Source organism: Paenibacillus sp. FSL W8-0919, from assembly GCF_038003785.1.
Lineage (GTDB): Bacteria > Bacillota > Bacilli > Paenibacillales > Paenibacillaceae > Paenibacillus_AQ > Paenibacillus_AQ lactis.
Genome location: NZ_JBBOPV010000001.1, coordinates 1,787,810 through 2,018,495, shown reverse-complemented (window position 1 = coordinate 2,018,495; position 230,686 = coordinate 1,787,810). Strand labels below are relative to the sequence as shown.

The following is a 230,686-nucleotide window of genomic DNA, read 5'->3' as shown; positions in this document are numbered from 1 at the left end:
TCCATCACAACGCCTTCCTTATCATATGCCGTCAGCTTGACGCGTTTCTCCGTAATGTTCTCCTTGGCTCCGTCCAGCTCAATATTCCCCTTCACCTGACCGAGCTTCTCCATCCTGGATTCCGGCAGCGTCACCGTGACTTGGCGTGGGTCGATCAGCACGGGTGTCCCGGCCCGGTAATCTTTGGCTGGCTCGCCCTTCGTGCCAATACTTACCGTCACCGACTTGGAGACCCGCTTCTCTACGGTCACCGTAACCATGCTGGGATCCATCGATACGACCTCCACTCCGTTCGGCACGGAAGCAGTTAAAGGAAGGGTATGGGTACCGGGCTCCTTCACATTGCTAAGGTCAAGCTTTACTTTGTACTCATCCGTAAACAGGGTGATGTTGGACCGTTTGCCCCTCACTTCCAGCGTCACGCGGTCTTTGTCGATACCCGTTAAAGCATATTCGCCATCATCGAACCCGTAGGTTTGAATTTTGACCCCTTCAATCACACGGGTATCGTAGAAGGTTGTCGGGGGAGGAGGCGAGCCGCTGTCCATATGAACCATCGCCCACAACAAGATGCTGACAGCCAATGCAATCAGCTTGCTGACTGTATTGTTCTTAATCCATTTATCCATTACGGCCCTCCTTCCGTTTCCAGAAGAACGTGCGTTTCTCCTTCGTGGATGCGGCAGGACGCATCTCCTCATACAGCTTGGAGATGAGGGATTCTTCCTTGATATCCCGAACCACTTGCCCATTCAATGCTAACGATACTTGACCGGTCTCCTCCGATACGACCACCGAGATCGCATCCCCCACTTCACTGATTCCTATGGCTGCGCGGTGTCTGGTACCAAGCTCTTTGCTTATAAAAGGATTCTCCGATAAGGGTAAGTAACAGCCCGCCGCGGCAATCTGTCCGTTCTGGATAATAACCGCTCCATCATGAAGCGGCGTGTTCGGTATGAAAATGTTAATGAACAATTCCGAGCTGATCACCGATCGCATCGGAATGCCGGATTCGACATACTCATTGAGGCCGGTTGTCCGCTCAAATACGATGAGGGCACCGATTTTTCGCTTCGACAAATAATTAACGGCCTTAATGGTTTCGCTAATTAATTTATGGGTCTCTTCATCGGCGTCCGCCGTTCGTCCGAAGAACTTGCCGCGGCCAAGCTGCTCCAGTCCACGTCTAAGCTCTGGCTGGAAAATAATAAAGATGGCCAGCACCCCGAACGTGAAGATCTGATTCATCAGCCATTTGAGCGTGTACAGATCGAACCAGGTGCTGAGCGCCCAAATAACGACCAGTACCAAGATTCCTTTCAACAGCTGCACAGCTCTTGTGCCCCGAACGAGCAGAATCATTTGATATATAATATAGGTAACGATAAGAATATCGATTATATCCTTGATGGTTTCTCCCCAGGTCATATCCGTGAAATACTCCATACAGCAACCCCCGTCAATTCCATTAAGTGCGGGTTCAAAAAATCTGCCCTTCACTGGGAACTTTTTGAACGTCCTCATGCATAACGCTTGAGACTATATATGTAGTATGTACTCTACACTCTCTAGGTTATAACGTTAATCTTTCCGATGCAAGCGAATGCCTCGTCCATAACCTGCTTTTTGCAGATTTTTGTAATAAAAGAAGCGCCGTCTTTTCACTGAAAAGAGGCGCTTGTATTCAGTAAGGTGCAGGCGATTCTTATCGGTAAGCGACATCTGTGAACAGATTGGAGATTTTGTACCATATCCAATCCATTGCCTTATCAATATCTTTAACTTGACCTGCTATATGAGCGGTGGAGGCCTGGAACAACTCCCCGTCAATGACCGTGAGATTTCCATTCACTTGGCCATAGACCTTAGTCTTCCCATTCTCAACGGTTATATCTCCCGCAATGACCTGATCGGCAGGAATGATGACCGTGTCACCTTCAATCACCAGCTTCTCGAATTCATCACTCTTCACAACCAGCTGGTTCTCTTGGTTCCAGAAGCTGATGGTGCTAAAGAGCATGACCACGACAAACATGGCTGCCGCCGTAAGCGCAGGATGATTCCTAACCCAGGTAACCCATGCCTTCTGCTTCTTAGGCTTAGGCAGCATGCCCATAATGCGGTCTGCTAGATCATCTGATGGCTTCGTCGCATGATGAGTTAAGGAAAATAGAAGCATATCGGTATGCTCCAGCTTCTCGAAATTGACTCGGCACTCGGCGCATTCCTGCAAATGCTGCTTCAATTCAAGCTGCTTCGGCTCGGACAAGTCATTATCCAGATAATCATGCATCAAAGAGACGGCTAATTTGCAATCCATTTGTGAGCCAATCCTTTCGTTCAATCTCTTTGCTGGGTCCATTCCCCGTCGGGGGACATAAGACTTGCTTATTGTTCATACGTGCAGGAGTCACGGATGTTTCAAATATTTTCGGATAAAAAAACAATTTTGTCTGCAGAGTCCGATGAATCGTGGGAATCAGCCCTTGCCGATTCATGGCCGTATCTTAGGCGACAACGCCAATCGGGCGCCGTCTTTGGGTCAGCAAGAAAAAACCACCCTGCAGTGGCCCGGCTTTTCTTACAATTTATGCTCCAGCTTTTTCCTAAGGAATTCACGTCCACGGTGGACTCGCGTTTTGATCGTTGTTACAGGCAAGTCCAATATCTCGCTAATCTCTTGCAGCGATAAATCCTGTATATACCTCAGGATCATGATCGTCTTGTACTTGGCTGGAAGCCCCTCGATCGCTTGGTGGATGATCCGCTGCGTTTCCGACAGAAGCGTTTCACTCTCCGGTGTGCGATTGTCACTCGGGATGAGGGAATAACCGTCCATACCGTCGCTGTCGTTCAGTTCCGCATCCAGCGAGAAAGAAGGCTTGCGCTTTCGCAGCCGATCTATACCAAGATTCGTCCCGATCCGGTAGATCCAGGTCGAGAATTTTTGGTTTTCGTCATAACGATCCAGGTTTTTATAGACACGCAAGAACGTCTCCTGTACGACGTCCTCCGCCTCATGGCGGTTGCTTAGCATTCGGTATGCTAAATGAAAGATCTTATCCTTGTACAGTTCCACAATTTCGGCAAACGCTCGCTGATCGCCTTTGCGGGCCAGCTTTGCCAGTCTTACATCCAAATTTTCCACCATAACTCCCCCAGAATGGTCTGATGGGTAACGTTGTTTTAAAAGCATCATTCAAATGGTAATTCAACTGTTTCTAAAAATCAACAACTATTAGAAATCCAACCGAAAATTTCGAATGGATCAAAACTTATCATGCCCCGTGCTCCCAAAATGAATAAGAGCGATCGATCCGGTATAAAACAAGGCGAGGCTCGAGCGAGCCTCGCCTTGTTCATGAAGATCGTTGTCTTGCCGTGCTTTATCGATACATTGCAACTTTGGCCGGGATCAGCCCGTATTCCGGAGCCCTGCGGCAATGCCGTTAATCGTAAGCAGCACTTCCCGAAGCAGCTCAGCGTCATCCTGCCCCTGCTCTCTTAAGCTGCGGAGCTCGTTGAGCAGCTGTACCTGCAGGTAGCTAAGCGGATCGACGTAAGGATTGCGGAGTCGAATCGATTCCTGCAGGACCGGTTGATTATCCAGGATGTCCTGCTGCCCGGTAATTTTGAGGACGAGATCCTTCGTCAGGTTGAACTCTTCCTGGATCAATCCAAAGATGCGCTCGCGTGACGTATCGTCCTTCGCCATTAAGGAGTACTCCTTAGCGATGATCAGATCGGCCTTGGCAAGTGCCATCTGAAGGGTATCAATCAGCGAAGTAAAGAACGGATAGTCCGTGTACATCTTCTGAAGCACCTTCAGATTCTCTTCCTTGCCTTGGTAGAAGCTCTGCAAGCCCGTACCAGCCGCATACCATGCCGGGAGGAGGTAACGGCTCTGGGTCCATGCAAACACCCAAGGAATGGCTCTCAGGTCCTCGAAACGGTCGCTGTTCTTGCGCTTCGATGGGCGTGAACCGATATTTAGCTCGCCAACTTCCGGAAGCGGCGTCGATTCTTTGAAAAAGCTGAGGAAATCCGGGTCACGGAAGATCAGATCCTGATACTTCTTCTGCGCTGCCTCCGAGATCCGGGAGGCGATTTCCTCCCATTCTTTATCGACGGATTGGGTTTCCGGATAACGTGCATTGATCGATGCCGTAATGAGCGCGGAAGTGGCTTGCTCCAGGCTTCGATAAGCAATCCCTTTCAGGGAATAGCGCGACGAGATGACCTCTCCCTGCTCCGTAATCTTGATGCCGCCGGCAATCGTGGACGCCGGCTGTGCCAGAATACTGCGGTTCAGCGGCATGCCGCCGCGTCCCAAGGATCCGCCCCGCCCATGGAAATACTTCACCTTGATGCCAAATTCGTTGGCAACCGCGGTGATTTCCTTAAGCGCCACTTGAAGCTCCCAGTTGGCCGTAATGGCTCCGCCATCCTTGTTGCTGTCAGAGTAGCCGAGCATGATCTCCTGTAAGTCATTCATCGCGCTTACGGCTTCGCGGTAGATCGGAAGGCTGAAGAGCTTACGCATGATCTCAGGCGCTGCGTGCAGGTCTTCGATCGTCTCGAACAACGGTGCTGCCTGCAAGGTGGCAACAACCGTGCCGTCCGTATCCTTGCGGAACAATCCGGCTTCTTTCGCGAACACCATCACTTCCAGAATATCGCTTGCGCCCTCAGACATACTGATCAGATAGCTCGATATGCACTTCACGCCGAATTCCTTCTGAGCACGGAATACGGTACGGTACACTTCCAGACACTCCTCCGTACTGTCGCTGTACTCCTGATAAGGAGTCGTCAGCGGACGAGGGTCATTCAGCAGGCCGTTCAGGAGTGCAATCTTCTCATCTTCGCTTAATTGCACGTAATCACTGGTAACGTTCATTTTGTGCAAAATCTCAGCCATCGCATTCTCATGCTCTTTGCTGTGTTGTCTAATATCCAGGGTTGCGGTATGGAAGCCAAACAATTCAACCTGGCGAATCAGCTTTTGAATGTACGTATCGGCGACATAGTCAGCAAAATGGAAGCGCAGACTGCGGTCGATGATCTTCAAATCTTCAATGAATTCTTCCGGTGACTGGTAGCGCTCGCTGCCGATCATGTCGTCATCGAGAATATGACTGATTTTGGCCAGCATATAAACGAGCTTAATACGATACGGCTCTTTCTCATTGTGCCAAATTTCCATCTTCTTCAGCGTAACGTTTTGGCGGTCCTTCTCAATGGACGCAATCAACTCGTCGGATACGTTGACAATGGTCGAGCTGAAGCTGAGATACTTCATAAAATCACGCAGGATCCGCTGATATTCTCGGATTGCCAATTTACGCTGCATCTCGAGGGTTTTCCAGGTCACGTCCGCCGTCACCGAAGGATTACCGTCCCGGTCTCCGCCGATCCACGATCCGAAACGAAGATACGTCGGAACATGCCAATGATGGCCCGGATAATACTTATTCAGGCAACGCTCCAGTTCTTGATAAACCTCTGGCAGAATGTGAAACAGTGTCTCATGGAAATAATACATTCCGTTTCGGACCTCATCCAGAACGGTCGGCTTACGGTCACGAAGCTCATCGGTTTGCCACAGTGTAATCACTTCATTCAGAAGCTTCTCCCGCAGCTGTTCTCTTTCGCGGAATGTTAATGTTGGGTTGTCCAGCAGCATCACATCCTCGGCGATCCGTTTATGGATGTCGAGAATGGCTCTGCGCATCGCTTCAGTAGGGTGAGCTGTCATGACCAGCTCAAGGGATAGATTTTCGAGAATTTCTTGAACTTCTTCAAAAGGAATGTTGCGTTCTTTCAGATCCTGGACCGCACTTTCAATGGATCCCGGCTGAACGCCTTCACCAGCGGAGCGCTCATAATCGCGTTTCCGGCGGATTCGGTGATTCTGCTCGGCGATGTTAACCAATTGGAAGTAAATCGCAAATGCGCGGATCACCTGATGACGGATGTCCGGTTCCAGCGTGCTGATGATTCTCTTAAAATCTGCGAACAATTCAGGAAGAAATACGGATCGCAACGATTTGCTCGTTTCGCGAATTTTCTCAACTATATCTAAAAGCTCGTTGCCTCCTTGGTGGACAAGAACTTCTCCAAGAATATTGCCAAGGAACCGTACATCTCGCCGCAGCAGATTGTTGGAATTACTCTTTGCGGTTACTGTAAGTTCAGTCATGCTACTCCTCCCATCTCAAAGCCCTTTTTACGCGGTTTATCTCTAGAACATAACGCCTTCCTAACATCATACAATAAATGCGGGCGAAAATCTTCACTTTTCAACCGAAAAAATTAGCCAGAACGACAAAATTCATTCCCTTGAAAAGCGCCAACATCCCATATGCGACAAGCCCTGAAGCCATTGGCAAGTCTCTTCTTTAGTACATTAACACTTCGCAGAAACATCGTCCAGATATGTAAAAAAACATCACACATGGTGATGTCCTGCTATATTATGGAGCGGGTGATGGGAATCGAACCCACGCTACCAGCTTGGAAGGCTGGAGTTCTACCATTGAACTACACCCGCATATCAACCCACAAAAGTGAGACTAAGCTTTGAAACAAACGCCGATTACTTTTGCGGGACCAAATACTTAAGCAAATCGGGATGACACGATTCGAACATGCGACCCCCTGGTCCCAAACCAGGTGCTCTACCAAGCTGAGCTACATCCCGATATGAACTTAAAATGGCACGCCCTGAGAGATTCGAACTCCCGACCTTTTGATTCGTAGTCAAACGCTCTATCCAGCTGAGCTAAGGGCGCAAATGGAGCGGACGACGGGAATCGAACCCGCGACCCTCGCCTTGGCAAGGCGATGCTCTACCGCTGAGCCACGTCCGCAAATATGGTGCGCGTGGAGGGACTTGAACCCCCACGTCAAAGACGCTAGATCCTAAGTCTAGTGCGTCTGCCAATTCCGCCACACGCGCACAAGATAAAACACTGGTGAGCCATGAAGGACTCGAACCTTCGACACCCTGATTAAAAGTCAGGTGCTCTACCAACTGAGCTAATGGCTCGCATTCAAGGCGCTGCCGAGACCTCGGTTCACCTTCAAAGCTGATCTTCACCTTAATTGAAGTGAAAATGGCTGGGGATATAGGATTCGAACCTATGCATGACGGAGTCAAAGTCCGTTGCCTTACCGCTTGGCTAATCCCCAATATTGTTCATGTAACTAGCATGTCCAATTCAAGATTGAAACATGAATGGTGGAGGCTGAGGGGATCGAACCCCCGACCCTCTGCTTGTAAGGCAGATGCTCTCCCAGCTGAGCTAAGCCTCCGTGTTGGTGACCCGTAGGGGATTCGAACCCCTGTTACCTCCGTGAAAGGGAGGTGTCTTAACCCCTTGACCAACGGGCCACATGTTCATGCTGCTTCTAAGTTGCTAAAGAAGATCTGGAGCTTCCAACCGGGATCGAACCGGTGACCTCATCCTTACCATGGATGCACTCTACCTACTGAGCTATGGAAGCAGGTGGCTCCCCGAACAGGACTCGAACCTGTGACAACTCGATTAACAGTCGAGTGCTCTACCAACTGAGCTATCAGGGAATATGTATTCGCTTGGCGGCGTCCTACTCTCCCGGGACCCTTCGGTCCAAGTACCATCGGCGCTGGAAGGCTTAACGGTCGTGTTCGGTATGGGAACGCGTGGAACCCTTCCGCCATCGCCACCAAACGTGATTTTTGCGCTGCGCTTTGCTTCAATGATTGCTCACCAGCAAAATATCAAGCCTTAGATAAGGCATGCAGCTTCAAAATCGTTTCAAGATTTTTTGAACCTTGAAAACTAGATACGAAACGTCTTTGCGTTGTTTAGAATCCGTAGCATTTCCCCAATGTTGGATCGGGGTCCCCGAAAAGTATTCGGCATCCGCTTCAAAGCTTCGCTTCACTTTTTGGGGTGTTGTTTAGGATAAGCCCTCGACCGATTAGTATTGGTCAGCTCCATGCATTACTGCACTTCCACCTCCAACCTATCTACCTCGTCGTCTTCAAGGGGTCTTACATACTGGGAAATCTCATCTTGAGGGGGGCTTCACGCTTAGATGCTTTCAGCGCTTATCCCGTCCGTACGTAGCTACCCAGCCATGCTCCTGGCGGAACAACTGGTGCACCAGCGGTACGTCCATCCCGGTCCTCTCGTACTAAGGACAGCTCCTCTCAAATTTCCTACGCCCACGACAGATAGGGACCGAACTGTCTCACGACGTTCTGAACCCAGCTCGCGTACCGCTTTAATGGGCGAACAGCCCAACCCTTGGGACCTACTTCAGCCCCAGGATGCGATGAGCCGACATCGAGGTGCCAAACCTCCCCGTCGATGTGGACTCTTGGGGGAGATAAGCCTGTTATCCCCAGGGTAGCTTTTATCCGTTGAGCGATGGCCCTTCCATGCGGTACCACCGGATCACTAAGCCCGACTTTCGTCCCTGCTCGACTTGTAGGTCTCGCAGTCAAGCTCCCTTATGCCTTTGCACTCTTCGAATGATTTCCAACCATTCTGAGGGAACCTTGGGGCGCCTCCGTTACTCTTTAGGAGGCGACCGCCCCAGTCAAACTGCCCGCCTGACACTGTCCCCGTACCGGATCACGGTACCAGGTTAGAACCTAGATACGATCAGGGTGGTATCCCAACGTCGCCTCCACACAAGCTGGCGCTCATGCTTCAAAGGCTCCCACCTATCCTGTACAGATCGTACCCAAATCCAATATCAAGCTGCAGTAAAGCTCCATGGGGTCTTTCCGTCTTGTCGCGGGTAACCTGCATCTTCACAGGTATTAAAATTTCACCGGATCTCTCGTTGAGACAGCGCCCAAGTCGTTACGCCATTCGTGCGGGTCAGAATTTACCTGACAAGGAATTTCGCTACCTTAGGACCGTTATAGTTACGGCCGCCGTTTACTGGGGCTTCGGTTCACAGCTTCGGGTTTAACCCCTAACCGCTCCCCTTAACCTTCCAGCACCGGGCAGGCGTCAGCCCGTATACTTCGCCTTGCGGCTTCGCACAGACCTGTGTTTTTGCTAAACAGTCGCTTGGGCCTTTTCACTGCGGCCCCCTCGGGCTATTCACCCTACCGAGGCACCCCTTCTCCCGAAGTTACGGGGTCATTTTGCCGAGTTCCTTAACGAGAGTTCTTCCGCGCGCCTTAGAATTCTCTTCTCGCCTACCTGTGTCGGTTTGCGGTACGGGCACCTTCACCTGACTAGAGGCTTTTCTTGGCAGTGTGAGATCATGACCTTCGCTACTGTAATTTTCACTCCCCATCACAGCCCAGCCTTATCGATGTGCGGATTTGCCTACACATCAGCCTCACTGCTTGGACGGACATCCATCAGTCCGCGTCACTACCCTCCTGCGTCACCCCATCGTTCATAACGGTTTACGGTGGTACAGGAATTTCAACCTGTTGTCCTTCGACTACGCCTTTCGGCCTCGCCTTAGGTCCCGACTTACCCTGAGCGGACGAGCCTTCCTCAGGAAACCTTGGGCTTTCGGCGGATCAGATTCTCACTGATCTTTTCGTTACTCATACCGGCATTCTCACTTGTATGCTGTCCAGCGCTCCTTACGGTACACCTTCAACCTACATACAACGCTCCCCTACCCCTGAATCGACTTCACTCCGCCTTCGAAGTGTGTTTAACCCCTGAGAGCATTTGGTCATCCTTGATTTCATCTCAAGTCTGACAAAAATGTTCAACTCAGGCTCACTACCTCAAAGAAGCAGTGAAGTCGATTCAAGCCATAGCTTCGGTGGTGTGTTTAGCCCCGTTACATTTTCGGCGCAGAGTCACTCGACCAGTGAGCTATTACGCACTCTTTAAATGGTGGCTGCTTCTAAGCCAACATCCTGGTTGTCTGTGCAACTCCACATCCTTTCCCACTTAACACACACTTGGGGACCTTAGCTGATGGTCTGGGCTGTTTCCCTTTTGACAATGGATCTTAGCACTCACTGTCTGACTCCCGGATATAAGTCTATGGCATTCGGAGTTTGACTGAGCTTGGTAACCCTTGCGGGCCCCGCACCCAATCAGTGCTCTACCTCCACGACTCTAATTTCCGAGGCTAGCCCTAAAGCTATTTCGGGGAGAACCAGCTATCTCCGAGTTCGATTGGAATTTCTCCGCTACCCCCACCTCATCCCCGCACTTTTCAACGTACGTGGGTTCGGGCCTCCAGTGCGTGTTACCGCACCTTCACCCTGGACAGGGGTAGATCACACGGTTTCGGGTCTACGTCCACATACTAAAGCGCCCTATTCAGACTCGCTTTCGCTGCGGCTACGGCTTCTCGCCTTAACCTTGCATGGGAACGTAACTCGCCGGTTCATTCTACAAAAGGCACGCCATCACCCATCGATCGGGCTCTGACTTCTTGTAAGCACACGGTTTCAGGTTCTATTTCACTCCCCTTCCGGGGTGCTTTTCACCTTTCCCTCACGGTACTGCTTCACTATCGGTCGCTAGGGAGTATTTAGCCTTAGCAGATGGTCCTGCTGGATTCATACGGGGTTTCACGTGCCCCGCACTACTCGGGATCCGTCTCGGAGGGTTCACATTTTCGATTACAGGGCTTTTACCTTCTATGGCCGGCCTTTCCAGACCTGTTCGTCTAATCTAAACCTTTGTAACTCCATGTGAGACGTCCCACAACCCCAGAGAGCAAGCTCTCTGGTTTAGGCTGTTCCGCGTTCGCTCGCCGCTACTGACGGAATCACTCTTGTTTTCTCTTCCTCCAGGTACTTAGATGTTTCAGTTCCCTGGGTATGCCTCTAGCTGCCCTATGTATTCAGGCAGAAGTGACTGGCTATTACACCAGTCGGGTTTCCCCATTCGGACATCCCCGGATCGAAGCTTGCTTACAGCTCCCCGAGGCAGTATCGTTGTTCGCCACGTCCTTCATCGGCTCCTAGCGCCTAGGCATCCTCCGTGTGCTCTTAGTAGCTTAACCTCAAAGTTTCGCTTGCGAAACTAACTTCGAAAGCATAAACTATGCTCCGGTTATTGTGCTCATCGCTCTGTTGTCCGCTTGTTTCCTGATTGGATAAAACCACTCAATGGTGAAACAAGCTCCCAAAGGATCGATGATCCCAAAACCTTCGCGTGCTACTTTTATTGAAACTTGTTTTGACACAAGTTCAGCTAAAAGGATATTTCTAAAACGCAAATTCGTTTCGTTATCTAGTTTTCAAGGATCAATGCCAGTCTTTCGACCGGAAGATTATCTTATCACAACCTCCATCACAGTACAACCTGCAATTTATGGAAGCGTTAAGAATAAATATGGTGGAGCCAAGGGGGATCGAACCCCTGACCTCCTGCGTGCAAGGCAGGCGCTCTCCCAGCTGAGCTATAGCCCCATATTAGGAAGTATATAAAGTTGTTATGGTGGGCCCTAGTGGACTCGAACCACCGACCTCACCCTTATCAGGGGTGCGCTCTAACCAGCTGAGCTAAGGGCCCATATCATACGCTTGGCAACGTCCTACTCTCCCGGGACCCTTCGGTCCAAGTACCATCGGCGCTGGAAGGCTTAACGGTCGTGTTCGGTATGGGAACGCGTGGAACCCTTCCGCCATCATCACCAAACGTATGTATGAAAGGATTGACCTCTCAAAACTGACCAACGAGTGAGTTGGTTGACTTTACTTCGTAAAGCCTATTTATCCGGCAGCTTGCGCTGACCGTATTTGTACCGCTTCGCTACGGAAGCGAGGTACTCCATAGAAAGGAGGTGATCCAGCCGCACCTTCCGATACGGCTACCTTGTTACGACTTCACCCCAATCATCTACCCCACCTTCGGCGGCTGGCTCCCTTGCGGGTTACCCCACCGACTTCGGGTGTTGTAAACTCTCGTGGTGTGACGGGCGGTGTGTACAAGACCCGGGAACGTATTCACCGCGGCATGCTGATCCGCGATTACTAGCAATTCCGACTTCATGCAGGCGAGTTGCAGCCTGCAATCCGAACTGAGACTGGCTTTTTAGGATTGGCTCCACCTCGCGGCTTCGCTTCCCGTTGTACCAGCCATTGTAGTACGTGTGTAGCCCAAGTCATAAGGGGCATGATGATTTGACGTCATCCCCACCTTCCTCCGGTTTGTCACCGGCAGTCACCTTAGAGTGCCCACCTTAAGTGCTGGCAACTAAGATCAAGGGTTGCGCTCGTTGCGGGACTTAACCCAACATCTCACGACACGAGCTGACGACAACCATGCACCACCTGTCTCCTCTGTCCCGAAGGCCGCCCCTATCTCTAGAGGATTCAGAGGGATGTCAAGACTTGGTAAGGTTCTTCGCGTTGCTTCGAATTAAACCACATACTCCACTGCTTGTGCGGGTCCCCGTCAATTCCTTTGAGTTTCAGTCTTGCGACCGTACTCCCCAGGCGGAATGCTTAATGTGTTAACTTCGGCACCAAGGGTATCGAAACCCCTAACACCTAGCATTCATCGTTTACGGCGTGGACTACCAGGGTATCTAATCCTGTTCGCTCCCCACGCTTTCGCGCCTCAGCGTCAGTTACAGCCCAGAGAGTCGCCTTCGCCACTGGTGTTCCTCCACATATCTACGCATTTCACCGCTACACGTGGAATTCCACTCTCCTCTTCTGCACTCAAGTTCCCCAGTTTCCAGTGCGTCCCGAAGTTGAGCCTCGGGTTTAAACACCAGACTTAAAGAACCGCCTGCGCGCGCTTTACGCCCAATAATTCCGGACAACGCTTGCCCCCTACGTATTACCGCGGCTGCTGGCACGTAGTTAGCCGGGGCTTTCTTCTCAGGTACCGTCACTCTCATAGCAGTTACTCTATGAGACGTTCTTCCCTGGCAACAGAGCTTTACGATCCGAAAACCTTCATCACTCACGCGGCGTTGCTCCGTCAGGCTTTCGCCCATTGCGGAAGATTCCCTACTGCTGCCTCCCGTAGGAGTCTGGGCCGTGTCTCAGTCCCAGTGTGGCCGTTCACCCTCTCAGGTCGGCTACGCATCGTCGCCTTGGTGAGCCGTTACCTCACCAACTAGCTAATGCGCCGCAGGCCCATCCTCAAGCGACAGATTGCTCCACCTTTCATAACTCCGCCATGCAGCGAATTTAATTATCCGGTATTAGCTACCGTTTCCGGTAGTTATCCCAGTCTTGAGGGCAGGTTGCCTACGTGTTACTCACCCGTCCGCCGCTAAGCATCAGGAGTGCAAGCACCCCATCAGCTCCGCTCGACTTGCATGTATTAGGCACGCCGCCAGCGTTCGTCCTGAGCCAGGATCAAACTCTCCAATAAAGATCATCCGAGGATGATCGATTGAAAGAGCGATTAAGCTCATTAGAAAAACTGACGAGAATTTGTTCAATTCTCTATTGTAACTCCCCGCCGAAGCGGTTCGTTTTTACTCACTCGTTGTTCAGTTTTCAAAGATCAATCTGTGTTTCTTATCGTCATCCGCATCTCAGCGGCGACTTTTATAATATATCATACTTCCTAGCAACTTTGCAATACTTTTTTTAAAAAAAGTTTTTTGAAGTTTTTGGTGAAGTTTGATGGCCGCCGACCGGCGGCATCACCTTCGGAAAGGAAGCGAAAATTAATTTACCACACACTCGGCGAGTTCGTCAACACTTTTTCTGCGAATTAGTGTTTGAATTGCGGGAACTTCCCGTTACGAGCATATTTGGAGAGTTCTTTCTGAGGAGCAAAGCGGGCATACATGCGAAATACCGTCTTATAGCGATTCGCGATCGCCTGTCTAATATTCTGGTCCAATCGTTGGTCGCTTAAGTCCAGCAGCATTTCATCCAGTTCTTTTCGCAGTACATAATCAAGCTCTTTGCATTCTTTCTCATTGAATAGCATTCCCAGCATGATAGGACCTCCTTATATATTAGCGAACAATGAAATTTCACTTTCATCGGATTAAAGCAGCTCTTCCCTATGTAAGGTTGATTAACCGATATGGCCGGATCTCTAAACCGAATATAAGCGATTTCTGGTTTTTCAAAACAGCGAGCGCTGTAAGCTTCACTTAACACTCTTGAAGAACAACGCTCGATCCGCTTTATTAGGTATGCACAATTTCCTTGAAAATTATGACATCAACCATAATGTAATTGTACTTTCGATAATGGCGGCGACCAGCAGAAGCACGACGACCCATAGCGATGCCGTCCCCAGCTTGCGCCAGAAGCCGCGCCACTCCGTACCGATCCCTCTTCTTTTCTCGCCTGATGCAAGCATGCTTCGGAAGACCAGCCCGCCGAAAGCAAGACCATACCCGCAGGCAATCACAATGACCGGAATTTCAATGATCCCGTGCGGGAGCAAACCCTTCACAATGAGATCAAACAGACTCTCGCCGCTTGCCTGCACGATTTTCAGCAAAAAACCAATCACCATGCCGTTAACGAGAAGGAAAATGAATGGGATAACCCCGAGCAATATGCCTGACAGCATGACCAGCACACTCTTGATACTATTGTTCAAAAATATAAACACAAAGAAGCTCCATTCCGGGTTGTCCGACATCCGCAGCTCCTGACTCATCTCTCCCAGCCCTTGAAGCTGGCTGATAAGCAGCTGCTCAAATTCCTCCGATCCCCACCCGATCGCAATCCCGCCGGCAAACAAGACGGCAGAAAGAATGAGCGCCTTCCGGATCGTGGTTAAATCTCTAAGAAAATTGCTAAAACGAAACATTCGGTACCTCCTTTATTGGTATAACTCACAAGTACGAGCATATGTTGAAGTAAACAAGCTACTGCACACTGAAGGGAGAGGGGCAGATCGTATTATGAATTCTTTTTATGTATTCAACGGCAGAAAGATCAAGCGGTTTTTCTTTGTTCTTGCCGCAGCGGTATTTGCAATCGGCGTCATTTATGTGGAGAGCGACAATATCTCGGTTTTCTCTGAAACCGGCCCGTCGGCCATTTACAGCGTGTCTACAGACAAGAAGCAGATAGCCTTGACATTTGATATCAGCTGGGGAGAAAAACGTGCAGAGCCCATTTTGAAGGCGCTAAAAGACAACGGAGTCCAGAAAGCTACCTTCTTCCTCTCCGGACCATGGAGCAAAACGCATCCGGACATCGTGAATGCCATTAAGGAAAGCGGTTATGAAATCGGCAGCCACGGCTTCAAGCACGAGAATTACAGCTCCCTGTCCGACGAGGAGATTCGGAAGCAGATCATGTCGGCTCATGATATTTTAACCTCAATGACCGGACAAGAACCGAAATTAATCCGGATGCCGAACGGCGACTTTGATAAACGGGTCTTAAGCATTGCGGAAAGCCTGAACTATACCGTCATCCAGTGGGATACGGACTCAAGAGATTGGAAGAACATCGGCGTGGATAAAATCGTCGACCGGGTCGTCTCCAAAGCGCATCCCGGCGATATCGTCCTCATGCATGCCAGCGACTCCGTCAAGCAAACGCACGAAGCGCTGCCGCAGATCATTCAAGAACTCCGCAATAAGGGGTATGAGTTCGTCACCGTGACCGACTTGCTCCAGCAAGGAAGCACAAAGGGCACCGAGGTACGCGACCATGCTTCGATTCAACAAAATATTGAGGATGCCGGCGGGCTGTGATGCTGCCTCCCGCTTTCCTACCGGTAATAAAAAAAGAGCTAAGGTTTAGCTCTTTTTTTCATCCTGCGTAACTTTATGCAGCGTCAGAATTTGGTATGCATTACAGATCAAAAGAGGTACGACCATAAAGATGGTGGCATTGCTCACACCGATCTGCAGAACGCCGATGATTTCTACAATAGAAACCGCCATCATAAAGAACAGCGTCGGTATCCAGGCATTGGCGTTCGTGCTCTTTACTTTAAAATAAGCGACAATGACTGCAACGACCAGAATGGCAATCCCTAAGCCCACATCTTGTCCCAAGCTAGTCGATCCGCCAACGAAGGTGCGGAAGAACATCAGCTCAAGCAGCGCAAGAACGGCTAGCACGATCTGAATGTACTGCCAGGTTTTTTTGCGGAATATGCCTATTCCCATATAATTTAACGTCAGGTAGGCAAAAAAGCCCATCTGGGAATACACGCTCACCAAAGCCCCAGAACCCAACAAAATCAGCGGGTATATTAAAAAATCGGCTACTCCCTTAAAATCGATAAAGCCATTAAACAGCTGCAGCCCCAGACCTACAATTAAGGCCGCTACTGCCCCTACGAGCATCGTCTTCAAAAATAATTTGGACCACTTCCGTAAGCTCAACGAACCTCCACCCCCACAGATCATTATTTTACCAACGTTCACAATAAAAAACCATTCTGAATGCGACATATTTCCGCAAAAGCATCACATACTATTCACAGAACCGTAAAAAAGGAGGAAAACGGTAATGAAGTGGCCGTTATTTCGTTTATGTATTATCGTCTTCGTTGCTGCCATAACGCTTACCGCTTGCGGCCAGGAACAGAGCGCTTCCCCTCAGCTTGGATATAAAGAGATCAAATCCATGGTGGTCGACATCCTGAAGACCGACGAAGGAAAAAAAGCGGTGGAAGATGCGCTCGGAGGCGGGTCCGGTTCTTCCGGAAGCACCGGGTCGATGGGGATGCGGATGATGACTGCCCAATCCGGCGAGGAGATCCGGATGGCTGTTAAAGACACGCTTGTATCGGATGAATATAAAAAAGAAATCGAAAAAATTATGACCGACCCGAAATTTGCCGGCGATTTCGCCAAAGCGATCAATTCCCAAAGCAAACAGCTGCATATGCAGTTGATTAAAGACCCTACTTATCAAAAAGCCATTCAGGACATGCTGAAATCTCCGGACGTGATGAAGTCGTTTCTTGAGTTGACCAACACGCCGGATTACCGCAAGCAATCCATGACCGTCATGCAAGAGGCGATGCAAAATCCTCTCTTCCGCATGGAAGTGCTGGAGCTTCTGAAATCCGTCGTAAAGGACGAGCTTCAGCCTAAAGTGGAGAAGAAGCAGCCGCAAGAGGGGCAGAAGCAAGAGCAAGGCGGCGGTGAAGGCGGTGGCGAGGGTGAAGGTGGCGGCGAAGGCGGCGGTCAAGGTGAAGAGGGCGGCAGCGGAAGTTAACCGTCTGGCCGGTACCCTCTCAACCTATCCGGTTAAAGACACTCTTTCACCGGTTATCGTTCTTGGCTAACTGGCTGCCTCTTGAATCCAAAAACCGTAACGATTGAAACTGGGTAAATCCCATTAACAGCCTATACAGTCAGTTCATACGCATAACGGCCCATGCAGTTCTCACGCAAAACGGCCTTGTGCCCCATCAAACGCATACGGCTCATCTCCCCGGCTCATCCGCCATTACGGCACGTCCAGCTCGGAGGCACGTTAGCCTACTCGTGCGCTAACAACACATTCAGCGTCTCAGACGCCATAGAGCACATTAGCCTGCTCATACGCCACACGGCACATCCAACTGGCTCTTATGCCATACGGCACATCCAGCCGTTTCATACGCAAACAAGCTCCCATCAGGGAGCTTGTTTCGTTTCGCTATCGCTTATTAACGGTTGCTCTCGCACTTATTCACAATCTTGGCCGCAACCTCATCATATATCGCGGCACTCTCGGTGCCGGGCTTATACACCGAAGGAGAGAAATCAGGCTCGGACGGATGGTTATCCGGCCCGCCGAGCGGCAGCTGCGCCAGCAGCTCCGCATGAAGCGTCTCGGCAAGCTTCCCGCCGCCGCCCCGGCCAAATACGTAATCCTTCTCACCGCAATGGGAGCAGGCATAGTACGCCATATTCTCTACAACGCCCAATATTTCATGCTCCGTCTGGATCGCCATCGCCCCCGCTCTAGCGGCGACAAACGCTGCTGTCGCATGCGGCGTCGTAACGATGATCTCCTTGCTCTGCGGGATCATCTGATGCACGTCCAGGGCAATATCCCCCGTTCCCGGCGGAAGATCAAGAAGCATGTAGTCCAGTTCTCCCCAAGCCACATCGCTGAAAAATTGACGCAGCATCTTGCCGAGCATCGGGCCTCGCCAAATCACGGGGCTGTTCTCACGAATGAAGAAGCCCATGGACATCACTTTGACACCGAAACGTTCTACGGGATGAATCACGCCGTCATCGGAAACGGTCGGCCCGATTTCGATGCCCATCATATCCGGTACGCTGAAGCCGTAAATGTCTGCATCAATCAGCCCGACCTTCTTGCCTTGCCGCGCCAGGGCCGCTGCGAGGTTCACGGTCACCGTCGATTTGCCGACACCGCCCTTGCCGCTTGCTACAGCAATGAAAGTTACGCCTGACTCCTCACTCAATAACTCATGGTTCTCCATACCGGCTGCGTGGCCCTTCGTCAGCTTCTCGCGGTCGCTTGGCTCCTGATTCCGGGGCGCTTCGCCCCCGCCTTGCTCCAGCGGACGCATCCGGATATGGATATCCTCCGCACCCACTGCCTCCAGAAGCTCCCGGATTTGCGCCTCCAAGGAAGCGCGTACATCTTCGCTGCTATAGGTTACGGATAGACGGACTGTCCGTTCTTTGACCACGATATCCCGAATACGCTGAAGCTCCATCAGACTCTTCCCGGTTTCGGGATCGGTCAGCGGCTGGAGTATCTCCTGTACCTGTTCTCTAGTCAGCATGATAAGCACCTCTGCTCTATGTAATGGAATAGACATTGCTTCGATAACATGTCTATTATACCATTACTCTGCAGCTTGTGACGACTCGGACGGGGACTCTCCAGCGGTATAACGCAAAATACCGTTATAGACGGCAGCAGCCACTTTCCGTTGGTACTTCTCATCCCGGAGCAAGTCGGATTCCTCCGGGTGGGACAAGAATCCCACCTCGACCAGGGCAGACGGCATCTGTAGAGCCTTAAGCAGATATATGGTGTCTTCCGTCTTCGCCAGCCGCTGTGTGTTCTGGAGGTTGTGTCGGATTTCGCTCTGGATCAATTCGGCAAGCTTTCTGCTCTCCTCATTGTTCGGAGGGAAAAAGGTCTGCGCCCCTCTCCAACGATTGGAAGGAATGCTGTTCAGATGCACGCTGATGAATAGATCCGCACGGCTGTCCTCGATCTTCCGCACCCGCTGCTTCAGATCCTCAGTCTTCCGCTTGGAATAGCCCTTGGTCGATTCCGAGGCAAGATCATAATCTCCTTCCCTCGTCATCACCACCAGCGCTCCGGCCTGCTGCAAATAATCGCGTAAATACAGTGTAATGGCTAAGTTTACATCCTTCTCGATCACCCCTTGGCGGCTGACAGCCCCGCCGTCAGGCCCGCCGTGCCCCGCGTCGAGTGCGATCACTTTGCCCGCCAGCGGCAGACTCCAGGTGTTGGAGGTGTTCGCAGATGGAACCTCATACGTAACGACGATCAAAATTAATGCAAGCAGGCCGGCCCCTATTATCGATTGCTTGATTCTCTTCCACGATACCCACAACGTCACCTTGTCCGAACTCCGCCTGGACATAACAAAACCACCTCGTCCCATGAGTTGTACTAACTCCATCATATGGGACAAGGTGGTTATTTATGACCTCAGACTAAACGGAGACCCGCTCCTTCATACCCTCAATCAGCACCTGAGCAACCTCTGGACGCGTAAATTCAGGCGGCGGGCAAACGCCGTCCCGCAGCAGACCGCGAACCTTCGTACCCGACAAGGTCAAGTGGTCCTCCTTCGGATGCGGGCAGGTTTTGCTCGACGCCATATTGCCGCAAGTCTTGCAGAAGAAGCTGTGCTCGAAGAACAGCGGCGTAATGCCGAGCTCCTCTGCCGTGAAGTTCTTGAAGATTTCCTGGGCCTCATACGTGCCGTAATAGTCGCCTACGCCGGCATGATCCCGGCCTACGATGAAATGCGTGCAGCCGTAGTTTTTCCGAACCATGGCATGAAAGATGGCTTCCCTTGGGCCCGCATAGCGCATGGCGGCAGGAAATACCCCAAGGAAGGTCCGATCCTCCGGATAGTAATGCTTCAGCAAGGTTAAATAGCTCTTCATCCGCACATCAGCCGGCACATCGTCCGATTTGGTCTCCCCGACCAGCGGATTCAGGAATAAGGCATCCACGATTTCCATAGCGCTCTTCTGAATGTACTCATGTGCGCGGTGAACCGGGTTGCGTGTCTGGAAACCGACAACGGTGTTCCATCCTTTGTCCCGGAAAGCCTTTCTCGTCTCGGATGGGTCGAAATAAAACTCGCGAAAACGCTCCGGCTGCGGACGATTCAGCACCTGGATCGGCCCGCCTACGTAGGTGGATGGGCGCTCAAACAGCTTTTTAACGCCGGGATGCTCCGGATCGTCCGTCTTAAATACTTGAACAGCCTCCAGCTTCTGATCAACCTGATAAATGCTCTCCACATCAATAACGCCGTAAATAACGCCGTCTTCTTCTCCGACCAGCGCTGCCTTCCGGCCAACCTCAAGCTTGGCTGCCGTCTCCTCATTCACCGCAAGCGTAATCGGAATGCTCCATACGGTTCCGTCGGAGAGCCGCATGGAAGAAACGACAGCGTTATAATCCTGCTCATTCAGAAATCCTTGCAACGGCGAGAAGGCCCCTACGCCGATCAGATCCAGATCCGAGATCGTCCAGGCATTGACCCGAATTGCTTGAAAAGTGCCTGCCTGCTTCAATAAAGCTTCGCGTTCTTCTCCTTGGACGACCCGCTGCACCAGCGTTCCGCCATGGGGGAGTATTGCTGTCATGAATGATTCCTCCTCTTGTGACTCCCATCGATTGGGTATGTGGATCGGATTATTTATGAAGTCCGCACTCGGTTTTCTCATGGCCGGACCAGCGTCCTGCACGCGGATCTTCGCCAGGCATCACTTGTCTCGTGCAATATTCGCATCCGATGCTCGGATAGTTCTGATCATGCAGCGGGTTATAAATCACATCATTCGCGCGGATATAGTTCCATACGTCTTCACTGGTCCAACCGGCGATCGGATTAAATTTGACAAGTCCGAATTTCGTATCGTATTCGATCTTCTTGGCATTCGCCCGGGTAGGCGCTTGGTCTCTGCGGATCCCGGTAATCCAGGCTTCATATTGAGACAAAATGCGGGTTAACGGCTCAACCTTACGAATGTTGCAGCATTGGTTCGGATTCACGCTCCATAGAGCCTCGCCATGCTGAGCGGCCTGCTCCTCCGGCGTAATAAGCGGAGATACCCGGACAAATTCCAAGCCGTACCGCTCGGCTAACCGATCGCGAGTCTCGTACGTTTCCTTAAAGTGAAAATCGGTATCCAAATAAAAAATATCCGTGGACGGGCTGATCTTCTGAATCATATCAACCAATACGACGTCTTCCGCACCGAAGCTGCACGCAAAGGTGATGTTCGGAAACGTGCGGATCGCATATTCGATAACTTCCTCGGCGGACTTGTGCTCAAGCTCTTCCGCCTGCACCTTGATCAAATCTTCTTTCTCCAGCAAATTCATGTTTTGGATGCCTCCCCCGATTTAAACCCGATATTCCTACTGAAATAATATGAATTACCTTCAGTATAAAACATTCCTAATAAATGTCAACCTCAAATCATCATCCGCACGAAGCCAAAAAAATCCTTCCCTGCATACGCAAGAAAGGATTTTCATCGGGTCTTTATTGAACATTTGGAGGTTCCATATGCTCGAAGAGTGACGGCTTAATCCGCTGCCAAAGATGGCTCGGCAGCTTTGATATTCGTTTTTCCAAGGCCGTCTGCGGACGGCTTGTCGCCCTGCTGAGGAGCAGGTCCTTGGTTGCTGGTACGCAGCGGCACTTCCTTCAAGAAGAACACCAGCAAGAGCGCAATGACAAGCACGAGGGCTCCTGTCAGGAATACCATGGACAGCGTGTTGCCCAGCGCATCGCGGATGCTGTCGATCATCTGCATGAAGAGCGGCTGTACATCGGCAGGAAGATTCGCTTGCGTCTGCTCAATCAACGGTTTGTTCATCAGCGTCTGCGGATTCGCAAAAGACAGCATTTGCTGCGCCATCTGCGGATCAAGCGAGCTGAAATCAGGGGCCTGCGGCGATTGCAGCGCCTCCTTCAGGTTTTTGGTCAAGCTGTTGGACATGACCGTACCCATAACCGCGATCCCGATGGTCCCCCCCAGGTTACGGAACAATTGGGAGGAAGCCGTCACCACGCCAAGCTCCTTGTGAGGAACTGCGTTTTGCGTTGCCAAGGAGAAGACCGGCATACCGAGCCCAAGGCCGAGGCCGAAGATAATCGTACTGATGACCGTCAGCCAGAGGTTATCCATAACTACCATGATTCCCATACCGACGATCATAATCGGCACACCGATCAGCGCATAGCGCTTGTACTTGCCGCTCTTGGCGATCAACTGGCCGACGACGGCGCTCATGCCCATCATGAAGACGGACATCGGAATGGTAACATAACCTGCATAGGTAGGCGATATCCCCAGCACGCCTTGCACATAGAAGGAAATATAAATCATGGCTCCCATCAAACCGAAGTTCATAATGAATCCGATCAGATTGGAAATGGTCACGACGCTGTTCTTAAACAGGCTAAGCGGAAGGATCGGCTCCTTCACTTTCATCTCAATAAGGATAAAGATGATAGCCGATACGATGGAAGCAGCGATTAATCCGATGATCTGCGACGATCCCCATGGATATTCGGTCCCTGCCCAAGAGAAAGCCAGCAGCAGCGGAACGATCGATGTTGTCAGGAACAAGGAGCCCAAATAGTCGATCGACTGCCCCTTCTTGCGATCCACCTTCGGAAACAGCGACAATATCATGATGAAAGCAACAATGCCCAGCGGGAGGAAAATCCAGAACAGCCAGCGCCATTCGATATGGTCGACCAGATAACCGCCTAGCGTCGGCCCGAGCACGCTCGAAAATCCGAATACAGCCGTCATCAGCCCCATCCATTTGCCCCGTTCACGCGGTGCGAACAAGTCGCCGACCGCCGTGAATGCCGTAGACTGGATAATGCCTGCACCGATACCCTGAATACCACGGTAAATGATAAATTGGTACACATCCGTCGACGTACCCGTTAAAAAGGCACCCAGCATGAAAAACAATATCCCAATAAGTATAAACGGCTTCCGTCCGAACATGTCGGACAGCTTACCGACCAGAATGGTCGCAATCGTGGAGGTTAATAAGTAGATGTTAATCGTCCACGTATAATAATCCATTCCATCCAAGATCGCGATAATGCGCGGCATCGCCGTGCTCGTAATCGTCTGGTTGATTGCAGCGAAAAACATCGCGGCCATGATTGCGATCATGATGGATATTTTGCGTTTAAGCGTTAAGTGCTCCATATTCTTTTTCCACCCCTACCCCTTGTGTTGGTCTATATTGGACAGCATTAATGAGAAAATCCGTTTCAAATGCTGTATATCATCTTCGGACAGTATGTCGAAGAAGCCCTGTATCATTTCTTTCTGGTCGCGCTTGACCTTCTGTATCATCTCCAAGCCCGCATCCAGAATCGTAATATTGACGACTCGGCGGTCATCCTCTGCGCGCTCCTTCTGAACATACCCTTCGGCGAATAATTTGTCCGTCAGCCCCGTAATCGCCGGCGGCGTCAGCGACAGAGCTTCCGCAAGCTCGGAAACTTTCTGCGGGCCCCGCATCTTCAATACGTACAACACTTGAAATTGCGGAAAGGTTAAATTGTATTTCCCCGCACTCGTCTTGTTCCAATCCTGCGAAATGTTCTTGAGCAGGGCACGGAACATGGACGACACCTGAAAAAGCTCTTCGTTCCGATCCATCCGTATCCTCCTTTCCAATTACTTATCTAATTAATGATTAAATATTAATTATTTAAGTTGTTAATTAAACGACAATAAATAATATAACGCTATTTACATATGGAGTCAAGTGGGGCTATATCATTTGTCATAGACAACACCAGCGTTTTTTCACAGGCTGTGCACATATTGTGCATAAGGGCCTTTCATTTGATGCGGAATTTCCTCCTGATTCTCTTGATACGCTGAATCCGCTGTGTATAAACGGCCTATGGCTTCCATCATTGACGGCACTTATCCCCAAACGCAAAAAAGCCCTTGACCATAATTGGCCAAGGACTCTTGGATGCTGTAAATTAACGCTTGGAGAACTGAGGTGCGCGACGAGCTGCTTTAAGACCGTATTTCTTACGTTCTTTCATACGAGGGTCGCGAGTCAGGAATCCAGCTTTCTTGAGCGAACCGCGAAGTTCCGGATCTGCTTTCAGAAGAGCACGGGAGATGCCGTGACGGATCGCGCCGGCTTGACCGGAAATACCGCCGCCATGAGCGATAACGAGCACGTCATACTTACCAGCTGTTTCTGTCAGATTCAAAGGTTGTTTAACGATCAGTTTGAGGGTTTCCAAACCGAAGTATTCATTAATATCACGTTTATTGATGACAATGCGTCCTTCACCCGGTACGAGGCGTACACGTGCTACCGAGTGCTTACGACGACCTGTCCCATAGTATTGTACTTGAGCCATGAAACTGTCCTCCTTTTTAATTAACCGCGAAGTTCGTAAACTTCTGGTTTTTGTGCTTCATGTGGATGTGCTGTGCCTGCATATGCTTTCAGTCTCAGCTTCATTTTCTCGCCCATGCGAGTTTTAGGAAGCATACCGTGAACTGCGCTTTCGATCACGCGTTCCGGGAATTTTGCAATCAGGTCTTGAGCTGCAGTTACTTTCAATCCACCTGGATGCAGGGAGTGACGATAGTACTTCTTGTTCTCCATCTTCTTGCCAGTGAGGCGGATTTTCTCGGAATTGATAACAATTACGAAATCCCCTGTGTCAACATGTGGAGTAAATTGAGGCTTATGTTTGCCGCGGATCAGAGCCGCAACTTCACTTGCCAAACGGCCAAGCGTCTTGCCTTCGGCATCAACGATGTACCATTTGCGCTCAACTTCATTTGGCTTCGCCATATAGGTGGTACGCATGTATAGTTCCTCCTTGTATTCGTCCGAAAATCATTTCATTATCATCATTTATCTTCGTTCATGTGTAATGCATGTTCATGTTGTTGCTTCGTGTTACGTCATTCTGTGGCATCTTCTTAACCGGGGCTGTGGGAGAGCCGTTAAGAAAACACAACTAATATAATACAGGATTCAACCTGCTTACGCAAGTGTTTTTTAGGCTTTCCAGGTTATGCTTCCCGCTTTACTCGAACAAGTCGCCAAACACGTCAAGAACCGTTCTAGCCCCTCTGTATGACAGCCTCGCTTGCAGCGGCTCCCACCCGTCTACTAACTGAAGCACAGCGTGTTCAGGTCGTTTGAATGGATGGAGTCTCCGCTATCGAGGGGATATCATATTCCACTTCCCACAGCATCAGACCTTTGCTCATGGCGGTAGGCCCGGCTGCTGCCCGGTTTTTGGCTTCCAGAATCACCCGCATATCATCCGGGTGGCGTCTGCCTTCACCCACTTCGATCAGCGTCCCCATAATAATCCGGACCATATGCTGAAGGAAGCCGTTGCCGGTCAAATACGTATGAATGATTCCTTGATCTTTCGTGCCCGGTCGGCACATTGACGTATCCGTCTCGATCCAGGCGTCGAATATCGTACGTACATGGGACGGCTTCGTCGACTTGCGTGATGCAAACGTCGTGTAATCATGCGTCCCGATCAGATGAGAAAGTCCCTGCCGCATGGCTTCGATATCCAGCTTCCCGTAATGATGGATCTGGTATCTGCGGTTAAAAATATCAGGGAACTGGTTCGCATTGATCGTATAGCGGTACGTTTTACGCTTGGCTGCGCGGCGGGAATGGAAATCCTCCGGCACCTCCATCGCTTCCGTGACCACGATATCTTCCGGCAGCCAGGTATTTAAGGCCATGCACCAACGCTCCAGCGGGATTGGGGAAGCCGTGTAAAAATTAAACACCTGACCGCGCGCATGCACGCCGGCATCCGTCCGTCCCGATGCTGTGATTTTCAACTGCTCACCGGATAAGCGGTGAATAGCCTCCTCCAAATAATCCTGAATTGTGTGGCCACCCGGCTGGGTTTGAAAGCCGTTATAATCGGTACCGTCGTAACTGACTTTCATCAGAAGATTCCGCATGCTGCCCTCCTGTAATGCTTGCCGTCTACTACACGATCCCCATTACGCTAAGGTACCGGCATCCGATCGGATCCATTCCCCTTCAGAGCGGTGTAGACGTTCTTGATGATCAAAAAAAGAGCCCCAAAGGAGCTCCTTTTCATCATGCTTGGCTAAAACCCTTCGAGTCAGCCGCATGACTAGAAGGTCCCCGTTATCATTGCCCATGGGGCAGTCGAGACGAGTCGAACCATCGAATGCTCGACTAGATCTCGTACCACGTCCCCTGCTGGCTCTACCCCGTATTCGCAGTGCGAATAAACATGTGTAGAGCCGGGCATACATAACTACAGTCACTTCATGAAAACAATCTTACGCGCGATCCACCAGTTCCAAGTAAACCATTGGAGCTGCGTCACCACGACGAGGACCCAGCTTCAGGATACGAGTGTATCCGCCTGGACGCTCTGCGTAACGAGGTGCGATTTCGGAGAACAGCTTTTGAATTGCGTCCTGTTCGCCATCCACCGTTTCACGACGTACGAATGCAGCTACTTGACGACGAGCATGAAGATCACCCTTCTTTGCCCGCGTGATCAGCTTCTCAGCGATCGAACGAACTTCTTTCGCTTTCGCTTCTGTCGTTTGAATGCGCTCATATAAGAAAAGGTCGGTTACCAGGTCACGGAACAACGCTTTACGCGCACTGGAATCGCGGCCCAACTTTTGGTATGCCATCTGTTATTCCCTCCTTTGCTAAGCTAAGCCGATTGAAAGCTTAATCCTCCGTACGAAGTCCCAGGCCAAGCTCTTCGAGCTTCTCTTGTACTTCCTCCAAGGATTTGCGTCCGAGGTTCCGGACTTTCATCATATCCTCTTCGGTTTTCGTGGTCAGCTCTTGTACCGTATTAATGCCGGCACGCTTCAAGCAGTTGTAGGAACGAACGGAAAGATCCAGCTCCTCGATCGTCATTTCAAGCACTTTTTCTTTCTTGTCTTCTTCCTTCTCAACCATGATCTCTGCGTCCTTCGCTTCGTCGGTCAGACCCACGAAGAGGAACAGATGCTCCGTCAAGATTTTGGCGCCGAGGCTTACAGCCTCCTCCGGCCGAATGCTTCCATCCGTCCAGATTTCAAGCGTCAATTTGTCGTAGTTGGTTACTTGACCAACACGCGTATTTTCCACGCCGTAATTAACACGGCTAATCGGAGTATAGATCGAATCGACGGGAATGACGCCGATAGGCTGGTCATCGCGTTTGTTCCGATCCGCCTGGACATAGCCACGACCGCGACTAGCAAAAATACGCATATGAAGTCTTGCACCAGGGCCGAGCGTTGCAATATGAAGATCCGGATTCAGAATCTCCACATCGCTATCCGCGCGAATGTCACCTGCGGTAACAACCCCTTCACCCTCCGCATCAATCTCGAACACTTTTTCTTCGTCGGAATGAATCTTGAGCGACAAAGCTTTCAGGTTCAGAATGATTTCGGTCACGTCTTCCATGACACCCGGAATCGTGGAAAATTCATGCAGTACGCCATCGATTTGAATCGATGTAACCGCAGCGCCCGGGAGCGAGGACAGCAGAATGCGGCGAAGTGAATTCCCCAGCGTTGTGCCGTAACCGCGCTCCAGCGGTTCCACTACGAATTTCCCATAGGTTCCTTCTTCATTGACATCAACGGTCTCAATTTTCGGCTTTTCGATTTCAATCACGCAAGTACCCCTCCTTCAAACGTCGCTCCTATATGAAACTGTCATCTTATCCAGTAATCCATGTAGTAGTATGCCTAAACAACCATTCTTAGCAGATTGCACTAGTTTTATACCACACTAACAGGATGACTTCATTATACGCGACGACGTTTTGGTGGGCGGCATCCGTTATGCGGAATTGGTGTAACGTCTTTGATCAGGTTGACTTCAAGGCCAGCTGCTTGCAGGGAACGAATCGCTGCTTCACGACCAGCGCCAGGACCTTTAACCATTACTTCCACCGATTTCATACCGTGCTCCATAGCCGCTTTGGCAGCTGTTTCAGCAGCCATTTGCGCAGCGAACGGGGTCGACTTACGGGAGCCTTTAAATCCAAGGCCGCCGGAGCTTGCCCAAGAAATCGCGTTTCCGTGAGGATCCGTAATCGTTACGATCGTATTGTTGAACGTGGAACGGATATGAGCCACGCCACTTTCAATATTTTTGCGGTCACGACGTTTAGTACGTACGACTTTTTTTGGTTTAGCCATTGTCTGTTATCCCCCTTTCTTATTTCTTCTTGTTCGCTACGGTACGACGAGGACCTTTGCGTGTACGAGCATTGGTTTTGGTACGTTGTCCACGAACAGGCAAGCCGCGACGGTGACGAATACCGCGGTAGCAGCCAATCTCCGTAAGACGTTTAATATTTAAGGAAATTTCACGACGCAGGTCACCTTCTACCTTAACCATTTTGTCGATCGTTTCGCGCAATTTGCTGACTTCATCTTCTGTCAAATCACGAACACGAGTGTCCGGATTGATGCCAGTTTCCTTCAGAACTTTCTGGGAAGTCGTTTTACCGATTCCGAAAATGTAAGTCAAGGCGATCTCAACGCGTTTGTCACGTGGCAAATCCACACCAGCTATACGAGCCATTTTACGCTACACCCCCTTCTTTAACCTTGTTTTTGTTTGTGCTTCGGATTTTCACAGATAACCATTACGTTCCCTTTGCGGCGAATGACTTTGCATTTTTCGCAAATAGGCTTTACAGAAGGTCTTACCTTCATGCTAATTACCTCCTCCAAGTTTTACGTTGTAAAACCAGCTTCGAAACTAAACGGACGTTTGTAGCCGCTGCTGAGTTTTACATCTGTAAAACCGCTTCGCAGCTCTTTGATTCCCCAGGGGAACCGAAAATCTATTTACGGTACGTGATGCGACCTTTGGTCAAATCGTACGGCGAGAGTTGAACAACCACTTTGTCTCCTGTAAGAATACGGATAAAGTGCATCCGCAACTTTCCGGAAACATGAGCGAGAATTTGATGACCATTCTCCAGCTCGACTCTAAAGGTAGCATTCGGCAACGGTTCAATAACCGTTCCTTCGACTTCAATGACATCTTCTTTAGCCACAATTAGTCTCCTTTCTGATCAGCCTTGGATTTATCGGATACAAACCGGCTTACGGCAAACCGCAGCTTTCCGTTTGTGACCCGACCGCTTTCTTGCAAACTGTTTACAACTTCACTGCTAATGAAGGGCTGGGGCTCCAGATGAAGAACATTCTTCTTCTTCGCTCCGTCAAACTTCCGTTTGTCCCCATCCGCGATCCATGCGAACCTGGAATCCTCCATCGAAACGATAACGGCATACTGTCCGGCATCTCTGCCCTTCAGCACTTTAACAATCTGGCCGACTTGCATCGTGACTTCCTTGTTCAAGTTCATCACCTATTCCGGCAGCTTCGTCAAAATTTCCATACCGTCCGGCGTCACCGCTACCGTATGCTCGAAGTGAGCGCACAGGGAGCCATCGACCGTTACTACCGTCCAGTTGTCTTCCAGCGTCTTAACATGCCGTTTTCCGGCGTTAACCATCGGTTCAATCGCAAGCACCATGCCCGGCTTGAGCCTTGGCCCCCGGTCGGGTACGCCGTAATTCGGAATTTGCGGATCCTCATGCAGTTCTGTACCCACACCATGACCGACGTATTCCCGGACGACAGAAAAGCCTGCATCCTCGATATAGCGCTGGATGGCGTGAGAGATTGTAAACAAGCGGACATCCGGTTTGACAAGCGCGAGTCCGGCATAGAGCGAGCCTTCCGTTACGTCCAGCAGACGCTGGGCGTCTTCGGAGATTTCGCCGACCCCGTAGGTCCATGCCGAGTCACCATGGTAACCCTCGTACTGCGCACCGATATCAAACGTTACGATATCGCCTTCGATTAATTTGCGTTTGCCTGGAAATCCATGCACCAATTCTTCATTGACTGATGCGCAAATGCTGGAAGGAAATCCGTTGTAGCCTTTGAAAGATGGCACAGCGCCTTGGCTTCGAATGAACTTGTCGGCCATAAGGTCCAGTTCCCCGGTCGTAATGCCCGGTTCTACATGAGCGGCAAGGAGCTTGTGGCATTCCGCCACAATTCTTCCTGCTTCTCTCATCAAGCTCAGTTCCGCTTCGGATTTACAAATGATCATTATCGTTAACCTCGCAGTAAAGACGCAATTTGTGCGGAAACCGCGTCGATTTCCTGATCACCATCGATTTGACGCAAAAGACCTTTGTTCTCATAAAACGTGAGGAGTGGTGCTGTTTTGTTGATATATTCGTCCAAGCGAATGCCGACGCTCTCTTCGTTATCGTCGGAGCGCTGATACAATTCGCCGCCGCATTTATCACAAATGCCTTCCTGTTTAGGAGGATTAAAGATCACATGATAAGTCGAACCGCAAGACTTGCAAATCCGGCGGCCTGTAAGGCGTGCCAGAAGCTTATCCCGATCCACTTTCAGGTTGATGACATGATCAAGACTGGTGTTCATGCGGGAGAGAATGTCATCCAGCGCTTCCGCTTGCGAAAGGGTTCTTGGAAAACCGTCCAATAAGAAACCTTTTTCGCAATCGGACTGCTGCAATCGCTCTTCCACGATACCAATCGTTACATCATCAGGCACCAGCAGGCCTTGATCGATGTACTCCTTCGCTTTCACTCCAACCGGAGTGCCCTGCTTGATCGCGAGGCGAAATGCATCGCCGGTCGAGATATGAGGGATACCGAATTCATTCACGATATGCTCTGCTTGCGTTCCTTTTCCTGCCCCAGGAGGACCCATGAATAAAATGTTCACTTAAGTCACTCCCTCCTCTTGCCAGTAGCAAGAACAACACAATAGGCGCCGGGAAGCAGTAAAGCCTACTCGCCGGAACCTATCGCCTATTTATTGATAAAACCTTTGTAATGACGTTTGATCAGCTGGCTCTCGATTTGCTTCATCGTATCCAGTGCAACACCGACAACGATGAGCAAGGAGGTTCCGCCGATCTGAACCGTACGCGGAAGTCCTGCAAGCGCCCCGAAGAACACTGGAAGCACAGAGATCACGGCCAGGAACAGAGCTCCTGTCATGGTCAGACGGGTCATCACCCGTGTCAGATACTTCTCGGTTGCCTTACCAGGACGGATGCCTGGCACGTAACCGCCGTTCTTCTTCATGTTATCCGCCATTTGGTTCGGGTTCATCTGCACGAATGTGTAGAAGAAAGTGAAACCAATGATCATGAGAACATAGAGGACCATTCCAAGCGGGCTGTCATACGCCAGATTCTTGGTAACCCATTTTGCCCAATCCATATGCGCCCAGAAGCTGGCCAGGATGACCGGGAACTGGAGCAGCGACATCGCGAAGATTACCGGGATAACCCCTGCAGCGTTAATCTTTAATGGAATGTGCGTGTTCTGTCCACCGTACATTTTATTGCCTACAACACGCTTCGCGTATTGTACAGGAATCTTGCGGATCCCTTGCTGGATGAATACAACACCCGTAATGATCAGAATCAGAATCAGAAGGATGATGACACCCTTCAGCGTATTCAGGAAGATTTGGTTATCCTGAATGAAGTTCGATTCGACCAGAGTCCGGATATGCATCGGGATTCCAGCAGCAATACCTGCAAAGATAATAATCGAAATTCCGTTGCCGATTCCCCGTTCGGTAATCTGCTCACCGAGCCACATCAGGAATGCGGTACCCGCGGTAAGCACGATTGCAATGACGAGATAATCCACGAACGTTGCTCCAGGAACCATTTCGGCGCCATATAAACGGTTGAAACCGATCGACATCCCGAAGGCCTGAATGAGACCCAATATTACCGTACCATAACGGGTAATCTGAGCCAACTGCTTCTTACCGTGTTCCCCTTGTTTGTTCCATTCCGTAAACTTCGGAATGACGTCCATCGATAACAGCTGAACGATAATGGACGACGTAATATATGGAAATATCGAGAGGGCAAAGATCGAAAACTGCGACAGTGCGCCCCCCGAGAACGTGTTAAGGAGACCAAACAATTCGTTTCCTGCTTGATTCGTCTGCGTAAAGACTTCTTTATTGACACCGGGTACCGGTACAAACGATCCGAGACGGAAAATGATCAGAACGAACAGTGTGAACAATATCCGTTTCCTTAGGTCCTCGACACGCCATATATTTTTCAGGGTCTTAACCATTAGATCACCTCGGTTTTACCGCCGGCAGCCTCGATCTTCTCTACCGCAGATTGAGAAAACTTATTAGCTTTTACAGTCAAAGAAACGGTAACTTCACCGTTGCCAAGAATTTTGATTCCGCTCTTCGTATTGTTAACAATACCGCTCTCAACCAAAACTTCTGGAGTCACTTCAGTACCTGCTGCAAAGCTGTTAAGCTCTTCGATGTTCACAATCGCGTACTCTTTGCGGGTCGGGTTTACGAAACCACGCTTTGGAAGACGACGATACAACGGGTTCTGTCCGCCTTCAAAGCCTGGACGCACACCACCGCCGGAACGAGCGTTTTGTCCTTTGTGACCGCGACCTGATGTTTTACCCGTACCGCTGCTCGTACCGCGGCCAACGCGCTTGCGCTCTTTGCGGGAACCAGGTGCTGGGCTCAGCTCATGTAACTTCATCGTTCGTTGCACCTCCTTAATATGTCCGGGATCCCTATCCCGGGATTAACCTTCGATTTCTTTAACAGAAACCAGGTGATTTACTTTCTTGATCATTCCGCGAATCGCAGGATTGTCGTTTTGAACCACGGAATGGTTGATTTTACGAAGTCCGAGTGTCTTCACGGTTGCACGCTGATCCTCTGGACGTCCAATCACGCTGCGTACGAGGGTGATTTCAAGTTTAGCCATGAGATTCCCTCCTTAACCCAACAGCTCTTCGACGGATTTGCCGCGAAGCTTGGCAACATCTTCAGCACGCTTCAGGCGGGACAAGCCCTCCAAAGTCGCATTGACCATGTTCATGGAGTTCGAAGAACCTAGAGATTTTGTCAAAATGTCGCCTACGCCAGCCAGCTCGAGCACGGCACGAACCGGACCGCCGGCGATAACCCCAGTACCTTCGGATGCCGGCTTCAACAATACTTTGCCTGCTCCGAAGTGACCTTGCACAAGGTGAGGAATGGTAGTTCCAACGAGTGGAACGTGGATCAGGTTTTTCTTAGCATCTTCGATACCTTTGCGGATTGCATCCGGTACTTCGCCTGCTTTACCGATACCTGCTCCTACCCAACCTTTGCCATCACCGACAACTACCAGTGCACTAAAGCTGAAACGGCGTCCGCCTTTAACAACCTTAGCAACGCGGTTAATATTTACAACTCTTTCAGTCAGTTCTAAAGTGTTAGGATCTACACGCAAGTCGTTTACCTCCTTTTGAAGTTATCTTAGAATTCAAGGCCTGCTTCGCGAGCTGCTTCTGCAAGAGCTTGAATACGTCCATGGTACAAGTATCCTCCGCGGTCGAATACAACAGACTTGTATCCTTTCTCCGCAGCACGTTTTGCAACGAGTTCGCCAACCTTACGAGCGGATTCTACGTTACCGCCGTTTTGGATGTCGCTGCTCAATTCTTTATCAAGCGTAGAAGCCGATGCCAAAGTTACGCCGGCAACATCGTCGATCAGTTGAGCGTAGATGTGTTTCGAAGAACGGAACACATTCAGACGAGGACGCTCAGCAGTTCCTTGAATTTTCTTGCGGACACGCAGGTGTCTCTTCAAGCGAGCTTTGTTCTTGTCTTGTTTCGTGATCATGCTTCCCTTTCACTCCCTTCAGTTTTGCCTTAACAGCTTCACTTTTAGACGCATCGGGTAAGTAAGGAAGAACAGGTTAGCTATCGGCTTTGGCCATCGCCAAACGCTTAAGCTACCTTATTTCTTCTTACCAGCCTTACCTTCCTTACGGATAATGCGTTCACCTTCGTATTTAATCCCTTTGCCTTTGTATGGCTCAGGCTCGCGTACGGAACGAATCTTAGCAGCGTATGCACCTACGCGCTCTTTATCGATACCGCGTACCGTAATTTTTGTGTTGGAAGCCACTTCGAACTCGATGCCTGCTTCCGGCGTGATTTCAACTGGGTGGGAGTAACCCACGTTCAGTACGATTTTATCACCGGATTTGCTTGCACGGTATCCGACGCCGACGAGCTCAAGGTTTTTCGAGAATCCTTCAGTTACGCCGTTGACCATATTCGAGACAACGCTGCGGGTCGTGCCGTGAAGAGAACGATGCAGTTTGTTGTCGGATGGACGAACAACATTGATTTCGTTGTTTTCTACAGAGATCTGCATGTCTTTATGCAGCTCGCGAGTCAAAGTACCTTTCGGTCCTTTTACCGTAATTACATTGTTATCGAGTTTAACCTCGACACCGCTAGGGATAGCGATTGGTTTACGACCAATACGGGACATTCATTGCACCTCCTATCTTGTGACGTTGATTACCATACGTAGCAGAGAACTTCTCCGCCGGCTTTGGCTTGACGAGCTTCTTTGTCGGTCATAACTCCCTTAGATGTGGAGATGATCGCGATACCCAAACCACCAAGTACACGAGGTACTTCGTTGCTCTTTGTATATACGCGGAGACCTGGCTTGCTGATTCTTTTCAGACCTGTGATTACGCGCTCGTTGTTGGAGCCATATTTCAGGAATACACGAATGATCCCTTGTTTATTGTCTTCAACAAACTCCGCATCACGGATGAAGCCTTCACGCTTCAAGATGTCAGCGATTTGTTTCTTAATCGTCGAAGCAGGCATTTCTACGGTTTCGTGACGAACAGTGTTCGCGTTACGAATACGAGTAAGCATATCTGCAATTGGATCGGACATAGTCATGTAGGATAAACCTCCTTCCCGGTTATAAACTTCTTACCAGCTTGCTTTTTTCACGCCAGGAATCTGGCCTTTATAAGCTAATTCACGGAAACAAATTCTGCAAATTTTAAACTTCTGCAGTACCGAATGTGGACGACCGCAACGCTCACAACGGGTGTATGCCCGAACTTTGAACTTTGGTGTGCGTTGTTGTTTAACTTTCATCGAAGTTTTTGCCACTTAGCCTGACACCTCCTAAATAGTTTCGGAGAAAAGGACAACCGTCTTATTTTGCAAATGGCATGCCCAGTTGAGCAAGCAATTCACGGGACTCTTCATCGGTTTTAGCTGTCGTTACGATAACGATATCCATACCGCGAACCTTATCCACTTTGTCATACTCAATTTCAGGGAAAATGAGCTGCTCTTTCAGACCGAGCGTATAGTTGCCGCGTCCGTCAAATGCTTTGGTGGACACGCCCTGGAAGTCACGTACACGTGGGAGTGTAACGTTGAACAGCTTGTCGAGGAAGTAGTACATACGCTCACCGCGCAATGTCACCTTCACACCGATCGGCATGTTCTCACGCAGTTTGAAGCCCGCGATGGATTTCTTAGCACGGGTGATAACCGGTTTTTGACCAGCAATCAGCTGCATGTCGTTTACAGCGGAATCAAGCACCTTCGAGTTTGCTACAGCGTCACCTACACCCATGTTGATGACAACCTTCTCGATTTTTGGTACCTGCATTACTGTTTTATAGCTAAACTTCTGCATCAGAGCAGGAGTTACTTCATTCAAAAAACGTTCTTTCATTCTTGCTGCCATGATTCAAGGACCTCCTTTCTAAACCGTCTTATTTATCGATAACTTCTCCGGATCTCTTCGCTACGCGAACCTTCTTGCCGTTGTCCAGTACTTTGTAACCGATACGGGTTACTTTTCCGCTCTTCGGATCAACGTGCATAACGTTCGATACATGGATCGGAGCTTCCTTCTCGATGATACCGCCTTGAGGGTTCATTTGGTTCGGCTTTTGGTGCTTCTTGATCATGTTCACACCTTCAACCAGAACGCGGTTTTCACGAGGATATGCTGCGATAACACGGCCTTTTTTGCCTTTATCCTTACCGCTGATGACGATAACCGTATCATCTTTTTTCACGTGCAATTTATTGTTGTGGGATTCCAGAACTTTTTTTGCTTTAGGCATTCGTTACACCTCCTATGACTAGCCAGTTCATCGATTTATCGGGTACCCGCTAAGCCGATAAGCACCGCTTTTCGGGTTATTAGATTACTTCCGGAGCCAAGGAAACGATTTTCATGTAGTCTCTTTCGCGAAGTTCGCGAGCAACTGGTCCGAAAATACGAGTTCCGCGTGGGCTTCTGTCGTCTTTAACAACAACTGCTGCATTCTCGTCAAAAGAGATGTAAGAACCGTCTTTACGGCGTACGGAACGCTTCGTGCGGACAACTACTGCTCTAACTACATCACCTTTTTTGACAACGCCGCCTGGTGTTGCTTGTTTGACGGAGCATACGATCAAATCACCGATTTGAGCTGTACGGCGACCAGTACCACCCAATACGCGGATACACATCAGTTCCTTCGCACCGGAGTTGTCAGCAACAGCCAAACGAGTAAATGGTTGAATCATTTAAATGTCCTCCTTCCATCGAAAACTGATCAGTTTCTTAGATGATAACCGCTTTTTCTACCACTTCAACCAGTCTCCAGCGCTTGTCTTTGGAGAGAGGGCGAGTTTCCATGATTTTAACGGTATCTCCGATTTGAGCTTCATTGTTCTCATCATGCGCTTTAAATTTTTTCGTGTATTTAATGCGCTTGTGGTACAAGTCATGCTTCTTATAAGTTTCAACAGCTACAACAATGGTCTTATCCATTTTGTCGCTGACAACTTTACCGATTTGCACTTTACGAGCATTGCGTTCTTCGCTCATTTGTTAGCCTCCTTCCTGAATACAGACGACCTTTCGCCTGTCTCATTAACTAATCCCAAGTTCTCTTTCACGGATAACGGTTTTAGCACGAGCTATTTCTTTGCGAACGTCACGGATCCGAGTTGGATTATCAAGCTGGCCCGTAGCCAATTGAAAACGGAGGTTAAAGAGTTCTTCTTTAAATCCGGCGATTTTTTGCTCGATTTCTGCAGTGGTTAAGTTGCGCAGTTCATTAGCTTTCATTTGCTTCACCACCCACTTCTTCTCGTTTCACAAACTTCGTTTTCACAGGCAGCTTGTGAGCGGCGAGACGCATCGCTTCGCGGGCGATTTCCTCGGACACGCCTCCAAGTTCAAACATGATCTTGCCTGGTTTAACTACGGCAACCCATTTCTCAACGTTACCTTTACCGCTACCCATCCGGACCTCGAGAGGCTTTTGAGTGATCGGCTTATCTGGGAAAATCTTGATCCATACTTTACCGCCGCGGCGAATGTAACGAGTCATCGCGATACGCGCAGCTTCGATCTGACGGTTCGTGATCCAGCCTGGCTCCATTGCTTGCAGACCGAATTCGCCGAAGTTCAGTTCAGTACCGCCTTTAGCTTGACCTCTCATATGGCCGCGCTGTTGTTTGCGGTGTTTTACACGTTTTGGTACCAACATGATTAGTTGCCTCCTTCCTGAGCAGCTTGTTTCTTAGCCGTAGGAAGAACCTCTCCACGATAGATCCATACTTTCACGCCGATACGGCCGTAAGTCGTATGCGCTTCTGCTGTACCATAGTCGATGTCTGCACGAAGCGTATGAAGTGGAACAGTTCCTTCACTGTAGCCTTCTGTACGAGCAATCTCGGCTCCGCCAAGACGTCCGCTGACCGATGTTTTAATCCCTTTCGCTCCGGCACGCATTGTTCTTTGAATTGCTTGCTTCAGCGCACGACGGAAGGATACACGACGTTCCAGCTGTTGTGCAATGCTTTCAGCAACAAGAATTGCGTCCAGTTCAGGGTTCTTGATTTCAGAAATGTTGATGTGAACTTTTTTGCCGCCGGCGATCTTCGTTACTTGACCGCGCAGAACTTCAACTTCGGAACCACCCTTACCGATAACCATGCCTGGCTTCGCAGTGTGGATCGTTACGTTCACACGATTCGCTGCTCTCTCGATTTCAATACGGGATACAGCGGAGTCTTTCAATTTATTCTTCAGGTATTCACGGATTTTTACGTCTTCCAGCAAAAGATCACCGAAATCTTTGCCTGCATACCATTTGGATTCCCAGTCACGGATAATACCGATACGGAGTCCTACTGGATTTACCTTTTGGCCCACACGTTTTCCCTCCTTATTTTTCAGCTACCACCAAAGTAATGTGGCTGGTGCGTTTATTAATCCGGCTTGCACGTCCCATTGCACGCGGGCGGAAACGTTTCATTGTCGGTCCTTGGTTAACATACGCCTCGGTTACCACCAGCTTGTTAACGTCCAAGGAATAGTTGTGCTCAGCATTCGCGATCGCCGAGTTGAGCAGCTTCTCAACTACTGGAGACGCAGCCTTTGGAGTGTGACGCAGAATTGCGATGGCTTCACCGACTTGCTTGCCGCGAATCAAGTCAACAACGAGTTGAGCTTTACGAGGAGCAATCCGTACCATTCTTGCATGTGCTTTTGCTTCCATTGTTTAACCTCCTCTCAAACAAAGAGCTTCGATAATTATCTTCTCGTTTTCTTATCGTCTTCGTGACCTTTGTAAGTACGAGTTGGAGCAAACTCACCCAACTTGTGTCCTACCATGTCCTCTGTTACATATACAGGTACATGCTTGCGGCCATCATATACACCGAACGTGTGACCGATAAATTGCGGGAAAATAGTGGAGCGGCGGGACCAAGTTTTGATCACAGCCTTCTTGTTTGCGCTGTTCATTTCCTCCACTTTCTTGAGCAGGTATCCGTCGACGAAAGGTCCTTTTTTCAAACTACGGCTCATATAGAAATCCTCCCTTCACCAAATTGTCTCGTTACCATCCAAAGCCTCTCACGAAGCGATGCACTCTCGCGCATTACTTCGTGCGGCGGCGAACGATATATTTGTCAGAAGCTTTACCTTTTTTACGGGTCTTGGCACCAAGGGTTGGTTTACCCCATGGAGACATAGGCGATTTACGTCCGATTGGAGCGCGGCCTTCACCACCACCGTGTGGGTGATCGTTAGGGTTCATGACGACACCGCGTACTTCAGGACGTTGTCCGAGCCAGCGGCTGCGTCCAGCTTTACCGATCTTGATCAACTCATGGTCTTGGTTACCCACAGAACCGATGGTTGCACGGCAAGTTTTCAGGATGTGACGAACTTCACCGGAAGACAAACGTACTGTAACGTACTTTTCTTCTTTACCGAGAAGCTGTGCTTCCGTTCCAGCAGCACGAACCAATTGTCCGCCTTTGCCTGGCTTCAATTCAATGTTGTGGATAACGGTACCAACCGGAATGTTCTCCAATGGAAGAGCGTTACCGATTTTGATGTCCGCACCAACGCCGGATACGATTTGATCTCCGACTTTCAGACCTTTTGGAGCGAGGATATAACGCTTCTCACCATCTGCATAGTGGATCAGCGCGATATTAGAAGTACGGTTCGGGTCGTATTCAATCGTAGCAACGCGACCTGGAATGCCGTCTTTGTTCCGTTTGAAGTCAATGATACGGTATTTACGCTTGTGTCCGCCGCCATGGTGACGAACCGTAATTTTACCTTGGTTGTTGCGGCCGGCTGTTTTGCTCAGCGGCGCCAAGAGCGATTTCTCCGGCTTGTTCGTGGTGATTTCTTCGAAAGTCGACACGGACATGTTGCGTCGAGCCGGGGATGTCGGTTTATACTTTTTAATAGGCACTGTGTTTTCCCTCCTTACTTAGCAGTTTCTTATTCAACCGATTCAAAGAACTCGAGCGGCTTGCTGTCCGCTGTCAGCGTTACAATAGCTTTCTTCCATTCGGTTGTGTAACCGGAATAACGGCCATAACGCTTCGGCTTCGCAGGAACACGCATCGTATTCACACTCGAAACTTTAACTTTAAAAATAGATTCAACAGCTTGCTTGATCTCGGTCTTGTTCGCACGAATGTCAACTTCGAAAGCATATTTCAGCTCTGCCATGTAGTCAGCCGTACGTTCCGTGATCACCGGGCGCTTGATTATATCGCGAGGGTCTTTCATTACGCGAGCACCTCCTCTACCTTCTGAACTGCTTCTTTCGTAATGATCAGTTGATCGTACGACAGTACGTCAAGAACATTAATGCCATCAGCCGCTACGAACTTCACACCTGGGATGTTACGAGCGGAAAGGGCAACATTATCATCGTAGCTAGGAGCAACGATCAGAGCTTTACGTCCTACCTTAAGATTGCTCAAGATATTAGCAAACTCTTTCGTTTTTGGCGCATTCAGCGTCAATTGATCCAATACGATAATTGCGTTGTCGTTCACTTTGGAAGACAAAGCGGATTTGATCGCCAGACGACGAACCTTCTTAGGAAGTTTGAATGTATAGCTGCGCGGAGTTGGTCCGAACACCGTTCCGCCGCCTTTCCATTGTGGTGCGCGGATCGAACCTTGACGAGCACGGCCGGTGCCTTTTTGTTTCCAAGGCTTACGTCCGCCGCCGCGTACTTCAGAACGTCCTTTTACTTTATGCGTACCACGACGAAGGGAAGCGCGCTGCAGCAATACTGCGCTGTGCATAACATGCACGTTCGGCTCGATACCGAATACTGCTTCGTTCAATTCTACTTCGCCGACTTGGCTACCGCTGACATTATAAAGTGCTACTTTAGGCATTGTTTGCTCCTCCTTTCTTTAGGCGACTATTTCTTCACCGTTTGTTTAATTTGCACAAAGCCTTTTTTCGGTCCAGGTACGGAACCTTTAACAAGGATAACGTTGCGTTCAGCATCAACCTTGATAACTTCAAGCTTTTGGATCGTTACCGTATCATGTCCCATATGTCCTGGCAGACGCTTGCCTTTCGGAACACGGTTAGCTTGGATCGAACCCATGGAACCAGGTCCGCGGTGATAACGGGAACCGTGGGACATTGGTCCGCGGCTTTGTCCCCAACGCTTGATTACGCCTTGGAAACCTTTACCCTTGGAAATCCCAGTAACGTCAACAAATTCGCCTTCTGCGAAGACATCCGCCTTCAGCTCTTGGCCGACCTCGACACTCGCGAGGTCAACACCGCGAATTTCGCGAACGTAGCGCTTAGGTGCAGTGTTTGCTTTTTTCGCATGTCCTGCTTCTGGCTTGTTGGCATTGTTTTCTTTCTTATCGGAGAAACCGATCTGGATCGCTTCGTATCCGTCGTTCTCCAGGTCTTTTTTCTGCAAAACAACACAAGGACCTGCTTCGATAACCGTTACAGGAATTACATTACCTTCTGCGGTAAATACTTGAGTCATCCCGAGTTTTCTACCTAAGATACCTTTCATGTTGACACCTCTTTTCCCTTCACTAATTCGTTATGCTATTACAGTTTGATTTCGATATCTACACCGGACGGCAGGTCCAAGCGCATCAAGGCATCCACAGTTTGTGGAGTCGGGTTCACGATGTCGATCAAGCGTTTGTGAGTACGCATTTCGAACTGTTCCCGAGAATCCTTATACTTGTGCACCGCACGGAGAATGGTAATTACTTGCTTTTCAGTTGGAAGCGGGATCGGACCGGAAACACCAGCACCCGAACGTTTTGCTGTCTCAACAATTTTCTCAGCGGATTGATCAAGAATTCTGTGGTCGTATGCTTTCAAGCGAATACGAATTTTTTGCTTTGCCATTTTATTCCCTCCTTCTATCGCCCAATTTGGTATCGGACATACTCCGTGAAAATTTTCCGAACACCTGCCTCATGGCAAAGGGGCCGGGTGTGTCGGTAACCTCTCACATCATCGCAACGTCGCAGAACAACATTCACTATTATATAGAAAAGATAGGCGCATTGCAAGCATAAAATCAGAATTTATTCATCCCTTGCATTTCCTCTTTTTTTTCTACTATAGAATAAGGTTTCCCGGCCGTGCTTATCCCCTTATTCCTGCATCGTGAACAACGTTCCGACATAGATATGAAGTATGCCGCTGCTCGTACGTTTCGGATCCCGCGGTATTAAAAACAAAGAGCCTGATCCTTAAAAGATCAGACTCTGTTATCGTTACATCACACTGTTGCTCGTTACATCACGCTGTTGCTTTATATGTTCAGGCTGTTCGATAAGCCTAAATTACTTAATGATGGAAGCTACGGAACCAGCACCTACGGTACGGCCGCCTTCACGGATGGAGAACTTTGTTCCTTCTTCGATCGCGATTGGAGCGATCAGTTGAACGGTTACGGTGATGTTGTCACCAGGCATAACCATTTCGGAACCTTCTGGCAGGTTGATCACACCAGTTACGTCCGTAGTACGGAAGTAGAACTGTGGACGGTAGCCAGTGAAGAAAGGCTTATGACGTCCGCCTTCTTCTTTGCTCAGTACGTATACTTGAGCAGTGAACTCAGTGTGTGGCTTAACGGAAGCCGGCTTAGCAAGTACTTGACCACGCTCGATTTGAGTACGGTCGATACCGCGAAGCAGAGCACCGATGTTGTCACCAGCTTGAGCGGAATCCAGCAATTTACGGAACATTTCAACGCCCGTAACAACGGATTTCTTAGTCTCTTCTTCGATACCAACGATTTCGATCTCGTCGCCGACTTTGATTGTTCCGCGCTCAACACGGCCAGTAGCAACTGTACCACGACCCGTGATGGAGAACACGTCCTCGACAGGCATCAAGAATGGCTTGTCAGTGTCGCGCTCAGGCAATGGGATGTACTCGTCGATTGTTTTAAACATTTCAACGATTTTGTCAGCCCAAGGACCGTCTGGGTTTTGCAGCGCTTCACGAGCGGAACCGCGAGTGATTGGAGTGTCATCGCCTGGGAAGTCATATTCGCTCAGGAGATCACGAACTTCCATTTCAACCAGTTCCAGAAGCTCTTCGTCTTCAACCATGTCGCATTTGTTCAGGAACACAACGATGTAAGGTACGCCTACTTGGCGGGACAGCAGGATGTGCTCGCGAGTTTGCGGCATTGGGCCGTCAGCTGCGGATACAACCAGGATAGCGCCGTCCATTTGAGCTGCACCAGTGATCATGTTTTTAACATAGTCAGCGTGTCCTGGGCAGTCAACGTGTGCATAGTGACGTGCGTCAGTTTCGTACTCTACGTGGGAAGTAGAGATTGTGATACCGCGCTCGCGCTCTTCTGGAGCTTTATCGATTTGGTCGAAGGACATAGCTGCACCGCCGTATCTTTTGGACAATACAGTTGTGATTGCAGCAGTCAGAGTTGTTTTACCGTGGTCAACGTGACCGATAGTACCGATGTTAACATGGGGTTTCGTACGTTCGTATTTAGCCTTTGCCATTTGAACAATTCCTCCTTAAGGGGATTTATATGTTTGGGCCGGTTGCGGAGGAATGAAACGGTAGCTCCATTCTCCTCCCCGACAGGTAAAACGTTATTAGAAGTTGTTCAAAGAATCGCCTTACACGACTTTTGAACTCGTGCTATTACTCTCCGCCCTTGTGCTTGGACACGATTTCTTCGGAGATATTCTTAGGAACTTCTTCGTAGTGGGAGAGTTCCATCGAGAATACGCCGCGACCTTGTGTACCGGAACGCAGAGTTGTGGAATATCCGAACATTTCGGACAGAGGCACTTTCGCACGGATAATTTGAGCGCCACCGCGTGAATCCATACCTTCGATACGTCCACGGCGGGAGTTCAGCATACCCATTACGTCGCCCATGTATTCCTCAGGCACGGTAACTTCCACTTTCATGATTGGCTCAAGCAGGACAGGTTGACACTTGTCTTTAGCTGCTTTGAGCGCCATGGAACCTGCAATCTTAAACGCCATCTCGTTGGAGTCGACATCATGGTAAGAACCGTCAACGATCGTTGCTTTAACGTCTACGATCGGGAAGCCGGCGAGTACGCCGTTCTTCATTTGCTCTTCAATACCTTGTTGTGCTGGCGCAATGTATTCTCTAGGTACAGCACCGCCGACGATCTTGCTGTCGAACTGGTTACCGCTACCTGGTTCCAGAGGCTCGAACTCAACCCATACGTGACCGTATTGACCACGACCACCGGACTGACGAACGAATTTACCTTCAACGCGCCCTGGAGCACGGAAGGTTTCACGATAGGCAACCTGAGGCTTACCTACGTTGGTTTCCACTTTGAACTCACGACGCATACGGTCGATGATGATGTCCAAGTGAAGCTCACCCATACCTGCAAGGATCGTTTGACCGGTTTCCTCGTCAGTATGCGCGCGAAGAGTCGGATCCTCTTCGGTCAGCTTGCCGAGAGCCACGCCCATTTTGTCCTGGTCGGCTTTCGTCTTAGGCTCAACCGCGATTTCGATAACCGGATCAGGGAAGTTCATGGATTCCAGGATTACTGGATGCTTCTCATCACACAGTGTATCACCTGTACCCGTATCTTTCAAACCTACGGCAGCCGCAATATCACCGGAGTAAACTTCGGTAATTTCTTGACGGCTATTCGCATGCATCTGAAGGATACGTCCGATACGCTCGCGCTTACCTTTCGTTGCATTCAGTACGTAAGAGCCGGATTGCAAAATACCGGAGTAAACGCGGAAGAATGTAAGCTTACCAACATAAGGGTCTGTCATGATTTTGAACGCCAGCGCCGCGAATGGCTCTTCATCGGAAGAGTGACGCTCAACTTCAGTACCGTCTTCCAAAGTTCCTTGGATGCTTGGTACGTCGGTTGGAGCCGGCAAGTAATCGATAACAGCGTCCAGCATCAGCTGAACCCCTTTGTTACGGTAAGAAGATCCGCAGATAACCGGGAAGATTTTAACTTCGACAACACCTTTACGGAGAGCCGCTTTAATCTCAGGCACGGTGATTTCTTCACCTTCAAGGTATTTCATTGTCAAATCTTCGTCAAGTTCTGCAACCTTCTCGATGAGCTCGTTGCGGAGCTCTTCAACTTGATCCTTGAATTCCGCTGGAACTTCGGTTTCTTCGATATTTTGACCGAGGTCATCCTTATACATATAAGCTTTTTCCTCGATGATATCGATGATGCCGACGAAGTCGGACTCTGCACCGATCGGAAGCTGAATAGCAACCGCGTTCGCTTGCAGACGATCTCTCATGTCTTTAACAACATTCAAGTAGTCGGCGCCGATAATGTCCATTTTGTTTACGTATGCGATCCGAGGAACCCCGTATTTGTCAGCCTGTCTCCAAACGGTTTCCGACTGAGGCTCAACGCCCTCTTTCGCACTGAATACACCTACTGCCCCATCCAATACACGAAGGGAACGTTCAACTTCTACTGTGAAGTCAACGTGTCCCGGGGTGTCGATGATATTAACGCGATGACCTTTCCATTGAGCGGTCGTAGCAGCGGAAGTAATCGTGATACCGCGCTCCTGCTCCTGCTCCATCCAGTCCATCGTAGCAGCACCCTCGTGAACTTCACCGATTTTGTGCGTACGGCCTGTATAGAACAAGATCCGCTCTGTGGTGGTCGTTTTACCAGCGTCAATATGCGCCATGATCCCGATATTACGTGTATTTTTCAAGGAGAACTCTCTTGCCATGCGAATAGTCTCCCTTCAAAATTGAAGTTTATTAGCTGCTGAATCCTACCAGCGGTAGTGAGCAAACGCTTTGTTCGCTTCAGCCATTTTGTGCGTGTCTTCGCGTTTCTTAACGGAAGCGCCTGTGTTGTTGGAAGCATCGATGATCTCTGCTGCCAAACGCTCTTCCATTGTTTTCTCACCGCGGTTGCGGGAGTAGTTAACGAGCCAACGTAATCCCAGGGAAGTACGTCTCTCTGGCTTAACTTCGATTGGAACTTGGTAGTTCGCACCGCCGACACGACGAGCTTTTACCTCCAGTACCGGCATGATGTTCTTGATGGCTGCTTCAAACACTTCCATCGGATCATTGCCCGTACGTTCCTTGATGATATTGAACGCGTTGTAAAGGATGCTTTGAGCAACACCTCTTTTACCATCCAACATGATGCGGTTGATCAGACGAGTTACCAGCTTGCTGTTGTACACCGGATCTGGCAGCACGTCTCTTTTTGTAACTGGACCTTTGCGTGGCATGGATATCCCCCTTTCTTCAGTCATGAGTCATGTTTATCCAACATGAGCTTCAATTAGCTTTTTGCTTTAGGACGCTTCGTACCGTATTTGGAACGAGCCTGCATACGGTTGTTAACACCAGCGGTATCAAGCGCGCCGCGAACGATGTGGTAACGTACACCCGGAAGGTCTTTTACCCGTCCACCGCGAACCAATACGACACTGTGCTCTTGCAAGTTATGACCGATACCTGGAATGTAAGCAGTCACCTCGATGCGGTTCGTCAAACGAACACGAGCATATTTACGAAGTGCGGAGTTCGGTTTTTTCGGCGTCATTGTGCCTACACGAGTGCAAACACCGCGTTTTTGCGGAGCGCTCAGATCAGTCTCCTCACGTTTCAAAGCGTTGAACCCTTTTTGAAGTGCTGGAGATTTCGACTTGTAAACTTTAGCTTGACGGCCCTTGCGAACCAGTTGGTTGATTGTTGGCATGTTAGCCACCCCCTTCCCGTAATTATCATCCTGTTACAAACCATTTTAAGTCCACAGACCCAGGCGGTTCATAAAAGAACAAATGAAAAGTTTTTGCCGATAGAGAAGCTGCCTTCTCAAAGCAAAAACGATTTCTCAATCATCATTTCAAGACAGCGGCCGCTGCTGCGCCGACTTCAATACCGCATGCTTCCCCAAGCTCCTTCATGGTCGGTACATAGTTGATAGGTACGCCATATCGTTCGCAGTGGGATACGATCTTGGATATCAGACGCTGGTCGCAATCTTCAGCCACATATACTTCTGTAGCCCGGCCGGTTTCAACGGCCTTCATTGTTTGTTTGGTGCCGATCTTGACGTGTGCATCCTGTAATCCTTTATCATTAGACATTAAGCATTCCTCCAAAAGAACAGGGAACAAGGCAACGATTCACGCACCTTTGCTATATTAGCATCTGCCCTAGGCGATGTCAAGCTATTAAACGTGAAAAAAAAGAAATGGCAGGGAAGGAGCCGAAAGCCGGCTTGATCAAGCAGCCCCGGCTCCTCTCACCTTCATTTCCTTTATTCTACAGAAGCGGTTTCCAGCTCCTGGCTTTCATCGTTCGCATCGTTCTGACCCTCGAATCTCACGTTGCGGTAACGGCTCATGCCTGTTCCCGCAGGGATCAGCTTACCGATGATGACATTCTCTTTCAGACCGAGCAGCTGATCGACTTTACCTTTGATCGCTGCATCTGTCAGGACGCGGGTTGTCTCCTGGAAGGAGGCCGCGGACAAGAAGGAGTCTGTCTCAAGGGAAGCCTTCGTGATACCGAGGAGAACCGGTTTTGCAACCGCTGGCTCTTTGCCGGACAGAATGGCTTCTTTGTTAGCCACTTCGTATTCATGGATATCCACGTAGGAGCCAGGCAGAAGATTCGTGTCTCCAGCGTCGACGATGCGGATTTTGCGCAGCATCTGCCGGATCATAACCTCAACGTGCTTATCGTTGATTTCTACGCCCTGGTTCCGGTATACGCGCTGAACTTCCTGAAGGATATAGTTCTGCACGCCGCGGATCCCTTTAATGCGAAGCATTTCCTTCGGATCGATCGAACCGTCGGTCAGTTCATCCCCAGCTTCGATGTGCTTGCCTTCGCTAACGCGCAGACGGGAGCCATACGTTACGGAGTAGACCTTCGTTTCGGCCTCACCTTGAATTTCAATTTCACGACGGTCTTTCGTTTCGCGGATCTCTTTCACGACGCCGTCGATCTCACTAATGGTCGCTTGACCTTTAGGGTTACGGGCCTCGAAGAGCTCCTGGATACGCGGAAGACCTTGCGTAATATCGTCACCGGCAACGCCGCCTGTGTGGAATGTACGCATCGTCAGCTGGGTTCCCGGTTCACCGATGGATTGAGCCGCGATAATACCTACCGCTTCACCAATCTCAACATGCTTGCCGGTAGCCAGGTTGCGGCCATAACACTTCTTGCAGACGCCATAACGCGCCCGGCAGCTCAGGATGGAGCGGATTTGTACCGACTCCACGCCGGCTTTGACGATTTCGGCTGCTTTATCCGAATCGATCAGCTCGTTGCGGTTAACGATGATCTCTTTTGTCTCCGGATGACGAACCGTTTCAAAGGAGTAACGTCCTTCGATCCGATCGTACAGATCCTCGATAACTTCCTTACCGTCTTGGATCCGGCTTACCGTGAAGCCTTTATCCGTGCTGCACTCGTCCTCGCGGACGATGACGTCCTGCGCAACGTCAACGAGACGACGGGTCAGGTAACCCGAGTCAGCTGTACGAAGCGCCGTATCGGCGAGACCTTTACGCGCACCGTGCGTGGACAGGAAGTACTCGAGTACCGTCAGGCCCTCACGGAAGTTCGATTTGATCGGGAGCTCGATGATCCGGCCCGACGGGTTCGCCATCAGACCACGCATACCGCCCAGCTGGGTGATCTGCGATTTGTTACCCCGCGCTTTGGAGTCCACCATGAGCATGATGGAATTGAAGCGGTCCATCGATTTCATCAAGACGTCCGTAATATCGTCTTTCGCTTTCGACCAGATGTCGATGACGCGGTCATAGCGTTCTTCGTTCGTGATCAAGCCACGGCGGTATTGGTTGGTTACCACTTTAACCTTCTCGTCGGACTCTCTCAGAATCTCGTTCTTCTCCTCAGGGACGATAACGTCGGCTACCGCAACGGTAACCCCTGCGCGAGTCGAGTACGTGAAGCCGAGCTGCTTGATCTTATCCAGAATGACAGAGGTTTCTGTCGTATGGTACGTCTCGAAGCAGCGGGCGATAATTTGACCCAGATATTCCTTGCCGACCGCGCCGCTAACCGGAAGACTTTGAATAGCTTCTTGCAGGTTGGCACCCTTTTCGTATACGAAATACTTCTCAGGTGTACCTTGAAGCAGGTTGGTACGGGTCGCCTCGTTGATGTACGGGAAGCTGGCAGGGAAGATTTCGTTAAAGATAATCCGTCCCACCGTCGTAATCAGCATCGCCTTTTGCTGCTCTTCCGTAAAGCTGGTTTTACCCAGAGCCTTAACCGGAATCGCTACACGGGCATGGAGGCCCGCAGTTCCGCGCTGATACGCGGATACCGCTTCGTTCACGCTGCCCAGAATCATGCCGGTACCCTTCTCTTCCTTGTTATCCATGGTCAGATAGAAGGAACCAAGAACCATATCCTGGGACGGCGTTACGACCGGCTTACCGTCTTTCGGGTTCAGGATGTTGCCGGATGCCAGCATCAGGAGACGCGCTTCCGCTTGGGCTTCAGCCGACAACGGAACGTGTACCGCCATTTGGTCACCGTCGAAGTCGGCGTTGTAAGCCGTACATACGAGCGGGTGAAGCCGGATGGCATGACCTTCGACGAGAATCGGTTCAAACGCTTGGATCCCGAGTCTGTGAAGCGTCGGTGCACGGTTCAGAAGAACCGGATGCTCTTTAATGACTTCCTCAAGCACATCCCATACTTCCGGGCTGACGCGTTCTACCTTGCGCTTCGCACTCTTAATATTATGAGCAAGGCCTTTATTGACCAGTTCTTTCATCACGAACGGCTTGAACAGCTCAAGCGCCATCTTCTTAGGAAGACCGCACTGGTACATCTTCAGATAAGGTCCTACGACGATAACGGAACGACCGGAATAGTCTACCCGTTTACCGAGCAAGTTCTGACGGAAACGGCCCTGCTTACCTTTCAGCATGTGGCTGAGGGATTTAAGCGGACGGTTGCCCGGACCCGTTACCGGACGGCCGCGGCGGCCGTTATCGATGAGCGCGTCAACAGCTTCCTGCAGCATGCGCTTCTCGTTCTGTACGATAATATCCGGCGCTCCGAGATCCAGCAGTCTCTTCAGACGGTTGTTCCGGTTGATGACACGGCGGTACAGGTCGTTCAAGTCCGAGGTCGCAAAACGGCCCCCGTCGAGCTGTACCATCGGACGCAGTTCCGGCGGAATAACCGGGAGTACGTCCATAACCATCCATTCCGGATTGTTGCCGGAATTGCGGAAAGCCTCGATAACTTCCAGACGCTTGATGGCACGGTTACGACGTTGCCCTTGTGCCGTGCGCAGCTCTTCTTTCAGGAACTCAAGCTCTTTTTCAATATCCAGATCCTGCAGGAGTTTCTTGACCGCTTCAGCACCCATGCCGGCTTGGAAGCCGTAGCCGTACTTCTCGCGATAGCTGCGGTATTCCTTCTCGGACAACAGCTGCTTCTTCTCCAGCGGTGTGTCGCCTGGATCCGTAACGACATAAGATGCGAAATAAATGATCTCTTCCAGGGATCTTGGGGACATATCCAGCGCCAGACCCATCCGGCTCGGAATGCCTTTGAAATACCAAATATGCGATACCGGTGCAGCCAGCTCGATGTGCCCCATCCGTTCACGACGGACTTTGGCACGCGTTACTTCAACGCCGCAGCGATCACAGACTACGCCTTTATAACGGACACGCTTATACTTACCGCAATGACATTCCCAGTCCTTCTGCGGACCGAAAATCCGTTCACAGAACAGACCTTCCTTCTCGGGCTTCAATGTACGGTAGTTAATCGTCTCCGGCTTCTTAACCTCTCCGCGAGACCACGAGCGGATTTTCTCTGGGGAAGCAAGACCGATCTTCATGTACTCAAAATTGTTAACGTCCAACAAGGAGCAACCCTCCTCAACTTAGTCCTATTTATGTGCTATACAGTCAAGATCACCGCCGCCGCATCATAGCAGGGCGGCGGTGATGAAATGACCGTTATTCCACTCCGACTTCAGCGCCTTCCAAGTTAAGGCTCAGTTTGTCACCTTGAACATCATCTTCATCATCGAGCTCTTTCATCTCGATTTCCTCTTCATTCTCGCTGAGGATCTTAACATCCATACCAAGCGATTGAAGCTCTTTAATCAATACCTTGAACGACTCAGGAACGCCCGGCTCCGGCACGTTCTCGCCCTTAACGATGGATTCGTAGGTTTTCACCCGGCCGACCACGTCATCGGACTTGACGGTAAGAATTTCTTGCAGTGTATAAGCGGCACCATAAGCTTCAAGCGCCCACACCTCCATCTCACCGAAGCGCTGTCCGCCGAACTGAGCTTTACCACCCAGCGGCTGCTGCGTAACGAGCGAGTATGGTCCCGTGGAACGGGCATGGATCTTATCGTCAACCATGTGCGCGAGCTTGATCATGTGCATGACGCCGACCGTAACTTCACGCTCGAAGCGTTCACCGGTACGACCGTCGTAAAGCACGGTTTTACCGTTGCGCTGCATGCCGGCCTCTTCCATCGTATCAAACACGTCGTATTCGTTCGCGCCGTCAAATACCGGCGTTGCAACGTGAATGCCGAGCTGAAGGGCAGCCATGCCCAAGTGAACCTCAAGCACCTGACCGATGTTCATCCGCGACGGAACCCCGAGCGGGTTCAGTACGACTTGAACCGGTGTGCCATCCGGCAGGAACGGCATGTCTTCCTCAGGGAGAATACGGGCAACGACACCCTTATTACCGTGACGTCCGGCCATCTTGTCACCTTCGGAAATTTTACGTTTCTGCGCAATGTAGACGCGAACCAGTTGGTTGACGCCCGGCGGCAGCTCGTCGCCATTCTCGCGCGTGAACACCTTCACGTCAACGATGATTCCGTCACTGCCGTGAGGAACGCGCAAGGATGTGTCGCGCACTTCGCGAGCCTTCTCACCGAAGATCGCATGCAGGAGGCGCTCTTCTGCTGTCAGCTCGGTAACACCCTTAGGCGTTACTTTACCGACCAGAATGTCGCCTGCGCTGATCTCGGCACCGATGCGAATAATACCGCGCTCGTCAAGGTTTTTCAGCGCTTCTTCACCCACGTTCGGGATATCGCGCGTGATTTCCTCAGGACCAAGCTTCGTATCGCGGGCTTCGGATTCGTATTCCTCGATATGAATCGAAGTGTATACATCCTCTTTCACCAGCTTCTCGGAGAGGAGAATCGCATCCTCGTAGTTGTAGCCTTCCCAAGTCATGAACGCAACGACGACGTTGCGGCCCAATGCCAATTCGCCAAGTTCGGTCGACGGTCCGTCAGCGAGGATATCGCCTTTCTTGACCACGTCTCCGCGTTTGACGATCGGACGCTGGTTGATGCATGTTCCTTGGTTCGAACGCATAAATTTGTGTAATTTATATTTGATTATATCGCCTTTGACTTCCTGTCCATCCACGGTTTCCACGCGGCGGAGCCAGATTTCGTTGGCGGATGAGCGCTCAATAATCCCGTCGTATTTGGACACAATACATACACCGGAATCTTTAGCAGCCTTGTGCTCCATCCCGGTACCGACAAGCGGTGCTTTCGGAACGAGAAGCGGAACGGCCTGCCGCTGCATGTTCGATCCCATCAGCGCACGGTTGGAGTCGTCGTTCTCAAGGAACGGAATGAGCGCCGTCGCAACCGACACAACCTGTTTCGGCGAAACGTCCATGTAGTCTACACGGTCGCTCGGCATTGGCAGGATGTTATCGGACTGCTTATTGTAACGAACGATAACCATGTCATCGGCGAAGGTGCCGTCTTCATTGAGCTCGGCGTTTGCCTGAGCGACGATGTAGTTATCTTCTTCGTCGGCAGTCAGGTAATCGATTTGCTCGGTGACTTTCCCGGTCTTCGGATCAACCCAGCGGTATGGAGCTTCAATGAAACCATACTCGTTGATGCGGGCAAACGTTGACAAGGAGTTGATCAGACCGATGTTCGGTCCCTCCGGCGTCTCGATCGGACACATACGGCCGTAGTGACTGTGGTGAACGTCCCGTACTTCGAAGCCTGCGCGCTCACGAGTCAAACCGCCCGGCCCGAGTGCGGACAAACGACGCTTATGCGTCAGTTCCGCCAGCGGGTTCGTCTGGTCCATGAACTGAGACAGCTGGGAGCTTCCGAAGAACTCCTTGATCGAGGCGATCACCGGACGGATATTGATCAGCGCCTGCGGCGTAATCACGTTCGCATCCTGGATCGACATTCTTTCACGCACCACGCGCTCCATACGGGACAAACCGATACGGAACTGGTTCTGAAGCAGCTCGCCCACGGAACGCAGACGACGGTTGCCCAGGTGGTCGATATCATCGGTGTTGCCAATGCCATGCAGCAGGTTGATGAAGTAGCTGATGGAAGAGATAATATCGGCTTGCGTAATATGCTTCACCGATTTGTCGATATTGCCGTTTGCAATGACTTTGACCACTTTCCCGTCCTCGATCGGAGAGAATACGTCAATCGTCTGCAGCGTAATATCGTCGCTGTCCATCACACCGCCGGTTACATGGTATTTCTTGAAGCCGACGCTCTTCTCGAGATAAGGCATGATCTCGTCCAAAAGACGACGATCCACAGTTTGACCTGCTTCCGCAATAATCTCGCCCGTTTCGACGTCGATCAGGCTCTCAGCCAAACGGTGGTTGAAGAGACGGTTCTTGATGTGAAGCTTCTTGTTGATTTTGTAGCGTCCGACATTCGCCAGATCATAACGCTTCGGATCAAAGAAACGAGCGACCAGGAGGCTCTTCGCATTCTCCAGCGTCGGCGGCTCGCCCGGACGAAGACGTTCATAAATTTCGATGAGCGCTTTCTCGGTGGAGTCCGTGTTGTCTTTATCCAGCGTGTTTTGAATATATTCATCATTGCCCAGCAATTCCAGAATCTCGGCATCGTTACCGAAGCCAAGAGCCCGCAGCAGAACCGTTACCGGGATTTTGCGGGTACGGTCGATCCGGACATAAATGATGTCCTTCGCATCCATCTCCAGTTCCAGCCATGCTCCGCGATTCGGGATCACTGTTGCTGTGTAAGTCGATTTACCGTTTTTATCCACTTTTGTGCTGAAATAGACGCTGGGAGAGCGAACCAACTGGCTGACAATAACCCGTTCGGCACCATTGATAATGAACGTTCCGGTTTCCGTCATTAACGGGAAGTCACCCATGAACACTTCCTGCTCCTTGACCTCGCCGGTCTCCTTGTTAATGAGCCGGACTTTTACGCGGAGCGGCGCCGCATAAGTAACGTCGCGTTCTTTCGCGTCATCGACGGTGTATTTCGGTTCTCCAAGGCTGTAGTCAATGAACTCAAGCACCAAATTCCCCGTGAAATCCTGAATCGGCGAGATGTCCTGGAACATTTCGCGGAGTCCTTCCTCCAAAAACCATTCATAAGATTTTTGTTGGATTTCAATCAGGTTCGGAACTTCGAGTACCTCGTTGATACGAGAATAACTGCGCCGAGTGCGTCGACCATATTGAACAAGATGTCCTGCCAACTTAAACTCACCCCTCATGTCTACTCACTTAAAAATTCATTGCGAACCTCTGTTTGTAACACTATAATGGAACATACAGAGCACACACCCATAAATAGAGAAAAGCCCTTATCGAATACCTTTCGAAAAAAGAGCAGCTTATCCATGGTTATGATAATCATCTCATATCTTGTAGATTTGCCTAAAACGTACATATTATACGTCAAGACGACATACTTTATGCATCTTTCCGCACAATAATGCTTGACATTTCAGCAAACTAAAGACAAAGAGACCATCCTAATACTGACATTTTATAATAATACCATATCAGAATACCCAAGTCAACAGCCCATGCTGTATTTTATTTTGCATTTCAAGAGTCTTCGGTATGAAAATCCGTTAAGCCTCTCAGAGGACTCTATCTTCTCCAGAAGTTTCACCTTGCTGACAAGTCCCGTGGAATCAAAGGCCTTCATCCTCGGTAGATCTCGTCATCCTTCGTTCAGGCTTTGGTTGCTTTGAATATCCGATATCCCTTATCCTTCGTCACTTCCTCCACCTGCCCAAACAACGCTTCCAGCTTGGCCTTCGCGGACGGTGCCCCCTGCTTCTTCTGAATCACAACCCACAGCTGGCCGCCCTGGCGCAAATGATTCCATGCTTCCGCAAAAATCGTATGCACCGTTTCCTTCCCGGCACGGATCGGCGGGTTCGTCAACACCACGTCGAACGCTTGATCCTTGACTGCCGCAAACAAATCGCTCTCCAGAATCGTCACATTGGCAATGCCGTTATGCCTCGCATTTTCCCGGGCAAGCTCCACGGCACGGCTGTTAATGTCGATCATGGTTACATGTCCTTGCGGGGCCAGTCTGGCCGCCGTCAGTCCAATCGGGCCGTACCCGCAGCCCACATCCAGCACGGAAGCATCCGGCGCGAATTCCATCGCGTCGATCAGCACCCGGCTGCCATAATCAATGCCGCTCTTGGAGAACACCCCGGCATCGCTGATGAAGCTCAGCGAGTGTCCCCGGAGCTCGGCCTTCAGCTCTTTACGGTCATGTGCGGTTTCCGGCTGATTCGAGTAATAATGTTGATTCGGCATTCTTGCCCTCCTGTAAATCGTAGCACCGTCGTTCCATTATGATCCATAAGATCATGACTGGCCTAGGCGCACTGTCCCTTCATTAACCAGTATGTCCTATCTTTTTTAGAAACAGTATAAAAGATTTCCCGCCACAATAACAAACCCCTTGAACCAAAATTCAAGGGGTTTGTCTCATGCTGACGATTCGGTTATGGAAGCAATTACTTCACTTCTACGGAAGCGCCTGCTTCTTCCAACTTAGCTTTAACAGCTTCAGCTTCGTCTTTGGATACTTTTTCTTTCAATGGTTTTGGAGCGTTGTCAACCAGTTCTTTTGCTTCTTTCAAGCCAAGACCAGTGATTTCGCGAACCACTTTGATTACGTTGATCTTGGAAGCGCCAGCGCTTGCCAGGATTACGTCGAATTCGGATTGCTCAGCAGCTTCAGCTGCACCAGCGCCACCTACAACAGCTACTGGAGCTGCAGCAGTTACACCGAATTCTTCTTCGATTGCTTTAACAAGATCGTTCAGTTCCAGAACAGACATACCTTTAATTGCTTCCAAGATTTGCTCTTTGCTCATTTAAGTTGAACCTCCATTTATAATTAAGATTTAATAGTTGTTGTTACACCACTCGGGCAAGCCCAAGCTTATGCGCTTTGCTCTTCCTTCTCAGCAACGGCTTTAACTGCAAGCGCGAAGTTGCGCACTGGAGCTTGAAGCACGCTGAGGAGCATGGAGAGGAGACCTTCGCGGGATGGAAGTTCTGCCAGAGCCTTGATTTCGCTCTCTCCAACCACACGGCCTTCTACTACTGCGCCTTTCAATTTCAACGCTTCGTTCTTCTTCGCAAAATCATTCAGGATTTTTGCTGGAGCGACAGCGTCATTGGTACCAAACGCTACAGCTGTAGGTCCAGTCAATACTTCGTCAAGCTCGGACAGCTCAGCAGCTGCAGTCGCACGGCGAAGCAACGAGTTCTTCAATACTTGGAACTCAACGCCAGCTTCACGAAGCTGCTTACGCAGTTCGGTAACTTGCGATACGTTCAAACCACGGTAGTCCGCAACAACAGTCGTCACGCTCTCGCGCAATTTAGCTGCAATCACCTCAACCGCTTCTTGTTTCGCTTGAATCACTTTTGCGTTTGCCAATGTTTACACCTCCTGGTTGTATTAGTAGCGCTAGGAGCAAATCACTTGCCCCCCGCTCTTCCTACGGGCACTAAAAAAGCCTCCGTAGAATCACGAAGGCCTGATGAATCATCATTTGACCGGAATGTCCGGACAAGCTGCTGACGTTCTATCATAACACCTCGGTAGGAAATTAAGCCTGCTTAGGGCACCTACTGTCTACGGTAAGCATATTCAACTTTAGGGGTCAGTCTCTAAGACTCACAACTGTTACATAATATCAAATGTCCATGACCAAAGTCAATGGAAAAATATTATCTGTAAACAGCTGTGCTCACGCGAGCGCTAGGTCCCATGGTCGAGGAAACAGCGATGCCTTTCAGGTATACACCTTTAGCGGCAGCCGGCTTCGCACGATTCAATGCATCGATGAGAGCTTTGAGGTTCTCATTCAGTTGATCTGCACTGAAGGACACTTTACCGATCGGAGCGTGAATTTGACCTGCTTTGTCCAGACGGTACTCGATTTTACCAGCTTTGATTTCTTGAACAGCCTTGGCAACCTCGAATGTAACCGTACCGGCTTTAGGGTTAGGCATCAGGCCTTTACCACCGAGCAGACGGCCAAGTTTACCGACTTCGCTCATCATATCAGGTGTAGCTACGCAGACATCGAAATCGAACCAGCCTTGTTGGATTTTGTTGATCATGTCCTGATCGCCAACAAAATCTGCGCCAGCCGCTTCCGCTTCCTTCGCTTTTTCACCTTTTGCAAATACCAGAACGCGTTGTGTCTTACCTGTACCGTGTGGCAGTACAACAACACCGCGAACAGCCTGGTCTTGTTTACGAGGGTCTACACCCAAACGCACAGCCACTTCGACAGTTTCGTCGAATTTAGCCGTTGCAGCCTTCTTCACAAGCTCTACAGCTTCCAAAGGCTCATAAGTTGCTTCGCTGTCGATCAGCTTCGCAGCTTCAACGTATTTCTTACCGTGTTTAGCCATGATTGTTTTTTCCTCCTTTGTGGTGTTAGCGGAATTTCCTCCCACATGTTCCGGATGCCACGCATCCGGTTTAACGTTCGAGAGACGATTAGTCCTCGATTGTGATACCCATACTGCGGGCAGTACCTTCTACCATCTTCATTGCAGCTTCAACAGATGCAGCGTTCAGGTCAGGCATTTTCGTTTCAGCGATTTGACGCACAGCGTCGCGCTTAACGGTAGCGACTTTCTTCTTGTTAGGCTCGCCGGATCCTTTTTCGATCTTAGCAGCCACGCGAAGCAGAACAGCAGCCGGTGGAGTTTTCGTGATGAACGTAAAGGAACGATCCTCGAATACCGAAATTTCAACCGGGATGATCAGACCAGCTTGATCAGCGGTACGCGCGTTGAATTCTTTACAGAATGCCATGATGTTGACACCCGCTTGACCCAATGCAGGACCTACTGGAGGAGCTGGGTTCGCTTTACCTGCAGGAATTTGCAGTTTAACAACTTTGATAACCTTTTTAGCCATGGTTGACACCTCCTTGCATCAATAGTGGTAGCGGACGCGGTTAGACGCCCTCCCACAAGAAACCCGAAGAACGAAATCTATATCTTCTCCACTTGAGTGTAATCCAGCTCAAGCGGGGTTTCCCGTCCAAACATGTTGACGTGAACCTTCAACTTGCTCTTATCAGCCAAAATCTCTTCCACGGAGCCCACAAAATTCGCAAAAGGACCAACCTTGATCCGAACGGATTCTTTGATATCGAATTCGATCTTCGGTTTCGGTTCCTCCATGCCCATATGCTTCAGAATCTGTTCCACTTCTTCCGGAAGCAAAGGCGTCGGTTTAGAACCGGATCCCGTCGAACCGACAAACCCGGTCACTCCTGGCGTGTTGCGGACAACATACCAAGAATCATCAGTTTGAATCATTTCGACCAAGACATATCCCGGGTAAACTTTCCGCATGACCGTTTTCTTCTTGCCATCCTTGTTTACCACTTCTTCTTCCATCGGAACAAGAACGCGGAATATTTTGTCCTCCATGCCCATGGACTCGACACGTTTTTCCAAATTGGCTTTGACTTTATTCTCATACCCGGAATAGGTATGAACTACATACCATCTTTTTTCCATATCAAGCCACCTGGGACCCTTCTAAATAATCGCTTCGATCACAGCGGAAATGCCGATGTCTATAACCCAAAAATAAATCGTGACAAACACAATGGTGCCTAGAACGATTAGAGTATAGTTCGTCAGTTCTTTACGATTGGGCCAGCGAACCTTTTTAAGTTCCGCCCAGCTTTCAGAGAAAAAGGAAAACAGAGACTTGAAACCACGTTTCACGCCGACTACACCTCCAAATGAAAACTATCTGGTTTCGCGATGAGGAGTTTGCTCGTTACAGAACTTGCAAAATTTCTTCATCTCCATGCGGTCGGGGTGATTTCGCTTGTTTTTGGTGGTTGTGTAGTTTCTTTGTTTGCAGCTTGTACAAGCCAAAGTGATAATTACCCGCATGATGTGCACCTCCCGAAGACGTCCTTCTTCACCAGAAGAACCGATATTGATCCTAGTAGAAACAACCTTGCTTCCTAGGGGGAAGCCTGATTATTTCTGCGAGATGAATAAAACCGCTGTTCCAAGCGCTTGTAACAACGATCCATTCATAAAACACGCGAATTTAGGCCTACCTAAAACACTTTATCATATGGATAGAGCCATTTCAAGCCTTTTTCTCTCTGATCGCGGGCTGCAATAAATGCCATTAGCAAGTAAACCGAGGCACCGGTTGTAAAGTTCTTGCAGGCATCCTGCCTTGAACAGCAAAGCTGCGCCGAAGCGTGTTCTCAACATGACAGCCGTTTACGTCTATACCAGTATGTTCAATCTTCCAGCTGATAAAACACCGGATGGGGCACTTTTTAAGGGATGCATGCCGCCCGGACGGACATATAGCATATCAACGACAAAACCATCCTTCAGGCTTGGAAGCCGACAGACCGCACCCTATGGTCCAGATAATGAAAAAAAGGCTCTGATTGGAGCCTTCCCTTAACCGCCTGCCAAGCCTTTAGTTATCCCTGACCTCCAGATACCGTTCAAGCTTGCGCTTGACACGCTGGAGAGCATTATCAATCGATTTCACATGACGCCTTAAATCTACCGCGATTTCCTGGTAGGAACGCCCGTCCAGATAGAGCATCAGAACCTTACGCTCCAGATCGCTCAAAATCTCGGACATCTTATCCTCCAGACCGACGAACTCCTCTTGATTAATGATCAGTTCTTCCGGATCGCTTACCGCCGTGCCGCAAATAACGTCCAGCAGCGTACGGTCGGAATCCTCATCATAAATAGGCTTGTCCAATGAGACATACGAATTGAGCGGAATATGCTTCTGTCTCGTGGCCGTCTTGATCGCCGTAATAATTTGCCTGGTAATGCAGAGCTCGGCAAAGGCCTTGAACGAGGACAGCTTATCCCCTTTAAAATCACGTATTGCCTTGTACAGCCCGATCATGCCTTCCTGGACGATATCCTCCCGGTCGGCTCCTATCAGAAAATAAGAACGGGCTTTAGCACGTACAAAATTCCGGTACTTATTGATCAAATACTCCAGCGCCCCGCTGTCACCTTCACGGACCGCCTCGACAATGTCTTCATCACTTATCACATCATACCCTGACAACATGACTTCCTTGAGGTCCACACTCAATAGAATCCCTCCGGCCCGGAACGCACGGTAGCCCGTCACTCGCTTGAAATATATGACAAGTATATATGATGTCTACTAGACCGTCAACCACGATCTACCTAATATAGAGTGATATTAACATTAAATGTAAGATTTTCATGGTTTCTCGTAGGTTACTCATAGATTTGCAATAGCATACGCTTGCAGGACTACTCCCTCCGCCAACGCTCGAACATCTGTTTTATATCGGGCGGAAGCTTGCCGTCGAGGGTATTTCGGCCTTTGGTCTGCTCCTTGGCAATCTTCTGCTTCACCTCGCGTTCGCTCTGCTCGACTTCGTTCAGCAGTTCCCTTGCGGATAAGCGGAGAGCGCCGCGGGCAAAGATGATATGCTGTTCGATGAGATCACTGGTTGCTACATAGATTTTGCGCCGGCGATGGCTGAATTCCCCCACCAGGCGCTCGATGCATTCGTCCGCGGTTTCCTTCTCCTTCGTGAAGTATACCTGGACCTTGCCCTGCGTATAGGATTTGCCCAATCCCGGCACCCGGTACGCGTCAAAAATCGCGATGACCCGGAGTCCCGAATAAGCCTGATAATCCGCCAGCTTCGCAAGCAGCACATCCCGTGCTTCCTCCATGCTGCTGCTTGCAAGCTTGGCAAGAAACGGCCAGCCGCCGATCATGTTATAGCCATCGACCAGCAGCACATCCCGCCAATCGGCCATCGCGGCTAACCCTGAAGGCGACGACGGCGAAGCACTTCGTACATTACGACACCAGCGGCAACCGAAGCATTCAGCGAATTGATCGTTCCGGCCATCGGAAGCTTAACCAGTACATCGCATTTTTCGCGGATCAGACGCCCCATCCCTTTATTTTCGTTTCCGATGACGATCGCTACCGGCCCCTCAAACACGTCAGTGTCGTACAGCTCCTGCACGGCATCAACCACGGTGCCTACGACCCAAACGCCCATCTCCTTCAGCTGGTCGATCGTCTGGCCGAGATTGGTTACTCTTGCGACAGGCACATACTCCACGGCGCCTGCCGACGTCTTGGATACCGTTGCCGTAATCTGCGCCGATCTGCGCTTGGGCAAAATAACGCCGTGCGCGCCGGTGCAGTCCGCCGTTCTAAGGATCGATCCCAGATTATGCGGATCCTCGATCTCGTCCAGCAGCAGCAGAAACGGCGGCTCCCCCTTATCTTCGGCTGCTTTCAGCAGATCGTCCACCTCGACGTACGCATACGGCGCGACCTGTGCCACGACCCCTTGATGCTGAATGCCCGGAGCCATCTGATCCAGCTTGCGCTTGTCCACATGCGAGATGACGATGCCAAGCTTCTTCGCTTCCGCGATGATCGGCTGGGTTAAATGCTTCTGGGCATTTTCAGCGATCCATATTTTATTGATTGTTCGTCCCGACCTCAGCGCTTCCGTGACGGAATGCTTGCCTGCGACAATTTCCTCTTCCTGCATGTTGTACCCTCCTGCATATAAGCCTGGACGAGCGGCATTTGCCGCCAGCCGGCTGCTCGATTCGTTTCTCATGATGCATTGATGTATTGACTGACACTAAGCCTGTCCAAGCCCGTCTCTTATTTCGAATGTTCCACGTACTCGATGCTTTTGCCGACAAGCTCGCGAATCCGGTCCTGCCGCCCCGTATAATATAAATACCCTACCAAGGTTTCAAAGGCCGTCGCATGGCGATATTCCAGCACATCCGCATTTTTCGGAACGCTGCCGGATTTGGCATTGCGCCCCTGGCGAACGATGTCCTGCTCCTCTTCCGTGAGGAGCGGCTCCAGGTACGCCAGAATCCGGCTCTGGGCCTTCGCCGAGACAAGTCCCGTCGCCGTCCGGTGCAGGTGATTCGGCCGAAGATTCGGCCGGGATATCAAATACTGCCGCACGGCGACCTCATAAATCGCATCCCCGATATAGGCCAGCACTATCGGCGGAATGAGCCTTGCCGGCTTCGACGGCGGAAAGTCGAACCAGCCGAAGGCCGGCTCCTGAAAGTCCGGCCCGCTCATTTGCGCTTCCAGCGCATGCCCTGCGCAGTATCCTCCAGCACGATGCCTTTGGCCGCCAGCAAGTCGCGAATCTCGTCCGCTCTTCCCCAGTTTTTGTTCTTTCTGGCCTCCACACGCTCGGCAATCAGGCGTTCAATCTCCTCATCCAGCATTTCGTCCTCGCCCGTGTTCACGATCCGCAGCACGCCGTTCATCTCGTTAAAGGCATCAAGCACCTCCCGCAGATCCGCCGCCGGAATCGAAGGCTCCTGCAGCAGCTGGTTCGCTTCGCTCGCCCACTGGAACATCGCCGTTATCGCATCGGGCGTATTGAAATCATCCTGCATTTTCTGATGAAATTCGGCAAGAACCGCCGACATTTTATTCCGGATCTCCTCGCCGGCTTCAGCATCCGGCGAGCCGACTGCCGCGCTTAACCGGTGCTTGACGTTTGCGGCGGCATTGGCAAGACGCTCCACGCTGTTCTGCGCCTGATTCATAACCTCTTCGCTGAAGTTGAGCGGATTGCGGTAATGGGTGGACAGCATAAAGTAGCGTACCGCTTCCTTCGTATATTGTTCGCGCAAATCCTTGACCAATACGCCGTTTCCGAGCGACTTCGACATCTTCTCGTTGTTGATGCGAATGTATCCGTTATGCATCCAGTAGTTCGCTAGCGGCTTCCCTGTCAGCGCCTCGGACTGCGCCACCTCGCACTCATGGTGCGGGAACTGCAGATCCTGGCCGCCGCCGTGGATATCGAGCGTATCCCCTAGATAGCGGCGCGCCATGGCCGAGCACTCGATATGCCATCCCGGACGGCCGTCACCCCACGGGCTGCTCCAGTATATTTCGCCGGGCTTTGCAGCCTTCCACAGCACGAAATCCTCCGGATTTTCCTTGCGCTTATCCACCTCGATCCGGATGCCGAACTGCAGCTCATCGAGATTTTGCTGGGACAGCTTCCCGTATCCGTCGAATTTGCGGGTGCGGAAGAAAACATCGCCTCCGTTCTCATAAGCGAAGCCGCGATCGACCAGGTCCTGAATAAATTCAATGATGTTGTCCATGTTGTCCGTTACCCGCGGATTCAGAGTCGCCCGCGGGATGCCGAGGCCGTCGAGGTCCTCATAGTAAGCCTTGATAAACTTATCCGCGACCTCCGGAACGGTGGTCCCGGTCTGTTCGGCTTTACGGATCATTTTGTCATCGACATCCGTAAAGTTCACGACATAATTGACGTCATTGCCCTGCTGCTCGAAGTACGCGCGAACGACGTCGAAAAAGATCATCGGACGCGCATTTCCGATATGAATGTAATCGTACACGGTAGGACCGCACACATAAATCTTAACCTTGCCTGCCTCCTGGGCAACGAATGTTTCTTTCATACGGGTCAATGTGTTATAGATTTGCAGCGCCATGTTGTATCCCCTCATTCCTTTCATCTAGATTGCGTCCGGCGTGCGAGAAGCCCCCGATTTTCGGGGAGAGCGCTCCTTGCAGCGTCCGCAACGGAATCGAATTCGTCGATATTGATAAACGGTTCAATGCTTTCGCTCGCAATCGCTTGTTATTCCTTATTAATCGAAGACAGCATAACCTCCGGCGCGGACTTCTTCAGCTCCCGTCTCGTCTCCTCCAGCTCCGCACGCAGCTGGTCGATCTCTTTCTGCATCGAGCGAAGGGTATCGACGATCGGGTCCGGCAGGTTTGTATGATCCAGACGGTCGCGAACCCGCTCCCCGTTCTGCTTCACCACTTTGCCGGGATTGCCGACCACGGTGCTGTTCGGCGGAACCGGCCGCAGCACCACCGCGTTGGAGCCGATATTACAGTTATCCCCAATCGCAAAGGAACCTAGCACTTTCGCGCCGGAGCCGATGACAACGTTGTTGCCGATCGTCGGATGGCGCTTGCCCTTCTCCTTGCCGGTACCGCCGAGCGTTACCCCTTGGTAAATGACGACATCGTCCCCGATTTCACAGGTCTCGCCAATGACAACCCCCATGCCATGGTCGATAAACAGCCTTTGCCCGATCCGGGCGCCGGGGTGGATCTCGATCCCGGTCATAAACCGGCTGATCTGGGATATGATCCGGGCCAGCGTGTACCAGCGCCGCTTGAATAAGGCATGGGCAACCCGATGGGCCCATAATGCATGAAGCCCCGAGTAGGTGAATACCACTTCAAAAAGCCCCCGGGCAGCCGGGTCATTCTCAAACACTGTCCGAATATCCGATTTCATCTGTTTGAACATGAACGCTCCCTCTTTCCCTGTTCCAATCGCGTTATGCATCTGTCCCTCATCGTTATTCCCTATAACAAAAACGCCTCTGCAGCTTATCGCTGCAGAGGCGTTCGACCGCGGTTCCACTCTGCTTAGAATCGGCCTTCTGATCCTCCCTTAACAGGGCATTGATCATAAGCCAATTCCTCTTCAAGTCATTAACGGCAGACGACCGGCATGATCTAACGATGGTGTTCGCTTCAACCATGCAGCTCACAGGTGCATTTCCGCTGCAGGCTAACGGGACAACTCTCAGCCGGCAGCTTGATCTGCCGATTGTCCTCTCTGGAACGTGCCTGTTTGATGCGTACTTCTCCTGATCCAAGCTATTATACGTTTATTTGTTGATATAGGTGAAGCCACCCTCCTCTAAAGGACGCTCCGTTGACGGATTGTGCTTTCGATCGCTGTTGTTTTCGGATTTCTTATTAATCACTTTCTCAAGGGGGAAATCCGAAAACAAAGGCGAACGCGTTGCTTCTACAGCTCAATTCCGTCCACTGCGCTACTTCTTCTTAAGGAGTTAATATCTGAACCTTTATCAAAGAATATTCCACTTATAGTTGAGTGTAATTATAACTGATGAAACACGGAACTGACAAGAAGGATTATCTGCCTGGAAAAGCCTATTCTTACGCGCCCTTGATCTGCGAACGCAGTCGGTCCAGCACCCGGTCTCTGCCGAGCAGCCAAATCGTCTGGTTCAGGTCCCGGCCGTGCGTCTGCCCGGTCAATGCGACCCGGATCGGCATGAAAAGCTGTTTGCCCTTGAAGCCGGTCTCCTTCTGGACTTCCTTAATGAGTGCCGCAATCTTCTCTGCGGTGAACTCGTCCGATTGCTCGATTTTGTTAAGGAACGCGGACAGTACGGCAGGCACTTGCTCGCCGCTCATGATCTCAATGCCTTCCGCATCCAGCTCGAGATGCGTGCGGAAGAAGACCTCCGACAGATCGACGATATCCGAAGCGGCCGTCATCTGTTCTTGATAGAGCGCCACCAGTGCACGCGCCCAGGCTTCCTGCTCGGGAGTCAGCTCCGCAGGCAGGCGGCTCGCCTTCTGCAAGTGCGGGATCGCCAGCGCTGCCACCCGCTCCGGATCGGCGCTCTTGATGTAGGTGTTGTTGATGTGAGCCAGCTTATTCGCATCGAAGACGGCCGGGCTCTTGGACAGCCGGTTCTCGTCAAAGATCGAGATCAGCTGCTCCTTGGAGAAAATCTCCTCTTCCCCTTCCGGCGACCAGCCGAGCAGCGAAATAAAGTTGAACATCGCCTCCGGCAAATAACCGAGCTGATCGTACTGCTCAATGAACTGGATGATCGATTCATTCCGCTTGCTCAGCTTCTTGTGATCCTCGCCGACGATGAGCGTCATATGGCCGAAGCGAGGCGGCTCCCAGCCGAAGGCTTCATAGATCATCAGCTGCCGCGGCGTGTTGGAGATATGGTCCTCACCGCGCAGCACGTGGCTGATCTTCATCAGATGGTCATCTACAGCCACGGCGAAATTGTAGGTCGGAATTCCGTCCTTCTTGACGATGACGAAGTCGCCGGTCTCTTTGCTGTTAAAAGAGATCGTTCCCTTCACCATATCGTCAAACGTGTATACGCGATCATCCGGTACTCGGAAACGGATGCTCGGCACGCGTCCTTCCGCTTCCAGGGCAAGACGCTCCTCTTCGGTCAGGTTCCGGTGCTTACCGGAATAGCGCGGCGTCTCCCCGCGGGCCATTTGCTCCTCCCGCTCCTGCTCAAGTTCCTCTTCCGTGCAGTAGCAGCGATAAGCAAGCCCGCGATCCAGAAGATCCTGCCAGTACTGCTTATAAATATCTAGGCGCTCGGTTTGACGGTACGGGCCGTATTCGCCCCCGACATCCACGCTCTCGTCCCAATCCATGCCAAGCCATTTCAGGTATTTAAGCTGGCTTTGCTCTCCGCCTTCCACATTGCGCTTCACATCCGTATCTTCGATCCGGATAATGAATTTCCCGTTGTTCTTGCGGGCGAACAAATAATTGAATAATGCCGTTCTGGCATTGCCGATATGTAAATGTCCCGTCGGACTCGGTGCATAGCGCACGCGGACTTCTCCGGTCATTTGCAACCCCTCCGCTTCTAATTCTTCAATGATTCCTGCAAACATCCTTCAAGATGATAGCATACCTTTCACAAGGCAGACAACCGATTGCGCCGCGATGCCTTCCCCGCGGCCGGTGAAGCCGAGCTGCTCGGTCGTGGTTGCCTTGACGTTGACTTGCTCAACCTCGGCATCCAGCGCCTTCGCGATTACTTCTACCATCTGCGGAATATAAGGAGCCATCTTCGGCTTCTGGGCGATGATCGTAGCATCGACGTTCCCTAATTTATACCCTTTCTCGGCAGCCATGACCCACACCTGTTCAAGCAGCTTGAGGCTGTCCGCATCTTTAAATGCGGGGTCGGTATCCGGGAAATGGCGCCCGATATCGCCAAGCCCCAGCGCTCCGAGAATCGAATCCGCAATCGCATGCAGCAGCACGTCGGCGTCCGAGTGCCCGAGCAGCCCTTTTTCATAAGGAATCGTAACTCCGCCAATGATGCAAGGCCTGCCCTCCACAAGCTGATGCACATCAAATCCATGTCCAACACGAATCATTCTACACTCTCTCCCTTACGTTTCTGTAAAAATGCGGCGTATTCCAGGTCTTCCGGCGTGGTGATCTTGATGTTGCTGTATTTCCCCTCGACCACCTTCACCGGATAGCCTGCCCATTCCATCAGCATCGCGTCATCCGTTCCGGTAAACCCTTCGCTTGCGGCCTTCTCATGCACCGGAAGCAGCTCGGAAAGACGAAAAGTCTGTGGGGTCGCAGCGGCCCACAGACTTTGACGGTCCGGGGTGCCTGTTATCAGCCCCTGGCCGTTCACCTGCTTGATCGTATCCTTCACAGGCACTCCCAGCACGGAAGCGCCGACCTCCATCGCCGCATCGCGGCAAGCTTCAATCTCCTCGGGGGTAATAAACGGTCTGACCCCGTCATGTATCATGACCCATTCGGAGGAGAGCTGCTTCATGCCTTGAAAGACGGAATGCTGTCTTTCGCTGCCTCCCGGGATGACTGCCGTCACCTTGTCCAGCCCGTATTCCTCCACCCAGGATTTGCAGCGGGGAACATCCTCCGCCCCGGTGACGAGCACCAGCTCTTGCAGCCACGGCAGCCGGTTGAACACCGAAAGCGTATGGATGATGATCGGCTTGCCGCCCAGAGCCAGATACTGCTTGCTCTCCCTGGTTCCCATTCGCGTTCCCTTGCCCGCCGCCACGATGACGGCGCCAAAGCTGTTCTTCATGCGCCAAACTCCTGTCTTAGCCCCTGCCGTCCGCTTGGCCGGCAGGCGGATATGTATATCCCCATCATACTCCGTTTACTGGGCTTTTTCCAACAGTTTCGGTTTGGCGAAGATCATCCGGCCCGCCGAGGTTTGCAATACGCTCGTGACGAGCACTTCCATCATCGTGCCGATATATTCGCGCCCGCCTTCAACGACGATCATCGTGCCGTCATCCAAATAGGCGACGCCTTGGCCATGCTCCTTGCCGTCCTTGATAATCTGCACGAGGATTTCTTCGCCCGGCAGAACGACCGGCTTGACCGCATTGGCCAAATCATTGATGTTCAGCACCGATACGCCTTGCAGCTCGCATACCTTGTTCAAATTGAAATCGTTCGTGACCACCTTGCCCTGCAGCACTTTAGCGAGCTTCACGAGCTTGCTGTCCACCTCGGAGATTTCTTCGAAGTCCCCTTCATAGATGAGTACCTTTACATCCAGCTCTTTCTGGATTTTATTCAAAATATCAAGTCCGCGGCGCCCGCGATTGCGCTTGAGCAAATCCGACGAATCGGCAATGTGCTGCAGCTCCTCCAGTACAAACTCGGGAATGACAATCGTTCCTTCGATGAACCCGGTTTTGCAAATATCGGCAATTCTTCCGTCGATAATGACGCTGGTATCCAGAATTTTATGCTCTTCGACGCGCCGGCTTTCCGGCTCGGCCGCCTGGCTCCATCGTCCCGACATCCACAAGGAAGCCAGTTCTTCCTTCTTCTCCAGTCCGATCCGAAGCCCGAGATACCCGCCCAGCACGGTAATCCCCACCTGCAGCAGCTGCCCGACTTGTCCTAACAAGGATAATCCCGGCGAGAGAAGCAAGGATAACAGAAGACCGCCTAATAGCCCGGCTGTTCCGGCTGCCAGATCATTCATCGGAATGCGTGAGAACGAAGAGATCAGGCTGTGCAGGCTTCGGGTCACCCGTTCCGCCGACAGCACGCCAATCATGCCGAATAATAAACCTCCCAGCAGCGCGAAGGCACCGCTCCCCGCCGCAAACACGCCTTGACCAAACATCGGCGAGAGCTCGGGAAATGACCGTTCGATTGTATGATATAACGTATAGCCGCTCCATGCTCCGCATAATACCGTAAATGCTAAAATAGCTTTTTTTAACATGAGCTTTCGCACACCTCCTTATTGTAAACTGAATTATGGTTATTTCTATTTTCCAGTATGCTCCAATTTCAGCCGACCTAATCGTTACGGGGCATATTTTTTATCAGGATCCCCATACCGCACGCCTTCCCCCTGTTGAAACTCACGCGATTTCCAGGCCCGCAGCGTGGGCCGCAATCTGGAATCGAATCCCTCTAAACGCCTGAAACTGGTTGAAATTGGCCGAAGTAGTGGAATATAATGAACTCAATTCATAATATCGAGGTGGATGTATAAATGAGCGCTCCTAGTTTACAGGCCTTTCAGGATCAAGTTTCCGAATTGTTGCTCCGTCACCGCAGTCTATTGGATGTTCTGTCGAAAAATGGTCAAAGCAATGCATCAGTCAACCGTGCCGTTACCAAAGCCATCACAGAATGCGGATGCATCGAGCTCCATGCCACGAAGCAAACCTTCGATATCAACGCTGATCTCGAATCCGCCCGGGAATTAGTGGGCACCCATGTCCAGGGCCATCTGTGCGAGAACTGCCGCGAAGCGGTTAGCTCCGAGCTTGGCCGCAACCTTTTTTATATGTCGGCCCTTGCCAATCTGCTCGATATTCAGCTGGATGACGTGGTGGTGAAGGAGTCGCAGAAATGCTCGACGCTGGGTCTGTTCAATCTGTCCTAAAGCTGCCATGTTCCGGATAAGTGATTGCAGGTATTTAGGGTATTCCAAAATAAACACAAAAAAGCATTTATCTCTCTGCAAGGAGCAGGGAAATAAATGCTTTTTATTTAATGTGCGCGGGCACCAACGTTTCATACCCCGCGCGGTTTGGATTGCAAATGAAGTTAATGAAGCCATAGCGGACCTACCGGTCCGAGGAGCGATAGGCTTCATCCGATTGGCTGTCATCCTTGCGGCGCTTTCTCCGCGTCAGTCTGCGGAAATTTTGCTGAAGGCCGTACCCGGCATACAGCACGAGCGGGACAAAGATCAGCATGGAGGTCTGCTCCGGAAAGAACACGGCCACCATAACGGCACCGATAATGACCAATGGCGTGAATTTGATCGCCGTTTTCGGAATGCCGATCTTCTTGAAGTTCGGGTACTTGACGGCACTGACCATGAGATAAGAAAGAAGCAACATGCCAAAAATCATATAAGGTGCCGTAATCTCTTCATGGAACAGCGCCAGCGTAGCAAGCACGCCGCCTGCAGCGGGGATCGGCAGGCCGATAAAGTATCCCGGTATTCCCGGACGGACGTTGAATCTCGCAAGCCGAAGCGCTCCGCACATCGGAAAGATCGCGGTCACGGTCCAGGCCAAGGCTGAATTGATATCTGTAAAAGCAACTGTATACATAATAAGTGCAGGTGCTACACCAAATGAGATCACATCCGATAAGGAATCCAGTTCCTTGCCGAATTCGCTCTGTGCATTCAGCGCCCGGGCCACCCGGCCGTCCAGACCGTCGAGAAGCATGGCGATGATAATCATAATGGCCGCCATACTTGTTCGGCCTTCTGTCGCCAAGATGATGCCAATCATTCCGAGAAACAGATTACCTAAAGTAAACATGTTCGGAATTGATTTCGTCATTTTATATTCACCTCGTATAATTGAACGTTCCAAACACCGATTGTTCGATTGTAGGCCTTTTAAATCTGTCTGTCAATGAACACTTGCTCCTGCAGCCTCTTCAATCCTTCCTTGATGTTCCGTGCCCGTACCTCGCCGATGCCGTCGACTTCGTCCAATTCGTGGATCGAGGCGGACATGATGCTGGACAGATCCTGGAACCGGTCGACTAGGTTACGGATGATGACATTCGGCAGACGCGGGATCTTGTTCAGGATCCGGTATCCGCGCGGCAGAATCTCTTCTTCGGAAGCGGCGGCGGAAGCTGGATAGCCGAGAAGTCTGACGATATGGTGAATGTCCAGGAGCTCTTCATCGGTCGAACGTTTAAGCGCCAGAATGATCTCGCGGATCTTCTCTTCGCTGTATTCGCGCGCATAATCCGCGTACAAGAGCCATGCTTCCTCCTCCATATTGCTTACCAGCTCATCCATCTGCATGCTGATCAGCCGGCCTTCATTGCCAAGCTCGTTAATATATCGCTTGATTTCCTTCTTGATGCGCAGCACCATCTCTACGCGCTGGATGACGTTGACCACTTCGGGGATCGTAACCAGCTCCTCGAATTCCGAGGCGGACAGGTTGGTCAGCGACTGGTTGAGCACGGCTCTGTACCGCTCCAGCGTCTGAATCGCTTGGTTGGCTTTGGTCAAAATAACGCCGATTTCCTTTAACGCATACCGCAGCGAGCCTTGATACAATGTAATGATATTCCGGCGCTGCGAGATGGACACCACCAGCTTGCCCGTCTGCTTCGCCACCCGCTCCGCCGTCCGGTGACGTATCCCTGTCTCAATGGAAGAAATGGATGAGTCGGGGATGAGCTGGGTGTTGGCATATAGTATCCGTTTCAAGTCTTCGCTCAAGATGATGGCGCCGTCCATCTTGGCAAGCTCATACAAATAGTTCGGCGAGAAATCGCAGTTGATGGAGAAGCCCCCGTCGACAACCTCCATCACCTCGGGGCTGTAGCCCACAACGATCAGCGCGCCCGTCTTCGCCCGCAGCACGTTCTCCAATCCGTCGCGAAACGGCGTTCCCGGTGCTACCAGCTTTAGCAAATCATTCATTTTGTCCAGTTGGCTCGTTTCCTTCACCTTCGTATGCCCCCTAATCTAACGCAACCGCTAATGCATCTGCAACGGTATTAACTCCGATAATTTCAATTCCTTTGGGGTGCTTCCACCCCTTCAAGCTCTTCTCTGGTAAAATCACGCGTTTGAAGCCGAGCTTCTCGGCTTCCTTCACCCTTTGCTCCGCCCGGGAAACGGCGCGAACCTCGCCGGTCAGCCCGACCTCGCCGAAGATAACATCATACGGCTTGGTCGGAATATCGCGAAAGCTGGATGCGATGCTGACAGCGATCGCCAAATCGACGGCAGGCTCATCCAGCTTGACGCCGCCGGCCACATTCAAATAGGCGTCCTGCGTCTGCAGGAACATGCCCATCCGTTTCTCCAGCACGGCGATAATCAGGTTCATGCGATGATGGTCGACGCCTGTGCCCATCCGTCTCGGTGACGGAAAATGCGTCGTGGATATAAGCGCCTGAAGCTCCACGAGCACAGGACGCGTTCCCTCCATGCTGGCAACGACGGTCGACCCGGCTACGCCTAGCGGACGCTCGGAGAGGAACAGCTCGGACGGGTTACCCACTTCACGCAGACCGTCCTCTCCCATTTCAAATATGCCGATCTCATTTGTCGAACCGAAGCGGTTCTTGACCGCACGCAGCAGGCGGTACGTATGATGCCGCTCTCCTTCAAAGTAAAGCACGCAATCCACCATATGCTCCAGCATCCGCGGCCCTGCAATGGCCCCTTCCTTGGTCACGTGGCCGACCAGCACCGTGGCAATGCCCTTCACCTTCGCCAGACGCATGAATCGGGAGGTGCATTCCCGAACCTGGGATACGCTTCCCGGCGCACTCGTGACCTCCGGCAGGTATACCGTTTGAATGGAGTCGATCACGACAAAACCCGGCTGAACGCTCTCCACCGCTTCCTCGATCGATTCCAGGTTCGTTTCGCAGAGGACGAACAGCTCCGGCGACAGCGCGCCGAGCCGGTCGGCCCGAAGCTTCGTTTGCCGAACCGATTCCTCACCCGATATATACAGGACGCGGATGCCGCTTTGCGCCAAACGGTTCGAGGCTTGCAGCAGCAGCGTCGATTTCCCGATGCCGGGGTCTCCTCCAACCAGCACGAGCGATCCGGGAACGAGCCCGCCGCCGAGCACACGGTTCAATTCCGCAATCCCCGTCTGGATTCTCGGTTCCTTTCCGCTCTCTATATTTATGATGGAAAGGGGCTTTTCTTTACTATGAAAAAGAGGGGAATTCATCCCCTGCGTCTTGATTACCGTCTCGGTCTCCTCTACCATGGAATTCCATGATTGACAGCCCGGACATTTCCCGAACCATTTCGGCGCTTCATAGCCGCATTCGGTACAGAAAAATTTCGTCTTAGTTTTGGCCATGGAAGTCTCCTTTATGTTGCCTTTTCCTTTGTCGGAATCCGTAAAACCCTGCAAAATCAGGCATTAATCAAAGTTTACCATTTCTTCTAATTGACCGTAAAGGCAAATTGCACAACTTTACACAGGATGGGATGGATTTGTCTAAAATTTAAAGAGCCGAAGGAGAATCGGCATTTGTTTAATGATCATTTACGAACAAGCGGTGTGTCCGCTTCGCTGCCTGATCATTCTTACGATCGCTGTTAAACAAGGGGAACTGGAATGGATTATCGTGGTGGCTTCCCGGTTTTTAAAGGCGAGCGCTGTCGCTTCTTCGGAACGATTCCATCCTCTCCGCTAGGTTGGTACCCTAAAATCAAAAACCCCCGCTGGAAATAATCCAGCAGGGGGGGAATCTACGCTTATTCGGTCTCGGACGATGCGGCAGCAACGCTATCCTTCTTGCGGACGGACAGCTCGCCGTTCTCCTCGTCGATGATGAGGGCATCGCCTTTCTTGACATTGCCCTTCAGCAGTTCCTCGGAAAGACGGTCCTCGATATGCTTCTGGATGGCCCGGCGCAATGGACGGGCACCGAAGGCAGGGTCGTAGCCTTCTTTCGCGATGAACGCCTTCGCCTGATCGGTAAGCTCGAATTCCACGTCGAATTCGCGCAGCCGCTTGCGCAGCTCGTCGGACATCAAGGTCACGATCTCGGCGATATGCTTCTCTTCGAGCGAGTGGAACACGATGATCTCATCGATCCGGTTCAGGAACTCCGGACGGAAGCTCTTCTTCAGCTCATCCATCACTTTCGTCTTCATATTGTTATAATCGCGGCCCGCATCGGTCACGGCGGTGAAGCCGAGCGTCGAATTGCGCTTGATCGCCTCGGCGCCGACGTTCGACGTGAGGATGATCAGCGTGTTGCGGAAGTCGACGACGCGGCCCTTGGAATCGGTCAAGCGTCCGTCCTCCAGCACCTGGAGCAGAATGTTGAACACTTCAGGATGCGCCTTCTCGATCTCATCCAGCAGGACGACGGAGTATGGCTTGCGGCGAACCTTCTCGGTCAGTTGGCCGCCTTCCTCGTAGCCCACGTATCCCGGAGGCGCTCCGACCAGACGTGCCGTGGAATGCTTCTCCATGTACTCGGACATGTCGATCCGAACGACCGCATTCTCATCGCCGAACATCGCTTCGGCAAGCGCGCGTGCAAGCTCGGTTTTACCAACGCCTGTAGGTCCAAGGAAGATGAAGGAGCCCATCGGACGCTTCGGATCTTTCAGACCTGCGCGTGCACGGCGTACCGCACGGCTGACAGCCTTAACGGCTTCTTCCTGACCGATGACGCGGCTGTGCAGAATCTCTTCGAGATTGAGCAGGCGCTCCGTCTCTTCTTCCTTCAGCTTATTCACCGGAATTCCGGTCCAGTTCGCCACGACATCGGCGATATCCTCAGGCGTAACCTCGGAATCGGTGCGGCCCTGCTTTTCCTTCCACTGATTCTTCGTAATTTCGAGCTCTTCGCGCAGCTTCTGCTCGGTATCGCGAAGTGCAGCGGCCTTCTCGAATTCCTGGCTTTGCACAGCGGCATCCTTCTCCTTGCGGATGTCTTCCAGATGCGCTTCCTGGTCTTTCAGATTCGGCGGAATCGTGTACGTATTCAAGCGTACCTTGGAGCCCGCCTCGTCGATCAGGTCGATGGCCTTATCCGGCAGGAACCGGTCCGTAATGTAACGATCGGACAGCTTCACGGCTTGCTCGATCGCCTCATCCGTAATCTTCACGCGGTGATGCGCTTCATATCTGTCACGCAGCCCGTAGAGGATCTGAATCGCTTCCTCCGGAGAAGGCTGATCCACCGTGATTGGCTGGAAGCGCCGTTCAAGGGCAGCATCCTTCTCAATATATTTGCGGTATTCATCCAGCGTCGTCGCCCCGATGCACTGCAGCTCGCCGCGCGCCAGAGACGGCTTCAGAATGTTGGAAGCGTCGATCGCGCCTTCCGCACCGCCTGCACCGATCAGCGTATGCAGCTCGTCGATGAACAGGATGATGTTGCCCGCTTGGCGGATCTCATCCATAATCTTCTTCAGCCGGTCTTCAAACTCGCCGCGGTATTTCGTGCCGGCCACGACCGAGCCCATGTCGAGGGTCATGACCCGCTTATCGCGGAGCGTTTCCGGAATTTCATTATTGATAATGCGCTGAGCCAAGCCCTCGGCGATGGCCGTCTTACCGACCCCTGGTTCCCCAATCAAAACCGGGTTGTTCTTCGTGCGGCGGCTCAGCACCTGAATGACGCGCTCAATCTCTTTGCTTCGGCCGATGACCGGATCCAGGTTGCCTTCCTTGGCAATCGCGGTCAAATCGCGGGCCAAGCTGTCCAGCGTAGGCGTGCTTACGTTTTGCGGCGTGCCGTGGTGGCTCGATACCGCCTCGCTGCTGCCGAGCAGCTGCAGCACCTGCTGGCGCGCCTTGTTCAGGCTGATGCCCAGATTGTTCAGCACGCGTGCTGCCACGCCTTCGCCCTCGCGAATCAATCCAAGCAAAATATGTTCTGTTCCAACGTAGGTGTGCCCCAGCTTGCGGGCTTCATCCATGGAAAGCTCAATAACCTTCTTCGCCCGCGGCGTGTAGGCAATATTGGTTGGCTGCTCTTGGCCGCGTCCGATCAAGGTCTCTACTTCGTCTTGGATTTTCTCAAGACCAAGCCCGAGGCCGATCAGCGCTTTAGCCGCAATGCCGTCTCCTTCGCGGATGAGTCCGAGTAAAATATGCTCTGTTCCGATATTGTTATGTCCCAGACGCACGGCTTCTTCTTGAGCCAATGCAAGCACCTTCTGAGCACGTTCCGTAAATCTGCCAAACATCATAATATTGCACCTCCACGTTTCATGTATATTTACCCTCACGAATTTCGGTGTATCGCCGCCCCGAAGGGTCGCGATGCTGCCCGATTCGCCTATTAAAAGAAACAACGGTTATATTCCATTAACCGAACCCTGGCATTTTTATCCCGGGTCAAGAAATATTCTTCCTGAAAGCTCTAGATTCCTGTCTCTTAATCAAAAGTTCATCTACGGCTTCGCAGCCAGCGTTTCCCTGATGAGCTTGGCTCTGTACATATCGCGTTCCGAAGGATTCATGCTCTCCCCGAACGTCTTTTGCAGGAAGCCCGGCTGCGTCTTCACATTAAGCTCATTCATCACCGAGCTGGCCGGACCTTCGAGCAATCCCAGATCCACACCGAGACGGACATCGGACAGCCGCTGCGCCGCTTCCTTGGAATCCATAACCGCCGCGTAGGACAGTATGCCATAGGAGCGCATCACCCGGTCCGTGATCCGCAGCTTGGATTCATTAAGAAGACGCTGTCTGGCGTTCTTCTCATGCTCAATGATCTGCAGGGCGACACTGTGAAGATTTTCAATAATCTCGGCTTCGGTCTGGCCAAGCGTAATCTGGTTGGAGATCTGGAACAGATTGCCCACAGCTTCGCTGCCCTCGCCGTAAATGCCCCGAACGGTCAAGCCCACCTGAGACACGGCCGAGAGAATCCGGTTGATCTGCTGGGTCATCACCAGCGCCGGCAGATGCATCATAACCGAGGCACGGAGGCCGGTTCCGACGTTCGTCGGACAGCTGGTCAGGTATCCCCGCTTGTCATCAAAGGCATAATCGACATGCGCTTCGAAAATATCGTCCAGCGCCGTCGCCCGCTCCCAAGCTTCTCTAACCTGAAAGCCCGGATATAAACACTGTATGCGTAGATGATCCTCTTCATTGATCATGATGCTGACGGATTCGTCCTCTGTCAAAATGACAGCGCCGTTTCGGGATTCATTGGCCAGATTGGGACTGATCAGATGCTTCTCGACAAGCACCCGTTTATCCAAATCGTCAATATCGCTCAATTTGATAACATGCAGCTCCCCGAAATCGTTCAGCCGCTCCCTATCCTTGATGACGCTGATCAGGCGCTCTAGCACTTCGCTCGACTGCTGATTCGTCGCCAGCAGCGGGAAAGGAAGCTGCTGCAGATTGCGCGCCACCCTGACACGGGTGCTGATGACAATGTCGGAATCCTGACCATTCCCGCGCATCCATTCGCTCAGCGCCGTATCGGTAAACCGGTGATTAGACATCACGCATTCCTCCTAGCTAAAAGTGCATCATCATAAGTTCCTCATCCTTGGGCGATATTTCGCTCAAGCTCGCGGATCCGGTCCCGAATCTCGGCGGCCGTTTCAAACTCCTCCTGCACGATCCGGAACTGAAGCTCCTTCTTCAGCTCCTCAATCTTGCGCTTGAGCTGAATGACACCGCCGGTCCGCTTCGGCACCTTGCCGACATGGGACGTATTGCCATGCACTCGCTTGAACAGCGGATCCAGGCGATCCGAGAAATATTTATAACACGAGCTGCAGCCGAAACGGCCAAGCTTGCTGAATTGGGAATACGTCATGCCGCATTCCTCGCAGCGCAGTGTCTGCGCCGGCTTGGCTCCCGCATTCTGGCCCTTGCCGGAAGGATCCAGATCCAGGAGCCCTGACAGCAAACTGTGTATAGAAAAACCATTCGACGTCCCGGGGATCAATTCCCCTTTTTCACGGGCACAAGATTCACAAAAATGAAATTCGGTCTTCTCGCCATTCACGATTTTCGTAAAATGCAATGTCGCTGGTCGTTTACCACATTCCTGGCATATCATACTCCATGCCCTCCTTACACAGACTCACTTACCTAACAAAGCAATAAGCATGGCCTTCATGATTCTCGCACGGAGCTCATCCCGGTAAGGAAGCTTCACATTGAGGCAATCCCTCGAAATGGCGGCCCGCATCAAGCTGGCCTCTCGTTTGTTCAAGAACCTTGACTCCTCCAGCTGGTAGATCAGCCCTTCCGCGACCGTCTGGTCGATCCGGCTGCCGATCGTATGATGCAGATGCTGGTGGAGTGCGGAATGCTGGGGAAGCTCGATCCGCTGGATGCGGATATAACCGCCGCCTCCGCGCTTGCTCTCGACGAGAAAGCCCTTCTCCAGCGTAAATCTGGTGCTGATGACATAGTTGATCTGGGAAGGAACGCAGGAGAACTGCTCCGCCAGATCGTTCCGTTGAATTTCAACGGTTCCCTCCGGGCTTTCCTGCAAAATGCTCTTGAGGTATTGTTCGATAATATCAGAGATATTACGCATGGTCTGTTCATCCTCCACTGTTTGAAACGATAAGACGGATTGTGATCTTACACGTCCGCACAGAGTCATACCTTTAAATTTTAACCATAATCAAAATCAGCGAACCCTGCCCGTTGACTTTGACTTTCTTTGACTTTAATCTCATTATAGCATAACTTTAAAATTTGCCAAGGGGGGGCCACAAAATTTTCGCGCCGGTCTGTTATTCGTAGTCTGCCCATTTTTTCTCACCCTTATAGCCACAGCCCCGCAGGAATTTTGCCTCTTCGAGCGCCTTCCAAGCCTGCCCTTAATCCCCACAACGCGCGCCCGCACTCGAGGCTATAGAAAAAAGCAGCCTGATCCCGGTTCCCCGGCCATAAGGCTGCTCTTCCCTGACTTTATTCCTTTCGAGCCTTCCCGCTGCGCCCTGTCTTTACGCGTCGTAGCTGATTAAATAATGCTGAAGCTCTGTATTGTAATAACCGATGCTGTATTCAATAATCGTCCCCGCACCGTCGTAAGAGGATCTGAGCCGCTTGAGGAGCGGCGTACCCGGACTGACGCCAAGCAGACCCGCCATCTCTTCATCCGCTACGGCCGCCAGAAAACGGTCGCGGAAATTCTCCAGCGTAATCTGGCTTTCTTCAATCCGGTCATAAAGGGAAGGGAGCTCGCCAGGCCCGAAATCCCCTCCCATATCGACAAGCGGCGAAACATAATGCGTATAGTGAATGTAGGGCTGCCCGTCCAGCAGGTACAACCGCTCGATGCGAAGGCATTTTTCGCCGAATTTTTCATACATCTCGCTATCCGGCTCGTGAAACACCCATTCGGTCTTCAAATGGCGCTTCTGAATCTGATGCCCTTCCTCGACCAAAATCTCGGTAAACAGCTTGCCCTTGGAAAGCTTCGAGAACGAGGTATTGCGGGTTACAATCGTCCCTACCCCGCTGCGTTTCTCGACATAGCCCTCCTGGTGCAGCTCCTGAATCGCATTGCGCACGGTCATCTTGCTGACGTTGAATTCCTGCTCCAGCTGCGGCTCAGAAGGAATATGGGTTCCCAAAGGATACACCCCATGCAGGATCCGGTCCTTAATGATCTTCTTGATCTGAAGATACAGCGGACCGTTCTTACGCGTGATCGACATACGTTCGTTCACCTTACCTTTCCACATCCGACCTATGATCACCCATTGCTCGCAGAATGTCAAGCTCTCCTGCTGTCGGCGTATCTCCAGGTACCGTGTGGGCCAGCATGGCTGCCGCTGCCGCGAATTCAACGGTCTGTACAGGATCGTATCCCTGCAGCAGGCCATGGATCACGCCGCTGGCATAAGCATCCCCCGCTCCGATCCGGTCATAGACTGAGAAGGTCAACGTTCTCGAAAAATGAAAAATTCCATCCTTATATAAATATCCCTTCAGGGAATGGGTATTGTCTCCATTAATATGGCGGTGGGTGCCGGCAAGGGCGGAAATGCCGTACGTCCCCGCTACCTTCGGGATCAGCTCCCCGAGCTGCTCCGCCCGGTCTTCCCGCTTCGTTTCCATCCCGAGAATATAAAGCGCATCCTTCTCATTCATGAAGACGATATCCGCAAGGGACAGCATCTCCTCATAATGCGGCTTGGCAAAAGCATAGCCATCCGCGCCCCACAGGGATGGCCGGTAGTTGCAATCGAACACCACCGTGCCGCCGTTAGCCTTCACTTCCCGCGCCAGGGTCTTCATCTGGCCCCGGACATTCTCGTTCATGGATAGCGTGATTCCGCAGAAGTGGATCACATCGATGCTGCGGGCAATCGCCGAAAAATCATACATCGCAGGGTCCGCCGTATTAAAGCTGCTTCCCAGCCGGTCCGTATAAGTGACCCGTCCGGGCCGAACGCCAAAGCCATTCTCCAAAAAATACATGCCGACGTACTTGCCGCCGCGGCTAATGAAGGAGGTATCGATTCCCAGCTTGCGTAGGTACGCAATCGCCGCATCGCCGAGCGGGTTATCCGGCAGCGTGCTGACCAAATACCCGGCATGCCCAAGCCTTCCAAGGGCCGAAGCGATATTAACGCCGGTCCCCGAGAAGGAATAGTTCAGGCTGCTCTCTTGCGCCAAGGAGGCATAGCCCGGCACCTGCAGCCGCATCATGACCTCGCCGAATGCCGCAATCACCTTAGGCATATTGATCAACCAACGCTTTTAACGTCTGATGAAGCTCCTGCACATCGCTGACGATCGTATCGCCGCTCGCCGAATCGATGATCGAGGAGTATACATGCGGGATCACCTGGCTCACACCGGCTTCCAGCGCGATCCGGACGATCGCTTCGAAATTGTCTTTGTCGATCCCGCCCGTCGGCTCGAGGGCGAAATCCTCTTCCGCACACGCCTTGGCCACTGCCCGGTATTCCTCTTCCAGCTTCAAGCCTTGCATCGGGAAGTATTTAAGCGCATTGCCGCCCATGTCGCGTACCAGGGCAATCGCCGCCTTCACGGGAACGATCGCTTTGTCCGTACCCGCCGCACTCGCCGGCCCCGTCGAAATATTAACGTAGCCTGCTTGGCCGGACGGGGAAACAAGGCTGTTGATCCAGCCGTCCTGACCGTTCAGATTGGCGCGCGTCGCGCCGACTGCCGGGAACACCTGATTGATGTGAGTTCCAGGGTAGCTCTTCACGATTTCCGCCACGACGGCCGCCTGGCGGTTGTCGCCTGCGCCTAGCCCGATCGACACGGCATCCTCAATCGCCGCGCCGTACTCCTTCATGGCAATGACCGCTTCCTGCGCGCTCGGGTAATTTTTCGAAAGCACGCCGACCAGGACATGCCCTTCCGCTGCTTCAAAGACGTCTTTGGCATTCTGGATGCTGCCTGCCAGCACATTCAATGCCGTGCGGTTTTTATATAATCGTTTCTCCATGTTCGACATGTTATTTTCCCCCTGCAATCTGCTGAATTCTTGTTATGATGACCTGCAGATCATCGCCGGCGAGCGAGCGTGGATCAATATCGAAATATCCCTGACGTACACCGTAGTCCCGGGTGTATACGGCGATCTCGCCTTCCCGTAGCTGATCATTCATCGCCTTGGCGCTGATGCCCGCTGCCTGCTCATCCACTTTGACCCGTCCACGGAAGATCGCTCGGCCGGCCTCATCCTGCACGATGGCCACGTCGATGCCCGGCAGGCTGGACAGCGTCTTAAGCTCCTCCAGCGTAGCCTTCTCCTGCGCGCTCTTATCTTCCTTCACCATATACTCATCAAGTGCCTGAAGCAAGCCGAACGTTGTCTCCTTGCCTACCTTCATGCTTCGTCCGATACCATGAAGCTGCGCCTTGACCCACTCGACGTATTGGCGTTTGCCGCCGACGATGCCGGAGGTCGGGCCTTCGATTGCTTTGGAGCCGCTGTAGATGGCCAGATCCCCGTATTTCACATACTTCTGGATATCCTCCTCTGCCGCCGCATCGACGATAAGCGGGATACCATGGGCTCTGGCGACTTCGGCCGCTTCCTCGACGGAAATCATGTTTTTCTGAACGCAGTGGTGCGACTTCACATACAAAATCGCCGCGGTGCGCTCATTAATCGCTTCCTCGATATGCTCTTTGCGTCCTTCATTGGCATACCCGACCTCGACCACCTTGCCGCCGCCCAGATAAACCATCGTTTCGACCGGTGCCCCGTACTGGACGTTATGTCCTTTGAACATGATGATCTCATTCTTCGCGATCGGCTCTTGATGGAGTCTGTCGCTCCGTCTCCGCTGGCCCTCCGTCACGATGCCCGCTACCGACAAGGCGATGCCGCTTGATGCCGAGTTCACGACGACGGCGGCTTCGGAGCCGAGAATGCGGGCGATATAATCGCCTGCCTTGTCTACCAGGTCCGCTATTTCGACGTAGCTCTGACCGCCGATCCGCATGGCTTCCATGACGGTATCCGTTGGTGCCGACACTCCGAGTATGCTCATGCGGCCGCTGGCATTGACAACTCGCTTGAGTCCGTATTTAGCATGCAGTGAATGATCCATTGACTACCACTCCTTTAGGTTCGATATAACGGTCGGCAATGCGCGTCTCTCCCTCGGAATCGGTCAAGCTCTGCGGCCCCTGCCGAACCGCAAACAATGTGAGGTGGGCCGCATCGCCCACATGAATTCGGCCGAGCTCCGGCCGTTTCAGCCAAGCCGCCGCCTTGACCGTGACGGCAGAGATGACTTCCTGCAGACTGTAGCCGAGATATAAAAATTTGGTCATCACGCTTGCCAAGCTGTATACGGGGCCATTGATCCGGTTTCCCCGGTAAATATCGGAGCTGATCGTTCCCGGCTCGATCCCATGGTCTTTCGCGTATTCCGCTACCTGGAACGAGAAGCTCGCTGTGCCATGGCCGACATCCATATGAACGCCTCGCTCGATGGCCTTGACCAGGGACGGAATCGGCTTGCCGTCCGGATCGAACAGATTATTCTTTTTGCCGTTCAGATAATGCGTGACAATGTCCCCTTCCTGAAGCAGGTCCAGCACCTCATTCACCGGCGGTGGTCCGGAACCGATATGCACCATAATCGGCAGCGATGTGCGCCCCGACAATTCCCGGGCACGCCGCAAAGGTTCTACCCCGTTGTCCTTTACAACGCTTTGGCTGATCCGCGCCTTCAGGCCCACGATAAAATCGGGATATGCACGGGCCGCCTTGACCGCTTTCCCCTGATCGATCCACTCCAGCCTGGACAGCTCATCGATCCGCTGCAGGCCGATGCGGGAGATGTTCAGAAACGCAAACACATTCGTCTTCGAGCGGGCAACCTCAGCGGCCAAATCGCCGATATCGTCCGCTCCGCAGCTTCCTGCGTCCACGATCGTGGCTACGCCCTGCTTGACGCCGATCTCGTCGATGGCATCCCCGTAGGGCTCCAGCTTGGCAACCGCATGAACATGCATATCAATCCATCCGCTGGACACATACAGCCCCGTACCGTCAAATCCGTCCTCGCCCGCCGCCGTGTTGGCCGCGGCAAGCTCGGTGATGAACCCGTTCTCAATCACGATATCGAAGGGTTCTTCCTCGTGCACCGTTCTTACATTCCGCAGCACAAAACGCTGCTTCATTCTCATCACCCCTTCGCATGGCAGAATTTCAGCTTTTTTCTTGAGGCGCATCCATCCGCCAATAGCCTTGCGATAAACCATTTATAGGTATAGCATAGCACAGATCATCGCATACGTGAATATAACGTTATAATGTTTAATCGAATAGTTACTCCACCTTCCATTCCACTAAGATGAGGCTGCCTTTTGTATGGCAAATAAAAAACAGAGGCTCTCCCAAAGCCATATGGATGACTTTTGGGACAGCCCCGCCAATTCTCAGTTTATAAGGTATAGGTAAATGTGCCGCACTCGATCAAATCTCTAGCGTTCTTGCCGATGAACACCTTGAAATCTCCTTCTTCCACCTCATACTGCTTCTTGGCGGTGAAATACGAGAGCATTTCCGGCTCGATTACAAACTCCACCATCGCTTTCTCTCCCGGGGCAAGATGGATTTTATGAAAGCCCTTCAGCTCAAGCAGCGGTCTGGACGTGCTGCCCCATAGATCGCGAACGTACATTTGTACGATTTCTTCGCCGGCGTAGTCCCCGGTATTCTGCACCGTCACCATCGCCTTCACGCTGCCGCCCGGCGTTAACGTATCGCCGATCAGCGCGGCGTCCGAATACGTATATTCGGTGTAGCTCAGTCCGTAACCGAACGGATAGAACGGCGCATTCGGAATGTCGAGATATTTGGAGAGGAAACGGAAGTCGTTATCCTCATGCCCTTTCGGTCTGCCGGTGTTCAAGCAGTTGTAGTACACCGGCACTTGTCCGACGGTATACGGAAAGCTCATCGTCAGCTTCGCCGAAGGATTCGCGTCCCCGAACAGCAGGTCGGCGACCGCGTTTCCTCCCTCCGTTCCCGGGAACCACGCTTCCAGAATCGCGGGAACGTGCTCGTGGTACCACTTGAGCTCCAGCGGACGTCCATTGAAGAGAACAAGAACGGTAGGCTTGCCGAGCTTCAGCACCTCCTCGACCAGCTTCGGCTGAACGCCCGGCAACGTTAAGTACGCTCGGCTGCCCCCCTCGCCGCTCATATGATCCTCTTCGCCCATAGCGAGAATGACGACCTCTGACGAGGCGGCCGCTTCCAATGCGGCTTGGAAGCCGGAAACGTCATTCGAGCTGTAATCGCACCCGGCTGCAGCCGTGATTTTCACGTCATTTCCTAATTTATTGATAAGACCTTGTTTTACGGTGACCGCCTCTTCCGGTTTTCCGAGCCCGCTCCAACCGCCCAAAATCCGGCCGCTGTCGGCGAACGGTCCGATAACCGCAACCGATTTGACGTCCTTCTTCAGCGGCAGAATGCCGTCGTTCTTTAACAGCACCATCGATTTCTGGGCAGCCTCTCTCGCCAGCTGACGATACTCAGGCTTCAGGTGCGCTTCTTTTTCGCGCTCGATGTTGATGTAACGATAGGGATCGTCGAACAGACCGAGCTTGAATTTCAACGTGAGGATGCGTCTGACCGCCTCATCGATCAGCGCAACGTCTACCTCGCCCCTTTCAACCAATTGCTCAAGGTGGCTGATGTATTCCGTCGATATCATCTCGATGTCAAGACCCGCTTCCAGCCCCTGCTTCGCTGCGTCTTCGCCGTCTTTGGAGCTCATATGGAAGATCGTTTCCCAAAGCGAGGTGTAGTCGGAAATGACCACGCCCTCAAAGCCCCACTCCTCTCTGAGCACGTTTCTCAACAGGAAGGAGTTGGTTGTAGCAGGCACCCCGTCGTAGACGTTAAAGGACGTCATGATCAATTCGGCGCCTGCGTCGAGCCCCGCCTTGTAAGCAGGCAAATAGTAATTGCGGAGCGCAGCTTCCGACATATCGACGGTGTTGTAATCCCGTCCGCCCTCCGCCGCGCCGTATGCCGCAAAATGCTTCACGCATGCCGCAACCGTATCGAGCGCCTTCAGATCGTCCCCTTGAAAGCCTCTTACCATCGCTGCGGCCATTAGACCGTTCAAATACGGGTCTTCTCCGGGGCTTTCCATTACCCTTCCCCATCTCGGATCGCGAACGAGGTCGGCCATCGGCGCGAAGGTCACGTTAATGCCCGAGGCGGCGCCTTCCGCTGCGGCAACCCTGGAGGTATCCTCCGCAAGCTTCGGCTCCCAGCTGGAAGCAAGGCCGAGCGGTACCGGAAACACCGTGCGGAAGCCGTGAATAATATCGAACATGAAGAGCAGCGGGATTTTCAGCCGATTATGTTCAAGGAATACCTTCTGCACTTCGTACGCCGTTTCGGCATCGGTCGCGCTCAGGATCGAGCCCAAATTCGAAATGAGTTCCTTGCTGAGTGTACGCTCGGATACGGGACCGGTCACCGGCGTCGAGACTTCGATTTTTGAATTGTAGGAACGCAGCACGGTTCCCGGGTCGGTCTGGTACATTTGCCCGATTTTTTCGGCAAGGGTCATCTGGGATAGAAGCTCTTCCACTTTCGTTTGGATCGTTGAATCGGTGTGCATCAAGTTGTAGTTCCCTCCTATGACACGAAATGTAGTGTTAAGCGGTCGTTTACTTTGGCGTGCTGGCGCGACACGATCCATGTTCTGCCGTCGTCCTTACGGACCGTGAAGCTTTCGTTCGGAATCACTTCGCGGTCCGTCTCGAGCACGATGATATCTTCAGGCTGGGTCAGCCGGAATTCGAGGCGGTCGTTCTCCGCCTTGGCAATTTCCGCGGTCGAATATACAATCTTCACATCGCCGAAGGTCACGTTAAGCGGCAGCATAACTCCGTCTTTGCTTTGCAGCAGCAGCTTACGTCCGCCGAACAGCGGTTGGCCGTTCTCCTGAATGCCGATCTCTTTATCGAAGCCGTCCAAATTCAGCACATGGACGAACCGTTCCCCTTCGTTCGTTGCCGTAGAAGTCATAAAGATGCCGTGATATTTGCAATCATGCGTCAGTCCCGCTTTCGCGCCGAGAAGCTCCAAGGCTGTCCGGAACAAATCGATATCACACCGATACGAATTGCCGAATACGATCGCGCGTCCCGCCCCGACCTTCGCATCGAACGCGGTCACTTCACCGCTGCCGTACACGCGCATAATCGGCGTTTGGCCGCCGACGTCGAACGTCTGGGCGACATATGCGCGCATTTCCGGCCGCGGAGCCGCCCACCCTTCGGACACGATCGACAGGTAGAAATGGCCCGAATCGCGGAGCAAGCCAAGCGGCTTCACCCCTAACGCTTCCGTCAAAATCGTGCACGGCTTGCCTTCCATATCGAAGCTCGGCAGCTCACCGTAAACGAGCAGCTTTCCTCCCGCATGCAGGTAGTCGGCCAGCTTCCGCTGGATACCGCCGTGCATATAGCGGGCAGACGGCAGCGCGAGAACCGGGGTGACCGAAGGATCAAGCGGCTTATTTTGAATATCGGTGGCGCCGAACCGATAGCCGGCAAGCAGCATGGCCCGGCCCATGATCTCCCAAGCGCCGTGCGCGCGGTTCCCCTCGATATTTTGCATGATTTCCTTCACGCGCTCGCTGCCCGGATAACGGTATTCCGTCATGTAATAATCCGGAATGAACGCAAAGCTGACGTCGTCGCGTTCCTCGTTCATTCGCGCGAGCTTATCTCCGACAGCCAATATCGTCTTGTTCGTGCGCGCCATTCGCGGAAACGTATAATTGTACTCGCCTTCCGGACTAATCGGAGCGGCAAAGCCGTGGCGTTCGCCGGTAAAGGCGATCCGGTCGTTCCCGTCGCTAGGCGGCATATCCATCCGATAGTTATAGCCGCCGGTCAGCAAATAATAATTGAGAAGCCGGTTCCCTTGCGCGATGCACATCCGGGCTTTAAAATCGGCGGCCGAAGGATCGTTGCGTCCTCCGTACGTCTCGCCGAAGTTGCTGTCGCCGCAGTTGAATTCGACGGAGGTGAGCGGCTGGTCCGGCGTATGCACCGCGTCCATAAATCCGTTGATGATATAAAGATCCTGGAACGTCACCATGTCCAAATCCCCGAAATAGATGTCGGAGCCCGATAGATATCCCGGCGCCTGCGTATATGCTTCATACAGCTGGCTGATGCCGATCGGGAACGTGAACCCGCGTCCCCCGTCCGTCCCGTGAATGTTAACGACGAACGGAACGTCCTTGACGCCGAACTCCTCGGCATATGAGCGAAGAATGGCAACATAGCGGGCCGCTCGGTTCCTCATATAGTAGCCTAAGTCGTGCGTCAGCTCCGGCGCGTAATCTTCGTTCGGAGAGCGAATGCCGGTCTTGCGCGCTTCGGCGTCATCCAAGGAGAATGGATAACGGGCCGAGAGCTGCTCCGCGGAATACCGCTGCTTGAGCCAAGCGGCGAAATCGCTCAGCACGCTGTCCGTAAGGTCCGGACAATTGCTGACCCAAGCGAGCATGCCGATCTCATTGTCCAGCTGCACCGCGATAATATTGCCTCCGTTCGTGTAGAGACGGGGCGCCACGACCGCCATGACCGCCCGATACCAGTTTTTGCTGGCCTCAAGAAATCCGGGCGCGAGGTAGTCGACCGTCTTCGTCGTCGCCGGGTTTCCGTCCCAGCCGACCGGAATGATTTCCGGATACTTGGCATACACCCAGTACGGCAAACCTTCGTTTTTCATTTCCGCCATAATGAACGGGCCCGGTCTAACGAAAAAGTACAGCTCGTTCTCCTTGCACAGATCGATAAAGCGGATGAGGTTCAGCTCCGGGTGCGTATGACCGTCAAAATCGAACTCCCCTTCCGCCGGCTCATGACAGAGCCACGGTACATAGCTGGCAACCGCATTGCAGCCCGCTTCCTTCAGCTTGTCGATGCGGTCCTGCCAATCCTCCGGCTTAAGCCGGTAATAGTGAATTTCCCCGCACATGATGATTTGCGGCTTGCCGTCGATGAGGATTTGCTTGTTTTTGATTTCAATCATCGTTTCAAACCCTGCCTTTTTCATTCGAATTGGTCTAGCGGATGATAACGGCGAAACGTTTCGACAAACGGTGACAACAATTACTTATAGTGCGTGTTCAAAAAGTCGGATTTTCACGAGATTCGATGCCGAGTCGCTTCTAGACTCCCTTCGTGATCAAAAAATGACTTTATGAACAACCTCTTCTCTTATAGATGGTGTTATCTCAACCGGTCCGTGAAGAAAGACATCCCCCGTTTAAAGGCCGTCATGCCGTACAGCATGGAGCTCCAGTCGATCACTGTCACTTTCTCGGGGTACCAGCGGTCCCTTCCTTCCAGATGCCACCAGGAGTAACGATGCAATCCGTATTTGTAAGCCGCTCTATATTTCACTTCATCATCCCGATCCCTCGGATTGGAATAGGTGTCGTACGGAATGTGCAGCCGATATAACGCATAAAGGTCGTGGATGCCCGCAGGGTAAACCGGCAGGAAGCCGGCAACAATGTAGGCGGAAGCGACGTTGCCAGGTGAATCCTCGATTTTATCCGCATGATAAGTGTTGTACAGACCGTCATTGGCGCCGGCTCCATACCCCCATACGTAGGAAGGCACATCGGTAAGCTCTTTCCACTTCAGTCGGTCAGCCGTGCATGCATTCTCATAGTACTGATTGTAGGTCTCGCTCTTCGCATAATCCGGAACCAAGAAATAAGGGAACTGGTGCACAAACGAAGACAAGAACTTCAAATCGCTCGGATCCTTTGTGTTCGTATCGGTAATAACCGGAATGTCCCGGTAATATTTCATAGGGAATTCATTAATCTTGTGTTCCGCAAATGTGCTATCCCACAACTCTTGGATGTCCGGGTCTTCCGGCTGGGCGATTTTAGCCAAGTGGGCAACCAGCACATATTCGTTGTAAGCCGGGAGCGGGGCGATTCCTTGGCCGTCCTTCACGATCATGTTGATGATGCCTCTATGCTTATCCGCGATAACAACACGCCAGTCGATTTGCTCTAACAATTCATGAGCCATCTCGTCGATTTCGGGCATTTTATCCTTAAAATGCTTCCCCGCGAACAAGGCTCCCGCTACCAGCAACGATGTATCGATCGTCGAAATTTCGGAGCCCAGATTCGCGCCTGTCTCCATGTCGATGAAGTGCGCGAAGAAGCCCGTCGCGGCGTCTCTAGCCGGCTTGCAGCCTTCCATCTTGCCGAGAGCGGCATTAAGCGTAAGCTTGACCTTCTCCGCCGCCTGATTGTCCCAGCCCTCGTAATCGGCAACAACCAGGCTGATCAAGCCGACCCCGGTCGCAGAGACCGAGCAGCGGGCCTCCGGATTTCTCGCGAAACTGTAATATGCGTCGCCGTAAAGGCCTGTGTGCGGATTGCGGCAAGCATCGATCAACCGGTAGGAGTCCTTATGCTGGCGATCGACAAACGCCTTCACCTTCTCCGAAAGCTGATCATAAACATTCGTCGTTTGTTTCATCGTAATCTCTCTCCATTCGCCGCCTGAAATAGCCTATTTATTTTTGAATTGCAGGGCTTCAAGCCCTTTCTTCACGTAAGGAACCTTCATGAACATGTTCCATACCGTCTCGTCCCGGTAATTGGCGGCCATCAGCAGCGTGATCCCTTTATCGATGCCGATATAATCGGGACCGACCCAGTCGGCATTCAGATTGAACGCATCCTTCAGCCCATATTCGCCGCTTAGATCCGGAACCGTTAGGAAATACTTCAATGCCTCTATGGATTCTTCCGGTGTAAACACAACCGAGCCCAGCGCCCCGGCCGGCGGAACGGTGCCGTCCGCTTGATGGGCCGCATTGTCATAGCCGGAAGGCGGCGAACCGAGCAATCCGTTATAACCGGCGGGCGAATCGGATGCGGTAAAGCCCCACGACTGTTCGCCCACGCCTTTAAACTTCTCGCTTAGATCGATGGCGAACTGCCGGCTCGCCTGGGAGGCGACGACCGAGTTGTTGAACCAATCAACCCCGTCACGGTCTACCAAGCCACGAAAGTCGACCCAGGCATGCGAGAACTGATGGGTGAACAGGGAACCGAACCAGGAATGGATGAACGGCTCGGAATGCTTATACGATGCTTTGTGGCGTGTAAAGCCATCGTAGACGTCAATCGGATGCGTCGGCGAACCGGCGGCCAGCACGTAAAGGGACAGCTGCTCGGCATAAAAGTCCCAATGGCCTTGAAACCCTTTCTCCGGGGAATATGCCATATAGAACTGATTTTTGCCTTTGTCTACGAACCAGGGCCACTCGACGCGCTCATACAGCTGCTCGCTCTTCTTCTGGACATCGCCGCCGAAGTATTGCCCCGCCGTTAATACGCCGTTCATTAGCAAGCCGGTGTCGATGCTCGAAATTTCGCTGTTCCACTCCCGCTTGCCGGTATCGATGTTCACGAAGTGGTAAAAAAATCCGTGCTCATGCTCCATCCGCAGAAGCGTATCGAGCGTGCGGTCCGCTCTGTCATAGCCTTCCTCGCGGCTGATCCAGCCGTTCTCCACGCCGATCGGAATCGCCGTGAGCGCGAATCCGGTGGCTGCCGTGCTGGCGATCTTCGGATTGCCCGGGTACCGGTCCCTCGTCAAGCCGTAGCCTTCGGAGCCTTCCTCGCGGTTCGTCTGCTCCCATAGATAGTCGAACGATGCCTTGGCCTCAAGGTCCAATTCGTCCGGCTGCTCCTGCGAGCATCCCATCGCCGCCAGCAGCACCACTGCACCGGCCAGCCATGCGATCCATCTTCTGTGACGCAAAGCAAGTGCACTCCCTTCCAAGGATATAGAATGTTTAAGTTCATGACCGGACTGCATGATGAGAACATTCTATACCTCGAGTACTTCCTCTAAATCGAAGTCGAGCATCCTTATTAAGAGTGCTCCTATTCGCCTGTGATGCCTGATCGTTCAATGCTCTCTACGAACCAGCGCTGCGTAAAGAAGTAAACGATCAGCAGCGGGATGATATTCAAAAACGTTCCGGCCATATTGATCGCTTCGTTTAAGCTGCGTCCGGTCTGCGCATTCGGATCAGCCGGGAATACCTTCTGGTACGTTACGGCGAAGTTTTGCAGCTCCAGCGGCAGCGTCGTCAGCTTATCGCCCAAGTACAGCGCCGCGAGCAGCGTTTCGTTCCAATACCAAACCATCGAGAACAAGAAGGAAATGATGAAGGCCGGCACGGCCATCGGCACGCAAATAACGGCAAATATTTTGTAAGCGCCGGCTCCGTCGATTTGTGCAGCCTCCTCGAGCGACTTCGGAATCGACCGGAAAAACTGATAGAAAATCAGGATGAACAGACCGCTTTTAATTCCCTGTCCGAACGCCGCCGGAATGATATAAGAAAATATGCTTCCGATTAATCCGAGATCTTTAAACATCAGGAACTGCGGAATCATCGTAATTTGCGGCGGTATGATGAACGTTGCCAGTACGAGCGCAAACAAGACGGATTTCCCCGGAATCCGGAAGCGGGCAAAGCCGTATCCGATAACGGCCGCCGAAACGGTCTGGACGATGGCAGGAACGAAGGAAGCAAGGACGTTCTGCCATAAGGTATTAAGAAAGTCCATGACCTCGGCTGCCTTGGCGAAATTGTCCATATAGAATCCCGACGGAATATAGGTGATCAACGGGTTGATCAGGTCTTCCGTATTCATGAAGCTGTAGGTGATCATATAAAACAACGGGTACAAATAGACGAAGCCGATCAGAGACAGCAAGAAGTATACGGCTAATTTGTAGACAATGCCTTCTCCCGTAAACCCCCACAGGACCCGCTTCGTCTTGTCGATCGTTCTGCGGTCAATCCCTTTCATACCATCCCACCTCCTAACGGTTCCTTTCCCGCTGCCTCGTTACGAGCACCAGCACGCCTAGCAGCACCAGCATGACGAGGAAATAGATCCACGCCATCGCAGCGGAATAGCCCATTCCGTATTTCGCATCATACATCGCGCTCTGGATCTGAGTAATGACCGGATTCAGCGAAAAGACGGACTGCATGATGACGGTATACACCATATTGACGATAATCATCGGGTTCAGCGCCGGCAGCGTCAGCTTCCAGAACGACTCCCATCTGGAGGCGCCGTCGATGCTCGCCGCTTCGTACATCGAGGAATCCAGCTTCTGCAGGCCTGCCAGGAAGATCAGCATCTGCACGCCGGAGAACCAGAGAATCGTAATAAACGACGTCAGCAGGAACACGATCAGATCGGCGAGCAGCTCCGGCATGCTTTCATGAAGCTTGCTCATTTCGATAATCGTCTGAATGCCCGGGAGCGTAGTGGCTCCTTGATCCATCAGCTGCTTGATGACAGGTCCGCTTGTAATAATGACCGGAAGAAAGTAAATCGTCCGGAAGATGCCTTTGCCGCGGATTTTCACGTTCAGCAGAAGGGAGACGATTAACGCGAACACGACGATGATCGGCACGATCACAAGCGTCTCAACAAAATAGGTAGCCAAGGTATCGCCGAACTCAACGTTCAGGAACAGCGCGTTCCGGTAATTTTCCCAGCCGATGAACGTTGTCTTGACTCCTTCTGCGGTAATCTTTACTTGGCTGAAGCTGAACAGCAAGGTGCGGATCAACGGATAGCAGGTGAAGACCAAAAAACCAACGATCCAAATCCAGATAAACGATAGGCCGATAAGCGCCTCTCTAAGCCGGTAACGGATTTTCATGAACGGCCTCCTTCCCGGACCAAGAACCCTTGCGCCGGAATCTTGTTCCCGTCCGCCGTAACTTCATTCATGGTGTAATTGACATAGATGACGGTACCGTTCGAGTAGGTGTTTCTAAATACGCCTTCCCGCACTTTTTCACGTTTGTCAAAGGTCGCATCCGCAACAGCCTTCAGGGCTTCCGCAACCGTCCGATATTCATGTACGGCCTGATCCTTCCACACCGAATACTGCGAAGTGAACAGCCACCATGACGACTCTGTGTTAGCCAGCTTGATCGGATCCTCGTCGGTCAGGATGAAGGACGGGTAGCTGCCGTAATCGATCATTTTCAGTTGCTCCTTCTGCGGGTTCGCGTTGAAATTGGAGGCCTGGGCGTAATAATCAACATGTCCTTTCAGCACAAGCTGCAGGAACGGCACCTCTTCGCTCTCCAGCAGGAAGCTTGAAGTGCTCATCGGCAGATCCATGACCCGGTCGGCAAACCTCCACAGGTAATAATTCGGCTTGTAAAATGCGTAGCTGTTGATGGAATCCCGGGGCAGCATCGACGTATACGTCTCGATCGACCCGCTGCGCGTAGACGAGGACTTCCCATAAGCGGAAAAAAGATTGCTACCTATTGAGTCCATCGCGATATGGTCGATGCCGTGCTTCTGGAATGAAGAAATTTCATTCTCAAACAGCTTCGCGGACGCTGCCGGCTGCAGGTAGTACGACGTGTCGTAGAACGAAAGCAGCTGCTTGGAAACGGACTGGGCGATGTCCCCCTTGCCGTATCCGTCCGCCGTCGCCCCGGCCATCACGTAATCGGTATAAAAGTACACGGGAATGCCTAATGCTTTATACTTTTCCACGAATGCGTTCCAATCGTCCCCGCTGCCTACCTTTTCTTCAAACGGAAAATGTGTAGGAGATGCTCCGGTAGCGCCGCCCTCCGTGTAGCCGCGGACAACAACCATCATGCGGTCCACTTCATTTGCCCGCAGATCGGTCAGTATATCGTCCATTTGGTCCACGGTGGTCATGGGGATGACTTCGCTCCCAATCAATTGCTTTTGGTTGTCCGCGGCGAAAAATTCGATGCGGAGCGGGAGCGGATCCGCGCCGTCCTTCTTGGCGGGCAGCTCCCCCCGCTGCACAAGCTCGCTCTGCACCCGGTTTGCCATGCCGGAATAATCGGCCTGCTTGCCGGAAAGAAGCATGACTTTCATGGAAGCGTCGAATTGGTTCTTCTCTTCCTGGTTTAAGGTGATGCCCTTGCCCTCTTTGTCCAAGGACTGGAAGTAGTTTTCTCTGTATATCCATTTCGCCGTGGTCCAATTGTAAGTCGTGGTCACATTGCCCGGATAAGCGCGGATTTCCGCGTAAGGGGCGCCGCCCGTGATCATGGAAACGAAAGCGTTGCCGCCTTCCTTATGGGCGATGCCGAACACCGGCAGATACACTTGCTCTACGGGTGTCGCCATTCCTTCTGATAGCTGCGGGCTGCCCTTCATCCCGAGATCGTCGCCGAACACTCTCCCGATATAGGGCTGCGTCGCCAGCGTCTGCTCGTTCAAGCTGATGAGCGCTCCCGAGCCGTCAGGAATGAGCATATATCCTTTATCCGGCTGAACTCCCTTGGTTGCCCCAAAGAACGGATACACGTAGAGAGATTGCAGCCGGTTGTCCTTATTCGTCTCCTGAATCGAATTCTCCGGAACCTTGAATTCGATCGCGTCTTCCGTCAACCGAACTTCCAGCTTCAGCGAGATTCCCAGCCTCTCGTAATTCACGTTCGCCGAGAAGCCGTCCTCCATGGGCTCAACCGCAATCTTTGCTTGCTCTCCGGTTACCGGCGCGGTGCTGATTTTCCGTTTGGCATCCATGTATTCCACGCTCAAGCCCGACTCGAAGAGCGATTGCCACGATTTGTTCAGCTTGTCGTCCTTCTCATCGAGCGTGCCGTCCCATACATAACCGTTCTGTTTGTCTTGGACTTTGATGCCGAGCGTGTCCTTATTTACATAAAGCGCCAAGCGAGCGTTTTCCGCAGCTTTCTCGTATGATGCGAGTCGATCGCCCGATGCGTCCGCACCGGCGCCTGGAGCTTCCGGTTGGTTCACTCCCTGCTGCGCGAGCGCCGCGATCGAGATCAAACCGGCCAACAGCAGGAACGTTAACGATAGAGCAGCTATTCGTTTCACTTTGTTAAGCACGGTTTCTCATCTCCTGAATGATCGTTTGAATGAATTCCACTTCTTGATTAAATAAGAGCACTAACAAGAAAATAACCAGGGCAGCCAATACGATGCCGAAGACCGTTAGGAACAAATTCCGCACCGTCTGCCTGAACGTATAATCATGCAGCTCCTTCACCATGATGCAAACGAGAAGCAGCGACCAGCCTTGAATAAACATCATCGAATAGTCGTAGACGAATTTTTCGTTATACGTCAGCACGTTGCTGATCCATGCGATCGGGAGCGCGAATATCAAATAAGGCGACAGCGCGTAAATCGTGCCGATATAAACCTCCGACAGCTTTCCCTCTCCGTCGCTGATCGTGCTGACCATATAGTTCATAACGACCCAGAATATTAGCGGAACGGCCGTGGTCAGCATGATCGGCAATAAGTCCATTTGGTCGGGATCTCCGCTTGCGAACAAGTATCCTTTGGCATAGACCAGAATGATTTGAAGCAGCAGCATCCAGACATACAGAACCGTCGCCGAACGGACGGTCGCCCTTTTGTGTTCCTTCAGCTCCTGGACCGCATCGATCGGATGCTTGAGGAAGTAGAACATGAACCCGATTTCTTTCACCAGCTTAATGTCCGCCACGCGGTTTCTCAATCGTACAAGCGGCTGCAGCACGCGATACCGCCGATGCAGCGTTCGGATGACGTAACCCGCAACGATGATGGCAAATACGGTATATACGACGACATTAATGTTTTGTTGAAGCCAATCATTGCGGATTTTCCAGAATGCGTCGGAATAACCCTCCTTGTCTTCCGCCATCCGGAAGCTCTCCAGAGCCTTGCTATTCTGGTTTTGCTTGAAATACGATTCAGCCAACGATTTGTACGACAAAATAAAATAGCTGTTCATCTTGAGGATCTCGTTCCAGATGTCCTCGCTCTGCACGTATAATCCTTGCTTGTACTGGTCGACGCCCTCATAAACCTTCGTTCCGAACGGGGTGATCGAATAGCGGTTAATGACGTTCCGCTCTTTGTCGGCGACGTACAGCGTACGCCCGGAGTCGGTGACGTCAATGGCCGAGGCGCTTTTAAACAGCCCCTGGCGCTCATACTTGTCGTCCCCTCCGCCAAACATGAACAGCAAATTGCCAAAGCTGTCGTAAACGCAGATGAGCCCATTGACGTCTACCGTATAGATGTTTCCGCCCGCATCCACGTCGATATCCACCATCGAATCACTGGTCCAAGAGCTTGAGGACAATATGTTATCGCCGACAATATTCAGCTTCTTGATGCCGTCACTGCTAATTCCATTGGTTACCGTGTACAGCAGCCCTTGATAATCAAGCACAATGCTGGTCGGGGACGGCGGCGTCGATTTGAACAGCTGCGCCTTCTGTCCTTCGGTAAAAATGAAGCGTTGAATGAGCATTTTCATCGACAGGCTCGTTCGGTTCGCGCCGACGTAACCCAGGAAATGCCCCTCGTTGTTCAACTGCACGACACCGTTGATGGAGCCTTCGCTGATGACGTAGATGTTGCCGCGTTTATCTACCGCTACCTTCTTCGGTGCAAAATCATTCTTTTTGCCGTAAATCGGTTCCTCCGGACGGCCGAACTGTTTCACGAGCTTTCCCTGCTCGTCGAACACGACAATTTGCTTCAACCCGTAATCCGCGACGTAAACGAGTCGATCGGCGGCCACATACACGCCGGAAGGATTCGATAAGACGTCTTCTCCGATCGTTTGCGATGCGTTGTTCTCTTCATACACTACGATTCTTGCATTTCCGGGATCCGCGATATACAGCTTTCCGGTCGGCTCATCATAGAACAGATCCGCCGGCTGGTTTACGTCAAGCCGAATCATTCCGTCCGGTTCATATGCGGTTTGCGTCCCGACGATCATGCCTCCCGGGCCTTCGGTCCCTGTTTGATACGGCGCAGCGGCCATAGCCGGAGCCGAGAATTGAACGAGCAGAAAGCTTGCAATTACGACGAGCAACACCCATCTGCCTACCGTCTTCTTTTTCATCTGCTTCACACCTATTTCAGACCGGAATGAGCCATCGTATTCATAACCCGGCTTTGCATAAAGATAAAGATCAGCAAATTCGGGATAAACATGATGAGCGCGGCCGCCGCGGATATCCCTTGGCCCGCCACTTCATTGTTGGTCGCCGTAAAGGTCGACATATAATAAGCAAAGTTCTTCAATTCCTCGTCATTGACGTACAGCGTCGCCGGCTCTATGCTGTTCCAGCTGAGCTGGAACGCCAGGATCGCAATCGTGGCGATCGCCGGCATCGTCATCGGAATGATGATTTTCCGGAAGATCGTAAAGTCGTTCGCTCCGTCAATCTGGGCAGCCTCTATCAGCTCATTCGGAATTTGGTCAATGAACTGCTTCAATAGAAACAAGCCGACAGGCATCGCCAAGAGCGGAAGAATATTAACCGAGAAGTCATTGATCAATCCGAGCTTGACGACGAGGAAGTACCTCGGAATGGAAACGGCGACCGGAACAAACATAAGCGCGAGGGTATTAATCGAAAACAGCGTGTTCTTCAGCTTGAAATTTTTCTTAGAGAAGGCGTATCCGGCTGCTGCGCTGATATAAATCGTCGCGAACACCGTCACGACCGTAATGACGACGCTGTTGAATATATAGCGGCTGACCGGAATGCCGGAAACCGTAAATGTCGACAACAGGAACCGAAAGTTATCCATCGTCGGATTTTGAACGAAAAACCTCGGGGGAAACGCAAACAATTCGTCCATCGGTTTGAGCGAATGCGAAAATATAAAAATGATCGGCATCACCATGAAAACCGAGAGGGGAGCCAGAATCAGGTAGAACTTCAACTGACTGATATGAAATCGGCTCGGATTCATCTTTGTTCCTTGAAATGAAGCCATACTTGTTCCCTCCTACTCTTTCTCGGCGAACATTTTCCATACGATCTTCGAGCAAAGCCAAATAACCAGGAGAAGAACGGTGGAAATGGCCGAAGCATAACCCATCTCGTAGCGGATGAAGCCGTAATCCTCAATGTGATTGACGATCAACTGTCCGGCATACGACGGCGTCGGGTTCGTACCCGACAGCTGAACCCCGATGAGCCCTGCTTGAAATGTGTTAACGACCGCCATGACGGCACCGAATAGCATTTGCGGCTTCATGGACGGAATCGTAATATGAACGATTTCTTGAAAGCGGTTCGATATCCCGTCGATATATCCTGCTTCATACATCTCCGAATTGATGTTCAAGACGCCTGCAAGCATCGCCAAAAACCCGATGCCCATACTGCTCCAAATCGTGACGACCATCATGATCGGCAGCAAATACTCGGGCGATTGAAGCCATTGGATCGGCTGCGTGATGAAGCCGTTGCGAATCAGCAGGCTGTTAATATAGCCCGTCGGGTCTCCGCTGAATATCGTCTTCCATACGACCGCCATCGCGACGCCCATCGTAAGGGAAGGCGAATAGATGAGCAAGGCGAGCACCGTTCTCGGACCGCGCTGAATTTGCGCCAGCATCCAAGCGAGAAGGAACGATAAAATATACGAGATCGGGCCGACGATGAGCGAAAACTTCAAGGTGTTCGGCAAGACGTACTGCATGAACACGCTGTCTCTCATAAATAGATCGATATAATTTTTGAGCCCCATAAACTTCGGCATTTGAATCGCGTTAAAGCTTGTGAAAGAGAGCCCGACCGCAAATATGACGGGAAGCACGATAAAGATAAAAAAAAGCAATAGATAGGGAGCGAGGAAAAGGTAGGCGGAGCCTTCCTTTTCTCTCCATTTCTTAAATTTGCTGCGGGTTTGTGGCGTCCCGTCGATTCGCGGCAGCGCTGCTGTTTCGGACTTAGTTTCCATCTCTTCCTCTCACCCAACTTTCTACATCCTCGATTGTTGCGATACGGTAAGGAGCGACAACCTTGCCCTGTTTCATATATCCGAACTCTTCCATCTTTCTTGCCGTTTCCTTGTCGATCTCGTTCACTGCGTCTTCCACGGCCGAACGGATATTTTCCCCGTCGAATACAACCTTGGTCCAAATATTGCTCAATTCGCGTTCGATTAAATAGGCGCTAGGCGACTTGGGCACTTCCTTGAGCCATTTCCACTGCTCCAGAACGACCTGTTTGTCTTCCTCCGGCCAATACAGCTGGGAGAAGGCTTCGTTATTGGCGGTATTCCACAAATATTCTTTGCCGTACAACGTTTGCAGCTGGTTAGCAAAGTGCACCTGCGTCTCCGTTGAAATCCACCATTTTAAAAATTGCCAGGCTTCGTCGGGATGCTTGGTGCTCTTAAAGATCATCGACACTTGCGCCGAGCCCGGCTCCCATCGTTCCGTCACCCCGTTGCGCGTAATCCCTGGCGCGGGAGCGATTTTCCACGAGCCCTTCAGCTCGGGAGCCGCCACTTGCATTTGGATATACGTAGCGAAGTTGCTGACGCCCAGAGGCATTTTTCCGGAACGGAAGTGCTCATAGAATACGGGCACCTGCATCTGCAAACCATACAGCTTGAACAAATTCGTCATCAGCTCTATGCCTTTCAGCGACTCCTTGCTGTCGATTCCCGTCTCAAAAGCGTCCTTTCCGAATATATCCCCGCCCGCTTGATAAATGAAAGGCGCGGTAGCCATGAACGGCTTCATTCCCGTCGCGCCGGCGATCGGCGAATAGAAATTCATGCCATACCGCTGCAGCTCCGGCATGATTTCGATGACGTCGTCCCATGTATCCGGCACAGGAATGTTGAGCGAATCCAATATATCCTTCCGATAAAACAGTACGTAAAAATCTTGCGTTTCAGGAACACCGTATACTTCGTCATTCACGATGAGCGGCAGCAGCGCCCCGGGCGAGAACGGTTCGATCACTTGGCCGAAGTCGCCAAATTGCTTTAGATCGAGCGCTGCGCCCCGGAAGCCCAAATCGAATGGGATATTGTTGCTGATACCGAGAGCCAGGTCCGGGGCGATGCCGGATGAGGCGGCAAGCGTAAGCCGCTGCTCGTTAGGCAATGTCGAGAAATTCACCTTGATGCCCGTCTTCGGCGTAAACTGTTCGTCCACCATCCGCTGCAGGAGCTCCATATAGTTTCTAGGCCGGTTCATCCAGACGTTCAACGTTATTCCATCGTCGTTGTCCTGCCGTTTCGGCGACCGGAACGTATGGAAGAACTGCTTTGTGCCTTCATATACGGAGTTGATCCAGGAGGCTTTATGCTCCGGATAAGAAGCGCCTTTGTTCGAAATGTACAATTGGTCTACCGTTAGCGGCTGCATTTCGAAATCGGTGATCGCATTCGACAAGTTCTGCGTCACGGAACCGGCCCCGCCGTTCAGCTCATTCAGCTTACGCGGAATTTGGTTCGGCTCGGCCGCCAGCTTCTCCAGGCTGCCCACCGCCATCTTCATTGCAGTCAGGCCCTTGGAGCTGTCTACGCCGCCGTTCAGCATGACCACCTTCTCATACTCTTGGCTAAGCGCCTTCGCTATATCAATTAAATCTCCCTGAATAGTCGGAAAGTGCTCCGTAATCTCCCACTCCCGATTCTGATCCACGTCGTTGCCCACTAATTTGCGGATTTCCAATGTCAGATCGTTGGTCTGTTTAATGGATTGCTGCAGCAATTGCATCACATCGTAATACGGGCTCGCATCCGCCATAATCCCGATTCGATGCGTTCCTTTGCTTAAGTAAAACAGATAAGGGCCTTCAACTCCTTGCAGCACTTCGGTCTTCCATGAAGTCGAATACTCGAAAGGATAATGCTTCGCTTCCTCGAAGGGAATATGCCCGTTGATCGTAAAGGTCCGGAACACTCGGGAATTCGGTTTGTCCTCTTGCTTATATTTAACGCCGATTTGGTACAGGCCGTCCTGTTCCACATGGATGTCGTAATAAACCGTTTGGCCCGATATATCCCATGTTTTTCCGCCAAGCGTGTTGAGCAGCAGCAGGTTCGTCGCATAAGGGCTTACTCCCAAGTTTCTGCTTGGCAGCGGGTTGATCGTCGTATCGTTTTTGAAATCGGGCTTTTCCGCTTCCTTCACAATCATTGCCGACTTCGCTTCTGTCTTATCGATGTGCTGGGCGGCATATTGCGCATACGACGGCAATGCAGCCGGAGCTGCAACGGTAATGCTGCCGTTTAACAATTCTCCGTTCATCAATGTAAATTTAATGATGTTTTTCCCTTTGTTCAGCTTGATCTTGATCGGCTCCGGATTCATCCGGTTCGGATCCGCGAATTCAATCGTCTGCCACTCGTCCGCCCGCACCTGCGTCGGCATCACTTCGTTCCCGTAGCGGTCCTTCGGAAACGTATCCGTGTTGCTTTTCCACAGCGGCGGGAGAACAAATCGATTGGCTTCCAGAGCAGGGGATTTTCCGTTTACTTGAATGCTGTACTCCGTAGATTGCAATCCTTCGGCAAGAATAAAATAATCGAATGACAGGGTATACTCGCCTTCCTTCGGAACTTCAATTTCGGCTGCGAAGGAGTCGCCCTTCTTCAGGTGAATCGCGCCGTCATCGTAACCGTAGGCAGCCTCTCTGGCAAGAATCGGTAAGTTGGAATCGGCTATAAAACGGGATGGGGCGATCCTGAAGGATCCCCCGTCGGCCGGAATCATTCCTTCTTTCTCCCTTTGATCCAGAGAGGCAGAATTACGGTTATTGACCATATTGGAATTGGAATCGGCATCACCATTCCCTCTGCTAATAAAGCCGCTGATGCCTGAGATCATGATGATTCCAATCAAGATCAAGCTGAAGGTGATCTTGGCTCCTCTACGCCTTAACATGGATTCTACCTCCTCTGGCCACCGGTCGTAGGTTACTGTGTCAAAGCGGAGATTGCGTCGGCTGCTGCCTTGTATTCATCGTTCGCAAGCTTATTGATTTGTTCCGCGTAATCTTCGATCTTCGTACCTCCCTTAATGCTGTCAAGAATCAAATCGCCGAGGTTGGCGTTTTCCTTGTCGCCGACTTTGACGCCGGTTGGCGCTTCCCATCTGGATCTAACAACGCCCGGAATGAACTTGACGCCCTCCAAAATCGCATTGTCGATGTTATCGTAAGCCTCCTTCAATCCCTCATAGCCGCCGTTAGCGAAATATTGATCAAGGATGCTTTGGTCCGTCGTCATCGGCAGGGATGTATACGAACCGTCCGTGTTCAGCTCCATACGCTTCAAAATGCCATCTTTGCCGAACGTCATATATTTAGCGAATTCGTATGCTTCTTGTTGGTGCTCGGTGCTCTTCGAAATACCGATGAAATCACCGATCAAAATAAATTTGCCGCCAGGGATGCCGATAAACTTGGATTTGAAGTTCAGATTGCTGAAATCCTTCGTTGCCCATGTGCCTTCCCACCGGACTGCAACCTTTCCTTGATTCCACACGTCGCCGTGCCAGGTGGCATTGTACTTCGCTTTTTCGTCTTCGGACAGGCTATCGAACGTGTATTTGCCCTGCATAATCTCCTTCGCCTTGTTCACGCCTTCAATAAACACCGGGTCGTTCAAGTGATACTGCTGTCCGTCCCATGTGAACCAGCCGAGCTTCGAATTCACGGAGGCCGGGTACCAGTCCGGAATTTGGACTGCTTCGGACAATCCAAGAACGTCTTCCGAAGGATTGTTCAGCGTTTTTACCGCGTTCAGGAACTCATCCCAAGTCGGAGAGTAGTTCAGCTCCGGCAGGTTAGCTTGCTCAAACAAGTCTTGATTGATGAAGTAACCCTGGAAGAACATCCCCGCAGGCACGGCGTAGATTCCGCTGCCGTAATGCGTGGCGTTCTCGAGCGCCTTCGGAATGTTTGCCCACTCCGGATCGGATGCAGCGATGTCGTTAAGGTTGAGCAGCCATTCGTTCGTCAAGCCGAACGGAATGTTCGGAAGCATCATGACGTCGGGCAATTTGCCCGCAGCCGCTGCAGCCGCCAGGGAATCGCCGTATTTCGAATAGTCGAACGATTCGTCCAGCTGGATATCGATGTTCGGATGAGCCTCTTCGAACGCCGCGATCATTTTTCTTTCAATGTTGTTTTCGGCTTCGGTGCCGAGGTTCCAGTTCACATAATTGATCACAATCTTCTCGCCCGAGCCGACATTTGCATCATCGCCAGGCTTATTCGTTTGTTCCTGGTTCTGCCCTTGGTTCGGCTCCGTTGCGTTGTCGGTCTTGCTCGACGAACAACCGCTTAACAGTGCGACCAGCAGCGTAAGAATAAGAGCGAATACAACGGTTTTCTTCATACTGATCCCTCTCTTTTGATTATTGTTGTTTATTTTCCATCGCCTTCCGTGAAAAGCGTACGGCGCTCAAACCGGGTCCTGGATAATGGCAACGCTTTCACTTTAATTTTGCGAAGGCCTAGTAGCGAAGCTTGCAGGATCTTCGCACGACCAGCTCCGTCGACAGTACATACTCATGCTCAAGCTCAAGGCCGTCCAATAGCTGCACAATCAGGTGGGCAGCTAGCGAGCCGATCTCGTACTTGGGCTGACGGATTGTCGTAAGCGGCGGGTTCATGTGCTCGGCGAGGAAAATATCGTCGAAGCCGACGATCGAAATATCGTCGGGAACCCGGATACCGGCCTCTTGGAAAGCTTTAATGCCGCCTGCCGCCATCTCGTCGTTCGCATAAAAAATCGCGTCCGGGAGCTGGCGCTGGCCGATCAGCAATTTTGTTGCCATATAGCCGCCATCGATCGTAAATCTTCCGTTGATATTCAAGTTGGATGTGCATTCGAGATTGTAATCGCTTAAAGCTTGCAAATACCCTTTGTAACGCAGCTTGTGATCATAGGAATTGCTTGAACTGCTGATGTACGCGATTTGCTTGCAGCCGTTCTTGATCAGCAGCTCCGTCGCCATATAGCCGCCTTTCTCGTTATCGACAAGAACATTGTAGATATAATCGCCCTTGAGGTACCGGTCAAGCACGACGATCGGGAAGCCTTTGCGTGCGGATTGCAAAATCGCTTCGTCATGGAGATTGTGTTCCGAGATGATGACGCCGTCTACGCGCTTCTCTCTCAGAAATTTAATCGCGGTCGATTCGTTGCCGCCGAACGAACTGCAGGCAATAAGGTCGTAACCGTTCTCGAGCGCGACTTCCTGCACCCCTCGGATCAACTCCGAATAATACGGACCGGACATGTCGCTCAAAATCAGCGCAATCGTCTTCGTGCTGCTCCGCTTCAGGTCTGTCGCCAAACCGTTCTTTTGATAATTCAACTGTTTGGCCGCCTCGATAACCTTCGCTCTTGTCGCTTCGCTGATCTTGCTGCTGCCGTTGATCGCGTAAGATGCAGTCGACAAGGACACCCCCGCCGCTTTGGCTACATCCTTCATAGTTGCCATTCACGTAACTCCTTCTCTTCTCTCAAACTTATATTTATCAGTTGAAACGTTTCACTTACCGATATCATAATGGAGAAAAATGACATCGTCAAGATTTTTTTGTAACCGCTTTAATATATTTTTGATCAAGTTCGTATTCTTGCATAAATGCTTGTATACCAAGGGTTATTCGAAGTCCCTCTAACAATTCCTTGATTTTTTATGGTGGTGAACAACAGGTGAAATTTAAGTGAAACGAATCGTATGTTAACCTCTATCTCCGACACCTGCCTCGGAGTTTGGGCGCCGACATTGATCCCCAGCCCAAAAAAAAGAGGAAACTGCCGTGACGACAGTTTCCCCAAAGGTTAAGCCTTATGATTCGTTACACTTCAACTTTACGATCTATCAGATATGCGGTCGCATAGACGATCAGCGCTGCTATGACGAGTTCAAACGCAAGTCCGCCCCAGGCGAACACGTACTCCCCTGGCGATATGTTCACGCTGGTTTCGTTCCCGAACTGAATCGTAGCTGCAGGCCCGATCCACAGATCCTCCGTTCCGAAGAGCAGATGATTCATCCAACCGAGCAGGTAATGCAGCACGAAGAATACCAGGATGCCGATCCAGACGCTGCCTTTTTTCGTAACGCTCCTCGACACGGTAATCGCGAAGAAGATCGTAATCATTAAGAAGATGAACTGCCATGCCGCCAATAAAGCGTTCGCCACATAATACCATATCGGCAATTCGGATAGATGGAGAGCTTCCCATGGCAAACCGGACATTCTCCAATATAGCCATGCATGGGCAAGCATCAAAATAGACAGCACCAGCAGCGTTGCGCACGCCAGGAACAGGGATGACGCAATGCTCCACACCGAGCGGACGGGAAGCAGTCTGCGGTGATATGCTTTAATGTTGCTGGCGAAGTTCTTGCAGGTAACTACGAGCAGCAGCACGCTTGCGGAGCCGTAGGCAAGCATACTTAGGATCATCATAATGCCCGGTTCCCAGTGCCTTATCGATCCGGTTACCGTAATGAGAACCTGCACAATCAGCAGCACCGCGAGGGCCCCCAGCAGCGTCGTCGCATTTCTCTTCCAGTCGTACTTCAGCAATCTCATCATGTTATGCATACACCTCTTTAAACATCTCATCTATGCTCTTGCCATGTTTAATTCGGATGTTCTCCACCTCGTCATGCATGGCGATCTCTCCGTCCCGAATAAAGATGACTTCATCAAATATCCGCTCGATATCGCTGACCAAATGCGTGGATATGATGATGCTGCTGTCCTCATTGTAGAATTTGACGATGGCGTCCAAAATTTTGCCCCGGGCTACGGGGTCGACCCCGCCGATCGGCTCGTCAAGCATATACAGCTTGGCATTTCGGGATAGTGCCAGCGTCAGCTGCAGCCGCTCGTTCATCCCCTTGGAGAGAGTGCTTACCCGGTCCTCCGGGTTCAACATCATGAATTCCAGCATGCTGCGTGCTTTATCGGGGTCAAAATCAGCAAAGAAATCCCGGAAGTATTCAATCGCATCCGATACCTTCATCCAGCCTTCGGTCAACGGGCGGTCCGGCATAAAGGATACCTCCGCCTTCGTTTCAAGGCCGACCGGCATGCCCGCGATTTCCATGCTTCCCTTCGAAGGCTGCATCAGGCCAGCGGCGATTTTCATGAAGGTGCTCTTTCCGCTTCCGTTCGTACCCAGCAGTCCGATGATTTTACCGCTACCGATGCTTAAGGATACGTCGTGCAGCGCCTTACGCCCTCCGCCATAAACTTTGCTTATATTTCGGGCTTGCAGCAGATTCTCCATGTTCGCTCCACCTCACTTGTATTCATTAAGGTTCTTTCACGGCATCTTCAACGATGCTGACGATGTCCTGATCCTTAAAGCCCAGCTCCTGCATGCCGCGAATGAACCGCTCCAGAAGCTCGCCGGCCATTTCTTTCTTAATGGTCATAATTTTCGATTCCTCGCTTGTCACATACCGGCCCAATCCCCGCCGCGTCTCCACAATACCCTCACGCTCCAATTCTTGAAAAGTTCGCTGCACCGTGTTCGGATTGATCTGGAGCTCGGCTGCGAGCTCCCGCACTGATGGAATTTTATCTCCAGGCTGAAGATTGCCGATAATGATCTGTTTCTTCAGATAGGTCATGATTTGCAAATAGATCGGCAGATTATTGTCAAATTCAATACTCACTGTCCGGTAACTCCTTTCCGCCGCTCATCTCGGTCTTCTTGGCTTTCTCTATTAAGCGACATCCCGTTTTTTAAACGTAACAAAGCCTGCTCCGAGAAACAAGAGAAGATAGGCAATGAGCACAGTAATGGAAAATGCTAAGCTCATGCCAGGGACCGGCGAGGACCCGCCTCCGCTGTACATGGACAAATCCACATTCAGGAACAGCAGATACTTCGACCAGCTGTAACGTGCGAGCAGTTGTACCACCATGCTCTCCACAATGACCGAAAACATGCCGATACCGATGGCAGCTCCCGACGACCGGGTTAGGATGCCTACCATAAACGTCAGGGTTACGTAGACAACCGTGTAAACGAGATTGTACAGGGACCCCTGCAGGACATCATTAAGCGTAGCCGAGCCGTTCTCCATGCCGAAGGTAATCTGACCAGTTAGCACTGACACAGCTAGCATAAACGCTACAAGGGTTACTACATAAATTAGAATGGCCGTATATTTCGAAGCCAAAATTTTGGTCCGGCTTTGTGCGCGGATCAGCAGCAGTTTGATCGTTCCCATGCTGTGCTCCTTCGCCACCGTCCCTGCGGTTACGACGACCGCAAGCAGCGTCAGCATTTGGCCCATCCCTCTGGTGGAGACGGCCATCTCCGCAAATCCGTAGCCGTTGTCTCCACCGGAGAAGTTATACAGCATCACGGCAACGAGAATGACAGCGCCTGCCAGCAGCAGATAAGGCAAAAAGAAGCTGCGTTTCTTGAACATTTTGAGCCATTCGTTCCATACCAGGTTTCCAAAGCTACGCAATGCGGTTTCCTCCCGTCCATTTCAAGAATTCATCCTCGAGCGATGACTTGTGCTCCTCAACCCGATAAATGCGCACCCGCGCGTTACACAGTGCGGATATCAGATCGGGAATATCCTCTTCCTTCAATCGAACCGTCAAAGCTCCTTCATCCGGGATCGAACCGATCCGAGTCAGACCATCCAGTCTCGAGGCAGTCTGTTCGGCGAGTTCAAGATCATTGACGCGAAGCGTTACGGTAGACAGCTCTTCGTTCTCCCCGGCCTGGCCGATCGCTCGCTCCGTCACGAGTTTCCCCTCTTGAATGACAACGACACGGCTGCACATCAGTTCCATCTCGGACAGCAGGTGACTGGATACAAGAATCGCAATTCCTTCTTCGCGGGCAATTCGCTTCAGATAATCACGCATTTCGCGGATCCCTGCCGGGTCCAGACCGTTTGTGGGTTCATCCAGAATCAATATCGATGGGTTGTGCAGAAGAGCCTGAGCGATGCCTAATCGCTGGCGCATCCCGAGGGAATAGGCACGGACCTTCTTGTGAATCGCATCCTGAAGCCCGACCAGCTTAACGATCTCCATAATTCTTGTGATGCTTACGCCGTCAGACATACGCTGGTATTGTCTCAGATTGTCATAGCCGCTCATATACGGATAAAATTCAGGATTCTCGATAATGCCTCCGATATGACGAATCGCCTTCACAAAGTCTCCCTTAATACTATGCCCTTGCACCAGCACGTCCCCGCGGGACATCTCAATCAGACCGACAATCATCCGGATCGTTGTTGTCTTACCGGCGCCGTTAGGACCGAGCAAGCCTACGATTTCTCCGTGATGTATATCAAAGGTAAGGCCATCTACAATATTTCGACGACCGATCGTCTTGGTAACTCCGTTTACGGATAGAACGGGAGTTGTATTCGTTCCGACCATGGTTCCACTCCTCTTTTGTATCAGTGTTATGGTTGAATAGTACACTAAGATATTGGTATTGTAAAGCCCCGATAAGAAAAAATGAAAAGAATTGAATTCGAAATGGCGGAAAGCAAGCTAGGAGGCATAGGTGTCACCTTAAGGCTATCTATTTTAGTTGGAGTGGGATACCGCAGGAGTGATATTTACAGGTCCACCTTCTGGACCAGCTGGATTGGCATGAAACATTATACATGAAGGGTGTCAAGATCGTGGAAATCGTTCCAGGCGCGTCCGCAGACGGCATTCTTGAGGTAGGCGATATCATTATAAGCACCGATAATAAGCAAATTCGGCAGTATGATGAGTTAGAGGGAATCGTAACGGCCGTGCAGCCTGGCGAAGAAATACACTGGCGTTTATTAGAGACGGTCAACAGCAACAAGCAACACTTACCGTACTCCCCTACGGTCAGCGAAAGCCGGTTGGCAATCCTCACTAGAGCGGAGTAGGAACATTAATCCTTGCAGGATACTTTCGGGGGCGAGTTGAGCTTCACGCCCCTTAAAGCTCAACCCTGAGTTCTTCTTAAGAGGCGCCGGTAAACGATTTACTATATAAAATATTAATGACATACATATTTAAAAGGCCGTCATCGATTGCTCGATAACGGCCTTTATGGTTGTTCGCTTGGCGGCGTCCTACTCTCCCGGGACCCTTCGGTCCAAGTACCATCGGCGCTGGAAGGCTTAACGGTCGTGTTCGGTATGGGAACGCGTGGAACCCTTCCGCCATCGCCACCAAACGATTCAAGGTGGTTTGATCACCTGAAAACTAGATACGAAACGTCTTTGCGTTGTTTAGAATCCGTAGCATTGTCCCAATGTTGGATCGGGGTCCCCGAAAAGTATTCGGCATCCGCTTCAAAGCTTCGCTTCACTTTTTGGGGTGTTGTTTATGCTTCCGTAGCGAGCTTTACTTCGTAAAGCTTGTAGGATAAGCCCTCGACCGATTAGTATTGGTCAGCTCCATGCATTGCTGCACTTCCACCTCCAACCTATCTACCTCGTCGTCTTCAAGGGGTCTTACTAATTGGGAAATCTCATCTTGAGGGGGGCTTCACGCTTAGATGCTTTCAGCGCTTATCCCGTCCGTACGTAGCTACCCAGCCATGCTCCTGGCGGAACAACTGGTGCACCAGCGGTACGTCCATCCCGGTCCTCTCGTACTAAGGACAGCTCCTCTCAAATTTCCTACGCCCACGACAGATAGGGACCGAACTGTCTCACGACGTTCTGAACCCAGCTCGCGTACCGCTTTAATGGGCGAACAGCCCAACCCTTGGGACCTACTTCAGCCCCAGGATGCGATGAGCCGACATCGAGGTGCCAAACCTCCCCGTCGATGTGGACTCTTGGGGGAGATAAGCCTGTTATCCCCAGGGTAGCTTTTATCCGTTGAGCGATGGCCCTTCCATGCGGTACCACCGGATCACTAAGCCCGACTTTCGTCCCTGCTCGACTTGTAGGTCTCGCAGTCAAGCTCCCTTATGCCTTTGCACTCTTCGAATGATTTCCAACCATTCTGAGGGAACCTTGGGGCGCCTCCGTTACTCTTTAGGAGGCGACCGCCCCAGTCAAACTGCCCGCCTGACACTGTCCCCGTACCGGATCACGGTACCAGGTTAGAACCTAGATACGATCAGGGTGGTATCCCAACGTCGCCTCCACACAAGCTGGCGCTCATGCTTCTTAGGCTCCCACCTATCCTGTACAGATCGTACCCAAATCCAATATCAAGCTGCAGTAAAGCTCCATGGGGTCTTTCCGTCTTGTCGCGGGTAACCTGCATCTTCACAGGTATTAAAATTTCACCGGATCTCTCGTTGAGACAGCGCCCAAGTCGTTACGCCATTCGTGCGGGTCAGAATTTACCTGACAAGGAATTTCGCTACCTTAGGACCGTTATAGTTACGGCCGCCGTTTACTGGGGCTTCGGTTCACAGCTTCGGGTTTAACCCCTAACCGCTCCCCTTAACCTTCCAGCACCGGGCAGGCGTCAGCCCGTATACTTCGCCTTGCGGCTTCGCACAGACCTGTGTTTTTGCTAAACAGTCGCTTGGGCCTTTTCACTGCGGCCCCCTCGGGCTATTCACCCTACCGAGGCACCCCTTCTCCCGAAGTTACGGGGTCATTTTGCCGAGTTCCTTAACGAGAGTTCTTCCGCGCGCCTTAGAATTCTCTTCTCGCCTACCTGTGTCGGTTTGCGGTACGGGCACCTTCACCTGACTAGAGGCTTTTCTTGGCAGTGTGAGATCATGACCTTCGCTACTGTAATTTTCACTCCCCATCACAGCCCAGCCTTACGATGTGCGGATTTGCCTACACATCAGCCTCACTGCTTGGACGGACATCCATCAGTCCGCGTCACTACCCTCCTGCGTCACCCCATCGTTCATAACGGTTTACGGTGGTACAGGAATTTCAACCTGTTGTCCTTCGACTACGCCTTTCGGCCTCGCCTTAGGTCCCGACTTACCCTGAGCGGACGAGCCTTCCTCAGGAAACCTTGGGCTTTCGGCGGATCAGATTCTCACTGATCTTTTCGTTACTCATACCGGCATTCTCACTTGTATGCTGTCCAGCGCTCCTTACGGTACACCTTCAACCTGCATACAACGCTCCCCTACCCCTGATGCAAGCATCAAGCCATAGCTTCGGTGGTGTGTTTAGCCCCGTTACATTTTCGGCGCAGAGTCACTCGACCAGTGAGCTATTACGCACTCTTTAAATGGTGGCTGCTTCTAAGCCAACATCCTGGTTGTCTGTGCAACTCCACATCCTTTCCCACTTAACACACACTTGGGGACCTTAGCTGATGGTCTGGGCTGTTTCCCTTTTGACAATGGATCTTAGCACTCACTGTCTGACTCCCGGATATAAGTCTATGGCATTCGGAGTTTGACTGAGCTTGGTAACCCTTGCGGGCCCCGCACCCAATCAGTGCTCTACCTCCACGACTCTAATTTCCGAGGCTAGCCCTAAAGCTATTTCGGGGAGAACCAGCTATCTCCGAGTTCGATTGGAATTTCTCCGCTACCCCCACCTCATCCCCGCACTTTTCAACGTACGTGGGTTCGGGCCTCCAGTGCGTGTTACCGCACCTTCACCCTGGACAGGGGTAGATCACACGGTTTCGGGTCTACGTCCACATACTAAAACGCCCTATTCAGACTCGCTTTCGCTGCGGCTACGGCTTCTCGCCTTAACCTTGCATGGGAACGTAACTCGCCGGTTCATTCTACAAAAGGCACGCCATCACCCCTATAATGGGCTCTGACTTCTTGTAAGCACACGGTTTCAGGTTCTATTTCACTCCCCTTCCGGGGTGCTTTTCACCTTTCCCTCACGGTACTGCTTCACTATCGGTCGCTAGGGAGTATTTAGCCTTAGCAGATGGTCCTGCTGGATTCATACGGGGTTTCACGTGCCCCGCACTACTCGGGATCCGTCTCGGAGGGTTCACATTTTCGATTACAGGGCTTTTACCTTCTATGGCCGGCCTTTCCAGACCTGTTCGTCTAATCTAAACCTTTGTAACTCCATGTGAGACGTCCCACAACCCCAGAGAGCAAGCTCTCTGGTTTAGGCTGTTCCGCGTTCGCTCGCCGCTACTGACGGAATCACTCTTGTTTTCTCTTCCTCCAGGTACTTAGATGTTTCAGTTCCCTGGGTATGCCTCTAGCTGCCCTATGTATTCAGGCAGAAGTGACTGGCTATTACACCAGCCGGGTTTCCCCATTCGGACATCCCCGGATCGAAGCTTGCTTACAGCTCCCCGAGGCAGTATCGTTGTTCGCCACGTCCTTCATCGGCTCCTAGCGCCTAGGCATCCTCCGTGTGCTCTTAGTAGCTTAACCTTGTGCTTCGGTTTTGTGCTCATCGCTTGTTGTCCGCCGGTTTCCCTGATTGAATAAATTCGTTCAGAGGTTGAAACCGACTTCCAAAGGATCGATGATCCCAAAACCTTCGCGTGCTACTTTTATTACTTGGTCTTTCAATGAAGACACAAGCAGCTAAAAGGATATTTCTAAAACGCAAATTCGTTTCGTTATCTAGTTTTCAAGGATCAATGATTGATGAAATTGATTTGGTGGAGCCAAGGGGGATCGAACCCCTGACCTCCTGCGTGCAAGGCAGGCGCTCTCCCAGCTGAGCTATAGCCCCTCAAATTCCATCAAAACTGAACAAATGAAAGCACGTCATTGTCTTTGCTTTCGCAAAGGATCGGCGACCTTGCGGTCAACCGTATTTGTACCGCTTCGCTACGGAAGCGAGGTACTCCATAGAAAGGAGGTGATCCAGCCGCACCTTCCGATACGGCTACCTTGTTACGACTTCACCCCAATCATCTACCCCACCTTCGGCGGCTGGCTCCCGTAAGGGTTACCCCACCGACTTCGGGTGTTGTAAACTCTCGTGGTGTGACGGGCGGTGTGTACAAGACCCGGGAACGTATTCACCGCGGCATGCTGATCCGCGATTACTAGCAATTCCGACTTCATGCAGGCGAGTTGCAGCCTGCAATCCGAACTGAGACTGGCTTTTTAGGATTGGCTCCACCTCGCGGCTTCGCTTCCCGTTGTACCAGCCATTGTAGTACGTGTGTAGCCCAAGTCATAAGGGGCATGATGATTTGACGTCATCCCCACCTTCCTCCGGTTTGTCACCGGCAGTCACCTTAGAGTGCCCACCTTAAGTGCTGGCAACTAAGATCAAGGGTTGCGCTCGTTGCGGGACTTAACCCAACATCTCACGACACGAGCTGACGACAACCATGCACCACCTGTCTCCTCTGTCCCGAAGGCCGCCTCTATCTCTAGAGGATTCAGAGGGATGTCAAGACTTGGTAAGGTTCTTCGCGTTGCTTCGAATTAAACCACATACTCCACTGCTTGTGCGGGTCCCCGTCAATTCCTTTGAGTTTCAGTCTTGCGACCGTACTCCCCAGGCGGAATGCTTAATGTGTTAACTTCGGCACCAAGGGTATCGAAACCCCTAACACCTAGCATTCATCGTTTACGGCGTGGACTACCAGGGTATCTAATCCTGTTCGCTCCCCACGCTTTCGCGCCTCAGCGTCAGTTACAGCCCAGAGAGTCGCCTTCGCCACTGGTGTTCCTCCACATATCTACGCATTTCACCGCTACACGTGGAATTCCACTCTCCTCTTCTGCACTCAAGTTCCCCAGTTTCCAGTGCGTCCCGAAGTTGAGCCTCGGGTTTAAACACCAGACTTAAAGAACCGCCTGCGCGCGCTTTACGCCCAATAATTCCGGACAACGCTTGCCCCCTACGTATTACCGCGGCTGCTGGCACGTAGTTAGCCGGGGCTTTCTTCTCAGGTACCGTCACTCTCATAGCAGTTACTCTATGAGACGTTCTTCCCTGGCAACAGAGCTTTACGATCCGAAAACCTTCATCACTCACGCGGCGTTGCTCCGTCAGGCTTTCGCCCATTGCGGAAGATTCCCTACTGCTGCCTCCCGTAGGAGTCTGGGCCGTGTCTCAGTCCCAGTGTGGCCGTTCACCCTCTCAGGTCGGCTACGCATCGTCGCCTTGGTGAGCCGTTACCTCACCAACTAGCTAATGCGCCGCAGGCCCATCCTCAAGTGACAGATTGCTCCGCCTTTCATAACTCTGCCATGCAGCAGATTTAATTATCCGGTATTAGCTACCGTTTCCGGTAGTTATCCCAGTCTTGAGGGCAGGTTGCCTACGTGTTACTCACCCGTCCGCCGCTAAGCAACGGTTTCCCGAAGGAAACCATTAGTCCGCTCGACTTGCATGTATTAGGCACGCCGCCAGCGTTCGTCCTGAGCCAGGATCAAACTCTCCAATAAAGATCGTCCGAAGGACGATGAATTGAAAGAGCGATTAAGCTCATTTAGAAGCTAACGTCTTAACGTTGCTTGTGTTTCATTGACGTGTTCCATTTGTTCAGTTTTCAAGGAACTTGATGTTTCGTCTGTCGCGCCGATCAGTTCAATCAGCAGCGCAGGTTTATATCATATCAAGTTATCGACGTGATGTCAACACTTTTTTTCGACGCCGTTCGACAACCTGCAAAAGCGTTTGTCAAAAGCGACAATTAGTAATATACCACCTGGGCGAAAAATTATCAAGGCTTTTGCTCAAAAAAATCGATCCCCTTTTTATTCCATCATGTTTGCCTTCCGAACTTCGGATTTATTTGCATTTTGTTATTCGAATTCATTGATTTCCACACGAAAAGGTTTTAATGTTAGTTCATTACTGAAACGGCGCATGGTTCATAATTATGCCCACTACATAACACCACTCTATATAAGAAGAAAGGAGTTCCTTCAATGGCGGACAGAAGCGTAGCTCTCCAGAAACCCTCTGCCCCCCCAAGCCCCGTCCATGGCGGGACTCAACAGGCGACGGTATATCGGATACTGCTTGCGATCAGCTTCGTACACTTATTTAATGATTCGATTCAATCAGTCATCCCTGCGATCTTTCCTATTTTAAAAGACAATCTATTTCTAACCTTTACGCAAATCGGCTGGATTTCCTTTGCCATCAACTTTACTTCTTCCCTTATACAGCCGGTTATCGGCTATGCCGCCGACCGAAGGCCGACACCGATTCTTCTGCCGATCGGCATGTGCTTTACGTTCGCGGGCGTGTTCCTTCTTGCGCACGCGCATACCTATTTGCTTGTCATGCTCGCCGTTATACTCATCGGCCTTGGCTCGGCAACCTTCCATCCGGAAGGGATGCGGGTCGCCCATATGGCGGCCGGTATGCGAAAGGGCTTGTCTCAATCGATCTTTCAGGTTGGGGGCAATGCCGGACAATCCCTGGCGCCGCTGCTTACGAAGTTTATTTTTGTACCCTACGGGCAAATCGGAGCGATGGCCTTCACCTTTGTCGCGGGGGCCGGCATCCTCGTTCAGAGCTATGTTGCCAAGTGGTATCACGGGATGCTGAAAGCAGGCTATACCTTCAAAAAGAGAACAGCCGGCAGAACGCTGGACCCTGCCCGCCGCAAAAGCATCTGGAACGCGACCGTCGTGCTCGTCGTCCTCGTGTTCATCCGCTCTTGGTATGGAGCAGCGATCAGCAGCTATTACGCTTTTTATTTAATGGATGCTTACCGGATATCCATTGAAAATGCGCAAATTTATATTTTTCTATTCCTGGCTTCGGGAGCCGTAGGTACCTTCTTCGGGGGGCCGCTTGCCGATCGTTACGGACGACGGAATTTGATCATCTTCTCCATGGTTGGGACAGCGCCGATTGCGCTCATCCTGCCTTTCGTGTCTTCATTCTGGGCAGGGGTGCTGCTTGTGATCAGCGGATTCGTGCTTTTATCCAGCTTCTCGGTGACCGTGGTGTACGCCCAAATGCTGCATCCCGGCAATATCGGAACGGTCTCCGGGCTGATCACCGGTTTTGCCTTCGGCATGGGCGGCATCGGCTCGCTGGTGCTCGGAAACCTCGGGGACGTCTGGGGAATTGCCAATGTCATGATTGCCGTTGGCTTCCTTCCTCTGCTGGGGCTTCTTGCCCTCTTGCTGCCAAGTGACCGAACGCTCGATCAGTGGTCGAAGGAATAACCGTTTCTGGCGATCCCCTTAAATCACTACGAATAAAGAAACAATGGTTCACACGGTGGCCATTAGCTAGATTAAATGTCCAAGACGCTCGCCATTCGCATGTTTGCGGATCGGATGAGCGTTTTTCTTTTTTTAATGTTAGGGATGGCAGATTGTGAGGGAGCTTTATATGAAAAGAGGTCCCGGTGGTCACCAGTGTCTCAGGGACATGCTTGTTTACTTTATTTTACGGACCAGCTTAATAAACCAATAGAGAAAGATCCACGGCAAAACATAGGTTGTCACCCATTCTATGCTTCGCTGGATCCCACCGCCTTCCGCCCCTTCGCCAACGTCACCCAACACAGTAAGTAGTACGAATACGGGTACGATCGCTATAACAAAATAAATGATGATCTTTTGGGTTTTCAACTTTGTTCGCCTCCCGTTATGCTCGTCCATTATCCTTATTACAAGCATTCGTTCATTGTTCTGTCAATAAAAAAGGGCCCGGCTGCTGCCAGCCGAGTCCCTCGATAATGATGAGTCGTTGCATCAAAACTAGGATCAGATTTTATTCAAGTAATCCAGCAGGCGGTACACGATGACCGATACTTGCGCCCGGGTCGAAGTCTCTTCAGGTGCAAAACGGTTTCCGTTCATCCCTTTGACGAGACCCTGTTCAACTGCAAAAGCGACGGCGGCACGTGCATCAGCCGGAATTTGATTCGCATCGCTGAAGGACAATTGGCCTCCTTCGGACTCCACCTTCAATGCGTCGGCAATCATCGTGACCATCTCTACCCGAGTCAGCGGGTTCTTCGCTCCCGCTTCCTTGCTGCGGGTATCCCAATCGATGCCTGTCTCAAAGATGCGGTCCAAGAGGGTAGCGAACTCTGCACGGGTTATGGTTGTGTTCGGTGAGAAGCGTCCGGCCCCTGTGCCGTACGTGACGTGCTGTGAGGCGGCAACTTCAATCTCATCCTTGGCCCAGTGACCGCTGATGTCATTGAAGGTTACGCTGTTCTCGGCGGCAACGTAGGATGCCGGAACGTAGATCCGGAAGGTAATGGAGCCTTTTGCGGCAGAATGCAGTAAGCCTGCGGACACCATGTCTCCTGTTGCCGACTGCATGTAGGCGCCAACCTTGCGCGCATCCTTCACCTTGGCCGAATCATAGTTTAGTGTCAGCAAAATCGAATGCTTGAACTTATCGGCATGCTTCACCGTCACGAGCGGCGAAACAACATTCAAGCTTGCAGGATTTCCTGCCTTGCCGGCAGCTACGGACACCGTCAAATTGAATCCGCTGGCCGTCGTGAAATCATCCAGCGCATCGGCAGGCACCGTCAACGCAAAGCCGTTGCCTTGAATGACCAGCGGCTTGCCGGAGGCTTTTAGCTTATCAACGGTTGCCTTGTTTAAAGTAAATGCAACGTCGCTGTACTTCGTGAAGTCCAGCTTTGATACATCCAGCTTCACTTCCTTGCCGTCTCCGGCAATGCCTGCACTCACTGCGGTTTCAGACAATGCAGCGGTGGCGGATTCGGTGCCATCCGTATTTTTCTTCGTTGTTACTTTGGCATCGCCCGATACTTCAGGAGCCGGTGTGGATGGAGTCGTAGAACCGCCACCGGACGATGATCCGCCTCCTCCGCCGGAGCCACCGCCTGGGTTACCCGGATCCGGGTTGCCAGGACCCGGAGCACCGGTCAGCTGCAGATCAACCGTTGCCGTTCCTTCCAGACCTTGACGGTCCTTGACCGAAAGCTCTACCGTATAGTTGCCCGAGGACAGTCCATCAAGCGGAATGGTAAATGCCCCATCCTGCTCAACATCAAAGCTTCCTTCCTTGGCTACGGATTTGTTGGCTCTCTTGATCGTGTATTTGGCATCGAGCCATTCGCTTACGTCGAAGTCGATTGCCCATTCATCCCACATCGCCGGAGCAGCAGTTACATAGAGATCCTCGATTGTACCGCTTAAGGCAGGCTTATCCTTGCCTGAAAGCTGTACATCTTGTTCTGTATGGATAACCGGCGCTGCTCGTTTGACGAAGAACGGGATGGTGGAGTAATCGGAACTTACTTGCAAATTTGTACCCAAAGCTAAAAGTTCAATGGAGTATAATCCATCCTGAACTTCCACCTCTTGCTCGGTTGCATAATCGCCGTATTTTCCGTTCCAACCGATTGTAAAGGACGTGTTAGCATCAAAGTACCCCTGATTCCCGAAAATTTGGCCAATTATTCCATCACCTTCTACCCCCGCTCCTGGGTTCAGGCTGTCGTACAGATCAGCAATGACGATCTGCATCGGATTATAGAATTCGAATGAAACATTCAATTTCCCAAGATTTCCGTACTGATCCAATGGGAAATGCGGAATATATACCTCTGTATCGTTAAATACTTTGGTGTACTTAATTCCTGTAATCTCTAAATTGAAGTACGCTGCATACGGTACAGAATACGTCCGCGTTCCATTTGTCAGCGTAATATAGCCTTGCTGCTCCGAAACACCCGTAATGCCCTCCGGCACTTCCAGGGTAACGACCAGTTCCTCTTGGCCGTTCAGCGCGAAGGAGGCTTTATCTACCGTCACCGAGACGCCCGGCGTCTCAACAGTAGAATTGACTGCGACCTTAAATTCTCCCCCGTTTGCCCCCAGTTGCTCTACCCGGATTTTCTTCTGGACCTTTTTAGCTGTCGTCCCCGTAAAGTTGCCGAAACTGATGCTGCCGGTAATGTTGTCATACTCTTTGCTGGTTCCTTTCTCCTGATAAGTTGTCTTGTCGATGACCTTGACCAGCGTATCCGCTTGAATCGTCTGGAGCGCTTGTACGCGGCCTGCCCCCTGATCATTGACTTCGTACAATTCAGTGTTCAGAACCTTCGCATTGTTCATGAGCGCGACCTTAACATCAAACGGCAACCAATGGCTGTTCTTTTCCAGGATCAGAGCAGCGAGACCAGCAACGTGCGGAGACGCCATGCTCGTGCCCGTGAAGCGATCATACGCTTGGCTGTAATCCGCCTCTGGCGAATCCTTGCCGTATGCCGGTACCGTTGACAGGATGCTCGTTCCTGGTGCTACGACATCCGGTTTAATATCCAGCGTTTTCTTGGCTGGTCCTCTTGAACTCGAGGTGTACATTTCATCCCCTTCGGTTTGGGTCCGCTTGAAATCGGAGAACCGGACTTGAAGGTTCGGATGTTCACCGAGAAGTGCCTTAATCTGCTCCCCTACATCCTTGCTAGTACGGAAGGTCGGGATGAATTGGAAGCTGTCTCCAAGGTACGCTATCGGATTGGTAGCGTCATCCGTATTGTTGTATATGATAATACCGATGGCTCCTGCTGCCTTGGCACTAGCGATCTTGTCGACGAATGGAATGACGCCTCTTTGAATCAATGCGATTTTACCTTCAGCGTTTACCCCTTTGAAATCCTCAGGATAACCAAGTCCGGCATAGACCAACTCGAAATCTCCTTGAAGTACAACTTCAGGATCCTCTGCCAAATTCCAGGCCATCAAATCCATTCCATAAGTTGCTTCAACAACAGTCAACGGTCTGTTCTGCTCATCAACAGAACCGTTCCCCTCCTGTTCAAGCGGGAGTTGTCCGTCGGTCGACTCGGTTCCTTCGTCTGTTGACGGGGAGTCTACAGGAGTTCCCTGTTCCGAGTCTTGCTCAGTCGATGTACCGGTTGCTGGTACGCTTGTGTCTTCTTCCGTATGACCGGATAGGTTCGATGCCTCTCCATGGCTCTCGGCCTCCGGTTCTGACGTTCCTGCAGATGGTTCTTGTCCAAGATCGGCTTCACCTGCATCCTCTCCTTCTTCCGGAACTGGCTGTTGATCCGGCTGCGTTGCATTTCCCAGCTCTGCCGGAGGATCGCTCGGTTCCGTATTATCCGGCTGATCGATTTCAAGATCCTCTTCCGCGTAAAAATAACCGGTGGCTGCAATCTCATCACTTGGTCCCGTCGAGTTGCCTACAGTTATGGCAAATGCGGAAGTGGCCGGTGACCCGGCCGTCCAGCGGTTAGGACCGCTATTGCCGCTCGCGACAACCGGTGTTACGCCGGCCAAGGCGGCATTGTTAACCGCAACCGATGTCACATAATCCGGATCATTACGGGAATTACCCAGGGATAGGTTGATGACATCCATGCCATCCTGAACGGCGCGGTCAATGCCGCCAACCACCCAGCTGGAATAACCGCTGCCATATGGCCCAAGGACACGGTAAGCATAGATGCTCGCTCCCGGCGCAATTCCCACAACACCGAATTCGCCTGCTTCCCGTGCAGCAATCGTTCCCGCTACATGTGTTCCATGATCAGTCCAATAGGTGCTTCCATTGTCATCTACCGGAGCCGGATTGGTAGGATCGTTCTCCCAATCAAGAGGCGTTGCTTCATAAGGGTCATTGTCATTATCAACGAAGTCATATCCCCCCTTATAGGCGTCCTTCAAGTTCGGATGCTCGTAATCAATGCCGGTATCAATGACACCGACCTTGATGCCCTTCCCGGTGTATCCCAAATCCCACACGTCTGGTGCCCCGATAAAAGGACCCGTATCCTTCATGTAAGGCTTGACTTCGTCAACCTTCGGACCCGCCGTTACTTCCAGATCCGGATACACACCAAGCACACCAGGGATCTCAAGCAGTGCTTCGACTTGGCTCCCTTCGATCTCCATGGAAAGACCGTTGAATGCATAGCTATATTGATTTGAAACGTCGTGATCGATATTTTTGGAGTCCAGGCTGTCTATAAATTTCTGCTGCTGCTGTTCCACTTGGGCTTCCGCCTGTGCTTCCATCGATGACGTAAAAGATCTGCCCGACAGTGCGGAAATTCCCTTCTTTAACGCAACAGGCTCGGCCGATAATTCAACAATGACTCTGGTCGGACCTCCCGTTGATTTCCTTAGACTCTGATCGAGTTCAGGAAACTCGGCCAGCTTCGCCCGATGCTCTAACATCTGCTTCAATTGGAATGCTTCTTCGGTGCTTAACGAACTGCTAAGCTCTTGCGATCCTTCCGTAGGAGCCGCAGCTGCAGGTACGACTAGAGATAGCGCCAATAGTAAACTTAATAGAATAGATAACCATCTTTTACTCAAAGCTTTGCTCCTCCCCGAAACATAATGTATAAAGCCATGAAACAGGGTCTTGAAACTAGCAGCAAAAACGCCTCTCTATCACCTCTTTCTATGAAAGACTGACCCGTGGTAAATTACTTCGAGGTGTAAATTTTATATTCCTTCATCCTTTTCTGTATTTAATTGTAAAGTATTGTCGGAAGGATAGGAGGTTTTGGCGAAAGCTCGAATAGTAGGGCCCAGCATTCATGCCTATAAGGCTGCATGGAGATGCCACCGTAAAGCGTCCTGCAAAGATTTTCGTTGCAAAAAAATAGCGACACAGGAACCATTCCTGCATCGCTATTTCAAACTAATTTATTGAGCTGTTGAATTTGGCGGCCTCATCTCGCCGAGTTCAATCCATTCAGCTTGCTCAAGCTTCGTTCAAAAGCCGCACAAACTCTTCTTCGTTATCCAAAATATCAATCCCGAGCTGCTGCGCCTTCGCCAGCTTGCTTCCGGCCTTCTCGCCGGCGATCAGCAGGTCCGTCTTCTTGGAGACGCTGCCCGTCACTTTGGCTCCCAGCGCCTCCAGGCGCTCGGTGGCCTCCTCGCGGGTGAGCAGGTGCAGCGTGCCTGTCAGCACGACCGTCTTGCCGCTGAAGAACGAGTCGGTGCTCACCGGCTTCGGCGCTTCCGGTGCTTTGGCCTGCACGCCGAGCGACAGCATCTTCTCAATGCTCGCCCGGTTGAACGGATCCGCGAAATATCCGGCAATGCTCTCGGCCACGATGCCGCCAACGTCCGGCAGCTCCACCAGTTCCTCGGCGGTAGCCTCCATCACGCGGTGAAGATCCCGATAATGGTCCGCAAGCATCTTGGTCGTAGATTTACCGGTATTCGGGATACCGAGCGCGAACAGAAACGCAGCGAGATCCCGCTCCTTGCTCTTCTCGATCGCATCCAGCAGGTTTTGCGCCTTCTTCTCCCCGAACCGCTCCAGCTTAACCAAGCTGTCGAAGGACAGCGTGTACAGATCGGCCGGCTCCCGCACGCCCAGCTCCTCGTACAGCTGGATCGCCGTCTTGTCGCTGAACGTCTCGATATCCATCGCATCCCGCGACGCAAAATGCGTAATCCGCGCCACGATCTGCGGCTTGCACCCTGTCTTGTTGTTGCAGAAAAGGTGCGCGCCGCGCTGCTCCAGCGGGAATCCGCAGGACGGACATGCCTCCGGATACAGAATCTCCTCGCCGTCGTTCTCTTCCGTGACCTTGCCGAGGATTTCCGGGATGACGTCGTTCGAACGGCGGATAAAGACGCGGGTACCGAGGGCGAACTTGAGATTTTTGCGCTCAATATCCCCGATATTGTTCAGCGTGCAATTCTGTACCGTAACGCCTGCCAGCTCGACCGGCTCGACGCGCGCTAGCGGGGTGATTTTTCCCGTGCGGCCCACGTTCCAGGATACCGACTGCAGCACCGTTGTTGTCTCTTCCGCTTCGAATTTGTAAGCAACCGCCCAACGCGGGAATTTATCCGTATACCCGAGCGCCTCGCGAGTGCGGAAATCGGTCACCTTCACGACGGCCCCGTCGATCAGGTAGTCCAGCTCGGAGCGGCGTTTCTCGATGTCGGCGAGCTGCTCCATCACGTCATCGAACTGCTCAAAATAGAAAATATACGGATTCACCTTGAACCGGTTCTCCCGCAGGAAATCCATCATTTCCTTGTGGTCCTTAAACGCGACGCCGTCCGAGTATCCAATGTTGTAAAAATAAGCGTTCAGCTTGCGCTCGGCCGTTACCTTCGGATTCAGGTTGCGCAGTGCGCCAGCCGCGGCGTTGCGTGCATTTTTAAGAGGCTCAACCGCCGTCTTATTGTATTCCTCCAGAACCGACAGGTTCATGATGCCCTCGCCCTGCACTTCGATCGTTCCTTCCGTGAACGGAATCGTGAGCGGAACCGATTTGATTGTCTTCACCTGGGAGAGGATACCCTCGCCCACCACGCCGTTTCCCCGCGTCGAGGCTTGGATGAGCTTGCCGTTCTGGTACGTCAAATTCAGCGTAAGCCCATCGAACTTCAGCTCAAGTGCATAGCAAGGGGTCGGCAGCGGGCTGCCGGGGTTCTTCGTATTGTAGTCATTAACCAGCCGGACGACCCGGTCATGCCAGGTACGAAGCTGCTCGATATTCTGGGCTTTGTCCAAGCTCCAGAGCGGCGCCAAATGGCGATGCGGCGTAAATCCCTTCAAAATCTCCCCGCCCACCCGCTGGGTAGGGGAATCCGGAAGCGTGACCCCGGTCTCTCTCTCCAATGCTACCAGCTGGTCATATAAAGCATCATATTCCTTGTCGCTCACGAGCGGCTGATCCAGCGTGTAGTAATGGTAATTGTATCGGTTTAGCTCCGCGATGAGCTTCTCCATCTGTTCCTTGAACTCCATGCAGGGGGAATCCTCCTTTAATATAATACGGGCATCATTCTTCGAACCGTCGAAGCAGGTTATTGCGAGCTTATGCTTGCAGTTACAGTACTTCCTGCTTTCCTATCTCTTACGTCTCTAATTCTAGCCTTTATTCCACTTTCGTAATCGGAGCGAAGCCGGCCAGCAGCCGTTTTACGCCGACCGGTGCCGGGAACGCGATCTGCAGCTCCATGTCGTTGCCACTGCCTTTGACGGCGACGATCGTACCAGTGCCCCATTTGCCATGGGCTACTTTATCGCCGGCTTTGAAATCCGAGCTACCGCCGGCTGCAGCCTGACGGGCCGCCCCGCCTGTCGCCATCGTCACCCGGCTCTTCGAAGCGGTCTGGGCGGATGCGGTTGAGCCTCCAAGCGACAGATCGCTGGTACGGGATGCGCCGAAGTTGCTGCCTCCCCCGCCGCCAAAGCCGCGGCCGGCATACGAGCCGCCAACATTGCCCCCGCCTCCGCGGCGGTAGCGGTCATGGACCATCTGCGTGTCTTCCTTCAGCTCATCCGGAATCTCATCCAGGAAGCGCGAAGGCGGATTAGCCGTGGTTCGGCCGAACAGAGTCCGCATGCGGGCACAGGACAGGAATAATTGCTTTTCCGCACGCGTAATGCCTACATAAGCAAGTCGGCGTTCTTCCTCCAGCTCTTCATTGTCCATAAAAGCACGGCTGTGCGGGAATACGCCCTCCTCCATGCCAATAATGAAAACAACCGGGAATTCGAGTCCCTTGGCACTGTGCATCGTCATCAGCACGACCGCATCGCTCTTGTCTTCCTCGTCGTTATTCATCGAGTCGATATCCGCGATCAAGGCGAGATCCGTCAGGAAGGAGACGAGCGACTTATCCTCATTGTTCTTCTCGAACTCCTGGGTCACCGACAGGAATTCGTCGATGTTCTCGAGCCGGGAACGGGATTCGAGCGTGTTTTCATTTTGCAGCTCAAGCCGGTATTCCGACATCTCCAGCATTTTCTCGGTGAGCTCCGTCACGGACAGGTACTCCACCATTTTGTTCAGTGCGTCAATCATGTCGTAGAAATTAACGAGCGCGTTGCGCGTCCGCCCGGCGAAGCCGAGATCATCCACAACCTCCAGCACTCGGAAAATCGAGATGCCCCGCTCTGCGGCGGCAGCCGCAAGCTTCGCTACCGTCGTATCCCCGATGCTCCGCTTCGGTACGTTAATGATTCGCGTCAAACTGATATCGTCATCCGGGTTGGAAATGAGGCGCAGATAGGCCAGCATATCCTTAATCTCTTTGCGGTCGTAGAACTTGATGCCCCCGACGATCTGGTACGGAATGTCCGACTTGATCAGAATTTCCTCGATCACCCGCGACTGGGCGTTCGTCCGGTAGAGAATCGCATGGTCCGCATAGTTTTTGCCGGCCTTGATGTTCTTGCTGATCTCCGAAGTCACAAAATATCCCTCGTCATGCTCCGTATCCCCGCGGAACACCTTGATCTTGGGCCCTTCCCCCTGCTCGGTCCACAGGTTTTTCGGCTTACGGCCTGTATTGAGGGCGATCACGTTGTTGGCGGCATTCAGGATGTTCGATGTGGAACGGTAGTTCTGCTCCAGCAGAATCGTCCGCGCCTCCGGGTAATCCTCCTCAAAATTCAGGATGTTCGTGATATCCGCACCGCGCCAGCGATAGATGGACTGGTCGCTGTCCCCGACGACGCAAATCCGGTGATGGCTGTCGGCCAGCATCCGGCACAGCATGTACTGGGCACGGTTCGTATCCTGGTATTCATCCACATGGATGTACTGGAATTTGCGCTGGTAGAAATCAAGCACTTCCGGCACTTCCTTGAACAGCTGGATCGTCGTCATGATCAGATCGTCAAAATCGAGGGAGTTGTTGCTCTTCAGACGCTTCTGGTAATCCACATATACCTTGGCGACCAAGCTCTCGAAATAATCTCCCGCTTTCTGCTCGTATTGCTGCGGAGTGATCAGCTCGTTCTTCGCCGCGCTAATGGCGGCTTGTACCGCCTTCGGTTCAAATTTCTTAGGGTCGATGTTATGGTGCTTCATCACATTCCGGATTACGGATAATTGGTCGGTCGAGTCCAGGATGCTGAAATTCGATGTAAAGCCAAGCCGCTCAATATCCCTGCGCAAAATACGCACGCACATCGAGTGGAACGTCGATACCCAGATATCCTGCCCTTCCCGGCCGACGAGCTTCGAGACCCGCTCCTGCATTTCGCGGGCGGCTTTATTGGTAAAGGTAATCGCCAGGATACTCCAAGGCGCTGCCTTGCGCGTGGCGATCAGGTATGCGATCCGGTGCGTCAGCACCCGCGTCTTGCCGGAGCCCGCTCCGGCCATGATGAGCAGCGGTCCGTCAGTGGCCTCCACAGCCTGCCGCTGCTGGGGATTGAGGCGCTTGATCGCCTCATGTATATCAATGGAATGCATAAAGATTGCCTCCTAAGGTGTAAATTTGAGCAATGTGCGTCGTGTTGTGTTTTTTCAAAAAATGGGGTTGTACAAAAAGGTCCGGGGTCTGTATAAGGAATGTTCGGCGGTCTAATTTGTCCTCTGTGGACTAATACTCATATGCATCGAGACTATAGGAATCGGGCATCAGGTGTCAGCCTTTCACCGCACTGACCGTCGCCAGTGCCTGCTCCAGGTCATCATAAACGATATTGCCCACGATGATGGTATCGGCGCATGCCGCAGCCTCAGCTGCCCGCTCTGCGTTCGTGATTCCCCCGCCGTAAAATAGACGGGCCTGATCAAGCGATCGGCGCACCTTGCGGACGGTCTCCATATCGCCAAACGCACCGCTGTATTCCAAATAGACGACCGGCAGCTGCATGAGCTTGTCTGCCACTTGGGCGTAAGCTGCGGCAGAGCTTGCATCCAGCGCGGTATTCGCTCCTGTCAGCTCGGCAACGGCCGCATCCGGATTCAGCACAATATAGCCCTCCGCCACGACCAGCTCCCACGGAATCATATAACCATACCGCTCGATTCCTTCATGATGGCGGCCGAGTATCCATGTCGGATCCCCGGTATTCAGCACCATGGGAATCATGTATAGATCAAATCCGGGTACAACGGCTTCCAGATCGGACACCTCCTGCACGCACGGCAGCTCATAGCGGCGAACACGGGACAGGAGATCCACCGTATTTTCATAGGTAACGCCGGTCGAGCCTCCTACCATAATCGCATCGGTTCCTGACATGCATACCGCATCAAGGGCATCGTCGGCGATCTCCTTGTCGGGATCCAGCTTAAACACATGCCGCCAGGATTGTATCAAATCTTTCAAGCGTCATACCTCCACGTTCACGGGTTACTATTATACTAAATTAAGTCTATGCCAGCACGGTATGCAAGTCAATTTATGTTCGCATAAAATACGAACATTTTTTTGGTAATGGCGGGGAAGCGAGGGATGTGCGCTCAAACCGTTTCATGGCGGTTGCAGGGAATGGAACGCGATGAGCATAAAAAGCCCAACCCTCCCCGTTATCGGGAGAAGATTGGGCAAAGCTTCAAGCATCCGGTTATTGTGTTACTTTTTCGCGGTGTTGTTTGGTTTCAGTACGTGGACGTACCATTTTAAACCGGCTTTATGATTGAACAAGCTCACCTTATCCACTACCTCAAATGCCCCGCAGGTCTCCATCTCTTGAATTTTATGATCCACCATGGCGTGATCGGGATCCTGCTGGTTTTTGTGAGAATACAACGATGTTACGATAACACCGCCCGGCGTGAGAAACTCGGCGTATTCCAGCAGCTTGGCCGGCGTATTCGGGACATACTGCAGCGATTCGTTAAAGACGATGACGTCGAAGGATCTCGGCGGCGTGTAATGATTGATGTCGGCGCAATGGAAAATTTGGGCGTCCGTTTTCCTCGAGGCGATTTTGATCGCTTCCTCCGACAGATCGACGCCTACATATGCCGGCTTTTCTTGCTCCGTCAGCAGATCGTACAGATTGCCCGCACCGCATCCCATATCCAGGATGCCTTCAGCTGCGGCAAACTTCCGAATGTAGCCGTATACGACGGAATACCGGGCGTACTCGGTCATATCGGATAAGTAATCCCACATCTGCGCTTTATACTCTTCGTCCCATTGCTGTTTGCTGCTTTCAATGAAATCTTGAATCATTTTTTCCATGGATGGATTCCCTCCCCATACGGAATGAATAGTAAGTCTTCAAGTAATCATGCTTGGACAAACGTACTGCAACGTAACCAGTAACATCTGGATGTTAAGGAGCCTTCTCAAAAACATGGATTAGCGGGTTCTTAGGAAGCGTAGAAAGTGCAAAAAGTGCAAGAAGTGCTAGAAATGTTAGAAATGTTAGAAATGTTAGAAATGCTTGAAATGCTAGAAGAGCAAGAGGTACAGGAAGCTCAGGAAGTTCAGGAAGTTCAGGAAGTTCAGGAAGTTCAGGAAGTTCAGGTGGTTCAGGTGGTTCAGGTGGGTTCAGGTGGTTCAGGTAGTTCAGGAAGTACAAGAAGTACAGAGTGTGATCAAACTTGCAGGATGGCTGCATGTAGGCACATGGCGAAGGTAAGTCGAGATTCATGCTAGGAGGAATAAACATAGAGCTACATACTTTATTTTCGGTACAAACAAACAATGCTTGCGGCTTCGTTATAATATCACAATCATCCATATTATGTAAATCATACTGAAGTATGGAATATTAGTCGGCTGGGCATTTTTCGGACAAAGGTTTCGTCCAGGTTAAAATCCGGGAAGGGCTCTAACCAGAAGGTAAGGGGAGAGGCGTCAGAGCCGCGAGCAGGCTCAGCACGAAGAGTCGCACAAGCAGTTCGGTTACTTTTGGAGTGCATAGCGCAGGCTGATCTTTTCCAGCTCCGGTTCGGTTAGCAGGTCGGAATAGACGCCGTACACGCCCCATTTTTCATAATTGTTCACCGTATTGGCGTCGTTGATGGTGTGCACATACGTGACGGCCCCCGCTTCCTTCAGCTTCGCGACAAAGTTGGGATTTACCCGGTGCTCCGGCATGGTTACGGCGTCGATATGATTCGCTTTCACGAACGCAATGATCCGCTCCGGCGAGTCTGTTGTCGCATACAGCGTGTAAATGATGGAGGAAAACGGGTAGATCTCCCTCACCATATCCAGCATCGTTTCATTGTAAATCTGGATCACCACCCGATCAAGCAATGCCGGATCCCGAGCCAAGGCAGCCTCTGTCAGCTCCGTCAAGAGCAGCCGGATGTCTTCATCCTTCTGCTCTTTCGTATCGGTCACGATGTAGATATCCGGAACGCTGGCCATCAAGTCCATCACCGCATCCACATCCATCGGCTGGTATCGCTCCAATATCGGCGTCTCCATAAACTCCTCGTGGGTCAGACGTGCCCCCTGCTTCTCCTTCGGCAACTGATCCAGCTGGCCAAGCTGTTCGCTCATGCTCGCCGTCCACTCATGCCGTGCTACGACCTTTCGATCAGCCGTCAGCATAAAGTCGATCTCGAATACCCGGGTGCCCTGCTTATAATTAGCGACCATCGCCTCATATGCATTCGTATACGGCTGATCTCCGATACTCCCCGCTGCATGGGCAATTAGACGATAGGCCGTAAAGCCCTGCCGCTCTTCGGAACCATCCTGGATATAGATTAGCATGAGGATCACTATTACCGAGAACAATGCACCAACCGTCGCTATTCGTCTCATATTATCCCCGCCTCACCGTAGTCTAGTTGCGTATTCGTCCGTTTGCTAGGTTAATACCCGCCAGGACGGGACACCAAACGAAAAAACCCGCATTCAGCGCATGCCAAATTGCGGGTTTTTGTTGGGATGATTAGTAAGCATTCTTGAAGCCATTGCGGATCGTGCGAAGAATGATCTTGATATCAAACAGAATGGACCAGTTTTCAATGTAAAAAATATCATGCTTGATCCGTTCCTCAATCGACGTGTCGCCTCGCAGCCCATTACTCTGCGCCCAACCGGTAATGCCAGGCCGGACATGGTGCTTCACCATGTATTTCGGAATTTCCTCTTTGAACTGCTCCACATAGTACGGACGCTCCGGGCGCGGGCCGACGACGCTCATATGCCCAAACAGCACGTTGAAGAACTGCGGCAGCTCGTCGAGACTGGTCTTGCGCAAGAACGAACCGAATTTGGTGCGGCGCGGGTCATTTTCCACGGTCCATCCGGTGTCGACTACGCCTGGCGGCAGCGGCTTCATGGAACGGAATTTATACATGTTAAACGTGCGGCGGTTAAGCCCTACCCGCTCCTGCTTAAAGATCGCCGGCCCGGGCGAGGTCAGCTTGATGCCGATGAAAATCCCGACCATGACCGGCAGCGTCAGGATAATCGCCACCAGCGAGAAGACGATATCGAACGCCCGCTTGAAAAGCCGGTTCGCCGCCAGATCCAGGGGAATATCCCGCACATTGATCATCGGCATGCCCGCAAAGTTGTCGAATACCGGCCGGGCCGGAAGATAATCAAAAAAGTCCGGAATAATGAGCGTACGCACACCAGCCTTCTCGCAGGCTGCGATGATCTCGGGATATTTGTGATGGGCATTGAGCGGCAAGGCCAGCACAACTTCGTCGATGAGCTTGTCGTTCAACACGTTGTCCAGGTCGCTGACCGATCCAAGGATCGGCTTGAAGCGTCTCTCCTCCAGTTCGCTCCATTGCTGGTAATCGTCCAGAAACCCGATAACTTCGTAACCGAGTTCAGGGTACTGCTGCAGATTTTTATAGAACCGCTTGCCCAGCGTTCCAGCACCCACGATGAGGACAAACTGGCGATTGTAGCCTTTTTCCCGGAAATGCTTCAGCGTCTTCTTCAGAAAATAGCGGTACAAGATGATCGACGCTACGTTCAGGATCATGTAGATGGCGAGATACCAGCGGGAGATATTGACCTCCTTCACGAAGAACATCAAGCTGAGCAGGATGAACATCCCAATAAAATGCATTTGGAAGATCTTCATGAACTCGTCGGCAAAACGCTTCTTTCGCTTAGGTGAGTACAACGAAATCATAATGCCCACGGCAACAGCAACCCCACCGTATACCAAACTCCACATCCCGTACGATTCGATAGGAAGCGGCTTCTCATATGGGAACCAGCCGCTTTCGAATTTGATCCACCATGCAAGCAGGAACGACAGCTGGATGAAGGTAAAGTCGGTCAACATATAGACTCGGGTCAAGAAGCCCTGATTCTTGCGGATCATGATTTCACCTCCACTCCGCCGGAAGATGAGGGCATCGATGCCGGCCGAATCGGCTTCAGCCGATTCGTGAGCAGGGCCAGGAGCATTTTCAAACCGACGCCTGCATACACCGCTCCGTTAACCAATATGTTGTACTTCTTCCGGTAATGCTTCCGATGGAACAAAATCATCGCCCGATGGAATTCGTAAATAATTTTGAATGGACGGCGCCGGGCGCTTCCGCCTTTGTAATGCACAATCGTCGTTCGAGGATAGTAGTGGATGCCCCACCCGGCCTGCTTGATCCGGTAGCACCAATCGATATCCTCTCCATACATGAAAAATGTCTCGTCCAACCCGCCTACCTGCTCAATCGTCTCCCGCCGTACCAGCATGAACGCGCCGACCAGGCAATCCACGGGGTATTCCTGATCGGGATCGAGATAGCCCAGCTGATACTTGTTGAAACGCGGCTCATTAGGAAACAGCTTGCTCAGACCGAAGGCATAGTAAAAGGAAGCAGATGGCGTTGGGAAGCCTCTTTTACAAGCCTTGTCCAGGGAACCGTCCGGCAGAATGATTTTGCAGCCCGAGGCGCCCGTAATCGGATTACGGTCCATAAAGGCCACCATCGTTTGAAGCGTGTCCCGCTGGATCACGGTGTCGGAATTTAAAAGCAGCACATAACGTCCCTGCGCCGCTGCCATCCCCTGGTTGTTGGCTTTGGCAAAGCCGGTGTTTTGTGTATTCTCAATCAGCTTAACGAGCGGGAACTCCTGACGAATCGCCTGCACGGAATCGTCCTTCGAATCGTTATCAATGACGATGACTTCATATGTAAATTCGGTCTCCGATGCGTATACCGATCGCAAACAATCCAACGTCAGCTGACGGGTATTGTAGTTCACGATTAAAATGCTAACATCCATTGCTGCATGGCTCCTGACAAATATAGTAATCTATCGACATTATAGCATAAAGACGCATGGCTGGCAGGAATAAAGCACTTAATTACTAGAATCTAGTTATCTTTCACTCTTATATGTAGCCCGCAAGTATTAAGAAGCGAAACAGTGATTGCTCTAAAATCGATTGACGATAAAGTTTCGATCTTTGAAGGAAATGTATTTTCTCCCTGAACCGTTGTCTAGGTGCAATAAAAAGTTCAAGTTGCTCCCTTTTTTCATCATCCAACAAATGACCATAAACTCGGTAGAACTCCCTCGCTTGACTGACAAGGAGATGTTTCCCTTTATGTTTTAAGTAACTGCGATACTTCTGGTTTAATTTGTCTAAAAATGAGTTGCTTCCTCCAACAACGTTATTTCCATGTTGCCTATAAAGCATGGAAGGACGTTGATCATAAATGACGTTACCGAATGCAGATACCAATAGATAGAACCACCAGTCGTGCATAATGATCCTGCTAGGATCGACTCGGTATCCGTTAACGAACAAATCTCTAGCCGCCCGATTTATTGTTATCGTGGCCCCGACTGCAATATTTTGAATTAATGCATTATAGAACGAAGGCTGTTTCGAAGGGGCCTTTGGCCAAGTACCAAAGGAATGTAGTTCTTTATCGACGAGCTTCGTTGCAGTGAATACCATTGCTGGAATTTTGTCCGATTTTGAATCCAACATATTTACTGCCCGTTCAATTTTTTGCTCCAACCAAACATCATCCTGATCACAGAAACAGTAATAGTCAGCCTGGGGATCGGAATGCATAACAAGTTCAAAAAAGCTTGGGACCACTCCTATGTTGCTTCCCGTAAGCACCGTGATTCGATTAGGATTCTCTTCGGAATACTCCCTTAAGAATACTGTTGTGCAATCTGTGGATCCATCATCTCGCGCAAGGATAGAAATATTAGGGTAACTTTGCCTAAGTATACTTTGTAATTGCTCGGATATATAGTGCTCCCCATTATATGTAGACAGCAGCACTTGAACCTGTTTCATTATATGTGAACCTCCAAATAACTGCTAAATATGATATAAGGCCTGATCATACAGATCAGGCCTACATTTGCTGTATTCATTTCAAGTATAGTTCAGGGTGCTGTCTCATATCCAGCATAAACTTCTTTAGCCCATCCCGCCAATGCGGCAAATCTTCTAATTGATTTAATCGGATCGAAAGATGGTCTAAAACGGAATTAGCTGGCCGCGGGGCAGGTCTAGGGAATTGTTCGGTAGTACAAGGCTCCAGACTGGATTTAATTTTTATGCCCAACTGTTCTTCCGCCTCCTCAAAAATTGCCTTCGTAAATTCAAACCATGTGCATGATCCAAAGTTAGAGGCATGGTATATACCATATTTGTCGGTGGCAGATAATTCAAGCAGGAAACGAGCCAGATCAACTGTGTAAGTAGGTGACCCCTTTTGGTCATTCACAACCTGTAGAAGAGGTTTCTCCTGTCCAAGCCGCAGCATCGTCTTAACAAAATTGCTTCCCCAGAGTCCAAACACCCAAGAGGTGCGGACAATAAACCATCTTGTACTAAAATCTCTGACCATCTGTTCTCCTGCAAGTTTGGATTGGCCGTATACCGTCCTTGGGTCGGTACGATCATATTCGTGATAGGCTCTATCACTGGTACCGCTAAACACATAGTCTGTACTTATATACACCAACTTGGCGCCTACTTCCTCGGCCGATCGAGTAACGTTTCTCGTCCCAATAGCATTGACAAGATACGCACTGTCGATATCAGTCTCCGCTGCATCCACTGCCGTATATGCAGCACAGTGAATAACACAATCCGGACGGTTCGAAGCAATCACTTGCCGGCATTGATCCAAGTCCGTAACATCCAGAACCTGTCGGCCGCATGGAACCACATCATGTCCGTTCTGGCCAAAAACATGGATGACATCCTGTCCCAATTGTCCTTGAGCCCCAGTTACCAGAACCTTCATTGGTCCTCACCTAATCGAGTACCATATTGCTTGGTTAGATATTCACGGTATGCCCCGGACTGGATCCTAGTCCACCATTCTTTGTTACTCAAATACCAAGCGATGGTTTCCTTAATTCCGGTCTCAAAGTTATGCTTTGGCTTCCAGCCGAGTTCATTCATAATTTTGGTTGGATCGATACCGTACCTACGATCATGACCAGGTCGATCCTCGACGAATTGAATCAGGGCCTCTGGTTTTCCAAGTTCCTCTAGAATTGTCTTTACAATATGAATATTTGTACGTTCGTTATTGCCCCCGATGTTGTAAACTTCGCCAACTCGGCCTTGATGAATGACAAGATCAATTGCGCTGCAATGATCCTCGACATACAGCCAATCACGAATGTTCATGCCGTCGCCATAAACAGGTAAGATCTCATCATTTAGTGCACGAGAAATCATCAGGGGAATTAACTTTTCGGGAAATTGATACGGGCCATAATTATTAGAGCAACGGGTAATAGTCACCGGAAGACCAAAAGTTTCGTGGTATGCTCTGACGAGTAAATCTCCGCCAGCTTTACTAGCTGAGTAAGGACTGTTCGGTGCAAGAGGGGTCGACTCTGAGAAGAGTCCCGTTTCTCCAAGAGACCCGTATACCTCATCGGTCGAAACCTGGACAAATTTCGTTACCCCATATTTTTTAGACGCATCCAATAGCACCTGAGTACCGAGTACGTTTGTATTAACAAACACTTCAGGCTCTAAAATACTGCGGTCCACATGGGATTCTGCTGCGAAATTTACTACAACATCAATACCTTGCTGAAAGATCTGATCCACTGCTTGTTTATCCGCAATATCACCCTTGATAAAGGTATAATTCAATTCGTTCTCAATGGATTTCAAATTTTCCAGGTTCCCGGCATACGTAAGAGCATCCATGTTAATGATCATATAATCCGGATGCTGCTGCATCATATATAGAATAAAATTGCTGCCTATAAAACCGGCACCACCAGTTATTAGAAGTTTCATCGCGTTGGTACTCCCCTATTCAAAATTCATTTCAGCATCCTTTAACACTGGGTGATACTGATCTTTATCCGAAAGGATCGGGTTTGACGTTGGCCAATCAATCCCTAAAGCCGGATCATTCCATAATATGCCGTGGTCATGCTCCGGGGAATAATATTCGTCTACTTTATACAGCACCTGAGTGTTTGGGACAAGTGTACAGAATCCATGTGCAAACCCCTTTGGGACCAAGAGCTGTCGTTTGTTATATTCGCTTAAAATTACGCCGACCCATTGACCAAACGTTGGAGAACTTCTCCGAATATCTACGACGACATCATAAATTGCCCCCGTTAATACGCGAATTAGTTTTGTCTGAGCCTTAGGATTAAGCTGATAATGAAGGCCTCGCAGTACGCCAGGCTCAGAAGAAAGGGATTGATTATCTTGAATGAAGTTGAAATGAATACCGTGTTCCTTAAATAACCGCTCATTAAAGCTTTCCATAAAAAAGCCCCGGTGGTCTCCAAAGCTCTTTGGTTCAAGGACGATGACACCATTTAACTTTAAAGGAGTTACCCTCATAACATCTGATCCCCAATCTATAATTTAAGTTTCCCGAATTCATCTCCAAAAACGATATCCTTAGCAAGCTCATTCGCTCGCGCTAAAGAAGCATGGGTTCCGGCATCCGTCCACCATCCCTGTAGAATGTCAAATGTGAGCTCACCACTAGCAATATATGCGTTATTAACATCTGTAATCTCCAGTTCGCCCCGGGCAGAAGGTTTTAATGTTTTTACAATATCAAACACCTTGTGATCATACATATAGATGCCAGTAACTGCATAGTCACTTTTAGGCTCTAAGGGTTTTTCCTCTATTGAAATAATCTGTTTCCCTCTAATTTCAGGAACACCAAATCGCTTAGGATCGGGCACATGTTGAATCAGAATTTTAGCTCCAATCTTTTGCTGACGGAAGTTATCCACAAATGGAGAAAGATCATCTTCAAAAACGTTATCACCTAAAATAACCACCATCTGATCATCACCGACAAATTGTTCTGCAAGATTCAGTGCTTGCGCTATACCACCTGCTTCGTCTTGAACCTTATATGTAAATGTTACGTCCATCTCACGACCGCTGCCGAGTAAATTTACTACATCTCCCATATGATCCTTACCAGTTACGATAAGAATATCATTAATATCAGCTTGTTTTAGTCTATATACTGAATGAAATATCATTGGATATCTTCCAACTGGAAGTAAGTGCTTATTCGTTACTTTGGTTAAAGGGTACAAACGTGAACCTGTTCCCCCCGCTAGGATAATACCTTTCATAAGTTCCCCTTCCTCTATATCTATATTCTACTCTAAATTGAAGATTACTTATCAACGGCTGCAGAGATTCCATCCGATGCTGCCCTGTATTATCAATTTTAAAACTTTATCCTTCCAACACATTCACTTCTTGAAAAACACTCAGATAAAACAGCACACTTAATTCTGTTACTATCACGAAGTTCGATACGCCCGCTATGCATCCTCCGGTTGATGGACATAATCACAGGGAAGTATCGATTTCGGCTTTTTGTAGATCGATACTTCCCCCTCACTTTAGATCCTATATGTTTATGAGAGAGACGTTTTTTTGATGGTGACTCTCCATAAATCCCATAGACATTTATCTTTAAATAGTATAGTAGCAGCCTTCATCATATACAAGTAACGCCTGTTACATCTAAAGAATCCGGAATTTAAAACAGTGCTCGAAGATGAACTGAAATTTGATTGTTTTTCACTTTGAATAAAATGATCGACTATCTTTTTCACAGGATTTCATCTTCTCTTCAAATCGACATGCTGTTTTCGATACATCTCTTCATCCAACGGGCTAGAATCCCGATGCCGGAGAAGACATTTATCACATCTTGCTAAAACTGCGATGTTCATCCTGCCTTGCTTAAATTCATTTGCCCCGAATAGCCCCTTCTCTAGAGGGTTAAGTCTCTATTACTTGGCGCAGGAAAAAACTATACAGTACAATTGCTACCTATCTAGACTCTTCAACCGCTTCCTTTGTAGCCTGCAAATAAGCATAACCATATCTCTTATCGGGTTCTAAATAAGCGCCTTCTCCCCACTCATTCCATGCATTAATAAATACCAGTTGATCATCTAGATCTGAACGGTTTTTGGCTTCTCTTATTACATCTGCTAGCCACTGCTTATATAAAGCTGGTGACGCTCCCTGAAAAATCATCCCTTTGTTATTTCGACGTGCAGTATTGTCCCACATCGGCATAACCGCGCGATATAGTTTAGGTAGGTCATATTTAAAATAACGTTGATTCATTACCAAGTCTTCATAATCAAATACTTCCCCAGCGAAATCATCTCGGATGTACTCTATTTCGTGAGTAATGTTCTTGCAGTTGGTATAAACTGTCCCAGGGTGAAACTCCGAGATTGCATCGTAGCCCAGCCCAAGTAAATCTAAATTAACCATGTTCTCTTTTACTGCAATGATATATAATTCTCCTACCCCTTGTTCGCGACAGTAATCTCTCCAATATTCTAGAACCATCTCCGGTTCTGGCATTAACGAGGGTCTATAGATTGTAATCATTTTTTTGCCTTGAACTTCTATATATCGTTCATCTCGTAGAAACCGAATAATATCTTTGATGACATTCTTATAACTTTCCACACTCTTAGGTTGTTCCATTAATATTCCTGAATTTGTACCATCAAAGCGCTTTGTCCAATTCTCATTTGCCCAGCATAAAGAAAAAGGAAAGTCCAAACTTTTATCTGACAGGAACATCTCAATCGGTTTCTCGAGCAGTCGCTCTCCGTCAAACCAATAATAATAGAAAGAGAAACCGTAAACACCATACATTTGCGCAAGTTCTATCTGCCGAGCCATATTCTCTCTCAATCGGAGATCATAAAAACCAAGCTCTCCAGGCAAACGTGGCTGATAGTGCCCCACAAACTGTGGTACAGCCCTACAGACATTGTTCCATTCTGTAACTCCTCTTCCCCACCATTTTTCATTATGTGGGTCTGGATGAAATTGCGTCAGATAATATGCAATGATTTTATTATCACCCTTTTGGCGTTTGAATGGGGTTTCAGTAATTGGAACGTAATCCGAAAGGTCTTTGTCAGGAATTCTTAGAATCTGATGAATATATTTTATTTGTTCTGTATTGTTCTCCGGCAAAGGCGCTACTTCGTGCACAGAAGAAGTATTCAATTCATTGACACTATCATGATTATCATTAGGATAAAGTAACAAGGACGGTTTGAATGTCTTTTTCGTCCAGAATAAAAATTTCCCTTTTGTGCTTGGAGATACGAGTGGTAGACTCCAGAAAATCTTCTTTATAGTTTGGTAAAATTTTGAATTCTGAACATAATTCTGTGGGATATATTCTGTAACATAGGGATCCACAGCTCCGCCATCAACCGCTTCATTAATAGCAACAGATATTGAGGAGTTTTCCCTTACCAAATTAATTGTCTTTCGAGTAATTGATTGCCATGTATTTTCTAAAGCTTCTTTCATCAACAGTTGGCCAAACGATGTATCAAAACGCAGTTCTAACGCTTTGTTAATTTGGTCAATAAATTCCTGTTCAGTATTTGCTATTAGACAAGATTTATATTTCAAACACTCTCGTAGAGAATAAGTAACAATTGGCTTTTGTAAGGCCATATACTCAAAGATTTTCACTGGCGAGACAGATTCCGTTATATCATTTACAATAAAAGGCAAAATAGCAATGTCATAAAATGCAGCATAACGGCTTAATTCAACGTATGGTTTTGAACCTATAAAATGCACATTTCTATAACCTAAAAGGCCGCTATCTCTAAGGGATTCATCATGTTCATAACCAATAAGTAACAGAATATATCTTTCATCTGCAGCTATTTTTTTCAGCAATTCATAGTCGATCCATTGCGCAAGTGCTCCATGATATCCAATTATAATTTTTCCACTATTTACTATACTTGTTATATCTTCAGGACAGTCAATTTTATTACGGTCGATACGCCAATGATCGTAATCCACACCATTGGTTATCATTTCCATATTCCTGGTACGATAGAGTTTCACTTGATCGAATAATTTATCAGATGTTGCAACCACTGAAATTTCTTCATTTGTGAGAACATACTCATGTCTATCCAAGACAAACTTAGGTATGTTTCCTGTTATTTGTGGAGTTATTTCATCTATATACTCATACAGGATATTATACCCTTTATTTAAGAATGACTTTAACTCGTCAATTGTCGTAGCCAAATCAATAGATTGTAAGCGAATAATTTTCAGACCAGATTTCCGATCTAAAATCTCAAATAACCTTCTCTTTACTTGGTAATTATCAAGATTCACTAAGCATAGGGTAGGAGTAATAAACTTGCAGACCTCAATATCTTTATCTACTAAAGGGTGAGCACCATAGAAGGAAATCCCCCCCACATTCCCCGCCTGTAAGGACAAGTGTTGAAACCGTTGAAATAACGGTGTATTCCATCCCATAGGAACATGAAAAATATCAATAAAGGTATGGGGCGTTTCATCTATCCAAGAATCTATTTTTTGCCATATATCGCTGGATTGTGCTAATTCGGCAATTTTCCCAGACTCTACTACATTATCAATGCACTCTGGGCCTTTAGTCAGTATCTTTTTCATTGTTTTTCTCCAACCAATTGTTTTAATGTTTTGTTTAGTCTTCCCCAACAGTTTAAGGCTTTCTCTACTAAAATTTATGATTTGCTGTTTTTTATTTTTTGAAAAATCCAGCACAATTCTTATAGGCTTAGTGAATCTCCATGTTTTAGAATTAATTAGTCCGCTATATTCTTGAGCGAGTATTTCCATTTGATGTAGAAGTTCTTTTCTCTCTTCTGTAAGTGTTGATATTTCGCATTGTGATTTGTTCAATTCAATAGCTAAATTTTCATAATTAGATTGTAAATTTTTAGAATCAGAGGTTAAGATTTCGTAATCAGATTGTAAATTTTTCAAATCCAAAGTCAAATTATCCAAGTCAGACATTAAATCTCGCTGACTCATCTCAAGTTCTTTGATCTTGTTCTCATATTTGACCTTTATATTTACGAGTTCTTCATTTTTTTGACTGATCATTAAACTTTCAGACTTAATAGCATCTTTTTCTGCTGTTTCATATTCAATTGCTGCCGTAAGGTAAGTAACAAGCTTTTCTTTGTCAAGTGTTTCCATAGAGAATGTGATTTTCAAAACATTACACAATTTATAATTCCCTTGTATTAAATAAATTGGATCTTCAGTTAAAAACACATCTTCATCACTACTAAAAGAGAAAGAGTTATATGCTGAAAATACACACTCCTCACCATCTATTTCAGCATGGTCAATTCTACAAATACAATATTCTCCCTCTATAGGATCGAATCGCAAGTTTCGTATGGAAGAATTAGTTAAATCAAATTCCAAGGTTATTAGTTCTGAACTTTTCATATAGCCAATTTGGATTTTTTCATGGTCATTAAATCCATTACCTGTGTCTATATATAGGTTGGCTACACAATAATCATCATCAAAAACATCCTGAACATTAGTTAGGTAATTTGTCTTTTTCTGTATAATAGACTTATCAAACATTTTGACGTAATTTGCAGAAAAATAACCTTCCCATTGATAGAACACCCCCACCATCTCATCTGTTATTCCAAATAAGTGATGAATTCTATCCTCTAAAACGTGGTTGTTAACAGTTTTATGCCTATGGTAAAACTCCTTAACCGCACGCCAGAAAATAAATTTGACAGGCAAGTGGCAACCCATATACCATTCATAGTCAAAAACAACCATTTTGTGGTAATCATAAAAAATATTATCAAACAAAGTATCTATATTACTATATGAAGTAAACTCCAAGTCCTCGTTACACTTTATCGGCCCAAAGATTTCATGAAACTCCCCCGTATAATAATTACGTTGAAGTCCATATGAAGCAAGGACGTTAAAAAATTCAGAAAGAATAGCTAAAAAACCATCCTCATCTTTATTCCTTGATTTCTCCAATAAAATTTTCTCGACTGTAGGTAAATTTATATAATCATATAGCAACTCTTTTCCATTCAGTTTTATGGGCAATAGATCGATTTTACTATTAGAAGTCCGAGATAATTGATAGTTACTATTCATTCTTTCAAGATGGCTAACTGCTTCTTTAGTAAGTGCTTGCTTCTTAACTTTTAAGTCCCCACCATCACTATAAACAACGGTGCATATCTTATACGCATTGTCTCTGTTTGCATTAATCTTAACGTATTGTATATCCTGATCTTTAGTTATAGGTAGAAAATCATTTTTATGTGCAACAATCAAGAAAGAATTTGCAAAATTCCCACCTATATTTTCTCTTATCAACGCGTTTTGCATTTCTATTTCGTCAAAAAACATAAATCTGTCCGTATCATAACTATGTACATCGTAAGAGATTGGAACTTTATCAAATCCTTGCTCTGAGTATATTACTTCCGGAAATTTGTAATCTGGGTAAGGATAATAGAACTTCTCTACGACAAGGTCGCATGCATCCAACAATGATGAGAGTTCAGTCTTCGAAAAAGTTCTAACTTTTGAATTGTGTGGGTAACCATCTAAACCTACAAACAACTCCCCAACATGATCTTCTTTTGCTCCGGAAAAATATTTCATTCCTAACCTGTTCTCAATCGCAAGCAAAAGTTCTCCATCATCGGCAAGGAATGGGGTTAGTTGAGTTAGGAATCTCTCATACGGCTTATCCCCATCAATAAATCCACCTGCATACTCTAAAACACCATTAACAATAACGTAATCAAATTTCCTATTGAATTGCATGTTTTTTATATTACCTACGAATATCTCTAAATTATCTTTGGACTTGTGTCTCTCAAAATTGATTGTTGCTCTTTTTTGGGTTAACTCTACAGATGCTACGTAGTTAGCTTTCTCGCATAGCAGACCTGTTAAAGCGCCACATCCTGAACCAACTTCTAGAATTGAACACTGCTCTTTAAAAGGATACCAGTTCAAAATGTTATGGCGAAGTGGGGATAGGTGATAGAATAAAGGCCAACTTACATTATCTAATTTTTCTAGATAATGATGTTGTTGATTACGAACAATTTCTAATATTTCATTCTCTATCTCATAACCGTCTGAATAATTTTCCTCATTGTAGTAATACTTCATGTTGATTTCTGCCAAAGCAAAGCCCCCCTAATCATTCCTTACATAATAATGAGACTAGCCCTTCATTCGGCGCTGTATAGATACCTCGTCCGGTTCACCCGAGTCATAATGAACTTGAATATCTGTTATTTTATCCTTAATCAATTGAAATGATATTATCCTCGAATAAGAATCTATTTCCGTTAAAAAGACTCTTCCATCGAAAAAAGAAAAACTATAAGGAACTCCTTTTATACCCAAATCATCACCAATATCCTCGTACTCACAATTTGCTAGATCTTTCAAATTTTTTATTCTTACAATTTTAGGGGCTATGTCCCCTCTTCCATTTTGGTAAACAGTTATATAGAAATACGAACCTACTTTGATAATATCGTTCATCCCTCTTAGCTCAAATGGAACTTCATAAGCTCGGATAAAATCAAAAGATGAATTCATATAATTAGCCACAATTATCTTTCCAGGGCCCGACACAAAGTAGAGTTCTCCGTCAATTATCCGTATGGAACGAATATATGAATTGTCTAACAAATATCCTAGTCTTATCACTTTCTCAGTAACAATATCAAGCCCCTCTTTTTTAAGGACAAAAATATGCTGAGACATTGCAGAAATTCCATAGAACCTTTCCTTTTCTACATCATAAATAATCCTATTTGGACGTTGTCCTATCCGTTCAATGATTTGTGTCGGTATAAATTCATCATCATTACGTCGGAAGACTCGAACTTCATCTCCTAAAGTATCTTCTATTAAAAATAAGGAGCCGTCGCTTGATATTGTATGCGGGTCCCCTAAATTATCGGATAAAGATTTCCAACATCCAATGGGATCCTGCAAGTTGTGATTGTAGATAACCCGATGATGCCAGCAATCCACAATAAAATACTCTTCTCCCATTTTTTCAATAAGAGTAGGTGAGAATAATTTCTCTTTCCATTTCATCGACTTAACATTGTCTGACCCTATTAGGATACTTGACTTATCTTCATGTAATATCTCTTGTCTTGTAAATTTTAAATAAGAATTACATACATCATGAGTCTCCCCTACCATTTGGACGTTGCCATGATCCAGCCAAACTACCTTTGAGCACATAGAGCGTATCTGGTCGATGCTATGCGAAACCAAAATAACTGTAGTTCCTCCGCTCATAAGTTCCCGCATTCTCTTTGCGCTCTTTTTCTGGAAATTGACATCTCCTACTGAAAGTATTTCATCGACTATAAGAATATCCGGATTGACAAGTGTTGCTATTGAAAAAGCCAGCCGCATTATCATACCTGAAGAAAAGTTACGGATAGGTGTATCCATGAAGTCTTGCAGTTCGGAAAAATTCACAATTTCATCATATCGTTCGATTAGATATTGTTTGGAATAACCTAGAACTGCCCCATTCAAAAAAACATTCTCGCTAGCTGTTAGGTCCATATCAAAACCAGCACCTAGTTCAAGCATTGGCGCAATAGTCCCTTCGACTTGAACAGATCCAGAAGTTGGTGTCAAAATTCCCGAAATTATTTTCAGTAAAGTACTTTTCCCAGCCCCGTTGCTCCCAATAATCCCCACAACTTCACCTTTTTCAATCGAAAAAGAGACGTTCTCTAAAGCTATAAAATCATTGTATTCAAGTTTCCCAGCAATTTTTTTGACTACAAATTCCTTTAGACTTGAGATACGATCATTTGCCATCCGGAATTTCATAGATACATTATTTACTTTAATCAAGCTTAGCCCTCTCTTTTATAAATGAAGAATAAATTTATTTTGAGTCCGCTTAAATACAATTACACCAAAAACAAAAGGTAACACAGCAAATACACCACAATATAACCAAGCTAGTAAATCAGGGAAACCTCCATTTAGTATTATGACTCTAACAAACCTTATGAAATGATACATTGGATTAAATTCCATTACATCCATCATGTAAGATGGGAGAATACTTTCTGGATAAAAAATCGGAGTAACGTATGTCCATATAGTTAGGCCTATGCTATATAAAAACTGAGTGTCTCTGAAGAAAACCATCATTGAAGCAAGTATAAGTGATAGACCACATATAAATACAAATATACATAGTACCCCAAAGATAATAGCAATATGATGAAAAGTTACACTTAGACCTGTTGATAAAATAACAATATATAAAGCGAGCAATGACAATAAAAAATTCACTCCACATGATAGAACACGCGAAAAGGGATAGATATACTTAGGGACATATACCTTATTAATTAGAGTAGCATTCTGTACTATACTGGTCATAGCTTGTGAAGTTGCCTCAGCCATAAAGTTAAAAAATACAATACCACTTAGCAAATACACCGCATAGTTTGGAATATCAAATCGAAACAAGGTTGAAAATACTAAGTATTGCACTACCATTGTTAAAAGAGGGTTTAATAGACTCCATAATATACCAAGAACTGAACGTCTGTATTTAGTCTTAAAATCTCTTTCTACCAATTGAGATAAAAGGAATCCGTACTTTGTCAAGTTACCAAACATTAAAAATCCTCCACAGGTGTTAATCTTATCGTAATACGCCGATTCATTTAAAAAATTAATAATATGTGTATCAAGTATATCCTGAGAAATGTAGCTCCTCTCTTTTTCATATGCTAAAATATTGTCGTATCTACAAGAAAAGGAGCTAATTACGTTGTCGAAACCAGTATACGGCAAAAAAGCCGCTGAGTCGAGGAAGAGAGAGACAAAATCGGCTTTATTTTGGGTGTTAGTAGTAGGGATCATCCTTTTTCTGGCATGGACGCCATTCCAAACGGCATTATTTAACGGACAAGAGATGAGTTTTGAAAAACCTATTTTTTGGGCATCGATTCTATCCTGCCTATTGCTGTTCCTATGGATCGCTCATTCTTTCAAGAGCATTCAATTAAAAGATCAACGTGACTGGTTAGCCGTTGGCGTAATTCTACTGCCTCTGACATACTTAATATCGTTACTCAGTGCAGCATCCCAGGTTCTTGCGATGAACATGGTGATCATCAACTGTATTTACGCGACGATGTTTGTCATTGGGTTATATACGCTTCGTGACAAGTTGGGGAATCGAATCATCCAGAATACCATCATGACGGTCGCCTACCTCATTGTTGGTTTTGGCTTCCTACACTGGTTCGGCCAGGGCAAGACAGCCGGTGCCATCGCAAAATGGTTCTCCAACACAGTGCTCAACGGTACATACACTCATGCCGTCATGACAGATTCCAATGGTTTGCGTCTTACTTCCGTGTTCCAGTATGCCAATACATACGCTGCCTTTTTGATGGCATTCCTATTTGCAGCTGTATTCTGCATTACGGCTTCACGAAAATGGTACGGCAAAGCGTTCCACAGCTTCATGCTGGTACCGATCATTGTGTCGCTGCTTTTGACGCTCTCCCGTGGTGGATTAGTGATGCTGCCGGTTATATTTGTTCTGCTGCTCTTGTTCCTGAAGCCAGCCCAGCAGCTGCTATGGATCCTGTATTGCGGCATTTCCGGCATAGCATCCCTCTTAATCACTAAATCCGTGACAGAGCTGGGACTGCAGTTGAATGAAACGTTTAGCGGCAGCGGAGCATTAAAGGCATGGGGAATCCTGATTAGTACATCGGCAGTCGTGGGGCTGATCGGGTGGGCAATTCAGAGTTTTGTCGCTCCGAAACTGGACAAGATTCTGGGGAAATGGTCCTCTAAAAAAGGCTCAAGCCTATGGATTCCGATCGGATCTACGGTGATCGGCGGACTCTTGATCTTCCTGTTTATTGGGACGGGTCTCAAAAATATTTTGCCGCAAAACATTAGCGTCCGCTTGGAAAACATCAACTTTAATCAGCATAGTGTTCTCGAGCGTTTCACTTTCTATAAAGATGCGATGAAGGTTCTTGCGGACTATCCGATTATCGGTGCAGGCGGGGGTGCCTGGGCCTCACTTTATGAGCAATACCAGAACAACCCGTATACGAGCCGTCAGGCTCACAACTTCTTCCTGCAGTATCTCGTTGAGGTTGGTATTCTCGGCTTTGTGATTTTCATGGCATTTATCTTGTATATTTTCTATAAATATATTCGCGGTTACATGAAGGGGACCGAGGAGGATCGAAACAGCCACTTCCTGTATCTCATTATCGTACTTTCCATTCTGATGCACAGTATTTTGGACTTTAACATGAGTTACGTGTTCATGGGGATTCTCGTATTCCTGGGGCTCGGCGGTATGGCCGCAGTCATGGAACATAAAACGCTCGCCAAGTGGAAGGTAAAAGATTCAACGGCCAGAGGTGTTTATAGTGTAGTTGTCGGTCTCGGAGCCATTCTTGTCTTCATTACGTCGATTCGTTATGTGCAAGCAGCCGATGCAGCAATGGAAGCTCGCAGAGTTGTCCAGGTCAGCACATCATATGAGGAGATTAAAGCACCGATCGACAAGGACCTAAGCATTCGTCCAAGTCACCCAGATTCCGTGTTGCTGTTAGCCTCACTTTATCAGGCTGTATATCAGCAGAATCAGAACGAAGACTTCTATAACGCATCTGTTAGTTTATTGAATAAAGCACTGAAAGATGAGCCTCACAACAAAGCAATGCTTCGCAGCTTGATAAAGACATATGAAATGAAACAACAGCCGGAGCAAGCATATGATGTCTTGATTCAGAACGCGCCTAAATTCAATTGGGACATTGAATGGTACCAGGATATCATCCTGCAAGGTTACGAGCTTGGCATGAAAGCTCTCGGAACAGGCGACCACGCTAAAAAAGATGAGTACTTTAAGCACGCAACCGATGCTTTCGCCAAAGTACAGGAAGGTATTCAGCACCTGAAGACGCTGCCGGAAGGTCAGCTCCAAGGGAATCCTTTTGAAAATAGTCCGGAAATGATCCTCCATGCAGGCAAGATACATTACATGATGAATCAGCCGGAGCAGGCAGTTAATGCGCTCAAACTCGGCATTCAGGACGATCTGTCACAGCCATCTGCTCAAGAGATTGTGAGATGGTACCTCGCTGCACTTCAGAAGCAAGGTCAGAGCGACGAAGCTCTGCTTGAGAAGTTAAAGCAGGTTGATCCGAATGCGGAGCAAAACATCAAGCAATTGGCGGAGCTTCAATTCTAAATCAAATAGCGGGCACGTTTTCGGTAGATCCTATTCATCTACCGAAACGTACCCGCTTTTTCTTTTGCATATAGAGACTATCTTACTTTCTCCATTATTTTACTCATGTAAGCTAGCAAATCTTCTCGTAAATCCTCACGCCGCAGTGCATAGTGAATACCCGTCTCAATAAAACCAAGCTTGTCCCCTACATCATGCCGGAGGCCTTCAAAATGGAATGCGTAAATCGGATGCCGCTGAGAAAGAGAGTACAGCGCATCTGTTAGCTGAATCTCGCCATTCTTCCCTTCCTTCTGCCCTTCAAGCAGATCGAAAATATCCGGCGGCAGAATATATCTCCCCATAATCGCTAGATTAGAAGGCGCCTCATCTCTCGAGGGCTTCTCCACCAGCTGGGTAGTCTTATAGATCCGATCACTCACCCGTTCACCATCCACAATGCCGTACCGATCTACTTCCCCCCAATCAACAGTCTGTACACCTACGATTGCCGATTGATATGTATCGTAAACCTTCATCATTTGTTTCAGGCACGGCACTTCCGACTCCACAATATCGTCACCGAGCAGCACCGCAAACGGCTCGTCCCCTATGAATTTCCGAGCACACCATATTGCATGCCCCAGGCCCTTAGGCTCTTTCTGCCGGATATAGTGGATATCCGCCATATTCGATGGCTTCCTTACTTCCTCCAGAAGGCCCCATTTCCCCTTTTCCGCCAAGTTATGCTCGAGTTCAAAGGAGGAATCGAAATGGTCCTCGATCGCCCTCTTGCCTTTACCGGTTACGATAATAATGTCCTCGATACCGGAAGCGACCGCTTCCTCAATAATATATTGAATGGTCGGTTTATCCACAATGGGGAGCATCTCTTTCGGCATTGCCTTCGTTGCCGGCAGGAAACGCGTGCCGAGTCCAGCTGCGGGTATAATCGCTTTGCGAATGTTCATTCTATCTTCTCCAATCCCGTGAATCTCCCGATTGATGTCATTGTACCATGATCCGGCATCTCCTTCGATCATTATCGATTTTTAGACCTTCATGGATAATCTTTTACTTAAGAGCCCCTCAGTCCCCCAAACTTTCGCCACAATCTCCAACATCTCTTCCCCCTCCCCATACAATGTTTACAACAACCAACAAATTGGTTATTAAGACGGTAACATGGACCCCCTGCAAAACAGAAGAAATTCCAGATGAAGATAGAACAATCGGCGGCCGACGAAGCACCTTTCAGAAGAAGATGAACCGGCCAAGGGAGGAACCCGGTATTTCAGATACCTGCTCCGAGCTTAACCCCTCTTGGCCAGACAATATCCACTTGTCGCCGTCAAGCGATTATTACCTATCTTTTAACCATACCTTCGCAGCTTAGTACAAACAGCTTGAGATCAAATCCGTACAGTAAAATCCAAGCACCCTTCCAACTTCAACCATGGAAAGCCTCACTGCCATCCGATATACTAAAACGAAACTTCATTGGAACGTCAAACCCAAAGGAGCTGGTTGCCAGATGAAAGAGAGAGACGTCTATTTCGATAACCTCAAATTCATACTGATCCTGTTGGTGGTCGTGGGGCACCTCATTGAGCCGTTTAACGGCGAGCGCTGGATGGGAACGGTCTATCAGTTCATTTACTCGTTTCACATGCCGCTGTTTATTTTCACGGCCGGTTATTTCTCCAAACGCATCCAATACCCCAAATACTACATCAGCTTGCTGTCGGGATTGGTCGTGCCGTACTTCATTTTCGAGACGCTGTACACCTTGTTTGATTATTACATGCAGGGACTGGACCGGCTCGACTTCACCTATTTTTACCCCTACTGGATTCTGTGGTTTCTATTCAGCATGATGCTGTGGAAAATGCTCCTGCCGTACCTGCTGATGCTCAAATATCCGCTGATCATCTGCATCGCGTTATCGGTCCTGCTCGGATACTCGATCGATGTGGATTATTACGCGAGCATTTCGCGCACGCTGTATTTCCTGCCTTTTTTTCTCATCGGATATTATTTCAAAAGGGAGTGGCTCAGCGCCTTCAAAACCCGATCATTTCAGCTGCTGTCCATTGTCATCCTCACCGGCGGATTTGCCTTTCTGTATGGCCTGTCACCCATTCTGCAAACAAACGCCAGCTGGTTCTACGGCGCGATGCCATATCTGGAATTTGGTTTGGATTCTTGGTACGCTGGGCTTTACCGAATACTGACCTATGCCTTCACAGCCCTGATGGGTCTATGCTTCCTTTCCATCATTCCGGAGACGAGGCAGCCCTATTCGGAACGGGGACTTTATACCATGTACGTTTTTCTGCTGCACGGATTTATCATTAAAACAATGCAGTATAACGGGTGGCTCGAGACCACCTTCCAGTCGACGGGAGGTAAACTGCTGCTGATTCTTCTCGGCGTCATCTTGACCTGGGTGCTGTCCTCGCCATGGATCAAACGCGGTTTCGGGTGGATCGTCGAACCAAACGTCGAGCCGCTGTTCAAGGAACAGATCCGCCGCCGGCCGAAGAATGTTCTTAAACAAGAGGAATATTAGCATGAGGCATGACGCCGACCACCACACACTGTGAATTTCGAGGGTACCCGAATAACCTGGTCACGTGTTACACCGATCCGGTATTTGCTTCAAAGCCCCTACCAGCCCACGCAAAAAAAGCCTTCCTGCAGCTCTACTTTTACGCAAGCTTTGCGGGAAGGCCTCACCTGTCGAGGCGTAGAGTCAAGCAGATCAGCGCCCCAAGAACCCTGTAATACGTGGGTAATCCCCATTCATGCATCGTCTACAACGATGACAAGCTGGTATGAGGAACGTGCATTGGAAGGCTACTTTAGATTATTAAAAAGTTTCTATGATAGCCGCGCTGTTGAGCCGCGGACGACCAGCTCCGGAGGAAGCACCATTCGCCGGGCAGGATCGCTCTGTCCGGACAGATCCTGTACCACCAGGTCGACCGCCAGACGGCCCATCTCCTCGATCGGCTGGGCGATCACGGTGAGCGGCGGATCAGTGACACGCGCCAGGATCGTATCGTCAAAGCTGACGACCGAGCAATCCTCCGGCACGCGCAGCCCGAGCTCGCGAATCGCCTGAAGAGCCCCGATCGCCAGCAGGTCGTTACAGCAGAACAGCCCCGTCGGTTGCTCCGCCAGCTGCAGCATAGTCTTAGCTCTCCGGTATCCATCCTCAATCTTGTGATCGCAGACTGCAATATGATCCGGAGGCAGTTCCACGCCGTGCAAGGCTGCGGTCTCAACGAACCCTCTTACCCGCTCACCGCTGCTCGTCACCCGCTCATTCTCCGCAAGCACCGCCAGCCTGCGGTGGCCGAGGCGAAGCAAATGCTCGGCAGCCAGACGCCCGCCGTCGAGATCATGAACCCGAACGCAGCTCGCCCCAAGCTCCGAATGGTCCCGGGCGATGAGCGTGATCGCCAGCGAATGCTCCTGCAGCGGCTTAAGCAGCTCCCCGTGGGATACACCCGTGCCGATAATGACGCCATCCACTTGCTTCTGCTTCAGCAGACTGACATAGCGTTTTACCTTTTCTTCATTGTTGTCCGTGCTGCAGATGATGACGCTGTACCCAAGCTGATGTCCGCGGTCCTCAACGGCGCGAGCAATCTCGGCAAAAAACGGGTTGGAGATATCGGGAACGAGCAGGCCGAGAGTATAGGTTCTTTTGCTGGCGAGGGCGGAGGCAATCGCATTAGGCCGGTAATTCAAGCGCTTCATGATATTCAAAATCTCTTCACGCCGTTGGCGGCTGATCTTGCCCTTGCCGTTAATGACATGAGAGACGGTCGCAATGGAGACGCCGGCTTCGCGCGCAACGTCATAAATAGTCGCTTTGATCATCCCTTGTGCTCCATTTGTTTAATTTTGGCATTTAAATCATTATGCGCTCCCGGCCCGCTTCGCGCAAGGCCATTTTAGCGTCGATCCCATTGATGCGGACCAGTCTCATAAAACAATAAGTTAAAATGTATTTCACGATGCTTATCGTACAAGCATGGACTCCACTATCCTCGTTGCAGCAGCCATCCTTTTGACAACACATAACCGAGGAGCGGCTGACGGGAAAAACAGACCATCATCTGCCCCCTATTTCATTAGCCAGTCATGATCGGGATCGTTGCGGAACTTCCAGATCCGCTTCGGCCCTGCCATGACGTTCAGGTAGTACACGTCATATCCGGGAGGCGCCGAAACTGGATGATAGCCCTCGGGCACCATAACCGCCTGGCCGTCCTTGACCGCCATCGTCTCGTCCAGCGAACGATCGTCGTTGTAGACCCGCTGAACGGCAAAGCCCTGCTCCGGCTGCACCCGGAAGTAGTAGGTTTCCTCCAGCCGGGATTCCTCCGGCAGCTCATCCCGGTCATGCTTGTGCGGCGGATAGCTGGACCAGTTTCCTCCTGCCGTAAATACCTCGACCACCAGCAGGCTGTCCGCAGGCTTTTGCTCCGGTAGAATGTTATGCACCAGGCGCGACATGCTTCCACTGCCGCGGTTTTCGACGCCGACGTCCTCCGGCGCGATCAGCCGCGCCTGATGGTTGCCTTGCCCCGGGGCAAGACAGACCGCCAGCTCCAGCTCGGTAAGCGCCGTGACTTCGTACTGTTCCTGCGAAGGAACATAAACCGTATAGGGCGGCGTCTTTTCAAACATGCTCATCCGCTGGCCAATGTTGTCCCAGCGCTCTCCTCCAGTCTTCACGTCGGCACGGCCGGACAGCAGAACAAGAGCCGCTTCCTTATCTCCCGTCCCCCGGCTAAGCGTCTGTCCTTCGCTTAAACGGTATACCTCAAAGCCTACATATTCCCAGCCTGCGCTTTCCGGCGTTATGGACAGCACACATCCGTCCCCGTCCGGAGCCGTAGAAGGCACAATTAGGTTCGGCATGATTCTTCCCCTCCTCTAAAATATCCTTTTTTGCAATTGATGAATGGAGCGAGCCTGAGCGGACACTCATGTCATAGGATCGGTGTTCATCCCGCAGGCGCAGGCCTAGTGCCGCTCCGATACATCCTCTTCAGGCTTAGCTTATCGTGGAAATGCCGCTGCTTAGCTCGGCCAGCTTCACCGGGCGGCCTTGCTCCAGCGAGCGCTTAGCCGCCAAGGCAATCAGCTCCGCCTGCAGGCCGTCATAGCCGCTGACGGGCACGGGTGTACCTTTTTGCAGACTCTCAATAAACTGACGGGTTTCGTTGATGTAGGCTTCTTTATACCGCTCCAGGAAGAAGTACAACGGCTTGTCGCGGGTGACGCCCTCCGGGCCGCTGACGACAGCGGTACTCGGGTAATCGTTGTCGGCTGAAACGCTGCCGCCGGAGCCGAATACCTCGACCCGCTGATCATAGCCGTAAACCGCCTTGCGACTGTTGTCGATGACGCCGAGCGCCCCGCTTGCAAACCGCAGCGTCGTAACGGCCGTATCAATATCGCCCTGTTCGCCGATCGCAGGATCTACCAGCACCGCCCCCTGGGCGTACACTTCGACCACTTCACTGCCCGAAAGAAAACGGGCAATGTCAAAATCATGAATCGCCATATCCATAAACAGCCCGCCGGACACCTTAATATAATCCGGATGCGGCGGATTCGGATCGCGGGAGGTAATCTTGATCAAATGCGGCTCCCCGATTTTTCCTTCGGACACAATCTCGCGGACCCGGCTGAAATTATGGTCGAACCGGCGGTTGAAGCCAATCTGCAGACTCACGCCGGCAGCCTCCGCGGCCGCGAGCGCCTCGCGGGTTTGCTCTACGCTCATGCTGACCGGCTTCTCGCAAAAAATATGCTTGCCGCTCGCCGCAGCCTGCTTGATCAGCGGGACATGTGTATCCGTCGAGGAGCAGATGAATACGGCATCGATGTCCGGATGCTCCATGATCTCGGTACTGTTGTTCGTAACCAAGGGAATGCCCCGCTCCGCGGCCCAGTCACGCAGCTCGCCTCCGGCGTATAGATCGCTGATGGCGGCAATTTCCGCGCCCGGCATGTGCAGCAGATGATCCGCATGGATTTTGCCGATTCGTCCGGCACCGATAATGCCGATTTTAATGGTTTTCATATGAATGTCTCCTCCGCTTATGAGCTTACCAGCGTGCCGTTACCATTTTTTTTCGGGTATAGAATTCCACGCCGTCGGTGCCGTTCGCATGCAGGTCCCCATAGAAGGAGTTTTTCCAGCCGGAGAACGGGAAGAATGCCATCGGCGCAGGGACGCCGAGGTTCACGCCTAGCATGCCGGCATCAATATGTTCGCGGAACTGGCGCACGTCGCTGCCGTCCTGTGTGAACAGGCAGGCACCATTGGCGAAGTCCGAGCGGTTGGAAATTTCAATGGCTTCCTCCAGCGTTTCTGCACGCATGACGGATAGCACCGGCGCAAAAATCTCGTCCCTCCAGATCTTCATCTCGCAGGTCACTTCATCAAAAATCGTCGGTCCGACAAAATACCCCTTACCGTTCGCGGCATCATCCCTCCGTCCGTCACGGACCAGCTTGGCTCCTTCCTGCTCGCCTGCCTCAATGTAAGAGAGCGTCCGCTCCTTGTGGGCTTGCCGGATGACCGGCCCCAGGAAGACGCCTTCATCCGCCCCGTTGCCGATGGAGATTTCATCGGCCGCCTGCTTCAGCTTCCCGATCAACGGCTCCGCTACGTCCCCAACCGCTACCACCACGGAGCAGGCCATACAGCGCTCACCGGCCGAACCGAAGGCCGCGCTGACGATTTGGGTGACGGCTGCGTCCAAGTCGGCTGATGGCATCACGATGCTGTGGTTTTTGGCTCCGGCCAAGGCCTGGACACGCTTGCCGTAGGAGGAAGCGGTTTTGTAGACATACTCCGCCACCGGCTGAGAGCCTACAAAGGATATGGCAGCAATGCCCGGATGCTCCAAAATGCCGTTGACCACGTCATGCGCGCCATGAACAACGTTGAGCACGCCGTCCGGAAGGCCGGCTTCCGCGAACAGCTCCGCCAGGCGCTGGGCCAAGAGCGGCGTGCGCTCCGACGGCTTCAGCACAAACGCATTGCCGCAGGCGATGGCGAGCGGGAACATCCAGCACGGCACCATCATCGGGAAGTTGAACGGCGTGATGCCGGCTACAACACCAATCGGATAACGGTACATCCCGGACTCCAGATTGGTGGCGATGTCGGGAAGCTGTTTGCCCATCATCAGCGTGGGCGCGCCGGCTGCAAATTCCACGCACTCGATGCCGCGCTGCACTTCGCCGTAGGCTTCTGCATAGCTTTTGCCGTTCTCCGCCGTAATCAGCCGTGCCAGCTCCTCCCAGTGCTCCACAAGCAGTTGTTGATACTTGAACAGAATGCGCGCGCGGCGAGGCACGGCGGTCTTCGCCCAGGAGCGCCCCGCTTTGGCTGCTGCCTGCACCGCCAGGTCTACCTCCTCCTTGGTCGAAAGCGGCACGTAAGCGAGAATCTCCTCCGTCGCCGGATTGTAGACGGGATCGGTTTTTTCGGATCGGGATGGCACAAATTGTCCGCCGATATAATTGCTCAGGGTTTGCGTCATGGCTGGTTGGCCCCTTTCGATTGAATCAGTTAGCGTGTTTGATTGGATCCGTTAGGATATTGGTTAGGATCAGTCAGGATATTTATTGAGATTGGTCAGGATATTAGTTGAGATCACTCAGGATAGTTATTGAGAGCACTCAGGATAATTTGTTGGGATCTCTCAGGATAGTTATTGAGGGCACTCAGGATATTCAGTAGAATCCGTCAGGACCTTCGATAAAAATCAGAGAGCCTTCGCCAAGCTATATAAGTCACCGTAAATGAATGGTCAGATGCACGGTACCTAGGTATTAGCCGTGATCTCCCCTCGTTTACAGCGCTCCATATAATCGTGAACCGCTTCGCTTGTCGGCATGGCGTCGGAGCAGCTGTGGCTGGAGATGACAATGCTTGCCGCCGCGCTGCCGAATTCCATGGAGCGCTCAATGGTCCAGCCCTGCATTAGGCCGTACAGAAAGCCGGCAGCGTACGAATCCCCTGCCCCGAACGTCTTGATGACCTTCGCGGGAAAGCTTTGAGCCGTATGGCTGGTGCCGTCCGGTGTATATGCGATGGAGCCCTCCTTGCCGTGCTTGATAATGACGATCCTGGCGCTGTAGTCAAACCACTTGGCCGCCGTGATGCGATCGCTCCGCTCCGGATTCCCTCCGAACTGCTCCATCATGTCGAACTCCTCGCGCGTACCGAGGATGATATCGCATTTTTCAGCCGCCAGATTATAATAGGTCGCCGTTTCCTGAGGGGATTTCCAAGTGTACGGACGGTAATCCAGATCAAACGCGATCACGGCGCCGTGGCGCTTGGCATATTCCAGAGCCAGGAACACCGCTTCCCGGGAAGGGCTGGCCGCAAGCGCGGTTCCGGAGATCAGCACCATTTTGGCGGAGGCGATCAATTCCTCGTTCACGTCTCCCGTCTCCAGCAGCAAATCCGCAGCGTTGTCGCGATACATCAAGATACTGCAGTCGGTCGGACTTTTGATTTCGGTAAAAGCCAGCCCCGTCACGGCACCGGTACGATCGGTCGTTACACCCTGCGTCGCAATTCCGTTATCCTTCAGATATTGGGTAATAAAACGCCCCATTTGATCGTCCGCCACCTTGCCGATGAAGCCCGTATTCAGACCTAGGCGGGCCATCCCAATACAGATGTTAGCGGGAGATCCGCCCACATACTTGGTAAACGTGCTGGTCTCTTCCATCGGCCGATTAATCTCATTGGCGTTCAAATCGATGCATAATCTCCCCACGGCGACAAAATCCACCGGTTTTTGGTCGTTGAACGTGATTTCACTCATGGATGAACCTCCTTGATCAGATCGGCCCACGCTGAGCATTCATAGGAAAATATGGCTCCGCTTTTCAATGGCCGTAATCACTTGCAGCTCTTAATCCTAGATTTCTAAAAGAAACGGTTGTCTGGTGTCCGATAAACAAGCTAGTATCCTGCATTACATTTTGAACCTTCCGAATTAGCATCAGCCTGGTTTCGACTCACGACCGGGAACGCCTTCAGACCTGCGGCTTGAGCTGGCCTTCCAGACGATCCAGGTATTCGATCGCCCGCTGAGCATACGCCTTGGCCGGATGCAGCGCAGGATCCTGTTCTCCTTCCAGCATCGCCCAGCCGTTATAACCGCGCTCCATGAGCTCTCCGATAATCGGCGCAAAATCGATGCAGCCATCGCCGGGAACCGTGAACACGCCCCTGCGGATACAGCTCACGAAATCGCAGCCATCTAGACGTGCCTGCTCCAAGATTTCATGCCGGATATCCTTCAGGTGGATATACGCGATCCGGTCATAATGCTTGCGGAGCAGCTCGAGCGGATCGCTTCCCCCGTAATAGGCATGGCCGGTATCGTAGAGGAGAAACACGAGCGAAGGGTCGGTCATTGCCATCAGCCGGTCGATTTCGGCCGGCTGCTCCACGACCGTGCCGCCATGGTGATGATACGTTAGCTTCATGCCGTAGCTCGCCGCAATTTCGCCGGCCTGGTTGAGTCCCTCCGCCAGGCTTTCCCACCCCGCGTCATCCAGTCGTAGAACGACACGCTCGTTCGGCGTCCGCCGGGGATCGAAGTGCAGCGAGCCTCCAACCTCCGCCGTGCTGATGACCTTGCTGCCGAATCCGGCCAGAAACTCCGCATGCCGGCGGTAGTCCTCCAGCTCCTGCTTCCGGTAAACGGGATCGGAGAACAGCACGGACTTCCACTGGGAAACCAGTTGAATGCCGCGGGACTCCAGTTCCCGCTTCAGCACCGCCGGATCCTTTGGGAATTTCCTGCCCATCTCCGTACCCGTCAAACCCAAAGCCGCAATATCATCCACAATCGTTTCAAACGTTGTGTCAACTCCATGCTCTCTGACATCCTCGCCGACCCAGTTGATGGGGTGGATCCCCAGCTTGAACAGCCTATTGCTCATATTCAGCGCTCCTTTGCATTGTTTGGTAGAGTATGCTCCTATACTCCAGGTCCCTTAATAGAACCGGCTTCCTTACACGAGACATTTCTATAAACATTCCTTGCCCTTGGTTTCAAGCCCCGAGCCGCTTAGTACTGACCCTCTTCCGCTAGTTAGTAAGATCTTGCCTGCTTTGTTGCTCCAGCTGTCGGCAGGGAGTTGCTTCCTTACCGCTGCAGCCGCTAATACGGCCTTGCTTCCTTGCTCCGGGCAGCCATCTCGCGCTGGGCCTCCGTCACCTTGCTCGATACGGATACCTCCGGCACCTCCACACGCCACCAAGACTCGTAACCGTCGGTGTTCGTTCCCGGGACCACCGGAATCTCGATCAGGGTCGTGACGGGCTCCTGCCGGGCCTGGAGCAGCGCTGCCCGCAGCTCCTCCGGCGTGCCGGCCTTGTAGGCTTTGGCGCCGAGCGCCCGCGCGTGCGCGGCGAAATCAATCGGGAGGTATTCCCCGGTCAGGCGGCCCGTGCCCTCCTCGCGGCGGCGGAATTCGTTGCCGAAGCCGTCACTGCCGTTGCTCCGCTGCAGATTGTGAATGCACTGGAAGCCGTGGTTGTCGAACAGCAAGATCGTAATCTTGCGGCCTTCCTGCAAGCTGGTGACTAGCTCCGAGTGCATCATCAGATAACTGCCGTCGCCGACCAGCGCATAGACCTCGCGGTCCGGTTCTGCCAACGCCACACCAAGGGCGCCGCCCACCTCATACCCCATACAGGAGAACCCATACTCCATGTGGTATGTCTTCGCTTCGGGGGCTCTCCATAGCCGGTGCAGATCCCCCGGTAGACTGCCTGCCGCACAGACGATGACCGAGGTCGGAGGAATGACCTCATTGATGACGCCAAGCGCCCTCGTCTGCGACAAGCCATCCGGATGCTCGGCGGCGTACAACCGATCCACCTCGCGGTCCCACTCCGCTTTCAGCCCGGCGAGCTCGCCTTCTTCATATGCGGCTTGATAGCCGTCCTGCGACAGCTTAGCATGCAGCGCCTTTAGACCTTCCTTCGCATCGGTCACCAGCGCTTCGCCGCCAAGCTTAACGCTGTCCGCAGCGTTGACGTTCAGGTTTAGGAACGAAACATCCTCCCGCTGAAACGCCCATTTGGAGGACGTCGTAAAGTCCGTATACCGGGTGCCGATGCCGATGATCAAATCCGCTTCTGCCGCGGTACGGTTCGCCGCCAGCGAGCCGGTCACGCCGATCGCCCCCAGGTTCAAGGGGTGATTCCAGGGAAGCGCGCTTTTGCCGGCCTGCGTTTCGGCGACTGGGATTCCGAAGGCTTCTGCAAAAGCAGCAAGCTGCCCGGTTGCATCGCTGTAATGCACGCCGCCTCCGGCGATGATCAGCGGGCGCTTGCTCGCGGCAATCCGTGCGGCTGCCCGCTGCAGCCCTTCCGCCGACGGCGGGCGTCGATCGATGACATGAACGGTTTTCTCGAACAGCGAATCCGGATAGTCGTACGCCTCAGCCTGCACGTCCTGCGGCAGCGCCAGCGTCACCGCCCCCGTCTCCGCCGGATCGGTCAGCACGCGGATCGCCTGCCGTGCCGCTGCGATCAGCTGCTCCGGCCGGGATATCCGATCCCAGTACCGGCTCACCGGCTTGAATGCATCGGCCGCCGAAACGGTATAATCCGACGGGGCCTCGATCTGCTGAAGCACCGGATCAGGCTGACGGCAGGCGAAATTGTCGCCTGGGAGGAGCAGCACCGGAATGCGGTTCACCGTTGCCGTAGCTGCCGCGGTAACCATATTCAAGGCACCGGGACCGATGGATGAGGTGCAGGCCCAAATCTGCCGGCGATTCTTCTGCTTGGCGTAGGCCGCCGCGGCATGCACCATGCCCTGCTCGTTTTTGCCCTGCACATAAACCAGGTCCCCCGCGCTTCGTTCCAATGCCTCGCCAAGGCCGGTCACATTGCCGTGCCCGAAAATCCCCATCACCCCGTGCACAAATTTCGTCTCCACTCCGTCGACAGAAACATACTGTGCATCCAGGAACCTCAGCAGCGCCTGGGCCATCGTTAATCTTGTCGTTGTCAACCGGTTCATCTCCTTTTCGCTCATCTTCTCTTGAATCCAAACGGGAAAGCGGGATAGCGGGAAAGCCATCTATTAATTAAGCGCTTAACCTAGTGCACCGAAGCGCTTATATCCTTTAGCGGATTAAGCGCTTTAACGAAAGTGTATGCCTTACTTGAGGCCCTGCATGCCTTTCAATTTCATAATTTCCACGCACGACAGCATCATGATGCCGATCCCGTGGTTGTCGTTCAGCACCGTAAGCAGATCATGCTTGTAATAGTCCCCCGTAAAGGAATAACGGGACCCGCTGCACACCCCATGCACGCTGCCGCTGCGATCGATGACATGCTCGGTCAGCCCCTGCCATGCCCGAATGGCGGCCTCGGCGAACCGTCCGGGATTCTCCAGCCAGCCAAACCTCACGCCTCTGGCAAAGGCGTAAGCGAACATCGCCGTGCAGGAAGCCTCCTCATAAGCCTCCGGATCGGTAATGACCTGTCTCCAGAGCCCTGACTCGCCCTGATAGGAAGCGATCCCGGCGCACAGCTCGCGGAAAAATCCAAGCAGTGCCGGGCGGTCCTTATGATCGTCCGGCAGACGCTCCAGCAGCTCGGATAGGGAGAACAGGCTCCAGCCGTTTCCGCGTCCCCACGGTATCCGGGTCGCCTTCCCGTATTTGAAATCAAATACGTGACTCATCACGCCTTCCTCCGGCATGAACAGATACTCCCGGTATCTCAGAAACTGCCTTGCCGCTTCGTCCAGATAGGTGGAATCGCCTGTAATCCCGGCGTACCGCGACAAGAACGGCGTGCTCATGTACAGATCGTCTGCCCACATCGTATCCGCGGAATACTCGGAAACGCACAGCCGGTAAAAAGCCCCGTCCTCCCGGCGTTCCAGGCGGTTCGCCATAAAATCCGCAATGACCTCCGCGACCTTCAAATCCTCCGGACTGCCGCCGTTTTCCGCATAGGCTTCCAGCATCGCGGAGCCGAAGGACCCGCAGTTGTCCAGCATCTTGATCAGCACCAGCTGATGGTTAATGGACGGAAAGCCGTACGAATCCCGGTCCCAGACCGCGTATTCGTACCATGACGTGCAGATGCCGATATGTGCCCGGGCATATTCCGCAATATCCGGCCGTCCCAACTCTCGCGCGGTCTGCAGCAGACCATACATCGTCACGCCCAGCGGATAGTCCCAACGCCCGAAGTTGGTGGCCGAGCCGGAGGTCCATTTGTTGCTCAGCATGGCGTTCTCATAGAACGGCCTGACCCGGCAGCCCGGCGCATCCAGGGACCATCCGGTCAAGCCGCGGCCGTCCGCGAGCTGGAACAGCCTCTTGACCGTGCACACCTCCTCCGGCGTTTCCTCCTTCGCTGCCGCCAGCGGGCCGGCATACAACCAAGGAGACGGCGCCCCCTGTACCGGAACAGGGAGCACGAATTCCAGCTCTTCCCCAGCATGATAGGCCTGAAGCTGAAATCCCCATCCGGACGGCCCGCTGGAGCAGCGGACCAGCAAATCCCCTCGGCAGCTCGCGGCAGGCAGCTCACAGCGGAAGTCTCCTCCCTTTTGAAGGTCTAGGACCGGTACAGGATGTCCGCCGATCCAGACCTGCAGCCTGCCCCAAGCACGGCCTCTAAGCTCAATCGGATCGTCTGCGGCAGGCACCTTCAATCGGCTCCAGGCATACCCCGATACCGCTGCCCCCGGCAAGCCGAACATTCGCTCAAAATTCGGCTTCACCGCTTCCTGCTCGCTCCAGCCTGTAACCGGGAGCCAGCTCACGCCCGTATCGTCTTCGCTTCCGTGGGCGTTCGGAAAGCGGCCGCTTTCGCCGAATAGGCCGGCCGTCAGCGGCCCGGAATACGCCCAGCCGGCGGCCCCCTTCCGGTCCGCAAACGGGGACAGCACCTGCAGAATTCGGACCTTGCCCTCCTGGGCGCCAAAGCGACAGCCGAATCCGGCCTCAGTCCTGCGCGCCTCAATCAACAACGTGTTCCAGCCCGGATTCAATACCAGCGGAACGACAATCTTCGCATCGGGCTTCATCTCGTCCTCGGCTCCTGAACGGTACATCAGCTGCTCGTTCAGATAGAAGCGGACCGGGCTGAACGGCATGATCGCGGCATCCAGCGACCGTTCATCGTCGCTCCACACCAGACCAAGCGCAAAGGCAACGTCCCCCTGCTTCGCATCCCGAAACCGGTCGCCGAAGTTAAAGTCGTAGAACCCTTCTCCGGTCTGAAGAATCCCCGTACAAGCGAACGACCGCAGCGCGAACGGAATTTCCGGGTTCGCCCCGATGTAGCGCCCGGCAATCGTCTTCAGAATGCCGGCATCATCATCGCCGAGCCAATACCGGATGCTCTCGCGGGTCTCGATATAGCTTGTCATGAAGATTCGCCTCCTTCCGTTCGGCCGTTCGCTGCCATCGGAGAAAGCTTGATATCAATCTCCTTCACGAACGGAGTCACCACATTCAGCAGCAGCGTACGGAACCCGAGCGGATACGCCGCTTCCCGAACGCCTGCCGCCGTATGCTCAAATCCGGCGCCACTGATCTCCATCCAGTCGCCGCCCGCTTCATAACGGATGCTCCCTCCCATCCAGAACTGGGTATCCACGCCCGCAGGAGCAAGCTCACCGCCGCTAAGGGCTCCGGCAGCAGGAAAAATAAGCGAGATTTGCGACACGACATCCTCCGGCTCTGTCGAGGAGATGACCAGCCTCCAGCCTTCGCTCGTCTCCACCACATCCACCTCCACCTTGTGCCGCTGGACATGCGTCTGCGGGCGGCAGTGATGCGGCAGCAAGTACCAAGGGCTGACGTCTTCGCCTGCGCTTGCAGGCAGATCGGCTTCCGGCACCGGTCCGTTGTAGCCCTTTTCCTGTTCGCCGGATAGCCGGTATCCCTGCTCCAGCGGTGCCATCCGGCTCATCTTGACGAAGCCGGGCTCGAAATACGAGGCAAACTGCACGCCGAGCAGACGGGCCGCACCATGTCGAAGCGAAAAGAAGGAAGACATCTCCGTGCTTACCGTCACACTGGTATGGCCCTCACGGATTCGCGCCACCGGGGCGCCAAAATCCGTGTGCATCCGGCTGTAGCGGATAACGCCGTGATGGCCGGCGTCTGCAAAGCCGGACAAATAGCGCTCCCTGGGAAAATCACCGTTCAGCACGATTCGGTAGTTCTCCGGCATCGGCTTCGTCTCCGCATCTTCCCGCTGAAGCGCTGGATCCAGCAGCAGCCGCACGGCGGCATTCGTCGGCGCTCCGCCGGGATGCTTCAGCAAAGCCAGCGACTGCTCGGCCATGCCTTGGAATACCGGGTCCTCGTCCAGTGAAGCCATCATCAGACTAGGCAGAAAATACCCCGACATATCGAAGCTTTGGCCGAAATCCTGCCGCCCGGAATATTCGGTGACGATCTCTCCGTCCGGGTGGACCAGATAGGACATCATCTTCAGGTTGGCCCGGACCGGCACCAGAAGCTCCGGACGCTTCAGCAGCCTGGCCGCATGAATCAGCATGACATCGCTGACGACGTTGTAAATCCCGTTGCTGCGCTCGGTCCACTCCCCGTCAGCCGTGGCATCCATGCCTTCCGCGAGCCACGCCCTGGCCCGCTTCAAGGCATCCGGCGAATCAAAGAGCTCGTTCAAGAAGCCCAGCGCTGCGCAGATGACCCACCGATGATTCGGCGTATGGCAGCCTCCGGTAATCAGCGCGGGCAAGGTCCGTTCCAGGAACAGGAGCATATCCGCAACCGCACCCTTCAAGTCCTCCCAGCCGTCAGCCATAAGCAGCTGCGCGGTTTGCGCGTAACCAACCACCACGAAGGCGGTATCCGGCGGGGAATGGAAATTCGTCCAGCCGGGCGATATCGTGCCGTCGCTATGCTGAGCCGCAAGCATGTAACGCGCGGCAAGCGCAAATCGACGGGCCAGCTCGTGATTGCGGTAATATTCGGAGGCCGGATTGCAAAGCGCGGCGGCCCAGATGGCCATGGCGGTCGGCGTCCCGCTGTTATGGTTGGGCGAAGGCAGCCCGTTCTCGATCGTGCGGACCCCGCCGTACCAGCGGTGCTCCGGCTCCATGATCTGGCGGTCCATCGCCTCCCGCACCCAGCTGTCGTTCACTTCAAAAACCCTGTTATACATCATAAGCTCCCCCTGATCTCCGTCATCCTTAACCTTTTACCGCTCCCAGCATAACGCCGCTGACAAAGTAACGCTGCAGCCAAGGGTACACGATCAGAATCGGTACCGTGGCAAACACGACGCTCGCCGCTTTCAGGCTTTCCGTGGCTGCTCTAATACCTGCGGAAGGTCCCTCGTTGCGGGTCAAATCCGTAATCATATTGTTCTGCACCAGCTGGTACAGCTTCAGCTGCAGCGGATAGAGCTCTTCCTTCGTGATATACAGGAGCGTGTCCTGAAATCCGTTCCAGCGCCCGACGGCATAGAACAGGCTTAGCGTCGCGATCACCGGCAAGGATAGCGGCAGGATGATCCGCAGCATCGTCCCGATCTGGCTCGTGCCGTCAATCTCGGCCGCTTCCTCGAGGCTTTCCGGAATACCGTTGAAGAAGGAGATCAGGATGATGAGATAGAACGGACTGATCAATCCCGGCAGAACCAATGACCAGATCGTATTCAACAAGTTCAAGTCTTTTACGAGGATGTACTCCGGGATGATGCCCCCGCTGAAGAACATGGTCACGATGATAATGAACATGAAAAATTTGCGGCCCTTCAGCTTCTTTTTCGTCAGCGGGTAAGCGGCAATAATCGTCATGATCATGCACATCACCGTCGTCAGCAGCGTCAGCATCACCGTAAAGCCAAGAGACCGGATCATGCTGGAATCGGAGAATACGGATTGATAAGCCTGAAGGCTGAATTCCACCGGAAACAACGTCACGTCCCCCGACGTTACCGCCCGGTTGGAGCTGAAGGATATCGCGATAATATGGAAGAAGGGTGCCAGGCAAATAAGAACGAACACCGCAAGCAGGATGATGTTTACGGTATCAAAAACACGGTTCGACACACGCTCGCTCATGAGTGAAGCTCCTTTCTGTACAACGTTAAATGATGGATTCGTCCGTCAGCTTTTTCGATGCATAGTTCGCGCCCAGCAGGAAGATCAAACCGACCACCGCCTGGAACAAGCCGACCACCGTCGCCAGCGTATACTGTCCGGATTCCAGACCCGTCCGGTACACATAGGTGCTGAGCACGTCGGAATAATCCATGACCGCTTTATTGCCGATGACGAACGGACGGTCGAAGCCGATCGCGATCATATTGCCGAGGTTGATGATGAGCAGCGTGACGACCGTGGTCTTCAGGCCCGGCAGCGTGATATGCCGTATCCGCTTGAACCGGCCCGCTCCGTCCACCTCCGCCGCTTCATACAGCTCCTTATTGATGCCGGTCAATGCCGCCAGATAGAGAATGGTTCCCCAGCCTGCGCTCTGCCACACACCCGTCGCCAGGTAAGTAATAAGCCACGTGTCTTTGTCAGTCAGGAAAGGCACCGATTCAAAGCCAAGCGCCATCAGCACGTTGTTGATCATGCCGGATTGCGTGCCGAACACCTGGTACACAATGCCGCCTATAATAACCCATGAAATGAAATGGGGAATATACAAAATCGTTTGGGATAACCGTTTAAACCATCGGATCCGGAGCTCATGCAGCATAATCGCCAGAATCAAAGGCGCCGGAAATGAAACCAGGAGGTCTAACAGATTAAGCATCAGCGTGTTGCGCAATGTTTTATAAAAATCCTGGGTTTGGAAGACTTCACGGAAGGCATCCAGCCCGATCCATTCGCTTCCGGTAATGCCTTGGAAGAAGTTGAAATCCTTAAACGCGATCTGAACGCCCCACATCGGGCCGTATTTGAAAATGATGAAATAAACCAGCGGCAGAACAAGCAGTGCATATAATTGCCAGTACCGGCGCAGATAAACGGTTCCACTCATCTGAATCATCCTCTCCTTGCTCATGACGCCGGGAACGAAGGAACGGCCTCAACGTTGACAGCCGTCCTTCCCCATATCCCGCTGCGGATTATCTTGTTATTTAGACTGCATTTCCTGATAAACCTTGGTCCGCTCGTCGAGGATCGCCTGACCGCCGCTGACCATGTAATCCTTCATCGTGGTTTCGAAGGTTTTCTCGAAGTCTTCCGGTTTGGCCATGGCCGTCTTGACGATCATCTCTTCGTATTTCGCCTGCAGGTTCGTGCCGTACTTCGCTTCCGATTCGATCGGACGGTCAAAGTTGACCGGCTTGAACGTATCCGTCGCCGCGATTTCCACTGCCTTGCGGTGCAGATCCTGGAATCGTTCCGGGAAGTTGGTGGTCAGCTTCTCCCGGTTCTGCGCATCGTCGCCGACAAAGTTGCCGTTGGCAATAATGGCAATATCGCCGGAGTTATACAGACGGTCAATCACATCCTGAGGGGCGTCCGGCTTGATGACGGGAATGCCGTCGACCATTTCGTAGTTTTCGCCTTCCACGCCGTTTTGCAGAGCCAGTAGATTCTCAGGGGCGGCCATCCAGTTCAGGTATTTTATCGCTTCGACCGCATGCTTGCTTGTTTTCGGGATCATGATGTACATGCCGTTTGGCGCGTACTCAGGCTTTGCGTGCTTGCCTTCGGAGTTGGTGAACGGGTCCACCGGCTCCAGCTTGGCATCCGGCTGGTTTTTCAGCAGCGTATCATAGGTGCCGTCCGCGTAATACAGGTTCGGATAATCCTCTGTCAAAAAGCCTACGAGACCGTTTGTCACATCCTGGGTCAGCTGCTTCTTGTCCTCGTCCAAACTGAAATCGCGGCTCATCAGCCCCTCATTGTACAGCTTGTTCATGAATTGGAGCGCATCCTTGAAGCCCGGCAGCAGAGTCGGGTAGTCGTTGGCCCCGAGCTTTTGAATCAACGTGTACTTCTGCTCCTCCGTGGTCGGCTGGATAAAGGACCAGATCAGCGGATCATATTGCGCCGGTTCGATCGTCATGCCGAAAGGAATAACCTTGCCGCCGGTTTCCCCGGGATCCTTTTCTTTAAAAGCCTTCAGCACCTCGTACAGCTCCTCCGTCGTTTGAGGAACATCCATGCCGAGCTTATCCAGCCAATCCGTGCGGATAAAGGAAGAATACTTGCCCAGGAATGCCCGTTTTCCGGGAACGGCGAACTGTTTGCCCATGTACTGGCCGTAGCTCATCGCGTCCTCATCGAGAAACGCCTTCAAATTCGGGCCATGCTCGTTGATCAGATCGGTCAGCTCCGTCAAACCGCCCTGCTCGGCATAACGGTTGAAGGTGGGCGTGTCATACGTAAACACGATATCCGGCACGTCGCCGCCGCTGGCCATGAGAACATTCAGCTTCTTGATTTCTTCCGAACGGGGTACCGGTACGAATTCCATCTTAATGTTGTTAGGGGTTCCAAAGTTGTCCTGAATATATCTCGTAAGGTAACTGTCGGTGATCGTGTACGGCTCCGGCGTATTGCCGCGGTCGAAGATCTCGACCTTCAGCGTGACCTGCTTACCATCATTGGATCCGGAGCTTCCGCCTGAGGTATCGGTGTTGCCGCCCGATTTTGAAGAGCATCCGGATAATACGACCGTTCCGGCCATCAGCATCACGAGCGAGAGCTTTGCGAGCTTGCCCCACGTTTTCTTGCTTGCCGCCATAGTTACATCCCCTTTTCGTTTAAATATGTCCCTGCCGATTCGCGCCGATCTTTTTTAATGAAAATGTCCTGCGGGGACAGCCGGGAATCCGGCTTCGCCTGCCACCAGTGTAAGCGCTTAACCTTTTGGGTGTCCTCAGTATGCCTTAGCGGCCGGCGAATGACAATAAACCAAATTCCAAACGCTACAAACCCCGCGGTTACAAGGTTTTTCGGATATCGAATGACTGTTTTCGCATAATAAACCGATTTCAAATGTGGCTGAATACCCTGCTGCACCGGCGTTTGCTGCCAAGCTGCGACTCCCGATCCAGTGTGATTGACAGGCTACGATATGCCCGATATTCGTAAAATACGAAACGGGTGCAGCTTCCGCTTTGGAATGTTCTGCACCCGTTGCTTGATCCATATATACGATAAACCATTTTCGTAATCCAAACCGCTTTCTAGGAATCCGAACCCTTCGTCATCCAAACCGCCTTCTAGGATTCCAGAACGTTTTCTTCATCCAACCGCCTTCTAGGATTCCAGCTCCGTACCCGGCGAGGCCTTCATTTTGAGCTTGCGGTAATCCCCCGGCGTCATCCCCACCGTCCGTTTGAACACCCGGCCAAACGTTATCGCGTTGGCATACCCGATTTTCTCCGCAATTTCCTGGGTCGAAAGCTCGGTACCCGCCAGCAGCTCCTCCGCCCGCTCCATCCGCAGTTGCACCAGAAAATCGACGAACTTCATATTGTATTCCATTTTAAACAGATAGCTTGCATACTTTCCGGAGATCTGGAAACGGTCGCTGAGATGCTTGAGGGATAAATCCGGATCCTCAAAATGCTCCTCGATATAATGCTTCATCTCGCTGATCATGGCACGATAGCTTTTCGTTTCGCTGAGCGCTACGTAAGTGCGGTATATTTCCGTTAAATGGTCACTGATGCTGATCTGCAGCTCATCCAGGGTCGCTGCGCCGGCAAGAACTGGCTCCATGCCTTCCGACAGCTGGCTGCGCAGCTCGTCGGATAACGCGCCGACCTCCCGGGAGAGGAGCTGAAGCATGCTTTTGACCAGAGAGCGGATGATATCATCCTTCAGCCGCTCTTCCTTGAACGAAACGAACATGTTCTTCAGCCGGGTTCTCCACCCTTCGTTATTTAAGCGGAAGTCCTTCACCAGCTCCGAAATCTCCGTCAGATAAGGAAGCAGATGGCTTAAATCGCCTTTGGACAGCTCGTCGCCGACCAGCACGGCGTGCTTGCCCATCGCCAGCCTGTGTCCAAGCGCCTCGGAGGCGGAGCGGTACGATGCTCCGATCTCCTGGAGGCCGGCAACCTTGCCGCCCAGTCCGAAGCTCACCGACATGCGGAGCTTGTCCTCGACCCAGCCCCTGCATTCCTCGGCAGCGTGGATCAGACCCTCGCGATAGTCGCCTTCATCTTCGGGCAATGCAATCAGAATACCGATGCGGCTGCCGGTAATCCATTCAAGCCAGCTGTGGAAGCCGGCGTTGCGTGAGATTTCCTGGAACACGTTCATCAACGCAAACTTCAGCACGTTCTGGTCACGGACGGTATGAACGTCCCGAAAACCGCTGTAATCATTGATTTCGCCAAGCATCACGGCATAACCGGCCGTCTTCGCCGGCAGCTGCATCGGAGCCAGCTCGGCCATGCGGGATTGCAGCTCCTCCTCGGGCTTCTGCCCGCTGATCAGGTCCATAAACAGCTGGCTGCGCTGAAGCTGAAGATTCTCGTGCTGCTTTTTGTCATAATCCATGGACCGGCTGATCAGGCTCTCAAGCGCACTGTCGATCATGGACAGCTCATCCTTGGCCGCCTGCGGCATGCTGAGCTGAATGGACTCCACGCGGTTCATCAGCGCTTTGATCGGCTGATAGTTCCGTCTGGTAATATAAACGATGTAGATAATGGCGAGCACCACGGTCACAAAGCCGATCACGATCCAGATGTAGGACACGACCGACACCCAGGCATAGAGCTGGCCCGCCCGGAGGCCGCTTTCAAACGTCCACCCCAGCTGATCCGATTGCAGCGTCGTCAGCACCTTGCCTTCTTTGGCCCGGTTATCCCCTCCCATTCGGGACGCTTCGAAGATCAGCTCTCCGCCGGAGTCCAGAATATTCAAAAAGGAAACGCTGTCATTTATCATCGGATTGATCATCTGCTCCACCCGGTAGATGCCGACGTTGATTACAAGCAGACCCTGAGTGCCGAAGGGGAGCGGCAAATTTTTATGCATGGAGATGACCTGCTTCGGCTTGCTTTCGCCCAGGCCCGTCATGGAGCGCACGGCCGACCAGCCCCGGTAATCGGGCTCCTTCAGAGCTTGCTCGATGAACGACCGGTCCGGGAACGATTGGAGCGGACTCTGGCCGCTTGTGGTTAGCACCGACTGATCCGAATGGCGGTACAAATAGACCGATTCTATCAGACCGCTTCCCGTCTGCAGTCCGCGCAGGCGCTTCACCAGCGAGTGCATCAGGTTCTGATCGGATGAAGGGTCGCTGAACAGATAGCTGGAGTAGAGGGAGCTGGTCTCCACTTCGTTCAGCACGTCCATTTCAATGGCATTGATAGAGCGGTCCAGGTCTTCCATAATAAACCGCGTGGAAATCCCGTTCGCCTTGGCCGCCTCTTCACGCGAGGCTTCGTTGAACATAATGAAAGAAAGAAACACGATGATCGTAATCGTAATGAGGAAAATGGGAAAATAGGAGAGAAGCAGCTTGCGATACCAGTTGTGCTGCAAAGGGTTCAGTCCTTTCTCTTCCAGGTTAAGCGTTTTACTTATGCTTGTGCTATATTGTAGCACGTTCTTGTCTCTCTCTGAAAGAGGGGTGTCCCTGGTGAAAGGACCTCTGGATGAAGCTGCTGCCTTCAGACGACAATCTGGACGCTAAAAAAAGGAGTGATGCCCGCACCGGCATCACTCCTTCTTATTCACACGCTTGGGATCGCTTGGTTCGAACGTTGTGCGTCCTCGCGCTTTATTTCCTTTATGGGATCGCTATGCTGCAAACGCTGCGCGTCCTCTTATCGTTCAGGGGATCGCTCACTCGCTAGCTACTTACACACCCTTACAAGCTTCCTTTATTTCACTAGCTGCCCCCGCGTTACGCCGAGCTGGTTGGTCGCCTTCAGCGTTTTCCACACCTGGGTTCCGCTGATCTCTCCGCGAAGAGCACGGTTGTACAGATCGATGACCTGATGAACCTGCTCCGGCGTTTCTTCCAGGAATTCCACCCGGTAGCGCGGCACGCCGAGCTCCATGAAGTTCGAGAGGTATTCCGCACCGGACTGCTCAATGGCGTTGTATACCGTGTTGCGGCAGCCTTCGTCCACGCGCACCGGATGGGACATGCCGATCCGGTCCTGCAGCGATGCCCGATGCGCCTCGCACGGACGTCCGCAGTTCGTGTAATCCGTGCCTTCGCTAAGGAAGGTACAGTACACGCAGTGCTCGGTATGGAACATCGGCAGATGCTGATGAATGACGATCTCCAGCTTCGACGTGTCCGCCTTGCGGAGAAGATCCACCATCTGCTGGATGTTCAGGTCATAGGAAGGCGTGACGACGTCGCAGCCGACTTCGGTGAACAGGTCAACCGTTTTGTGGTTGGCAATGTTCAGGGAGAAGTCGCCGATCAGCCGGGGATGCTTCGCCCCCGGGTTCTCCATCCGGTGGCGCAGGTAGAAATACAGCGCCCCGGTGTTGCGCACCAGCACGGCGTCCGGCTGGAGGCGCAGGATGTTGTTATGGTAGCCGTTCTCGCCCGGCATGTGGATGCGCGGCGTAGCCAGCGCAATCTGCTTGCCGGCTGCCCGGACGGCTTCCACCGCTGCCGGGAACTGCTTGATGAACTCGAAGTCGGCGTAGATCATCTCGACGCCGGCTTCGAGCGCAGCCTGCACCTGCGGCAGGCTGCGGCACAGCGCGGTCAGCTGCGCTTCCCCGCGCGCCACCGGCGCTGCAGGCGAAGCTGCATCGCCATAAACCTCCACCGCCCGCTTCACGTACACGGGCGGCTTCGGCCGCTCGCCGGCAAGCTGCTCCACCGCACGGCGGCGGATGCTGTTCAGCTCGCGAATCGGCACGATGACGTCGCCGTACAGGTCGACGTCCAGTTCCTCAAGCTGGAACACCGTTCCGCCCAGGCGGCCCAGCTGCTCCTCGAGAATCTCCCGATTCAGGGGCCGCTTTTGGGCGACTTCCAGCTCCAGCTCCGAATCCACCTGGACCGTCGTGCCCTTCTGCACATCGGTCCACCAGGTCGACAGCGGCTGTCCCGGACGTCCGCTCACCCGCACATGCACCGGGAACACCCGGTACGGCTTGTCCGTCTCGAACGTCTGGCGAAGGCGCTTGTCCAGCGCCGGATCGCTCGTCTTCCAGATCCGGTCGCCGACATGAACCTTGCGCAGATCCACATCGCTGCGGCCCGGCACGATATCGATGATCCAGCCCTCCTGCGCCTCGCCCTCCAGCTTGACGCCTTTGCGGCGCACGTCATAGACGCGCCCGCCTTCTTCCTTCTTCGTCGGGTCGCCTGCATCGAATACGATGCCGTCGCCGCGCTTCAGCGGCGCTTCCAGCTTGCAGACGACGCCGTCGCGCAGGATCTGCTCCACCCGGCCGAGATACACGCCGCGGCTTTTCGGGAATGTGCCCTCAACCAGCTTTTTATTATTCGTGCCTTCCAGGAAACCATGCGTGAAGCCGCGCGAGAAGCTCTGCTGCAGCTCGCGGACCTCTTCCTTGCTCGGACGCGCATCCTCGCCGTCGAAATAACGGTCAATGGCTTTCCGGTACTTGCTCACGACGTTCGCCACATATTCAGGGCTCTTCAGACGTCCCTCAATCTTGAAGGAGGTCACGCCCGCTTCAATCAGCTCCGGCATCAGGTCAATCGCCGCCAAATCCTTCGGAGACAGCAGGTATGCCACATCGCCCATCGGCTTCTGCTCCCCGTCCACGATCAGATCATACGGCAGGCGGCATGCCTGCGCGCACTCGCCGCGGTTTGCCGAACGGCCGCCCCACATTTCGGAGGTCAGGCACTGTCCCGAGTACGATACACACAGTGCACCGTGCACAAAAACTTCCATCGGCAGCTTCGCTTGCTCGCCAATCTTCTGAATTTGCTTCAGATTGTTCTCCCGTCCCAGCACGACCCGCTCCATATTGAACGGCTTCGTGAACTCGACCGCCTCCGGCGACGTAATCGTCATCTGGGTAGAGCCATGTATCGGGAAATCCGGCGAGATTTCGCGGATCAGCTTCACGAGCCCCAAATCCTGCACGATCACCGCGTCCACGCCAGCGTCCACGCACGCATCGATCAGTTCCTTGGCATCCTCCAGCTCGTTCTCAAACACCAGGATATTAAAGGTCAGGAACCCCTTAACCCCATAGCTGTGCAGGAATGCCATAATCTCGGGAAGCTCGTCCATCCGGAAATTGTTCGCCCGCGCCCGGGCGTTAAACTTCTCGACGCCGAAAAAAATCGCATCCGCGCCGTTCGCCACGGCCGCCCGCATGCAGTCCCAATCGCCTGCCGGCGCCAGCAGCTCCACGTCTTCTCTTCGCAACGCTTTTGTGTCCATCGATATCCTCCATCAACCGGCGCCAGGCCGGCATGCTATATATACTTTCTTCTTGTGCTCTACGAACAAGCGAAAGCAGTAAGCAAGACTGTTCTCCTGTCTCTTCCCTGCATTCTGCCCCTCATCAAACACCGTTCATTTTCATAGAATATACGACGATTCGTTATACCATCTATTGTAAAAGCATTGAAAGCTTTTCAACTTATCTAGTGTACCAGAAGTCGGGCCCTGCTTCTACCTGCTTGCTTGATTTCCACCGTTTTAATAGTGTTGCCAGAATCCGCACACAGCTATCTCCTACTCCGTTCCCTCCAGCACAAAATCCATACTCGCCAGCCGCTTGCCGTTGACGATAATATGAAGCCGATGGTCGCCGGAATAGAATCGCCGCGTGGAAATCAGCTTAAAAGATTGCTTCTTCTCCACCGTCCAGCATCCCGGAGCATACCGCTTGTCTGAGCATTTATAGCGCTTCGGAGCCAGCTTGCCGCTCGCCTTCATATAATCGATCTCATAATCGATCCTCAGGGATACTGGACTTCCCGTATCGTTCACAACCTGAAAGCTGAATTCCAGCTCCTCCCCTACCGCGATCAACGGGCGTTTGATTTTGAGCTCGCGCACTTCGATGCCCTCCAGCTCCTCGAGCTCCTGATAGCCAAAAATCTCAAGCGCCCGGATATCCCCCTTGCGCAGCAAGCTCCGGAGAGCATGCCGGACGATCCAGTCCGTCAGCGGATGCTTGCCGTACCACTTCGTGGCCAGCTCCAGCACCAGCTCGGGGTGATCCTTCGATATATCGTTCAGATGGTTCGCCACGCTTTTTCTGACATACAGGGACGGATCCTCTTTAAGCCGCTCCAGGATCGGCAGCGCCGGGCGCGGGTCGCGGATCAGGCTTGGCAGCTGGGAAGCCCAGGGCAGACGGGGTCTGATGCCTTCGCTCGCAAGCCGCCGCAGATGCTCGTCATCCGACTCTGCCCACGCCGCCATCTGCGCCAGCATTCGCTCCTGGTCCCGGATAACGAAGGGGCGCACCGCAAATTCGGCAGTCGAATAATGCGTGAATACCGCCAGAGCCTCCATCGACGTTTCCCACTGATCCATTCCGTTCAGCTCCACGTAATCCGGGAAGAAAATATACTCCACGCCCCGGAAAAACGGAGCAGCCTGCGTCAATATCGTAACCGCCTCCGGATACGAGCCAGGCAGCACTTCGGTTAGCGCCATCGTAATATGGCGGACACGCTGCTTGAACTCCTCTTGCTCCCAGGCTTCATTATGAATCAGCCCCAGAAACCGGCCTTCATCGAACTCGTTATATACCTCTCCGATTCGTCCCGCCACCGCTTGCAGCAATTCCGCTGTATATAAATCCTTTAAGGTTTCTCGCATGTCGATCTCCTTATGAAAAAAATTTTCGCTATCATTTCCTGCCCATTTTCGCTCCATCCAAAGTGCGATAATTGCGCCAGCCATGCGGCTTCCCGCCCGTAATCCCTCACGCCCTGCGACCGGAAGCGCCGTGCTCGGTGCCCTTCCCATTCCATATCATGTAGTGTAGGATGAAATTATTAGACGCCTGTCGCTGAGGAAGGTACCTGGATGCTTGGGATGATTCCAGTTTACCAAATTTGGGGGGCGTTTTGCTGTACGGGTCTTGTTCGGGGCAAATTCGATTGCCATTTTCTTTAGTCTTTTTTTATCAGGAGTTCCAGAGCTTTTTCATACATACCGCATTTTACATAGGAGACAGGGGGGGATTCAGCATCCGCAGAGGAAGATGAACGAATCATGCACATCAGGAGATGAAGAAGACATGGAAAGTTGGAAGAAAAATTTATGGATTCTATGGTTCGGTTCTTTTATCGTTTCATCAAGCTTCTCGATGGTCATTCCCTTTCTCCCGCTGTTTCTGATTGAGCTCGGCGTTACCAAGCATACGGAAATGTGGTCGGGCCTGCTGTTCAGCTCGGCCTTTTTTGCCGGTGCGCTCTCCTCGCCGTTCTGGGGAGCGGTCGGCGATAAATACGGCCGTAAACCGATGATTATTCGGGCGGGCATGGTGCTCTTCGTCATCTATGTGCTGATGTCGTTCGTCACGAACGAGTATCAGGTGCTGATCCTGCGCCTGCTTCAGGGGCTGCTGTCCGGGTTTATCCCGGGGGCCATTGCCATTGTCGGCACGAATACTCCCGAGAAAAAAGTCGGCTACGCGCTCTCCATGATGTCGACGGCAACCGCGACCGGCGGCATTATGGGACCGATGATCGGCGGTACCCTCGCCTCCCTCTTTAGCAACCGCATGGCGTTCGGACTAGCCGGGGTGCTCTGCTTTATCGCTACGCTGCTCGTCATTTTCTGGGTCAAGGAAGAGAAGTTCGTGCCGAGCAAGGAACGGGTGTCGGTCGTGAATACGTTTAAAGTCGCGGGTCATAACAAAGCGCTGCTGACCGTGCTGGCGCTCACCCTGCTGACGCAGTTTTCCGTCATGACGATTGAGCCCGTATTGCCGCTGTATATCGCGCAGATCGGCGGCTCGTCGAGCCACACCTCCATGATTGCCGGCTTCGTCTTTTCGATCGTGGGTATTGCCAGCATTCTGTTTGCCGCACGCTGGGGGCGCCTGGCCGACAAAATCGGCTTTCACAAAGTGCTGCTGATCGGTCTCCTTGCCAGCGGCATCGGGTCTCTGGCACAGATGCTGTTCAGCAATATTTGGGCGTTCTCCGCCATCCGCTTTGTCTATGGGGCCTTCTTCTGTGCCGTATTCCCGGCGCTTAACGGCCTGGTTGTCCGCAACACGCCAAGCGAGTTCAGGGGCCGGGCGTTCAGCCTGAGCCAGACGGCAAACCAAATTGGCGGCATGGCCGGTCCGCTCTTCGGCGGTCTGGTCAGCGGCATCTTCAACATTCATTCCGTATTCATGATGACCGGCATATTGATGCTGATTACGACGGTGATCACGTACTGGACGATGCGCAATTCTGGACAGTCTCCCCTGCCCGCCAAGAACAAAACATCCGCATCTTCCTAAGGTGGAAACTTTATTATACAGAGAAGGAGCGAGGCGTCTTTCATGCGCCCCGCTCCTTTCTTTTTACAATGACCCATTCCGTGACTTCCGCATGCTAATGCTCGGCCACTTCCACACTTACACATGCATAAGCTTGTCCGCCTCATCCCACGGTACCGCATAGCCCGCTCCCTTCGCGCAGAAGATGGAGGATGAGGTGTACTCGGGGTCGGCATTTTTGTCGTACCCGATTCGGCGGATCACTTCTTCTTCGTTATGGCAGCGGTCATAACCGCCGTAGGTCAGGGTGATCGCTCCCCTCCCCTTCGTATAGGCCGCCAATTCCATCGCATAATTCATCAGGGTAGAGACCGGGGCGGTGCCTGTTACCGTCACCTTGTCTCCCGTCGTGTCCGGCGGCTCGAACGTCGCCTTGGCCTGTGTCAGATCCGACAGCAGCCGGCCGATGTGCTCGAGCTCCACTTTGATTTTGAACTGATAATAAGGCTCCAGCAGCAAACTCGTCGTTTTCTCCAGCCCTTGTCTGAGCGCGCGGAAGGTCGCTTCGCGAAAATCCCCGCCATGGGTATGCTTGTTATGCGCCCGTCCTTTTAACAGCGTGATCTTCATGTCGGTCAACGGAGAGCCCGTGAGCAGCCCATGATGCTCCCGCTCGCCGATGTGCTGGGCGACGAGATGCTGGTAGTTCACCGGCAGCATGTCGGGATGGCATGCATTCGCAAACACGATGCCGCTGTTACGCTCTCCCGGCTCCAGCTTCAGATGAACCTCCGCATAATGCTTGAGCGGCTCGAAATGCCCGCTGCCGATGCTCGGATGGGCGATCGTTTCTTTATATAATATCTCCGGCTCGGCGAATCCGATCCGGTGTCCGAACCGTTCGTCCACGATCCGCTGCAGCACCTCCAGCTGAATGGTCCCCATGACATGGAGATGGATGCCCTGGGAAGCCTCATCCCACTGGACGGACAGGGAGGGATCCTCAGCATCCAGCAGCCGGAAGATCCGCAGCATGTCCTTCGGATGGACCGAGGAATCGAACTGTACCTTCGATTTCAGCGTAGGCACGAGCTCATAGACCGTTCTGCCGCCAAGCGCCCCCAAGCCGTCCCCGGCCGATGCCGATGACAGCCCGGTCACCACGAACAAGTCCCCGGCGCTGACCTCATCGACCATGGTAAATTTCTTGCCGTGAACCAGGCGAATTCCGGTGATCTTCTCCCGCATGCCGGCAGGGCCGCCGTGATAGGTAACTTCATCCCGTACACGCAGCTTGCCGCTCAAAGCTTTTATATAGGTCAGCCTGGTTCCCTGATCGTCATGGCGGATTTTGTACACCCGGCCGGAGAACTCCGCCTCCCTGTCATAATCGGTATGAAGGAGGCTGTCCAGCTGGAGCAGAAAGTGGGACACGCCGATATTTTGCAGAGCCGAGCCGCTAAAGCACGGGAAGATTCGTCCATCGTGAATCATCTCTCTCATTGCACTCAGCCATGTGCCCGCATCGAACCCTTGGTCGATATACTGCTCCAGGAGTCTCTCGTCCCGCTCGGCAACGGCCTCTGCCAGAGAGGGCGACATCCCGCCTTCATGCAGCTTGTCTCCCTCGGAAATCAAACAGACATCTTCAGTAAGCTCCCGTCTGATCTCTTCGAGCACCCTTTCGGGATCTGCTCCCGTTCGATCGATTTTATTCAGGAAAAAGAAGGTCGGCACCCCATACTTGCGCAGCAGCTGCCACACCGTCTCCGTATGGCCTTCCACGCCTTCCACCGCACTGATCACGACGACGGCGGCATCCATAACCTGAATGGCCCGCTCCATCTCCGGCGAGAAGTCGACATGTCCGGGCGTGTCGATCAGATAATAGGTCGAGCCTTGAAACGGCATGATCGCCTGATCCGCAAATACCGTGATGCCCCGCTCTTTTTCAATGTCGTGGTTATCCATGTAAGCGTTCCGGTGATCCACCCGTCCGCGTTCCTGAATGGTATGTGTTAAATATAGAAGCTGCTCCGCCAGCGTGGTTTTGCCTGCATCCACATGGGCGAACAGACCGATCGTTTTGTTCAATGCGATCCCCTCATTCCTCTACCCGGTATTCGTGCCTAGCAAGTCGGTGTTATTGTATCACAGCGGGCAGTCGGCAGGAACTGTCGTAAACGCGGTCAACATAGCTATTATCAGCAGGCGCCCAGGCATCTTTCACTTAGAACGCATTCCGTTTTGATGGCTTCGATCGGTTCGATTTCTTCCGAATCCATTCCCTTTCTCCCCCTCATCCTCCCGATTCATCCAACACAAGCTCCATGGCCAAAAAAATCGCCGTCCCCGCACCAAGAGGTGCTCTTTGGGAACAGCGATTCGGCCCGGGCCGCGATAGCCCTCATTTCAATTTAACTCATCAACTCGGAACCTCATAAGGTTAACTCATTATCCCGGCACTCCATAAGCCCTGCCTGGACATTACTTGACGAACTCAAAGGAGGACAGCGTCCGTTCGAGTGCAGCCTGCTGGGCTTCCGTTGCATTGGCATCATTCAGCGTGGTGATGATCGTATAGGTGTTGCCCCCGTTCTCGAACACCAGCTCCCGGGTCGTATATTCAATGCCATTCTTGACCTGATGCACATTGAAGGACACCGCCGGAACACCGGCAACCGTCATCTGCTCGATCCCCAGCAGCTTAAGCGATGCGCCCGGCACAGACGCGGCTTCATTGTAGTAACGCTTCAGCTGGCTAACCACGTATTCCGCGGTAGTATCCTTCTGGACGGCAAGCTCAAACCGGCCTCCGGCAAACGCATATTCGATATTCTCCTGCTCGAACTGATCGCGCACCGGCTCCCAATACTTTGGAATATCAATATGATAGCGATATGTCCGGGAGCTCTTCGCGCTCATCCGCGTTTTGTCCGTGAGGAAGCCTTCTTCACCGATTCGTCCGAAGTTCTCCGGTACCGCCTCATAATCGATTTCCACCGATTCCAGCACCTTCTTCCAACTCGCGGCCGTGGCTTCCTGCCCTTCCGGCACCGCATATTCCAAATAGTAGCGGTAGCCGTTCTTCTGAACCATCACTTCATACTCCGTGATCCACTTGTCGCCGTACGTATACCGCACTTCCTGAACCTGTCCCCGGACCCCTGAAATTTCGACAGGCGTTACGCCAATAATCTGGTACGCATCCTTCACGAACGACTCCGCGAACCAATCCTGAAGCCGCTGCGCCCAGGCTGCCAGCGTGCCGTTCGCTCCGGCCGGCGCCGATGTGACCGATACGGACAAGTATCCCTGTTTCTCGGCCCCGTACAGCATCTCCCGATTGTCGATCTCCCAGCCGGCCGGCACCATCAGGCGGATGCCGTATTCTGCATTGCCGGCCTCGCGCAGCCCGTTCACGACCGTCGAGATATCTTTAAGCGACTTATCCGATCCGTTATACGAGGTACGGAACGAACCGAGCAGCCCTGCATGCTTATCCATATCACGATAGTGGACCGCCTCCGCATCCGCAAAATACAGCTCGTACAACTTCTTGTTGTCATAATACTGCCGGCTTTCCCACAGCACGCCGTCCACGTCGCGGGAAACAATGCGGGCATAAGGCAGCGCTCCGGCTTCGACCTTCTCCTCGTGCAGCACGATGTCGCCGGATGCCTCGACCTCCTTCACCAGCTGTTCGAGGAGATCATCCGTGTCCAGCTCCACCTCTTGCGGGGTTACATGCACCTCCAGGTAATAGCGGCCCGCGGTGTCATTGAATGCAGTCCCGCTCTCATCATCCGAGCCTCGCCCGACCATCATCCAGGACGGGTAATTGATGCTCCAGCCGTAATAGCTGTTGCCGATTCGGGTCTTGCCGTTGCTTGTGTTGATCGCATCCTCGTCGCGCTTCTCTTCCTTATCGGTAATGGTCAGGCTGATCGACAGCTTTCCTTGAGCCGAGGTTACCTTAGCGCCGATCCCTGATGCCACGTTCCGCAGCGGTACCATGAGCGTTCCCGAGACCATCGTCGGGGCAGCCGGCAGCTGCACCTTCTTGCCGTCGATCCAGGCCGTCTTGTTATCGATCACAAGCACGACCGTGTGGGGCCCCTGCAGCAGCCGAACCCGATTCTCTCCTTCGAGCCGAATCTCGGTGCCAAACGCTTTCTTGAATACGCTTAGCGGCACCATCAGCACGCCTTGCTTCACAACCGGCTTCGCGATTTCGTACGCATTGCCGTTGACGGAAGCCTTACTGCTGCCGCTCTGAATCGTCAGCACCCGCTTCTCCGATGCCGCATCGCCCCATGCCGGAATCGATAATGCTGCCAGCAGTACCGCCGATGACAAAGCTCCGACAGCCATCTTTCTCAGCCCGCGCGATATTCCGGTTCTCTCTCCCTTGATCATGCGCTTTCGCCTCCCTCATCGTCAGTCGATACAGCGGAAGCGCCGTCCCGGCTGAGCTTCAGGCTGACGTTTACAATATCCCCGTCCCGCTGCATCAGCAGGCGAACCTGCTGTCCCGGCGTGTAGGACTTCAGCCGCTCATTAATATCCACCACGGAGTAGACACGCTTTCCATTGATGCCATACAGCACGTCTCCCTCCGCTATTCCAGCCTTCTTGGCCTCGGCGGACAGCACCTTGGTGACCGTCAGCGGGTCATCCGAAGGCAGCCCGACAATGGCGGACCAGCTTTCCTCCAGCTCCAGCCCAAGCGTGGCTCTCCGAACCTCGCCGTACTTCAGCAGATGATCGACAACATACCGGACGGTTTCCGCCGGAATGGAGAAGCCCATGTTTTCGATGCCGACAGCGGCGAATTTCTTGCTATTGATGCCGATGACCTCGCCCTTTAAATTGACAAGCGGTCCTCCGCTATTTCCCGGATTGATTGCAGTATCCGTCTGAATCAATCGGTAGGAGCCGTCAACGCTCCGGTTCAGCCCGCTGACCACCCCGACCGAAGCGGAGTTCCGAAGCGAGAACGAGATCGGCGTACCGATTGCAACGACCGTCTCACCAACCACTGCCTCCTGGGCGGTAACCGCGAACACAGCTGGCTTGAGGGATTTGGCGTTGATTTTGACGAGTGCGATATCACTCTTCGGATCGCTAAAAACAGCCTTTGCCTTATAGGACTTGCCGTCGGACGTAACGACGGTAATGCCGCTTAGCCCGTCCACTACATGGGCGTTCGTTACGATCCAGCCGTCCGCTTTCCAGATGACGCCCGTTCCGTGCGCCAGATTATATCGATCATCCACTTCGCCCGGTGTTCCCTGGGCCACTTTACCGATAATGCCCACTACCGACGGCGATAATCGGCTAATCACGCTTGGTACCGTTTCTGGCTCGTATGTACTCTTGACTATAAAGCTTTCTGTCGCTGCAGCCTCCCCTTCCAGAATGGCCCCATGGCTTCCTAGCATGAGCGCAGTGCTCAGCAGCAGCGCCGTTGATACTTTGTATCCGCGTCTCTTCATTTGTTCACCTGTTCCTCCCCGGTCCCATCCTCGATCCCGTTTCACGGTCACTCCTATAATTTATCATATTTTTCCATATGCAACCATGACTTTAAGACCTATATCATGTGCACTATTGAACGGAATGCAAGACAGGTGCGTAATAATTTCTGCAAACATAATCGCATGGCTGCATTACACTGGGTTTCGGTACAACTAGCACAATGTCAGCCGGTCAAAGCGCATTCGATCAGTCACCGGATCCTTGTCCGGTACATGGACGAACAGAACACAAAAAGACGCTCTCCCTGCTCCATGCAGGCGGCGTCTTGTTTGTATGTATTACCCCTTCGTCATGACCATTCATTACGATCGTCCGTACGGTTTAACTATTTGAACCAACCGGTAACCATCGCGTAGTCCGAGTACAGGAACACGAGCAAGCTGACGATACCGAAAGCGATTGCGAATTTATTTTTTTGGCGGGCCATCAGCAAGCGAACCACACCAACAAAAATGAGAATGGTGAACAGGATCATAAAGATATCGAAATACTTGAACTTGGCAGTTGCATCCGATACAGCTGCAAGGAACATGAGACGTACCTCCTCGTGAGTTTCTTTCTCGGGCAAATTTGCATATCTTCTTCTATGTTATCCGTGAGTCCGCCAAGATGCAAGTCCCAGTGACCACAAAATGAAAAAAAGTCATAGAAATTTCTCATATTTAACCAGTCACTTCGTTTTTGGCGTGAAAATAATCATATTCTTGGGGCTTGGTAACATAACACAAAGGCCGCTACAATGGCGGATTGTTCTTCGATCATTGTTATATCCTGGAACAGGAATGGCCCTATCCTGAAGGTAAAATCAGCATAAGCTGCCATCCTTAGGATGACCGCTTATGCCGGTCATTTATTCGTTTGGCTTCAGGCCAACGTTCGGATTCTGAATCCATTCCGCATCCTAATAAAAAGAGCACCCGATGATCCATTCATCGGGTGCTCGGCAAGGATTCGAGAAGCGGCAGCTCCTTAACGGGCAGCCTCTACCTTATTCAGCTCCGCCGTCCGCTTCGTGTCGCGTTCCAATACCGGCTTCAGATATTTGCCTGTGTAAGACTGAGGCACCTTCACGATGTCCTCCGGCGTTCCGGTAGCGATGATGGTGCCGCCGCCGCTTCCGCCTTCCGGACCAAGGTCAATGATATAATCAGCCGTCTTAATGACATCCAGGTTATGCTCAATGACCAGCACCGATTCGCCGGAATCGACTAACCGGTGAAGCACGGTAAGCAGGCGGTCGATATCGTCCACATGCAAGCCCGTGGTCGGCTCATCCAGGATATACATCGTCTTGCCCGTGCTCCGGCGATACAGCTCCGAAGCCAGCTTCACGCGCTGTGCCTCCCCGCCGGAGAGCGTCGTGGCCGGCTGCCCGAGCGTAATATACCCGAGACCGACATCCATCAGCGTCTGCATCTTTCGGTGGATCTTCGGAATGTTCTGGAAGAACTCGGTGGCATTCTCCACCGTCATCTCCAGCACTTCCGATATATTTTTGCCTTTGTATTTAACCTCGAGCGTCTCCCGGTTATACCGTTTGCCCTTGCATACTTCGCATGGCACATAAATATCCGGCAGGAAATGCATCTCGATCTTGATGATGCCGTCGCCGCGGCAGGCCTCACAGCGGCCGCCCTTGACGTTGAAGCTGAAGCGGCCTTTCTTGTATCCGCGTATCTTCGCTTCATTCGTCTGGGCGAAGATATCCCGAATATCGTCGAACACGCCGGTATAGGTGGCCGGGTTCGAGCGCGGCGTACGACCGATCGGCGACTGGTCGATATCGATCACTTTCTCGACATGCTCAAGTCCCTTGATCTCACGATACTGACCCGGGCGTACTTTCGCTTTGTTCAAATCCCGAGCAAGCGTCTTGTACAGAATCTCGTTCACCAAGGTCGATTTCCCTGAACCGGACACGCCGGTTACCGCCGTAAAGACGCCGATCGGAAACTTAACGTTGATGTTCTTGAGGTTGTTCTCCTTCGCTCCCTTGATTTCGAGCCAGCGTCCATCCGGCTTCCGGCGCTCCAGATTAACCGGGATGAACTTGCGGCCGCTCAAGTATTGGCCGGTCAGAGAATTCGGGTCCTCCATAATTTCCTTCGGCGTTCCTTGGGCAATAACCTGCCCGCCATGAATGCCGGCACCCGGACCGATATCGATGATATAATCGGCAGCCATCATCGTATCCTCGTCATGCTCAACGACGATGAGCGTGTTCCCTAGATCCCGCATATGCTCCAGCGTAGCAATCAGGCGGTCATTATCGCGCTGGTGAAGACCGATGCTGGGCTCGTCCAAAATATAGAGTACGCCCATCAAGCTCGAGCCGATCTGCGTGGCGAGCCGGATCCGCTGCGCTTCGCCGCCGGAGAGGGTCCCTGCCGAACGGCTGAGGGTCAAATAATCCAGACCCACATTGACGAGGAAGCCCAGCCGGCTGTGAATCTCCTTCAGAATCAGATTGGCGATCTGCCGCTCTTTCTCGGTCAAATCCAGCGATTCGAAAAACTTCAGCGACTCTCCGATCGACAGGCTGGTGACATAAGCCATGTTACGGTCATTGATCGTAACGGCCAAGCTCTCCTTGCGGAGGCGGTGTCCCTTACATACATCGCATGGCTTGCTGCTCATGTAGCCTTCGATATATTCGCGAATGCCCTCGGAATTCGTATCGCGATAACGGCGCTCCAGGTTCGGGATGATGCCCTCGAAGGTGACATACGCTTCCTTTCGCTGTCCGAAATCATTCTCATAACGGAAGTGCACCTTCTCGTTGCCCGTTCCGTACAGCAGCTTATTCATCTGCTCCTGGCTTAATTCGCTCACAGGCACATCCTGCGGAATGCCGTAATGCTGGCATACCGATTTCAGGAATTGCGGGTAATACGTCGATGTGCCGCCGCTCCAGGCCAAAAATGCCCCTTCCTCGATGCTCTTGCTCGTGTCCGGCACCAGCAGCTCGGGATCAACGATCATCTCCACGCCCAAGCCGTCGCAATCCGGACACGCGCCGAACGGGGTATTAAAGGAAAACATTCTCGGCGTCAGCTCTTCCATGCTGAATCCGCAGATCGGGCAGGCAAAGTTCGAGCTGAACCGCAGCTCCTCCTGGCCGATAATATCGACCAGCAGCTGCCCGCCGGACAGGTTAAGCGCGGTCTCGATGGAATCTGCCAGGCGCGCCTCGATATCCTCTTTAACGACGATGCGGTCAACGACAACCTCGATGGTATGCTTCTTGTTCTTCTCGAGCTCAATGCTCTCGGACAGGTCGCGAAGCTCGCCGTCGACCCGCACGCGGACGAAGCCCTGCTTCGCAATGTCCGTGAACAGGTTCTTATGCTCGCCTTTTCGTCCGGAAACGACCGGGGCCAAAATTTGCAGCCTTGTCTTCTCCGGGTACTGCATAATGCGGTCCACCATCTGCTCTACCGTCTGGGACGTTATCTCCACGCCGTGCTCCGGACAGTGGGGATGCCCGATCCGGGCAAACAGAAGCCGCAGATAATCATAAATTTCGGTGACCGTACCTACGGTCGAACGCGGGTTGCGGCTGGTCGTCTTCTGGTCGATCGAGATGGCCGGGGACAGACCGTCGATCGAATCCACATCCGGCTTCTCCATCTGCCCGAGGAACTGCCGGGCATATGCGGAGAGCGATTCTACATACCGGCGCTGCCCCTCGGCATAAATGGTGTCAAACGCGAGGGAGGATTTGCCCGAGCCGCTAAGTCCGGTCAGCACAACAAACTTGTCGCGCGGGATCGTGATGTCGATATTCTTCAAATTGTGTGCGCGGGCGCCTTTAATCACAATATTCTCACTGGCCAAACGATATCATCTCCTACTCCGTGCATAAAAATATGAGCCTGTATATATGAACCAAGAAGAACGACCTCCTTGGGCCGTCCTCCTTGTTATCCAAATCCAAAATCCAGCATAATGCCCGCGGGAAGCTAATTGCCGGGCATGACTCGCCTAATGCGGAGCTCCGATAAGATAAGCTCCTTACTCGGCTTGAAGCTCCAGCAGCGCATCACGAAGCTCTGCGGCACGCTCGAACTGGAGATTCTTCGCGGCTTCCTTCATTTCGGCTTCCAGGCGCTGAATCAGGCTTTGACGCTCCTTCTTCGACATCTTCTGCTTGTCGCCGGCCAAATAGTCCGCCTTGCCCTCGGCCACCTTCGTCGCTTCAATGACGTCCCGCACCTTCTTGCGGATCGTCTGCGGCGTAATGCCGTGCTTCTCGTTGTAGGCAACCTGAATGCTGCGGCGGCGCTCCGTCTCCTTAATCGCCCGATCCATCGAATCGGTAATCTTGTCTCCGTACATGATGACCTTGCCGTCCGAGTTCCGGGCGGCGCGGCCGATCGTCTGGATCAGGGACCGGTCGGAGCGGAGGAAGCCTTCCTTATCCGCGTCCAGAATCGCTACCAGGGACACCTCCGGCAGGTCAAGGCCTTCCCGGAGCAGGTTAATTCCGACCAATACGTGGAATGTCCCCAAGCGCAGGTCGCGCAGGATCTGCATCCGCTCCAGCGTCTTAATATCGGAGTGCATGTAGCGGACCTTGATGCCAATCTCCTTGAGGTAATCGGTCAAGTCTTCCGCCATCTTCTTCGTAAGCGTCGTAATCAGCACACGTTCGTCACGGTCAACCCGCTCCCGGATCTCGCCGATCAGATCGTCGATCTGCCCTTCCGTCGGCCGCACGTCAATGATCGGATCGAGCAGCCCGGTCGGCCGGATGATCTGCTCCACCATCGTATCGCAGTGCTCAAGCTCATAAGGCCCCGGCGTTGCGGATACATAGATAATCTGGTTGACCTTCTCCTCGAACTCCTCGAACTTCAGTGGACGGTTATCGAGCGCCGACGGCAGGCGGAACCCGTGCTCCACGAGCACTGTCTTCCTTGCGCGGTCGCCGTTGTACATGGCCCGGATCTGCGGCAGCGTCACGTGCGATTCGTCGATCACGATCAGCATGTCGTCCGGGAAATAATCGAGCAGCGTATACGGGGTTGCCCCCGGCTCCCGGAACGTCAGCGGCCCCGAATAGTTCTCGATGCCGGAGCAGAATCCGACTTCCTTCATCATCTCGATATCATAACGCGTACGCTGCTCCAGCCGCTGCGCTTCGAGCAGCTTGCCCTCGGAGCGGAGCTGCTCGAGGCGCTCCTCCAGCTCCCGCTCGATATTGATCAGCGCAACCCGCATCGTCTCTTCGCGGGTTACGAAGTGGGAGGCCGGGAAGATCGCAATATGCTCGCGCTCTCCGACCAGCTCTCCCGTCAGGACGTCAATCTCCGTTATTCGCTCGATTTCGTCGCCGAACAGCTCGACGCGAACCGCATGCTCGCCCTTCGAGGCAGGGAATATCTCGATGACGTCTCCGCGGACGCGGAACGTGCCGCGCACGAAATTGATATCGTTGCGCTGGTACTGAATATCAACAAGCCGCGCCAGAATCTGATTGCGCGGCTTCTCCATGCCTACCCGGAGCGAGAGCAGCAATTCCCCGTATTCCTTCGGCGATCCCAAGCCGTAAATGCACGATACGCTCGCAACGATGATGACATCCCGCCGCTCGAACAGCGAGCTCGTGGCCGAGTGACGAAGCTTGTCGATCTCTTCGTTGATGCTGGAATCCTTCTCGATATACGTATCTGAAGAAGGGATGTACGCTTCCGGCTGATAGTAATCGTAGTAGCTGACAAAGTAATCAACCGAATTGTTCGGGAAAAACTCCTTGAATTCGCTCGCCAGCTGTGCGGCAAGCGTCTTGTTATGCGCAATGACAAGGGTCGGCCGGTTGACTCTGGCGATGGTCTGCGCGATCGTAAACGTCTTGCCGGTTCCTGTTGCACCGAGCAGGGTCTGGTGCTTCTTCCCCTGGCGCAGCCCTTCAACCAGCTGCTCGATCGCAGCCGGCTGGTCGCCTTGCGGCTGGAACTCGGACTCAATCTCAAAGGATTTGGTACTGACAACTAAATCGCTCATTGTCCATCATCACCCTTATGCTCTAAAATGTAAATCATACTAAAAGATATGTCGAAATTTCCCGATGATATAGATATTGGGAAATTAGTGGTGTCGGTTAACAGGAATAAGAATATCTGTTCCCGTCTCATTATACCCTTTACGTTTTTTTGATGCAAACAATTTCATGGAATATTCAGCAGCCCGCGATCCGGTAAATTTAGCGCGGGCAAACGTGCGCTTTTCGGTCCGTTTTAAATTGCCTTAAACGGTTTCTAGTGAGTTCAATCATGGTTCAACTATAAATAAAGGAGATGATTACAGCATTATGGATATAACAATCATTATCGGCATCCTGGCCGGACTCGCGGCCCTCATCGGAGGCTTCCTCTGGGAAGGCGGACATATCGGAGGGCTGATGCAGGGCGCGGCAGCGCTGATCGTGTTCGGCGGAACCGTGGCCGCTGTCCTCATCAGCTTCCCGCTCTCCCGTCTTCGAACCATCCCCGCCGCTCTCCGGCTGGCCTTCGGCCGCAGCGTCCGTTCACCGGGCGAGCTTATCGATTCGCTGGTCGATATGTCGGTTATTGCGCGAAGAGACGGCGTTCTGGCCTTGGAGCGCGTCTCGGACGAGCATGCCGATCCTTTTCTGAGAGAAGGGATGCAGATGGTCGTCGACGGCACCGATCCCGAAATGGTCCGCCAAATCCTTGAGCTTGAAATCCAGGCCGCCGAGCAGAAGCACGAAGGCTACGCTAAAATTTTCGAGTCTGCCGGAGGCTATGCGCCCACGATGGGGATTATCGGAACCGTCATGGGATTGATCCATGTGCTCGGCAGTTTGCAGGAGCCTACGAATCTCGGCCCTTCGATTGCCGTCGCGTTCACAGCTACCTTATACGGTGTTGCCAGCGCCAATATTATCTTTTTGCCCATTGCAACGAAGATTAAAGCACGTTCCGAAGAAGAAATTGTAAATATGGAGCTCCTGCTGGAAGGCATTCTAGCCATTCAGAACGGAGAGCACCCGCTTATCGTCCGCAAGAAGCTGGCCTCCTTCGCATCGGCGGGCAGGTTGGATGGACCGGCATCAAGGGGGTTCGCCCATGAGTGGACCGAATAGACGGAGGCGGCGCTCCCGTCCGCAGGCTGGCGGCGATCAGCGCGACCGCTGGATGATCACCTATGCGGATCTGATTACTTTGCTGCTGATATTTTTTGTCGTCATGTATGGGATGAGCCGTTTGGATCCGGAAAAATATCAATTGGTCACCGAGTCGCTGCAGGCCACCTTTCAGAGCGGGGACAGTATTCTGGAGATGGGCTCCGGCATAACCGGCACGGCCGATACGGAGAACCACAAGAACCCTCCTTCCAAGGCTGAGGAAGACAGCGCCGATGATGCCGAAGACGCCGGGCCGTTAAGCGAGCGTGAGCTCGCCTTCCGCGCCCAGGAAGAGGAGCTGGCGAGCTTCATGGGACTCATTCAGCAATATGTGAAGGATAACCAGCTCGAGGACGATATTTTCATCTCGGACGAGCCCCAAGGAATCGCCATTACGTTAAGCGACCGCTTCCTGTTCGATGTCGGCCGGGCGGAATTGAAGCCGGGTGCAGCTCCCGTGCTCGGCAAGCTGGCGAGCCTGTTCAAAAATTTGGATTCCACCGTCAGCATCGAAGGCCATACGGACGATGTGCCGATCGGACGCGGCTCCATCTACAAGGATAATTGGGAGCTTTCCGGCGCACGCGCCATGTCGGTGCTTCGCTTCTTCTTAGAGAAGGAAGGGCTGGATCCAGCGGACTTCCAGTATGCGGGATATGCGGATACAAGACCGGCCGCGGACAATACCACTCCTGAAGGCCGACAGAAAAACCGCCGGGTCGAGATCACCGTGCTGCGACAGCTTCGCCAGTAGCAGGCACCGACTCTCAACGTGAGCGCGGCATTCAAATCTTGCGAGTTGCCGATAAAGCACTCCCTTTCACATCATCATCAAAGGCCAGGCCGCAGGTTGCGGTCTGGCCTTTGATTTTCTTAGCTATCACGATCGGCACTCGTCAACGAAGCTCGACAGACGAATCATTACAAGATCCGGCTCTAAGCGGCGGTTCCTGTCCCGCTCTCGCTTGGCCGCAGAACCGCAGAGCCGACGGCGAGCAAAATGACGGCCATCAAGCCGAGGACCGCGAGCGGCAGGCTGATATCGGCGAGCGTTCCGCCGGTCGCGGCGATCTCCACCGCTTCAATCGCCCACTTTTGCGGAATAAAGTTGGCGAGCTTCTGCATGAACTCCGGCATGATGGCCAGGGGCCAGAAGCAGCCGCCCAGCATGCAGCTCGGCGTGACGATCATGGAATTGATCATCGCGGCATTTTGATCGTTGCGGATGAGTCCCGCGATCGTGCTGGCAAGCCCCAGCGACACCAGCATGAAGGCCATCAGAATGAGAAAGTGCAGCATGAACGGAATGCCGTACTCGTAACGCAGCACATACCGGCTGAGCAGAAGCACGATGATTACCTGCAGCGAACCGACGACAAGGCTCCCCAGAAAGTTGCCGAGCGCGATCTCGTATGCCCGGACCGGTGCCGTATACATCCGCGACAGCGTGCGCTGCCTCCGGTCGTCCAATATCATCGCCACGACGCTCGAGATCAGGGTCATCATGAACATAAGCGTAAATCCCGTCACATTCGACAAGCCCGGCTTGGCGTACAGATTCAGATCCGTCACCTTCGTATCCACCCGCTTCTTGGTGGATTGCTCCAGCACCTGGCTCAGCGCTTGCATGCGGCCCTCATCCGAGTCAGACATTTCCCGGATTGCTGAGGCCGATCCGTTCAGACGCTTAACCGTTGAGTCGGCGGTCATGCGGATCATGACCGATGCTTCCGACGTTGATACTTCATACACCTTGACGCTCGGCGATCCCCCTTCCATGATTCCGTCGCTGAAGCTTCGGGGGACATAAACGCCGACCGTGCTTTTATTCTGAAGCAGCTCCTCGCGCAGCACATCCTCGGAAGCCGACTCCTTCAGCACATATTGTCCGCTGTGCTCCAGCTGCTCCATCAAGTATTGCCCTGCAGGACCTTCGTCCTCATTCACATAGGAGACAATGATACCGGCTGCCGTCGTTCTGCCCAGCAGAAACACCGTCAGCGTGACGACGACACAGGGCACCAGGACAAAGACAATCCAGCCCCGTCTCCGCCCAAGCGTCCGTTTCACCATATTCCAGGCGATAATCAAGCTAGGCATGGTATCCCACCTTTCGGTACGTGATCATGGCAAAGGCCGACAGCACGGCCGTTATGATCGCCAGCATCCCGATGCAGGAGAGGACGAGGCCGGTCTCGCTGTCCAGCATCATCCGCAGCATGCTCTGCATCGCCCAGTGGTTGACCGTAAAGGCTGCGATCTTCTGAAAAAACTCCACCGGCAGCGGCATAAAGCCTCCGCTGACAAACGTCATGGCGATGATTATGGCCTGCATCAGGCCCCTGGCTCCGGCCGCCGTGCGGGACACGAACGTAATGAGCGCCGCAATCGTCATGGACGACAAGGTGAGCAGGACGCAGACCATGATCAGCAGGAGCGGATGCCCTCCCCACTTCACGCCATAAAGCCACATCGATCCAAGCACAATGACAGCTGCTTTCACAAACGTGATCAGACTGCACCCAATGATTTTGCCGGCAAAAATCGTGCCGGGCGATACCGGTGCACTTTGCAGCCGGTACAGGGTCCGGCTCTCCCGCTCGCCCAGCAGGCTGCTGCTTGCCATCAGGCCTGAATACAGCAGAAACATGACCAACATGGAAGCCGCATAGTATTGAGCGGCAGAATAAGACCCGCCCTTTTCGCCCAATTGTCCAACCTCCACGCTAGCTCCGCCTGGCTTCCCATCGGAAGCCGATGCGGGTACCGCCAACGACGGCGAGCCGCCGAGCACGATGGCCTCCGCCTGTTTATGATTCGCGTCCGCCATAAATGTTGTAAAGACGGTATCCGCCACGAGATTCAGATTATAGTCTCTGCCGGGAAGCAGCTCCAGCTTCACCGCTTCTCCCCGTCCCATCCGCTCGTCGAAAGCTTCCGGGATCACAACCGCATAATCCAGCTCTCCCCGGCGGAGCTTGCCTATCGCTTCCTCACGGTTTGACAGGACATGCTGAACGATAATATCTTGCAACTCCCGTGCATTCACAAGCCCAATCATACTTGCAGGGAGCTCCCCCTGCGCTTCGGGCAGAATAAAGCCCACATTCACCGGCGGCTGCTCAAATTCCTTTTCGTTGCCGAACCAGCCGGATAGCGCGTTACCTAATATAAAGATCAGAATAAGCGGCAGCAAAAATTGATTGATCAGCACCGTCCGGCTCGTAGCCATTCGCTTGAGCTCAAACCAGGCGATAATCGCAGTATTCATGGTTTGTTTTCTCCCTTCATGTATCCGGAGACCTCCGGCCTGTCTAGTCCCGCAGCTTCCGTCCAGTCAGGCTGAGAAACAGCGTCTCCAAGTCAGGCTCCTCGCACTGCAGCGATCGGAGCGTCGTGCCGTGCTTGCCGCAAATGAACAGAATATCCTGCAGCTCCTCTTGCGCCGATGGAACATAAATCTCGAGCCGATGATCAAGTTGCGTAACGCGCCCGACGCGCGGATGAAGCTTCATCTCCTGGATAAGCTCCTCCGTGACCCCATCTGCCGTGAGGATAATGCGCTCCTCTTGAGCCACCCGGGCCCGCAGCTCCTGCTGCGTACCGCAGGCGATGACATGACCTTGGTCCATAATGGCCACCCGGTCGCTGATCGCGGCAACCTCCTCCATATAATGGCTGGTATAAATGACCGTCGAGCCCATCTCATTCAACGTCCGGACAGACTCCAGGATATGATTGCGCGACTGTGGATCAATGCCTACCGTCGGTTCATCCATGATGATGAGCTTCGGGCGATGGGTAATCGAGCAGGCGATGTTCAACCGTCGCTTCATCCCGCCGGAAAAGGTCGACGGCCGGTCCTTGGCCCGATCCTGCAGTCCGACGAACGTCAATGCCTCCTCCACCCGTTCCTTCAGCTGCTGCCCCCGAAGTCCGTACAATTTTGCAAAAAAAGCGACGTTGTCCATCGCGGACATTTCCTCGTACAAGGCGAGATCCTGCGGAACCAATCCGATTCTTCGCTTCACCTCAAGCGGCTGATCCTCAATCGATATGCCATCGACCTTGATGCTCCCCTGATCCTTCGGCAGCAGGCCGCAGATCATGCTGATGGACGTGCTTTTCCCAGCCCCGTTCGGCCCGAGCAGCCCGAAAATTTCCCCTTCCTGTACCTCCAGGTTCAGGTGGTCCACCGACAGCTTGCTACCATATCGTTTCACGACATCCTTCATTTCCAGAAAGACCGCCATTCGTACCATCTCCGTTTCCTCAATTCAGCTTTCTGACATTCATTGTATACAAGTTCGTCGTTTCCTTCAGGTAGAAGAAGTCACCTTATGGGGTGACCAAAGTCATCTCCTATCGCTCGAATGTCCTGTGATATAATGAAGCCACTGATGGACCGGGAGCTATAAGTTTAAGAAAAAGGTTGCTGATCGCGCATGTCTTCTCCTCTCGTTTATCTTCGTTACGGCTTGATTCTCCTTCCGGCCGCGGCCGATATGTTCCTTCAGCAGCTGGATGACTACGGGGAATATATGGTGTTCGTCCTCCTGTTTCTCGCGGTGACGGTGCTGAGCCGTTTCCTGCCCACCCCGCCCGGGGCCAAGGCGGCTGCGGTGGTTGAAATCGCGTTATCCTTGTGGCTGTGCCATCAATACGGATTCATGATGGTGTTCTTGTCCATGTCCACGATGTGCGTCTATCTGCCCCTGCTGAAGCGCTCCTGGCGGTGGTGGTTTGCCTTCGCTCACCTCGGGCTGCTGAACATCGCCATTGCAGGCTGGGATCCGCTCTTGACGACAACGGCCAATTTGTTATTTTTGTTCTTCGCGGCGGCTTTCGGCCAAATCCAGCAACTGTTTGAAAAACAAGCCGATCACATCAAGCTGTACGACGAGCTGAAGCGGCTGCATTTCCAGCAGGATGAAGCGGGCAGACAGCTGCTGCAATTCGCGCACCAGGTGGAACGGGCGGCGCAGGCCGAGGAACGGAACCGGATCTCCCGCCAGCTGCATGACGATATCGGCCACCGGCTGATCCGCATCAAAATGATGATGGAGGCGGCCGTCCATACCGTCCCCCGCGATTCCGCTCGCGGCATGGAGCTGCTGCACCAGATCCGGGACCAACTGGGCGACAGTATGGAACAGCTGCGTTCGGCCGTTAAGCAGATGAGCCCGCACCGGCGCATGGCCGATGATTATTCCCTGGACCGGCTCCTTGCGGAGACCGGAAAGGAAACCGGCATCGAAACCGAGCTTGAGCTGCAAGGAATGCCGTATCCGCTCTATCCGAGCCAGCAGGTGGTATTATATAAGAACGCCCGCGAGGCGATCACGAATGCACTCCGTCACGGAGGCGCCACGCATGTCCGAATTTTTCTGCACTATGTGGAAGATGAGGTTCGCATGGAGGTCAGCAACAACGGCAAAGTGCCGGAGCCGGCCGATGGTCCGGACCCGGGCCAAGGCAAGCAGGGCATCGGCTTCAGCGGCATGCTGGAGCGAACCAAGGTCGTAGGCGGAACGCTTACGGTACAGCAAAGCGCTCCGTTTACCGTGATCACCCGGCTGCCGGTTTACCGAAAGCGTGAGATCGTATAAAACGATCGATGAAGGAACAAGCTTCCAATTTAAAGAAAAGGTAGTGCTTACCATGATTTCCGTACTGATTGTCGATGATGACCCGTTCATTCGGGAGAGCTTGAAGCTGCTCGTGGGGATGGATCCGGATATCGAAATAACCGGGGCGGCGGCTCACGGCGGGGAAGCGCTCGACTTGCTGGAAGGCGGGCTTGCGGCCGACGTCGTGCTGATGGACATCCGCATGCCGGTATGTGACGGCGTGGAAGGTACCTTGCGCATCAGGGAGAAATACCCCGACATCCGAGTGCTGATGCTGACCACGTTCGATGATGAGGATTATATTGCAGAGGCTTTGCGGAATGGGGCAAGCGGCTATCTGCTCAAGAACATCCCGCCGGACCGGATCATCCAGGGCATCAAAACCGTCCACGACGGCAATATGCTGATTCATCCCGATATCGCCCGCAAGCTGACCGGCATGCTCCGCCCTGCCGCGCAGCCCGCTCCCCAGACGCCGGCCAAGCTGGAGGCGTTCGGCCTGACGCCGGCGGAGTGCAACATCGTCACCCTCATTGCTGATGGCCTGTCCAACAAAGAAATTGCCGGCCGGCTCTTCCTTAGCGAGGGCACCGTCAAGAATTACGTGACCGATATTTTGGGGAAGCTGAGTCTGCGCGATCGGACGCAGATTGCGATCTTTTATTTGAAGAAAGTTCAGAGTTAACAAATAATCGATTTAACCGTCAATAAGGCCTGCAAAGCGGAGTCCCCCCACATGGAGAGCCGCGCTTTGCAGGCCTTGGTTATGATACTGTTGGGTTTACGGTTTACGGTTTACAGTTACAGGCTACGGTTAGAGGTTACGATTACGGGTTACGGGTTCCATTTACGGTTTGGTTACGCGACTCTATGCTTCAGCGCTGCTCGGAAGCTCTCAGATTGAACCAGCGCTGCAGCTCCTTCACCGATTCGGTACGAAAGAGCAGGTCATCACGGTCGAACACGAGATAGGCCGGCAATCTATCCAGCCCGAGCTCCAGCTTATAATCGACAGCATCTCCCTCACGGTATTCGATGGCGGAATAACCGCCAAATAAAGCTCCAGGCACTTGTGCCGCAAGCTCATCCCATTGCTGGCTTGCGTCACTTCCCGCTTGATCCATCAGAACCGTATGGATTCCGCCCGGCCCTTGGGCAATCAACCTCCTGAGCTTTTCCTTCCTAGCCTGCTCCAGCCTTGTGATCTTATCTGCCCGTAAAGGCTGTTGGCTGCCATCTCGGTCATACCGGTAGCTTCCTCCCGCCGGCACAACATTCAGTTTATCTCCAGTCTTGATGGAGGACAGCTCCAGCTTTCTCTCCTGCTCGTCAAGAAGCTCTGTCTCCTCATCAATGCTCATCCCTATCACGTGCCCGATGTCATCAATAGCACCCTTCTTATCCCGGTTCACCCAAGCCGAAACGTCCAGCTCGATCCGCCTTGCATTGACGTCCAGTGAACGCACCGTACCCGTTATGACATCATCCAGAAAATTAAAATGGAACCGTCCTTCCGGTTCCTGTACAATATCCACGGTTTGTGCCAGGCGAACGGGGGGACGCATATCCAGCTGCTCGTTCGTCGATACCGCCTTTACGCGCTGACCGCGCCGGATGAGATCAAACTGCTCCCGGCTTACCTCATACCACGCTCCATTTGAAGCTACCGCCAGCCGCTCCAGATCGCGCTGCCTGCCGTTCACTGCCGTCTGTTCATTGACCTCACGAAGGATCAGAACTCGGTATTTGATCTTATTCGTGCCCAAGATCGTACTTTTTCCGGCTACCAGCCCTTCATACACGACCGCTTCCTCGGGCCCTGCCGCAGTTTCGGAATCTCTCGTGTCTGCATGGCTCGCGGCAACCCCCGTTGCCGGACCCTGTGGGGCTTCGTGCGCCGGCTTCGGCTGGGAAGATGATCCTCCCGACTCGCATCCAATGATCGATAACACCCCTGCGACGACAACGGTTCAGATCACAGCTGCCTTAGATAATGAAGCCACTTCATTCCCCCCTCTACGCCATCACTGGCTATTTGTGGATACAGACGTACATGACTTCCATTAGGTTGCAAGTGAATTGAAGGACAGCCTGAAATGAAATAAAAAAACGATGCTTGTCTCTTCGACAAGCACCGTCATTTGCATTTATGAATCAAATCCCGCTTCTTCCGATCGGAGAGCCTTCTCGCCCGCCGGATCCTTGCGAAACTTTTGGACATGCAGCTTGTTCGCCAGCAGCGTAATAAGACTTACCGGCTTCAATCGGGCGGCAATGCCATCGCGCGGATCCGGGGCTACGATCGCTCCCAGCTGATGATGGTCCCCGGCATAAATGGCGCGCTGCAAAAACTTGCTTTCGCCCTGATGGTTCTGAACCTCCAGCTTGCAAAAAGCCGGGTTTTGCCGGAGAGCGCCGTGAAGCTGCTCCTTGCTGTGGACCAGGGTACCGTTCACCTTCAGAATCGTCTCGCCCGGCTGAATGCCGAGCTCATGGGCCGGGCTATCCGGCAGAACAGCCAGCACCCGTAATCCGCGAACGGGATGCACAAATACCGGACTGCGCTGCTGCTCTTCATACCGGCTGTACCATACCAAGCCTTCATGCAGCAGCAGAGCGGCCAATGCCGCAATCAGGGTCAACGGCGACCACCATTCGGCAAGCATGCTCAATGCGAGCACGACCGCGGCGTAAATGATCAGCCGCTTGGAGGTGATCACCGCCTTCTCCTTGGGCAGCATGCTCTGCGTCATCTCGCCGAAGCCGATGACGACCGGCAGCGCCATCATCATAAATCCGCCGCTCCACGCATCCCCGCCGAAGAACGGCGTCCACGGAAGCACGGCCCCTCCGCCGGCGGCAGGAACGAGCATGAACAGCGGCAGCGGCCAGAAGCTCTGCATATGATAGCCGCCGACCAGCTTGCCCCGCTTCCCTTCCAGGAACAGCGGCGTCGCAAAGCTTGACCCCTGCAGCTTGACCAGAACAGCTTCGGCGAAATGCAGCACGGCAGCCAGCGCCAGCAGGGCCGGAATATCCAGGCTGCGGATGGTGGACAGCACCGCATGAGCCCATCCCTCCGTTGCCAGATTCGGAAACCAGCTCAACACGAACTGGAGGATGCCGAGCAGTCCGATGGAATAAGCAAAGCACAAATACCGGATATGAAACAGCATCAAGATCAATGAGGTGACCCAGATGCAGATAATCGCCCCCAGGCTTAGGCTTACCCCCAGGAAAGCGACAGCGACAGACACCGCAAGCCCTGCCAGCAATCCGCCGAGAAATGTCCGCCAGGTTTGCAATCCCCAGGAATGCAGGCGTACATGAAACAGCTTCCGCTCCAGGAGTACCTGCCTCCGGTAGAGCAGCATTACGAATAGGATCGAAATATAATAAAAGGGCTGCGTCAGAAGTTGCAAGCCTGCATCCATCCCACGCATCAGCAGTTGTACCAGCGTTTCCAACAGCCAGCCACGCTCCTTTCTCGAATCAAAGAAAAAAGAAGGCTAAGTTGCAGCCTTCTTATGGTTTCGACGCTCTTGCCGCGATTTCCTTCCGAACTTCGGAAAGTCCGCGATTCAGTTGATTATCCACTTTCGGATCCTGAATCTTCTCGATCAGTGCTGCCTCCAGGCTTTCCGCCGTCGCACTGTTAAGGACGCCGTCGGATTTCAGCTTATGCTTGCTCTGGAAGCTCTTGACGGCCTTCTCTGTCGCCCGGTCGAAATATCCGTCGGTGCGACCCGGATCAAAGCCGAGCGCCTCCAGCATGATTTGGGCATTCTTGACATCGCTGCTGTTCGCGTCATACTTGTAGGTCTTCTTCTTGTCAATCGGAGCGACCGTAAAGTATTCCGGCTGGTCTACCTTAATATCCGGTTCAATCCCCTTCTCATGAATCCAGGTGCCGTTCGGCGTGAGCCACTTCGCAATGGTGACCTTCAACAGGCTGCCGTCGCCAAGCTGCTTCTCGAAGCTGGTCTGAACGGTCCCTTTGCCGAAGGAATGCTCGCCGACCAAGGTCGCACCTGCCGATTCCTGAAGCGCTCCGGCCAAAATTTCAGATGCACTTGCGCTGCCCTTGTTCATCAGAACGGTGATCGGATAAGGCTTCGCCTGCCCGTTCGACACATGCTTTTCCCGTTTCTTGTCTTTGTCTTCAACTTGGACGATCAGCTTGCCTTTCGGCACAAAATTCTCGGTGATCCCGATGACCTCGGACAGAACGCCGCCCGGATTGTTCCGCACATCGATCACGAGGCCCTTCATGCCCTGCTTCTCCAGCTTCTCAAGCTCTTCCGTAAAGCGTTCACCGGTATTTGATGAGAATTGGGTAATCTCGATAATGCCGATGCCGTCCTTCTCCATCCGTGCGGTCACCGTCTCCAAGCTAACATCATCCCGAACAATGACAAGCTCGATCGGCTCATCGGAGCCTGCGCGCTTAATCTTCAGTACGGCTTTGGAGCCTTTCGGACCGCGGATCTTGGCTACCGCTGCGTTCAGGTCGAGGCCCTGCAGCGATTCGCCGTTCACGGACAATATGGTGTCCTTGGCTCGAATGCCTGCTTTATCTGCCGGGGATCCCTTGATCGGCGATACGACGACGACATTGCCGTCCTGCGAGGATACTTCAGCGCCGATCCCGCTAAAGGACCCTGCGATGCTCTCCGTGAATTGCTTCGCGGATTCCTCGCCCATATAGTTGGAATACGGATCGCCAAGGGCTTCCATCATTCCGTTAATTGCCCCGTCAACCAGCTTCGACCGGTCGACGTCCTTATAATAATTGTCTTCGATCAAATCCAGCGCCGTGCCGAGCTTCCTGGCCTCCGCGTCATCAAGCCCGCTGCGGTTCGAAATGCTCGCCAGAAGACCTTCACCGTTTCCGGTCTGCTGCGCAGCCGGCAGCTGGGTCAATGCCATGGTTATGAGTACACCGCACAGCATAGCGGCAACCATTAGAAAGACAACCGTTCGTTTTTTCAGCATGTACTTCACCGCCTTTGTACATTTCAACTGCTCTTTCGGGAATCCCGTCCACCTAGTATATGATAGGCTTACCGGGAATATTTATACAGCGGTACGAAGCATGTGTGGCGCAGATGCGCCCTGCCGTTACAGGTAAGGCCCAGGATTAACCGGCGATCCGTTAACCCGTACTTCGAAGTGAAGATGCGGTCCGGTACTTTGACCGGTCGATCCGACCTCGGCAATCTTCTGGCCTCTGGACACCTTGTCGCCCTCACTCACCATGATGCCGCCGTTGCGGATATGTCCGTACAAGGTCCATACGCCGCCCCCATGATCAACAATAACACAGTTTCCGTAACCGCTCCACCATTCGGCCAGAATGACGGTGCCGCTCTCGGCTGCCCGGATCTCCGTTCCTTGCGGAGCAGCAAAATCTTGGCCGGTATGCATCTTGCCGACCTCGCCCGTTACCGGATGCACCCGCGGACCATAGCCCGATGAGAGTCTTGCCCCCGATACCGGAAGCGCAAACGGACCTCCGTTGCCGGTAAATCCGCCTCCCTTGCTTCCGCCAAGCTTGGTCGCCTTCGCCCGTTTCGCCGCCGCGGCGGCTGCCGCTTTCGCAGCAGCTGCTCTGCGTGCAGCCTCTTCAGCCGCCAGCTTGTTCTTCTCTTTCTGCAGATCCGATCGTTTGCTGGCCAAGGCCACCAGCATCTGGTCCTGCTCCTTGGTCAAAATCTCTGCATCCTCGATCTCTTGATCATACTGGGCGAGAAGCACGCGCTTCTCCTTTTCCTTCTCATTCAGGAGGCTCTTGCGGTCTTCCATCTGTGCGTACAGATCTTTCGCCGTCGCATACTGGGTCTCGAGCTGTTTCTTCTTCTCGATGACAAGGAGCTTGTCCTGTTTATGCTGCACGAGCAAATCCTGGTCCTGATTGACGATCGTCTTTAAGGAATCCGCCCGCTCCAGAAAATCGCTGAAGCTTGTGGAGGAGAGCAGCACATCAAGATAGGAAGGCTGCCCGTCCATATAGATCAAACGAATGCGGGATTCCAGCAGCTTCTCGCGGGAAGCGATGCGCTCCTCGGCCGCTTCAAGCTCCTTCGTCGTCGTTCTCAGATTATCCTCGGTTTCCTCGATCTTCATCGATATCTTCATCAGCTCGTTGCTGACGATGCTGATTTGTTCCATGACATATTTCAGGTTTTTGGTCGTCTTTTTCTTATAATGCTGCGCTTCCTTCTTCTCCTCGGCAGCCTTGCTCTTCTGGGCTCTGGCCTCGCGGACCTGCTCCTGCAGCACTTTCAGCTCACGGTCGACGTCGGCTGCGGTCTTCTTCTCAGCTTGTCCGTCAGAGGGTTGGATCATAACAGAGGCCAATAATAAGGCTGCTACTCCAGCGGCGATTTTCTTCAACGTTCGCTCCCCATCCTTTACCTGGTTTAGACTTTCAAAAACTTACGGATCGACATGGTGCTGCCCCAGACTCCGATCGCAACGCCGAGCACAATGATGATTCCGCCGAGCCACAACCACAGGTCTCCAAGCGGGATCAGGCTCTTGGCAAGCGTCATATCGGTCTGAGCGGCCGCATACAAGCGTCCGTATCCGACAAACAACAGGGTCACCGTGACAATCGAGCCGACGAGGCCGATCAATGCCCCCTCGACGAAAAACGGCCAGCGGATGAAGCTGTTGGTCGCACCGACCAGCTTCATAATGCCGATCTCACGTCTGCGGGCCAGAATGGTAACACGGATCGTATTCGAAATCAGGAACATCGACATCAGTCCCAGTCCGGCGACGAATATGAAGCCGATATTCCGGACCGTCCGCGTGATTTTGAACAGCGTTTCCACCGTTCCTTCGCCGTACTTGACGCGCATGATCGGCTCCTCCGCGTACTTCTCGTTCAAAGCGCTAATCTTGTCGGCGACGAAGCCGACGGTCGTAGGCTCGATGACGGATACCTCAAACGCATCCGGCAGCGGGTTCTGGTCCTCTTCGCTGAAGCCCTCCAGCCATTCCGAGCCGAGGCTCTCCTCCAGCTCCTTCATCCCGTCTTCCTTGGATACGTATTTAATCGAGCTGACCTCCGGCATCGTCTCGATCTCGCTGCGGATCTTCTCCCGAAGCGCCTCGTCGACATTCAGATTCAAGTAGGTGTTGATCTGCACATTACTATCTGCTTTATCGGCTAACGCGTTTACGTTCATTACAAGCAGCATGAACACACCCAATATAAATAACGACACCACGATGGAAGTTACCGATGCGACAGACATCCAGCCGTTGCGAAATATACTCTTCGCCCCTTCCCGCAGGTGCCGCAAGAAGGTTCTAAAACTCATACCCGTATTCTCCTCTCAGCTGGTCGCGCACGATCTGTCCGCGCTCGATGGCTAGTACGCGTTTGCGCATGGTGTTGACGATTTCCTTGTTATGCGTGGCCATGACAATCGTTGTGCCGCGAAAATTGATCTCGTCCAGCAGCTGCATGATTTCCCAAGATGTCTCCGGATCCAGGTTCCCGGTAGGCTCGTCCGCAATAATGACCGACGGATTGTTCACGATCGCCCGCGCGATTGCAATCCGCTGCTGCTCGCCGCCGGATAGCTGGGAAGGCTCGCGGTTCGCCTTGGCCTTCAGCCCGACAAGCTCCAGCACTTCCATCACCCGTTTCTTGATGATTCGCTGCGGCGCCTCGATGACTTCCATGGCAAAAGCTACATTTTCGTAAGCTGTCAGCTTTGGCAGCAGGCGGTAGTCCTGGAAAACCACCCCGATATTGCGCCGAACATAGGGGATTTTGCGCTGCTTCAGCTTCCCGATATTGAATCCGTTCACGGAAATTTGCCCCTTGGTAGGCACTTCTTCTCTATAAATAAGCTTCATAAACGTCGACTTTCCCGCACCGGACGGTCCGACGACATAGACAAATTCATTCCGGTTGATCTTAACCGACACGCCTTGCAGCGCATGAGCGCCGTTCGGGTAAGTCTTCCAAACGTCTTGCATTTCAATCACTAAGAATCACTTCCCAATCCATAATTAGCCTTTATAATTTCGACAGCTTCCATTGAATTCCTTTAAAATTCCTGAAAAATCCTCACAACACCACCTATTGTAACAAATTTGTTACCTTTTGAGTACCCGAAAGTTTATCCCCATCGTGACATATACATGAACAAGCGCATGAACGTCGGCCAATACGAAGTTAAGAGGGTGGTTTTGCATGAAAAAAATTCATCTTGGTCTCATCATTGTCAGCAGTTTGGTGCTGGTCCTCTCCGTAGGATTCGGCATGCTGACCCTGTACGTCAATCAGAAGGAGCTTCCTGAAGGGGTTGTCGTGTCCGGATGGGATGTCGGCGGCAGGCCCGCCGATGAGGTACTGGCCGAGCTCGATCAGCGGCTGGCTGCCCTGGCCGGCACGAAGGTCAAGCTGCAGGCGGCCATGCTGAAGGGGAAGACGGAGACGTTTACACTGAAGGAGGCTGGAGTTCGATATGATGCGGAATCGTTCCGGGAGGCTGTAAGCAAGCTCCAGGACAACTCCGGCACCTTATGGGAACAGATGTGGTTCAGGCGAAACTTTCGGTCAGAATGGGAAATTTCCGCCGCGTGGAACCGGGACCTGCTGAAGAAGCGGCTTAATGAGGAATGGGAGAAGGAGCGATTCGGAGAGCCCGTCAATGCCGTGCGGAGCATTTCCGAGGATGATATCGTCAGATACATGCCGGAGAAGACTGCTTACCGCATCGATTGGGCCATGTTATATGATCGGCTGGGGGCAGCGCTGCCGGGCGACCTGTCGGCGGCCGGGAAGCAGGCGGGCACCGAGTTGGTGCTGGAATTGCCTCTAAACCTTGAGAAGCCCCCCGTGACGCTAGAGTCGCTTCAGGCGGAAGGCATAGCGCGCAAGATCGTCGAGTTCTCAACAAGCCTTGGAGCCAGCGGGCCCGGAAGGGTCCATAACGTAACGGCGGCGGCCAAGGCGGTAGACGGCATGATCTTGAAGCCGGGCGATGAATTCAATTATGCGCACGTCATCGATACCGCCAAGAAGGAATACGGCTTCAAGGAAGCGCCTGTTATCGTAAACGGCAAGCTCGTGCCGGGAATCGGCGGCGGCATCTGCCAAGTATCAAGCACGGTGTATCACGCCGCCCTCATGATCGGGCTTGACATCACCGAGCGCCGGAATCACTCTCTGCCGGTCAGCTATATGCCTAAGGGGCAGGATGCCACTTTTGCCGAAGGGGCGATTAACTTCCGCTTCCGCAATAACACCGGGAAGCATCTGCTCATTCTCTCCGAAGTATCGGACGATGCGCTGACGGTCAAAATGTTCGGAACCTTTCCCGAAGATACCGTCTATGAGCTGGAATCCTCGACGATCGAAACGCTGCCATCACCGGAAAAGATCATCCACAACAAAGCGCTGCCGCCAGGCTTCAAGCAGGTCATTCAGCAGGGCAAGCCCGGTTATGTAGTCGAAACATTCCGGACCAAAAAGGTGAACGGCAAGCTTGTGGAACGCGTTAAAATTTCCACGGATACGTACCGCGCCCAAGACAGCATCGTTGCCATCAATCCGACCCATGACGACGGGATGCCGGTACCTAACGAAACGCCTAAGGAAGAGGTGGTGGAAGACGGAATTACGGCCGCGCCTTAACATGCTTGACTAACTTCATGCGATACGCGTGACTCTTCTGTGCGTGCAGGGGATCTATAGACATGAAAAAAAGAACTGCCCCATAGTAGAAAAACTACTTATGGGGCAGTTCCCTAGCGTATGATTTCAGCATGCCCGTCTTGCCGGCTTAAAATCTGTGCGCCGTCCCGATCTCCGCCTCGGGATCCCGGCTCAGCTCATCCCGGAACTCGACCTGCCGCACCTTGCATCCCTTGCCGAGAATAACCCGGTTACCGCGAACCATATCGGCTTCAACGTATTCCAAATCCAGAACGTCTCCCTCAATTACCCGGGCCTCCAGCCTTGGCCCGCTTAAGGAGAACGACAGCATCTCCCACAGCCGCTTGCCCTTACGGCGCACCGTTATCCGGTCGCCGATGACCTCCAGGGCCTTGCAGCGTCCGAATAGACGGATATCTCCGTTACCAAGATGCAGCCGGCCGCTGATGTTAAAGCTTCCTCTAAGCTCCGCCCATTCGCTCCGAACATCGCCATGTCCGCGGAGATTGCCGCTTAACGTGAGCCGTTCGGATTCCGAATCGCCATGAATGCTGCAGTGCCCCCCGATCTCGATGAAACGGCTGCGCAGCTGATCCTTCAGGTTCAAGTTGCCGGCCACATTTAGGCTTTCCGCCTCAACGGCCCCATGGACGGTGCCGGATCCGTTCACGCGAAGCTTCTGCGTCATCAAGGATCCGTTCACGCTCATATTCCCGTTCGCAACCAAGTCGACGCATTCGATATCGCCGTTGATTTGGCCCGAGCCGTCGATGCGAACTTTGCCGTACCGGCCGCCCGTTGCATTCCCGGTACCGGCAATTTTCAGATCGGACAGCTTCTCTTCATAGGGTATCATGGTAGTCCTCCTCCAATATATTACATAGGGTGAAATCACCTTATATAGTCGTTATAGTCGGTTATTATAAGTCGTCGAATGGTATCTTCATTCTATCGTTACATTAAGAATTCCACCCTTGTCGGCGGAATCCTCTGCCGGATCACAAAAGGAGCATCAGCTCTACGCTGGTGAGCTCCGTTCTCTTAGTAGATTATCACAACAGCATCCCTCGCTAAACCGCCTGATGGCTGAATCTTTCCTCGGTCTTGAGACCGAGGCGTTAAAAAGAATGGCAGGGAAATTTTACAGCTGCAGCCTGCTAAATTATGATATGATCCCATATGTAAACGCATTAGCTATTTCTGATCCTGATGATGAAAGGGGATACATACCATGGCTTTGATTCAATGTCATTTCTTCTCCGAAGTGCTTGGGCTCAGCACGTCCATGACCGTCATCTTGCCGCAGCAGACCTCCGCACAGATCGGCATGACCAATACGGCAGGCAGCGGCCTGCATCCAACGCTGTACCTTCTGCACGGCTTGTCCGATGACGATTCGATCTGGCTCCGCCGCACCTCTATTGAGCGCTATGTGGCCTCCATGGGATTAGCGGTCGTCATGCCGCAGGTACACCGCAGCTTCTATACCGACATGGAGCACGGCGGCAAATACTGGACCTTCATCAGCGAGGAGCTGCCGGCTCTCGCCCGCTCCTTCTTCCCGCTCTCCCATGCCAGGGAGGATAATTTTGTCGCCGGCCTGTCGATGGGCGGTTACGGTGCGTTCAAGCTCGGACTGCGCTGCCCGCAAACGTTCGCGGCGGCTGCAAGCCTGTCCGGTGCGCTTGATATGGTGAGCCGGATCGGCCCTGCCGAAGACCGGCATTATGACAACAGGCTCATCTACGGGGACCGCGACATTTCCGGAACGGACGACGACTTGCTGCATTTGGTGAGCAAGGTGGACGCCAGCGATGGACCGAAGCCGATGCTGTACCAGTGCTGCGGAACCGAGGACTTCCTGTATGAGGATAACCAGTCCTTCCGCCAGGTCTGCGAGCAGACCTCGCTGGACTACACCTATCAGGAAGGACCGGGGGGTCATGATTGGGGCTACTGGGACACCCATATTCAAGATGTGTTAAAGTGGCTCCCTCTGAAAAAGTAAACCCAAGTAAAAAAATGCACTCTTAAGCGAGGGCCCCTGCGGCTGCAGCCGGCGCTTTCGCTCCATGAGTGCATTTTTTCATTATTGCATGTATTCAGCTGATGGGATTACTCCACATTGCCTTGCCGAAGAGCAAGCCACTCCTCGGTCGCCTGCAGCAGCTTCACGCTGCGCTCGATCGCATCCTTCACCTGAGCGGTCGCCGTGCCGCCGTATACGTTTCGGGCGTTAACCACCGTCTCCGGCTGCAGAACGCCGTAAATGCTGTCATCAAACAGCTCCGAGAACTGACGGAATTCCTCCAGCGTCAAGTCCAGCAAATATTTGTTATTCTGGATGCAGTACAGCACCGTTTTGCCGATCACCTCATGCGCCTGCCGGAACGGCAGTCCCTTGCCGACCAAGAAATCCGCAATGTCCGTCGCATTCGAGAAGTCCGTATTCACCGCTTCGCGCATGCGCCCCTTGTTGACCTTCATCGTGGCAATCATCGGCGCGAACAGTTGCAGCGCTCCTTCCAGCGTGGCTACCGTATCGAACATGCCTTCCTTGTCCTCCTGCATGTCCTTGTTGTAAGCAAGCGGAAGCGACTTCAGCACGGTGAGCAGGCCCATCAGATTGCCGTATACGCGTCCGGTTTTGCCGCGAACCAGCTCCGGCACGTCCGGATTTTTCTTCTGCGGCATGATGCTGCTGCCGGTGCAGAATGCATCGTCAAGCTCAATGAAATTGAACTCCGTGCTGCTCCACAGCACCAGCTCTTCGCTTAAGCGGGACAGATGCATCATGATGATCGAAGCGTCCGCCAAAAATTCGAGAATGAAGTCGCGATCGCTGACCGCATCCAAGCTGTTCTCGTACACGCCGTCGAAGCCGAGCTGCTCGGCGACATAGTGCCGGTCGATCGGGAACGTCGTGCCGGCAAGCGCTCCGGCGCCCAGCGGCAAGATATTGATCCGTTTGTAGCTGTCGATCAGCCGGTCGATATCCCGCTGGAACATCGACACGTACGCCATCAGATGATGGGCGAACAGAATCGGCTGCGCGCGCTGCAGATGCGTATATCCCGGAATGATCGTATCCAGATTGTCCTTGGCCTGTCCGATCAGCGCCGTCTGAAGCTCATGCAGCATGCCGGTCAGTGCAACGACACGGTTGCGCAGGTACAGATGCATATCCGTCGCTACCTGGTCGTTCCGGCTTCGTCCGGTATGGAGTTTCCCGCCGACCGGCCCGACTTCCTCAATGAGATTTTTCTCGATATTCATATGAATGTCCTCGTCCGAAACCGAGAACTCGATGCTTCCTTCGCGGATGCGCTCAAGCACTTTATTCAAGCCCGCTTTGATCGTCTCCACATCCTCGACCGGCACGATGCCGCACTTACCCAGCATGGATACATGCGCCAGACTGCCCTGGATGTCCTCCTCCGCCAGCTGCTTGTCAAAACCGATGGAAGCCGTGTACTCCTCCACCAGCGCGTTGGTCTGCTTCGTAAAACGTCCGCCCCATAACTTGCTCACAACACTTGCCCCTCTCTGTTTGAAGGCAGAGGGCCGCTTCCCGCCGGGGATGGCAGCAAGAGCACCTGCTTAAAGGCTGCTCCTGTCCGCGAATCCCAAGCATGAAAACGGCCTTCAGCCCCTTCATTACTTGCATAGCTTTGCGTGGCTTACAATGCTTATCTTGTTTGCATTTTATAAAATGAACTTTTGAACTGGATTGCTTACTTATTCTGGTTTACACCTGCCGCCACTTTCAGCCGCAGCGCGTTCAGGCGGATAAAGCCGGTAGCATCGCCTTGATCATAGGCTTGCGTTGGGTCGGCCTCCATCGTGGCGATATCCGGATTGTACAAGCTGACCGGGCTCTTCACGCCGGCGCCGATCACATTGCCCTTGTACAGCTTCACGCGCACCGTGCCGGTGACGTTCTTCTGGCTTTCCGTTACCAGCGCCTGCAGCGCCAAACGCTCCGGCGCAAACCAGAAGCCGTTGTACACGAGCGTGCTGTATCGGGTGATCAGGCTGTCGCGCAGGTTCATTACTTCGCGGTCCATGGTGATGGACTCCATTTTGCGATGGGCGGTGAACAGAATCGTTCCGCCTGGCGTCTCATAAACGCCGCGGCTCTTCATGCCGACGAAGCGGTTCTCCACCATGTCGACGCGGCCGATGCCGTGCTTGCCGCCAAGCTCGTTGAGCTTCTCCATCACCTGCAGCGGGCTCATCGCCTCACCGTTGAGGGCAACGACATTGCCCTGCTTGAATTCCAGCTCCAGATATTCCGCCTCATCCGGCGCATCCTCAGGCGAAACGCTGAGCAGATACATGTCCTTGCTTGCCTCCGCGCTTGCGTCAAACCAAGGATCTTCCAGCACGCCGCTCTCGTAGCTGATATGAAGCAGGTTGCGGTCCATCGAATACGATTTCGCCGCAGAAGCCGTGACCGGAATGCCGTGCGCTTCCGCATATGCGATCATCTCGGCGCGTCCCGGGAAGGAGTTGCGGAACTCCTCAAGGCGCCATGGCGCAATTACATCAATGTCAGGAGCAAGTCCGGCTACGCCGAGCTCGAAGCGCACCTGGTCATTGCCCTTGCCCGTTGCCCCGTGAGCGATCGCCGTAGCGCCTTCCGCGCGTGCAATCTCCACCATGCGCTTGGCGATAAGGGGACGCGCGATGCTTGTGCCGAGCAGGTATTGCCCTTCATACATCGCTCCCGCTTGGAACATCGGGAAGATGAAATCTTTAGCGAACTCGTCGCGCAGGTCGTCGATATATACTTTGGAGGCGCCGGTAGCGAGCGCTTTTTCCTCCAGGCCGTCCAGCTCTTCTTTCTGGCCGATGTCCGCCGTGAACGCAATGATTTCAGCGTCATACGTTTCCTTGAGCCATTTGAGGATAACGGACGTATCCAGACCGCCGGAATACGCCAATACGATTTTTTGCTTTGCCATGGTTAAACTCCCTCTCCTTGTAACTAACAAATCCTATTCTTGCGTCTTTCACAAGCTAGACCAACAAACGGTCCAATCTTCGTATTTCAAGATTCGATGCCGAATTGCTCCTTGACTCACTTCATGACCCAAGGATGACTTTTTGAACAACCTCTATTATGCCATTAATGCAACCATTAACGCTTTTTGCGCATGCAGCCGGTTCTCGGCCTGATCAAAAATGACGGAGTTCGCGCCGTCGATCACGCCTTCGCTAACCTCTTCGCCCCGATGGGCCGGCAAACAGTGCAGGAACAAGTAATCCGGCTTCGCCGCCTTGACCAGCTCCTCGTTCACCTGAAAATCCGCAAAAGCGGCCTCCCGTTCGGCTTGCTCCTCTTCAAAGCCCATGCTCGCCCATACATCGGTATAGATGACATCGGCATCCTTGGCAGCTTCGATCGGATCATGCGTGATCGTGATTTTTCCACCGGTTTGCGCCGCAATCTCTTCGCTCAGCTTCACAATGCCTTCATCCGGCATATAACCCTCAGGGCTCGCTACCGCCACATGCATGCCCATCTTTGCTCCGCCGATCAGCAGGGAATGCGCCATATTGTTGCCGTCCCCGATAAAGGCCATTTTCAGCCCCTTCAGCTTGCCCTTATGCTCCAGCACCGTCTGCAGGTCAGCCAGCACCTGGCAAGGATGCGCCATGTCGCTCAAGCCGTTGATCACCGGAATGGATGCATGCTTCGCGAGGTTGATGACATTGTCGTGCCCGAAGGTACGGATCATGATGCCGTCCAGATAACGGGACATGACCTGCGCCGTATCGCTGATCGGCTCCCCGCGTCCGAGCTGAATATCGTTCTTGCTCAAGAAGAGCGCATGGCCGCCCAATTGGAACATGCCGACCTCGAAGGAGACCCGGGTCCGTGTCGAGGATTTCTCGAAAATAAGTCCGAGCGTCTTCCCCTTTAACGGCTGGTACACCTCTCCGTTCTTCTGCTTACGCTTTAGCTCGATCGCCGAGTCCAGCAAAAACTGGATTTCCTCGGTGGAATACTCGTCCAATTCGATCATATCCCGGCCTTTCAAGCTGATTCCCTGTAGTTGTCCGCTAGCGGTCATCCCCTTGTCCTCCTTGCTGTTTGCTGTATTTTTCTATTGTATCATGACTTTCTATGCTTGGTTAACCGCCGTATGGGCATGAATAATATCCGTAAGGATCGACACCGCCTGATCAATTTCCTCCCGTGTGACAAGCAAATTCGGAAGGAGGCGGATCACATTCGGTCCTGCGGTTACGAACAGCAGTCCGCGGCGCTGCCCCTCCAGCACCAGCTCGCCAACCGGCTCCGCGCATTCAATGCCGATCAGAAGGCCTTTTCCGCGAATGCTTTTCACAAAAGGAATTCCCGCAAGCTTCTCTTGCAGCTGAGCCGTCAAGTATTCGCCCGCTTCCGCTGCGCGCTGAGCCACGCTGTCCTCCAGCATCGCCTCGATCGTAGCGGCTACCACCGCGCTTGCCAGCGGCGTCCCGCCAAAGGTCGATCCATGGCTGCCTGCCGTAAAGGCATCGCGCAGATAGCCCTTCCCGAGCATCGCGCCGACCGGGAAGCCGGAGCCAAGCCCCTTGGCTACCGTGAAAATATCCGGCTCGATGCCGTAATGCTCATGCGCGAACAGCTTGCCGGTCCGGCCCATGCCGGTCTGCACCTCGTCAACGATGAGCAGCAGCCCGTGCTGCTTGCACAGCTCCGTGACGGCCTGTAAGAATTCAGGTTCGACCGGATGCACGCCGCCTTCGGCCTGCACCATCTCGATCATGATGGCCGCGGTGTTGTCGTTAATCGCCGCTTCCAGTGCCGGCAGGTCATGCAGCGGAACGCTCAGGAAGCCGGCAGGGAGCGGAAGGAAGCCTTCCTTCACCTTGTCTTGTCCCGTAGCGGTCAGCGTGGCCAGCGTCCGGCCGTGGAAAGACTGCGTAAAGGTAATGATCTCATAACGGCCGCTGCCCTTCACCTTCTGGTGATAGCGGCGAGCCAGCTTGATCGCGGCTTCGTTCGCCTCCGCGCCGCTGTTGCAGAAGAAGACCGCGTCCGCGCAGGTGTTTGCGGTCAGCAGCGCCGCTGCTTTTTCCTGTCCCGGAATATGGAACAGATTCGAGACGTGCCACAGCTCATCCAGCTGGGCCTTCAGCTTCTCCTTCACCTTAACCGGGGCATGCCCGAGATTGGTTACCGCAAGCCCGGCCATAAAGTCCAAATATTTATTGCCTTGATCGTCCCACAACCAGCTGCCTTCCCCTTTGACGAGGCTGAGCGGGTATCTCGCATAGGTCTGAAACAATGAGCTCTCATGGCCTCCCGCTGCCGCATTAGCCGCTGCGCTTCCGCTTCCTTGTGCATCTTTCCCCATGACCTGTTACACTCCTTTACTTATGGCTTTGCTTAATTGAAGAAGTTGTTCAAAAAGTCGGCTTTTGATCACGAAGCCAATTAAGAAGTAAGCTCGGCATCGAATCTTGAATTCGGCCCGGCCTTCCGATCCTCAAGGGGTCTTACGAAGACCCCGTTCTATGATTGTGATTCTTCAGCTATCCGTACGGTGTTGGCGGCTACATCCGAACAATGCGCGTCCCGAGCACTTCGCCTGCGACTACGCGGCTGAGTACATTCGGCTCGCTGCCGTCCACAATGACGACCTCGCGCACCTTGCCGTGAATGCAGGCAATGGCTGCCCTGACCTTCGGAATCATGCCGCCGTAGATTTCACCCGTACCGATCATATCCTCGATCTCCTGCACCGTAACGGTCGGCAGCACCCGCTTCTCGCCCCCCGCACTCTTCATGATGCCGGGCACGTCGGTTACGACGATCATCCGGGCTACGCCGAGATGAGAAGCGACTGCGCCTGCTGCCGTATCCGCGTTAATGTTGTAGCGCTGCCCTGATGCATCGACGCCGATCGGTGCTACAACGGGCATATAGCCCATCTCCATCACGCCGTTAAGGATGGAGGACTTCACATGCGTGACATCACCAACCCAGCCGACCTCTGCGCTGTTCGCAACCGGCCGGGCTTCAATCAGGCCGCCGTCGGAGCCGGACAAGCCGAGGGCCGAGCCGCCGACGCTCTGAATCCGGCGTACGATCTGTTTGTTGATCGTGCCGGCCAGCACCATCTCCACCACATCCAGCACGTCCTCCGTCGTCTTGCGCAGACCGTTCACGAACTCGGTCTCGATCCCCAGCTTCTCCAGGTTTCCGGAGATGGCAGGCCCGCCGCCATGCACGATCACCGGCTGAACCCCCTTCTCCTGCAGTCCCTTCAAATCCTCAAAGAAGCTGTCCGGCAAGGCGGCCAGCGTACTTCCGCCGCACTTCATCACAAACATGTCTCCGCCCGCCTTATTGCCGGGCGTGGTCGCCTCCTGGTTCAACGTGCTGTTCACATCCGTCTCCTCCCGTCACTGCTTGAAGTATTATGTGCGGTAAGCCGCATTGATTCGTACATAGTCATAGGTTAAGTCGCAGCCCCAAGCGGTGGCCGATCCACTGCCTGTATGGAGCTTCACTTCGATATTCACCGTATCTCCCTGAAGATAGGCCAGTGCGGCATCCTCGTCAAAAGCCACCGGCCTCGACTGCTCCAGCACCGATATCGGTCCGATCTTAATATCGACCGTCTCGGGATTCACCGGCCGGCCGGCTCGACCTACGGCTGCAATGATACGTCCCCAGTTGGCATCGGCGCCGAACACCGCCGATTTGACCAGGCTGGAGCCGATAATCGTCTTCGCAATGGCCTGGGCGTCCTCGTCGGTCTCCGCTCCGTTAACATGGACCTCGATCAAATGCGTTGCCCCTTCGCCGTCCCGGGCAATCGCCATTGCGAGCATCCGGCACACATATTGAAAGCCGGAAGCAAAAGCTTCCCAATCCGGGTGCGCCGGCGACAGCTCATCATGCCCGGCCAGACCGCTGGCCATGGCAATCAGCATATCGTTCGTGCTCGTGTCCCCATCAACGGTAATCATATTAAAGGTCAAATCGGCCGTCTGGCGAAGCAGCTGCTGCAGCGCCTCCTGCCCGATGACCGCATCGGTGGTGACGAAGCCGAGCATGGTTGCCATGTTCGGATGAATCATGCCGGAGCCTTTCGCCGAACCGGCTATCGTTACGTTCACCCCGCCGACCGAAACGGTTACGCAGGCTTCTTTTTTCACCAAGTCCGTTGTCAGGATCGCTTGGTTAAAGGCTTCCGCTCCTTCGCGAGCGCCGCTCAGACGGCCCGGCAGGCCCTCTATGCCCGCAATCACGCGGTCCATCTTAAGCAGCTCGCCGATAACGCCTGTGGACGCCACCGCAACGTCGCTCTCCTCCACGCCAAACTCAGCGGCAGCCCGGGAACGCATCGTGTACGCATCCTCTTCACCTTGCTTGCCTGTGCACGCATTAGCATTCCCGCTGTTGACCACGATGGCGCGGAGCCTGCCGTCCGCAAGGCTTTCCCGCGTCACCTTCAGCGGAGCCGCTTGAAATACATTTGTCGTATAAACAGCTGCCGCGACAGCCGGCACCTCGCATACGATGGCGCCCAGGTCGTGGCGGTCGGTCTTCTTCAGTCCGCAGTGGAGACCGGCAGCCTTGAAGCCTTTCGGCGTCACGATGGTGCCTTCCTCCAAAATCGCAAATAAGTTATCTCCCATGTCCGTCTCCCCCGTCTGTTACGGATACACTGGCGTAAACGTAAGACCGAGGCTTTCCTCCCATCCCATCATCAGGTTCAAATTCTGGATTGCCTGCCCGGCCGCGCCCTTCACGACATTGTCGATGACCGATATGACGGTCAACCGGTTCGTTCGGGCATCCACCGCAAAGCCGATGTCGCAATAATTGGAGCCGCTAACCTCTTTCGTCGCCGGCCATACGCCGTTATCGCGAATGCGGACAAAAGAGCGATCTTTATAGTACTCGCGATACAATCCGATGAAGTCCTCTTCGGTATACGATCCCTTGAGCGTTGCATACATCGTGCTCATAATCCCGCGCGTCATCGGTACGAGATGAGTCGTAAAGGTGACGGTAACGGGCTCGCCCGATACTTGGCTGAGCACCTGCTCGATCTCCGGGATATGCTGATGCTTGTTGACCTTGTAGGCCTTGAAGTTTTCATTGATTTCCGCAAAATGCGTCATGAGGCTCGTTCCCCGTCCCGCCCCGGATACGCCGGACTTCGCGTCGATGATCAAGCTGGCCGGGTCAATCCAGCCGGCGTTAATCGCCGGGATCAGTCCAAGGAGCGTAGCGGTCGGGTAGCAGCCGGGATTCGAAATGAAATCGACGCCCTTCACTTCGTCTCCGAATACCTCGCACAAGCCGTATACGGCTTTTTCAAGAAGCTCGGACGAAGGGGCCGGATGCTTATACCACTGCTCGTAAGCAGTACCGTCCTTAAGCCTGAAATCGCCCGAGAGGTCGATAACCTTCAGCCCTGCCGCTAGGAGCTCCGGAACGAGCTTGGCGCTTACGCCGGAAGGCGTCGCCGTGAACACAAGATCCGCAGCCTGCGCAATCTCCGCAGGATTAACGCCATCCAGATTCTTCGCAACAATATTCGTCAAATGCGGGAATCCGTCCGATATCGGGACCCCGCTGCTCGATGATGAAATCACCGAAGTAATCTCGATGTAAGGATGCGCCTGCAGCAATCGGATCAGCTCCACGCCTCCATAACCGGTGGATCCTACAATGGCAACTCTCAGCTTGTTGTCTGTCATATCCTCATCCCTCTCCCACGGAACATCCGATAGACCGCGAGTGGAAAGGCGCCTGCTTGTTTGTAAGCGTCCTGATCAAGCGGTCTTATGCACGGTTGCATGATTCCAAATCCATTATCCGTCTCATAAATATGTATTATTATACGACTGTATTCATATAAATACAATGGATTCTCATAAATTGGCTGGAAATGGGTCAATCTCCCCCTATAAGTCGGACGCCCGTTCATATTCTTCTTTTAATATCGAGAATACTTTGAGATTCCAATGCCGGTCCTTCACCTTCATCGCTTTGCGCAGTGTCCCCTCATAACGCATGCCGATCTTCTCCATGACGCGTTGGGAGCCGATATTTTCCTCGAAGCAGCGGGCTTGGACCCGAATCAGATCCATTTCGCCAAAACCAAGCTTCAAGAGCGCGGAAGCCGCTTCGGTCATGATCCCCCGGCCCCAATATTCCCGAGCAAGCACATAGCCGATTTCCGCGCTTTGATGCTCAGGCTTCCACCACACGAAATCGACCGTGCCAACCAGCCTGCCGTTCTCCTTCAGTTCTATTCCCCAGGGTGCGATGTCGTGCTTGGCATATTGGGCTAATATGTATTGAATAAATCGCTTGCTGTCCTCAATCGAGCGATGAGTTTCCCATGTTACGTATTGGGCCACCTCATCATTTGAGGCATAGGCGTACATATCCTCCGCATCCCGCATCGATATTCTGCGCAAGCGCAGACGGTCGGTTTCTAGTTCGGGCAGGCTTGCATAGATCCGTTCAATCCCCATTTTTCGTAGCCTCCTCCAAGATATTAGTTTCCATTATAGGCGCTTCCCCTGAAAAAGAAAGAAAAAATTCCCTGTCGTTATTTCGACTGCGTCTTTAGTCTGCCGGGCTCCTGAATAGAACCTGTAACGGCCATGAACCGGCTCAAGGTAACAAGCCATATCCATAAAAAAAGAACGGCGCTCATACGCCGTTCTTGCATCATGTTATATGATTTAGGTTCTAATATTCCGAAAGCCTTCACCCAGCACCTCGTGTGCATTATGGATAATGACAAACGCATCCGGATCCACCGATTGGACCACCGTCTTCAGCCGGGGAATCTCGCTCTGGCCGACGACGACCATCAGAACGGTCCGGTGTTCGCCGGTATATCCGCCCTCAGCCGTCAGCTTGGTCAAGCCCCGGTCTAGATCCTCCAAAATCGCCTTCGTAATCGGCTCCGTATGATCGGAGATAATGTAAGCGACCTTGGTGAAGCTGAAGCCCAGCTCGATCGCATCAATCACCTTGCCCGTTACATATAATCCGATTAAGGCATACAGCGCTTGCTCCAATGACAGCACCATGGCTGCCGAAGAAATGACGATCGCATCCAGAATGACGATGCATAAGGAAAATGCAAGCCCGCTGTATTTATGCAGCAGCTGCGCGACAATGCTGAGTCCCCCTGTCGAGCCGCGGCCGCGGTAGACGAGCCCCATGCCGATGCCGACGCCAATCCCTCCATAAATGGAGGCGAGCAGCGGATTAGAGAGCGGAATTACCCAATCCTTGGTCAAAAACACGAATAGCGGCAGCACCACGCTTCCCAGCAGGGAGCGGACGCCATATTCGCGGCCGATCAGCCCGAAGGCGAGAAACAGCAGCGGGATATTGAGCGCCCACTGCGTGAAAGCCGGTTCAATGCCAAGCCAAGCTTGGACAAGGACGGATAACCCGGACACGCCTCCCGAGGCAATGTGGTTCGGCAGGAAAAACAGATTAAACGCCAGCGCCATAATGAAGGAGCCGGCGATAATAAAGATCGTATCGACGGTCTGACGGAGCGGACCGTTGATCGGAATGATAGGTTCCCGCCTTCTCTTGCTGGCGGATGGTTTACGAACGGACTGCGCCATGTTCTTCAAATCTCTCCTCGCGGCCTATTCGACTTCCTGTTTGATTTGACTGCGCAAATATCCGTCGATAAAAGCATCCAGGTCTCCGTCCATCACGGCGCCCACATTCCCGGTCTCCACCTGGGTGCGATGGTCCTTCACCATGCTGTATGGATGGAACACATACGAGCGGATCTGGCTGCCCCATGCGATTTCGGACTGCTCACCGCGGATTTCAGCCAGCTCCTTTTGCTGCTCCTCGATTTTGCGCTCATAGAGCTTGGAGCGGAGCATCGTCATCGCGCGCTCGCGGTTTTTGATCTGAGAGCGTTCGTTCTGGCATGTTACGACGACGCCAGTCGGAATATGCGTAATCCGTACGGCCGAGTCGGTCGTGTTGATATGCTGACCGCCCGCGCCGCTTGCGCGGTACGTATCGATCTTCAGATCCTCGGTCCGGATTTCCACCTCTACGTCATCGGTAATTTCCGGTACGACATCGCAGGATACGAACGACGTATGCCGGCGTCCCGAGGAATCGAATGGCGAGATGCGGACGAGTCGGTGAACGCCTTTTTCCGCCTTTAGATAGCCGTAAGCATTAAAGCCTTTAATCAATAGCGTTACGCTCTTGATGCCCGCCTCATCCCCCGGCTGGTAGTCCAGCGTCTCCACCTTGAAACCGCGTTTCTCGGCCCACCGGGTGTACATCCGGTGCAGCATCTGGCCCCAGTCCTGCGACTCGGTACCGCCCGCGCCGGGATGCAGCTCGAGGATGGCATTCATTTTGTCATAAGGCTGATTCAGCAGCAGCTGGAGCTCAAACGCCTCCACGCGTCCGACCAGTTCCTTAATGGTATCCCCGATCTCGCCGGCCAAGGAATCGTCTCCCTCTTCATCCGCCAGCTCGATCATCACGACAGCATCGTCATAGTCCTGCTGCAGCTTCTGATATGAATCTACCGCGGATTTGACCGCATTCATCTCCGAGATAATGCCCTGAGCTTTCTCATTGTCGTCCCAAAAATCCGGAGCCGCCATCTTCTCCTCAAAATTCTCAATTAACTCCTGCTTGAGATCTAAGTCAAAGAGACCCCCTAAGATTGGTTAGTTTCTTGCTGATTTCACGCAGGTCCTGCTTTACGCTTGGATCGATCATAAGTCCTCGTCCTTTCTGTCTTTGCATCTTATCTTCTTCCAGTATACCCTCTCCGTCCGGGAAATCGTTCCATTCGGAGGATAAATTTAGCTGTTAACTTGCTCAACTACGCGACTAGGCTAAAGCTTTTTAGCTCAAATCGTTCAGCAGCCGTGTCGTTACGGGAGCATGTGCCGTCTCGTATGGGAGCATGTGCCGTGCTCTCAACCGGGATGTCGATACGTTCAGATAAACTCCCTTAATCGCTGCCGGGGCTTTGGAGTCATGGCCTTAGCCACCACCCCGACTGCCCAAGCAGCTCTTAAGGGAGTTCAATGATTGCCGGTCCATCGACAAGTCCGGCATGATATGCAGTTACCATTCTTTAAGATTGACTATACCGGGATGTGGGACAAGTACGTAAAATGTTCCTACGATCACTGTTGCTCTCGGATTTCTTGATCAAATGAATTCATAGGTTGAAATCCGATCACAAAGGCGACCGCTGCCGCTTCTTCGAAATCATTTTACTCCCTTGTCCTGCTACCCGCTCTTTAATTCGTCCTATATCGAATGTTACGCGTTCTGCCCATGGCAGTGCTTGAATTTCTTGCCGCTGCCGCATGGGCAAGGATCGTTGCGGCCGATCTGTTCACCGACCTGAACCGGACGCTTCTCGGCAGGCTCGCTGCTGCTGTTCGTGGATACCTTGTTCTCGTCCACTACCGCTTGGCGCTCCTGGTTCGTGGCGATTTGAGCTTTCATGATATACGTGGCGACTTCCTCTTGGATCGTCGCAATCATGGCGTTAAACATTTCAAAGCCTTCGAACTGGTATTCACGAAGCGGATCGGTACCGCCGTACGCACGGAGGTGGATACCCTGACGCAATTGATCCATCGCGTCGATATGATCCATCCACTTGCTGTCTACCGCGCGGAGCACGATAACCTTCTCGAACTCGCGTACCATTTCCGGACCGATCGCCTGCTCGCGCTCGTCGTACTTCTGCATGACACGCTCGAAGAGATAATCGGTAATCTCTTGGGCTTCCTTGCCCCAGAGATCTTCGCGCGTAACCGCACCTTCGTCCAGCAGCTTGCTGTTGATGTAATCGGCAACGTCCTGCAGATCCCAGTTCTCCGGAATATCATCGCTGCAATGAGCCTCTACAACCCGCTCAATGACCGGCTTGATCATATCAACAACGATCTGTTTGATATCCTCGGACTCCAGAATCTCCCGGCGCTGCTTGTAAATGATTTCGCGCTGTTGGTTCATTACGTCGTCATACTGGAGGACGACCTTACGCATATCGAAGTTATTGCCTTCTACCCGCTTCTGGGCGGATTCGACCGCACGGGTGATCATCTTGCTCTCGATCGGCTGGTCCTCTTCAAAGCCAAGGCGTTCCATCATGTTCAGCACGTTGTCCGTACCGAAACGCTTCATCAGCTCATCGCCCAGGGACAGATAGAACTGCGTAGAACCCGGGTCGCCCTGACGGCCGGCACGACCGCGCAGCTGGTTATCGATCCGGCGCGATTCATGGCGCTCGGTACCGATAATATGCAGACCGCCGATCTCTCGCACGCCATCACCCAGCAAGATATCCGTACCGCGTCCCGCCATATTGGTGGCGATGGTAACGGAACCCGGCTGGCCTGCGCGCGAGATGATCTCCGCTTCCTCAGCATGGTATTTCGCGTTCAGAACTTTATGCTGAACCCCTTTGCGCTTCAGCATTTCAGACAGTCGCTCAGAGTTCTCGATCGAAACGGTACCGACGAGCACCGGCTGATTTTTCTTATGGCGCTCAACGATCTCGTTCACGACCGCTCTGAACTTGCCTTCCTCACTCTTGTAGACCACGTCCGGCATATCAATCCGCTGGTTCGGCCGGTTCGTCGGAATTTGAAGCACTTCAAGACCGTAGATCTTCTTGAACTCCTCTTCCTCTGTCTTCGCCGTACCGGTCATGCCCGCCAGCTTGCGGTACATCCGGAAATAGTTCTGGAAGGTGATGGTCGCGAGCGTCATGCTCTCGTTCTGTACCTCGATGCCTTCCTTTGCTTCGATCGCCTGGTGCAGACCGTCGCTATAACGGCGTCCGGCCATCAGGCGGCCCGTAAACTCGTCGACGATAACCACTTCATCGTCCGTCACGACGTAGTCAACGTCACGGCGCATGATGACATTGGCCTTCAGTGCCTGCACAATATGGTGGTTCAACGTGACATGGTTGTGGTCATACAGGTTGTCGATACCGAAGATACGCTCTGCGGTAGCCACACCTTTTTCCGTAAGGGATACGGATTTGACCTTGATGTCCACCGTGTAGTCCTCTTCCGGAACGAGACGCTTCACGAACCGGTCAGCTGCATAGTACAGCTCGGTGGATTTCTGCGCCTGACCCGAAATAATCAGCGGCGTACGCGCTTCGTCGATCAGGATGGAGTCCACTTCGTCAATGATACAGAAGTACAGCGGACGCTGAACCATCTGTTCCTTGTACAGCACCATGTTGTCCCGCAAGTAGTCGAAACCGAACTCATTGTTCGTTCCGTAAGTAATGTCGCAGGCGTAAGCATGCTGTTTCTCCGGATGCTCCATGCCGCTCAGGTTGAGCCCGACGGTCATGCCCAGGAAATTATATATCTGCCCCATCTCTTCGCTGTCACGCTGCGCCAAGTAATCGTTGACGGTAACCACGTGAACTCCTTTGCCAAGCAGGGCATTCAAGTATACCGGCAGGGTACCTACAAGCGTCTTACCTTCACCGGTCTTCATTTCTGCAATTTTACCTTCGTGGAGGGCCATCCCGCCGACCAGCTGCACGTCGTAATGACGCTTGCCGAGCACCCGTTTGGAAGCCTCGCGGACTGTCGCAAACGCTTCAGGAAGCAACTCCTCAGGCGTCTCACCTTTCTCGATCCGCGCACGGAACTCTTCGGTTTTCGCTTTAAGCTGCTCGTCTGAGAGCGCCTCAAATTCCGGTTCCATTTTGTTGATTACATCGACCGTCTTCATGAGACGTTTGACATCACGTTCATTGGTGTCGCCGAAAATCTTTTTGACAAGTCCTAGCATGGTTAACCCCTTTCGTGCAAAACAAGTGATAGAATCAACTTCATTAAATGCCAAAGGGTTAAATGATGAAATCGATTCATTGATTCCTTATGATGGTCCCATTCCTGGCAGGGTTCACAGCCTGTCCCAGAGAATGAGGGTTTGCCTAAATTGTAACAGTTTGTAAGGGATGCCGCAACAAGTTGCTGCTTCTGCTGCCCGCATTCGTCTGGCGCGAATCCCTGCTTTATAAGACGAAGCAGCACGCATAAAAGTTGCGTGGAGCATTTACCCAGTACCTTATGACCCGATGACAGATGGCATCGACCCGATCCTGCTTGATTCGAAGGGCGTTAGCATTGACCCTGCGAACCAGGACATCTGTATATTTGAAAATTCGAAGTGACAGGCAAGAACCAACAGCTAAATCCAAGCATACTTAAGGCCAAGCACCATGCGCCCATTTAGTAACTAAACCACAAATATATTCGTTAAACGCAGCCAGATTTCGAAACAAAGCCATCCAATATTATCGACAAAAAGAGGGCTCCTATTTAGCCCTGAACGGCCTCCAACCAAATAAAGAGCCCCACCCGCGGGTGAAGGCTCATCTTGCATGTTCATTTCAGCTTAAAGGTTTCATTCGTTTTCAGTATGATTCGTTCCGGTCGCTGCAAGGTAAACATCCGCTGGCCCCAGGGACCCGCGTCCTTGCCTTACTCGCGCTCGATCAATCCGTACTTGCCGTCATTGCGCTTGTAGACGACATTTACTTCCTGTGTGTCAATGTTGGAAAATACGAAGAAATTATGACCAACCATGTTCATCTGCAGAATCGCTTCCTCAACGTCCATCGGCTTCATCGTGAAGCGCTTCGTGCGGACCACTTCATAATGATCCTCATACTCGTCCTGCTCGACTTCCGTCTGAGTCGCCGTAGCTGCGCCGTTCCCGGCAACGAGCGTCTTCAAGCCGCCCTCTTGCCTAATCTTTCGGTTCAGCTTGGTCTTGTGCTTGCGAATCTGGCGTTCCAACTTGTCCACAACAGCGTCAATGGAAGCGTACATATCATCGCTTCGGTCTTCCGCACGCAGAACCACGCCTGTGAGCGGAATGGTCACTTCCACTGTGTGCAATCCTCGAACGACACTCAATGTAACGTATCCTTCAGAGGTGGGGGGTGCTTCAAAATACTTATCAAGCCTGCTGAGTTTCTTGTCAACATAGTCCTTCAAAGCATCGGTCACTTCAATTTGTTGACCTCGAATACTGAATTGCATAGGGCACTCCTCCTTTGCACCTTTAGTATACCATTTTGTTAACGCTGTGTAAAAAGACAAATATGTGAATTTTGGAACAATCATTCGAGCAACAATGGTGCCCCCCATTGCTGGGATAAGAAAAGACCGTTTCAATGACCTTTAGGGAACTAGATCCCCATCCTCTCATCGAATTTAAACACGGGTAAAGGACATTAAGCTGGCCACCGCCATGTAACGCACATCACCCAACGTAAGTCCCCCAGGGATAGCCGCTTCTGAAGCCATCAAAGAACCAAACAGCTACCCGCAAACAGAAAAAGACCCCGGATTTACCGGAGTCTCCTCGCTAGCGAATTCAATTCTTAACCATCTATACCGTTTATGTAGGTCGGCTATGCCGGGATGATTATAATTTGATTACGTTAGCTGCTTGCGGGCCACGTGCACCTTCAACGATTTCGAATTCAACGGATTGTCCTTCTTCCAGCGTCTTAAAGCCTTCAGATTGAATCGCGGAGAAGTGTACGAAAACGTCGCCGCCTTCTTCAGTCTCAATGAAGCCATAACCTTTCTCTGCGTTGAACCATTTAACTTTACCTTGCATGCCCTAACATTCCCTTCATTGTCAAATAAAGTGTGACACTAATTGTCCACATTTCCGACTATAGCACCCGGCCTTACTAGTGTCAATCGCCCTGAAGACGGTTTTCTGCTGAAGAAAACGTCTAATCTTGTCGACATGGCTTAAACACTGAGCTCGGGGGTACTGCGGAAAATTGCTTTATCGATAATTACCCAGCAGGGGAGGGGGTGAAACAGGCATTAGCATAAAATAGTTTCTTATCTCTTTTCTATATATTCTTGTAGAATTGACTTCACTCTTAAACCAGCCTCATATATATCTGAGTAATTCTCAGCCAGCAAATCAATAATTATTCCATATGAATTTAGTAATGATTGACGGTAACTTACACCAAATCTTACTTTTGCAAAGTCTGTAATTTCCTTTATTTCCTCAACCTCATCAAGAATAGTCAAAAAAATCATCTGAAGTACTTTTGCACTAAAACCATAGAGAATAAATGGTGTGACGTGTGTGGGAGCATACTGAGTAATTGTGGACTCGTACAACTCGACAATTTCCGGTACTATTTTGCTTGCCTCAAAATTTGCAGCTCTCTCAGCGGCAAGTTTTTTATAGTGGAGATTCCTATCCCTAGACCCTAGCATTTCTATAATACCCTTTTCTAGAGCAACGCTGTCTTGCATCGGAACAAGCTTCCCCCAACTACTAACAACCTCACTAAGGCCACCGACATCACTAGCAATAACAGGGACTCCCATTAACATGGCTTCAATCGCTGTGTACGATGACGTTTCTGTTTTCACGCCAATTTGAATAGAAGGAATAGCACATAAGTCCGATGCATTATATAAAGAGGACATTAATTGGTTATCTACCGGTTCAATAATTTTAACTCTATTGTTTAGCTGACGATTGGCCACGCTTTCTTTCAATCCCGTTTGACCATTATCGATAAGTAACAATGAATATTCGTTGGGCAATGCCGCTACTGCATCCAACAAATAGTCAATGCCCTTGATATATTCATAACGGCTTGGACAGAAAATAAGGAATTGGTCATGATCAATACCTAATTGTGATCTTACATCGGATATTTTCACATCAGAAAATGAGTGGTGCAAGAAATTCGGAATATTAACCACATTAGCGTCTTTGTTTATCATTTTCAAGTATTTCAACAGTCCTTCTCCGACACTTACGACTGTCCCAACTTCCTTCAGTGCAAACCATTCACTTTTTCTCCAATACTTATATTCCAGCGAATTATTCTCAATGTGACCATTGATTACCTCTTCCTCCGGAATATGTCCATGAATTGTTAATAGAATGGGTATGCCCCACTTTTCAGCAATGACTTTAATTCGATTATATGCGATAACGTCCTGGCAATGAATAATGTCAGGTTTTGATTCACCCAACTTTAATCTTAAATTCATTTCTAAACGAACAGCCCATGTTTCAATCACATCGACCGACAAATTATTGGGGTATTTATTAAAAAGTTGCCGATTGGTATTGATTACTATATTAGATATATGCTCTGTAATTTCACCTCCGGGAGTTATCCATTCAACACTATGACCCATTTCGATTAATTGTTTGGTTAATGCACTTATGTGAGTTGTTATTCCGCCTTTTCCGTGTGCATCCAAAGCCGCTATCCAAATATTCATTATTTATCTCCTCACCTAGAAAATATCAATGTGTTTACATTTCTCAAAATAGTTTCTTTCTTCTTGTGAGGCTAATTCCGACACAACCGGTTCGGAAAAAGTCCGGTTTAGTTGAACCTTGGAAAATAACATCCCACCCATATAATTAAACCTACTTAATATCTCATGGTCTTCTATGACATCAAATCCTCTATTCGCAAATTGTTCATACCACCATGATTTAGGATACAAAGTTACATGCGTTTCATCCAAGTCCCAAGGATCATAAAAATGTGGCATTTTAAGAAACACAGTATTCCCTAATCGAGATAACTCATCTATAGCTTCAAAAACTTCTGGTTCTGGTATATGCTCCAAAATGTCAAAAGCTATAACAAGGTCGAATTTTCCTTCGAATGGGATTTTTGTTGCACTTGAGCAAACAACATGGCCTATTGCGTATTCATCAGCATTTTCAATGGCATAACTACTTATATCGACTCCCTTCGCATCAACGCCAAGCAATCTTAACGATCGGACTAGATATCCTTTTGCACACCCAACATCTAATAAGGTTTTTGGATTTAAATATTTTTTTATATCGTAAGACCATTGGATAAACCGAGTATCATATTGGTAAGACGTATAATTACTATTTCCGCTGTAGTACTTTTCATCAAAATGATTCATCATTGTTAAATCCACCTTCAGATTAATAGTTTTCTACCTTTTTGTATAAATCAAAAAACCATTCATGTTGGTCTAATCCTTCTCCTATAAAACGTATTAGTTTTTTTAAGTTTGATACATTCTCGTTACCATTCAGTAGATTTATTTGCAAGTTAAGATAATGGAGATCCACAGCGTAAGGGTACAATTTATGGCTATCCACAAGAATCTGCGAGGCTTCTTTATCTCTTTCCAACTCTATCAAACATAGAACTATCCACTTTGTACAAATTAGTTTCCATGATTCTTCAACATCTGGATATGTTTTTACAAAATATTGCAAGGCTTTTTCATACTCTTGTTCTGTAACTAGCCCAATTCCTTCACCTAAATATATCGAGTCTAAAGAGACTTTATCATTTGATAAAAGAGAGTACACTTTAATAAAACTATCATTATTTCTTGCCACTCTTCTCGCGGCTACCTCCCACCTTGCTATTGGATGGCCCTCAAGCCAATTGTAAATAACAGGTACGTAAATAGTATCGTCGGAGACAATATTCAATGCGCTTCTGAATTTTTGTAAGTCTTCATCAGTAAAGAATCTCTGTTCATCAATCATAATTTCCCAATCTGTTGTACACGACTTTCTTACATTGTAAGTTGAAACTAGCTGTAGATAATTCATAAGATCCAGGGTTACTTTATCCCAGTTATATTTTTTTGCGGTCTTCATGCCATTAAAAGAAAGTCTTCTTCTAAGAGAAGGACTTTCTATCACCAGTATTATTTTTGTTATAAGTTCTTCAAGATCACCGATTTGAGTTAAGATGAGATTTTTTTCATGCTCTCCATATTCTAAGACACCACTATTACGTGTTGAAATTACCGGGCAGCCCGTTGCCATGGCCTCTAAGACAGGAAGCGAAAATGATTCATACTCTGAAGCTGAAACATATACAAGAGCATCCCGAAATAACGCTGCTATTACTTCTTGAGATGGGTTTACAAAGACTTCATCTGCTAGGTTACCCCACTCTAAACTTGGCATTTTGGGATTAATCCAGAACAGTTTAAGATCCGGATAAACTGCCTTAACTTTTTCAAAAGCTTTAACTATATTATGGATACCCTTAAAGCTAAGATCCTCGTTCCCCATCATAAGAATATACTTTTCTTTAGAAGCAACACCCTCCATGTCTTCCCTAGGTTTAAAAATACTATGATTTATAGCATTTGGGATAACTACGGATTCTCTGCCGAAATTTTGTTTTATTAACGAAGACGCTTGGTTTGATACTGTCATAATGAATTTAGGTAATTTCATTTGAGTTTCTACAAAAGTCCTCAATTCATCAGATAAACGCTCAGGATGAAATAGATGTTCATCTCCTTGTTCGAAATAAACAACAGGAGCAATACCAGTCTCTATACAAGCCTGTATATGATCCCAATATGTTGCAATAATAACATCACACATCGGAATACCTTGAGCTAGGTCAATACCAAAAGGTACTTGCTTATAATCTGCCGTAATCGGATACCAATCAGGTTTGGGAAAATGAGAAATGATACAAACATCCCATCCTTGCTTGTTTAATCGGTTTGCATGCTCTAGAATAATTTTAACTCCACCGCAGACACTTACATGTGTCATAACAAACGAGATTTTTGGGTTTTTCCGGACTTCACCATTTCCAGAACGCTCAAGGATTTGTGGTTTAGCCAATGGAAGCCTAGAAACTCTGGCTAAAAGTTCTTTATTTCTTAGTGTAGCTATCATCTCTTATCTCCTTACCATCTCACTCTTACCTAATTGCATCTCTATCGTCTGTTTAGCCCATTTCGAATCAGGAAACTTATTTACCATCAATTGAAGAACATTGATTTCTTCCTCTTTGTTATAAGCACTATATATCTTCCATTGTTCAAATAATACGGGAAAGTCTGTTCTTAATTTCTCTGCCTTTTTTAAATAATACAAAGCATCATCCCAAGCCCCAAGTTTACTTAACGACTTTGAAGCTGTTATGAAAATCTCTCGATTAAGCCTCTGGCTGTTGCTCTCCACAAGTACTTCTAGTACTAAATCGTCAAACCCGAATGATTGTAATTGCTCAGCAATTAGCAGTCTCAATTGAGGATCATTAGTAGCGTTTATTAAAAGATCTAGCAGGTCATATTTATTCAAGAATATAGCATCTTTAACCAGTTGGTTCCAAATCGATAGAATGGCTTTCCCAGAAGGAACCTCGTTAACGGTTTTATTCCCTACTAAGTCTCTTAACCACTTAATTTCTTTTAAGGATAACGGTAGCTCATCTTTGAACACATTTATTAATTCTTTATTGTCAGTTGTTAAAGCTAAAAATACGACATTGTTCACCAAAAACGGATCAGTGTTTCTTTGCTCTCTGTTATTTAATAATTCTGTAACAGCTTTATCATATTTCCCTTCAACTAAGTAAACAAACACAGAGACCGGGAATAATAGTTCCAAGTTAAAAAAAGTTATGAATTCTTTTAGAAGAGGCTTTCTCTGACTGTACAGATAACTTATTAGCTCAACATATCGTTCTTTTGAAAAAGGCCAAATACTACTTATTGTTTGAAATAGATCCCTTCGGTCTACAATAGGGAAAATTGAAAGGAATATATCAAACAAGGCCAACGTATTGGGAGAAGCCTTGACCGCTAGTAAAATATAATTTTGTGCATCCTTTGGATTACCAAGCATTACACTGATTTCTGCCAGTTTAGCCTGCGCCAAATAGGAGCCTGTTCCATCATAGTGTTGGACCAGCTTACTAGCGTTCTCCTCCCCTATCTCTAAGCATTTTTGTAAACACAACTCTGCGTCCTTTAGTAATCCCCATTCGGTATAAGTAAGACCCATTTGATACCAAAAATCTGGAACATTCTCATAAAGATTAACTGCATCTTTACCTACCCTAATCGCATCAGCGTATTGTCCCAGAGCGTGTAAACATTTCATAATATCCAGAACTACCTTAGGTGAAAACGCATAATGGCTTCCCAACGAATAGGACTTCTTAAGTGAGTTTAGTGCTTCTGAATATCTCTTATCTATGAGATACTGCATTCCTAAGTTGTAATAATTAAATGCCGTTGGTTTTTCCCTAATTTCTTTTAACAGTATATTTAAGTTTCGTTGTGTTTTTTGCTTGTTGTTAACAATATGTTTTTTATATCCCTCGTGTAAAATAACTGTAGAGAGAAAGCCTGTCTGCTCATTGCCGGTTGGAAGAACTTGTTCATGCAGGGCTCCTTGGTAACGTATTTCAGGGGTATTTCGGAATAATCTAATAAATTGATGTGTTAGATATAATCCTGAACCGAGATCATTCTTTATCCGGATATAGTAAAGGTCTTTATCTAACTTTCGCTGAAGCTCACCTTCAGGATCCTCTAATACTTCATCTGCATCAAGGTGAAGAATATAGTCTGAAGTCGCAAAATTCAGTGCATAATTTCTAGCTGCTGAAAAATCATCTACCCAATTAAAATCGTAGACGTGATTAGTAAATCTCCTGGCTATTTCCTTTGTTCTATCCGTTGATCCAGTGTCGACAATAATAATTTCCCTTACAATTCCCGAGACACTTTGAAGGCAACGTTCAAGGCAACCCTCTTCATCTTTTACAATCATACACAATGACACCGAACTCATATTCATGACTCCAAAATCCTCTCTTAGTGCAATATCTTCTGCAGTCTTTCGAAAGCAGGTTGGTAACTGTCCTTGTAACTTAATCGATAGTGGAATTCAGCTTTATCTAATTGCCTAGTTAACTCATAATAAAGCCCCAAATTGAAATGGGCCTTAAATGAGCCCACACCCTTAACAGTTTCATATTTAAAAGTTGGAGCTTCCCCAATATTAATACATTTTTCGAAAACATCAGGTATTAATTCAAATGAATTGATGTTTTTTGATTCAATTAAGCCAACTCCATACATAAAGTATAAATCGGTAAAATCGGGGAATAATTCAATCCCTAAGTTAAAAATATTTTTAAGCTCATCAAATTTCTGCAGTTTAATATTGCAATATCCCAATGTAAGCAACGCCGAACTTAAGAAATTTCTTCTCATACTCCTTAATTCAGCTTCTATAGATCTATATAAAAAATGTTCCGCTTGAACATAGTCTTTCATAACATAATAAGTTCTACCGATCTGAAACAAATTGTAGCTAGTATCAGAATCTGTACTGAGTTCGCTTAGTAGAAGTTGTAGGTTACGCTCATACTTATTTTTTTTTGATATTACCTGTGCACTATACCCAGAATGGCTCAAAATAATCCCGGTATCTATTACTCGATCGATCAAATTTCCTGAATACGTCAATTGCTCATGAATTTTACCAGTGTATCTATACCGTCTATCTCTTGGAAATAGTCTTGTGACTGAAGATGAGGAAATATCCCCGGAGACAGTCTCACTAACAATTGTGACTGAACCAGCAGATCCCTTATGTTCCTGGATATATTTGTATCGTTCTTGGATGGCACTGAGACTTCCATTTACTATGATCTCATCAGCGTCCATTACAAATATGAATGGCTGACTTGCTAGATCGAGGGAAAAATTTCTTGCATCTGAGAAACTGCCATTCCATTCTCTATTTGCCACTATAGCGCCTAATTTACGAGCAATCTCGGGTGTTTGATCCGTGGATCCTGTATCAACAACAATAATTTCGTTAACAAATGGTTTTGCTGTATTTATCGCTTTTTCTAGTAGTTCTGATTCATTCTTTACAATCATGCATAATGATAAGCCAATAGTATCCATAACTCCTCCAGTAAAGAAGGAGCAGGCAAAACGCCTACTCCTAGAGATAAAAAGAATATCATTGGTACGAATACCCGCCTACCAGTAATACAAACTGACCGTCGCTGTTTTCAACTTTAATATCCACCGGACCAGTAATTGAGCTGGCTGGTACTCGTGCCCTTACCTCCCCAGTTGAATAGAATAAAGTTTGTACATTGATGTTGTTTATATACACCTTCGTTGCGGATTCAAAATTTGTTCCTTTAATGGAAATAAAGGATCCTCCAGCTAGTGGACCAGAATTAGGAGTCACACTCGTGATTGTTGGTGCCGGCTTCTTTGGAGGAGCCTCATAAGTGAAGCCACCTATTTTTTCAGCAAATTGACCATCTTTATTAACAACTCTTACATCGACAGACCCGCTTGTACTCGAAGCCGGAACTCGACCTCGAACTTCACTTACGCTATAGAATATTGTCTGTACCTCAGTGTTGTTGATCCATACTTTTGTGCTAGCATCAAAATTCGATCCTTTAATAATAATGTAATAGCCTCCTGTCATTGCCCCTTGAGAAGGGGAAATGGATGAAATAACAGGGGCTGGTGGTGGTGGTGGACTATTGTAACCAAACCCGTTAGTTACCGTCACCTCTTGACCATCACCGTTTAATACTCGTACATCAACAGGTCCAGACTGAGATGTTTGAGGAACTCTTGCTCTTAACTCATTAGCGGAGTAAAAGAGTGTCTGTGCGGCGACATGATTAATATAAACTGTCGATGTTGAGTTAAAGTTAGTTCCTTTAATTACAATGTAGTACCCTCCTGACATATCTCCAGAATTCGGGGTAATCTGCGTTACCGTCGGCGGAGGGGGTAACAGATAGGTAAATCCGTTGGCAAGTGAAGCTTCTTGTCCATCGGTATTCACAACTTTAACAGTTACAGGTCCAGCGGTAGTGCTAGCTGGAACGACCACCCTTATTTGTGACGTTGAGTAAAACGTTGAATTGACTAGAGCATCATTAAAGTAAACTTTTGTACCGGCATTAAAGTTCGTTCCATTAACGTAACTATAATATCCTCCTGTCATAACGCCACTATCAGGGGAAAGAGAAGATAGCGTTGG

The 230,686-nt window shown here is 51.5% G+C and carries 186 protein-coding genes, 14 tRNA genes, 7 rRNA genes and 1 other annotated feature (2 of these 208 cut by a window edge); of the genes, 15 read left to right on the top strand and 192 right to left on the bottom strand.

Features of this window, described 5'->3' with window-relative positions; all coding sequences use genetic code 11:
- From NST44_RS08760 to NST44_RS08645, 24 genes are all read right to left on the bottom strand, one after another.
- Window positions 1-629, bottom strand: partial view of a CdaR family protein gene (locus NST44_RS08760; protein WP_007133198.1) — the start only. 835 nt of this gene lie to the left of the window's left edge; 629 of the gene's 1,464 nt are visible here — the first part of the coding sequence; the start codon lies at window positions 627-629; the stop codon falls past the left edge of the window.
- Window positions 622-1,449 (bottom strand): diadenylate cyclase CdaA, encoded by an 828-nt coding sequence (gene cdaA / locus NST44_RS08755; protein ID WP_007133197.1) that lies wholly within the window; start codon window positions 1,447-1,449, stop codon window positions 622-624. The genes NST44_RS08760 and cdaA overlap by 8 nt, the downstream gene beginning before the upstream one ends.
- 259 nt (window positions 1,450-1,708) lie before the next feature.
- Entirely contained in the window at window positions 1,709-2,323 is a 615-nt protein-coding gene (locus tag NST44_RS08750) for a zf-HC2 domain-containing protein (protein ID WP_340898890.1), read from the bottom strand.
- Window positions 2,324-2,584: 261 nt separating this feature from the next.
- Entirely contained in the window at window positions 2,585-3,154 is a 570-nt protein-coding gene (gene sigW, locus NST44_RS08745; protein WP_034274467.1) for an RNA polymerase sigma factor SigW, read from the bottom strand.
- 264 nt (window positions 3,155-3,418) lie between these two features.
- A complete protein-coding gene (ppc, locus tag NST44_RS08740; protein WP_340898882.1) occupies window positions 3,419-6,205 on the bottom strand; it encodes a phosphoenolpyruvate carboxylase in 2,787 nt (928 codons plus the stop codon).
- Window positions 6,206-6,482: 277 nt separating this feature from the next.
- Window positions 6,483-6,556 (bottom strand) — tRNA-Gly (locus NST44_RS08735).
- A 76-nt stretch (window positions 6,557-6,632) separates the two neighbouring features.
- Window positions 6,633-6,706 (bottom strand) — tRNA-Pro (locus NST44_RS08730).
- 14 nt (window positions 6,707-6,720) lie between these two features.
- Window positions 6,721-6,797: transfer RNA gene (locus NST44_RS08725), tRNA-Arg, on the bottom strand.
- A 3-nt stretch (window positions 6,798-6,800) separates the two neighbouring features.
- Window positions 6,801-6,875, bottom strand: a tRNA-Gly gene (locus NST44_RS08720).
- A 5-nt stretch (window positions 6,876-6,880) separates the two neighbouring features.
- Window positions 6,881-6,964 (bottom strand) — tRNA-Leu (locus NST44_RS08715).
- 14 nt (window positions 6,965-6,978) lie between these two features.
- Window positions 6,979-7,054 (bottom strand) — tRNA-Lys (locus NST44_RS08710).
- 68 nt (window positions 7,055-7,122) lie between these two features.
- Window positions 7,123-7,197, bottom strand: a tRNA-Gln gene (locus NST44_RS08705).
- Window positions 7,198-7,244: 47 nt separating this feature from the next.
- Window positions 7,245-7,320 (bottom strand) — tRNA-Val (locus NST44_RS08700).
- 4 nt (window positions 7,321-7,324) lie between these two features.
- Window positions 7,325-7,399 (bottom strand) — tRNA-Glu (locus NST44_RS08695).
- Between the two features lie 37 nt (window positions 7,400-7,436).
- A tRNA-Thr gene (locus NST44_RS08690) sits at window positions 7,437-7,512 on the bottom strand.
- Window positions 7,513-7,515: 3 nt separating this feature from the next.
- Window positions 7,516-7,591, bottom strand: a tRNA-Asn gene (locus NST44_RS08685).
- Between the two features lie 10 nt (window positions 7,592-7,601).
- Window positions 7,602-7,718: ribosomal RNA gene (gene rrf, locus NST44_RS08680) — 5S ribosomal RNA — on the bottom strand.
- Between the two features lie 233 nt (window positions 7,719-7,951).
- A 23S ribosomal RNA gene (locus NST44_RS08675) occupies window positions 7,952-10,998 on the bottom strand.
- A gap of 333 nt (window positions 10,999-11,331) precedes the next feature.
- Window positions 11,332-11,407: transfer RNA gene (locus tag NST44_RS08670), tRNA-Ala, on the bottom strand.
- Window positions 11,408-11,433: 26 nt separating this feature from the next.
- A tRNA-Ile gene (locus NST44_RS08665) sits at window positions 11,434-11,510 on the bottom strand.
- A 9-nt stretch (window positions 11,511-11,519) separates the two neighbouring features.
- A 5S ribosomal RNA gene (gene rrf / locus NST44_RS08660) occupies window positions 11,520-11,636 on the bottom strand.
- Window positions 11,637-11,774: 138 nt separating this feature from the next.
- Window positions 11,775-13,328, bottom strand: a 16S ribosomal RNA gene (locus tag NST44_RS08655).
- Together the 16S, 23S and 5S rRNA genes with 13 tRNA genes alongside form the textbook arrangement of a ribosomal RNA operon.
- A 348-nt stretch (window positions 13,329-13,676) precedes the next feature.
- Complete coding sequence (locus NST44_RS08650; protein ID WP_007132529.1) at window positions 13,677-13,907, bottom strand: hypothetical protein; 231 nt, start codon at window positions 13,905-13,907, stop codon at window positions 13,677-13,679.
- Window positions 13,908-14,129: 222 nt separating this feature from the next.
- A complete protein-coding gene (locus NST44_RS08645; protein WP_028406977.1) occupies window positions 14,130-14,738 on the bottom strand; it encodes a stage II sporulation protein M in 609 nt (202 codons plus the stop codon).
- Window positions 14,739-14,832: 94 nt separating this feature from the next.
- Here NST44_RS08645 and pdaB point away from each other — a divergent pair, with 94 nt between their 5' ends.
- A complete protein-coding gene (gene pdaB / locus NST44_RS08640; protein ID WP_028406976.1) occupies window positions 14,833-15,636 on the top strand; it encodes a polysaccharide deacetylase family sporulation protein PdaB in 804 nt (267 codons plus the stop codon).
- Window positions 15,637-15,681: 45 nt separating this feature from the next.
- Here pdaB and NST44_RS08635 read toward each other — a convergent pair whose 3' ends face one another.
- Entirely contained in the window at window positions 15,682-16,275 is a 594-nt protein-coding gene (locus NST44_RS08635) for a KinB-signaling pathway activation protein (protein ID WP_007132532.1), read from the bottom strand.
- Between the two features lie 127 nt (window positions 16,276-16,402).
- Between NST44_RS08635 and gerD the strand changes: the two genes are divergently transcribed.
- A complete protein-coding gene (gerD, locus tag NST44_RS08630; protein WP_028406975.1) occupies window positions 16,403-17,116 on the top strand; it encodes a spore germination lipoprotein GerD in 714 nt (237 codons plus the stop codon).
- Window positions 17,117-17,552: 436 nt separating this feature from the next.
- Here gerD and NST44_RS08625 read toward each other — a convergent pair whose 3' ends face one another.
- The 65 genes from NST44_RS08625 to NST44_RS08305 all read right to left on the bottom strand — a co-directional run bounded on the left by NST44_RS08625 (window position 17,553) and on the right by NST44_RS08305 (window position 69,136).
- On the bottom strand, window positions 17,553-18,650 hold the full coding sequence (locus tag NST44_RS08625; RefSeq protein WP_340898876.1) for an Mrp/NBP35 family ATP-binding protein: 1,098 nt from the start codon (window positions 18,648-18,650) through the stop codon (window positions 17,553-17,555).
- Between the two features lie 63 nt (window positions 18,651-18,713).
- On the bottom strand, window positions 18,714-19,487 hold the full coding sequence (cwlD, locus tag NST44_RS08620; RefSeq protein WP_144870394.1) for an N-acetylmuramoyl-L-alanine amidase CwlD: 774 nt from the start codon (window positions 19,485-19,487) through the stop codon (window positions 18,714-18,716).
- A gap of 73 nt (window positions 19,488-19,560) precedes the next feature.
- The gene (gene sat / locus NST44_RS08615; protein WP_007132536.1) at window positions 19,561-20,730 is read right to left on the bottom strand and encodes a sulfate adenylyltransferase; all 1,170 of its coding nucleotides are present in this window, start codon (window positions 20,728-20,730) and stop codon (window positions 19,561-19,563) included.
- Between the two features lie 49 nt (window positions 20,731-20,779).
- Entirely contained in the window at window positions 20,780-21,472 is a 693-nt protein-coding gene (locus NST44_RS08610) for a phosphoadenylyl-sulfate reductase (protein WP_007132537.1), read from the bottom strand.
- A 206-nt stretch (window positions 21,473-21,678) separates the two neighbouring features.
- Window positions 21,679-23,331 (bottom strand): MDR family MFS transporter, encoded by a 1,653-nt coding sequence (locus tag NST44_RS08605; RefSeq protein ID WP_007132538.1) that lies wholly within the window; start codon window positions 23,329-23,331, stop codon window positions 21,679-21,681.
- 15 nt (window positions 23,332-23,346) lie between these two features.
- Entirely contained in the window at window positions 23,347-23,790 is a 444-nt protein-coding gene (locus NST44_RS08600) for a MarR family winged helix-turn-helix transcriptional regulator (RefSeq protein WP_007132539.1), read from the bottom strand.
- 335 nt (window positions 23,791-24,125) lie between these two features.
- Complete coding sequence (gene rpsI, locus NST44_RS08595; protein ID WP_007132540.1) at window positions 24,126-24,518, bottom strand: 30S ribosomal protein S9; 393 nt, start codon at window positions 24,516-24,518, stop codon at window positions 24,126-24,128.
- Between the two features lie 20 nt (window positions 24,519-24,538).
- On the bottom strand, window positions 24,539-24,976 hold the full coding sequence (gene rplM / locus NST44_RS08590; RefSeq protein WP_007132541.1) for a 50S ribosomal protein L13: 438 nt from the start codon (window positions 24,974-24,976) through the stop codon (window positions 24,539-24,541).
- A 329-nt stretch (window positions 24,977-25,305) separates the two neighbouring features.
- Window positions 25,306-26,112 (bottom strand): tRNA pseudouridine(38-40) synthase TruA, encoded by an 807-nt coding sequence (gene truA / locus NST44_RS08585; protein WP_007132542.1) that lies wholly within the window; start codon window positions 26,110-26,112, stop codon window positions 25,306-25,308.
- Between the two features lie 351 nt (window positions 26,113-26,463).
- Window positions 26,464-26,829, bottom strand: coding sequence for a 50S ribosomal protein L17 (gene rplQ / locus NST44_RS08580; RefSeq protein WP_007132543.1), 366 nt, complete (start codon window positions 26,827-26,829; stop codon window positions 26,464-26,466).
- A 40-nt stretch (window positions 26,830-26,869) separates the two neighbouring features.
- On the bottom strand, window positions 26,870-27,814 hold the full coding sequence (locus tag NST44_RS08575) for a DNA-directed RNA polymerase subunit alpha (protein WP_007132544.1): 945 nt from the start codon (window positions 27,812-27,814) through the stop codon (window positions 26,870-26,872).
- Window positions 27,815-27,948: 134 nt separating this feature from the next.
- On the bottom strand, window positions 27,949-28,344 hold the full coding sequence (gene rpsK, locus NST44_RS08570; protein WP_007132545.1) for a 30S ribosomal protein S11: 396 nt from the start codon (window positions 28,342-28,344) through the stop codon (window positions 27,949-27,951).
- 19 nt (window positions 28,345-28,363) lie between these two features.
- Window positions 28,364-28,732: a 30S ribosomal protein S13 gene (gene rpsM, locus NST44_RS08565; protein ID WP_007132546.1), complete on the bottom strand. Its 369-nt coding sequence runs from the start codon at window positions 28,730-28,732 to the stop codon at window positions 28,364-28,366.
- Window positions 28,733-28,752: 20 nt separating this feature from the next.
- Entirely contained in the window at window positions 28,753-28,866 is a 114-nt protein-coding gene (gene rpmJ, locus NST44_RS08560) for a 50S ribosomal protein L36 (protein WP_003333770.1), read from the bottom strand.
- 131 nt (window positions 28,867-28,997) lie between these two features.
- Complete coding sequence (gene infA / locus NST44_RS08555; RefSeq protein WP_007132547.1) at window positions 28,998-29,213, bottom strand: translation initiation factor IF-1; 216 nt, start codon at window positions 29,211-29,213, stop codon at window positions 28,998-29,000.
- A gap of 2 nt (window positions 29,214-29,215) precedes the next feature.
- Window positions 29,216-29,521 (bottom strand): KOW domain-containing RNA-binding protein, encoded by a 306-nt coding sequence (locus NST44_RS08550; RefSeq protein WP_028406460.1) that lies wholly within the window; start codon window positions 29,519-29,521, stop codon window positions 29,216-29,218.
- 9 nt (window positions 29,522-29,530) lie between these two features.
- The gene (gene map, locus NST44_RS08545) at window positions 29,531-30,283 is read right to left on the bottom strand and encodes a type I methionyl aminopeptidase (RefSeq protein ID WP_007132549.1); all 753 of its coding nucleotides are present in this window, start codon (window positions 30,281-30,283) and stop codon (window positions 29,531-29,533) included.
- A gap of 5 nt (window positions 30,284-30,288) precedes the next feature.
- On the bottom strand, window positions 30,289-30,933 hold the full coding sequence (locus NST44_RS08540; RefSeq protein WP_007132550.1) for an adenylate kinase: 645 nt from the start codon (window positions 30,931-30,933) through the stop codon (window positions 30,289-30,291).
- A gap of 86 nt (window positions 30,934-31,019) precedes the next feature.
- The gene (gene secY, locus NST44_RS08535; protein WP_007132551.1) at window positions 31,020-32,318 is read right to left on the bottom strand and encodes a preprotein translocase subunit SecY; all 1,299 of its coding nucleotides are present in this window, start codon (window positions 32,316-32,318) and stop codon (window positions 31,020-31,022) included.
- Entirely contained in the window at window positions 32,318-32,758 is a 441-nt protein-coding gene (gene rplO, locus NST44_RS08530; RefSeq protein WP_007132552.1) for a 50S ribosomal protein L15, read from the bottom strand. The genes secY and rplO overlap by 1 nt, the downstream gene beginning before the upstream one ends.
- Window positions 32,759-32,803: 45 nt before the next feature.
- Window positions 32,804-32,989, bottom strand: a complete 186-nt coding sequence (gene rpmD, locus NST44_RS08525) for a 50S ribosomal protein L30 (protein WP_007132553.1) — start codon at window positions 32,987-32,989, stop codon at window positions 32,804-32,806.
- A gap of 12 nt (window positions 32,990-33,001) precedes the next feature.
- On the bottom strand, window positions 33,002-33,499 hold the full coding sequence (gene rpsE / locus NST44_RS08520; protein ID WP_007132554.1) for a 30S ribosomal protein S5: 498 nt from the start codon (window positions 33,497-33,499) through the stop codon (window positions 33,002-33,004).
- Window positions 33,500-33,525: 26 nt separating this feature from the next.
- On the bottom strand, window positions 33,526-33,894 hold the full coding sequence (gene rplR, locus NST44_RS08515) for a 50S ribosomal protein L18 (RefSeq protein ID WP_007132555.1): 369 nt from the start codon (window positions 33,892-33,894) through the stop codon (window positions 33,526-33,528).
- A gap of 117 nt (window positions 33,895-34,011) precedes the next feature.
- The gene (gene rplF / locus NST44_RS08510; RefSeq protein ID WP_007132556.1) at window positions 34,012-34,554 is read right to left on the bottom strand and encodes a 50S ribosomal protein L6; all 543 of its coding nucleotides are present in this window, start codon (window positions 34,552-34,554) and stop codon (window positions 34,012-34,014) included.
- A gap of 29 nt (window positions 34,555-34,583) precedes the next feature.
- Window positions 34,584-34,982: a 30S ribosomal protein S8 gene (gene rpsH / locus NST44_RS08505; RefSeq protein ID WP_007132557.1), complete on the bottom strand. Its 399-nt coding sequence runs from the start codon at window positions 34,980-34,982 to the stop codon at window positions 34,584-34,586.
- 33 nt (window positions 34,983-35,015) lie between these two features.
- On the bottom strand, window positions 35,016-35,201 hold the full coding sequence (locus NST44_RS08500) for a type Z 30S ribosomal protein S14 (protein ID WP_013312154.1): 186 nt from the start codon (window positions 35,199-35,201) through the stop codon (window positions 35,016-35,018).
- A 46-nt stretch (window positions 35,202-35,247) separates the two neighbouring features.
- Window positions 35,248-35,790: a 50S ribosomal protein L5 gene (rplE, locus tag NST44_RS08495; protein ID WP_007132558.1), complete on the bottom strand. Its 543-nt coding sequence runs from the start codon at window positions 35,788-35,790 to the stop codon at window positions 35,248-35,250.
- 28 nt (window positions 35,791-35,818) lie between these two features.
- Window positions 35,819-36,175, bottom strand: a complete 357-nt coding sequence (rplX, locus tag NST44_RS08490) for a 50S ribosomal protein L24 (protein ID WP_007132559.1) — start codon at window positions 36,173-36,175, stop codon at window positions 35,819-35,821.
- A 79-nt stretch (window positions 36,176-36,254) separates the two neighbouring features.
- A complete protein-coding gene (gene rplN, locus NST44_RS08485) occupies window positions 36,255-36,623 on the bottom strand; it encodes a 50S ribosomal protein L14 (protein ID WP_006212911.1) in 369 nt (122 codons plus the stop codon).
- 37 nt (window positions 36,624-36,660) lie between these two features.
- Window positions 36,661-36,927, bottom strand: coding sequence for a 30S ribosomal protein S17 (rpsQ, locus tag NST44_RS08480; RefSeq protein ID WP_007132560.1), 267 nt, complete (start codon window positions 36,925-36,927; stop codon window positions 36,661-36,663).
- A 45-nt stretch (window positions 36,928-36,972) separates the two neighbouring features.
- Window positions 36,973-37,170 (bottom strand): 50S ribosomal protein L29, encoded by a 198-nt coding sequence (rpmC, locus tag NST44_RS08475; protein WP_007132561.1) that lies wholly within the window; start codon window positions 37,168-37,170, stop codon window positions 36,973-36,975.
- Window positions 37,160-37,594 (bottom strand): 50S ribosomal protein L16, encoded by a 435-nt coding sequence (gene rplP, locus NST44_RS08470; protein ID WP_007132562.1) that lies wholly within the window; start codon window positions 37,592-37,594, stop codon window positions 37,160-37,162. The genes rpmC and rplP overlap by 11 nt, the downstream gene beginning before the upstream one ends.
- 2 nt (window positions 37,595-37,596) lie before the next feature.
- A complete protein-coding gene (rpsC, locus tag NST44_RS08465; protein WP_007132563.1) occupies window positions 37,597-38,262 on the bottom strand; it encodes a 30S ribosomal protein S3 in 666 nt (221 codons plus the stop codon).
- A 13-nt stretch (window positions 38,263-38,275) separates the two neighbouring features.
- Window positions 38,276-38,608, bottom strand: coding sequence for a 50S ribosomal protein L22 (gene rplV / locus NST44_RS08460; protein WP_007132564.1), 333 nt, complete (start codon window positions 38,606-38,608; stop codon window positions 38,276-38,278).
- Window positions 38,609-38,643: 35 nt separating this feature from the next.
- Entirely contained in the window at window positions 38,644-38,919 is a 276-nt protein-coding gene (rpsS, locus tag NST44_RS08455; protein ID WP_007132565.1) for a 30S ribosomal protein S19, read from the bottom strand.
- Window positions 38,920-38,992: 73 nt separating this feature from the next.
- Complete coding sequence (gene rplB / locus NST44_RS08450; protein ID WP_007132566.1) at window positions 38,993-39,823, bottom strand: 50S ribosomal protein L2; 831 nt, start codon at window positions 39,821-39,823, stop codon at window positions 38,993-38,995.
- A 29-nt stretch (window positions 39,824-39,852) separates the two neighbouring features.
- Window positions 39,853-40,146, bottom strand: a complete 294-nt coding sequence (gene rplW / locus NST44_RS08445) for a 50S ribosomal protein L23 (RefSeq protein WP_007132567.1) — start codon at window positions 40,144-40,146, stop codon at window positions 39,853-39,855.
- Complete coding sequence (gene rplD / locus NST44_RS08440) at window positions 40,146-40,769, bottom strand: 50S ribosomal protein L4 (protein ID WP_007132568.1); 624 nt, start codon at window positions 40,767-40,769, stop codon at window positions 40,146-40,148. Before rplD ends, rplW begins: the two co-directional genes overlap by 1 nt.
- Before the next feature lie 26 nt (window positions 40,770-40,795).
- The gene (rplC, locus tag NST44_RS08435) at window positions 40,796-41,419 is read right to left on the bottom strand and encodes a 50S ribosomal protein L3 (RefSeq protein WP_007132569.1); all 624 of its coding nucleotides are present in this window, start codon (window positions 41,417-41,419) and stop codon (window positions 40,796-40,798) included.
- Window positions 41,420-41,457: 38 nt separating this feature from the next.
- A complete protein-coding gene (rpsJ, locus tag NST44_RS08430) occupies window positions 41,458-41,766 on the bottom strand; it encodes a 30S ribosomal protein S10 (protein WP_006676490.1) in 309 nt (102 codons plus the stop codon).
- A 443-nt stretch (window positions 41,767-42,209) separates the two neighbouring features.
- Entirely contained in the window at window positions 42,210-43,400 is a 1,191-nt protein-coding gene (gene tuf, locus NST44_RS08425) for an elongation factor Tu (RefSeq protein WP_007132570.1), read from the bottom strand.
- A 145-nt stretch (window positions 43,401-43,545) separates the two neighbouring features.
- Window positions 43,546-45,624, bottom strand: a complete 2,079-nt coding sequence (gene fusA / locus NST44_RS08420) for an elongation factor G (protein ID WP_007132571.1) — start codon at window positions 45,622-45,624, stop codon at window positions 43,546-43,548.
- Between the two features lie 45 nt (window positions 45,625-45,669).
- Window positions 45,670-46,140, bottom strand: a complete 471-nt coding sequence (rpsG, locus tag NST44_RS08415; protein ID WP_007132572.1) for a 30S ribosomal protein S7 — start codon at window positions 46,138-46,140, stop codon at window positions 45,670-45,672.
- Between the two features lie 53 nt (window positions 46,141-46,193).
- A complete protein-coding gene (gene rpsL / locus NST44_RS08410) occupies window positions 46,194-46,613 on the bottom strand; it encodes a 30S ribosomal protein S12 (protein WP_006212930.1) in 420 nt (139 codons plus the stop codon).
- 142 nt (window positions 46,614-46,755) lie between these two features.
- Window positions 46,756-47,004 (bottom strand): ribosomal L7Ae/L30e/S12e/Gadd45 family protein, encoded by a 249-nt coding sequence (locus NST44_RS08405; RefSeq protein ID WP_007132573.1) that lies wholly within the window; start codon window positions 47,002-47,004, stop codon window positions 46,756-46,758.
- A 173-nt stretch (window positions 47,005-47,177) separates the two neighbouring features.
- Entirely contained in the window at window positions 47,178-50,792 is a 3,615-nt protein-coding gene (rpoC, locus tag NST44_RS08400) for a DNA-directed RNA polymerase subunit beta' (protein WP_007132574.1), read from the bottom strand.
- Window positions 50,793-50,886: 94 nt separating this feature from the next.
- Complete coding sequence (gene rpoB, locus NST44_RS08395) at window positions 50,887-54,432, bottom strand: DNA-directed RNA polymerase subunit beta (RefSeq protein WP_340898838.1); 3,546 nt, start codon at window positions 54,430-54,432, stop codon at window positions 50,887-50,889.
- A gap of 484 nt (window positions 54,433-54,916) precedes the next feature.
- Window positions 54,917-55,519: a class I SAM-dependent methyltransferase gene (locus tag NST44_RS08390; protein WP_251537807.1), complete on the bottom strand. Its 603-nt coding sequence runs from the start codon at window positions 55,517-55,519 to the stop codon at window positions 54,917-54,919.
- Window positions 55,520-55,722: 203 nt separating this feature from the next.
- Window positions 55,723-56,085 (bottom strand): 50S ribosomal protein L7/L12, encoded by a 363-nt coding sequence (rplL, locus tag NST44_RS08385; protein WP_007132577.1) that lies wholly within the window; start codon window positions 56,083-56,085, stop codon window positions 55,723-55,725.
- A 68-nt stretch (window positions 56,086-56,153) separates the two neighbouring features.
- Entirely contained in the window at window positions 56,154-56,657 is a 504-nt protein-coding gene (gene rplJ / locus NST44_RS08380) for a 50S ribosomal protein L10 (protein ID WP_007132578.1), read from the bottom strand.
- 63 nt (window positions 56,658-56,720) lie between these two features.
- Window positions 56,721-56,879 (bottom strand) — a sequence feature (ribosomal protein L10 leader region).
- A gap of 71 nt (window positions 56,880-56,950) precedes the next feature.
- Complete coding sequence (gene rplA / locus NST44_RS08375; protein WP_213616963.1) at window positions 56,951-57,643, bottom strand: 50S ribosomal protein L1; 693 nt, start codon at window positions 57,641-57,643, stop codon at window positions 56,951-56,953.
- 88 nt (window positions 57,644-57,731) lie between these two features.
- The gene (gene rplK / locus NST44_RS08370) at window positions 57,732-58,157 is read right to left on the bottom strand and encodes a 50S ribosomal protein L11 (RefSeq protein WP_007132580.1); all 426 of its coding nucleotides are present in this window, start codon (window positions 58,155-58,157) and stop codon (window positions 57,732-57,734) included.
- A gap of 77 nt (window positions 58,158-58,234) precedes the next feature.
- Window positions 58,235-58,768 carry a transcription termination/antitermination protein NusG gene (gene nusG / locus NST44_RS08365; protein ID WP_007132581.1) on the bottom strand — a complete coding sequence of 178 codons (534 nt, stop codon included), beginning with the start codon at window positions 58,766-58,768 and terminating at the stop codon, window positions 58,235-58,237.
- Between the two features lie 21 nt (window positions 58,769-58,789).
- Window positions 58,790-58,981, bottom strand: a complete 192-nt coding sequence (secE, locus tag NST44_RS08360; RefSeq protein WP_007132582.1) for a preprotein translocase subunit SecE — start codon at window positions 58,979-58,981, stop codon at window positions 58,790-58,792.
- Between the two features lie 24 nt (window positions 58,982-59,005).
- Window positions 59,006-59,155, bottom strand: coding sequence for a 50S ribosomal protein L33 (gene rpmG / locus NST44_RS08355; protein WP_006212941.1), 150 nt, complete (start codon window positions 59,153-59,155; stop codon window positions 59,006-59,008).
- Window positions 59,156-59,708: 553 nt separating this feature from the next.
- Window positions 59,709-60,353 carry an RNA polymerase sporulation sigma factor SigH gene (gene sigH, locus NST44_RS08350; RefSeq protein ID WP_006212942.1) on the bottom strand — a complete coding sequence of 215 codons (645 nt, stop codon included), beginning with the start codon at window positions 60,351-60,353 and terminating at the stop codon, window positions 59,709-59,711.
- Window positions 60,354-60,541: 188 nt separating this feature from the next.
- Window positions 60,542-61,060, bottom strand: coding sequence for an NYN domain-containing protein (locus NST44_RS08345; protein WP_007132583.1), 519 nt, complete (start codon window positions 61,058-61,060; stop codon window positions 60,542-60,544).
- A 5-nt stretch (window positions 61,061-61,065) separates the two neighbouring features.
- A complete protein-coding gene (gene rlmB, locus NST44_RS08340; RefSeq protein ID WP_007132584.1) occupies window positions 61,066-61,815 on the bottom strand; it encodes a 23S rRNA (guanosine(2251)-2'-O)-methyltransferase RlmB in 750 nt (249 codons plus the stop codon).
- A 119-nt stretch (window positions 61,816-61,934) separates the two neighbouring features.
- Complete coding sequence (locus NST44_RS08335; RefSeq protein ID WP_007132585.1) at window positions 61,935-62,375, bottom strand: Mini-ribonuclease 3; 441 nt, start codon at window positions 62,373-62,375, stop codon at window positions 61,935-61,937.
- Window positions 62,372-63,778, bottom strand: coding sequence for a cysteine--tRNA ligase (gene cysS, locus NST44_RS08330; protein ID WP_007132586.1), 1,407 nt, complete (start codon window positions 63,776-63,778; stop codon window positions 62,372-62,374). Before cysS ends, NST44_RS08335 begins: the two co-directional genes overlap by 4 nt.
- A 149-nt stretch (window positions 63,779-63,927) precedes the next feature.
- Window positions 63,928-64,614 carry a serine O-acetyltransferase gene (gene cysE, locus NST44_RS08325; RefSeq protein WP_040740229.1) on the bottom strand — a complete coding sequence of 229 codons (687 nt, stop codon included), beginning with the start codon at window positions 64,612-64,614 and terminating at the stop codon, window positions 63,928-63,930.
- A gap of 662 nt (window positions 64,615-65,276) precedes the next feature.
- Window positions 65,277-66,740, bottom strand: coding sequence for a glutamate--tRNA ligase (gltX, locus tag NST44_RS08320; protein WP_340898825.1), 1,464 nt, complete (start codon window positions 66,738-66,740; stop codon window positions 65,277-65,279).
- A 48-nt stretch (window positions 66,741-66,788) separates the two neighbouring features.
- A complete protein-coding gene (gene ispF, locus NST44_RS08315) occupies window positions 66,789-67,277 on the bottom strand; it encodes a 2-C-methyl-D-erythritol 2,4-cyclodiphosphate synthase (protein WP_340898822.1) in 489 nt (162 codons plus the stop codon).
- Entirely contained in the window at window positions 67,274-67,972 is a 699-nt protein-coding gene (gene ispD / locus NST44_RS08310) for a 2-C-methyl-D-erythritol 4-phosphate cytidylyltransferase (protein WP_144870422.1), read from the bottom strand. Before ispD ends, ispF begins: the two co-directional genes overlap by 4 nt.
- 75 nt (window positions 67,973-68,047) lie before the next feature.
- A complete protein-coding gene (locus NST44_RS08305; RefSeq protein WP_007132591.1) occupies window positions 68,048-69,136 on the bottom strand; it encodes a PIN/TRAM domain-containing protein in 1,089 nt (362 codons plus the stop codon).
- 276 nt (window positions 69,137-69,412) lie between these two features.
- Here NST44_RS08305 and NST44_RS08300 point away from each other — a divergent pair, with 276 nt between their 5' ends.
- Window positions 69,413-69,808 carry a hypothetical protein gene (locus NST44_RS08300; protein WP_007132592.1) on the top strand — a complete coding sequence of 132 codons (396 nt, stop codon included), beginning with the start codon at window positions 69,413-69,415 and terminating at the stop codon, window positions 69,806-69,808.
- A 184-nt stretch (window positions 69,809-69,992) separates the two neighbouring features.
- Here the strand turns inward: NST44_RS08300 and pssA are convergent, their stop codons facing one another.
- The 30 genes from pssA to NST44_RS08150 all read right to left on the bottom strand — a co-directional run bounded on the left by pssA (window position 69,993) and on the right by NST44_RS08150 (window position 108,660).
- Window positions 69,993-70,724, bottom strand: a complete 732-nt coding sequence (pssA, locus tag NST44_RS08295) for a CDP-diacylglycerol--serine O-phosphatidyltransferase (protein ID WP_007132593.1) — start codon at window positions 70,722-70,724, stop codon at window positions 69,993-69,995.
- Window positions 70,725-70,783: 59 nt separating this feature from the next.
- Complete coding sequence (gene disA, locus NST44_RS08290; RefSeq protein ID WP_007132594.1) at window positions 70,784-71,860, bottom strand: DNA integrity scanning diadenylate cyclase DisA; 1,077 nt, start codon at window positions 71,858-71,860, stop codon at window positions 70,784-70,786.
- A gap of 13 nt (window positions 71,861-71,873) precedes the next feature.
- Window positions 71,874-73,241, bottom strand: coding sequence for a DNA repair protein RadA (gene radA / locus NST44_RS08285; RefSeq protein WP_007132595.1), 1,368 nt, complete (start codon window positions 73,239-73,241; stop codon window positions 71,874-71,876).
- A 401-nt stretch (window positions 73,242-73,642) separates the two neighbouring features.
- The gene (clpC, locus tag NST44_RS08280) at window positions 73,643-76,099 is read right to left on the bottom strand and encodes an ATP-dependent protease ATP-binding subunit ClpC (RefSeq protein WP_007132596.1); all 2,457 of its coding nucleotides are present in this window, start codon (window positions 76,097-76,099) and stop codon (window positions 73,643-73,645) included.
- Window positions 76,100-76,303: 204 nt separating this feature from the next.
- Entirely contained in the window at window positions 76,304-77,371 is a 1,068-nt protein-coding gene (locus tag NST44_RS08275; protein ID WP_144873031.1) for a protein arginine kinase, read from the bottom strand.
- Between the two features lie 41 nt (window positions 77,372-77,412).
- A complete protein-coding gene (locus NST44_RS08270) occupies window positions 77,413-77,937 on the bottom strand; it encodes a UvrB/UvrC motif-containing protein (RefSeq protein ID WP_007132598.1) in 525 nt (174 codons plus the stop codon).
- 24 nt (window positions 77,938-77,961) lie between these two features.
- The gene (locus tag NST44_RS08265; RefSeq protein ID WP_007132599.1) at window positions 77,962-78,423 is read right to left on the bottom strand and encodes a CtsR family transcriptional regulator; all 462 of its coding nucleotides are present in this window, start codon (window positions 78,421-78,423) and stop codon (window positions 77,962-77,964) included.
- A gap of 415 nt (window positions 78,424-78,838) precedes the next feature.
- Window positions 78,839-79,555: a GntR family transcriptional regulator gene (locus NST44_RS08260; protein ID WP_040740231.1), complete on the bottom strand. Its 717-nt coding sequence runs from the start codon at window positions 79,553-79,555 to the stop codon at window positions 78,839-78,841.
- 13 nt (window positions 79,556-79,568) lie between these two features.
- Window positions 79,569-80,585, bottom strand: a complete 1,017-nt coding sequence (locus NST44_RS08255) for a sugar kinase (protein ID WP_340898807.1) — start codon at window positions 80,583-80,585, stop codon at window positions 79,569-79,571.
- Window positions 80,578-81,333, bottom strand: coding sequence for a 2-dehydro-3-deoxy-phosphogluconate aldolase (gene dagF, locus NST44_RS08250; RefSeq protein WP_340898805.1), 756 nt, complete (start codon window positions 81,331-81,333; stop codon window positions 80,578-80,580). Before dagF ends, NST44_RS08255 begins: the two co-directional genes overlap by 8 nt.
- A 1-nt stretch (window position 81,334) precedes the next feature.
- Window positions 81,335-82,438 carry a DgaE family pyridoxal phosphate-dependent ammonia lyase gene (locus tag NST44_RS08245; protein ID WP_340898803.1) on the bottom strand — a complete coding sequence of 368 codons (1,104 nt, stop codon included), beginning with the start codon at window positions 82,436-82,438 and terminating at the stop codon, window positions 81,335-81,337.
- Complete coding sequence (locus NST44_RS08240) at window positions 82,416-83,519, bottom strand: amidohydrolase/deacetylase family metallohydrolase (protein ID WP_213616953.1); 1,104 nt, start codon at window positions 83,517-83,519, stop codon at window positions 82,416-82,418. Before NST44_RS08240 ends, NST44_RS08245 begins: the two co-directional genes overlap by 23 nt.
- Window positions 83,520-83,782: 263 nt before the next feature.
- The gene (gene bglX, locus NST44_RS08235; protein ID WP_244869290.1) at window positions 83,783-85,984 is read right to left on the bottom strand and encodes a beta-glucosidase BglX; all 2,202 of its coding nucleotides are present in this window, start codon (window positions 85,982-85,984) and stop codon (window positions 83,783-83,785) included.
- A gap of 17 nt (window positions 85,985-86,001) precedes the next feature.
- The gene (locus NST44_RS08230; protein ID WP_213616949.1) at window positions 86,002-88,416 is read right to left on the bottom strand and encodes a beta-galactosidase; all 2,415 of its coding nucleotides are present in this window, start codon (window positions 88,414-88,416) and stop codon (window positions 86,002-86,004) included.
- 200 nt (window positions 88,417-88,616) lie between these two features.
- Complete coding sequence (locus NST44_RS08225) at window positions 88,617-89,894, bottom strand: hypothetical protein (protein WP_340898796.1); 1,278 nt, start codon at window positions 89,892-89,894, stop codon at window positions 88,617-88,619.
- Window positions 89,895-89,927: 33 nt separating this feature from the next.
- Window positions 89,928-91,187, bottom strand: coding sequence for a glucoamylase family protein (locus NST44_RS08220; protein ID WP_213616945.1), 1,260 nt, complete (start codon window positions 91,185-91,187; stop codon window positions 89,928-89,930).
- Window positions 91,188-91,312: 125 nt separating this feature from the next.
- Window positions 91,313-92,251: a carbohydrate ABC transporter permease gene (locus tag NST44_RS08215; protein WP_077568319.1), complete on the bottom strand. Its 939-nt coding sequence runs from the start codon at window positions 92,249-92,251 to the stop codon at window positions 91,313-91,315.
- Window positions 92,252-92,264: 13 nt separating this feature from the next.
- Window positions 92,265-93,122, bottom strand: a complete 858-nt coding sequence (locus NST44_RS08210; RefSeq protein WP_340898791.1) for a carbohydrate ABC transporter permease — start codon at window positions 93,120-93,122, stop codon at window positions 92,265-92,267.
- The gene (locus NST44_RS08205; RefSeq protein ID WP_213616941.1) at window positions 93,119-95,323 is read right to left on the bottom strand and encodes a DUF5696 domain-containing protein; all 2,205 of its coding nucleotides are present in this window, start codon (window positions 95,321-95,323) and stop codon (window positions 93,119-93,121) included. The genes NST44_RS08210 and NST44_RS08205 overlap by 4 nt, the downstream gene beginning before the upstream one ends.
- On the bottom strand, window positions 95,316-97,346 hold the full coding sequence (locus NST44_RS08200; RefSeq protein ID WP_213616939.1) for a YIP1 family protein: 2,031 nt from the start codon (window positions 97,344-97,346) through the stop codon (window positions 95,316-95,318). The genes NST44_RS08205 and NST44_RS08200 overlap by 8 nt, the downstream gene beginning before the upstream one ends.
- Before the next feature lie 11 nt (window positions 97,347-97,357).
- Entirely contained in the window at window positions 97,358-98,230 is an 873-nt protein-coding gene (locus NST44_RS08195) for a carbohydrate ABC transporter permease (protein WP_007132613.1), read from the bottom strand.
- A gap of 12 nt (window positions 98,231-98,242) precedes the next feature.
- Window positions 98,243-99,202: a carbohydrate ABC transporter permease gene (locus NST44_RS08190; RefSeq protein ID WP_007132614.1), complete on the bottom strand. Its 960-nt coding sequence runs from the start codon at window positions 99,200-99,202 to the stop codon at window positions 98,243-98,245.
- Window positions 99,192-102,149 (bottom strand): extracellular solute-binding protein, encoded by a 2,958-nt coding sequence (locus NST44_RS08185; protein WP_213616937.1) that lies wholly within the window; start codon window positions 102,147-102,149, stop codon window positions 99,192-99,194. Before NST44_RS08185 ends, NST44_RS08190 begins: the two co-directional genes overlap by 11 nt.
- Before the next feature lie 32 nt (window positions 102,150-102,181).
- Window positions 102,182-103,606: an extracellular solute-binding protein gene (locus NST44_RS08180; RefSeq protein ID WP_007132616.1), complete on the bottom strand. Its 1,425-nt coding sequence runs from the start codon at window positions 103,604-103,606 to the stop codon at window positions 102,182-102,184.
- A 118-nt stretch (window positions 103,607-103,724) separates the two neighbouring features.
- Complete coding sequence (locus NST44_RS08175; protein WP_007132617.1) at window positions 103,725-104,717, bottom strand: LacI family DNA-binding transcriptional regulator; 993 nt, start codon at window positions 104,715-104,717, stop codon at window positions 103,725-103,727.
- A 364-nt stretch (window positions 104,718-105,081) separates the two neighbouring features.
- The gene (locus NST44_RS08170; RefSeq protein ID WP_007132618.1) at window positions 105,082-105,828 is read right to left on the bottom strand and encodes a hypothetical protein; all 747 of its coding nucleotides are present in this window, start codon (window positions 105,826-105,828) and stop codon (window positions 105,082-105,084) included.
- A 1-nt stretch (window position 105,829) separates the two neighbouring features.
- Entirely contained in the window at window positions 105,830-106,528 is a 699-nt protein-coding gene (locus NST44_RS08165) for an ABC transporter ATP-binding protein (protein ID WP_007132619.1), read from the bottom strand.
- Between the two features lie 25 nt (window positions 106,529-106,553).
- Window positions 106,554-106,919, bottom strand: a complete 366-nt coding sequence (locus tag NST44_RS08160; RefSeq protein ID WP_007132620.1) for a GntR family transcriptional regulator — start codon at window positions 106,917-106,919, stop codon at window positions 106,554-106,556.
- 51 nt (window positions 106,920-106,970) lie between these two features.
- Window positions 106,971-107,726 (bottom strand): ABC transporter permease, encoded by a 756-nt coding sequence (locus NST44_RS08155; protein WP_007132621.1) that lies wholly within the window; start codon window positions 107,724-107,726, stop codon window positions 106,971-106,973.
- The gene (locus tag NST44_RS08150) at window positions 107,719-108,660 is read right to left on the bottom strand and encodes an ABC transporter ATP-binding protein (RefSeq protein WP_007132622.1); all 942 of its coding nucleotides are present in this window, start codon (window positions 108,658-108,660) and stop codon (window positions 107,719-107,721) included. Before NST44_RS08150 ends, NST44_RS08155 begins: the two co-directional genes overlap by 8 nt.
- A 251-nt stretch (window positions 108,661-108,911) precedes the next feature.
- On the opposite strand from NST44_RS08150, the gene NST44_RS08145 reads away from it, so the two are divergent.
- Window positions 108,912-109,151, top strand: coding sequence for a hypothetical protein (locus NST44_RS08145; RefSeq protein WP_007132623.1), 240 nt, complete (start codon window positions 108,912-108,914; stop codon window positions 109,149-109,151).
- A 176-nt stretch (window positions 109,152-109,327) separates the two neighbouring features.
- Here NST44_RS08145 and rrf (NST44_RS08140) read toward each other — a convergent pair.
- The 4 genes from rrf (NST44_RS08140) to NST44_RS08125 all read right to left on the bottom strand — a co-directional run bounded on the left by rrf (NST44_RS08140) (window position 109,328) and on the right by NST44_RS08125 (window position 114,541).
- Window positions 109,328-109,444 (bottom strand): 5S ribosomal RNA (gene rrf / locus NST44_RS08140).
- A gap of 187 nt (window positions 109,445-109,631) precedes the next feature.
- Window positions 109,632-112,558 (bottom strand): 23S ribosomal RNA (locus NST44_RS08135).
- A gap of 231 nt (window positions 112,559-112,789) precedes the next feature.
- A tRNA-Ala gene (locus NST44_RS08130) sits at window positions 112,790-112,865 on the bottom strand.
- A 122-nt stretch (window positions 112,866-112,987) separates the two neighbouring features.
- Window positions 112,988-114,541: ribosomal RNA gene (locus tag NST44_RS08125) — 16S ribosomal RNA — on the bottom strand.
- 486 nt (window positions 114,542-115,027) lie between these two features.
- Between NST44_RS08125 and NST44_RS08120 the strand changes: the two genes are divergently transcribed.
- Window positions 115,028-116,284 carry an MFS transporter gene (locus NST44_RS08120; RefSeq protein ID WP_340898779.1) on the top strand — a complete coding sequence of 419 codons (1,257 nt, stop codon included), beginning with the start codon at window positions 115,028-115,030 and terminating at the stop codon, window positions 116,282-116,284.
- 216 nt (window positions 116,285-116,500) lie between these two features.
- On the opposite strand, the gene NST44_RS08115 is transcribed toward NST44_RS08120, so the two are convergent.
- From NST44_RS08115 to NST44_RS08090, 6 genes are all read right to left on the bottom strand, one after another.
- A complete protein-coding gene (locus NST44_RS08115) occupies window positions 116,501-116,695 on the bottom strand; it encodes a hypothetical protein (protein ID WP_210093940.1) in 195 nt (64 codons plus the stop codon).
- A 135-nt stretch (window positions 116,696-116,830) separates the two neighbouring features.
- On the bottom strand, window positions 116,831-121,399 hold the full coding sequence (locus NST44_RS08110) for a S8 family serine peptidase (RefSeq protein ID WP_340898777.1): 4,569 nt from the start codon (window positions 121,397-121,399) through the stop codon (window positions 116,831-116,833).
- Window positions 121,400-121,793: 394 nt separating this feature from the next.
- Window positions 121,794-123,809, bottom strand: a complete 2,016-nt coding sequence (ligA, locus tag NST44_RS08105) for an NAD-dependent DNA ligase LigA (RefSeq protein ID WP_144878639.1) — start codon at window positions 123,807-123,809, stop codon at window positions 121,794-121,796.
- Between the two features lie 130 nt (window positions 123,810-123,939).
- Window positions 123,940-126,270 (bottom strand): DNA helicase PcrA, encoded by a 2,331-nt coding sequence (pcrA, locus tag NST44_RS08100; protein ID WP_007132222.1) that lies wholly within the window; start codon window positions 126,268-126,270, stop codon window positions 123,940-123,942.
- Between the two features lie 175 nt (window positions 126,271-126,445).
- Window positions 126,446-127,135 (bottom strand): heptaprenylglyceryl phosphate synthase, encoded by a 690-nt coding sequence (locus NST44_RS08095; protein WP_007132223.1) that lies wholly within the window; start codon window positions 127,133-127,135, stop codon window positions 126,446-126,448.
- Between the two features lie 246 nt (window positions 127,136-127,381).
- Window positions 127,382-127,996, bottom strand: a complete 615-nt coding sequence (locus NST44_RS08090) for a class I SAM-dependent methyltransferase (RefSeq protein WP_251535694.1) — start codon at window positions 127,994-127,996, stop codon at window positions 127,382-127,384.
- A gap of 147 nt (window positions 127,997-128,143) precedes the next feature.
- Between NST44_RS08090 and NST44_RS08085 the strand changes: the two genes are divergently transcribed.
- Complete coding sequence (locus NST44_RS08085; protein ID WP_340898774.1) at window positions 128,144-128,416, top strand: hypothetical protein; 273 nt, start codon at window positions 128,144-128,146, stop codon at window positions 128,414-128,416.
- A gap of 249 nt (window positions 128,417-128,665) precedes the next feature.
- Here the strand turns inward: NST44_RS08085 and NST44_RS08080 are convergent, their stop codons facing one another.
- The 11 genes from NST44_RS08080 to NST44_RS08030 all read right to left on the bottom strand — a co-directional run bounded on the left by NST44_RS08080 (window position 128,666) and on the right by NST44_RS08030 (window position 144,737).
- Window positions 128,666-129,538, bottom strand: a complete 873-nt coding sequence (locus NST44_RS08080; protein ID WP_340898773.1) for a phosphatidylinositol-specific phospholipase C/glycerophosphodiester phosphodiesterase family protein — start codon at window positions 129,536-129,538, stop codon at window positions 128,666-128,668.
- A 130-nt stretch (window positions 129,539-129,668) separates the two neighbouring features.
- On the bottom strand, window positions 129,669-131,069 hold the full coding sequence (locus NST44_RS08075) for an undecaprenyl-phosphate glucose phosphotransferase (RefSeq protein ID WP_340898771.1): 1,401 nt from the start codon (window positions 131,067-131,069) through the stop codon (window positions 129,669-129,671).
- Complete coding sequence (locus NST44_RS08070) at window positions 131,066-131,977, bottom strand: glycosyltransferase family 2 protein (RefSeq protein WP_340898770.1); 912 nt, start codon at window positions 131,975-131,977, stop codon at window positions 131,066-131,068. The genes NST44_RS08075 and NST44_RS08070 overlap by 4 nt, the downstream gene beginning before the upstream one ends.
- 109 nt (window positions 131,978-132,086) lie before the next feature.
- Window positions 132,087-133,013 carry a glycosyltransferase family 2 protein gene (locus NST44_RS08065; protein WP_213615816.1) on the bottom strand — a complete coding sequence of 309 codons (927 nt, stop codon included), beginning with the start codon at window positions 133,011-133,013 and terminating at the stop codon, window positions 132,087-132,089.
- A 76-nt stretch (window positions 133,014-133,089) separates the two neighbouring features.
- Complete coding sequence (rfbD, locus tag NST44_RS08060; RefSeq protein ID WP_213615818.1) at window positions 133,090-133,974, bottom strand: dTDP-4-dehydrorhamnose reductase; 885 nt, start codon at window positions 133,972-133,974, stop codon at window positions 133,090-133,092.
- Window positions 133,971-134,993 carry a dTDP-glucose 4,6-dehydratase gene (gene rfbB, locus NST44_RS08055; protein ID WP_340898766.1) on the bottom strand — a complete coding sequence of 341 codons (1,023 nt, stop codon included), beginning with the start codon at window positions 134,991-134,993 and terminating at the stop codon, window positions 133,971-133,973. The genes rfbD and rfbB overlap by 4 nt, the downstream gene beginning before the upstream one ends.
- A 15-nt stretch (window positions 134,994-135,008) precedes the next feature.
- Window positions 135,009-135,557, bottom strand: coding sequence for a dTDP-4-dehydrorhamnose 3,5-epimerase (gene rfbC / locus NST44_RS08050; RefSeq protein WP_340898765.1), 549 nt, complete (start codon window positions 135,555-135,557; stop codon window positions 135,009-135,011).
- Between the two features lie 17 nt (window positions 135,558-135,574).
- Complete coding sequence (locus NST44_RS08045; protein ID WP_007132232.1) at window positions 135,575-136,318, bottom strand: sugar phosphate nucleotidyltransferase; 744 nt, start codon at window positions 136,316-136,318, stop codon at window positions 135,575-135,577.
- A gap of 712 nt (window positions 136,319-137,030) precedes the next feature.
- Entirely contained in the window at window positions 137,031-142,241 is a 5,211-nt protein-coding gene (locus NST44_RS08040; protein WP_007132233.1) for a glycoside hydrolase family 99-like domain-containing protein, read from the bottom strand.
- A gap of 39 nt (window positions 142,242-142,280) precedes the next feature.
- Window positions 142,281-143,954 carry an ABC transporter ATP-binding protein gene (locus NST44_RS08035; RefSeq protein ID WP_007132234.1) on the bottom strand — a complete coding sequence of 558 codons (1,674 nt, stop codon included), beginning with the start codon at window positions 143,952-143,954 and terminating at the stop codon, window positions 142,281-142,283.
- 15 nt (window positions 143,955-143,969) lie between these two features.
- On the bottom strand, window positions 143,970-144,737 hold the full coding sequence (locus NST44_RS08030; RefSeq protein WP_007132235.1) for an ABC transporter permease: 768 nt from the start codon (window positions 144,735-144,737) through the stop codon (window positions 143,970-143,972).
- 154 nt (window positions 144,738-144,891) lie between these two features.
- Between NST44_RS08030 and NST44_RS08025 the strand changes: the two genes are divergently transcribed.
- A complete protein-coding gene (locus tag NST44_RS08025; protein ID WP_340898759.1) occupies window positions 144,892-147,351 on the top strand; it encodes an O-antigen ligase family protein in 2,460 nt (819 codons plus the stop codon).
- A gap of 77 nt (window positions 147,352-147,428) precedes the next feature.
- Here NST44_RS08025 and galU read toward each other — a convergent pair whose 3' ends face one another.
- Window positions 147,429-148,301, bottom strand: coding sequence for a UTP--glucose-1-phosphate uridylyltransferase GalU (gene galU / locus NST44_RS08020; protein WP_340898756.1), 873 nt, complete (start codon window positions 148,299-148,301; stop codon window positions 147,429-147,431).
- Between the two features lie 563 nt (window positions 148,302-148,864).
- On the opposite strand from galU, the gene NST44_RS08015 reads away from it, so the two are divergent.
- Entirely contained in the window at window positions 148,865-149,902 is a 1,038-nt protein-coding gene (locus tag NST44_RS08015) for an acyltransferase family protein (protein ID WP_144868702.1), read from the top strand.
- A gap of 311 nt (window positions 149,903-150,213) precedes the next feature.
- On the opposite strand, the gene NST44_RS08010 is transcribed toward NST44_RS08015, so the two are convergent.
- From NST44_RS08010 to NST44_RS07940, 15 genes are all read right to left on the bottom strand, one after another.
- Entirely contained in the window at window positions 150,214-151,221 is a 1,008-nt protein-coding gene (locus tag NST44_RS08010; protein WP_340898753.1) for a LacI family DNA-binding transcriptional regulator, read from the bottom strand.
- A gap of 246 nt (window positions 151,222-151,467) precedes the next feature.
- Window positions 151,468-152,268 (bottom strand): 5-deoxy-glucuronate isomerase, encoded by an 801-nt coding sequence (gene iolB / locus NST44_RS08005; protein WP_213615841.1) that lies wholly within the window; start codon window positions 152,266-152,268, stop codon window positions 151,468-151,470.
- A 136-nt stretch (window positions 152,269-152,404) separates the two neighbouring features.
- Entirely contained in the window at window positions 152,405-153,439 is a 1,035-nt protein-coding gene (iolG, locus tag NST44_RS08000) for an inositol 2-dehydrogenase (RefSeq protein ID WP_340898751.1), read from the bottom strand.
- Between the two features lie 25 nt (window positions 153,440-153,464).
- Window positions 153,465-154,910 carry a CoA-acylating methylmalonate-semialdehyde dehydrogenase gene (locus NST44_RS07995; protein WP_210093965.1) on the bottom strand — a complete coding sequence of 482 codons (1,446 nt, stop codon included), beginning with the start codon at window positions 154,908-154,910 and terminating at the stop codon, window positions 153,465-153,467.
- A 285-nt stretch (window positions 154,911-155,195) separates the two neighbouring features.
- Window positions 155,196-156,209, bottom strand: a complete 1,014-nt coding sequence (gene iolC / locus NST44_RS07990; RefSeq protein ID WP_077568362.1) for a 5-dehydro-2-deoxygluconokinase — start codon at window positions 156,207-156,209, stop codon at window positions 155,196-155,198.
- 214 nt (window positions 156,210-156,423) lie between these two features.
- Entirely contained in the window at window positions 156,424-157,338 is a 915-nt protein-coding gene (iolE, locus tag NST44_RS07985; protein WP_340898746.1) for a myo-inosose-2 dehydratase, read from the bottom strand.
- A 221-nt stretch (window positions 157,339-157,559) separates the two neighbouring features.
- Window positions 157,560-159,425 (bottom strand): 3D-(3,5/4)-trihydroxycyclohexane-1,2-dione acylhydrolase (decyclizing), encoded by a 1,866-nt coding sequence (gene iolD / locus NST44_RS07980; protein WP_340898743.1) that lies wholly within the window; start codon window positions 159,423-159,425, stop codon window positions 157,560-157,562.
- Between the two features lie 150 nt (window positions 159,426-159,575).
- Window positions 159,576-161,810 carry a glycoside hydrolase family 88/105 protein gene (locus NST44_RS07975; RefSeq protein ID WP_340898741.1) on the bottom strand — a complete coding sequence of 745 codons (2,235 nt, stop codon included), beginning with the start codon at window positions 161,808-161,810 and terminating at the stop codon, window positions 159,576-159,578.
- Entirely contained in the window at window positions 161,807-163,582 is a 1,776-nt protein-coding gene (locus tag NST44_RS07970; RefSeq protein ID WP_340898739.1) for a hypothetical protein, read from the bottom strand. The genes NST44_RS07975 and NST44_RS07970 overlap by 4 nt, the downstream gene beginning before the upstream one ends.
- Window positions 163,583-163,607: 25 nt before the next feature.
- The gene (locus tag NST44_RS07965; protein WP_007132248.1) at window positions 163,608-164,483 is read right to left on the bottom strand and encodes a carbohydrate ABC transporter permease; all 876 of its coding nucleotides are present in this window, start codon (window positions 164,481-164,483) and stop codon (window positions 163,608-163,610) included.
- 25 nt (window positions 164,484-164,508) lie between these two features.
- On the bottom strand, window positions 164,509-165,411 hold the full coding sequence (locus NST44_RS07960) for an ABC transporter permease (protein ID WP_007132249.1): 903 nt from the start codon (window positions 165,409-165,411) through the stop codon (window positions 164,509-164,511).
- A gap of 96 nt (window positions 165,412-165,507) precedes the next feature.
- Window positions 165,508-167,130, bottom strand: coding sequence for an extracellular solute-binding protein (locus NST44_RS07955; protein ID WP_340898736.1), 1,623 nt, complete (start codon window positions 167,128-167,130; stop codon window positions 165,508-165,510).
- 518 nt (window positions 167,131-167,648) lie between these two features.
- The gene (locus tag NST44_RS07950) at window positions 167,649-169,955 is read right to left on the bottom strand and encodes a helix-turn-helix domain-containing protein (RefSeq protein WP_232239334.1); all 2,307 of its coding nucleotides are present in this window, start codon (window positions 169,953-169,955) and stop codon (window positions 167,649-167,651) included.
- A 278-nt stretch (window positions 169,956-170,233) separates the two neighbouring features.
- Window positions 170,234-172,747 (bottom strand): U32 family peptidase, encoded by a 2,514-nt coding sequence (locus tag NST44_RS07945; RefSeq protein ID WP_007132252.1) that lies wholly within the window; start codon window positions 172,745-172,747, stop codon window positions 170,234-170,236.
- Between the two features lie 297 nt (window positions 172,748-173,044).
- Window positions 173,045-174,142 carry a DNA alkylation repair protein gene (locus NST44_RS07940; RefSeq protein ID WP_251535726.1) on the bottom strand — a complete coding sequence of 366 codons (1,098 nt, stop codon included), beginning with the start codon at window positions 174,140-174,142 and terminating at the stop codon, window positions 173,045-173,047.
- Window positions 174,143-174,566: 424 nt separating this feature from the next.
- Here NST44_RS07940 and NST44_RS07935 point away from each other — a divergent pair, with 424 nt between their 5' ends.
- Window positions 174,567-175,784 (top strand): MFS transporter, encoded by a 1,218-nt coding sequence (locus NST44_RS07935; RefSeq protein WP_251535727.1) that lies wholly within the window; start codon window positions 174,567-174,569, stop codon window positions 175,782-175,784.
- Window positions 175,785-175,901: 117 nt separating this feature from the next.
- Here NST44_RS07935 and NST44_RS07930 read toward each other — a convergent pair whose 3' ends face one another.
- From NST44_RS07930 to uvrB, 6 genes are all read right to left on the bottom strand, one after another.
- Window positions 175,902-177,857: a GTP-binding protein gene (locus NST44_RS07930; protein WP_251535728.1), complete on the bottom strand. Its 1,956-nt coding sequence runs from the start codon at window positions 177,855-177,857 to the stop codon at window positions 175,902-175,904.
- Between the two features lie 393 nt (window positions 177,858-178,250).
- A complete protein-coding gene (locus tag NST44_RS07925) occupies window positions 178,251-180,182 on the bottom strand; it encodes a copper amine oxidase N-terminal domain-containing protein (protein WP_251535729.1) in 1,932 nt (643 codons plus the stop codon).
- Window positions 180,179-181,207, bottom strand: coding sequence for a S1C family serine protease (locus NST44_RS07920; RefSeq protein ID WP_373872053.1), 1,029 nt, complete (start codon window positions 181,205-181,207; stop codon window positions 180,179-180,181). Before NST44_RS07920 ends, NST44_RS07925 begins: the two co-directional genes overlap by 4 nt.
- A 422-nt stretch (window positions 181,208-181,629) precedes the next feature.
- Complete coding sequence (locus NST44_RS07915) at window positions 181,630-181,836, bottom strand: hypothetical protein (RefSeq protein WP_007132258.1); 207 nt, start codon at window positions 181,834-181,836, stop codon at window positions 181,630-181,632.
- Between the two features lie 437 nt (window positions 181,837-182,273).
- Window positions 182,274-185,141, bottom strand: a complete 2,868-nt coding sequence (gene uvrA, locus NST44_RS07910) for an excinuclease ABC subunit UvrA (RefSeq protein ID WP_007132259.1) — start codon at window positions 185,139-185,141, stop codon at window positions 182,274-182,276.
- 177 nt (window positions 185,142-185,318) lie between these two features.
- Window positions 185,319-187,310, bottom strand: a complete 1,992-nt coding sequence (gene uvrB / locus NST44_RS07905) for an excinuclease ABC subunit UvrB (RefSeq protein ID WP_007132260.1) — start codon at window positions 187,308-187,310, stop codon at window positions 185,319-185,321.
- 307 nt (window positions 187,311-187,617) lie between these two features.
- On the opposite strand from uvrB, the gene NST44_RS07900 reads away from it, so the two are divergent.
- Entirely contained in the window at window positions 187,618-188,412 is a 795-nt protein-coding gene (locus NST44_RS07900) for a flagellar motor protein (RefSeq protein WP_144868663.1), read from the top strand.
- Window positions 188,396-189,208, top strand: a complete 813-nt coding sequence (locus NST44_RS07895; protein WP_007132262.1) for a flagellar motor protein MotB — start codon at window positions 188,396-188,398, stop codon at window positions 189,206-189,208. The genes NST44_RS07900 and NST44_RS07895 overlap by 17 nt, the downstream gene beginning before the upstream one ends.
- 182 nt (window positions 189,209-189,390) lie before the next feature.
- Here the strand turns inward: NST44_RS07895 and NST44_RS07890 are convergent, their stop codons facing one another.
- From NST44_RS07890 to NST44_RS07880, 3 genes are read right to left on the bottom strand one after another with little or no spacing between them, the layout of a single operon-like run.
- Entirely contained in the window at window positions 189,391-190,554 is a 1,164-nt protein-coding gene (locus NST44_RS07890) for an ABC transporter permease (protein ID WP_251535730.1), read from the bottom strand.
- A complete protein-coding gene (locus NST44_RS07885) occupies window positions 190,547-191,725 on the bottom strand; it encodes an ABC transporter permease (protein WP_251535731.1) in 1,179 nt (392 codons plus the stop codon). Before NST44_RS07885 ends, NST44_RS07890 begins: the two co-directional genes overlap by 8 nt.
- 43 nt (window positions 191,726-191,768) lie before the next feature.
- Complete coding sequence (locus NST44_RS07880) at window positions 191,769-192,716, bottom strand: ABC transporter ATP-binding protein (protein WP_432806738.1); 948 nt, start codon at window positions 192,714-192,716, stop codon at window positions 191,769-191,771.
- A 183-nt stretch (window positions 192,717-192,899) separates the two neighbouring features.
- Here NST44_RS07880 and NST44_RS07875 point away from each other — a divergent pair, with 183 nt between their 5' ends.
- Both NST44_RS07875 and NST44_RS07870 read left to right on the top strand, forming a co-directional pair.
- Window positions 192,900-194,063: a sensor histidine kinase gene (locus tag NST44_RS07875; RefSeq protein WP_340898719.1), complete on the top strand. Its 1,164-nt coding sequence runs from the start codon at window positions 192,900-192,902 to the stop codon at window positions 194,061-194,063.
- 52 nt (window positions 194,064-194,115) lie between these two features.
- On the top strand, window positions 194,116-194,769 hold the full coding sequence (locus NST44_RS07870) for a response regulator transcription factor (protein WP_340898717.1): 654 nt from the start codon (window positions 194,116-194,118) through the stop codon (window positions 194,767-194,769).
- 190 nt (window positions 194,770-194,959) lie between these two features.
- Here NST44_RS07870 and NST44_RS07865 read toward each other — a convergent pair whose 3' ends face one another.
- The 6 genes from NST44_RS07865 to ftsE all read right to left on the bottom strand — a co-directional run bounded on the left by NST44_RS07865 (window position 194,960) and on the right by ftsE (window position 202,091).
- Window positions 194,960-196,036 (bottom strand): hypothetical protein, encoded by a 1,077-nt coding sequence (locus NST44_RS07865; protein ID WP_157462176.1) that lies wholly within the window; start codon window positions 196,034-196,036, stop codon window positions 194,960-194,962.
- 195 nt (window positions 196,037-196,231) lie between these two features.
- Entirely contained in the window at window positions 196,232-197,551 is a 1,320-nt protein-coding gene (locus NST44_RS07860) for a PDZ domain-containing protein (RefSeq protein ID WP_340898711.1), read from the bottom strand.
- 58 nt (window positions 197,552-197,609) lie between these two features.
- On the bottom strand, window positions 197,610-199,079 hold the full coding sequence (locus tag NST44_RS07855) for a S41 family peptidase (protein ID WP_007132271.1): 1,470 nt from the start codon (window positions 199,077-199,079) through the stop codon (window positions 197,610-197,612).
- A gap of 126 nt (window positions 199,080-199,205) precedes the next feature.
- Window positions 199,206-200,480 (bottom strand): murein hydrolase activator EnvC family protein, encoded by a 1,275-nt coding sequence (locus NST44_RS07850; protein WP_028405454.1) that lies wholly within the window; start codon window positions 200,478-200,480, stop codon window positions 199,206-199,208.
- 26 nt (window positions 200,481-200,506) lie between these two features.
- A complete protein-coding gene (gene ftsX, locus NST44_RS07845) occupies window positions 200,507-201,415 on the bottom strand; it encodes a permease-like cell division protein FtsX (protein WP_028405453.1) in 909 nt (302 codons plus the stop codon).
- On the bottom strand, window positions 201,405-202,091 hold the full coding sequence (ftsE, locus tag NST44_RS07840) for a cell division ATP-binding protein FtsE (protein ID WP_007132274.1): 687 nt from the start codon (window positions 202,089-202,091) through the stop codon (window positions 201,405-201,407). The genes ftsX and ftsE overlap by 11 nt, the downstream gene beginning before the upstream one ends.
- A 208-nt stretch (window positions 202,092-202,299) precedes the next feature.
- Here ftsE and NST44_RS07835 point away from each other — a divergent pair, with 208 nt between their 5' ends.
- Window positions 202,300-203,745 (top strand): VanW family protein, encoded by a 1,446-nt coding sequence (locus NST44_RS07835; protein WP_144868631.1) that lies wholly within the window; start codon window positions 202,300-202,302, stop codon window positions 203,743-203,745.
- A 148-nt stretch (window positions 203,746-203,893) separates the two neighbouring features.
- Here NST44_RS07835 and NST44_RS07830 read toward each other — a convergent pair whose 3' ends face one another.
- A complete protein-coding gene (locus NST44_RS07830; RefSeq protein WP_028406896.1) occupies window positions 203,894-204,622 on the bottom strand; it encodes a polymer-forming cytoskeletal protein in 729 nt (242 codons plus the stop codon).
- 375 nt (window positions 204,623-204,997) lie between these two features.
- Between NST44_RS07830 and NST44_RS07825 the strand changes: the two genes are divergently transcribed.
- Window positions 204,998-205,774, top strand: a complete 777-nt coding sequence (locus NST44_RS07825; protein ID WP_210093980.1) for an alpha/beta hydrolase — start codon at window positions 204,998-205,000, stop codon at window positions 205,772-205,774.
- A 107-nt stretch (window positions 205,775-205,881) separates the two neighbouring features.
- Here the strand turns inward: NST44_RS07825 and argH are convergent, their stop codons facing one another.
- The 19 genes from argH to NST44_RS07730 all read right to left on the bottom strand — a co-directional run.
- Window positions 205,882-207,297, bottom strand: coding sequence for an argininosuccinate lyase (gene argH / locus NST44_RS07820; RefSeq protein WP_028406894.1), 1,416 nt, complete (start codon window positions 207,295-207,297; stop codon window positions 205,882-205,884).
- Window positions 207,298-207,500: 203 nt separating this feature from the next.
- Entirely contained in the window at window positions 207,501-208,733 is a 1,233-nt protein-coding gene (locus NST44_RS07815) for an argininosuccinate synthase (RefSeq protein WP_028406893.1), read from the bottom strand.
- Window positions 208,734-208,889: 156 nt separating this feature from the next.
- Window positions 208,890-209,846, bottom strand: a complete 957-nt coding sequence (argF, locus tag NST44_RS07810) for an ornithine carbamoyltransferase (protein WP_210093982.1) — start codon at window positions 209,844-209,846, stop codon at window positions 208,890-208,892.
- Window positions 209,847-209,897: 51 nt separating this feature from the next.
- Window positions 209,898-211,136 carry an acetylornithine transaminase gene (locus NST44_RS07805; protein WP_210093983.1) on the bottom strand — a complete coding sequence of 413 codons (1,239 nt, stop codon included), beginning with the start codon at window positions 211,134-211,136 and terminating at the stop codon, window positions 209,898-209,900.
- A gap of 199 nt (window positions 211,137-211,335) precedes the next feature.
- On the bottom strand, window positions 211,336-212,115 hold the full coding sequence (argB, locus tag NST44_RS07800; protein ID WP_186311061.1) for an acetylglutamate kinase: 780 nt from the start codon (window positions 212,113-212,115) through the stop codon (window positions 211,336-211,338).
- An 87-nt stretch (window positions 212,116-212,202) separates the two neighbouring features.
- Window positions 212,203-213,429, bottom strand: a complete 1,227-nt coding sequence (gene argJ, locus NST44_RS07795; protein ID WP_210093984.1) for a bifunctional glutamate N-acetyltransferase/amino-acid acetyltransferase ArgJ — start codon at window positions 213,427-213,429, stop codon at window positions 212,203-212,205.
- A gap of 18 nt (window positions 213,430-213,447) precedes the next feature.
- Entirely contained in the window at window positions 213,448-214,500 is a 1,053-nt protein-coding gene (gene argC, locus NST44_RS07790; RefSeq protein WP_210093985.1) for an N-acetyl-gamma-glutamyl-phosphate reductase, read from the bottom strand.
- A gap of 207 nt (window positions 214,501-214,707) precedes the next feature.
- Entirely contained in the window at window positions 214,708-215,283 is a 576-nt protein-coding gene (locus NST44_RS07785) for a GNAT family N-acetyltransferase (protein WP_210093986.1), read from the bottom strand.
- A gap of 213 nt (window positions 215,284-215,496) precedes the next feature.
- Complete coding sequence (locus NST44_RS07780; protein ID WP_210093987.1) at window positions 215,497-216,402, bottom strand: YitT family protein; 906 nt, start codon at window positions 216,400-216,402, stop codon at window positions 215,497-215,499.
- 24 nt (window positions 216,403-216,426) lie between these two features.
- Window positions 216,427-217,540 (bottom strand): peptide chain release factor 2 gene (gene prfB, locus NST44_RS07775; RefSeq protein WP_100085298.1). Its coding sequence is split into 2 segments (ribosomal slippage): window positions 216,427-217,467 and window positions 217,469-217,540, totalling 1,113 coding nucleotides; the frame shifts between segments, so codons are not numbered across the junction.
- Window positions 217,541-218,095: 555 nt separating this feature from the next.
- Window positions 218,096-220,609, bottom strand: coding sequence for a preprotein translocase subunit SecA (gene secA, locus NST44_RS07770; protein WP_210093988.1), 2,514 nt, complete (start codon window positions 220,607-220,609; stop codon window positions 218,096-218,098).
- 695 nt (window positions 220,610-221,304) lie between these two features.
- Complete coding sequence (gene hpf / locus NST44_RS07765) at window positions 221,305-221,868, bottom strand: ribosome hibernation-promoting factor, HPF/YfiA family (protein WP_007132289.1); 564 nt, start codon at window positions 221,866-221,868, stop codon at window positions 221,305-221,307.
- 388 nt (window positions 221,869-222,256) lie between these two features.
- On the bottom strand, window positions 222,257-222,454 hold the full coding sequence (locus NST44_RS07760) for a cold-shock protein (RefSeq protein ID WP_007132290.1): 198 nt from the start codon (window positions 222,452-222,454) through the stop codon (window positions 222,257-222,259).
- 236 nt (window positions 222,455-222,690) lie between these two features.
- Entirely contained in the window at window positions 222,691-224,109 is a 1,419-nt protein-coding gene (locus NST44_RS07755; protein ID WP_007132291.1) for a glycosyltransferase family 4 protein, read from the bottom strand.
- Between the two features lie 15 nt (window positions 224,110-224,124).
- Window positions 224,125-224,781, bottom strand: a complete 657-nt coding sequence (locus NST44_RS07750) for a class I SAM-dependent methyltransferase (RefSeq protein ID WP_007132292.1) — start codon at window positions 224,779-224,781, stop codon at window positions 224,125-224,127.
- Window positions 224,782-224,800: 19 nt separating this feature from the next.
- A complete protein-coding gene (locus NST44_RS07745) occupies window positions 224,801-226,540 on the bottom strand; it encodes a glycosyltransferase family 4 protein (protein WP_007132293.1) in 1,740 nt (579 codons plus the stop codon).
- Between the two features lie 3 nt (window positions 226,541-226,543).
- Window positions 226,544-228,427: a glycosyltransferase gene (locus NST44_RS07740; protein WP_167324134.1), complete on the bottom strand. Its 1,884-nt coding sequence runs from the start codon at window positions 228,425-228,427 to the stop codon at window positions 226,544-226,546.
- Window positions 228,428-228,471: 44 nt separating this feature from the next.
- Window positions 228,472-229,575: a tetratricopeptide repeat-containing glycosyltransferase family 2 protein gene (locus NST44_RS07735; protein ID WP_007132295.1), complete on the bottom strand. Its 1,104-nt coding sequence runs from the start codon at window positions 229,573-229,575 to the stop codon at window positions 228,472-228,474.
- 58 nt (window positions 229,576-229,633) lie between these two features.
- Window positions 229,634-230,686, bottom strand: the end of a protein-coding gene (locus NST44_RS07730) for an IPT/TIG domain-containing protein (protein WP_007132296.1). The gene runs 3,186 nt beyond the window's last position; 1,053 of the gene's 4,239 nt are visible here — the last part of the coding sequence; its start codon lies beyond the right edge, outside the window — the gene reads right to left on this strand; it ends in the stop codon at window positions 229,634-229,636.

Excerpts from the sequence above, each read along its gene's own strand:
- cdaA (WP_007133197.1), bottom strand. The coding sequence starts at position 1,449 with ATGGAGTATTTCACGGATATGACCTGGGGAGAAACCATCAAGGATATA.
- NST44_RS08750 (WP_340898890.1), bottom strand. The coding sequence starts at position 2,323 with ATGGATTGCAAATTAGCCGTCTCTTTGATGCATGATTATCTGGATAAT.
- sigW (WP_034274467.1), bottom strand. The coding sequence starts at position 3,154 with ATGGTGGAAAATTTGGATGTAAGACTGGCAAAGCTGGCCCGCAAAGGC.
- ppc (WP_340898882.1), bottom strand. The coding sequence starts at position 6,205 with ATGACTGAACTTACAGTAACCGCAAAGAGTAATTCCAACAATCTGCTG.
- NST44_RS08650 (WP_007132529.1), bottom strand. The coding sequence starts at position 13,907 with ATGCTGGGAATGCTATTCAATGAGAAAGAATGCAAAGAGCTTGATTAT.
- NST44_RS08645 (WP_028406977.1), bottom strand. The coding sequence starts at position 14,738 with ATGTTTCGTTTTAGCAATTTTCTTAGAGATTTAACCACGATCCGGAAG.
- pdaB (WP_028406976.1), top strand. The coding sequence starts at position 14,833 with ATGAATTCTTTTTATGTATTCAACGGCAGAAAGATCAAGCGGTTTTTC.
- gerD (WP_028406975.1), top strand. The coding sequence starts at position 16,403 with ATGAAGTGGCCGTTATTTCGTTTATGTATTATCGTCTTCGTTGCTGCC.
- NST44_RS08625 (WP_340898876.1), bottom strand. The coding sequence starts at position 18,650 with ATGCTGACTAGAGAACAGGTACAGGAGATACTCCAGCCGCTGACCGAT.
- cwlD (WP_144870394.1), bottom strand. The coding sequence starts at position 19,487 with ATGTCCAGGCGGAGTTCGGACAAGGTGACGTTGTGGGTATCGTGGAAG.
- sat (WP_007132536.1), bottom strand. The coding sequence starts at position 20,730 with ATGACAGCAATACTCCCCCATGGCGGAACGCTGGTGCAGCGGGTCGTC.
- NST44_RS08610 (WP_007132537.1), bottom strand. The coding sequence starts at position 21,472 with ATGAATTTGCTGGAGAAAGAAGATTTGATCAAGGTGCAGGCGGAAGAG.
- NST44_RS08605 (WP_007132538.1), bottom strand. The coding sequence starts at position 23,331 with ATGGAGCACTTAACGCTTAAACGCAAAATATCCATCATGATCGCAATC.
- NST44_RS08600 (WP_007132539.1), bottom strand. The coding sequence starts at position 23,790 with ATGGATCGGAACGAAGAGCTTTTTCAGGTGTCGTCCATGTTCCGTGCC.
- rpsI (WP_007132540.1), bottom strand. The coding sequence starts at position 24,518 with ATGGCTCAAGTACAATACTATGGGACAGGTCGTCGTAAGCACTCGGTA.
- rplM (WP_007132541.1), bottom strand. The coding sequence starts at position 24,976 with ATGCGTACCACCTATATGGCGAAGCCAAATGAAGTTGAGCGCAAATGG.
- truA (WP_007132542.1), bottom strand. The coding sequence starts at position 26,112 with ATGCGGAATCTTCTGATGAAAGTCAGTTACGACGGTACCGATTATAAC.
- rplQ (WP_007132543.1), bottom strand. The coding sequence starts at position 26,829 with ATGGCATACCAAAAGTTGGGCCGCGATTCCAGTGCGCGTAAAGCGTTG.
- rpsK (WP_007132545.1), bottom strand. The coding sequence starts at position 28,344 with ATGGCTAAACCAAAAAAAGTCGTACGTACTAAACGTCGTGACCGCAAA.
- rpsM (WP_007132546.1), bottom strand. The coding sequence starts at position 28,732 with ATGGCTCGTATAGCTGGTGTGGATTTGCCACGTGACAAACGCGTTGAG.
- rpmJ (WP_003333770.1), bottom strand. The coding sequence starts at position 28,866 with ATGAAGGTAAGACCTTCTGTAAAGCCTATTTGCGAAAAATGCAAAGTC.
- map (WP_007132549.1), bottom strand. The coding sequence starts at position 30,283 with ATGATCATTTGTAAATCCGAAGCGGAACTGAGCTTGATGAGAGAAGCA.
- secY (WP_007132551.1), bottom strand. The coding sequence starts at position 32,318 with ATGGTTAAGACCCTGAAAAATATATGGCGTGTCGAGGACCTAAGGAAA.
- rplO (WP_007132552.1), bottom strand. The coding sequence starts at position 32,758 with ATGAAGTTACATGAGCTGAGCCCAGCACCTGGTTCCCGCAAAGAGCGC.
- rpmD (WP_007132553.1), bottom strand. The coding sequence starts at position 32,989 with ATGGCTAAACTTGAAATCACCCTCGTACGCAGCGTGATTGGACGTCCA.
- rplR (WP_007132555.1), bottom strand. The coding sequence starts at position 33,894 with ATGATCACGAAACAAGACAAGAACAAAGCTCGCTTGAAGAGACACCTG.
- rplF (WP_007132556.1), bottom strand. The coding sequence starts at position 34,554 with ATGTCCCGTATTGGTCGTAAACCAATCGCTATCCCTAGCGGTGTCGAG.
- rpsH (WP_007132557.1), bottom strand. The coding sequence starts at position 34,982 with ATGACTATGTCCGATCCAATTGCAGATATGCTTACTCGTATTCGTAAC.
- rplE (WP_007132558.1), bottom strand. The coding sequence starts at position 35,790 with ATGGCAGCAAGAATGAAAGAACGTTTTTTGAATGAAGTAACTCCTGCT.
- rplX (WP_007132559.1), bottom strand. The coding sequence starts at position 36,175 with ATGCCTAAAGCAAAAAAAGTTCTGGAATCCCACAACAATAAATTGCAC.
- rplN (WP_006212911.1), bottom strand. The coding sequence starts at position 36,623 with ATGATTCAACCATTTACTCGTTTGGCTGTTGCTGACAACTCCGGTGCG.
- rpsQ (WP_007132560.1), bottom strand. The coding sequence starts at position 36,927 with ATGAGCGAAGAACGCAATGCTCGTAAAGTGCAAATCGGTAAAGTTGTC.
- rpmC (WP_007132561.1), bottom strand. The coding sequence starts at position 37,170 with ATGAAAGCTAATGAACTGCGCAACTTAACCACTGCAGAAATCGAGCAA.
- rplP (WP_007132562.1), bottom strand. The coding sequence starts at position 37,594 with ATGTTGGTACCAAAACGTGTAAAACACCGCAAACAACAGCGCGGCCAT.
- rplV (WP_007132564.1), bottom strand. The coding sequence starts at position 38,608 with ATGGAAGCAAAAGCACATGCAAGAATGGTACGGATTGCTCCTCGTAAA.
- rpsS (WP_007132565.1), bottom strand. The coding sequence starts at position 38,919 with ATGAGCCGTAGTTTGAAAAAAGGACCTTTCGTCGACGGATACCTGCTC.
- rplW (WP_007132567.1), bottom strand. The coding sequence starts at position 40,146 with ATGAAAGACCCTCGCGATATAATCAAGCGCCCGGTGATCACGGAACGT.
- rplD (WP_007132568.1), bottom strand. The coding sequence starts at position 40,769 with ATGCCTAAAGTAGCACTTTATAATGTCAGCGGTAGCCAAGTCGGCGAA.
- rplC (WP_007132569.1), bottom strand. The coding sequence starts at position 41,419 with ATGAAAGGTATCTTAGGTAGAAAACTCGGGATGACTCAAGTATTTACC.
- rpsJ (WP_006676490.1), bottom strand. The coding sequence starts at position 41,766 with ATGGCAAAGCAAAAAATTCGTATTCGCTTGAAAGCATACGACCACAGA.
- tuf (WP_007132570.1), bottom strand. The coding sequence starts at position 43,400 with ATGGCAAAGGCTAAATACGAACGTACGAAACCCCATGTTAACATCGGT.
- fusA (WP_007132571.1), bottom strand. The coding sequence starts at position 45,624 with ATGGCAAGAGAGTTCTCCTTGAAAAATACACGTAATATCGGGATCATG.
- rpsG (WP_007132572.1), bottom strand. The coding sequence starts at position 46,140 with ATGCCACGCAAAGGTCCAGTTACAAAAAGAGACGTGCTGCCAGATCCG.
- rpsL (WP_006212930.1), bottom strand. The coding sequence starts at position 46,613 with ATGCCAACAATCAACCAACTGGTTCGCAAGGGCCGTCAAGCTAAAGTT.
- NST44_RS08405 (WP_007132573.1), bottom strand. The coding sequence starts at position 47,004 with ATGTCTAATGATAAAGGATTACAGGATGCACACGTCAAGATCGGCACC.
- NST44_RS08390 (WP_251537807.1), bottom strand. The coding sequence starts at position 55,519 with ATGCCGAATCAACATTATTACTCGAATCAGCCGGAAACCGCACATGAC.
- rplL (WP_007132577.1), bottom strand. The coding sequence starts at position 56,085 with ATGAGCAAAGAGCAAATCTTGGAAGCAATTAAAGGTATGTCTGTTCTG.
- rplA (WP_213616963.1), bottom strand. The coding sequence starts at position 57,643 with ATGGCTAAACACGGTAAGAAATACGTTGAAGCTGCGAAGCTGATCGAC.
- rplK (WP_007132580.1), bottom strand. The coding sequence starts at position 58,157 with ATGGCTAAAAAGGTTATCAAAGTTGTTAAACTGCAAATTCCTGCAGGT.
- nusG (WP_007132581.1), bottom strand. The coding sequence starts at position 58,768 with ATGGAAAAAAGATGGTATGTAGTTCATACCTATTCCGGGTATGAGAAT.
- rpmG (WP_006212941.1), bottom strand. The coding sequence starts at position 59,155 with ATGCGGGTAATTATCACTTTGGCTTGTACAAGCTGCAAACAAAGAAAC.
- NST44_RS08345 (WP_007132583.1), bottom strand. The coding sequence starts at position 61,060 with ATGGCCGATTGGCGGGATGTGCTGCTGGTCGATGGCTATAACATGATC.
- rlmB (WP_007132584.1), bottom strand. The coding sequence starts at position 61,815 with ATGCAGGAAGAGGAAATTGTCGCAGGCAAGCATTCCGTCACGGAAGCG.
- NST44_RS08335 (WP_007132585.1), bottom strand. The coding sequence starts at position 62,375 with ATGAGCGGGCCGGACTTTCAGGAGCCGGCCTTCGGCTGGTTCGACTTT.
- cysS (WP_007132586.1), bottom strand. The coding sequence starts at position 63,778 with ATGGCGCTGCAAATCTATAACACATTGACCCGTATGAAAGAAACATTC.
- cysE (WP_040740229.1), bottom strand. The coding sequence starts at position 64,614 with ATGTTCAAACAGATGAAATCGGATATTCGGACAGTGTTTGAGAATGAC.
- gltX (WP_340898825.1), bottom strand. The coding sequence starts at position 66,740 with ATGACCGGAGAAGTCCGCGTGCGCTATGCACCGAGTCCGACGGGACAT.
- ispF (WP_340898822.1), bottom strand. The coding sequence starts at position 67,277 with ATGATTCGTGTTGGACATGGATTTGATGTGCATCAGCTTGTGGAGGGC.
- ispD (WP_144870422.1), bottom strand. The coding sequence starts at position 67,972 with ATGAAGAACAGCTTTGGCGCCGTCATCGTGGCGGCGGGCAAGGGAACG.
- NST44_RS08305 (WP_007132591.1), bottom strand. The coding sequence starts at position 69,136 with ATGTTAAAAAAAGCTATTTTAGCATTTACGGTATTATGCGGAGCATGG.
- NST44_RS08300 (WP_007132592.1), top strand. The coding sequence starts at position 69,413 with ATGAGCGCTCCTAGTTTACAGGCCTTTCAGGATCAAGTTTCCGAATTG.
- pssA (WP_007132593.1), bottom strand. The coding sequence starts at position 70,724 with ATGACGAAATCAATTCCGAACATGTTTACTTTAGGTAATCTGTTTCTC.
- radA (WP_007132595.1), bottom strand. The coding sequence starts at position 73,241 with ATGGCCAAAACTAAGACGAAATTTTTCTGTACCGAATGCGGCTATGAA.
- clpC (WP_007132596.1), bottom strand. The coding sequence starts at position 76,099 with ATGATGTTTGGCAGATTTACGGAACGTGCTCAGAAGGTGCTTGCATTG.
- NST44_RS08275 (WP_144873031.1), bottom strand. The coding sequence starts at position 77,371 with ATGTCTAATCACCGGTTTACCGATACGGCGCTGAGCGAATGGATGCGC.
- NST44_RS08270 (WP_007132598.1), bottom strand. The coding sequence starts at position 77,937 with ATGATATGCCAGGAATGTGGTAAACGACCAGCGACATTGCATTTTACG.
- NST44_RS08265 (WP_007132599.1), bottom strand. The coding sequence starts at position 78,423 with ATGCGTAATATCTCTGATATTATCGAACAATACCTCAAGAGCATTTTG.
- NST44_RS08260 (WP_040740231.1), bottom strand. The coding sequence starts at position 79,555 with ATGTCGATCACGCGTAAGAACGGTCCGCTGTATCTTCAGATCAAGAAG.
- NST44_RS08255 (WP_340898807.1), bottom strand. The coding sequence starts at position 80,585 with ATGCCTAAGGTGATTGCGGCATTCGGCGAGGTCATGATGCGGCTGCAG.
- dagF (WP_340898805.1), bottom strand. The coding sequence starts at position 81,333 with ATGTCGAACATGGAGAAACGATTATATAAAAACCGCACGGCATTGAAT.
- NST44_RS08245 (WP_340898803.1), bottom strand. The coding sequence starts at position 82,438 with ATGGATCATTCACTGCATGCTAAATACGGACTCAAGCGAGTTGTCAAT.
- NST44_RS08240 (WP_213616953.1), bottom strand. The coding sequence starts at position 83,519 with ATGAAGCAGCGTTTTGTGCTGCGGAATGTAAGAACGGTGCACGAGGAA.
- bglX (WP_244869290.1), bottom strand. The coding sequence starts at position 85,984 with ATGCACACCGATTCAACGATCCAAACGAAAGTGGAAGAGCTTCTATCC.
- NST44_RS08230 (WP_213616949.1), bottom strand. The coding sequence starts at position 88,416 with ATGATTGAAATCAAAAACAAGCAAATCCTCATCGACGGCAAGCCGCAA.
- NST44_RS08225 (WP_340898796.1), bottom strand. The coding sequence starts at position 89,894 with ATGAAACAAACGACGAATGTTTATGATCAGCTTTCGGAGAAGGTGAAG.
- NST44_RS08215 (WP_077568319.1), bottom strand. The coding sequence starts at position 92,251 with ATGAAAGGGATTGACCGCAGAACGATCGACAAGACGAAGCGGGTCCTG.
- NST44_RS08210 (WP_340898791.1), bottom strand. The coding sequence starts at position 93,122 with ATGAAAATCCGTTACCGGCTTAGAGAGGCGCTTATCGGCCTATCGTTT.
- NST44_RS08200 (WP_213616939.1), bottom strand. The coding sequence starts at position 97,346 with ATGAAAAAGAAGACGGTAGGCAGATGGGTGTTGCTCGTCGTAATTGCA.
- NST44_RS08195 (WP_007132613.1), bottom strand. The coding sequence starts at position 98,230 with ATGGCTTCATTTCAAGGAACAAAGATGAATCCGAGCCGATTTCATATC.
- NST44_RS08190 (WP_007132614.1), bottom strand. The coding sequence starts at position 99,202 with ATGGAAACTAAGTCCGAAACAGCAGCGCTGCCGCGAATCGACGGGACG.
- NST44_RS08185 (WP_213616937.1), bottom strand. The coding sequence starts at position 102,149 with ATGTTAAGGCGTAGAGGAGCCAAGATCACCTTCAGCTTGATCTTGATT.
- NST44_RS08180 (WP_007132616.1), bottom strand. The coding sequence starts at position 103,606 with ATGAAGAAAACCGTTGTATTCGCTCTTATTCTTACGCTGCTGGTCGCA.
- NST44_RS08175 (WP_007132617.1), bottom strand. The coding sequence starts at position 104,717 with ATGGCAACTATGAAGGATGTAGCCAAAGCGGCGGGGGTGTCCTTGTCG.
- NST44_RS08170 (WP_007132618.1), bottom strand. The coding sequence starts at position 105,828 with ATGATGAGATTGCTGAAGTACGACTGGAAGAGAAATGCGACGACGCTG.
- NST44_RS08165 (WP_007132619.1), bottom strand. The coding sequence starts at position 106,528 with ATGGAGAATCTGCTGCAAGCCCGAAATATAAGCAAAGTTTATGGCGGA.
- NST44_RS08150 (WP_007132622.1), bottom strand. The coding sequence starts at position 108,660 with ATGGTCGGAACGAATACAACTCCCGTTCTATCCGTAAACGGAGTTACC.
- NST44_RS08120 (WP_340898779.1), top strand. The coding sequence starts at position 115,028 with ATGGCGGACAGAAGCGTAGCTCTCCAGAAACCCTCTGCCCCCCCAAGC.
- ligA (WP_144878639.1), bottom strand. The coding sequence starts at position 123,809 with ATGGAGTTCAAGGAACAGATGGAGAAGCTCATCGCGGAGCTAAACCGA.
- pcrA (WP_007132222.1), bottom strand. The coding sequence starts at position 126,270 with ATGCATTCCATTGATATACATGAGGCGATCAAGCGCCTCAATCCCCAG.
- NST44_RS08090 (WP_251535694.1), bottom strand. The coding sequence starts at position 127,996 with ATGGAAAAAATGATTCAAGATTTCATTGAAAGCAGCAAACAGCAATGG.
- NST44_RS08080 (WP_340898773.1), bottom strand. The coding sequence starts at position 129,538 with ATGAGACGAATAGCGACGGTTGGTGCATTGTTCTCGGTAATAGTGATC.
- NST44_RS08075 (WP_340898771.1), bottom strand. The coding sequence starts at position 131,069 with ATGATCCGCAAGAATCAGGGCTTCTTGACCCGAGTCTATATGTTGACC.
- NST44_RS08070 (WP_340898770.1), bottom strand. The coding sequence starts at position 131,977 with ATGGATGTTAGCATTTTAATCGTGAACTACAATACCCGTCAGCTGACG.
- NST44_RS08065 (WP_213615816.1), bottom strand. The coding sequence starts at position 133,013 with ATGAAACAGGTTCAAGTGCTGCTGTCTACATATAATGGGGAGCACTAT.
- rfbD (WP_213615818.1), bottom strand. The coding sequence starts at position 133,974 with ATGAAGGTTCTGGTAACTGGGGCTCAAGGACAATTGGGACAGGATGTC.
- rfbB (WP_340898766.1), bottom strand. The coding sequence starts at position 134,993 with ATGAAACTTCTAATAACTGGTGGTGCCGGTTTTATAGGCAGCAATTTT.
- rfbC (WP_340898765.1), bottom strand. The coding sequence starts at position 135,557 with ATGAGGGTAACTCCTTTAAAGTTAAATGGTGTCATCGTCCTTGAACCA.
- NST44_RS08045 (WP_007132232.1), bottom strand. The coding sequence starts at position 136,318 with ATGAAAGGTATTATCCTAGCGGGGGGAACAGGTTCACGTTTGTACCCT.
- NST44_RS08030 (WP_007132235.1), bottom strand. The coding sequence starts at position 144,737 with ATGTTTGGTAACTTGACAAAGTACGGATTCCTTTTATCTCAATTGGTA.
- galU (WP_340898756.1), bottom strand. The coding sequence starts at position 148,301 with ATGAACATTCGCAAAGCGATTATACCCGCAGCTGGACTCGGCACGCGT.
- NST44_RS08015 (WP_144868702.1), top strand. The coding sequence starts at position 148,865 with ATGAAAGAGAGAGACGTCTATTTCGATAACCTCAAATTCATACTGATC.
- NST44_RS08010 (WP_340898753.1), bottom strand. The coding sequence starts at position 151,221 with ATGATCAAAGCGACTATTTATGACGTTGCGCGCGAAGCCGGCGTCTCC.
- iolB (WP_213615841.1), bottom strand. The coding sequence starts at position 152,268 with ATGCCGAACCTAATTGTGCCTTCTACGGCTCCGGACGGGGACGGATGT.
- iolG (WP_340898751.1), bottom strand. The coding sequence starts at position 153,439 with ATGAAAACCATTAAAATCGGCATTATCGGTGCCGGACGAATCGGCAAA.
- NST44_RS07995 (WP_210093965.1), bottom strand. The coding sequence starts at position 154,910 with ATGACGCAAACCCTGAGCAATTATATCGGCGGACAATTTGTGCCATCC.
- iolC (WP_077568362.1), bottom strand. The coding sequence starts at position 156,209 with ATGAGTGAAATCACGTTCAACGACCAAAAACCGGTGGATTTTGTCGCC.
- iolE (WP_340898746.1), bottom strand. The coding sequence starts at position 157,338 with ATGAGCAATAGGCTGTTCAAGCTGGGGATCCACCCCATCAACTGGGTC.
- NST44_RS07975 (WP_340898741.1), bottom strand. The coding sequence starts at position 161,810 with ATGACAAGCTATATCGAGACCCGCGAGAGCATCCGGTATTGGCTCGGC.
- NST44_RS07970 (WP_340898739.1), bottom strand. The coding sequence starts at position 163,582 with ATGATGTATAACAGGGTTTTTGAAGTGAACGACAGCTGGGTGCGGGAG.
- NST44_RS07965 (WP_007132248.1), bottom strand. The coding sequence starts at position 164,483 with ATGAGCGAGCGTGTGTCGAACCGTGTTTTTGATACCGTAAACATCATC.
- NST44_RS07960 (WP_007132249.1), bottom strand. The coding sequence starts at position 165,411 with ATGAGTGGAACCGTTTATCTGCGCCGGTACTGGCAATTATATGCACTG.
- NST44_RS07955 (WP_340898736.1), bottom strand. The coding sequence starts at position 167,130 with ATGGCGGCAAGCAAGAAAACGTGGGGCAAGCTCGCAAAGCTCTCGCTC.
- NST44_RS07945 (WP_007132252.1), bottom strand. The coding sequence starts at position 172,747 with ATGGACACAAAAGCGTTGCGAAGAGAAGACGTGGAGCTGCTGGCGCCG.
- NST44_RS07940 (WP_251535726.1), bottom strand. The coding sequence starts at position 174,142 with ATGCGAGAAACCTTAAAGGATTTATATACAGCGGAATTGCTGCAAGCG.
- NST44_RS07935 (WP_251535727.1), top strand. The coding sequence starts at position 174,567 with ATGGAAAGTTGGAAGAAAAATTTATGGATTCTATGGTTCGGTTCTTTT.
- NST44_RS07925 (WP_251535729.1), bottom strand. The coding sequence starts at position 180,182 with ATGATCAAGGGAGAGAGAACCGGAATATCGCGCGGGCTGAGAAAGATG.
- NST44_RS07920 (WP_373872053.1), bottom strand. The coding sequence starts at position 181,207 with ATGCTAGGAAGCCATGGGGCCATTCTGGAAGGGGAGGCTGCAGCGACA.
- NST44_RS07915 (WP_007132258.1), bottom strand. The coding sequence starts at position 181,836 with ATGTTCCTTGCAGCTGTATCGGATGCAACTGCCAAGTTCAAGTATTTC.
- uvrB (WP_007132260.1), bottom strand. The coding sequence starts at position 187,310 with ATGAGCGATTTAGTTGTCAGTACCAAATCCTTTGAGATTGAGTCCGAG.
- NST44_RS07900 (WP_144868663.1), top strand. The coding sequence starts at position 187,618 with ATGGATATAACAATCATTATCGGCATCCTGGCCGGACTCGCGGCCCTC.
- NST44_RS07895 (WP_007132262.1), top strand. The coding sequence starts at position 188,396 with ATGAGTGGACCGAATAGACGGAGGCGGCGCTCCCGTCCGCAGGCTGGC.
- NST44_RS07890 (WP_251535730.1), bottom strand. The coding sequence starts at position 190,554 with ATGCCTAGCTTGATTATCGCCTGGAATATGGTGAAACGGACGCTTGGG.
- NST44_RS07885 (WP_251535731.1), bottom strand. The coding sequence starts at position 191,725 with ATGAATACTGCGATTATCGCCTGGTTTGAGCTCAAGCGAATGGCTACG.
- NST44_RS07880 (WP_432806738.1), bottom strand. The coding sequence starts at position 192,716 with ATGGTACGAATGGCGGTCTTTCTGGAAATGAAGGATGTCGTGAAACGA.
- NST44_RS07875 (WP_340898719.1), top strand. The coding sequence starts at position 192,900 with ATGTCTTCTCCTCTCGTTTATCTTCGTTACGGCTTGATTCTCCTTCCG.
- NST44_RS07870 (WP_340898717.1), top strand. The coding sequence starts at position 194,116 with ATGATTTCCGTACTGATTGTCGATGATGACCCGTTCATTCGGGAGAGC.
- NST44_RS07855 (WP_007132271.1), bottom strand. The coding sequence starts at position 199,079 with ATGCTGAAAAAACGAACGGTTGTCTTTCTAATGGTTGCCGCTATGCTG.
- ftsX (WP_028405453.1), bottom strand. The coding sequence starts at position 201,415 with ATGAGTTTTAGAACCTTCTTGCGGCACCTGCGGGAAGGGGCGAAGAGT.
- NST44_RS07835 (WP_144868631.1), top strand. The coding sequence starts at position 202,300 with ATGAAAAAAATTCATCTTGGTCTCATCATTGTCAGCAGTTTGGTGCTG.
- NST44_RS07830 (WP_028406896.1), bottom strand. The coding sequence starts at position 204,622 with ATGATACCCTATGAAGAGAAGCTGTCCGATCTGAAAATTGCCGGTACC.
- NST44_RS07825 (WP_210093980.1), top strand. The coding sequence starts at position 204,998 with ATGGCTTTGATTCAATGTCATTTCTTCTCCGAAGTGCTTGGGCTCAGC.
- NST44_RS07815 (WP_028406893.1), bottom strand. The coding sequence starts at position 208,733 with ATGGCAAAGCAAAAAATCGTATTGGCGTATTCCGGCGGTCTGGATACG.
- argF (WP_210093982.1), bottom strand. The coding sequence starts at position 209,846 with ATGACCGCTAGCGGACAACTACAGGGAATCAGCTTGAAAGGCCGGGAT.
- NST44_RS07805 (WP_210093983.1), bottom strand. The coding sequence starts at position 211,136 with ATGGGGAAAGATGCACAAGGAAGCGGAAGCGCAGCGGCTAATGCGGCA.
- argB (WP_186311061.1), bottom strand. The coding sequence starts at position 212,115 with ATGTTTGTGATGAAGTGCGGCGGAAGTACGCTGGCCGCCTTGCCGGAC.
- argJ (WP_210093984.1), bottom strand. The coding sequence starts at position 213,429 with ATGGGAGATAACTTATTTGCGATTTTGGAGGAAGGCACCATCGTGACG.
- argC (WP_210093985.1), bottom strand. The coding sequence starts at position 214,500 with ATGACAGACAACAAGCTGAGAGTTGCCATTGTAGGATCCACCGGTTAT.
- NST44_RS07785 (WP_210093986.1), bottom strand. The coding sequence starts at position 215,283 with ATGGGGATTGAACGGATCTATGCAAGCCTGCCCGAACTAGAAACCGAC.
- NST44_RS07780 (WP_210093987.1), bottom strand. The coding sequence starts at position 216,402 with ATGGCGCAGTCCGTTCGTAAACCATCCGCCAGCAAGAGAAGGCGGGAA.
- secA (WP_210093988.1), bottom strand. The coding sequence starts at position 220,609 with ATGCTAGGACTTGTCAAAAAGATTTTCGGCGACACCAATGAACGTGAT.
- hpf (WP_007132289.1), bottom strand. The coding sequence starts at position 221,868 with ATGCAATTCAGTATTCGAGGTCAACAAATTGAAGTGACCGATGCTTTG.
- NST44_RS07760 (WP_007132290.1), bottom strand. The coding sequence starts at position 222,454 with ATGCAAGGTAAAGTTAAATGGTTCAACGCAGAGAAAGGTTATGGCTTC.
- NST44_RS07755 (WP_007132291.1), bottom strand. The coding sequence starts at position 224,109 with ATGAATATTTGGATAGCGGCTTTGGATGCACACGGAAAAGGCGGAATA.
- NST44_RS07750 (WP_007132292.1), bottom strand. The coding sequence starts at position 224,781 with ATGATGAATCATTTTGATGAAAAGTACTACAGCGGAAATAGTAATTAT.
- NST44_RS07745 (WP_007132293.1), bottom strand. The coding sequence starts at position 226,540 with ATGATAGCTACACTAAGAAATAAAGAACTTTTAGCCAGAGTTTCTAGG.
- NST44_RS07740 (WP_167324134.1), bottom strand. The coding sequence starts at position 228,427 with ATGATTGTAAAAGATGAAGAGGGTTGCCTTGAACGTTGCCTTCAAAGT.
- NST44_RS07735 (WP_007132295.1), bottom strand. The coding sequence starts at position 229,575 with ATGGATACTATTGGCTTATCATTATGCATGATTGTAAAGAATGAATCA.